202 protein-coding genes and 1 pseudogene (2 of these 203 only partly in view) are annotated in these 230686 nt (G+C 62.4%); 90 read left to right on the top strand and 113 right to left on the bottom strand.

Annotated elements, in window-relative coordinates; translation table 11 throughout:
• Positions 1 to 314: the 3' portion of a LysR family transcriptional regulator gene (locus ACZ52D_RS17135; protein ID WP_464443490.1), read on the top strand. The gene continues 589 nt to the left of window position 1, outside the view; the window shows 314 of its 903 coding nt (coding positions 590-903); its start codon lies beyond the left edge, outside the window; it ends in the stop codon at positions 312 to 314.
• A 26-nt stretch (positions 315 to 340) separates the two neighbouring features.
• On the opposite strand, the gene ACZ52D_RS17140 is transcribed toward ACZ52D_RS17135, so the two are convergent.
• Entirely contained in the window at positions 341 to 1024 is a 684-nt protein-coding gene (locus ACZ52D_RS17140; protein WP_464443584.1) for a GntR family transcriptional regulator, read from the bottom strand.
• Positions 1025 to 1112: 88 nt separating this feature from the next.
• Here ACZ52D_RS17140 and ACZ52D_RS17145 point away from each other — a divergent pair, with 88 nt between their 5' ends.
• Positions 1113 to 2168, top strand: coding sequence for an AbrB family transcriptional regulator (locus ACZ52D_RS17145; protein WP_464443491.1), 1056 nt, complete (start codon positions 1113 to 1115; stop codon positions 2166 to 2168).
• On the opposite strand, the gene ACZ52D_RS17150 is transcribed toward ACZ52D_RS17145, so the two are convergent.
• From ACZ52D_RS17150 to ACZ52D_RS17175, 6 genes are all read right to left on the bottom strand, one after another.
• Positions 2143 to 3117 carry a D-2-hydroxyacid dehydrogenase family protein gene (locus tag ACZ52D_RS17150; protein ID WP_464443492.1) on the bottom strand — a complete coding sequence of 325 codons (975 nt, stop codon included), beginning with the start codon at positions 3115 to 3117 and terminating at the stop codon, positions 2143 to 2145. The two genes, ACZ52D_RS17145 and ACZ52D_RS17150, sit on opposite strands and share 26 nt — an antisense overlap.
• A gap of 20 nt (positions 3118 to 3137) precedes the next feature.
• Positions 3138 to 3299, bottom strand: coding sequence for a hypothetical protein (locus ACZ52D_RS17155; RefSeq protein ID WP_222455636.1), 162 nt, complete (start codon positions 3297 to 3299; stop codon positions 3138 to 3140).
• Between the two features lie 10 nt (positions 3300 to 3309).
• Positions 3310 to 4125: a universal stress protein gene (locus ACZ52D_RS17160; protein WP_464443493.1), complete on the bottom strand. Its 816-nt coding sequence runs from the start codon at positions 4123 to 4125 to the stop codon at positions 3310 to 3312.
• Between the two features lies 1 nt (position 4126).
• Complete coding sequence (locus tag ACZ52D_RS17165) at positions 4127 to 5215, bottom strand: 4-oxalomesaconate tautomerase (RefSeq protein ID WP_464443494.1); 1089 nt, start codon at positions 5213 to 5215, stop codon at positions 4127 to 4129.
• Positions 5216 to 5233: 18 nt separating this feature from the next.
• The gene (locus ACZ52D_RS17170; RefSeq protein WP_464443495.1) at positions 5234 to 7264 is read right to left on the bottom strand and encodes a tripartite tricarboxylate transporter permease; all 2031 of its coding nucleotides are present in this window, start codon (positions 7262 to 7264) and stop codon (positions 5234 to 5236) included.
• Between the two features lie 75 nt (positions 7265 to 7339).
• On the bottom strand, positions 7340 to 8416 hold the full coding sequence (locus ACZ52D_RS17175) for a tricarboxylate transporter (RefSeq protein ID WP_464443496.1): 1077 nt from the start codon (positions 8414 to 8416) through the stop codon (positions 7340 to 7342).
• A gap of 150 nt (positions 8417 to 8566) precedes the next feature.
• Between ACZ52D_RS17175 and ACZ52D_RS17180 the strand changes: the two genes are divergently transcribed.
• Both ACZ52D_RS17180 and ACZ52D_RS17185 read left to right on the top strand, forming a co-directional pair.
• Positions 8567 to 9238, top strand: a complete 672-nt coding sequence (locus tag ACZ52D_RS17180) for a response regulator transcription factor (RefSeq protein ID WP_222455631.1) — start codon at positions 8567 to 8569, stop codon at positions 9236 to 9238.
• A complete protein-coding gene (locus ACZ52D_RS17185; RefSeq protein ID WP_464443497.1) occupies positions 9235 to 10584 on the top strand; it encodes a sensor histidine kinase in 1350 nt (449 codons plus the stop codon). Before ACZ52D_RS17180 ends, ACZ52D_RS17185 begins: the two co-directional genes overlap by 4 nt.
• A 72-nt stretch (positions 10585 to 10656) precedes the next feature.
• Here the strand turns inward: ACZ52D_RS17185 and ACZ52D_RS17190 are convergent, their stop codons facing one another.
• The gene (locus ACZ52D_RS17190; RefSeq protein WP_464443498.1) at positions 10657 to 11595 is read right to left on the bottom strand and encodes a LysR family transcriptional regulator; all 939 of its coding nucleotides are present in this window, start codon (positions 11593 to 11595) and stop codon (positions 10657 to 10659) included.
• A 33-nt stretch (positions 11596 to 11628) separates the two neighbouring features.
• Here ACZ52D_RS17190 and ACZ52D_RS17195 point away from each other — a divergent pair, with 33 nt between their 5' ends.
• Positions 11629 to 12816, top strand: coding sequence for an MFS transporter (locus ACZ52D_RS17195; RefSeq protein ID WP_464443499.1), 1188 nt, complete (start codon positions 11629 to 11631; stop codon positions 12814 to 12816).
• Positions 12817 to 12835: 19 nt separating this feature from the next.
• Positions 12836 to 13663, top strand: a complete 828-nt coding sequence (locus ACZ52D_RS17200; protein ID WP_464443500.1) for an aldo/keto reductase — start codon at positions 12836 to 12838, stop codon at positions 13661 to 13663.
• Positions 13664 to 13693: 30 nt separating this feature from the next.
• Here the strand turns inward: ACZ52D_RS17200 and ACZ52D_RS17205 are convergent, their stop codons facing one another.
• Complete coding sequence (locus tag ACZ52D_RS17205) at positions 13694 to 14032, bottom strand: ArsR/SmtB family transcription factor (RefSeq protein ID WP_464443501.1); 339 nt, start codon at positions 14030 to 14032, stop codon at positions 13694 to 13696.
• Positions 14033 to 14140: 108 nt separating this feature from the next.
• On the opposite strand from ACZ52D_RS17205, the gene arsB reads away from it, so the two are divergent.
• The 3 genes from arsB to arsH are packed head-to-tail and all read left to right on the top strand — an operon-like array spanning position 14141 to position 16326.
• Entirely contained in the window at positions 14141 to 15193 is a 1053-nt protein-coding gene (gene arsB / locus ACZ52D_RS17210) for an ACR3 family arsenite efflux transporter (protein ID WP_464443502.1), read from the top strand.
• Between the two features lie 3 nt (positions 15194 to 15196).
• The gene (arsC, locus tag ACZ52D_RS17215; protein ID WP_464443503.1) at positions 15197 to 15613 is read left to right on the top strand and encodes an arsenate reductase (glutaredoxin); all 417 of its coding nucleotides are present in this window, start codon (positions 15197 to 15199) and stop codon (positions 15611 to 15613) included.
• Positions 15610 to 16326: an arsenical resistance protein ArsH gene (gene arsH, locus ACZ52D_RS17220; protein ID WP_464443504.1), complete on the top strand. Its 717-nt coding sequence runs from the start codon at positions 15610 to 15612 to the stop codon at positions 16324 to 16326. The genes arsC and arsH overlap by 4 nt, the downstream gene beginning before the upstream one ends.
• Before the next feature lie 129 nt (positions 16327 to 16455).
• Here the strand turns inward: arsH and ACZ52D_RS17225 are convergent, their stop codons facing one another.
• Positions 16456 to 17340, bottom strand: a complete 885-nt coding sequence (locus tag ACZ52D_RS17225) for a LysR family transcriptional regulator (RefSeq protein ID WP_464443505.1) — start codon at positions 17338 to 17340, stop codon at positions 16456 to 16458.
• A 101-nt stretch (positions 17341 to 17441) separates the two neighbouring features.
• Here ACZ52D_RS17225 and ACZ52D_RS17230 point away from each other — a divergent pair, with 101 nt between their 5' ends.
• A complete protein-coding gene (locus ACZ52D_RS17230; protein WP_464443506.1) occupies positions 17442 to 18596 on the top strand; it encodes an NAD(P)/FAD-dependent oxidoreductase in 1155 nt (384 codons plus the stop codon).
• Between the two features lie 202 nt (positions 18597 to 18798).
• On the opposite strand, the gene ACZ52D_RS17235 is transcribed toward ACZ52D_RS17230, so the two are convergent.
• Together ACZ52D_RS17235 and ACZ52D_RS17240 are read right to left on the bottom strand one after the other, a co-directional pair.
• Positions 18799 to 19254, bottom strand: coding sequence for a protein tyrosine phosphatase family protein (locus ACZ52D_RS17235; RefSeq protein WP_464443507.1), 456 nt, complete (start codon positions 19252 to 19254; stop codon positions 18799 to 18801).
• 11 nt (positions 19255 to 19265) lie between these two features.
• On the bottom strand, positions 19266 to 20657 hold the full coding sequence (locus tag ACZ52D_RS17240; protein ID WP_464443508.1) for an MBL fold metallo-hydrolase: 1392 nt from the start codon (positions 20655 to 20657) through the stop codon (positions 19266 to 19268).
• A 260-nt stretch (positions 20658 to 20917) separates the two neighbouring features.
• Here ACZ52D_RS17240 and ACZ52D_RS17245 point away from each other — a divergent pair, with 260 nt between their 5' ends.
• Positions 20918 to 21622: an NAD(P)H-dependent oxidoreductase gene (locus tag ACZ52D_RS17245; protein ID WP_222455619.1), complete on the top strand. Its 705-nt coding sequence runs from the start codon at positions 20918 to 20920 to the stop codon at positions 21620 to 21622.
• A gap of 366 nt (positions 21623 to 21988) precedes the next feature.
• Positions 21989 to 23674 (top strand): tryptophan halogenase family protein, encoded by a 1686-nt coding sequence (locus tag ACZ52D_RS17250; RefSeq protein WP_464443509.1) that lies wholly within the window; start codon positions 21989 to 21991, stop codon positions 23672 to 23674.
• Between the two features lie 81 nt (positions 23675 to 23755).
• Here ACZ52D_RS17250 and ACZ52D_RS17255 read toward each other — a convergent pair whose 3' ends face one another.
• From ACZ52D_RS17255 to phnD, 5 genes are all read right to left on the bottom strand, one after another.
• Positions 23756 to 24658, bottom strand: a complete 903-nt coding sequence (locus ACZ52D_RS17255) for an HAD-IIA family hydrolase (RefSeq protein ID WP_464443510.1) — start codon at positions 24656 to 24658, stop codon at positions 23756 to 23758.
• A 100-nt stretch (positions 24659 to 24758) separates the two neighbouring features.
• A complete protein-coding gene (gene phnE / locus ACZ52D_RS17260; RefSeq protein ID WP_222455616.1) occupies positions 24759 to 25568 on the bottom strand; it encodes a phosphonate ABC transporter, permease protein PhnE in 810 nt (269 codons plus the stop codon).
• Positions 25568 to 26362 carry a phosphonate ABC transporter, permease protein PhnE gene (phnE, locus tag ACZ52D_RS17265; protein ID WP_464443511.1) on the bottom strand — a complete coding sequence of 265 codons (795 nt, stop codon included), beginning with the start codon at positions 26360 to 26362 and terminating at the stop codon, positions 25568 to 25570. The genes phnE (ACZ52D_RS17260) and phnE (ACZ52D_RS17265) overlap by 1 nt, the downstream gene beginning before the upstream one ends.
• Entirely contained in the window at positions 26359 to 27132 is a 774-nt protein-coding gene (gene phnC, locus ACZ52D_RS17270; RefSeq protein WP_417473904.1) for a phosphonate ABC transporter ATP-binding protein, read from the bottom strand. The genes phnE (ACZ52D_RS17265) and phnC overlap by 4 nt, the downstream gene beginning before the upstream one ends.
• A gap of 124 nt (positions 27133 to 27256) precedes the next feature.
• Complete coding sequence (gene phnD, locus ACZ52D_RS17275) at positions 27257 to 28237, bottom strand: phosphate/phosphite/phosphonate ABC transporter substrate-binding protein (RefSeq protein ID WP_222455613.1); 981 nt, start codon at positions 28235 to 28237, stop codon at positions 27257 to 27259.
• A 249-nt stretch (positions 28238 to 28486) separates the two neighbouring features.
• Here phnD and ACZ52D_RS17280 point away from each other — a divergent pair, with 249 nt between their 5' ends.
• Together ACZ52D_RS17280 and ACZ52D_RS17285 are read left to right on the top strand one after the other, a co-directional pair.
• A complete protein-coding gene (locus tag ACZ52D_RS17280; RefSeq protein ID WP_464443512.1) occupies positions 28487 to 29209 on the top strand; it encodes a response regulator transcription factor in 723 nt (240 codons plus the stop codon).
• Positions 29210 to 29216: 7 nt separating this feature from the next.
• Complete coding sequence (locus tag ACZ52D_RS17285; RefSeq protein WP_464443513.1) at positions 29217 to 31736, top strand: ATP-binding protein; 2520 nt, start codon at positions 29217 to 29219, stop codon at positions 31734 to 31736.
• Between the two features lie 120 nt (positions 31737 to 31856).
• Here the strand turns inward: ACZ52D_RS17285 and ACZ52D_RS17290 are convergent, their stop codons facing one another.
• Positions 31857 to 32804 carry a GlxA family transcriptional regulator gene (locus ACZ52D_RS17290; RefSeq protein WP_464443514.1) on the bottom strand — a complete coding sequence of 316 codons (948 nt, stop codon included), beginning with the start codon at positions 32802 to 32804 and terminating at the stop codon, positions 31857 to 31859.
• A 132-nt stretch (positions 32805 to 32936) separates the two neighbouring features.
• Here ACZ52D_RS17290 and ACZ52D_RS17295 point away from each other — a divergent pair, with 132 nt between their 5' ends.
• From ACZ52D_RS17295 to ACZ52D_RS17310, 4 genes are all read left to right on the top strand, one after another.
• On the top strand, positions 32937 to 34880 hold the full coding sequence (locus tag ACZ52D_RS17295) for an acetoacetate--CoA ligase (protein ID WP_464443515.1): 1944 nt from the start codon (positions 32937 to 32939) through the stop codon (positions 34878 to 34880).
• Positions 34881 to 34899: 19 nt separating this feature from the next.
• Entirely contained in the window at positions 34900 to 35817 is a 918-nt protein-coding gene (gene bcoG, locus ACZ52D_RS17300; RefSeq protein WP_464443516.1) for a 3-dehydrocarnitine:acetyl-CoA trimethylamine transferase BcoG, read from the top strand.
• 86 nt (positions 35818 to 35903) lie between these two features.
• The gene (locus tag ACZ52D_RS17305; protein ID WP_464443517.1) at positions 35904 to 37325 is read left to right on the top strand and encodes a carnitine 3-dehydrogenase; all 1422 of its coding nucleotides are present in this window, start codon (positions 35904 to 35906) and stop codon (positions 37323 to 37325) included.
• 178 nt (positions 37326 to 37503) lie between these two features.
• Positions 37504 to 39198 (top strand): BCCT family transporter, encoded by a 1695-nt coding sequence (locus tag ACZ52D_RS17310; protein ID WP_464443518.1) that lies wholly within the window; start codon positions 37504 to 37506, stop codon positions 39196 to 39198.
• A gap of 194 nt (positions 39199 to 39392) precedes the next feature.
• Here the strand turns inward: ACZ52D_RS17310 and ACZ52D_RS17315 are convergent, their stop codons facing one another.
• Both ACZ52D_RS17315 and ACZ52D_RS17320 read right to left on the bottom strand, forming a co-directional pair.
• A complete protein-coding gene (locus tag ACZ52D_RS17315) occupies positions 39393 to 40721 on the bottom strand; it encodes a sensor histidine kinase (RefSeq protein ID WP_464443519.1) in 1329 nt (442 codons plus the stop codon).
• Positions 40722 to 40726: 5 nt separating this feature from the next.
• On the bottom strand, positions 40727 to 41527 hold the full coding sequence (locus ACZ52D_RS17320) for an alpha/beta fold hydrolase (protein ID WP_464443520.1): 801 nt from the start codon (positions 41525 to 41527) through the stop codon (positions 40727 to 40729).
• 523 nt (positions 41528 to 42050) lie between these two features.
• Between ACZ52D_RS17320 and ACZ52D_RS17325 the strand changes: the two genes are divergently transcribed.
• On the top strand, positions 42051 to 43025 hold the full coding sequence (locus ACZ52D_RS17325; protein ID WP_464443521.1) for a calcium/sodium antiporter: 975 nt from the start codon (positions 42051 to 42053) through the stop codon (positions 43023 to 43025).
• 3 nt (positions 43026 to 43028) lie between these two features.
• On the opposite strand, the gene ACZ52D_RS17330 is transcribed toward ACZ52D_RS17325, so the two are convergent.
• Together ACZ52D_RS17330 and ACZ52D_RS17335 are read right to left on the bottom strand one after the other, a co-directional pair.
• Positions 43029 to 44807, bottom strand: coding sequence for an SLC13 family permease (locus ACZ52D_RS17330; RefSeq protein ID WP_464443522.1), 1779 nt, complete (start codon positions 44805 to 44807; stop codon positions 43029 to 43031).
• A 633-nt stretch (positions 44808 to 45440) separates the two neighbouring features.
• On the bottom strand, positions 45441 to 46361 hold the full coding sequence (locus ACZ52D_RS17335) for a LysR family transcriptional regulator (RefSeq protein ID WP_464443523.1): 921 nt from the start codon (positions 46359 to 46361) through the stop codon (positions 45441 to 45443).
• A 724-nt stretch (positions 46362 to 47085) separates the two neighbouring features.
• Between ACZ52D_RS17335 and ACZ52D_RS17340 the strand changes: the two genes are divergently transcribed.
• Positions 47086 to 49080 (top strand): TonB-dependent siderophore receptor, encoded by a 1995-nt coding sequence (locus ACZ52D_RS17340; protein ID WP_464443524.1) that lies wholly within the window; start codon positions 47086 to 47088, stop codon positions 49078 to 49080.
• 75 nt (positions 49081 to 49155) lie between these two features.
• Here the strand turns inward: ACZ52D_RS17340 and ACZ52D_RS17345 are convergent, their stop codons facing one another.
• Genes ACZ52D_RS17345 through ACZ52D_RS17355 form a run of 3 tightly spaced genes read right to left on the bottom strand, consistent with a single transcriptional unit; the run spans position 49156 to position 51904 of the window.
• Positions 49156 to 49926, bottom strand: a complete 771-nt coding sequence (locus tag ACZ52D_RS17345) for an ABC transporter ATP-binding protein (RefSeq protein WP_464443525.1) — start codon at positions 49924 to 49926, stop codon at positions 49156 to 49158.
• An 8-nt stretch (positions 49927 to 49934) separates the two neighbouring features.
• Positions 49935 to 50891, bottom strand: a complete 957-nt coding sequence (locus ACZ52D_RS17350; RefSeq protein ID WP_464443526.1) for a FecCD family ABC transporter permease — start codon at positions 50889 to 50891, stop codon at positions 49935 to 49937.
• Positions 50888 to 51904, bottom strand: coding sequence for a FecCD family ABC transporter permease (locus ACZ52D_RS17355; protein ID WP_464443527.1), 1017 nt, complete (start codon positions 51902 to 51904; stop codon positions 50888 to 50890). Before ACZ52D_RS17355 ends, ACZ52D_RS17350 begins: the two co-directional genes overlap by 4 nt.
• Before the next feature lie 187 nt (positions 51905 to 52091).
• On the opposite strand from ACZ52D_RS17355, the gene ACZ52D_RS17360 reads away from it, so the two are divergent.
• Positions 52092 to 53036, top strand: coding sequence for an ABC transporter substrate-binding protein (locus ACZ52D_RS17360; RefSeq protein WP_464443528.1), 945 nt, complete (start codon positions 52092 to 52094; stop codon positions 53034 to 53036).
• A 108-nt stretch (positions 53037 to 53144) separates the two neighbouring features.
• Here ACZ52D_RS17360 and ACZ52D_RS17365 read toward each other — a convergent pair whose 3' ends face one another.
• Both ACZ52D_RS17365 and ACZ52D_RS17370 read right to left on the bottom strand, forming a co-directional pair.
• Complete coding sequence (locus ACZ52D_RS17365) at positions 53145 to 57017, bottom strand: amino acid adenylation domain-containing protein (protein ID WP_464443529.1); 3873 nt, start codon at positions 57015 to 57017, stop codon at positions 53145 to 53147.
• Positions 57014 to 57223 carry an MbtH family protein gene (locus tag ACZ52D_RS17370; protein WP_464443530.1) on the bottom strand — a complete coding sequence of 70 codons (210 nt, stop codon included), beginning with the start codon at positions 57221 to 57223 and terminating at the stop codon, positions 57014 to 57016. Before ACZ52D_RS17370 ends, ACZ52D_RS17365 begins: the two co-directional genes overlap by 4 nt.
• 139 nt (positions 57224 to 57362) lie before the next feature.
• Here ACZ52D_RS17370 and ACZ52D_RS17375 point away from each other — a divergent pair, with 139 nt between their 5' ends.
• From ACZ52D_RS17375 to ACZ52D_RS17400, 6 genes are all read left to right on the top strand, one after another.
• Complete coding sequence (locus tag ACZ52D_RS17375; protein WP_464443531.1) at positions 57363 to 58703, top strand: MATE family efflux transporter; 1341 nt, start codon at positions 57363 to 57365, stop codon at positions 58701 to 58703.
• Positions 58700 to 59890, top strand: coding sequence for a PLP-dependent transferase (locus tag ACZ52D_RS17380; protein ID WP_464443532.1), 1191 nt, complete (start codon positions 58700 to 58702; stop codon positions 59888 to 59890). Before ACZ52D_RS17375 ends, ACZ52D_RS17380 begins: the two co-directional genes overlap by 4 nt.
• The gene (locus ACZ52D_RS17385) at positions 59887 to 60756 is read left to right on the top strand and encodes an alpha/beta hydrolase (protein ID WP_464443533.1); all 870 of its coding nucleotides are present in this window, start codon (positions 59887 to 59889) and stop codon (positions 60754 to 60756) included. Before ACZ52D_RS17380 ends, ACZ52D_RS17385 begins: the two co-directional genes overlap by 4 nt.
• Positions 60757 to 60825: 69 nt before the next feature.
• The gene (locus tag ACZ52D_RS17390; protein WP_464443534.1) at positions 60826 to 62037 is read left to right on the top strand and encodes a GNAT family N-acetyltransferase; all 1212 of its coding nucleotides are present in this window, start codon (positions 60826 to 60828) and stop codon (positions 62035 to 62037) included.
• Positions 62034 to 63347, top strand: coding sequence for a lysine N(6)-hydroxylase/L-ornithine N(5)-oxygenase family protein (locus tag ACZ52D_RS17395; RefSeq protein ID WP_464443535.1), 1314 nt, complete (start codon positions 62034 to 62036; stop codon positions 63345 to 63347). Before ACZ52D_RS17390 ends, ACZ52D_RS17395 begins: the two co-directional genes overlap by 4 nt.
• Before the next feature lie 221 nt (positions 63348 to 63568).
• A complete protein-coding gene (locus ACZ52D_RS17400) occupies positions 63569 to 64093 on the top strand; it encodes a sigma-70 family RNA polymerase sigma factor (RefSeq protein WP_464443536.1) in 525 nt (174 codons plus the stop codon).
• Positions 64094 to 64194: 101 nt separating this feature from the next.
• On the opposite strand, the gene qhpR is transcribed toward ACZ52D_RS17400, so the two are convergent.
• Positions 64195 to 65205 (bottom strand): AraC-like transcriptional regulator QhpR, encoded by a 1011-nt coding sequence (qhpR, locus tag ACZ52D_RS17405; protein WP_464443537.1) that lies wholly within the window; start codon positions 65203 to 65205, stop codon positions 64195 to 64197.
• Positions 65206 to 65365: 160 nt separating this feature from the next.
• Here qhpR and qhpG point away from each other — a divergent pair, with 160 nt between their 5' ends.
• From qhpG to ACZ52D_RS17455, 10 genes are all read left to right on the top strand, one after another.
• A complete protein-coding gene (gene qhpG / locus ACZ52D_RS17410; RefSeq protein ID WP_417473853.1) occupies positions 65366 to 66724 on the top strand; it encodes a flavin-dependent monooxygenase QhpG in 1359 nt (452 codons plus the stop codon).
• Positions 66700 to 68223, top strand: a complete 1524-nt coding sequence (peaA, locus tag ACZ52D_RS17415) for a quinohemoprotein amine dehydrogenase subunit alpha (RefSeq protein WP_464443538.1) — start codon at positions 66700 to 66702, stop codon at positions 68221 to 68223. The genes qhpG and peaA overlap by 25 nt, the downstream gene beginning before the upstream one ends.
• Before the next feature lie 17 nt (positions 68224 to 68240).
• Complete coding sequence (peaB, locus tag ACZ52D_RS17420) at positions 68241 to 69665, top strand: quinohemoprotein amine dehydrogenase maturation protein (protein WP_464443539.1); 1425 nt, start codon at positions 68241 to 68243, stop codon at positions 69663 to 69665.
• Positions 69662 to 69985, top strand: coding sequence for a quinohemoprotein amine dehydrogenase subunit gamma (gene qhpC / locus ACZ52D_RS17425; RefSeq protein WP_222455583.1), 324 nt, complete (start codon positions 69662 to 69664; stop codon positions 69983 to 69985). The genes peaB and qhpC overlap by 4 nt, the downstream gene beginning before the upstream one ends.
• 13 nt (positions 69986 to 69998) lie before the next feature.
• Positions 69999 to 71078: a quinohemoprotein amine dehydrogenase subunit beta gene (peaD, locus tag ACZ52D_RS17430; protein WP_464443540.1), complete on the top strand. Its 1080-nt coding sequence runs from the start codon at positions 69999 to 70001 to the stop codon at positions 71076 to 71078.
• Entirely contained in the window at positions 71075 to 72829 is a 1755-nt protein-coding gene (locus ACZ52D_RS17435) for an ABC transporter ATP-binding protein (protein WP_464443541.1), read from the top strand. Before peaD ends, ACZ52D_RS17435 begins: the two co-directional genes overlap by 4 nt.
• On the top strand, positions 72811 to 73467 hold the full coding sequence (locus tag ACZ52D_RS17440) for a S8/S53 family peptidase (protein WP_464443542.1): 657 nt from the start codon (positions 72811 to 72813) through the stop codon (positions 73465 to 73467). The genes ACZ52D_RS17435 and ACZ52D_RS17440 overlap by 19 nt, the downstream gene beginning before the upstream one ends.
• The gene (locus ACZ52D_RS17445) at positions 73464 to 74456 is read left to right on the top strand and encodes a helix-turn-helix domain-containing protein (protein WP_464443543.1); all 993 of its coding nucleotides are present in this window, start codon (positions 73464 to 73466) and stop codon (positions 74454 to 74456) included. Before ACZ52D_RS17440 ends, ACZ52D_RS17445 begins: the two co-directional genes overlap by 4 nt.
• Before the next feature lie 15 nt (positions 74457 to 74471).
• Positions 74472 to 75875 (top strand): aldehyde dehydrogenase family protein, encoded by a 1404-nt coding sequence (locus ACZ52D_RS17450; RefSeq protein ID WP_464443544.1) that lies wholly within the window; start codon positions 74472 to 74474, stop codon positions 75873 to 75875.
• Positions 75876 to 75945: 70 nt separating this feature from the next.
• Positions 75946 to 77658, top strand: a complete 1713-nt coding sequence (locus ACZ52D_RS17455) for an AMP-binding protein (RefSeq protein ID WP_464443545.1) — start codon at positions 75946 to 75948, stop codon at positions 77656 to 77658.
• Between the two features lie 444 nt (positions 77659 to 78102).
• On the opposite strand, the gene ACZ52D_RS17460 is transcribed toward ACZ52D_RS17455, so the two are convergent.
• From ACZ52D_RS17460 to ACZ52D_RS17500, 9 genes are all read right to left on the bottom strand, one after another.
• The gene (locus tag ACZ52D_RS17460) at positions 78103 to 78468 is read right to left on the bottom strand and encodes a cytochrome C oxidase subunit IV family protein (protein WP_464443546.1); all 366 of its coding nucleotides are present in this window, start codon (positions 78466 to 78468) and stop codon (positions 78103 to 78105) included.
• A gap of 9 nt (positions 78469 to 78477) precedes the next feature.
• Positions 78478 to 79194, bottom strand: a complete 717-nt coding sequence (locus tag ACZ52D_RS17465) for a cytochrome c oxidase subunit 3 (RefSeq protein WP_464443547.1) — start codon at positions 79192 to 79194, stop codon at positions 78478 to 78480.
• 15 nt (positions 79195 to 79209) lie between these two features.
• Complete coding sequence (locus tag ACZ52D_RS17470; RefSeq protein ID WP_464443548.1) at positions 79210 to 79908, bottom strand: cytochrome c oxidase subunit 3; 699 nt, start codon at positions 79906 to 79908, stop codon at positions 79210 to 79212.
• Positions 79905 to 81677 (bottom strand): cytochrome c oxidase subunit I, encoded by a 1773-nt coding sequence (locus ACZ52D_RS17475; RefSeq protein ID WP_464443549.1) that lies wholly within the window; start codon positions 81675 to 81677, stop codon positions 79905 to 79907. The genes ACZ52D_RS17470 and ACZ52D_RS17475 overlap by 4 nt, the downstream gene beginning before the upstream one ends.
• 111 nt (positions 81678 to 81788) lie before the next feature.
• Positions 81789 to 82619: a cytochrome c oxidase subunit II gene (locus ACZ52D_RS17480; RefSeq protein ID WP_464443550.1), complete on the bottom strand. Its 831-nt coding sequence runs from the start codon at positions 82617 to 82619 to the stop codon at positions 81789 to 81791.
• A 305-nt stretch (positions 82620 to 82924) separates the two neighbouring features.
• Positions 82925 to 83953, bottom strand: a complete 1029-nt coding sequence (locus ACZ52D_RS17485) for a YeiH family protein (RefSeq protein ID WP_464443551.1) — start codon at positions 83951 to 83953, stop codon at positions 82925 to 82927.
• A gap of 12 nt (positions 83954 to 83965) precedes the next feature.
• On the bottom strand, positions 83966 to 85426 hold the full coding sequence (gene betB, locus ACZ52D_RS17490) for a betaine-aldehyde dehydrogenase (protein ID WP_464443552.1): 1461 nt from the start codon (positions 85424 to 85426) through the stop codon (positions 83966 to 83968).
• Positions 85427 to 85443: 17 nt separating this feature from the next.
• Complete coding sequence (locus ACZ52D_RS17495; protein ID WP_369925807.1) at positions 85444 to 85797, bottom strand: Rieske (2Fe-2S) protein; 354 nt, start codon at positions 85795 to 85797, stop codon at positions 85444 to 85446.
• A gap of 12 nt (positions 85798 to 85809) precedes the next feature.
• Positions 85810 to 86892 (bottom strand): amidohydrolase family protein, encoded by a 1083-nt coding sequence (locus ACZ52D_RS17500; RefSeq protein ID WP_464443553.1) that lies wholly within the window; start codon positions 86890 to 86892, stop codon positions 85810 to 85812.
• A 126-nt stretch (positions 86893 to 87018) separates the two neighbouring features.
• On the opposite strand from ACZ52D_RS17500, the gene ACZ52D_RS17505 reads away from it, so the two are divergent.
• The 18 genes and pseudogenes from ACZ52D_RS17505 to ACZ52D_RS17590 all read left to right on the top strand — a co-directional run bounded on the left by ACZ52D_RS17505 (position 87019) and on the right by ACZ52D_RS17590 (position 106556).
• Complete coding sequence (locus ACZ52D_RS17505; RefSeq protein WP_464443554.1) at positions 87019 to 87894, top strand: LysR family transcriptional regulator; 876 nt, start codon at positions 87019 to 87021, stop codon at positions 87892 to 87894.
• 171 nt (positions 87895 to 88065) lie between these two features.
• On the top strand, positions 88066 to 89034 hold the full coding sequence (locus tag ACZ52D_RS17510) for an FAD-binding oxidoreductase (RefSeq protein ID WP_464443555.1): 969 nt from the start codon (positions 88066 to 88068) through the stop codon (positions 89032 to 89034).
• 107 nt (positions 89035 to 89141) lie between these two features.
• Positions 89142 to 90812: a BCCT family transporter gene (locus ACZ52D_RS17515; RefSeq protein WP_464443556.1), complete on the top strand. Its 1671-nt coding sequence runs from the start codon at positions 89142 to 89144 to the stop codon at positions 90810 to 90812.
• Between the two features lie 422 nt (positions 90813 to 91234).
• Positions 91235 to 92284: a C4-dicarboxylate TRAP transporter substrate-binding protein gene (locus ACZ52D_RS17520; protein WP_464443557.1), complete on the top strand. Its 1050-nt coding sequence runs from the start codon at positions 91235 to 91237 to the stop codon at positions 92282 to 92284.
• A 78-nt stretch (positions 92285 to 92362) separates the two neighbouring features.
• Positions 92363 to 92878, top strand: coding sequence for a TRAP transporter small permease (locus tag ACZ52D_RS17525; RefSeq protein ID WP_464443558.1), 516 nt, complete (start codon positions 92363 to 92365; stop codon positions 92876 to 92878).
• Complete coding sequence (locus ACZ52D_RS17530; protein ID WP_417473809.1) at positions 92878 to 94215, top strand: TRAP transporter large permease; 1338 nt, start codon at positions 92878 to 92880, stop codon at positions 94213 to 94215. Before ACZ52D_RS17525 ends, ACZ52D_RS17530 begins: the two co-directional genes overlap by 1 nt.
• A gap of 29 nt (positions 94216 to 94244) precedes the next feature.
• On the top strand, positions 94245 to 95054 hold the full coding sequence (locus ACZ52D_RS17535) for an IclR family transcriptional regulator (RefSeq protein ID WP_222455561.1): 810 nt from the start codon (positions 94245 to 94247) through the stop codon (positions 95052 to 95054).
• Between the two features lie 95 nt (positions 95055 to 95149).
• Positions 95150 to 97243, top strand: coding sequence for a 3-hydroxyacyl-CoA dehydrogenase NAD-binding domain-containing protein (locus ACZ52D_RS17540; protein ID WP_464443559.1), 2094 nt, complete (start codon positions 95150 to 95152; stop codon positions 97241 to 97243).
• Positions 97244 to 97255: 12 nt separating this feature from the next.
• The gene (locus ACZ52D_RS17545) at positions 97256 to 98431 is read left to right on the top strand and encodes an acetyl-CoA C-acyltransferase (protein ID WP_464443560.1); all 1176 of its coding nucleotides are present in this window, start codon (positions 97256 to 97258) and stop codon (positions 98429 to 98431) included.
• Positions 98432 to 98444: 13 nt separating this feature from the next.
• Positions 98445 to 99641, top strand: coding sequence for an acyl-CoA dehydrogenase family protein (locus ACZ52D_RS17550; protein WP_464443561.1), 1197 nt, complete (start codon positions 98445 to 98447; stop codon positions 99639 to 99641).
• 9 nt (positions 99642 to 99650) lie between these two features.
• The gene (locus ACZ52D_RS17555; RefSeq protein ID WP_464443562.1) at positions 99651 to 100784 is read left to right on the top strand and encodes an acyl-CoA dehydrogenase family protein; all 1134 of its coding nucleotides are present in this window, start codon (positions 99651 to 99653) and stop codon (positions 100782 to 100784) included.
• Positions 100785 to 100787: 3 nt separating this feature from the next.
• Positions 100788 to 101228, top strand: a complete 441-nt coding sequence (locus tag ACZ52D_RS17560; protein ID WP_222455556.1) for a PaaI family thioesterase — start codon at positions 100788 to 100790, stop codon at positions 101226 to 101228.
• The gene (locus tag ACZ52D_RS17565) at positions 101228 to 102025 is read left to right on the top strand and encodes an oxepin-CoA hydrolase, alternative type (RefSeq protein WP_464443563.1); all 798 of its coding nucleotides are present in this window, start codon (positions 101228 to 101230) and stop codon (positions 102023 to 102025) included. Before ACZ52D_RS17560 ends, ACZ52D_RS17565 begins: the two co-directional genes overlap by 1 nt.
• Positions 102022 to 103044, top strand: coding sequence for an NAD(P)H-dependent flavin oxidoreductase (locus ACZ52D_RS17570; protein ID WP_464443564.1), 1023 nt, complete (start codon positions 102022 to 102024; stop codon positions 103042 to 103044). Before ACZ52D_RS17565 ends, ACZ52D_RS17570 begins: the two co-directional genes overlap by 4 nt.
• The gene (locus ACZ52D_RS17575) at positions 103041 to 104576 is read left to right on the top strand and encodes a class I adenylate-forming enzyme family protein (RefSeq protein WP_464443565.1); all 1536 of its coding nucleotides are present in this window, start codon (positions 103041 to 103043) and stop codon (positions 104574 to 104576) included. Before ACZ52D_RS17570 ends, ACZ52D_RS17575 begins: the two co-directional genes overlap by 4 nt.
• A 118-nt stretch (positions 104577 to 104694) precedes the next feature.
• Positions 104695 to 104875 (top strand): annotated as a pseudogene (locus tag ACZ52D_RS17580) (hypothetical protein); the annotation flags it as partial.
• Positions 104872 to 105630 carry an electron transfer flavoprotein subunit beta/FixA family protein gene (locus ACZ52D_RS17585; protein ID WP_464443566.1) on the top strand — a complete coding sequence of 253 codons (759 nt, stop codon included), beginning with the start codon at positions 104872 to 104874 and terminating at the stop codon, positions 105628 to 105630. The pseudogene ACZ52D_RS17580 and the gene ACZ52D_RS17585, both read left to right, overlap by 4 nt.
• A complete protein-coding gene (locus ACZ52D_RS17590) occupies positions 105630 to 106556 on the top strand; it encodes an electron transfer flavoprotein subunit alpha/FixB family protein (protein ID WP_464443567.1) in 927 nt (308 codons plus the stop codon). The genes ACZ52D_RS17585 and ACZ52D_RS17590 overlap by 1 nt, the downstream gene beginning before the upstream one ends.
• A gap of 1100 nt (positions 106557 to 107656) precedes the next feature.
• On the opposite strand, the gene ACZ52D_RS17595 is transcribed toward ACZ52D_RS17590, so the two are convergent.
• The 7 genes from ACZ52D_RS17595 to ACZ52D_RS17625 form a co-directional block, all read right to left on the bottom strand.
• The gene (locus ACZ52D_RS17595; protein ID WP_464443568.1) at positions 107657 to 109261 is read right to left on the bottom strand and encodes an ABC transporter ATP-binding protein; all 1605 of its coding nucleotides are present in this window, start codon (positions 109259 to 109261) and stop codon (positions 107657 to 107659) included.
• 10 nt (positions 109262 to 109271) lie between these two features.
• On the bottom strand, positions 109272 to 110045 hold the full coding sequence (locus ACZ52D_RS17600; RefSeq protein ID WP_464443585.1) for an ABC transporter permease: 774 nt from the start codon (positions 110043 to 110045) through the stop codon (positions 109272 to 109274).
• Between the two features lie 54 nt (positions 110046 to 110099).
• The gene (locus ACZ52D_RS17605) at positions 110100 to 111044 is read right to left on the bottom strand and encodes an ABC transporter permease (protein ID WP_464443569.1); all 945 of its coding nucleotides are present in this window, start codon (positions 111042 to 111044) and stop codon (positions 110100 to 110102) included.
• A gap of 105 nt (positions 111045 to 111149) precedes the next feature.
• Entirely contained in the window at positions 111150 to 112718 is a 1569-nt protein-coding gene (locus tag ACZ52D_RS17610; RefSeq protein ID WP_464443570.1) for an ABC transporter substrate-binding protein, read from the bottom strand.
• Positions 112719 to 112757: 39 nt separating this feature from the next.
• Positions 112758 to 114242, bottom strand: a complete 1485-nt coding sequence (locus ACZ52D_RS17615; protein ID WP_464443586.1) for an aldehyde dehydrogenase family protein — start codon at positions 114240 to 114242, stop codon at positions 112758 to 112760.
• A complete protein-coding gene (locus ACZ52D_RS17620) occupies positions 114242 to 115414 on the bottom strand; it encodes a mandelate racemase/muconate lactonizing enzyme family protein (protein WP_464443571.1) in 1173 nt (390 codons plus the stop codon). Before ACZ52D_RS17620 ends, ACZ52D_RS17615 begins: the two co-directional genes overlap by 1 nt.
• On the bottom strand, positions 115411 to 117021 hold the full coding sequence (locus ACZ52D_RS17625; RefSeq protein ID WP_464443572.1) for a GMC family oxidoreductase: 1611 nt from the start codon (positions 117019 to 117021) through the stop codon (positions 115411 to 115413). The genes ACZ52D_RS17620 and ACZ52D_RS17625 overlap by 4 nt, the downstream gene beginning before the upstream one ends.
• Before the next feature lie 119 nt (positions 117022 to 117140).
• Between ACZ52D_RS17625 and ACZ52D_RS17630 the strand changes: the two genes are divergently transcribed.
• The gene (locus tag ACZ52D_RS17630) at positions 117141 to 118031 is read left to right on the top strand and encodes a LysR substrate-binding domain-containing protein (protein WP_464443573.1); all 891 of its coding nucleotides are present in this window, start codon (positions 117141 to 117143) and stop codon (positions 118029 to 118031) included.
• Positions 118032 to 118068: 37 nt separating this feature from the next.
• Here the strand turns inward: ACZ52D_RS17630 and ACZ52D_RS17635 are convergent, their stop codons facing one another.
• Entirely contained in the window at positions 118069 to 118944 is an 876-nt protein-coding gene (locus ACZ52D_RS17635; protein WP_464443155.1) for a LysR family transcriptional regulator, read from the bottom strand.
• A gap of 111 nt (positions 118945 to 119055) precedes the next feature.
• On the opposite strand from ACZ52D_RS17635, the gene ACZ52D_RS17640 reads away from it, so the two are divergent.
• The 8 genes from ACZ52D_RS17640 (at position 119056) to secD (ending at position 130151) form a co-directional block, all read left to right on the top strand.
• On the top strand, positions 119056 to 120213 hold the full coding sequence (locus ACZ52D_RS17640; protein WP_464443156.1) for an ABC transporter ATP-binding protein: 1158 nt from the start codon (positions 119056 to 119058) through the stop codon (positions 120211 to 120213).
• 127 nt (positions 120214 to 120340) lie between these two features.
• A complete protein-coding gene (locus ACZ52D_RS17645; protein WP_464443157.1) occupies positions 120341 to 121210 on the top strand; it encodes a carbohydrate ABC transporter permease in 870 nt (289 codons plus the stop codon).
• Entirely contained in the window at positions 121210 to 122172 is a 963-nt protein-coding gene (locus ACZ52D_RS17650; protein ID WP_464443158.1) for a carbohydrate ABC transporter permease, read from the top strand. Before ACZ52D_RS17645 ends, ACZ52D_RS17650 begins: the two co-directional genes overlap by 1 nt.
• A gap of 110 nt (positions 122173 to 122282) precedes the next feature.
• Complete coding sequence (locus ACZ52D_RS17655; protein ID WP_464443159.1) at positions 122283 to 123530, top strand: ABC transporter substrate-binding protein; 1248 nt, start codon at positions 122283 to 122285, stop codon at positions 123528 to 123530.
• Between the two features lie 65 nt (positions 123531 to 123595).
• The gene (locus ACZ52D_RS17660) at positions 123596 to 124426 is read left to right on the top strand and encodes a metallophosphoesterase (protein WP_464443160.1); all 831 of its coding nucleotides are present in this window, start codon (positions 123596 to 123598) and stop codon (positions 124424 to 124426) included.
• A gap of 82 nt (positions 124427 to 124508) precedes the next feature.
• Complete coding sequence (locus ACZ52D_RS17665) at positions 124509 to 127001, top strand: cation:proton antiporter (RefSeq protein ID WP_464443161.1); 2493 nt, start codon at positions 124509 to 124511, stop codon at positions 126999 to 127001.
• A 67-nt stretch (positions 127002 to 127068) separates the two neighbouring features.
• Entirely contained in the window at positions 127069 to 127443 is a 375-nt protein-coding gene (locus ACZ52D_RS17670; RefSeq protein ID WP_222455535.1) for a hypothetical protein, read from the top strand.
• Positions 127444 to 127565: 122 nt separating this feature from the next.
• Positions 127566 to 130151, top strand: a complete 2586-nt coding sequence (gene secD / locus ACZ52D_RS17675; RefSeq protein WP_464443162.1) for a protein translocase subunit SecD — start codon at positions 127566 to 127568, stop codon at positions 130149 to 130151.
• Positions 130152 to 130365: 214 nt separating this feature from the next.
• On the opposite strand, the gene ACZ52D_RS17680 is transcribed toward secD, so the two are convergent.
• From ACZ52D_RS17680 to ACZ52D_RS17725, 10 genes are all read right to left on the bottom strand, one after another.
• Complete coding sequence (locus ACZ52D_RS17680) at positions 130366 to 132273, bottom strand: beta-galactosidase (RefSeq protein ID WP_464443163.1); 1908 nt, start codon at positions 132271 to 132273, stop codon at positions 130366 to 130368.
• A gap of 7 nt (positions 132274 to 132280) precedes the next feature.
• Complete coding sequence (locus ACZ52D_RS17685; RefSeq protein WP_464443164.1) at positions 132281 to 133126, bottom strand: SMP-30/gluconolactonase/LRE family protein; 846 nt, start codon at positions 133124 to 133126, stop codon at positions 132281 to 132283.
• Positions 133123 to 133728, bottom strand: a complete 606-nt coding sequence (locus ACZ52D_RS17690; RefSeq protein WP_464443165.1) for a 2-dehydro-3-deoxy-6-phosphogalactonate aldolase — start codon at positions 133726 to 133728, stop codon at positions 133123 to 133125. Before ACZ52D_RS17690 ends, ACZ52D_RS17685 begins: the two co-directional genes overlap by 4 nt.
• Before the next feature lie 4 nt (positions 133729 to 133732).
• Positions 133733 to 134653, bottom strand: a complete 921-nt coding sequence (locus ACZ52D_RS17695) for a 2-dehydro-3-deoxygalactonokinase (RefSeq protein ID WP_464443166.1) — start codon at positions 134651 to 134653, stop codon at positions 133733 to 133735.
• Positions 134650 to 135420: an SDR family NAD(P)-dependent oxidoreductase gene (locus ACZ52D_RS17700; RefSeq protein WP_464443167.1), complete on the bottom strand. Its 771-nt coding sequence runs from the start codon at positions 135418 to 135420 to the stop codon at positions 134650 to 134652. Before ACZ52D_RS17700 ends, ACZ52D_RS17695 begins: the two co-directional genes overlap by 4 nt.
• Before the next feature lies 1 nt (position 135421).
• Positions 135422 to 137137 (bottom strand): IlvD/Edd family dehydratase, encoded by a 1716-nt coding sequence (locus ACZ52D_RS17705; protein WP_464443168.1) that lies wholly within the window; start codon positions 137135 to 137137, stop codon positions 135422 to 135424.
• Positions 137134 to 139200 (bottom strand): alpha-galactosidase, encoded by a 2067-nt coding sequence (locus ACZ52D_RS17710; protein WP_464443169.1) that lies wholly within the window; start codon positions 139198 to 139200, stop codon positions 137134 to 137136. Before ACZ52D_RS17710 ends, ACZ52D_RS17705 begins: the two co-directional genes overlap by 4 nt.
• Positions 139197 to 140045: a carbohydrate ABC transporter permease gene (locus ACZ52D_RS17715; RefSeq protein ID WP_222455526.1), complete on the bottom strand. Its 849-nt coding sequence runs from the start codon at positions 140043 to 140045 to the stop codon at positions 139197 to 139199. Before ACZ52D_RS17715 ends, ACZ52D_RS17710 begins: the two co-directional genes overlap by 4 nt.
• On the bottom strand, positions 140045 to 140968 hold the full coding sequence (locus tag ACZ52D_RS17720; RefSeq protein WP_464443170.1) for a carbohydrate ABC transporter permease: 924 nt from the start codon (positions 140966 to 140968) through the stop codon (positions 140045 to 140047). The genes ACZ52D_RS17715 and ACZ52D_RS17720 overlap by 1 nt, the downstream gene beginning before the upstream one ends.
• A gap of 139 nt (positions 140969 to 141107) precedes the next feature.
• Positions 141108 to 142361: an ABC transporter substrate-binding protein gene (locus tag ACZ52D_RS17725; RefSeq protein ID WP_464443171.1), complete on the bottom strand. Its 1254-nt coding sequence runs from the start codon at positions 142359 to 142361 to the stop codon at positions 141108 to 141110.
• Between the two features lie 140 nt (positions 142362 to 142501).
• Here ACZ52D_RS17725 and ACZ52D_RS17730 point away from each other — a divergent pair, with 140 nt between their 5' ends.
• Positions 142502 to 143293 carry an IclR family transcriptional regulator gene (locus tag ACZ52D_RS17730; protein WP_464443172.1) on the top strand — a complete coding sequence of 264 codons (792 nt, stop codon included), beginning with the start codon at positions 142502 to 142504 and terminating at the stop codon, positions 143291 to 143293.
• A gap of 56 nt (positions 143294 to 143349) precedes the next feature.
• Positions 143350 to 144408 carry an ABC transporter ATP-binding protein gene (locus ACZ52D_RS17735; RefSeq protein ID WP_464443173.1) on the top strand — a complete coding sequence of 353 codons (1059 nt, stop codon included), beginning with the start codon at positions 143350 to 143352 and terminating at the stop codon, positions 144406 to 144408.
• Between the two features lie 114 nt (positions 144409 to 144522).
• Here the strand turns inward: ACZ52D_RS17735 and ACZ52D_RS17740 are convergent, their stop codons facing one another.
• The 9 genes from ACZ52D_RS17740 to dctP all read right to left on the bottom strand — a co-directional run bounded on the left by ACZ52D_RS17740 (position 144523) and on the right by dctP (position 156019).
• On the bottom strand, positions 144523 to 147639 hold the full coding sequence (locus tag ACZ52D_RS17740; RefSeq protein WP_464443174.1) for an efflux RND transporter permease subunit: 3117 nt from the start codon (positions 147637 to 147639) through the stop codon (positions 144523 to 144525).
• A 36-nt stretch (positions 147640 to 147675) separates the two neighbouring features.
• Positions 147676 to 148815 carry an efflux RND transporter periplasmic adaptor subunit gene (locus ACZ52D_RS17745; RefSeq protein ID WP_464443587.1) on the bottom strand — a complete coding sequence of 380 codons (1140 nt, stop codon included), beginning with the start codon at positions 148813 to 148815 and terminating at the stop codon, positions 147676 to 147678.
• Positions 148816 to 149188: 373 nt separating this feature from the next.
• Positions 149189 to 149941 carry an SDR family NAD(P)-dependent oxidoreductase gene (locus tag ACZ52D_RS17750; protein ID WP_464443175.1) on the bottom strand — a complete coding sequence of 251 codons (753 nt, stop codon included), beginning with the start codon at positions 149939 to 149941 and terminating at the stop codon, positions 149189 to 149191.
• Complete coding sequence (locus tag ACZ52D_RS17755) at positions 149938 to 150165, bottom strand: hypothetical protein (RefSeq protein WP_464443176.1); 228 nt, start codon at positions 150163 to 150165, stop codon at positions 149938 to 149940. The genes ACZ52D_RS17750 and ACZ52D_RS17755 overlap by 4 nt, the downstream gene beginning before the upstream one ends.
• A gap of 155 nt (positions 150166 to 150320) precedes the next feature.
• Positions 150321 to 151835 (bottom strand): malonate--CoA ligase, encoded by a 1515-nt coding sequence (locus tag ACZ52D_RS17760; protein ID WP_464443177.1) that lies wholly within the window; start codon positions 151833 to 151835, stop codon positions 150321 to 150323.
• A complete protein-coding gene (locus tag ACZ52D_RS17765; RefSeq protein ID WP_464443178.1) occupies positions 151828 to 153093 on the bottom strand; it encodes a malonyl-CoA decarboxylase in 1266 nt (421 codons plus the stop codon). The genes ACZ52D_RS17760 and ACZ52D_RS17765 overlap by 8 nt, the downstream gene beginning before the upstream one ends.
• Entirely contained in the window at positions 153090 to 154406 is a 1317-nt protein-coding gene (locus ACZ52D_RS17770) for a TRAP transporter large permease (protein ID WP_464443179.1), read from the bottom strand. The genes ACZ52D_RS17765 and ACZ52D_RS17770 overlap by 4 nt, the downstream gene beginning before the upstream one ends.
• A 5-nt stretch (positions 154407 to 154411) precedes the next feature.
• On the bottom strand, positions 154412 to 154954 hold the full coding sequence (locus tag ACZ52D_RS17775; RefSeq protein ID WP_464443180.1) for a TRAP transporter small permease: 543 nt from the start codon (positions 154952 to 154954) through the stop codon (positions 154412 to 154414).
• A 78-nt stretch (positions 154955 to 155032) separates the two neighbouring features.
• A complete protein-coding gene (gene dctP / locus ACZ52D_RS17780) occupies positions 155033 to 156019 on the bottom strand; it encodes a TRAP transporter substrate-binding protein DctP (RefSeq protein ID WP_464443181.1) in 987 nt (328 codons plus the stop codon).
• A 134-nt stretch (positions 156020 to 156153) separates the two neighbouring features.
• Between dctP and ACZ52D_RS17785 the strand changes: the two genes are divergently transcribed.
• From ACZ52D_RS17785 to ACZ52D_RS17810, 6 genes are all read left to right on the top strand, one after another.
• Positions 156154 to 156810, top strand: a complete 657-nt coding sequence (locus ACZ52D_RS17785) for a GntR family transcriptional regulator (protein ID WP_464443182.1) — start codon at positions 156154 to 156156, stop codon at positions 156808 to 156810.
• A gap of 390 nt (positions 156811 to 157200) precedes the next feature.
• Positions 157201 to 158349 (top strand): ABC transporter substrate-binding protein, encoded by a 1149-nt coding sequence (locus tag ACZ52D_RS17790; RefSeq protein WP_222455511.1) that lies wholly within the window; start codon positions 157201 to 157203, stop codon positions 158347 to 158349.
• A gap of 69 nt (positions 158350 to 158418) precedes the next feature.
• Complete coding sequence (locus ACZ52D_RS17795) at positions 158419 to 159339, top strand: branched-chain amino acid ABC transporter permease (RefSeq protein WP_464443183.1); 921 nt, start codon at positions 158419 to 158421, stop codon at positions 159337 to 159339.
• Positions 159339 to 160322: a branched-chain amino acid ABC transporter permease gene (locus ACZ52D_RS17800; RefSeq protein WP_464443184.1), complete on the top strand. Its 984-nt coding sequence runs from the start codon at positions 159339 to 159341 to the stop codon at positions 160320 to 160322. The genes ACZ52D_RS17795 and ACZ52D_RS17800 overlap by 1 nt, the downstream gene beginning before the upstream one ends.
• A complete protein-coding gene (locus ACZ52D_RS17805) occupies positions 160315 to 161070 on the top strand; it encodes an ABC transporter ATP-binding protein (protein ID WP_222455508.1) in 756 nt (251 codons plus the stop codon). Before ACZ52D_RS17800 ends, ACZ52D_RS17805 begins: the two co-directional genes overlap by 8 nt.
• On the top strand, positions 161067 to 161756 hold the full coding sequence (locus ACZ52D_RS17810; RefSeq protein WP_417473724.1) for an ABC transporter ATP-binding protein: 690 nt from the start codon (positions 161067 to 161069) through the stop codon (positions 161754 to 161756). The genes ACZ52D_RS17805 and ACZ52D_RS17810 overlap by 4 nt, the downstream gene beginning before the upstream one ends.
• A 77-nt stretch (positions 161757 to 161833) precedes the next feature.
• Here ACZ52D_RS17810 and ACZ52D_RS17815 read toward each other — a convergent pair whose 3' ends face one another.
• From ACZ52D_RS17815 to ACZ52D_RS17825, 3 genes are read right to left on the bottom strand one after another with little or no spacing between them, the layout of a single operon-like run.
• Complete coding sequence (locus tag ACZ52D_RS17815; protein ID WP_464443185.1) at positions 161834 to 162610, bottom strand: MetQ/NlpA family ABC transporter substrate-binding protein; 777 nt, start codon at positions 162608 to 162610, stop codon at positions 161834 to 161836.
• Positions 162611 to 162655: 45 nt separating this feature from the next.
• A complete protein-coding gene (locus tag ACZ52D_RS17820; RefSeq protein ID WP_464443186.1) occupies positions 162656 to 163330 on the bottom strand; it encodes a methionine ABC transporter permease in 675 nt (224 codons plus the stop codon).
• On the bottom strand, positions 163320 to 164381 hold the full coding sequence (locus tag ACZ52D_RS17825; protein WP_464443187.1) for a methionine ABC transporter ATP-binding protein: 1062 nt from the start codon (positions 164379 to 164381) through the stop codon (positions 163320 to 163322). The genes ACZ52D_RS17820 and ACZ52D_RS17825 overlap by 11 nt, the downstream gene beginning before the upstream one ends.
• Positions 164382 to 164717: 336 nt before the next feature.
• Here ACZ52D_RS17825 and ACZ52D_RS17830 point away from each other — a divergent pair, with 336 nt between their 5' ends.
• Positions 164718 to 166235, top strand: coding sequence for an FMN-binding glutamate synthase family protein (locus ACZ52D_RS17830; RefSeq protein ID WP_464443188.1), 1518 nt, complete (start codon positions 164718 to 164720; stop codon positions 166233 to 166235).
• A 50-nt stretch (positions 166236 to 166285) separates the two neighbouring features.
• Here the strand turns inward: ACZ52D_RS17830 and ACZ52D_RS17835 are convergent, their stop codons facing one another.
• On the bottom strand, positions 166286 to 166783 hold the full coding sequence (locus ACZ52D_RS17835; RefSeq protein ID WP_222455502.1) for a lactoylglutathione lyase family protein: 498 nt from the start codon (positions 166781 to 166783) through the stop codon (positions 166286 to 166288).
• Between the two features lie 104 nt (positions 166784 to 166887).
• On the opposite strand from ACZ52D_RS17835, the gene ACZ52D_RS17840 reads away from it, so the two are divergent.
• The gene (locus ACZ52D_RS17840) at positions 166888 to 167778 is read left to right on the top strand and encodes a LysR family transcriptional regulator (RefSeq protein WP_464443189.1); all 891 of its coding nucleotides are present in this window, start codon (positions 166888 to 166890) and stop codon (positions 167776 to 167778) included.
• Positions 167779 to 167793: 15 nt separating this feature from the next.
• On the opposite strand, the gene ACZ52D_RS17845 is transcribed toward ACZ52D_RS17840, so the two are convergent.
• Entirely contained in the window at positions 167794 to 168717 is a 924-nt protein-coding gene (locus ACZ52D_RS17845; RefSeq protein ID WP_464443190.1) for a LysR substrate-binding domain-containing protein, read from the bottom strand.
• Positions 168718 to 168855: 138 nt separating this feature from the next.
• Here ACZ52D_RS17845 and ugpB point away from each other — a divergent pair, with 138 nt between their 5' ends.
• From ugpB to ACZ52D_RS17870, 5 genes are all read left to right on the top strand, one after another.
• Positions 168856 to 170157, top strand: a complete 1302-nt coding sequence (ugpB, locus tag ACZ52D_RS17850; RefSeq protein ID WP_464443191.1) for a sn-glycerol-3-phosphate ABC transporter substrate-binding protein UgpB — start codon at positions 168856 to 168858, stop codon at positions 170155 to 170157.
• 69 nt (positions 170158 to 170226) lie between these two features.
• A complete protein-coding gene (gene ugpA, locus ACZ52D_RS17855) occupies positions 170227 to 171108 on the top strand; it encodes a sn-glycerol-3-phosphate ABC transporter permease UgpA (RefSeq protein ID WP_222455498.1) in 882 nt (293 codons plus the stop codon).
• Positions 171108 to 171959 carry a sn-glycerol-3-phosphate ABC transporter permease UgpE gene (ugpE, locus tag ACZ52D_RS17860; RefSeq protein ID WP_222455497.1) on the top strand — a complete coding sequence of 284 codons (852 nt, stop codon included), beginning with the start codon at positions 171108 to 171110 and terminating at the stop codon, positions 171957 to 171959. Before ugpA ends, ugpE begins: the two co-directional genes overlap by 1 nt.
• A gap of 11 nt (positions 171960 to 171970) precedes the next feature.
• Positions 171971 to 173026, top strand: coding sequence for a sn-glycerol-3-phosphate import ATP-binding protein UgpC (locus ACZ52D_RS17865; RefSeq protein ID WP_464443192.1), 1056 nt, complete (start codon positions 171971 to 171973; stop codon positions 173024 to 173026).
• Positions 173026 to 173979, top strand: a complete 954-nt coding sequence (locus ACZ52D_RS17870; protein ID WP_464443193.1) for a glycerophosphodiester phosphodiesterase — start codon at positions 173026 to 173028, stop codon at positions 173977 to 173979. Before ACZ52D_RS17865 ends, ACZ52D_RS17870 begins: the two co-directional genes overlap by 1 nt.
• 54 nt (positions 173980 to 174033) lie before the next feature.
• On the opposite strand, the gene ACZ52D_RS17875 is transcribed toward ACZ52D_RS17870, so the two are convergent.
• The 8 genes from ACZ52D_RS17875 to ACZ52D_RS17910 all read right to left on the bottom strand — a co-directional run bounded on the left by ACZ52D_RS17875 (position 174034) and on the right by ACZ52D_RS17910 (position 183337).
• Positions 174034 to 176283, bottom strand: coding sequence for a methyl-accepting chemotaxis protein (locus ACZ52D_RS17875; protein ID WP_464443194.1), 2250 nt, complete (start codon positions 176281 to 176283; stop codon positions 174034 to 174036).
• A 330-nt stretch (positions 176284 to 176613) separates the two neighbouring features.
• Positions 176614 to 177729 carry a cystathionine gamma-lyase gene (locus ACZ52D_RS17880; protein WP_464443195.1) on the bottom strand — a complete coding sequence of 372 codons (1116 nt, stop codon included), beginning with the start codon at positions 177727 to 177729 and terminating at the stop codon, positions 176614 to 176616.
• A gap of 181 nt (positions 177730 to 177910) precedes the next feature.
• A complete protein-coding gene (locus ACZ52D_RS17885) occupies positions 177911 to 178684 on the bottom strand; it encodes a LamB/YcsF family protein (RefSeq protein ID WP_417473702.1) in 774 nt (257 codons plus the stop codon).
• A 9-nt stretch (positions 178685 to 178693) separates the two neighbouring features.
• Entirely contained in the window at positions 178694 to 179710 is a 1017-nt protein-coding gene (locus tag ACZ52D_RS17890; RefSeq protein ID WP_464443196.1) for a 5-oxoprolinase subunit C family protein, read from the bottom strand.
• Positions 179707 to 180453, bottom strand: coding sequence for a 5-oxoprolinase subunit B family protein (locus ACZ52D_RS17895; protein WP_464443197.1), 747 nt, complete (start codon positions 180451 to 180453; stop codon positions 179707 to 179709). Before ACZ52D_RS17895 ends, ACZ52D_RS17890 begins: the two co-directional genes overlap by 4 nt.
• A complete protein-coding gene (locus tag ACZ52D_RS17900) occupies positions 180453 to 181748 on the bottom strand; it encodes a TRAP transporter large permease (RefSeq protein WP_464443198.1) in 1296 nt (431 codons plus the stop codon). Before ACZ52D_RS17900 ends, ACZ52D_RS17895 begins: the two co-directional genes overlap by 1 nt.
• Positions 181749 to 181757: 9 nt before the next feature.
• A complete protein-coding gene (locus ACZ52D_RS17905; protein ID WP_464443199.1) occupies positions 181758 to 182306 on the bottom strand; it encodes a TRAP transporter small permease in 549 nt (182 codons plus the stop codon).
• 59 nt (positions 182307 to 182365) lie between these two features.
• Entirely contained in the window at positions 182366 to 183337 is a 972-nt protein-coding gene (locus tag ACZ52D_RS17910) for a TRAP transporter substrate-binding protein (protein WP_464443200.1), read from the bottom strand.
• Between the two features lie 201 nt (positions 183338 to 183538).
• Between ACZ52D_RS17910 and ACZ52D_RS17915 the strand changes: the two genes are divergently transcribed.
• On the top strand, positions 183539 to 184060 hold the full coding sequence (locus tag ACZ52D_RS17915; RefSeq protein ID WP_222455486.1) for a winged helix DNA-binding protein: 522 nt from the start codon (positions 183539 to 183541) through the stop codon (positions 184058 to 184060).
• 121 nt (positions 184061 to 184181) lie between these two features.
• Here the strand turns inward: ACZ52D_RS17915 and ACZ52D_RS17920 are convergent, their stop codons facing one another.
• The 18 genes from ACZ52D_RS17920 to ACZ52D_RS18005 form a co-directional block, all read right to left on the bottom strand.
• On the bottom strand, positions 184182 to 185348 hold the full coding sequence (locus ACZ52D_RS17920) for a dihydrodipicolinate synthase family protein (RefSeq protein WP_464443202.1): 1167 nt from the start codon (positions 185346 to 185348) through the stop codon (positions 184182 to 184184).
• A gap of 20 nt (positions 185349 to 185368) precedes the next feature.
• Positions 185369 to 185713 (bottom strand): Dabb family protein, encoded by a 345-nt coding sequence (locus tag ACZ52D_RS17925; RefSeq protein ID WP_464443204.1) that lies wholly within the window; start codon positions 185711 to 185713, stop codon positions 185369 to 185371.
• Complete coding sequence (locus ACZ52D_RS17930; RefSeq protein ID WP_464443205.1) at positions 185710 to 187302, bottom strand: GMC family oxidoreductase; 1593 nt, start codon at positions 187300 to 187302, stop codon at positions 185710 to 185712. Before ACZ52D_RS17930 ends, ACZ52D_RS17925 begins: the two co-directional genes overlap by 4 nt.
• Before the next feature lie 12 nt (positions 187303 to 187314).
• Positions 187315 to 188073 (bottom strand): 3-ketoacyl-ACP reductase, encoded by a 759-nt coding sequence (locus ACZ52D_RS17935; protein ID WP_464443206.1) that lies wholly within the window; start codon positions 188071 to 188073, stop codon positions 187315 to 187317.
• Positions 188070 to 189572, bottom strand: a complete 1503-nt coding sequence (locus ACZ52D_RS17940) for a GMC oxidoreductase (protein ID WP_464443207.1) — start codon at positions 189570 to 189572, stop codon at positions 188070 to 188072. The genes ACZ52D_RS17935 and ACZ52D_RS17940 overlap by 4 nt, the downstream gene beginning before the upstream one ends.
• Positions 189572 to 190687, bottom strand: coding sequence for an ABC transporter ATP-binding protein (locus tag ACZ52D_RS17945; RefSeq protein ID WP_464443209.1), 1116 nt, complete (start codon positions 190685 to 190687; stop codon positions 189572 to 189574). The genes ACZ52D_RS17940 and ACZ52D_RS17945 overlap by 1 nt, the downstream gene beginning before the upstream one ends.
• Before the next feature lie 69 nt (positions 190688 to 190756).
• Positions 190757 to 191638: a carbohydrate ABC transporter permease gene (locus ACZ52D_RS17950; RefSeq protein WP_464443210.1), complete on the bottom strand. Its 882-nt coding sequence runs from the start codon at positions 191636 to 191638 to the stop codon at positions 190757 to 190759.
• Complete coding sequence (locus tag ACZ52D_RS17955; protein WP_464443588.1) at positions 191638 to 192558, bottom strand: carbohydrate ABC transporter permease; 921 nt, start codon at positions 192556 to 192558, stop codon at positions 191638 to 191640. The genes ACZ52D_RS17950 and ACZ52D_RS17955 overlap by 1 nt, the downstream gene beginning before the upstream one ends.
• A gap of 76 nt (positions 192559 to 192634) precedes the next feature.
• Positions 192635 to 193852, bottom strand: coding sequence for an ABC transporter substrate-binding protein (locus tag ACZ52D_RS17960; protein ID WP_464443589.1), 1218 nt, complete (start codon positions 193850 to 193852; stop codon positions 192635 to 192637).
• A gap of 78 nt (positions 193853 to 193930) precedes the next feature.
• Positions 193931 to 195448 (bottom strand): aldehyde dehydrogenase family protein, encoded by a 1518-nt coding sequence (locus tag ACZ52D_RS17965; RefSeq protein ID WP_464443211.1) that lies wholly within the window; start codon positions 195446 to 195448, stop codon positions 193931 to 193933.
• A gap of 2 nt (positions 195449 to 195450) precedes the next feature.
• Positions 195451 to 196218, bottom strand: a complete 768-nt coding sequence (locus ACZ52D_RS17970; protein ID WP_464443212.1) for an enoyl-CoA hydratase/isomerase family protein — start codon at positions 196216 to 196218, stop codon at positions 195451 to 195453.
• Positions 196215 to 197786 carry an acyl CoA:acetate/3-ketoacid CoA transferase gene (locus ACZ52D_RS17975; RefSeq protein WP_464443214.1) on the bottom strand — a complete coding sequence of 524 codons (1572 nt, stop codon included), beginning with the start codon at positions 197784 to 197786 and terminating at the stop codon, positions 196215 to 196217. The genes ACZ52D_RS17970 and ACZ52D_RS17975 overlap by 4 nt, the downstream gene beginning before the upstream one ends.
• 4 nt (positions 197787 to 197790) lie before the next feature.
• Complete coding sequence (locus ACZ52D_RS17980; RefSeq protein WP_464443590.1) at positions 197791 to 197937, bottom strand: hypothetical protein; 147 nt, start codon at positions 197935 to 197937, stop codon at positions 197791 to 197793.
• Positions 197938 to 197944: 7 nt separating this feature from the next.
• Positions 197945 to 199549: an acyl CoA:acetate/3-ketoacid CoA transferase gene (locus tag ACZ52D_RS17985; protein ID WP_464443215.1), complete on the bottom strand. Its 1605-nt coding sequence runs from the start codon at positions 199547 to 199549 to the stop codon at positions 197945 to 197947.
• A 4-nt stretch (positions 199550 to 199553) separates the two neighbouring features.
• The gene (locus ACZ52D_RS17990; protein ID WP_464443216.1) at positions 199554 to 200555 is read right to left on the bottom strand and encodes a Gfo/Idh/MocA family protein; all 1002 of its coding nucleotides are present in this window, start codon (positions 200553 to 200555) and stop codon (positions 199554 to 199556) included.
• Positions 200556 to 200940: 385 nt separating this feature from the next.
• The gene (nqrM, locus tag ACZ52D_RS17995) at positions 200941 to 201180 is read right to left on the bottom strand and encodes a (Na+)-NQR maturation NqrM (protein ID WP_222455472.1); all 240 of its coding nucleotides are present in this window, start codon (positions 201178 to 201180) and stop codon (positions 200941 to 200943) included.
• A 21-nt stretch (positions 201181 to 201201) separates the two neighbouring features.
• Positions 201202 to 202224 carry an FAD:protein FMN transferase gene (locus ACZ52D_RS18000; protein WP_464443217.1) on the bottom strand — a complete coding sequence of 341 codons (1023 nt, stop codon included), beginning with the start codon at positions 202222 to 202224 and terminating at the stop codon, positions 201202 to 201204.
• Positions 202225 to 202304: 80 nt separating this feature from the next.
• Entirely contained in the window at positions 202305 to 202493 is a 189-nt protein-coding gene (locus tag ACZ52D_RS18005; protein WP_369925648.1) for a hypothetical protein, read from the bottom strand.
• Between the two features lie 107 nt (positions 202494 to 202600).
• Here ACZ52D_RS18005 and ACZ52D_RS18010 point away from each other — a divergent pair, with 107 nt between their 5' ends.
• From ACZ52D_RS18010 to ACZ52D_RS18020, 3 genes are all read left to right on the top strand, one after another.
• Positions 202601 to 203125: a CBS domain-containing protein gene (locus ACZ52D_RS18010; protein ID WP_464443218.1), complete on the top strand. Its 525-nt coding sequence runs from the start codon at positions 202601 to 202603 to the stop codon at positions 203123 to 203125.
• A 169-nt stretch (positions 203126 to 203294) separates the two neighbouring features.
• A complete protein-coding gene (locus ACZ52D_RS18015) occupies positions 203295 to 203564 on the top strand; it encodes a ribbon-helix-helix domain-containing protein (protein ID WP_464443219.1) in 270 nt (89 codons plus the stop codon).
• A complete protein-coding gene (locus ACZ52D_RS18020; protein WP_464443220.1) occupies positions 203554 to 203919 on the top strand; it encodes a type II toxin-antitoxin system RelE/ParE family toxin in 366 nt (121 codons plus the stop codon). The genes ACZ52D_RS18015 and ACZ52D_RS18020 overlap by 11 nt, the downstream gene beginning before the upstream one ends.
• A gap of 88 nt (positions 203920 to 204007) precedes the next feature.
• Here the strand turns inward: ACZ52D_RS18020 and nqrF are convergent, their stop codons facing one another.
• The 6 genes from nqrF to ACZ52D_RS18050 are packed head-to-tail and all read right to left on the bottom strand — an operon-like array spanning position 204008 to position 209863.
• Entirely contained in the window at positions 204008 to 205231 is a 1224-nt protein-coding gene (gene nqrF / locus ACZ52D_RS18025; protein ID WP_222455466.1) for an NADH:ubiquinone reductase (Na(+)-transporting) subunit F, read from the bottom strand.
• Positions 205232 to 205246: 15 nt separating this feature from the next.
• Positions 205247 to 205855, bottom strand: a complete 609-nt coding sequence (gene nqrE, locus ACZ52D_RS18030; RefSeq protein WP_024092714.1) for an NADH:ubiquinone reductase (Na(+)-transporting) subunit E — start codon at positions 205853 to 205855, stop codon at positions 205247 to 205249.
• On the bottom strand, positions 205855 to 206508 hold the full coding sequence (locus ACZ52D_RS18035; RefSeq protein ID WP_222455465.1) for an NADH:ubiquinone reductase (Na(+)-transporting) subunit D: 654 nt from the start codon (positions 206506 to 206508) through the stop codon (positions 205855 to 205857). The genes nqrE and ACZ52D_RS18035 overlap by 1 nt, the downstream gene beginning before the upstream one ends.
• 1 nt (position 206509) lies before the next feature.
• Positions 206510 to 207313, bottom strand: a complete 804-nt coding sequence (locus ACZ52D_RS18040) for a Na(+)-translocating NADH-quinone reductase subunit C (protein WP_464443221.1) — start codon at positions 207311 to 207313, stop codon at positions 206510 to 206512.
• Positions 207306 to 208514, bottom strand: a complete 1209-nt coding sequence (locus ACZ52D_RS18045) for an NADH:ubiquinone reductase (Na(+)-transporting) subunit B (protein ID WP_222455463.1) — start codon at positions 208512 to 208514, stop codon at positions 207306 to 207308. Before ACZ52D_RS18045 ends, ACZ52D_RS18040 begins: the two co-directional genes overlap by 8 nt.
• Before the next feature lie 5 nt (positions 208515 to 208519).
• A complete protein-coding gene (locus ACZ52D_RS18050; protein ID WP_464443223.1) occupies positions 208520 to 209863 on the bottom strand; it encodes a Na(+)-translocating NADH-quinone reductase subunit A in 1344 nt (447 codons plus the stop codon).
• Positions 209864 to 210472: 609 nt separating this feature from the next.
• On the opposite strand from ACZ52D_RS18050, the gene repA reads away from it, so the two are divergent.
• From repA to hutU, 7 genes are all read left to right on the top strand, one after another.
• Entirely contained in the window at positions 210473 to 211648 is a 1176-nt protein-coding gene (gene repA / locus ACZ52D_RS18055) for a plasmid partitioning protein RepA (protein ID WP_222455461.1), read from the top strand.
• Positions 211648 to 212625, top strand: a complete 978-nt coding sequence (gene repB / locus ACZ52D_RS18060; protein WP_464443224.1) for a plasmid partitioning protein RepB — start codon at positions 211648 to 211650, stop codon at positions 212623 to 212625. Before repA ends, repB begins: the two co-directional genes overlap by 1 nt.
• A 192-nt stretch (positions 212626 to 212817) precedes the next feature.
• Positions 212818 to 213981 (top strand): plasmid replication protein RepC, encoded by a 1164-nt coding sequence (repC, locus tag ACZ52D_RS18065; RefSeq protein WP_464443225.1) that lies wholly within the window; start codon positions 212818 to 212820, stop codon positions 213979 to 213981.
• A gap of 310 nt (positions 213982 to 214291) precedes the next feature.
• Complete coding sequence (gene hutI / locus ACZ52D_RS18070) at positions 214292 to 215512, top strand: imidazolonepropionase (protein WP_464443591.1); 1221 nt, start codon at positions 214292 to 214294, stop codon at positions 215510 to 215512.
• Positions 215509 to 217032, top strand: coding sequence for a histidine ammonia-lyase (gene hutH / locus ACZ52D_RS18075; RefSeq protein ID WP_464443226.1), 1524 nt, complete (start codon positions 215509 to 215511; stop codon positions 217030 to 217032). Before hutI ends, hutH begins: the two co-directional genes overlap by 4 nt.
• Positions 217029 to 217814, top strand: coding sequence for an N-formylglutamate deformylase (gene hutG / locus ACZ52D_RS18080; RefSeq protein WP_464443227.1), 786 nt, complete (start codon positions 217029 to 217031; stop codon positions 217812 to 217814). Before hutH ends, hutG begins: the two co-directional genes overlap by 4 nt.
• Entirely contained in the window at positions 217811 to 219493 is a 1683-nt protein-coding gene (gene hutU / locus ACZ52D_RS18085) for a urocanate hydratase (RefSeq protein WP_464443228.1), read from the top strand. The genes hutG and hutU overlap by 4 nt, the downstream gene beginning before the upstream one ends.
• 81 nt (positions 219494 to 219574) lie before the next feature.
• Here hutU and ACZ52D_RS18090 read toward each other — a convergent pair whose 3' ends face one another.
• The 12 genes from ACZ52D_RS18090 to ACZ52D_RS18145 all read right to left on the bottom strand — a co-directional run.
• Entirely contained in the window at positions 219575 to 220270 is a 696-nt protein-coding gene (locus tag ACZ52D_RS18090; RefSeq protein ID WP_464443229.1) for an RraA family protein, read from the bottom strand.
• Positions 220270 to 220962 (bottom strand): alpha/beta fold hydrolase, encoded by a 693-nt coding sequence (locus ACZ52D_RS18095; RefSeq protein WP_464443230.1) that lies wholly within the window; start codon positions 220960 to 220962, stop codon positions 220270 to 220272. The genes ACZ52D_RS18090 and ACZ52D_RS18095 overlap by 1 nt, the downstream gene beginning before the upstream one ends.
• A gap of 58 nt (positions 220963 to 221020) precedes the next feature.
• On the bottom strand, positions 221021 to 221980 hold the full coding sequence (locus ACZ52D_RS18100) for a cupin domain-containing protein (RefSeq protein WP_464443231.1): 960 nt from the start codon (positions 221978 to 221980) through the stop codon (positions 221021 to 221023).
• 157 nt (positions 221981 to 222137) lie between these two features.
• Positions 222138 to 223112 carry a nuclear transport factor 2 family protein gene (locus ACZ52D_RS18105; RefSeq protein ID WP_464443233.1) on the bottom strand — a complete coding sequence of 325 codons (975 nt, stop codon included), beginning with the start codon at positions 223110 to 223112 and terminating at the stop codon, positions 222138 to 222140.
• Entirely contained in the window at positions 223109 to 224128 is a 1020-nt protein-coding gene (locus tag ACZ52D_RS18110) for a LacI family DNA-binding transcriptional regulator (protein WP_464443234.1), read from the bottom strand. The genes ACZ52D_RS18105 and ACZ52D_RS18110 overlap by 4 nt, the downstream gene beginning before the upstream one ends.
• Positions 224128 to 224895 (bottom strand): SDR family NAD(P)-dependent oxidoreductase, encoded by a 768-nt coding sequence (locus tag ACZ52D_RS18115; protein ID WP_464443235.1) that lies wholly within the window; start codon positions 224893 to 224895, stop codon positions 224128 to 224130. Before ACZ52D_RS18115 ends, ACZ52D_RS18110 begins: the two co-directional genes overlap by 1 nt.
• A gap of 1 nt (position 224896) precedes the next feature.
• On the bottom strand, positions 224897 to 225952 hold the full coding sequence (locus ACZ52D_RS18120) for an ester cyclase (protein WP_464443236.1): 1056 nt from the start codon (positions 225950 to 225952) through the stop codon (positions 224897 to 224899).
• Positions 225949 to 227262, bottom strand: a complete 1314-nt coding sequence (hisD, locus tag ACZ52D_RS18125) for a histidinol dehydrogenase (protein ID WP_464443237.1) — start codon at positions 227260 to 227262, stop codon at positions 225949 to 225951. The genes ACZ52D_RS18120 and hisD overlap by 4 nt, the downstream gene beginning before the upstream one ends.
• Before the next feature lie 10 nt (positions 227263 to 227272).
• Positions 227273 to 227803, bottom strand: a complete 531-nt coding sequence (locus ACZ52D_RS18130; protein ID WP_464443238.1) for an ester cyclase — start codon at positions 227801 to 227803, stop codon at positions 227273 to 227275.
• A gap of 136 nt (positions 227804 to 227939) precedes the next feature.
• Positions 227940 to 228860: a carbohydrate ABC transporter permease gene (locus ACZ52D_RS18135; RefSeq protein ID WP_222455446.1), complete on the bottom strand. Its 921-nt coding sequence runs from the start codon at positions 228858 to 228860 to the stop codon at positions 227940 to 227942.
• 10 nt (positions 228861 to 228870) lie between these two features.
• Positions 228871 to 229902 carry a carbohydrate ABC transporter permease gene (locus ACZ52D_RS18140; RefSeq protein ID WP_369925613.1) on the bottom strand — a complete coding sequence of 344 codons (1032 nt, stop codon included), beginning with the start codon at positions 229900 to 229902 and terminating at the stop codon, positions 228871 to 228873.
• A 66-nt stretch (positions 229903 to 229968) separates the two neighbouring features.
• Positions 229969 to 230686: the 3' portion of an ABC transporter substrate-binding protein gene (locus tag ACZ52D_RS18145; RefSeq protein ID WP_464443239.1), read on the bottom strand. The gene runs 527 nt beyond the window's last position; only the last 718 of its 1245 coding nucleotides appear in the window; the start codon falls outside the window, past its right edge; its stop codon occupies positions 229969 to 229971.

Consider the following 230686-nt stretch of genomic DNA (forward strand, 5'->3'; position numbering starts at 1 on the left):
CTCCGTTGATCCTGCCGGCTCGTGGGACCGGCAACCGGGTGTTGATCGACGAAAGTTTGGCCCGGGCAGGCATTCCCCTCGTCTGGACCATCGAAACGAGCAGAAGCTCGACAGCCTTGGAGCTCGTCGGCCAAGGGACGGGGGCGGCGTTGCTGCCAGAGGCAATCCTGAGAGGCCCCTTGGCCAGCGGTGTTGAGATCACCAGTCTTGAGGGGCTAGATATTGCCCGACCCGTCGGCCTGCTCACACGACTGGGGCAATCGCTGTCTCCGACAGCTGAGGCGTTGAAGGACTGCATTCGCAGCGCGGTCTGATCCTCTGCGGCGCCTAAAGAATTGTGTCACAAAAGGTCGCCGTCGAAACTGTCTGTCCGGGTCGACTGGCCACGCAACGCCCGCACGCGAACACGTTGTGCGGTCTCGATATGCGTCCGCATTGCGGCCTCTGCCAGTGCACCATCGCGTGCCTTGATTGCATCGAGCACAGCAAAATGCTCCTCGACCGCCTTTTCGGCCCGATCCGGTTGCGTGAGCGTCGTCGGGCCAAGGATCATCATCGTCTTTTGTAGCGAATGGATCGATCGGGTCAGGAAGCGATTCTTGGCAGCATCCAGCAAGGCCGCATGAAATTGCCTGTTCAATGTAAAAGCTTGCGGCGTGCTTCCAAGGGCCGCCAGCGACCGGTTCATATCGTATAGCTCTTCAAGCTCGATATCCGACGCCGCCCGTGCCGCAAGCCGTGCGGCAGTCCCCTCGAGAACGGCGCGCATTTCATACAGCTCCATAACCTCCGCATAGTCTAACCCGCGAATGCTTGCGCCCTGTCTTGGGACATGGGTCACGATGCCATCCGCTTCGAGTTGGCGGATCGCTTCGCGAACCGGTGTCCGCGACACACCAAGACGTTCCGCCAACTCGGTTTCACGCAAGCGATCACCAGCTGCCAGACGCCCCTCACGCAGTTCGCCCAGCAGCCGCATGTAAGCCGTGTTGCCCTGCGGGCTGCTGCCCTCGTCGCTTGTCATGGTGATCTCGCTCACAGTTCATTCACTTATTGTATCCATCTGGATACAATAGTACACAAGAGGCGGTCAAGAGTCGGCGGAGGCAGCCATGAACAATTCACTTCTCCAGATCCCCAGCGCCCGGCGCTTCCTTACCTTGGCCATTGCGGGTTTCGGCGCTGGACTGTTTTGGATGTTGTCACTCCCTTTGCCATTCCTTTTCGGGCCGATGGCTGCCTGTTTGATCGCCGCTCTGGCGCATCTTCCGGTGAAAGGGTTCGGGCAGGTGTCGGTCGCAGCGCGCACCATCCTGGGCGTCGCCGTTGGCGCCTCGATCACGCCCGATCTCTTGCGGGAGCTGCCGCAAATCGCGCTGTCCGTGGCCTTGGTACCTGTGTTCATCACGCTGATCGGTATGGTCGGGGTTCCCTTCTTCCGTCGCGTCTGGGGGTTCGACGCGCCCACGGCATATTATGCGGCGATGCCAGGTGGATTGCAGGACATGGTCGTCTTCGGGGCCGAGGCCGGCGCCAACCCGCGCACGCTGTCGTTGATCCATGCCACGCGGGTATTGCTGATTGTAACGCTGGCGCCTGCATTCCTAACCTTTGCCTATGGTGCCGAACTGACAAATCCGATCGGTGCGCCTGCCGTCGAACTGCCACTGCAAGAGCTCGCCCTGATGGTTGCGGCGGCGCTGATCGGCTGGAAGGGGGGCGAGCGCCTCGGACTTTTCGGTGCGTCGATCCTTGGACCGATGATCGTCACTGCCTGCCTGTCGCTCGCCGGGTTCATCCACTACCGCCCGCCAGCAGAGGCAATTCTGGCCGCGCAATTCTTCATCGGATGTGGAATTGGCGTGCATTTCCTCGGCATCACCTGGGCAGAGCTGACACGAGTGGTCCTGGCTGGGGTTGCCTATGTACTGCTCCTGGCCGTGCTTGCGGCAGCGTTTACCGCGTTTGTGACCATGCTCGGGCTTGGCCACCCGGTGGAGGCGTTCTTGGCCTTTGCGCCGGGCGGACAAGCGGAGATGACCGTTCTGGCGATCGTGACAGGGGCCGATCTGGGCTTCGTGATCTCTCATCACCTGACCCGCATTGTCTTGGTGATCGTAGGTGCCCCTGTCGCTGCAGCCCTTATCGCGCGTAGACGTCTGGATTGATCATGTGGATCGGGTACCCGGCTGCATAGGCGTTGACCTGCTCGAAAATGTCCGAAAACTGCTTGTCGAACTCATCTTCTGTAACAAAGCCGATGTGCGGCGTTGCGATCACATTCGGATGGCTCAATAGCGGATCATTGGGATCGGTCAGCGGCTCGTTGTCAAATACGTCCAGTGCGGCCATTCCCGGTCGCCCCGCATTCAGCGCATGCAGCAGCGCGCCGGGCGCGATCAAACCTGCGCGGGAGGTGTTGACCAGGACCGCGCGGTCGGACATGCGGGCCAGATCCTGGTCGGTAATGATACCGCGGGTCTCGGGTGTCAGGCGCAGGTGCAGGGAAACGACATCGCTTTGCGCAAAGAACGCATCCCGGCTGGGGGCCACGATCTCGCCATCCGCTCTGGCCCGGGCGCGGCCCGCGCTGGAAGACCACCAAGTGACCTCCATGCCGAACGCACGGGCGTAGTCCGCGACCACGCGACCAATCCGGCCATAGCCATAAAGCCCCAGACGCCGACCGCGCAATGTGCGCCCGACACCCATCTGCCAGCCACCTGCCTTGGCACTTGCCATCTGCTGCGGGAGTTCGCGCATCGCCGCAAGGATCAGGGCAAACGTGAGCTCGGCCGCCGCGTAGTTCGCGCCGTCAGCCCCCTTGTTGGAACACAAGAGCACTCCGTGGTCGGTGCAGGCCTGCACATCGACATGGGGATGCGCACCGCGCTGAGAGATCATCTTCAGATTGGGAAGCTTTTCCAGAAGAGTGCGGGTGACCGGGGTGCGCTCGCGAAACAAAACGACACAGTCGGCGTCCTGCAATCGCCTCGCCAGTGCGGCCTCGTCAGGCTCGTGGTCCGTCCAGACAGTGACGTCATGGTCTTTCAGCAGCCCAAAACACGGCAGACTGCGCAACGTGTTGAACCAATCATCTAGGATATGAACCTTCATGTGTTGCCCCTGTTTCCTTATCACCCTTGGCCGGACAATGCCTTGATCGCTTTGCTCACCCGTTCGTGCAAAATCAGAAGGTCAGGATTTTTCGCACCTTCCTGCCCGATCTGCGCCGCCAGACCAGAGCGGATATTTTCCAGTTCGCGGCAGGTGTGCTTCAGTTTTTCGTAGTCGGTCATGGCTTCTTCCTCAATGCGACAACAAGACGGGGATGCGGGCTTTGGCCAGCACCTCTGCGGTCACACCCCCCAGAAAATCTTCACGAAACTTGGAATGTTCATAGGCTCCAAGCACCAGCAGCGTCGGATCCTGACGTCGGCAGTACGCCAGCAGCGTCGCAGCCACAGGGTGCCGCTCGGGAAAGTCCTCATGAAGGGCTTCGATATCGTGGCGATCTAGGTGCTTTAGCAGGTCAGCAATAGGCCAACCGCCATGTTGGCCAACTGTAATCACACTGACCCGGCTTTTACCTTCCAGCAGACGCAGGCTATCCGACAATGCCCGTGCCGCGGCGCGCCCTCCATCCCACGCCAGAGCGGCATGAGAATGACGCGCGCCCGCCGCGTAACCTGCAGGGACCACGACCACCGGGCGTCCGGACATCAGCGCGATGCGGTCCGGGTGCAGGGTAACATGTTCATCGTCCGTGTCGTCATGTGCCCCGACGATCAACATGTCATAATAGCGGGCAGCTTCTGACAGCACGGTGTCTACTCGCCCTGTCACGTCTTTCAGCTGAAGTTCTCCCGAAAGGCCGAGTGCTCGGCATTCCCGCTCGAAAAGCTCCTCGATCCCGCGTAGCACCTCTGAGTTCGCCTGCTCCAAGAGGGCACGCGCCTCCTTGGGAATCCAGCGAGAACGCCGGTCGATCACCTCATGCGACGTATGCGCAAGCATAGCTGTCACATGGGCGCCGTCGATCTGGGCCAGCGATGCCGCATAGCGCAACGCCGCCACCGAGCCTTCCGAGCCGTTGAAGGCGACCAAAAGGTTCATCACCGGCATCTCAAGCGCCCTCCCAGATCCGCGCAGGCACGTAGATCTTGCCGTCAGCCAGTTTTCGGGCGGTACGCAGAAGGCCCGCGGAATTTAGCGTGAAATGGTTGTTCATCTCAAAGTCCACCAGCACATCAATGGTGCCGGAGGCATGTTCCAGCACCACGCTGGCCGGGCTTTCGGTCGGGCGGTCAAGGAGCCCGTCCGCCACGCTGCCCGGCGTCAGCGCGCAGGACGCGAGACACTGCGCGCCGGTCACGGCCATCGACGGATGCGTGTTCCATGGCATGAAGTACCGTGTGGCGATGGTGCCGCCGTCCCGGGCGGGGGCAAGCAGGCCGAACTTGGGGGTCACGGACTTGGACACGTCTCCCATGCCCATGGCTGCCCCTGCCTCGAGCCGGATCGCCTCCATCCGGGCGAAGAAGTCGCGGTTTGCGTCCAGTTCGGCCACGGTTTCATAGCCGGTGAGCCCGAAATCGGCGGCGCGGGCGATCACCATCGGCATCGCCACGTCCATACAGGTGACCTCAATGCCATCAAATTTGTCGCGGAGATTGCCGGTAGGCAAGAAGGCCCCGGTGGCCGATCCGACCACGCCCATGAAGTTCAGCGCCACTGGCGCGGCCTTGCCCGGCACCCCGGCGATCTCGGCATCGCCCGCATAGGTGAGCCTGCCTTCCGGGGTCTGCACGCGGGCCACCACCCGGGCGCCGGTGTTGACCGCCCGGATCTTCACCTCTGTCTCCCCTGCCGTAGCCTGCACCAGCCCCATCTCGATCGCCGCCGGGCCGACGCCAGAGAGAATGTTGCCACAGGTGGGCTTGAAATCGACCAGCCGGTCTTCGACCGAGACCTGGGCAAAGAAGTAGTCCACGTCCGCCCAGTCGTCCTGAGAGGACGACAGCATGGCGACCTTGGTGGTCACCGCGGCTCCGCCGCCAATGCCGTCGATGTTCAGCGGATGGCCGGAGCCGAGCGCGGCCAGCAGCACCTCGGCCAGGGTTTCGCGGTCCGTGGGCAGGTCGGCGCGGTTGAAATAGGGCCCGCGCGAGGTGCCGCCGCGCATGAAGACGTAAGGAATGCCTGTCTGTGTCATGTCATCTCTTCCGTTGGATCACTTCAGCGGCCACGGCAGGTCCACCGCCTGCTGCAGCAGCCCCGGCGGGAAATCGCGGTTCAGAGCACCCGCCATCACGCACATCAGCGCGATGCCCGCGGCGGTCAGGATCAGGGTTTTCGGCCAGGGTGACTGCGCCCGCACCCGCAGGAAGGCGACGAGGAAGCCCAACAATGCCAGGATGAAGCCGGTGAAATACGTTGCCACGATCAATCCGGCGAACCAGGCCAGCGTGCCCCAGAGGCCATAGGGCGCATCCGCATCCTCCCCGGCGACTTCCTTGTCGGCAAAGACCGCGTCGGTCTCGGGCCGCAAGAGCATCTGCACCAGCAGGATCAGCAGCGCAGTGAGGGTGATACCGCCCACCGCCAGCGGGATGATCTTGTCCGTCATGTTGTAGTCGGGGATCATGTTCGCGTTGATCAGCGCGGCGACCACGTAGGCCATCAGCAGCATCAGAAAGACCAGCGGTGCGCGCTTGGACCCGGATTTGACATCGCCCTCGGCCATGATCGACTTGGCCTGGCGCAGGCCCAGCACCACCGAGACCACGGTGACGATCAGCAGCACGATCACGATCGGCGAGAACAGGTAGTCCAACCCCTCCTCGAAGGACTTGCGGAAGCGGAAGGACGCGATCTGGAACGCCTGATTGGAGAACTTCTCCACCGGGTTGGACAGCACGAAGCCGATCAGGAAGGCCGGACGCGACCAGTCGAAGCGGCGCAGGAAGATGCCGATCAGACCGATGGCGAACAGCGCCAGAATGTCCTCGAAGTTCTGCCCGGACTGGAACGCCGCGAAGGAGATCAGCATGAACAGGAACGGCGCGAGGTAGGTGAAGCGGATCGTGGTCAGCTTGGCGATGCCCCCCGAAGCCGCGATGCACAGGATGGTGCCCACCACATTCGCCAGCGCCAGCAGCCAGACGATGGAATAGGTGATGTCGAGATTGTCGCGCAGCATCGAGGGGCCGACCTCAATGTCGCCCGAGCCAAGGAGCGCGATGGCGCCGATGAAGATCGCCATCGAGCCCGAGCCGGGGATGCCGAACAACAGCGTCGGTACCAGCCCGCCGCCTTCCTTGGCGTTGTTCGAGCTTTCCGGGCCGACGATGCCGCGGATCTCGCCCTTACCGAAGCCGGATTTGTCCTTGGTGCTTTGCACCGCGTGGCCATAGGCGATCCAGTCCACAACCGAACCGCCGAGCCCCGGGATCACCCCGACTACCACACCGATCAGCGAGCAGCGCACCGAGAGCCACTTGTTGGCCACCCAGTCCTTCACGCCTGTGCCCCAGCCGGCGCCCAGTTTCGCGTCCTTAGCAATGGAGCGGTCCTGGCGCAGCAGCGAGACGATCTCCGGCACTGCAAAGATGCCGAGGCCCACGATCACCAGCTTCAGCCCGTCGGTGAGGTAGGGAATGTCATAGGTCGCCATCCGCAGGCTGCCGCCCGCGTCGGCCTCGCCGATGGTGCCGATCAGCATGCCCAGCCCGGCTGCGGCCAGCCCCTTCAACGCCACACGCCCGGCCAGAACCGCCACCATCGACAGGCCCAGGACCGAGATCATCAGCATCTCGGGCAGGCCAAAGGCCAGCACCAGCGGCCGCGCCACGACGATGAACATGGTGAGGAACAATGCCCCCACCAGCCCGCCGAACAGTGATGAGGTGAAGGCCGCCGACAGCGCCCGCGCCGCCTGGCCCTTCTTCGCCAGCGGGAAGCCGTCCAGCACCGTCGCCTGGCTCGCGGAGGAGCCGGGAATGCCCATCAGCACCGAGGCGAAAGTGTCCGAAGTCGGCACCACCGCCACCATCCCCACCATCAGCGCGAGGCCCAGCACCGGGTCCATGCCGAACATGAATGGCAGGAGCAGCGACAGGCCGGCAATGCCGCCAAGCCCGGGGAACACCCCCACGGCCAGCCCCATCACCACGCCCAGCACCAGGTAGCCCAGGACCACAGGTTGCAGAATTAGCGCCCATGCCTGGCCAAGCGCCGGCATGGCGGTAGCGAAAACATCCATCGCCCCAACCTCAAGTTGTTCGAAAAGTGTGGAAAAACAGGCCCCGGCCGCTGCCGGGGCCTCAGGCATCTTCGCTTATTTCAGCGAAACGCCGTAGGCTTCCTGAAGCCAGTTGGTCACGAACGCCTTGGCTTCAGGCGAAACGCTTGTGCCCGCCTTGGTGGCTTTTTCGGCGCCTTCGCCGACGAAGACGCCATATTTGCCCACCCGCTTGGAAGCGATCGTGGCGAAGTCCTCGCGGTTGCGCACGGCATCGAAGGCGGCGGCGTAAGCGTCGCGCACATCATCCGGGGTGCCTGCGGGCAGGAAGGCGATCTTTTGCACCGGGAAGCCCGCCACGAAGAAGGCTTTCCAGGCGTCCCATGCCTCGCCCTTGGTCTCACAGCCGTCGGTGGCCTCGCAAACCTCCTTGAAGGTCGGGATGTCCGGGAAGGTCGGGTCGCGCACGATGTTGCCGTCCTCGTCCAATGCGCCCCAGGTCATCATCGGCACGGCTTTGCCTTGGGCGACGAGGTCAGCCGAGGCGCCAAGGTAGCCAGAGGAGGTCTGATAGTCGATGGTCGCTTCACCGCGTTCAAACATCAGGCGGCCATCTCCCCGCCCTTTGATGCCAAAGACCGGCTCCACGTTCATGCCAAGCATCTCCCACGCGAGCAGAGGTACCAGGTCCAGCCGTGTCGCGCCCTGAGAGCCATAGATGAAGTCGATGTCTTTCAATGCGTTCGCGGAGCCATCGAACTTGGCGCCGTCCTCGGCGTTCAGATAGGCCACGCCGCCTGTACCGGAGGCCATGACAGGAACCCAATCGCTGTATTCGTAGCGCACGCGTGGATCATCCAGCAGATAGGGGAACTGGGTCGAGCCCGAGGTGCCGAACATCAGCGTGCCATCCTCGTGCTCTTGCTCCTGGAACCAGTTCGCCCCCTTGGTGGATCCGGCACCCGGCATGAACTTCACGACCACCGTCGGATTGCCGGGCAGCTCTTCAGACAGGAGCGGTGCAAAGAAGTTGGCCCACTTGGCGGAGCCACCTGTTTCCGAGAACGGGATCACCCATTCGATCATCTTGCCGGAAAAGTCGACCTCGGCAAAAGCCGGGGACGCGATAAGGGCGGCTGCCGCAACCGAAGTTGCAAGTTGCTTGATCGTCATTGGTATCCTCCCGAAGATCAGCCTAACCACCGACATGTTGCCGGTCGGTACGTTCGATTTTATGCAAGGGATACGAATCCCTCCTCCAATTGGGAAAATTTGCCGTTCCAACCTTGCGCGAAACTTGCGCAACCTGACAAAGTTTTAAGCATGCGAATTGCAGTGATCGAAGATAACGAGGCTCTCGCTCATGGAATTGCCTCACGTCTGCGCGAACGCGGGCATTCCGTCGATGTGCTGCATGACGGGGACGCCGCCGACACTTTTCTCAGGCAGGAAGGAGCGGATCTGGTCGTTCTTGACCTGAACCTGCCCGGTCGCGATGGGCTCGAAGTCCTGCGGGCGCTGCGGCGCCGGGGCGACGGCACGCCGGTTATCCTTCTCACCGCCAGGTCGGAAACCGCGGAGCGTGTGAAAGGGCTGGATGCCGGTGCCGACGACTACCTTACGAAACCGTTCGAGATCGACGAGCTCGAGGCGCGCCTGCGTGCAATGGCGCGCAGGAAGGACCTGCAGTTCACCGCGCGGGATACGCTTGGGCCTTTGGTGTTCGACCGTACCAGCCGCCAACTCTTGCAAGACGACAAGCCGCTCAAGCTTCCGCGCAAGGAAGTGGCGACGCTGGAATGTCTGCTGGAACGGCGAGGACGCATCGTGTCCAAAGCGCAGCTGATTACCCATGTCTATGGGACTGGCACTGATCAGGATGAAAGCGCGATCGAACCACATGTCTCGCGCCTGCGCAAACGGTTGGAACCATTCGGCGTCAAGATCAAGACCGCGCGTGGCCTCGGCTACATGCTGGAGGTCACCAGCAGATGACAGCCCTGTCGCTGCGGATGCGGTTGTTCCTGCTGATCCTGCCGCCACTGTTTCTGGTTTCGATCGTGCTTGGAATCTGGCGCTTCGAGGTGGCACAGCGGACCTCCGAAGATCTGTTCGACCGCAGCCTCCTTGCAGCGGCGCTTGCGATCTCGCGCGATGTTGCGATTTCTGAAGGCGACGCGCTGTCACCGCAGACCCGTCGCCTTGTGTCGAACGCAGGTGGGGGTGAGATTTTCTACCACGTCACCGGGCCGGGGGGGATCTACGTCACCGGTTACGCCTACCCGCCCCGGGCTGAAACCCCGACAAGCCCCGAAGAACCGCAGTTCTTCGTTGCGGACTACCGTGGTGAACCGGTGCGGGTGATGCGCATGTCCGAGACGACCACCATTGGCAATCTCACCGGTGAAACGGCGGTCACCGTCTGGCAACGGGTCGCTGACCGCGACGCTTTCGCCGCCGCCCTGGCCCTGCGTGCCGCCGCCCTGATGGCGGGCTTGATGCTGGCGCTGGCACTGGTCGTCTGGTTCGGTGTTCAAATTGGCCTGCGGCCGCTGAACGACCTGCAGGACGCAATCCGGCGCAGATCGCCTGACGACCTCGGCCAGATCCGCCGCCCGGTGCCAAAGGAGGTGATCGGCATCGTTGCCACTCTCAACCGGCTGTTCGCGCAAGTGCGCAGCAGTTTCGAGGCGCACCAGGCGTTTATCTCGGACGCGGCCCACCAATTGCGCAACCCGGCCTCCGCGTTACTGTCGCTGGCTGAAACCCTGCCTGAAGCGCGCGACCCTGCGCAGCGGCAAGCGCATGAACAGGCGCTGATCGCTGCTGCCCGCAAATCAGCGCGACTTGCCAACCAATTGCTGTCCTTGGAACGGTTGCGGTACGAAGGCGTGCGCAGCGTCAAACGCTTTGACCTGACCGCCCTGGCGGCGCAAATCTGTCGGGATCAGGGGCCAGCGGTGCTGTCGCGTGATATCGACTTTGAATTTTTCCCGTCCCCCAATCCCCTGATGGTCAGCGGCGATCCGGTGTTGGTCGGCGAGGCAATCACGAACCTGATCGAGAACGCCGTTACACACGGCGGGCCGGATATGACCAAGATTACGGTTCGAACGCTTCGAGAGGGGCCGGATGCGGTTCTGTTGGTCCAGGATGACGGGGTCGGCATTCCGGAAGATCAGGCAGATACGGCTTTCCGGCGATTTGGTCAGCTGCGCAGTGGCGAGGGCAGTGGCCTGGGCTTGTCAATCGTTCAGGATGTGATGCAGCGCCACAACGGATCTGTTGAGCTGCTTCCAGTCAGTCTGGGCACGACTGTCCGTTTGTCATTCCCCACCTGAAACTTGCATCGACTGGGCGGTGACTTCAGGGGGAGATCTCAAGTTGCGGCCGATTCACATTTGCCCGCTTCGCTAACTCAGTATTTCATCAAGCCAGTCAAGGAAAACGGCAAGCCTGCGCAGGCCGGACGTGCGCGTGAGATAAAGCGCAGTTATGTCCAGCGGTGCAGCGTCCAGCTGATCCGGGAAAAGCTCAACCAACCGCCCTGCGGCGAGGTCTTCGGTCACCATGAAGTCCGAGAACCGGGCAACCCCCATTCCCCCAAGTACAAGACTGCGCACCGCCTCTCCGTTGGCCGCCTGCACCGAAGCAGGCAACGCAATGGTGCCCACCTCGCGAAATCGCAGCGTATTGATATGGTCTGGCGCGGTAAAGCGGACCTGGCTCAAACCGGCGAGATCTGTCGGTGTCTGCGGCCAACCACAACGGTCCAGGTAGCCCGGCGCAGCGCAGAGCTTCCAGGGCGTCTGGCCGAGCCTGCGTTGCAACAGATCGCTGTCCGAAAGAGGCCCAAAGCGGATCACGACGTCTGCGTGGCTGTCGAGGAGATCAACAAGGCGATCCGTCATGTCCAGGGTGATTTCCACCTCGGGATAGCGCGCATTAAACTCGTGCAGGCGCGGGGCGATCACATGCAGGACAAAGGGCACTGGTGCGTTCACCCTCAATGGGCCCTTGGGTGCGCGCCCACTTTGGGCGAGTTCCGCCAAGACCTCGGTCTGCCTGACAATTTCCTGTGCGGCTTGCAACAACTGGCGGCCTTCTGGCGTCAACTCGATCGCCCGGGTTGTGCGCCGCAGCAAGGAAACCTGCAACAACGTCTCGAGCCGTGTCACGGTCCGCGAGAGCGTGGACGGCGCAACGCCAAGCCGTCGCCCCGCCTCCGCAAAGCCGCCGTCTTCGACCACCGCGACAAAGGCGGCCAGATCCCGTGTCTGAGGCAATTCGTGCATGAAACGCAAAGGCCCTTTGCAAATCTGACTATTCACGCAAAAGTCTAGCAAGTGCATTTGGGCAGGGAAAGCAATACTGGAGTTTACCCCATGCCACTTGCACTTTGGGCGCTGACGATCAGCGCTTTTGCCGTCGGCACGACCGAGTTTGTGATCGTCGGCCTGATCCCGACAATAGCCGCTGACCTTGGCGTCAGCCTTCCTTCCGCCGGCCTGTTGGTCAGCCTCTATGCGCTTGGCGTGACCATCGGCGCGCCGGTTCTGACCGCGCTGACCGGCGGGATGCCACGCAAGACACTGTTGCTGTCCTTGCTGCTCTTGTTCATTGCGGGCAATAGCTTTGCCGCCTTTGCGCCCGGATACGGCAGTCTCATATCGGCGCGCTTCATCACCGGGTTGGCGCATGGCGTGTTCTTCGCGATCGCCTCGACCATCGCCACCAATCTGGTGAGCCGCGATAAGGAGAGTTCGGCCATTGCACTGGTTTTCCTGGGCCTGACGGTGGCACTGGTGACTGGCGTGCCGCTGGGGACCTGGATCGGTCAGACCTGGGGGTGGCAGGCGACTTTCCTCGGCGTCGTAGCGCTGGGTCTGATCGGGCTTGTCGCGTCCGCCCTGCTGGTGCCGACGAACCTGCGCCAGGGCAGCGCCCCCAGGCTACGTGACCAGGCCCGCGTGCTGGTCTCTCCACGGCTGCTGTTGGTCTACCTGATCACCGCCGTCGGCTACGGCGGCAATTTCATCGCCTTCACCTATCTTGCGCCGATGCTGACCGATGTCACCGGTTTCGGAACCGGTGCCGTGAGCTTGATCATCTTGCTGTACGGAGCTTCTGTTGCGGTTGGCAATATCGTTGGCGGCAAGCTGGCTGATCGCATGGGCGCGGTTCCTGCCCTCACGGTGATCTTCGTTGGCCTCTCCGCAGTTCTGCTGGCGCTCGGTCTCGTGCTGTCCTCGCCGATCGCGACCATCGCAGTGATCGCCGTATGGGGTGGCTTTGCCTTTGCAAATGTGCCCCCACTACAGGTCTATGTGGTGCAAATCGCCCGTGAGGTGGCGCCGGATGCCGTTGACGTTGCGTCCGGCCTGAACATAGGTGCCTTCAATCTTGGTATTGCGCTGGGTGCCTGGTCCGGGGGATTGATCGTCGAGACCATGGGCCTTGCCGCCGCTCCTTATGCGGGTGCGCTTGTCGTCGCCGCTGGTATTGTCCTGACCCGCCTGTCCGGCCGACTGGACAAATCCACCGCATCCGCCCGGCCCTTCGCCGCAGAATAACAGAAAGAGGAAACAGACCATGACCATCAAGAACATTGGCCCCGCAGCCATTCCAAATCTTGGCCTTGGCACCTTCAAGATGCAGGAAGGTGAGGCGCGCGAGATCACCATGGCCGCACTCGCCGAAGGGTATCGTCACATCGACACCGCACAGGCCTATGAAAACGAAGCCGAAGTCGGCGAGGGCATCCGTGCCTCTGCAACACCGCGGGACCAGGTTTTCCTCACCACCAAGATCCTGCCACGCGACTTCGCCGCCGACAGCTTCCGCAAGGCAACGGAGGCCAGTCTCAGGGCGCTCGGGACTGACTACATCGATCTTCTGCTCCTGCATTGGCCATCCAAGGACGTGCCGCTGTCCGAGACACTCCCGGTGCTGGATCAGTTGATCAGCGAAGGTAAGGTGCGCTTTGGTGGCGTATCGAACTTCACCGTGCCGATGCTGAAGGAAGCCGCCCAGATCCTGGAGGCCCCGCTGGCGACCAACCAGGTGGAGTTGCACCCGTTCATCGATCAGAGCAAGCTGCGCGCTTACATGGATGAGGTCGGTCTGCCGCTGGAAGCCTATGCACCGCTGGCGCAGGGGCAGGTCATGCAGGACCCTACAATCCGCGAGATCGCCGAGACCCATAGCACCAGCGCGGCGGCGATCGCCGTCGCCTGGCTGCTGTCAAAACCCGGCGTGATCGCCCTGCCCAAGACCGCCAAAGCGGAGCGTCTGGCAGGCAATCTGGCCGCTGCGGAGATCAACTTGAGCGCTGATGAAATTGCGCGCATCGACGCGCTGGCAAGACCCGATGGGCGGATTGTCTCGCCTGATACACTTGCGCCCGCCTGGGACGACTGATGCCAAGCGCCTCGCCGAACACGGCGGGGCCTATTTCACCGGGATGATTACCCCGGCACAGGCTGCGGCGTCACCGCCGCAGCAATCCTGCAGCAGGAAACGCACCACGCCATTTACGGTATCGAAGTTCGGCGCGTAAAGCACCTCGCGGTGCTGCCGCTCCGCTGTGACCAGCCCGGCCCGCTTCAATGTGGCAAGGTGCCCGGATACCGTCGACGGTTTCAGATCCAGCAGACGGCCCACCGCCATCGCGGGCGTGCCCTCGGGCCCACGCTGGACCAGAAGCCGAAAAATCTCCAGCCGCGCTTCATGTGCGAGGGCACTAAATGCGTCGATAGCCGGGGCGCTATTGTCGAGAGGCTGCTTCATATTACGCAATTACGCGAAATAAGGAGTGTTGACAAGCACAGGCACCAGCCGTAATTCGGACATCAATTCGAGAATACGCGAAATGAAAGATTGATTATGGAGAACAGAATGGCCGATACCTCCGTACACCCTCCCGAGGACGCCAGGATGGGCCGCTTTGAAGGGCTGCTGACCCTGTGGGTGGCCTTGGCGATGGCTGCCGGGATTGCCGTCGGCGCGCTTGCGCCGGGCCTCGTCAATGCGGTCGCTGCGGCCGAAGTTGCATCGATCAACTTCGTGGTTGCTGTGCTGATCTGGGCGATGGTCTATCCGATGATGGTCAGTGTTGACTTCGGCGCGGTCGCCGGCGTGGCCAAGCAACCCAAGGGGCTGCTCGTCACCCTGGTGGTGAACTGGCTGGTCAAGCCCTTCACCATGGCGCTGCTCGCTGTGGTTTTCTTTGACCACGTTTTTGCACCATGGATCGCGCCGGAAGACGCCGCACAGTATATTGCAGGGCTGATCCTTCTGGGCGCTGCACCCTGTACCGCCATGGTGTTTGTCTGGTCGCAACTGACCCGTGGCGACGCCACTTACACTTTGGTGCAAGTCTCGGTGAACGACCTCATCATGGTGGTGGCCTTTGCCCCTATCGTCGCCCTGTTGCTGGGGGTGACAGACGTGGTCGTGCCTTGGGACACGCTGCTTCTGGCCACGCTGCTTTATGTCGTCCTGCCATTGGTGGCCGGGCTGATAACCCGCCGCGTGCTGGGATCGCAGGCCGCCATCGACGCCTTCACCGCGCGGATCAAACCGCTGTCCATGACCGGGCTCATCGCCACGGTTGCCATCCTGTTCGGCCTGCAGGGCGAGACCATTCTCTCTCGGCCCGGTGTGATCCTGCTGATTGCCGTACCGATCCTGATCCAGTCCTACGGCATTTTTGCCCTCGCTTACGGGGCTGCCTATGCGCTGCGCGTTCCGCACAAGATTGCCGCGCCTTGCGCGATGATTGGCACCTCGAACTTTTTTGAACTGGCCGTAGCCGTCGCCATCAGCCTCTTCGGCCTGAACTCGGGGGCGGCGCTGGCGACCGTGGTCGGTGTGCTCGTCGAAGTGCCCGTCATGCTGTCGCTTGTGGCCTTTGCCAATCGAACCCGCAGTCGTTTTCCGAGGGGTTGACCGATGATCGTCATGCATCACAATCCCGACTGCGGCACCTCGCGCAACGTGCTGGCCTTTATCCGTGCCAGCGGCGTCGAGCCGGTAGTCGTCAATTACTTGGACGAAGGTTGGACCCGCCCACAGCTGCTGGCGCTGTTCGCGGCGGCCGGGCTTACACTGCGGGAGGCACTCCGCGAAACGAAATCGCCCGCGCTGGAATTGGGCCTGTTGGAGCCCGGCGTCACGGACGACCGCATCCTTGATGCGATGTTGGCGCACCCGATCCTGGTCAATCGCCCGATTGTCTGTACTGCAAAGGGCGTCCGCCTCTGCCGCCCGTCGGAGCAGGTGTTCGACCTCCTCGACACTCTGCCCACGGGGCCGGTCTACAAGGAAGACGGCCAGATGGTAATAAATGGAAATGGAGACCGCATTTGACCGATACCCCCCAACTGCACAGCACCAGACTTGCCAGCATCGACCCCGCCGCGCTGTTTCCTGCAACACGCAGCCAGCACGCGCCCCGAATTCTGATGCTATATGGCTCGCTGCGGACGCGTAGCTTCTCCCGCTTTGCCACCGAAGAGGCGGCGCGCGTCCTGCAACACCTCGGCGCGGAGGTCCGCATTTTCGATCCACGTGGCCTGCCCTTGCCGGACAGCTGTGAAGCAGACCACCCCAAGGTCGCCGAACTGCGGGATCTTGTGAACTGGTGCGAAGGCATGGTCTGGTCCTCGCCCGAGCGCCACGGGGCCATGACCGGCATCATGAAGGCGCAGATCGACTGGATCCCTCTCAGTCTGGGAGGAGTACGGCCGACTCAGGGCAAGACGCTAGCCGTCATGCAGGTCTGCGGCGGCTCGCAAAGCTTCAACACCGTGAACCAGCTGCGCATTCTCGGGCGGTGGATGCGCCTGTTAACGATTCCGAACCAGTCTTCTGTTGCCAAAGCCTGGGACGAATTCGACGAAAACGGGCGTATGAAGCCTTCGCCCTATTACGACCGGATCGTCGATGTGATGGAAGAACTCGTCAAATTCACTCTGCTCACCCGCGACATCAAGGATCACCTCACTGACCGCTACTCGGAACGGGTTGAGAGCCACAAGGAACTGTCGAAGCGCGTCAACCAGTCCAAAGCCGTCGGGTAGCTAGTTGCGTTAATCTAGGTCTGGATACCCTTGTTTTAATTTCACTTTATACCGGCCGAAGACCCGGGCCGCAGCCGCGACAATCCCATCAAGCGCGGCGACGCAATCGCGCTTGATGGGATGCCTTCATTAGGACGCGGATGGTGTCCCTTCAAACAACGCGCGGTCCGCACGTGCGGCCTCGATGAGAGCATCAAAGACCACGCGAACCTTTGCATTCTTTCGCATGTCGTTGTGGCATACGATCCAGAGTTCGCTGAAGTCGTGGGTGATCGGATCGGAATGGCGTACGAGGCCCGGCCATTGTTCCCCCAGTATGACGGGAAGAAACGCCTCTGATTTGGTGCTCGCGGCTAGGCTCGCGCTCAATACCAAGCTGTTGGAGAAAAACTGCGCGGCCCGATCCGCCGTATGCGCATTTTGCGACCGGACGATATGTTCTACAAAGGGGTCACCCAGGAAACCGATCCTGCCAGTGGGCATGTCACTTGCGAGATCTACCGCCTTCTCAGGCGCGTAAACGGCCCAGCGTATCGTCGCCAGCTTGCGACCAAAAAGGGCGCCATCTTTCGGACGCTGCGGACGTATCGCAATATCGGCTTCAAGGTTTGCCAGGCTCAGCGTCTGATTGCCCGCGAGCAGGCTGACCTCTAGCCCCTTATGCGCCTGCCCGATCGCTGAGACATGACGTGCCAGGAAGAATGAAGCCAGCACCTCGCTCGCCGCGATCGTCACTCTCCCCCTCAACTTCTGATCCAGTCCCGTCACCTGTCGCAGTGCTTCGGCGGCGTTCTGCTCCATGTTTTCAGCGGCCGCCACGAGGCGCAGCCCATCCTCATTCGGCCTGTAGGCTCCCTGGTCTCGATGAAACAACGGGCGGCCCAACTTCGCCTCCAGGTCCGCCAGGCGCCGGAACATCGTGGACTGAGTCACGCCCAGCTCCCTGCCCGCTTCGGACATGCGACCGCACCGGGCGATACTCAGGACAAGTCGGTAGGCTTCCCAGTCAATCATGCGTTCTCATTTTCGGGAATCAAATACTCACAAACTTCGATTTATTCGCAAGTCTGCGAAGCGTAAAGCCCTTACCGAAGCAACATTCAGGAGAAAACGTCATGACAGAACTACTGATTGCAGGCGGAGGGTTTGCCGGGGTCTGGGCCGCCATGGCCGCCGCCGCAACGCGCCAACAAGACGGCGCAACGGACCTGTCAATCCGGCTCGTATCGAACACAGATCAGCTGAGCATTCGTCCACGACTATACGAGGGGGCGACACCCGAGATGCTCGTACCGATGCGGCCCTTGTTTGACGAGATCGGTGTCGAGCTGACACTTGGGGAGATCATTGGCATCAGCCCTTCGACCGTACGTCTTGGCACGTCTGAAACGCTCCATCATGACCGGTTGATCCTTGCGACAGGCAGCCAAGCCCATCTGCCCCCGATCCCCGGCGCAGAAGAGTTTGGCTTTGTCGTGGACACGCATGACAGCACGCAAAGGCTGGATCGTCATCTTGGTACCTTGGATGTAAATGATACCTGCGCTGGTACTATCCTGATTGTCGGAGCGAGCTTTACCGGCCTCGAAGTGGCTTTGGCACTTCGTTCCCGTTTGGGCCGGGCATTTCGGGTTCTGTTGATAGATCGAAACAAGCTGCCGGGTGCCGGTCTGGGCGACACATTGGAGGCGGAAGTTCACCTGGCGCTGCGGGAAAATGATATCCAGTTCAAAGGGGAAACCTCTGTTGTTTCCGCATCGGAACGGCATGTTAAGTTGTCTACGGGAGAAGAAATCGAAACCCGGACGCTGATTTTCGCGACCGGCTTTCACGCCTCTCCTTTGACCCAGTCCTTGCCGAACCACTGCCCGCAGGATGGCCGCGTGCCCGTCGATGCCGACCTGCGCGTCAGCAGCGTTCCGACGATCTTTGCCGCGGGGGATGTAGCGCTTGCCCAAGCCGATGCTGACCATCACACGCTGATGTCGTGCCAGCATGCAATACCCATGGGGCTTGCCGCTGGAAAGAACGCGGTTCTGGACATGCTGGGCAAAGCAACATCGGCCTATAGCCACCCCTTTTACGCGACCTGTCTCGCGCTCGGCCCTTATGGCGCGGTATTTACCAACGGTTGGGACCGGGAAGTCATCAAGACCCGCGCTGAGGGCGCTGCTATGAAGACCCAGATCAACACCCAGTGGATCTATCCGCCCAAACCGGAGCTCGGCCGTGACAAGATCTTCGCAACCATATTTGATGAACTCGATTGATGAGTTCCTTCTTCATGCCTCTTCCAAGCGGGAACGTGTAGAAGACTGAAGATAAGGATAGCGCGGGCCCTTTTCAGAGCACGCGCTAGCCTTTACGCCGGTTTGTTGTAGGCACCCATACGCGTGGCTGCGACCTCAGCAGGCCGTAGGGTTAGCTTCCCCTCTCCGCCACGTGCTGCTCGATCGTGTTGGCATACTGGTGCTACGCGTTACGGCGGTTGATGTAATCTTTCACGAAGTGCTCAATTTCCGAAGATCCGATCTCCGCGCCGCTGTCCTGGGCGGTGGCAATGGCTGTGTCGCCGTCCAGACCTTCCTCGCATGCGACGTGCATCATCACCATGGCAGCCGCCCGCTTGCCGGATGCACAATGCGCCAGAACAGGTGTCGGCAGGTCAGCAGCCTTGCTGCGAAAACGGTCGACCAGTTCGTCAGACAGAGAGGCGACGTCGACGGGCTGATGCAGATACTTAAGGCCAGCCTGGCCAGCCACACGCGCCTCTTCGTCGGGTGTCATGTGGTCAGCCTTCACCTCCTCGCCGGTTTGGAAGTTGATGATGGATCGAAACCCTTGACGCGCAGCGCTCTCGATCTGCTCAGAGGTCGGAGCGAACTTTGCAACGGTAAAACTGTCATTGATGTTAACTGTATTCTGCATTGTCTCTTTCCTCACTTCGTCTCTTCCACGGCATAGCCCGCGGCCTGCCAGGCCTTCCAGCTGCCGCGCAGGTTACGTACATTTTCGAAACCATGCTGTTTCAGAATACTGGCTGCGATGGAGGCGCGGAAACCGCTGGCGCAGTAGGTTGCATAGTGCGCGGTACGATCAAGATCAGCCAGCTTGTCCCGCAACTCCCCCAAAAAGGCATGTTGGGCGCCGGGAATGTGCCCAGCTCCCCACTCGTCGGGTTTGCGCACGTCAAGTGGCGTGATGTCCTCCGCCGCTTTCAGGTCATGAACAGAGATCTGTGGTATCTGCGAAAATTCCCGTCCAGCTTCACGCCAGGCGTTCATTCCGCCAGCCAGGTAGCCGCCGAATTTGGTAAAGCCCGTGCGCCACAACAATCGCAGCACATCCGGCACCTTGCTGTCATCCGGAAGGACGAGAAAGATCGGTTTCTCCGGGTCAAGCAGCCAACCCGCCCAGACAGACAGTTCGGGCTGCGCGCCGATGTTCAGGCTCCCCGGCACATGACCGGAACCGAACCCCATCATGTCGCGCACATCGAGAACCTGTGCGTCCCCTTCAATAGCGGCGGCAAAACGCTGCACCGACATCGGCTCGATCCGCGGCAAGTTGCCAAGCACTTCGGGCCCTTTGGCGTTGACCTTTTTCATGCGCGGGTAATGCGTGGGCACTGGTGGGGCGTCGCCAAGGATCACCTCCTTGAACCTGTCGAGGTTTTCGATACGGGCATAATCATTGAACTTGCGTTCATAGCCGATAGTGCTCGACATGCGATCGCCGATGTCCGGCCCGCAGGCTGACCCGGCCCCATGGCAGGGGTATATGATCACATCGTCCGGCAGCGCCATGAAAATGTTGCGCACGGTGTGGAACAGCTGCTCCGCCAGTTTCTCTGTTTGCTCCTTCCCCAGAAGGTCCGGCCGACCGACACTGTCGACGAAAAAGGCGTCCCCCGAGAGCACGCCCCAAGGCGTCTCGGTCTCGCCATCAAACAGGAAATAGGACATGTGCTCAGGCGTGTGACCCGGGGTGAAGCGGGCCTTCAGTCGCAAGCTGCCGAAGGTGAACTCGTCCCCGTCCTTCACGGTTTCATGGTCAAAACCATACTCTGCTCCGCCTTCTTCGCTGACGTAAAGCTTTGCCTGCCCGCCGAGACGTTCGACCAGTTCCCGCGCGCCACTCAGAAAGTCCGCGTGGATGTGGGTCTCGAAAACATGGGTGATCGCCAACCCGTAGCGACGCGCCGTTTCAAGATAGATGTCGACATCGGGGCGGGGGTCGACAACGGCACAGACATGCGCGGCATCATCCCCCAGCAGATAGGAACATTCAGCGACACCTTCCGCCAGGATTTGTTCAAATCGCATAGTCATGATGAGCCTCCTTGGAAACAGAACTCATGAGGGTTGGAACTCGTTCCGGCGCTGCCTTCGCTTTCCGGCAGACCGACAGGACCAGTGGTCCTCCGGATCAGGGGGGATGACGCTCCAAGCACGTTCGGTTTCGCATGGCGTAGCGAACCAGTGTGTGGCGCATTAATGCCGAATATCCGAATTCTGTTTTGGCAATGCGGCTTCTAATCCTTCGCGCAACCTCAGCCTAAATCGGCGTCATCAGAATTGGAGTGGAAGCCATGAAAGACGTCACCGACACCGCCCGCATCCAGGCCGAGATCATCCAGGCCTTCAACTTTCGTCACGCCACCAAGGTGTTTGATCCGGACCGCAAAATCAGCGAGGGAGAATTCGAGACCATTCTCGAGGCTGCTCGGCTGTCGCCGACGTCCTTCGGGCACGAGCCGTTTAAGATCCTCATGATCCAGTCCCAGGAAAAACGGGAATTGTTCCGCGAGTTTTCCTGGGGGGCGAATGGGATGATGAACGGTACCACCGGCCAGCTCGGCACCGCCAGCCATTTCGGCATCATTGTTGTGAACACCGCCGAGGCGATGACTGCGGGGTCCGCATATCTTCAGGACTTCTACCGCAATGTGAAGCAGCTGCCAGAAGACGTCATCGAGATTTTCAACGGCGCATATGGAAAGTTTCAGTCGACTGATCACAAGATCACGACGGATCGCGAGATGACCGATTGGGCCGGCAAACAGGCCTATATCGTGCTCGCCAACATGATGACATCTGCAGCGCTGATGGGCATCGACTCCTGCCCGATCGAAGGATTCGACATGGACCGGACGACCGAAACGCTGGAAAAGCACTTCGGCATCGACTCCAAACACTACAAGCCCGCGGTGATGTTCGCCTTTGGTTACCGCGCGGCAGACCCGCAGTTCCCCAAGACACGCCGCACGATGGAGGATACCGTTCGCTGGTTCTAATGCCAGCGGTCGCAGCAATGTTTTAAAAGGCCGCGCCTCGTAGGGGCGCGGCTGAGAATTGCCGAAACCGTTCCCTCAGACAGGCCGTGCGATCAGCTGTCTGGAGCACGGGTTGCCATGGATTGATGGAACAGGTGGCCAGACGGACACGCCGCCACATGGCTGCGGGTTTGGTTCGAAATTCAACTGTTTAGCCTCTCTCCGCGGCACAATTGCCAGCGGACCCGGTGGCAAACCAAGGGCGACCGTCCGCAACGTCGCCTGATACGAGGTCCAAACCATGCAATATTGGTTCTAGCCAGGCGCCGAACAGCTGCGCTACGATCCCTGTAAAAAGCCAGAAAAAGCCAACAGGGACAGAACTACATGAATAATCGTTTGCGCAAAATCACCATCGTCGGCGGCGGCACGGCCGGCTGGATGACCGCGCTTATCCTCGACACGCTGTTCGCGCGCACCTCCTCGCCCAAGGACCGGCCGCACCTCTGCCTGATCGAGAGCCCCAACATCTCGACCGTGGGGGTCGGCGAGGCCACGGTGCCGCGGATGCCGGGAACGCTGCGACAGGCGGGCATCTCAGAGCGGTCTTTTTTCCGCGAGACCAACGCGTCTTTCAAACTGGGCGTGAAGTTCTGCAACTGGAACATCGATTCCAAGGGCAACCGCATTGATTACGTGAACCCCTTTGCCCACGGTCAGATGATCGATGGACTGGACGCTGCCGAGTATTTTCTGCGGTTCGGCAACGGGGACCGGGATTTCACCCAGTCCATCTCACCTCACGACGATCTCGGCCGCCTGTGCAAAGGTGCCCGGCAGCTGGGCCAGCCCGAGTTCGAACAGCGGTTTGGTTATGCCTACCACCTGGACGCCGTGAAATTTGCGGGCATGCTCACCAAGGTCTGTACCAAGCGCGGCGTGGAGCACATCCAGGACGAGGTGAAATCGGTCGAGCTCGATGAACAGGGCAACGTAAGCCACCTGATGCTTGAGCATAAGGGGCGCCATGACATCGAGATGGTCATAGACTGCACCGGGTTCCGCGGGCTGATCATCAACAAGGCGCTCGGCGAGCCGTTCATGGACTACTCGGACTATCTGCCCAATGACCGTGCCATGGCGTTGCAGATCGAGCATCCGGATCCCGAGAAGATCGAAAGCCTCACCCGGGCGACTGCCCTTGGCGCCGGCTGGACATGGCGGGTGCCGCTCTACAACCGGGTGGGAACTGGGTACGTGTTCTCCTCGGCGCACCGGACGGATGACCAAGCAGCAGATGAATACCTCGCGTGGCTGGGTGACAGCGGCAAGGGTGCAACGCCGCGCGTGATCCCCATGCGGATCGGGCGTGTGCGCAACGCCTGGGTCAAGAACTGCGTGGCGATCGGTCTGTCCGGCGGGTTCATCGAGCCACTCGAGAGTACAGCGATCCATATGATCGATCACGCGGTGCGCTGGTTCGCGGAGCACCTGCCCACGCGGGACATCGCGCCGTCCCTGCGGACACGCTACAACCGCCAGATGAACAAGCTCTATGACGAGGTTCTGGAGTTCATCTGCCTGCATTACCGCTTAGGCAACCGCACCGACGACCAGTACTGGATCGACGCACGGACAGACATGAAGATTCCAGATCGTCTGGCCGAGAATCTCGAGGTTTGGCAGCATCGCCTGCCGATGGAGCATGACATCGAGTTCGCGACACTGTTCGACTATCGCGTCTATCAAACCGTTCTTCTGGGCAAACAGGTCTATGACACCGGATATGGCACCGGCATCAGGGAGCGTCTGCGACCACTGAAGAAGCCAATCTGGTTTCAATGGTGGAAGGCCGCGAAAATGGATCTCGCACAGACCCTGCGGACCATGCCGGATCACAAGACCCTGCTACGCGACATCCGGGGAGAGTTGGACAAACCGGCCTTCGGCATGGAGGCGGCGATGAAGCCCACTGTTGCGATGCCGGGCACTCCGCCTGCACCTCTTGTGGTTCAAAACATGCCCAGTCTGGACGAAATCCAAACCGGGCAGAAGGACCTGCAGCTGTTCTGACCAATTACCGGGGAGGCAGGCCGAAGGACGCAAGCGACGCGCCAGCCTCCCCTCCGCCTTGTGCCGATCCTCGTGGCGCGATCAAGTAGTTGTCACGATCCAATCAGGTCGGATCTCAGATTCCGCGATGTAGCCGGCAACATCATGACCCCGGAACAAGCCATGATCCGTGATGAGAATGGTCCCGATACCTGCCGCGGCGCCGCCCAGCACATCCGTGTGCAACGTGTCCCCGACCATGGCTATCCGTTGCGGCGCGATCCCCTCCAAACGCGCCAGCGCCGCCCGGAAGGCATTGCCGTGGGGCTTGCCAAAAAAGACGGTCGGGTTGCGCATGTCCTGCGTGATTTCATGCGCGATCAGTCCCGGCTCCACCGACAGGCCCTCCTCGCGCGGGGCGACAAGATCCGGGTTGGCCACAACCAAGGGCCTCGGCTTTTTCTGCAGCGCCTCTTTCAACAAAGCCGTCTTTGCCTCAGTCCAGCCGTCCGAAGACAGGAGCAGAAAGCCCCCTGCATTGTCCAACAGGTCCGTATCGTCGCCCAAGTGGGAAATCTGGACTGCGTCCGGCGCGTCACTGAAATCATCGTTCGGTGCCGCAGCCGCAGCCCAGACCTGTCCCTCGGGGAGCGGTGGCAAGGCCGAGAAGGCAACGTCGCGGCTGGAGACGACCTCAGACGCTTCAAAATCAAATCCCAGCCGGTGGTACTTTGCCAGCACTTCGGTGCGTGTGTAGCTCGCGGCGTTGGTCAGCACCACCAGGCGCTTTCCCAGTTTCCGGAGCATCTGCATGCGTTCGACGGCACCGGCAATAGCAGTTTCCCCGCGGTTCAACACGCCAAACGCATCGAGGATATAGGCGTCATAGTGGGCGGCGGTATCGCCTAGGTCGTTCCCAACGCGGGACACCTCTGGAAACGTTGCAGTCGGCAACCCCGAGCGCAGGCTTTCATACATGTCAAATGCGTCGTCAGTGCCTATCATCTTACTCAGTGCTCACAGGGGTGACAGCAGCTGGTTGCCCAAATCAGAGACCTCATTTCCCCTAGCAGGCCAAGTGATCTCCAACCAGCTGCCGCTTTTGTCACAGGATTTTCCTTCGCAGGTAGGAAGACACCACCTCACCGAAAACCACAAGCGCAAGAATGGTAAGCAGAACCATAGATACTTCAGGCCAGTTGAACGTGTCGATGGCACCCTGCAGGATCATCCCGATACCGCCCGCGCCAACCAACCCCAAAACGGTTGATTCCCTCAGGTTGATGTCCCAGCGCAGGATCGCCACCGCAAAGAACGCGGGCATCACCTGCGGCACGATGGCGTAAAGCACGATCTTGAAGCGCGACGCACCGCAGGCCTCCAGCGCTTCGACCGGCTTGCGGTCAATCTCCTCGATCGCCTCGCCGAGCAATTTGCCCAAGAAACCGATGGAGCGGAACATGATCGCCACGATGCCGGCCACGATGCCGGGTCCGAAGATGGCGACGAACAAAAGCGCCCAGATGATCGTGTTCACCGACCGCGAGGAGACCAGGATGAAGCGCCCGACCCACAGGGCGAATTTGTTCGGCGTGGTGTTCTGCGCCGCGATATAGGCCACCGGCAGCGAGACCACGACCGCAATCATCGTCGCCAGCGTGGCGATGTTCACCGTCTGCCAGATCGCCTCGAGGATCGACGGCAGGTTCGACGGGTCCGGCGGCATCATCCGGCCAAACAGATCGCCCATCTGCGACGGCGCATCCCAGACCCAGGCCCAGATCACGTCGATGCTGCTCAGCGCCCAGGCCACGATCAGCAGGGTCAGGGCAAAGCCGCCATAGCGCATCAGCCGCTGGCGCAGGGTGAAGCGGGACCAATGGTCCAGGGTTTGGTTCAAAGACTGATTGGTCATCATGCAATCCGCTTCCTGATAAATCCGCTCACCGCCTCGGAGATGAGGATCACGCCGACGATGACCATGGTGATCGCCAGGGCAAAGTCGTAGTCATAGCGCCCGAAGGCATTGGCCAGCGTCGCGCCGATCCCGCCTGCGCCGACGATGCCGACCACGGCCGAGGCGCGCAGGTTGCTGTCGAGCTGATAGATGCCAAGCCCGACAAGACGCGGCATGATCTGCGGCATCACCGCATAGGCCAGCGTCGCGATGAAGCCCGCCCCGGCCGAGCGCATTGCCTCAACCTGGCCGAAATCGATTTCTTCGATCCGTTCGGCCAGCAGTTTGGCAACAAAGCCGATGGAATAAACCACCAATGTCAGCGCGCCGGCAAAGGGGCCAAAGCCCACGGCCTTCACAAAGATGATCGCGACGATCACCGGATGGAAACTGCGCGCAACGATGATGATGCCGCGGCCCATGAGGTAGACGGGTTTCACCGCGATATTGCTGGCCGCCATGAAGGCCAGCGGCACCGACAGAAAGATGCCGCCGACCGTGGCGAGGATGGCGATTTTCAGGCTTTCCATGAAGCCGTCGAACAGCAGGCCCGCGCGTTCAAAGCTGGGCGGGAAGGCCCCGCTGAAGATGCGCTGCGCCCGCGTCATCCCATCCGCGACCCGGTCCCAGTCGATGGGCAGGGTCGCCAGCGTGACCACGAAATAGACCGCCACCGCTACCATCAGCCCGTAGCGCAGCAGCGGATTGGCGATGAATGGCGGCTTGCGCCAGGTGTCCTTGGCCGTGCTCATGCCGCTGCCCCGACCTGGGCGCGGTCCTCGGCCGGCACGCCTGCGTAGATCTCGTCCATCTGGTCCTTGCCCAGTGCCGCGGGCTTGTCGTCAAAGATGATCCGCCCGTAGCGCATGCCGACGATGCGGTCGCTGAACTCCTTGGCCTCGGTCACGTTGTGGATGTTGATGATCACCGGAAGTTTCAGCTCATTCGCAAGATCGCGCAGCAGCGTCATAATCTGCTCCGAGGTCTTGGGGTCGAGCGAGGCAGTTGGCTCATCCGCAAGCAAGATTTCCGGGCGCTGCATAAGCGCGCGCACCACACCGACGCGCTGACGCTCGCCGCCGGACAGCTCGTCGGCGCGCTTGTTGGCGTAATGGGCAATGCCCACCCGCTCCATCAGCTCATAGGCGTGGCGGATGTCCTCGCGCGGGTAACGCCGGGTCAGCGCCGCCCAGGTGGAGATATAACCCAGCCGCCCGGACTGGACATTTTCCATCACCGTCAGCCGGTCGATCAGGTTGAAGCCCTGAAACACCATGCCGATCCGGCGTCGCGCGGTGCGCAGCTCGCGGCGGCTCAGCTTGGTGAAATCGGTGCCGTTCAACTCGACGGTGCCCGACGTCGGCTCCACCAGCCGGTTGATGCAGCGCAACAGGGTACTTTTGCCCGCGCCCGAAGACCCGATAACTGAGGTCAGCTGATCGCCTTCGACGGTCAGATCCAGCTCCTTCAGCACCGGATCGCCGGATCCATAGCGTTTTGTCAGTTTGGTGATTTTCAGCATGACGGTCTCCCGGACATAGCGCGGCCCCGCCCCTGCCGCGCTCTCTGGGCAGAGACGCAAACCGGGCCGCGAAAAGCGCCCGGTCAGACCTGTGCTGACCGGGCTGTTTCAGATGTAGTTTGGGTTATTTCCCGGCCAGGCCTTGCGGCGTGTATTCGACACCGTTGGAGGCCTGGATCTGACGGATCACCGCCCATTGATCCTTGTAGGTGATCGGGATGAACTTGCTGACGCCGTCGAATTCCTCGCCCAGCTTGGTGCCGGCGAAGTCAAAGCTGAAGAAGGCGTCCTTGATCTTGGCGGTCAGCTCAGGGTCGAGGTTGTGCGCCACGGTGAACGACGTTGTCGGGAAGGGATCGCTCTCCCAGATCATGCGCACATCCTCGGGGTCATAGAGGCCGCGTTCGGCCATCCGGTCAACCACCTCAGATGCCACCGGCGCTGCGTCATAGTCGCCCGCGACCACGCCCAGCATCGACTGGTCGTGGGAGCCGGAATATATCACCTCGTAATCCTTGTCGGGTTCGACGCCCAACGCCGGGAACAGCGCGCGGGGCGCCTGGTTGCCGGAGTTCGATGTCGGCGAGGTATGCGCCACACGGCGGCCCGCCAGATCCTTCACTTCCTTGATGTCGCTGTCTGCCTGCGTGAACACCTGCAGCTTGTAGCCAAACTGGCCATCCTCGGCGCCCATGATGGCAAAAGGCACGGCACCGGCAAGATTCACGGCAAAGGGCGTCGGCCCGGTGGAGAAACCCGCCACATGCAGGCGGCCCGAACGCATCGCTTCAACCTCGGCGGAGTTCGACTGCACAGCGAAGAACTGCACGTCCTTGCCGGTTTTTTCCGACAAATGCGCGATGAAGGGTTCCCAGATGTCGGCGTAAACGGCCGGATCTTCGACCGGCGTATAGGCAAAGACCAGCGTGTCGGGGTTGCTCAGCTTAGCCGGATCGGTCGGCGTGTCCGCCACCAGATCACCGTTCGCATCGCAGTACAGCGCATCCAGCGCACCGCGTTCGGCACAATCCTCGGCAGCGGCTGCAAAGGCGCTCAGCGACAGAACGCCCAGTGCCGTTGCGGCACGGGTAATAATCTTTGTCATGGTATCCTCCCTAGATCCGCCTGCCGGATTTCTCCCCGGTCGACCAGGCGCTGACCCCGCAACGATAGGCGCGGCGCCGAGGCGGTTGCGAGCCGTGTTCTGTTAACGAAACCTCCGCAAAGCGGGTTTCATGTTAACAGTGTTACAATCCCTCCTGCATCCCCTTAAACTCGGGTTTTACTTGCGACACAGAAAGAGAGCGGCGGCCAAAGCCGCAGAACAATCCGCAGGTGACAGGAGGAGGGTTGCATGCAGGAGGGACGAACAGAGCCGCTCATCGCCATTGTGGACGATGACCCCGATATGCGCGAGACGTTGTCCGCGTTGATGCAGGAAAGCGGCTTCGGGGCGGTTTGCTGCGCCGACATCCCGGCCTTTCACGCCTTGGGCGACCCGCCACCGGTGGATCTGGCACTGATCGACTTGCGCCTGCGCGGTGAATCCGGGCTGACACTGGCGATCCACATCCGCGAGCGCTACGAGATCCCCATTGTCATGCTCACCGGCGTCGGCGATGAGATCGACAAGATCATCGGCCTTGAGACCGGCGCCGATGATTACATGATCAAGCCCTTCAACCCGCGCGAGCTGGTGGCCCGCATCCGCGCGGTGCTGCGCCGCTATGGCCACGGCACCACCCGCCCCAGCGCCAACCCCGGGCAGGAGATCATTTTTGGTTCCAAGCGGATCGACGTGCAGTCCCGGCGCCTGCTGAATGCCGAAGGCGAGGAGATCCCGCTGACCAACGCCGAATACCGCCTGCTGGAATATTTCGCCCGCAACCCCGACCGTGTCATCCCGCGCCCAGAACTGCTGGAAGAGCTGGGCTCTGACATGCAGCGCTATGTGGACCGCACCATCGACGTGCTGATCCTGCGCCTGCGCCGCAAGATCGAAAGCGTGCCGTCCAAACCTGTCCACCTGCAGACCCGCCGGGCGCAGGGCTATATCTTCCAGCTGTCCGGGAACTGAGCCGGTGGTGCCCGCGCTTCCCTCATTCAGCGTCCGCTTCCGCTTGTCGGCCGCGATCGCTGTGTTGTTCGGATTGATCCTGCTTGTCAGCATAATCGGCATGAGGGTCCTGGACCGGACCGAAACATGGATGAACGTGCTGCATCAGGAGACACTCACGGAAGTCTCCGAAGCGTTGGACCTGTCGCGCCATGCAGCGGATCTGGCGACCTCAGCCCCTTTCCTTTACGCGCTTTTTCCCCCGTTCCAGCTGGAGCGGGAAGCCGAAAAGGTCCGCGACAGCCTTGCTCGGATCGAGACGCACGCCAGCGACGATCCCACGCTCGCCCTGCCCATGGCACGGCTTGGACTTGCCATTGATGATTTGACCGCAGCGCTGGTACCGCAAGCCGCCCGCAAGGCCGCCCTGACAGCGACCGATCGTGACATGCAGCGGCTGAACGCCCGCGCCCGCAAATACGCAGCCGACACTCGCCTCGCTCTGAGAGAACGTGAAATTTGGGCCAATCTTCAACAGCTGACGGCCAGCGCCATCGCTGCGGGACGGGCCGCTGAACTGATCGAACTGGGTGAATTCACGCGGCATTTCAACAAGATCGAGAGAAGTATCGAGCCACGCTTGCTGTCGTCCCACCTAGCGACCTATCAGGAGATCCAAGCCGCCGTTTCCCGCGACAGTGGGCTTTTTGTTCTGAAACATCGTGCACTCGCCGCTCAGCTTGATGCCGAGAATGCGCTCTTTCGTATCCGCCAGGAAGTCGGTCGCATCACCACCTATGCGGAAGAAAAGGTTGCCCTTGCCGAGAGCCGCCTCAGCCGCGCGCGTGCAGAAACCTCGCACAACCTTGGCATCGCCAAGAAGTCCTTTCTCACTTTCACGCTGATGAGCCTTTTGGTCGCCGTAACCTCTGCGCTTTATGTATCTCGCTATGTCACGCGCAACCTGAAACGGGTGGCGACGGCAATGCGCGCGCTGGCGCAAGGAGATCATCGCAGTGAACTCCCGCGGGCAGGCGTTGGGACCGATGAAATCGGTCAACTATTTGCCGCTTTCCAAGTGTTTCGCGACAACGCGCGCAAACTCGATCGCCGTACTGCCCAGGTCCTGCGTCAGAATGCCTTGTTTTCGCGAGTTTTTCGAAACATCAAGGACGGCGTGGCCATCACCTCGGTCAATGGGCGGATCGACGCTGAAAATCAAAATCTGCGCGCCCTGTTGCGCCTGCCGTCGGATGACGCCACGAGAAAAACCGATATGGAAACCCTCATCGCGCGCTCGGCCTTCGTGCGACAGGCCAGCGCCGACGAACGGGGCGGGTTTGAGGAGTACGTCGACCCTTCGGGTCATGTTCTGGAGTTGCGCCACTCCCCCCTACCCGACGGTGGTGCGGTCTGGCTTTTATCAGAGACGACAGAGCGGAAACGTATCGACGAAAGGCTGGAAGAAATCCGGCGCGTGGAAACGCTGGGAAAGGTAACTGGCGAAGTCGCCCACGACTTTGGCAATATCCTATCCAGCATTTCCGGCAACTTGCACCTTCTCGAGAATGCAGACGATCAAAGTTCACAGCACTTCCGCGCCCGTATCAGATCTGCGGTGGACTTGGGCGTGTCACTGACCGAACGCCTGCTCGCCTTCGCGCGCAAACAGCATCTTGAACCGCAGGTAACCGACATCGGATTGCTGGTTGAAGGCATGGCCGACCTTCTGGAAATGGCATTGCCCGCGGGGGTTTCCCTCGAGTTTCAATGCGACGACCCTCCTGTTTTGGCGCGAGTTGATCCGGGGCAACTGGAAAGCGCGATCCTCAACCTGTGCGTCAATGCGGGGCAAGCGATCAAAGATACTGGCACGATCCGAATTTCCGTTAGCCACGGGGAGAGCGGTGGCGCACAATTGTCGATCCAGGACAGCGGGTGCGGCATGCCGCCCGACGTCCTGCGGCGGGCCACGGAACCCTTCTTCACCCACCGCAACGATGGGAACGGAACAGGCCTTGGGCTGTCCATGGTCGACGGGTTCGTTCACCAGTCAGGTGGACGGCTGACAATCCAATCACGGACGGTACCTCCGCAACCAGGCACAACGGTCACAATGGGATTCCCCCCTTTGGCGCAAGCCTCTGACGCCGCGCGAAAACCTCGGAACCAGAGAACGATCCTGGTGGTCGACGACGACCTGACCAACCTGACCGCCACATCTACCGCCTTGGAACGTCTTGGCTATGTCGTTGTGACAGCTTCAAGTTTTGGCGAGGGCAGAAATCTGATCAAGCACCAGCACAGGCTGGACATGGTGATCAGCGATCTAAACCTAGACGACGGCGCATCCGGGTGGGAACTGCTTCAACTGGCATGCGACCTGCATCCAACCTGCGATCTGGTTCTCATGTCGACGCGACAAACAGTACGTCCCCCTGACGTCCTGAACGGTCTGCCCCAACTGAAAATTCTGACGAAGCCCCTCACGGAGACCGTGATTGCGGAATTGATCGGGGCACGACGCCCGCTTTCCACGTCTACTTGAACTTGAAATCATTCCCGTAAGACGGCTCTTCCTTGCGGTGGCAACTGTTGGGCTTCGACAGAAAAGCCTCATAGGCGCTGCACCGGACCGAAACCGATTTAAAGGACAACATTGCTGTGCCTATTCGCGAATATGGGTGTCACGAATGTTTCGCCCATAAAGCCCGGTGAAGGAGCGCCCCAATGAGGAGGCACAGGAAAAGCCACACCGGTGAGCGATTTGCTCCAAGCTCAACTGGGTCTCTTCCGAAAGGTACCGGGCGTGCTGAAGCCGCAACATCTTGTAGTATTTTCCTGGCGTCATGCCCAGCTCGCGCTGAAAGGCGCGGGCCAACGTGCGCTCGGACAGGGAGACGCGTTTCGCCAGCGCCGCCGTGCTCAGCGGGGTTTCGATGTGCTCTACCATCAGGTTCGCTGCCTTCAAAATCTTCGGCGACCCCCGCTGATTCAGCCGCGCCGCGCCACGGTTCGCTTCCGATTGCCGTGAGGGATCATAGACGAACATGGTCGAAGCGCCGAAGGCCGCCGCGGAGCCATAAAGATCCTGAATGAGGCCCAACATCATATCGAGTGCGGTGCTGGCTCCGCCGCAGGTGAGGAAGGGACCGGATCGCACGAAGCGTCTGGTGGAAACTTCGGTTCTAGGAAAAGCCTCTGCGAAGGCATCCAGTTCCTGCCAGTGGATAGTCGCGGTGTGCCCGTCCAACAGGCCCGCTTCAGCCAGTAGCCAAGCCGCCGTGTCGAGCGCCAGGACTTGCTCGGCGCGGCGCGCCGCAACCCTTAGCTTGGTCAGAAGCGTCGGCGCGGTTTGGTCGCGTACGTGATAGCCAGCAACCAAGACCAGGCTTCGGTTGCGTAGTTGTTCGTCAAAGGCCCCATCCGGGGTGATCTGAAGACCGCTAGAGCTTCTCACCGGTCCGCCATCCAGCGTCGTGACGCGCCATCCGGCCACATCCTGGCCCGCGTTCATCCGCACGTCGCGCAAGGGTTCCATAGCGCTGGCCAGCACCATGTTGGAGAACCCCTCAAACAGCAGAAATTCAAAGATCGGCGGTGAGTGTGGCGGCATTTGTATTCTTTTTGACCGAAAATGTTTAAACGTGGCGTCAACTCCTGCGCTAATCGTACGGGAAGTCAAGTCACTTGACGATCCGCTGACGCCGAGCCGACACCGGCTCATTCAACATCCGAGACTTCCTTCATGACCGCCCAGCCTCTCTGGCAGCCGGATCTTTCGGCGCGCTGCAAACCCTTGCTGTCCGATTTCATGGCCGAGGCCGCGACGATTTCCGGCCTGGCTCTGAAGAGCTTTGCGGATCTGCACGCCTGGTCGGTAGCGCAGCCGCAGGTGTTCTGGCCGCTGGCCTGGGAGTTCTGCGGGCTGGTTGGCGATAAAGGGAGTGTCCCACTGCAGGCGCACCCCGATCCGACGAAGGTTCGGTTCTTCCCTGAGGCACGGCTGAACGTCGTGGACAGCTTCCTGAAAAACGCCGACAGCCGCGAGGCCATCGTTTTCACCGGAGAAACCGGCCACCGCATGGTCTGGAGCCGGGCCGAGTTGAAGCGCGAGGTTGAACGTCTTGCCGCTGCTCTGCGGGATGCCGGGATTGCGCCGGGCGATCACGTTGCAGGCTACGTGCCGAACATGCCGCAGACCGTGGCGGCGATGCTGGCCACGGCCTTGCTGGGGGCGGTCTGGTCTTCCTGCGCGCCGGAAAGCGGGCCAGACGTGGTGGTGGATCGGTTCAGCCAGATCGAGCCCAAGCTGATGTTCGCCGCTGACGGGTATTTCTATAACGGCAAGACGTTTGAGACCCGCGCCGCAATTTCCGAGGTCGCCGCTCGGGTGCCATCGATCCAAAACATCGTGGTCTGGCCTTATGCGGGCGATGCCGGGAACCTGCCGAAGGGCATGACGGCCTATGAGACCTTCAACCAAAAAGACGCCCCGGCGCTGGACTGCCGTCCGATGGGCTTTCGCGATCCGCTGTATGTGATGTTTTCCTCCGGCACCACCGGCAAGCCCAAGTGCATAGAGCATTCCGGCGGCGGCACTCTGCTCCGGATGCTGGTGGAGCAACAGCTGCATTGCGACCTGCGCCCGGGCGACCGGATGTTCTACTACACGACCTGCAACTGGATGATGTGGAACTGGCAGGTGGCGGCGCTGGCCTCCGAGGCCGTGATCGTCCTCTTCGACGGCAACCCGATGTATCCCGGCATCCACCGCCTTTTCGACCTGGCGGAAGCCGAGAAGATTACCCATTTCGGTATTTCCGCCAAATACATAGACGCGTCGCTAAAGCGGCGGAACCGGCCCGCGGACACCCACGACCTGGCCTCTCTACGGGTGGTTCTGTCCACCGGCTCGCCGCTATCGCCCGAAGGCTTTGCCCATGTCTATGCCGACTGGAAGGCGGATGTGCAGCTTTCCTCGATCTGCGGTGGCACCGATATCCTGGGCTGTTTCATCGGCGGCTGCCCACTGCTGCCGGTGCATCAGGGCGAGATCCAGGCGCCGATGCTGGGGCTGGATGTGGCGACCCTGAACGATCAGGGCGCACCGGTCGAGGGTGTTGCTGGCGAACTGGTTTGCCGCAACGCCCATCCATCGATGCCCACCCGATTCCTCAACGATCCCGGCAACGCGCGTTACCGCGCCAGCTATTTCGCGACCTATCCAAATATCTGGCGGCAGGGTGATTATATGATCCGCACGGAACATGGCGGCTATGTGGTGCTGGGCCGCTCGGACGCAACATTGAACCCCGGCGGCGTGCGGATCGGTACCGCAGAGATCTACCGCCAGCTCGACAAGATTGATGATGTCGCCGACGCGGTGGTGGTCGGCCAGAGCTTCGACAACGATGTGCGCGTGGTTCTTTTTGTGGTGCCGGCTGAGGGCGCCGTGCTGGACGATACACTAGCCGCCCGGATCAGAACGGAAATACGCAAGCAGGCCTCGCCCCGCCACGTGCCTGCCAAAATCATCGCCGTCGCCGATATCCCGCGTACCAAGTCCGGCAAGACCGCCGAGCTTGCTGTGCGCGACGTGGTGAACAATCAGCCCGTCCGCAACCTCTCCGGCCTCGCCAACCCTGAGGCGCTGGAGCTGTTTGCGGATCTCCCCGAATTGCAAATCTGACCCCAAAAGGAGCGAAACCATGCCCCTGACCATGAACCGAGACGTCTTCATCACCTGCGCCGTCACCGGCTCCGGCGGCACCCAGGACAAATCCCCCCATGTGCCCCGCTCGCCCAAGCAGATCGCGGAGTCCGCGATCGAAGCGGCCAAGGCTGGTGCAGCGGTTGTCCACTGCCACGTGCGCGACCCGGAAACCGGTGCGCCCTCCCGCGATCTGGCGCTCTACCGCGAGCTGACCGAGCGCATCCGCGATTCCGAAGTGGACGTGGTGCTGAACCTCACCGCTGGCATGGGCGGCGACATCGTCTTTGGCTCGACCGAGGCGCCGCTGCCGGTGAACGAGGCAGCGACTGACATGATCGGCGCGACCGAGCGCATGGCCCATATCGCCGACTGCCTGCCGGAAATCTGCACCCTCGACTGCGGCACGATGAACTTTGCCGAAGCAGACTACGTAATGACCAACACCCCCGGCATGCTGCGGGCGATGGGCCAGATGATGACAGATCTGGGCGTGAAGCCCGAGATCGAGGCCTTTGACACCGGCCACCTGTGGTTTGCCAAGCAGCTGGTGAAGGAGGGCATTCTGGAGCCCAATGCACTGGTGCAGCTGTGCATGGGGGTTCCGTGGGGTGCGCCGAACGACCTCAACACATTTATGGCGATGGTCAACAACGTGCCGTCTGATTGGACCTGGTCGGCGTTCTCGCTCGGCCGCGACCAGATGCCCTATGCCGCACAGTCGGTGCTGGCGGGCGGCAACGTGCGGGTCGGTCTCGAGGACAACCTGTTCCTGGAGAAAGGCGTTCTGGCCACCAACGCCCAACTGGTCGAGCGCGCGGTGGGCGTGATCGAGGGCATGGGCGCCCGGATCATCGGCCCCGAGGCGGTCCGCGAGAAGCTGGACCTGACCAAACGCGCGCCGGTAGCGAAGTAAGCCAAACAAGGGGGCGCGCCATGGGTGCCCCCTTCTACAGCCTGTGCACCGAAGGGTGAGCAGGGAAGGCGATCAGAGGATAGATCATGAAAACAGCAGCAATCATTGGCGGCGGCGTCATCGGTGGCGGATGGGCCGCGCGGTTCCTATTGAACGGCTGGAACGTGCGGGTGTTCGATCCGGACCCCGACGCGGAACGCAAGATCGGCGAAGTCCTGGCCAATGCGCGCCGCAGCCTGCCGTCGCTCTATGACAAGGCGCTGCCACCGGAAGGTACGCTGACCTTCCACGCGGATATGGCGGATGCGGTAACGGGTGTGGGCTGGGTTCAGGAAAGCGTGCCGGAGCGGCTGGATCTGAAGCACAAGATTCACGCGCAGATCCAGAGCCTTGCACCCGCCAGCGCGGTGATCGGCTCGTCCACCAGTGGCTTCAAGCCGTCGGAACTGAACGCGGAAGGTGCCCGTGCCGTGGTCGCGCATCCATTCAACCCGGTCTACCTGCTGCCGCTGGTCGAGCTGGTAGGCGATGCGGACACCTGCGCGCAGGCCTCGGAGCTGTTGCGTGAGGTGGGCATGTACCCGCTCACGGTGCGCAAAGAGATCGACGCGCATATTGCCGACCGGCTGCTGGAAGCGGTCTGGCGCGAGGGGTTGTGGCTGATCAAGGACGGCATCTGCACCACCGAAGAGCTGGACGAGGCGATCCGCATGGGCTTTGGCCTCAGGTGGGCGCAGATGGGCCTGTTCGAGACCTACCGGATTGCTGGCGGCGAGGCGGGCATGAAGCACTTCATGGCGCAATTCGGCCCGGCGCTCGAATGGCCCTGGACCAAGCTGATGGATGTGCCGGAGTTCACAGAAGAGCTGGTCGACCTGATCGCGGGTCAATCGGATGCCCAATCCGGCCACATGTCCATCCGTGAATTGGAGCGCCTGCGGGATGACAACCTGGTCGGCATGATGCGGGCGCTGAAGAAATCTGGCAGCGGAGCAGGCGGTGTCATCACCGCGCATGAGGCAACGCTGCCCGTTCCGGAAGCGGTGGACCTGCCGGTAACCGTCAACCGCACGGTTCCGCAGAGCTGGACCGATTACAATGGCCATATGAACGAGGCGCATTACACCGAGGCCTCGGCCCAGGCCACCGACCGCTTCATGGAGATGATCGGCGTCGATGCCGCGTATATCGCCGAAGGCGGAAGCTATTTCACCGTCGAGAACCACGTCCGCTTTCTGGACGAGTTGCACGAGGGCGATGCTTTGACCGTGACCACCCAGGTGCTGCAGGGGACCGGCAAGAAGATGCACCTGTTCCACAGGCTGTTCGGTCCCGAAGGAAAACTGGCGGCAACGGTGGAGACGCTGCTGCTGCATATGGACCTGAACGCACGCGGTACCTCGCTGCCGTCACCGCAGGTCGCTGACAAGCTGGCCAGCTTTGCTGGCGCGCACGCCGGGTTTCCGCTGCCCGACGGCGTCGGACGCCACGTCGGCCAGCGGGGATGAATTGGAAACCGGCAGTGTGCAGACTGCCGGTCTTCCTTTGCGGGCCGGACCCCCTCCCCAATCCGGCCCGCATTCTTGAACTGAGGCCGCAGGGGACGGCGAATTTCTGGTCCGAAAGTCGGGCAGACCCGAGGCAGAAGACCTCGGGCAGCAAAGCAAAAGGTCAAGGGAGGCCACAATGTCTGAAAGCAACCCCAACAGCCGCCTGGTGGCGAAGTCCGGCTTCTTTGCCGGGCTGCATCCGGGGATGGGGACGGCATCCAAAGCGATGATCGTCTTTTTTGTGATTTTTACGGTCTTGAATGTCGATCTGGCGGCCGACCTGTACAAAACGGTCCGCGCCTGGATCGAAGACTGGTTCAGCTGGTACTATATTTCGCTGCTGATTGGCGTCATGTTCTTCTGTTTCTGGCTGATGGCCTCAAAGTTCGGCAAGTTGCGGCTGGGCGAGGACGACTCGCGCCCAGAATTCGGTAATTTCAGCTGGTTCGCGATGCTGTTTTCGGCCGGGATCGGGGTCGGCATTCTGTTCTTCGGCGTGGCTGAGCCGATCTTCTATTTCGACAACTCCGGTGCTTTCGGCTACCCGAACAACCCGCATGCCGATATGGCGGGCCACACCGAAATGGACATACTGCGCGCCCGGGACGCGATGCGGGTGGCCTTTTTCCACTGGGGCTTCCATGGCTGGGCGCTCTACGTGCTGGTCGGGCTGTGCCTGGCCTATTTCGGGTTCCGCAAGAAGCTGCCACTGACCATGCGCTCGACCCTGTATCCGATCCTTGGCGAGCGGATCTATGGCCCCTGGGGGCACCTGGTGGATCTGCTGGCGGTGTTCGGTTCCGTCTTCGGCATTGCGACCTCGCTGGGGCTGGGGTCGACCCAGATCGCCACCGGGCTGAACGTGTTGTTCGGTCTGGAGGTGACGCTGACCCTGAAGATCGTGCTGATCGTGATCGTGTCGGTCATTGCCACCGCCTCGACCGTGTCCGGCGTGGCGCGTGGCATCCGGTTTATCTCCGAATGGAACATCTGGTTGTCGATCGCGCTGCTGCTGGCCTTTGTGGTGCTGGGACCAGCGAAATGGCTGCTGGCGTTCTTCATCACCTCGGTCGGGGACTACCTGTGGAATTTCATTCCGATGGGCTTCTGGACTGCAACCGAAGAGGCAAATGTCGCCTGGCAGGGTGGCTGGACCATCTTTTACTGGGGCTGGTGGATCGCCTGGGCACCTTTGGTCGGCATTTTCATTGCCCGTATTTCCTATGGCCGGACCATCCGTGAGTTCATGGTCGGGGTGCTGTGCGTGCCCACGGCGGCGGTATTCTTCTGGCTGTGCATCTTCGGCGGCACCGCGATCTGGCAGGAGATGCACATGGCAGGCGGCCCGACGGCGGAAGGCGGCGCAGGCATCATTGCCACCGTCCGCAACTGGGAACTGCCCGGGGCGCTGTACGGGACCATCGCCAATATCGGCCAGACCTCCTGGATGGGCGACATGAGCTGGACCGCGTGGCCCCTGTCCTTGCTGGCGACGGTGCTGCTGGTCAGCTGGTTCGTGACCTCGGCGGATTCCGGCACGCTGGTGATCACCACGATGCTGTCGATGGGCGACGAAAACCCGCCGAACAAGTTCCGCGTTATCTGGGGAGCCGGGATCGGCGCAACCGCCATCGCGTTGTTGATGTCGGGCGGGCTGAGTGCCCTGCAGACGGCGCTGATTGCGACCGCGTTTCCGATTTCCTTCCTGATCATCGCGATGGTCTGGGGGCTCTGTAAATCGCTGCGCGACGACCCGACGGCGTCACCGATGGTCGTCGAGCCGACCCCGACCCCCGATGGCACTCACATGACTCAGGACATGACCGCCTAAGTCCCGTCATCTATCTGGGACTAACTTCGCCGGGTCTGGCAGGCCCGGCGAAACGCGTCTCTTCCCGGGTCAACACACGACGACACAGCCTTTGACCGCGGTTCCAGACCCGACCGGGGTGTCGACGGCAGAGCGCGGCGATGTTCTCCTCCCGCGCAATCCACATCCCTCACTCAGGCGCACAGGTGCCAATCTCAGACGCGGAACGTAATAACGCATCGAAGCCCTTCGGATCGGTAGTCAACCTCCACCTCCCCGCCGAGATCAAACTTCAGGATCGTGTCGATCATCTTGCTTCCGAAGCCTCTGCGCGTTGGCGTGACGACGGGAGGGCCTTTGCATTCCTGCCAGACCAGCCGCAGCAAATCTCCCGTGTCTTCAATCTTTTCGCAGGTCACCTCGACATAGCCTTCAGGCTCAGACAGCGCGCCATATTTGAGAGCGTTGGTCGTCAGCTCGTGCAGGGCCATCGACAGGCTTGTCACCTGCTCGGATGGGAGCATCGCGGTGATACCCTTGATGCGAAAACGTTGTGCCCCCCCGGCCTCATCCGCGGTCAGCGTGAGCAGCTCCATGAGGTCCGCAGATTTATGATCCTCACTTGTGAGGATATCATGTGCCTTGGACATGGCCTGAAGCCGACCGATGAAGCTTGCACGGAATTCTGCCGGAAGGGTTTGCTTAGCCATACCCGCGACCACAGCAAGGGTGTTTTTGATGCGGTGCTTCATTTCGTTCATCGCGACCTTCAGACGTAGTTCGGCCTTCTTGCGGGCCGATATGTCACGCAGAACAATCGAGAAATTTCTTTTCGGTCCGACCTCGTGCTCCCGGATCGGCACCACGGTGATCTCAAAGTGCTGACCCTTGCCGTCGACGGTCTCGAACACGGCTTCCGGCGCGCTTTTGCAGGTTTCGACGGCCCTCGGAAACCAGTCCGGGTCCTCCTCGAACCGGATCTCATCCTGAACGCGGAGCCCCTGAACAGCCTCGAAGCTCCGCCCCAAAAGCCGCTCTGCGCCGGCGTTCCAGCGCAGGATAACACCATCCTCCTCGACACGAAGGATGCCATTCGGCGAGGTTCGGACGATGGCCGCAAGCTCATCTGCCTCGCGCCGCGCCGCCCGCAATTGATCCTCGTACAGGCGGCGTTCGCGGGCGTCGAAAATTGTGTAGTCAAAGCGGACAGGGTTTCCTTCGGAATCCTGTCGCGCCACCCCGCTAAGCAGCACGGGCAGGTTGGAACCGTTCCGCACCTTCATTGAACAGGAAATCTCGCGGGCGAACCCCTGCAACCTCATCATCGGCGCCAGATGTGTCTCGTAGTACAGTTTCCCGGGGCCTGTCATGAGTTCAGGCAAACGTTGCGGACGCTCTTCCCCATTGGCCGGCAGGTTCAACCACCGCGACAGTGTCTCGTTGACATATTGCAGCCGTCCATCCGGGTCAGTCACGACGATCCCGCATGGCGCATCCTCCAAAAGTTCCGCAAAAGCTGAGCGAAGCTCCTCTTTGTCGTACATGGCGCTTAAATGGCTTCGAGATAATCGCGGATTGCCGCGACCACGTCGGACGGCACGGTCATATGCGGACAGTGACCGGTGGCCTTCAGCACTTTCAGGGTCGCGCCCGGCGTTCGGTCGCGCATCCACTCCGCGACCTGCATCGGCACCAGGGCATCATCGTCACAATGCAGGATAAGGGACGGGCAGGCTGCCTTTTCAAATGCCGAACGTTCATCCGCGAAGAACGTTACACGACCGAAATGCTGCGCAATGGCGGGGTCGGTGCGGCAGAAACCCTTGGTGAGTTCGTCAGCCGCCGGAGCACCGGCCGGCTGACCAGCGATCATCGGTGCCATCTGGGCGGACCACCCCAGATGGTTCTCGTCCAGAAACGAGATGAGTTCCTCAAGATCTTCTTGTGAAAAACCGCCGTGATATCCGTGTGCGTCATCGTTCAAGAAACATGGCGTCGGAGAAACCAGAACGAGCCGGGACAGCTTTTGCGGCTCCTGGTTGGCCGCCAGCAGCGCAATGGTGGCACCAATGGAATGTCCGACCACCACCGGCTGTACCAGCCCGAGTTCATCGATGATGTCCAGCAGGTCCTGGGCATGCGCCTGAAGGTCGGCGTAGCGTTCAGGGTCGTAGGCGGAAAGATCCGACTGCCCCATGCCCGTCAGATCGTAGGTCACAATGCGGAAGTCGTCGGCGAGACTCGGCACGACCTGCCGCCACATGGACTGATCACAACCAAAGCCGTGAATGAAAACAAGGGGCCGACTATCGGCCACACCGGTCGTGACAACCTTGTTACGCGCAATCATGCCCAAAGTCCCCTGTGTGAGTTCAGAGCGCCTTTGCGACCAGCGCCGAATATTCCAAGTACTCAGCGCGATGTGCCAGAGCGAGATCCGAGGCTTTAGCCGAGTTTTCATAATCCATAGGATAAATCTAGCCTAAACTCCCGTTCTTGCGATACCTTTCGCGTAATATAAGAGCCCGAGAGACTTTGCGGTCTTTTGCCTTGGTATCCTTCGCATTGCACTCCCCGTCGAAATCACGGCCCCCCATAAGCGGCAGGAACTAGTCGCACTACAACAGTCAGCGGCGACCATTGAGATGCAATCACCGCAACCTAACAGGTCTCTGCATCTGGCCGAGCTTTGCAACGAGATGCTTACTCACCCCTTGAAACCTCGATTGACCTGGCAGACGGGACCCGCGTCCATAGAAATCTGCCAGGTGCGTTAAACTTTCACCACCCGCGCATTGCCGGCGGCTTGAAGACCATCATCCGGGTCGCCACTTGCACGGCTATACGCTGATCGAACAGCGTCGGAGTATGACATGACCGAGACTTTGGGGCTCCTGATCGGCGGTTTTTTCCTGCTGGTGGTTGGCGGCGAGCTGCTGGTGCGTGGAGCGGTGCAGGCTGCGGAGCGGCTGGGCGTGTCGCCGCTGGTCATCGGGCTGACGCTTGTCGGGTTCGGAACCTCGATGCCGGAACTGGTAACATCAGTGCAGGCCGGTCTCGCCGGATCGCCGGGCATCGCCTATGGCAATATCGTCGGCTCCAACATCGCGAACATCCTGTTGATCGGGGGCGTTTCGGCGCTGATCTGCCCGGTCATCGTTGCCGAAGCCGCGCTGCGGCGCGACGCCGCCCTGATGCTTGGCGTGGCCCTGATCTTCGCCGTGCTGTCCGCCCTGCTGCCCATGGGCCGCCTTCTCGGTGCGGTGTTCGCCATTGCCCTGGCCGCCTATATCGCCATTATCATTCGGCAGGAGCGTGCCATCGGCGTACAGGGGGCGATCCATGACAAAAGCGCCGCCTTGCTGCAGGCCGACCCCGGCCTTGGCCGCCCTTCGCCGCGCCAAACACTTTTCCTGCCGTTGCTGCTCGCCCTTGCCGGGCTCGCGCTGGTGGTGCTTGGCGGCGCGCTGCTGGTCAGCGGGGCGGTGGCGCTGGCCCGCGCCAGCGGCATCGGCGAGACGGTGATCGGGCTGACCATCGTCGCGGTCGGCACCTCCCTGCCGGAGCTGGTGACCTCGGTGATCGCGGCGGTGCGGCGTCAGGGCGATGTGGCATTCGGCAATATCGTCGGGTCCAACATCTACAACATCCTCGGCATCGGCGGCACGACAGCGCTAATCGCGCCGGGCGCGGTGCCTGACGAGATCGTTAGGCTCGATGCGCCACTGATGGTCGGGGTCAGTGCCGTTTTGGTTTTCTTTGCCGCAACCGGGCGCCGGGTCAGCCGCCGGGAGGGACTGGTGCTGCTGGCGGGTTACGGCGGTTATCTCTGGCTGCTCTGGCCATGACCTTCAGGGCTGCAACGGCCAGATCACCGGCGCAAGCAGGACCGTCACCAGCCCGGCCAGGATGTTCATCGGCAGGCCCAGCCGCAGGAAGTCGCCGAAGCGGTAGCCGCCGGCGTTGTAGACCATCGTGTTGGTCTGGTAGCCAATGGGGGTGGCAAAGCTGGCACTGGCACCGAACATCACAACCACGACAAAGGCGCGGGGGTCGAGCCCCAGCGCACCGGCGACGCCGACGGCGATCGGGGTCATGATCACCGCCACCGCATTGTTGGTAACCACCTCGGTCAGCACCGAAGTTGCCGCGTAGATCAGCGCCAGCGCGAGGACGGGGCTCAGCTGTGTCAGCGGCCCTGACAGCCCGTCGACGATCAGGGCCATGGCACCGCTGCGCTCCATCGCTGTTCCCAGCACCAGCATGCAGACGATCAGCAGAAGCAGGCGACCGTCTATGGCGCCGATACCCTCGTCCGGCTCGACGCAGCGGGTCAGCAGGACGACCGCCGCGCCGATGATCGTCAGCGGCAGGATTGGCGCAAGATTGAGCGCCGCCCCCAGCACCACCAGTGTCAGAACCGCCAGCGCGATCGGTGCCTTGCTGCGCCGAAACGCGCGCGCCTGGAGCGGCGCGAGAAGGATCAGATCCTCTTCCCGAGCGAGGCGGGCAATGTCCTCTTCCCGCCCATCAAGGAGCACCGTGTCGCCGGGCTGCAAATGCAAGCTTTCATCACGCAGGTCCAGCGCGCTGCCCCTCCGATGCAAAGCAATCGGGTAGACCCCGTGGCTACGCCGCCAACCGAGCTCTGCGAAGCTTCCCTTGCGGTCTTTCACCAGGACCTCAATGACCTGATGACGCTGGGCAGTCGCAGATTCCAACCCCGGGATGACAAGCCCCCGAGCACCTTTTTCACGAAACCCGACCACTTCGCTGTCTGACGCATGAACTATGACCCGGTCACCCGCTCGCAGAACCGCGTTCTGCAAGTCGTGTCGCAGCGAGATATCGTCCCGGATGAGATCTACCAACCGCGTGGTGCTGCGCTTGAAATCGGCAACATCGCTGGTCTTGCGGCCGATCAAGGGCGAAGCCGCAGGCACGAAAAGTTCGACGCGCCAGGACCGGCTGCTATGCGGGGCATGCATCTTGGCGGTTGCCGTCCGCTCCGGCAATAGACGCGGAGCAGCGAGCGCGAGATAGCAGCTGCCCACGAGCGCCAGCGCAAGACCGAGCGGGGCAATTTCGAACAGCGTGAATGGAGCGAGATCGAGGTCGCGGGCGACCCCGTCCACCAGGATATTGGTCGATGTGCCGATCAAGGTGCATGTGCCGCCCATGATGACGACAAAACTCAGCGGCATGAGGTAGCGTGAAGCGCTGGCCCCAAGCTGGCGAGCAATGCCAAAGACCACCGGGATCAGGATCATCAGGACTGGTGTATTGTTCATGAACGCAGAAGCGACAGCCGCAAGGGCGAAGAAAAGGACAATCGTTCGCTTCGGGCGCAGCAACATGCCTCGTCCAAGTATCTCTGCAACAGCTTCAAGCACTCCGGTCCGCACCAACGCGGCGCTCAGCACGAACATCGCGCCGATGGTTGCCGGGGCGGAGTTGCTCAGCGCCTTCAGGACGTCGTCCGTGGTTGCAAGGCCGAGCACCAACGCTACCGCTACACCGCCAAGTGCGGTGACCTCGGCTGCGAAACGCTCGGTCAAGAACAAGGCGAAAACACCCGCCACCAGAAGAAGTGCGGCCTGAGGCTGATGGGAACCGAGATCGAGAAGCATTGACTACACCTGGAAGAAACGCCCCGCGATGCGGGACGACGACGGCAAGGCCCAGATGGCGCGCAGGTTTTCGTGGCTGCTGCCCCCATCTGTGACGGCTGACTATGCCACCGAACAAAGCGTCCGAGAATAGGCTTTTTCCATTCCCAATGCGGCCAGTCTTGTCCCTGCTTTATCAACCGCATGAGTTTTGCGAATTGAATGGGTGGCACGATCACCACCCGTTTGAATTCGCAGTAAGGTCCGCGCCCCCTTCGTTAGCACGCTAAGCGGGTCTTGTTCACGATAGCCGTGTCTCGCTGCGATGCCCTGAGCTCGTAAGACCCAAGAGCGCTGCTGCAGGATAGTCACGTAATGTCGACCAGCAGTCCTGACGGTGACGCCACTGTTAATCATCGCGCCCGCAACACTTATCAACATGCGGAATATCCCGCGTGGCATGGAAGGGTAATCGCCACCATAAACATCAACCTTCGTGTACCTGTGGTCCGCGACGCCGCCTTTCCGCTCGAAGTCTACCGCTGGAAACTGATTGCAGCCGTTCAACAAGATCCGTCGCAAGATGGGCATGGCCAGAAGCTTGACCAGACGCCCGCCCGGACAAATCGCGCCTCGCGACGGCCCCTCTTCACTTCAAGCCGCGTCGGCAGGCGTCTCCCAGGCTGGCGCCTTGCCAATCCGCTCGATCAGGAAATCCATGAAGGCTCGCACCTTTGGCGACAGCACGTTGGCCTTGGGATAGACCAGCCAAAGCACGGATTTGTCAGCGACCTCATAACCCGGCAGCACCTGCACCAGCGTACCGGACTGCAGGTCCTGGTGCACGCTCCACAGCGAGTTGATCGAAATTCCCGCCCCCGCCACAGTTGCAAGTTTCTGGGTCAGCCCGTCGTCGAGGATCAGCCGACTTCGGGACCGACGCGGATCGAATTCTCCTGCGGCTCCGTCCGGCCCTGTCAGGGGGCGTGCGGATTGGTGCTTGAACGCGATCAGTTGATGCCCGGTCAGATCATCTGGATGTGCAGGCGTGCCGTTCCGGGCGAGATAGTCCGGCGAGGCGCACAGCACCCGCCGGTCATCAGCCAGTTTGCGCCCTTTGAGACTGGTGTCTGCCAACGGTGAATTGCGTATGGCCAGATCGAAACTGCCTTCGATCAGGTCAAAGATGCTGTCCGACAGGCGCAGGTCCAGCGTCATCTCCGGGAACTCCTGGAGGAAATCCGGCAGCAATGGCGCAACATAAAGCTGGGCAAAGGTGCTCGGCGCGGTGAAACGCAGGACACCGCTTGGGCGCGTTTTGCCCTGCCCCAGCGCGGCCCGTGCAGCGTCCTCCTGCGCCAAGATCTCACGCGCATAGGGCAGGAACTCGGCACCCTCCAGGGACAGCGACACCTTCCGGGTACTGCGATGCAGCAAATCCGCCCCCAACGTGTTTTCCAACTTGGCCAGCCGCGCCCCGGCCACCGCGGGAGCAAGGCCCAGCTGCCGCCCGGCGGCGCTGATGTTCAGTTTTTCCGCCGCAAGCACAAACAAGCGAAGCGCATCCGTGTCCATGTTTATACTCAAAATCCGAATTATACCTTCTTGAATCGTCTACTTATTCAGTGAAATCAATAGATAGTTCTGCGAGACGACATAATCACCCCTCGAAAATGGCAGGTGAAAAAGCCATGCACCACCATGTCTGACGGGCAGGAAGCCAACCATGTCCCACCCCGGAAAGGTCAGCTGCCCGTCCACACGGCAGCCCCTGTAGCGCGTTTCCCTCTGGCGCGATTTATTGATGCCCATGGTCGGCCGGTCGCCTGATCGCGCCGAAATTGAACAATGCACAAATCTCGCTAGCCGACTTGCGTTCAGTCGGGGCCGACCAGCCTGAGCCACGCCCCATTTTGGCACTATTTACCAGTCCCATGCAGGGCAATTGTTGACTGACGTTGACTGGTTGAAAGACCCGCGCAGAGGAGCCGCATTTTGACCAGGCTGCCGTGATTGACAGCCGTTGATCGCTGTGTATTTTGCCACAACCCAGGCGTTTCCCAGGTGAACAGCCGCACGTCCATGCGGGCTGCAGTGATCAACCGAAACCGCGCCGGAAGCGCGGTTCACAGTCTGGGATACAGTGATGACTATCAAATTTGCGCCGGCCCCACTCCGGCAGCGTTCCCGCCGTAGTTTGCTGTGCGGCACGGTTCTGGGTGCCTGCTCCCTCGCAGCCGTTTCAGCGAGCGCAGACGAGCAATCAATTGAATTGGCCCCGATTATTGTTCGCGACAAATTGCAGTATGCAGGCGCCGTCGAGGGCTACCAGGCGCCGGCAACGGAAACCGGCATCAAATCCGGCGTGCCGCTGAGCGAAGTGCCGCAATCGGTTTCCGTGGTCACGTCAACCGAGCTGGAAAGGCGCAACCCAACGCAGGTTGAGGATGCCATCAAGTTCACCCCCGGTATCAACCCGTCGACTTGGGGTTCTGACGACCGCTATGACCAATTCTCGATCCGCGGCTTCGACATGGGAACCGCAGCGCTCTACCGCGACGGCTTGCCGAACAAATCGCACGGTTTTGCGAGCTTCAAGATCGACCCGTATATGCTGGAACGGATCGACGTGCTGCGCGGCCCCGCCGGGGTGCTTTACGGCTCCAATGATGCGGGTGGGATGGTCAATATGGTGACCAAACGCCCCAGCTTTGCCAACGAAGGTTCGGCCTATGTCGGCTACGGCAGCTTTGGCACTGCCGAAGCGGGCGTGGACGTCTCCCGCGTTCTGAATGCGCAGGGCACCTTATCCGGGCGGTTGACGGCGCTGGTGCGGAACGGCGAGACCGCGCTGGACAACTCCCACAACGACCGCAACCTGCTGGCAGGCAGCCTGACCTGGGCGCCGACGGATGATACCAGCCTGACCGTCCTGATGCATCTGCAACAAGACGAGCGTACGCCACTGCAATGGGTACCGCAGGCCGGAGTGGAATATGACGCCGCGCTTGGCAGCCTGCCGGACGATTTTTACAAGCGCCAGTCCCCGTTCAACTCCTACAAAAGCGACAGTGGCTCCTTCGGTTGGGAATTCTCGCACCGCTTCGGCAATGGCCTTACCTTCAACCAGAAGGCACGCTATGCCCGCGAAAAGATCGATTACAGGCACCTGTATCTGGCTTCGACGGATTTCACGACCGGGGACATGGCCTATACTGCACAGGTGAATACCGAAGAGGCCTATAACATCGGTTTTGACAACTCCCTGGAGTGGAATACAAGCAGCAACAGCCTGATCTTAGGCGTAGATTACCAGCGCCGCTCAACAGAGTACCGGCAGTACCTGGCCTATGGCGCTTATTCCGTCGGCTTTGCCAATCCGGTGTTCGATTTCGATGTCACCTACCCGCCGCTGGCCGACCATAAAAGGGAAGAATACACCGAAAAGGGCATCTACCTGCAGGACCACTTCAAGTTCGCCAACGGTGTTTCCATCACCGCGGGCCTGCGTCGCAGCTGGTTTGAAAACCAGATCGACAACCTGCAGGCCACCACCGCGCAGTCCCAAAAAAATGCTGCCACCACTGGCATGCTTGGGATCACCTATGAGATGGCCAATGGCCTGACTCCCTATCTCAGCTATACTGAGGGCTTTATCCAGAACTTCGGCAATACTATCAGCGGATCCCCGCTGGATCCGTCGGAAAGCAAGCAATGGGAAGCGGGCCTGCGGTATGTGCCAGATCACGGCAGCTACCTGCTGAGTGCCGCCATCTTCGACCTGCGCAAAACCAACGTGAAAGACTACGATCGCAACGATCCGACTTGGAGCAGCTTTACCCAAGCCGGAGAAATCCGTTCGCGCGGGCTGGAGCTGGAGGCCCGCGGCCAACTGACAGGCAACCTGCAAGGCGTATTCGGCTATACCTATCTGGATACAGATATCACAAAATCTCTGGTTCCCGGTCTGACCGGTAACGACAATGCTATGGCACCGCCGCATCAGCTGTCGCTGTGGCTGGACTATGATGCTTCCGACGTTGTGCCAGGTCTCAGCGTCGGCGGCGGCCTCCGGTATGTTGACGAAGCCTTCGCCACACAGGCCAACAATCGGGTAACGCCGTCGTATACCCTTGCCGATCTGGCGCTGCGCTACGAATGGGAAGAGATGGAGGTGAACCTTCGTGTCTCCAACCTGTTCGACCGTGACTACTATAGCATCTGCTATGACAGCTATGGCTGCTCCAAGGGCGACGGCCGCAGCGTGTCCCTCACGGTCGGAAAAACCTTCTAAAGCACGAGGGCGGCGCAGAGCTATTCTGCGCCGCCAAAGCTTGCTGGCACTGCGGTGGTGATTGCGGTGCCAAGGTCAGTCAGGCAGGATAAAAGGCGTGTTGTGTCGTGGATCGGACAGGATCCGACAGGTCATGCCAAACATCTGCCCGATCGTTTGTTGCGTCAGCACTGTCTCCGGTGCGCCCTCAGCAACGAGCTGGCCTTCTTTCAAGGCGGCGATACGGTCGCAGAACCGGGCCGCGAAATTCAGATCGTGCAGGACCATCACGACAGTTTTTCCGTGTTCCGTGCTCAGCCTGCGCGCCAGCCGCAGAATGTCCACCTGATGCGGCAGATCAAGGAAGGTGGTTGGCTCATCCAGCAGCACCAGCGGCGTGTCCTGCGCCAGCACCATGGCAATCCACGCCCGCTGTCTCTGTCCGCCAGACAGGGCAGCAACCGGCCTATCGCCAAGGTGCTCCAACCCGACATCCGCCAATGCACGCTGCACCGCATCGCGGTCGGCCCTGGACATGGGGCGGAACGGACGCAGGTGCGGGCTGCGGCCGCGGGCAACAAGGTCCGCCACCTTCATACCCTCGGGCGCCTGGGCGGACTGGGGAAGGATGGCGATCTGCCGGGCGCGCTCTCCGGCTTTCATTTGTGCAACCTGACGGTGCCGCCAGGAGATGCTGCCGCCCTGCAGCGGCAGCAACCCGGCGATGCTGCGCAGCAGGGTGGTTTTGCCACAGCCGTTGGGACCGATCAGCCCACTGACCTCCCCGCCTGGCAAGTCGAGCGAAAGTCCTTTCAGAATTGACCTGCCGCCAAGTGACACTTTTAGATTCTCGATGGAAACGCTCATATCATCTCCTAAAGCTGTCCGTGGCTGATGCGGCGGGTCACCACCCAAATGAGCCAGGGCGCGCCTAGCACAGCGGTGTAAAGACCCGCGGGCAGAAAGGCCGAGGGTGCCAGCACCCGCGCCGCGAGGTCGGCGAGCAGAACCAGCATCGCCCCAGCAAGTGCCGCTCCGGGCAGGTTAGGCCCACCCCTGCCCAGGCCGCGGACTATTGGTCCGGCGGCGAAGGCGACAAATGCCAAAGGCCCGGCCACGGCCACCATGCCTGCCGCCAGAAATGCCGCAGCCAGGATCAGGAGCGGCCGCCAGAGCGCCAGCCGCGTGCCCAGGGCCCGGGCAAGGTCATCGCCAAGTTCGATACGGTCCAGCACCCGGCTCGCGGCTGTCAATCCCACCCCGATTGGCAGAAACAGCGCAAAAGCGATTGCAGCATCCGACCAGCCGCGCCCGTTGAGCGAGCCGGCCAGCCACGCCATCGCCTGACCGGCAGCCGCATCGCCCGCTCGGGTAATCAGAATATTCAGCCCGGCCGAAGCGGTGATCCCGGTGGCAATGCCGTACAGCACCAGACGCCGCGGCTCGATCCCTTGCTGCCGTGTGAGTGAAAGGCCGAATATTATGCACATGGCCAGCAGCCCTCCGCCCCAAGCGCCCGCCATTGCCGCCCCTCCCGCCAACAGGCTGGCCACCGCGCCGAAAGCGGCGCCCTGGGTAATGCCGATGACATCCGGGGAGGCCAATGGGTTGCGCAACAGTGACTGGAACACTGCGCCTGACAGCCCTAGCCCCGCCCCGACCGTCAGCGCGCAGATCACTCGCGGCAGACGCAGCCCCCAGATCAGGAAGTCCTCCGCGGGGCCTGCCGCCAGCCCCTGCCACAAGGCAACCGGTGTCAGCCAGTTGCGCCCCGCGGCGAGCGACAGACTGGTGAGTGCAAGGAAAGCAACGAACAGCGCAGCCGCTCTCATCGGGCAGGCCCCAGCACGCGGGACAGCAGAAACATGAAGGCGGGGCCGCCGATCAGGGCTAGCACCGCGCCCACGGCGATCTCTGATGGCCGCGCAGCAACGCGGGCGATGGTGTCGCAGATCAGCACCATCGAGGCACCCAGCGGCAAGGCAGCAAGCAGAGTAAGGCTTATCCGCGTTCCGCCGACAGCACGCGCGGCGTGCGGGATGATCAGTCCAACAAATCCCAGCGGTCCGGCAAGCGCGACCGCAGTGCCGGACAGTACGGTAACAGCGGTCAGCGCCGCGCCGGCGATAAGACCGGGCCGCGCGCCAAGCCCGGAAGCCAGATCACTGCCCAGAGCGAGCGCATCAAGGCCACGGGCGCAGGCCAGACCAAGCAGAATGCCAGCCACCGCCACCGGCAGCAAGGTGAGCAAGCTGTCGGCACTGGCCTGCCCCAAGGAGCCGACCATCCAGAAGCGGTAATGCTCACGCGCTTCGGTATTGAGCAGAACCGCCGCGGCCACCAGCGAGAGGCAGAGGCTGCTGATTGCAGTGCCAGCCAGTGGCAGACGCACAGACAGCGCACCGCTTGCCGAGATTTCCCGACCGCCCGCGAGCTTCCACACCGCCGCGGCGGCGATCCCAGCGCCTGCCATAGCAGCGACTGCCAGCGCGGCAATATCCTGTGGTCCGAACATCCAGATGGCGGCCACTACGGCCAGCGCTGCCCCCGCATTCACTCCCATCAGGCCAGGATCCGCCAGCGGGTTCCGTGTCAGTGACTGCATGATCACCCCAGCGGTGGCGAGTGCTGCACCGCAGGCAAGCCCGGTCAACGCGCGCGGCAGCCGCAGCCCGCGTATGATACCTTGGGCCGGGTCCGCCGGATCGAAGGCGATCAGCGCCTGCCAGGTCGCTTCGGGCGGAACAGCTCGTGCGCCGAACATCAGCGCCGCCGCAAAAGCTGCGGCACTGAGGCCGGACAGAGCGGTGAAAACCACAAGAGGTTGCAGTGATCGCAAGCGCATGCACATCGCCGTAAGCTGGGAATCGGAACTCTGCTGGCGATGCGCTGGCTGCTCCTGACTGTAACAACCCGTGCAAGGGGTCAAGGGCCGACGTCTTGACCCTGCGCCGGGCAGAGCTTAGGCATCTTGGAATACGCCCAGCTCGCCGCCAGGTCTTCTCTCAATTGAAAGGCAGGCCATGCGGCAAATGTTATTGTTTCTGCTGACGTTTTTGATCCCCGCCTCGACTTTGCAGGCGGATGGTTTCCCGGTCAGCGTTTCCCACCAGTTCGGTGAAACTGTCGTGCCTGCCGAACCACAGCGCATCGTCTCAGTTGGCTATCACGAGCAGGATTTTCTCTATGCGTTGGGGATTGCCCCAACCGGGGTGCATGAGTGGTTTGGCGGCTATCCCTATGCGACCTGGCCCTGGGCCGAAACGGCCCGCAGGGCGCTGGGTGCCGAACCCGATGTACAGCGAGGTTTCGAGATCGACATCGAATGGGTGCTGGCGCAGGAGCCCGACCTGATTATCGCAACCTTTGCACCTATGGATGCACGGACCTATGGCATCCTGTCACAGATCGCGCCGGTGGTGGGGCCGCCCAAGGGCTTTCCCGCATGGGGCGCACCTTGGGAAGAGGAGCTGCGGCTGATTGGCAAGGCCACGGGGCGCGGTGCGGCGGCGGAAACGGTTATTGCAGAGCTCGACGCGAAAATCAGAGCAACTGCCGAGGCCTATCCCGAACTCGACGGCCTGCACGGCACAGCGGCGCATTTCGCGGGCGGCCAGATCATCGGCTACCGACCTGCGGACGGGGCGAACCGGCTGCTTGCCCGGCTGGGCATCAAGACGCCCCCTGAGTTTGAAAAGCTGGCAGGACCAGGCGGCAACTTCAGTGTCAGCCTCGAGCGGGCAGACCTGTTTGATCTGGATGCGGTCCTTTGGCTGGTGGACGCCCCCGCCCGGAAACAGATCGAAGCGCTGCCCTCCTATCGGGCGCTGCGGCTCGCGCGCGAAGGCCGGTCGGTCTGGGCGGACCGCCTTATGACGGGAGCGATGAGCTTCCAGTCGCCGCTGTCGATCCCTTGGGCGCTGGACCGCCTTGGCCCGGCGCTGAGTGCGGCAGCGGAAGGGAACCCGGCATCTTAAACCGCACCCGGCGTGGAAGCTTCCGGTCTTTAGTGCGGTATTCTGACTTTGCGGAGGCGCGCCACGGGCCGGAAATTTCCGGCCTGTGGCAATTTCAGACGAAGGCTGTCAGCCGCCGAACGCTTTGTCCAATTCTTCCTTGAACCGGCGATGGAACAGCTGGTCGCCGATGATATGCAGGTGGTTGGTGCCGGGAACGACCGTTGCCGGATTGGCCTGCGGCGAGTACCGCCGCCAGTCCACCAGGTTAAGGCCGCGGCTGAGGCTGTCTCCCGCGCTAAAGGACGCCACCCGCAGATCCAGCCGTTCCAAATGGTACTGACGGAACACGAGCGCGTTGTCGATCAGAACCCAGAACGTATGCTCGCGGCTGGAAACCTCTGGCCCGTCAAATGGCAATGGCTCAGATTCGTTGCCGATGAAGCGGAGGAATTGATCATAGCAAAGCGGGTCCATTGCCCCGATCAATGCATCCCATTGCGCACGCATTTTCGTCTTTCCGAGCCATGCGAGCAGGTCTGCTTCCAGCTGCTCTCGCTCACCCGGCGCGAATTCCGGGACAGCTCCAGGCGCGAAATCGCTGCCGAGATCACAGACGTCGACCATCCCGACCATGCGGATGTCTACCTCCCCTTGCAGCTGTCTTGCCGCCTCCCACGCCAGAAGCCCCCCCCAGCTCCAACCAAGGAAGGCGCAGGGGCGCCCCGCGCTTTCCTTACGGATGTGATCCACATAGCCCGCAACAACCTCGGGCACCGAAACATTCATTCGTTTGTCTTCGTTCAACGAATGGCAGAGGAAGCCGGTTACCGGCTGGTCATCGCCAAGATAGGCCGTCAGCCGCATGTATTCGCGGGTGGATACCAGCAAACCGGGGAAGCAATAGAGCATCGGCTTGCTACCGGTGCCGCGCAGGGCAATTGCCTGCCGCCCTGTGGCATTCCCTGCGGCTATTCGCTTCACCAGAGCCCGCACCGTTGGTGCGTCGAACAGGTCGGCGATGGTCAGGGCGGTTCCCGGCCACAGCTTGCGCAACCGCACCAGCACTTTCAGCGCAGTGAGCGATCTGCCTCCCATGTCGAAGAAATCATCGGTCACGCCCATATGCGGATTGCCGATTTCCTGTTGCCAGATGTCCAGAACACGGGCTTCGTCGGCGCTTTCCGGCGCCACGCCTTCAGACGTTCGTCGCCGCGCGCCCGGCATAGGCAATGCCGCCCGGTCCAGCTTGGCATTCGGGTTGGTCGGCATCCGGTCCAGCACCACAATTGCCGAGGGCAGCATGTGCTTGGGCAGCCGCGCCTCAAGCGCGCGCATGAGATCGTCCTCCCCGATATCCTTTGCCGCAACAGCATATCCAACCAATTGCTTCTTGCCCCCGTCCTCGCGCAGGAGCACCAGCGCCTCGGACACCCCCGGCTTTTCCAGCAGGGCCGCCTCGATCTCCCCCGGTTCGATCCGGTATCCATTGAGCTTTACCTGGTGGTCCACCCGGCCAAGGAATTCGATGGTACCATCCTCGCGCCAGCGGCCCAGGTCTCCGGACCGGTACAGGCGTGCCCCCTCGCGACCATCAAGTTCTGGCGCAAAGGGATCAGGGATGAAGCGGTCCGCGGTGGTGCCGGGGCGGTTCACATAGCCGCGTGCAACGCCTTCGCCGCCAAGGTGGATTTCGCCGGTCACGCCAATCGGGCAGGGCATCATGCGTTCGTCAAGCACATAGGCCCGACGGTTGCCGACGGCGCGCCCCAAAGGCGCATAGGCGCCTTCGAATTTAGTACCGGCACGCACCTTCCAAACCATCGGTGTCATGATCGTTTCCGTCGGCCCGTACCCGTTTATCAAGAGCGGTGCGCGCAATTCCCGCGACAACAAGTCGAACGTCGCCTGCGCCAGCCCTTCGCCGCCAAAGGAATACAGCCGCATCGGCGGTGCCTCGCCGGTTTGTTCGGCCCATTCCGCCAGTTGCTGCAGATAGGTGGTCGGGATCGAGGCGTTGTTGCAGCCGTATTTGCGCATCGCGGCATAGGTTTGCTCCGGCGTCCACAGCGGCCCGTCCGGTATCACCGCCGAGCCACCCATCATCAGCGGATTCATCCAGCGCTCATGGCCGCCGTCCGATGAAAAGGGCAGGAACGGCAGTTCGCGGCTTTTGCCGCTCATTTCATAAACCCGCGCGGTGTCCTGCAGATGGTCGCTGAGCGGCCCGTGTTCGACCGCCACCCCCTTGGGTTTGCCGGTCGAGCCGGAGGTGTACATGATGTATGCGATCTGGTCACGGTGGATGCATACGTCCGGATCGTTTTCCGGCTGGCCTGCACCGGGGTCGTCATCGAGACAGAGGATATGCGCGCCGGTGCCGCCGGGCAGCCGGTCCAGATATCGCTGGCGGGTGATCACCACCTGCACGCCCGCATCAGTCAGAATGTGGTGATTGCGGCTTTCCGGATGGTCCGGCTCCACCGGGATATAGGCGCCACCCGCCTTCAGCGTGGCAAGAATCGCCATCACCGCCTCATTGCCGCGCTCGACCATCACTGCAACAGGCACTTCCGCGCCCACCCCCAACTCCAGCAGCCGGTGCGCCAGCCGGTTTGCGTGGCGGTTCAATTGGCCATGGCTCCACTCCACGCCTGCGCAGATCAGCGCCGTTTTATCCGGGGTCAGCCTAGCGTGATCCGCGATCAGCTCATGCACCGGGCGCGGGTCGTTCTGCGCATCGTCCTCATAGGGGGCTGAAAGCAGATCCAGTTCATTTCGCGCCAAAAGCGGGATCCGCCCAGCGGGCAGTTCCGGCTTGCGAAGCCCGGTTTCGAGTATTCGGGCGACATGGACCAGGAAACGTTCTACCAGCGCAGGCTCAAACAAGCCGCGGGCGTAACTGGCCCGCAGCTCCAGCGTTCCATCGGCGCGCAGATAGGCCAGCAACAAGCACTCACCCCGGGCGGCCGGCTGGGGCAGGAACAGGCGTCGCAGGCCGTCAGCCAGATCGATTTCCTTTTGCACATGCAGGGTGACGGCGCCCATGACATGGCGATCCGCCCCGTCGCGGCGAAGCATATCCTGTACGATCACCCCCGACGGCAGCGCATTGGAGCGCGCCTGCACCAGCGCCTGTGCCGCTTCAGCCACCGCAGCACTGAATGGCCTTTCCGGCTGCATGTTCAGGCAAAGCAGCAGAAGGTCTTCACTCCGCCGCGTGTTTTGGCAGTCAGTCTGACCGAAGGCAAAGCGCAAGTGGCGATGACCGGTATAACGCTGCAACGCAGCACCAACTGCAGCCGCCAGCAGGACGTCCAGCGGCGTGCCATCTTGCTGCAGCACTGCTGTGGTTTCGGCATCCAGAACGTGGCAAGCCTCGCCGCGCTCCATCTGTTCCGTCCCATTGTAGCGGTGCGGAAGACGCGCGTTCACGCAGCTTTCGCCATCCAGCAAAGGCCTCCAGTACTCCAGCCGCGCGCGCTGCTCGTCCTCCGGGAGCGGCGGAACTGCTGCGAGGCCTTGGGGGTCTAGCGTCTTTCCGTGAAGCGCCTCGGCAAATCCTGCCGCGATATTTTCGAGCACTCCAAAATCCCCAAAGGCGGGATGCAGAGCCACGGCGAACAGGTGGCCGCCTGCCCTCGGTGCCATGAGCGCCAGTGCCCCATGACCACCATCCAGATCGAAACGCGCGAATGCGAGGGCGGTTTCAGCCCTTTCTGCAGTCGTTTCGGTCAGCGAAATCCGATTTTCGTCCTTTTGAATGCGTGCCAGATCGCCACCTGCACCGCGGTGAATACGGGCCGAGAAAACGGGCTGTGAGGCGATCACCGCCTCTGCCGCCTGGCGCACCTGCGCAGCACTCCATCGCTGATCGGCTTCGATCAACAGCTTCTGAACGCCATAAGGTGCAAGCTGGCCAACTTGGTCGTGGGCGCAGATCTGCTTTTCTTCAGGTGTCAGGGTGATCAGACCGGGCGCCAGGCTGTGTCCAGTGTTCATGCCATCACCTCTTTCAACGCATTCGGGCGCGGATCGCTCCAGCGGGCCTCAATCTCCGCGAGGCAAGTCTCTCGGGTGGCAGGCGCGCCCTCCGCATGCCACCCCGCAGGTACAGGAAGGTCCGCGGGCCAAACGGACCAGCGCCCCTCATTGTTCTGCACACATATCCACTGGCCGGAATCGGATTGGGTCATCGGGGTCTCCATCAGGGTCTTGTCCCCTCCCTGACGCGCGCCAGCGCACGGAATTCACCCGCAGACCAAAAAAGTTTTCCGTTGGGGTGAATTTCCAGTGCCCCCGCCCGTCATTCCACAGACAGCTTGTACCAGCCGGAGCAGCGACCCCATGCAACCGATCGATTTGGGCAGTCCAGCCCTGTTTCAAACCTTGCTGCGCACAGCGCTGCCGGCAGTGGGCGGGCTGTCCATAAACGCAACGCATCAGGGCGTGGACGCCTATTTCGTGGGGCAACTGGGCCCCAAAGCGCTTGCCGCCGTAAGCCTTGCGCTGCCGTTGACCGGGCTGACCGCAGCTGTGGGCGTCGGTTTAGGCGTCGGAACCGCTGCCTTCGTGGGGCGTGCCCTGGGAGCGGGACGTCAGGAAGAGGCCGGGCGGATGGCCTCTGCCGCGATGGCGCTTTGCCTGCTGCTGGCGGTCGGGTTGTCGGCAGGGCTGTGGGCCGCTCGCCTACCGGTGCTGGACCTTCTGGGCGCGGCCCCATCGGTGCAGGCGCCGGCGCTGGATTACCTTTCCATCATGGCGTTCTCGGCTGGCCTGGGGATGGTGCAGATCCTCTGCGACTTCACCGCTATCGGGGAAGGCAATGCCCGCTTCAGCCTGCTGAGCCTGGTGATGTGCTTCACCCTGAACATGGCGCTTGATCCGGTTCTGATCTTCTGGGCTGACCTCGGCGTCAAAGGCGCGGCGCTGGCGACCTTGGCGGCGCAACTGGCTACGCTTGGGCTATACACCGCCTATTTCGCGCGGGAGCGCGGTGCGATCCGGCTCCGCCCCGCGTTGTCCTTGAACACGCTCGCAAGGCTCTGGCCGGTGCTGCGGGTCGGCCTGCCGGAGGCAGGTTCCGTGCTGCTGGCAAGCCTTGCCTTTCTGCTGCTGTACCGACTGGCAGGAGATCTAGCGGGTACCAACGGTCAGGCAGCGATGGGGATTGCGCTGCGGCTTTGGGTGCTGGCATCGCTGCCCATCGAAGGGTTCTGTCTGGGCGCGCAGCCGGTGCTGGCCCATGCCGTGGGCGCGGGGAGCACCAGCCGACTGAACCGCGCGGCCTTCACCATAGCAGCCATAGCGTGCGGGTCTGCCGCTGTTTTCATGGCAGCGGGACTGCTGGCGGCACCGCAGTTGAGCAGCCTTTTCACAGACGATCCCGCCGTGCTCGCGCTCGCCCCTGCTACGGTTTTTGCCCTGTCGTTATCGCTGCCCGCCACGGCATTGCGCCATTCCGCCCAAGTCACGCTGCAAGCCATGGCCCGCGCCCCGCTTGCCGCGGTGCTGGGGCTTGCGCCACTGGGGTGGCTGTTCCTGCCACTACTGTTCAGCTTCACCCGCCTGTGGGGATTTGAAGGACTGGCCGCCAGCCTGCCCGCCGCGGCGCTGCTGACCGGTATCGGTGCGGCGCTGATCCTTTGGCACCTGCCGCGTTTCATCTTGAAAGGACATCCTGCATGAAAGACCATCCCCCTGCCCCCGGCATCCCGATTTCGGACCGGATGACCGCCGAGCTGATCGCCCCGCTCGAAGCCATGCCGCATGGTGCAAGTTCGGTGCCGATCTTTCAGAGTTCATCGTTCCTGTTCGACCGCTACGAGGACATGGCAGCGGTGTTTGCTGGTGAAAGCGAGCGCTACATCTACACGCGCGGCAATAATCCGACGGTAGCAGAACTCGAAAACCTGATTGCCCGGGTGGAGGGTGTGGAAGCCGCGCGTGGCTTTGCCTCCGGCATGGCGGCGATCGCGGCGGCAGTGATACCCTTTGTACAGGCAGGCGATCGGGTGGTTGCGGTCGAGAACCTTTACTCCGACGCCTTTCGACTGTTCGAATGCGTGCTGAAGAAATTCGGTGTCACCACAGAATATGTTGACGGCACTGACACTGAGGCAGTGGTCGCGGCGCTGCCCGGGGCCAAGCTGGTCTATCTCGAAAGCCCCACGTCATGGAGCTTCACCACGCAGGATTTGCGCGCCATCGGCGCAGCTGCACGGGCACAGGGCGTCATATCGGTGATCGACAACAGCTGGGCCACGCCACTGTTCCAGCGCCCGGCGGAGTTCGGCATCGACCTGATCGTTCACGCCGCCTCGAAATACCTGGCAGGCCATTCCGATACGATTGCAGGGCTTGTTGCCGGGCCAAAACACCTGATCGACCGGATCAATCACGACTCCTACCACTATCTTGGTGGCAAGATGTCCCCGTTTGACGCCTGGCTGGTGTTGCGGGGCATGCGCACCCTGCACCTGCGCATGGCGCGCCATATGCAAAACGGTCTGACCTTGGGGCGGGCGCTGTCCGCGAACGCATCGGTGACACGGGTGCGTCACCCGGCATTTGAAGCCAATCCGGGCAACGCTTGCCTGTCGGGCTATGGCGGGCTGTTTGCCTTTGACCTTGATGAAAGCGTTGACATCCCCCGCTTCACCAATGCGCTGAAGGTTGTGAAGATCGGCGTCAGCTGGGGGGGACCTGAAAGTCTGGTGATCCCGGCCCAGGCCGCGCTGGGGCTGTCGGGCGCGGCCAATGTCTTCCAGCGCTTTGGCACGCCTGCCGGATCGGTACGCCTAGCAGCCGGGCTTGAATGCGGCGAGACACTGGTGGACGACGTGCTGAACGCGATCGAGGAGGCCCGCAAGTGACGGACATCAAACCCGTGGCCGAAGGCAACACCTGGACAGGTGCCCGCTGGTATGACCTGGTAGACAGCGCGACCGGTTCCATCCGGCGGGTGTTCCTGTGGCAACCACCCGGCGAGCCGCCTAAAGAGGGCTGGCCGGTGCTTTACATGACCGACGGCAATGCAGTGATCGGCACCGCGATTGACGCGATGCGGGCGCAAGCCTGCTATCCGTCCGGAACCAATGTGGGCTGGGGTGTGCTTGTGGCGGTCGGCTATCCCACCGATGACGCTTATGATCCGTTCCGGCGCAGCTGGGACCTCGGCCCGCCGCCCGGGCAAAGCTACCCCCCGTTCTGGGAAGGCGGCAAAGAGGTACGCACCGGCGGCGGCGCGGAAATGGCGCGGTTCCTGCTCGAGCAGGTCCGTCCGTTCGTGGCAGCACAGACGCAGGTAAACCCGGCGCACCAGGGATTGTTCGGTCATTCGTTCGGCGGGCTGTTTGCACTGTGGTTGATGTTTACCCAACCCGCGGCGTTCAGCCACTGGATCGCCGCAAGCCCGGCGATCACCTGGGAGGACAGCTTCCTGCTTGAGCATCAGGCGCGGTTCGACCCAGGCGCCCATCGCCTCTATGTGCATTTGTCCGCCGGCGAATGGGAAGGCGACCGCCTTGCGCCGTTCCAAGAAGGCAAGGAGGACGCCGCCGCCCGACTGGCGGAAAAAACGAAAACCCGCACCATCGCGGCGGCGCAGCAAATGGCCGCAGAACTGGCAGATCTTCCGGGGGTAACAGTGGAATATGAGACCTACACAGGCGAAAACCACATGTCCGTACTGCCAGTGGCCGTAAACCGCGCCATCCAGAAGGTTTTCGCCCTGATCTGAGGCCCTTCTGCCATGCGCAGCCAGACCTGCTCCGGACCCTGCCCGTCTTGCGGAGCAGGGTCTTTCGGCATGCCTTCCGCACAGGGTTTCAGCGCAGCAAAAATTCCCCGAATTCAGGCCTTTCTTATAAATTTCCCCGCTGCCGCTTCGTTCCTCTTAGCAGACCAGGCGCGAAATTCCGCGCGCCGCACTAGATGGAGGGACCGCGTGTCACTGGATACCACCGCAACCAAAGACCTGCCCTGCTGGGCGCGCAGAACAGGAGACGGTGTAACCGTCTTCTCCAATGGGACCTGCCAGGAAATGGCTGTGACCGACCAAGGCGGCGGCCGACTGGTGCTGGAGCCGCCAGAGACGCCACCGGACTTTCTAGGGACGCTGGCTGCCTGTGAGGCGCTCAGCAACTGGAACGACGAAGAAATGTTGATCACGTTGCGTCGACAGCATTGGCAGTCCGTGGAACCAAAACTGCTGTCGCGTGGTGCCGCGCAAGTGCTGGACGACGACTGGCTGGCGGTATTCCCTGAGCTTCTGTGGCAGCTCCCGGATCTTTGGCTACCACGAGGCTGTCACAGCTTTCCGCAAATCATGGTCCCCGGCCCGCACGGGCAGCACCCGCTGCGTCCCACGAAACCTTCAGGGACCCTGTACCACCGCAATATTCCCTGGTTAGACCAGGTTTTTTCCATTCGGAATCTGGATGCAGGCACGGATCTGGGCTTGTTCAACCGGTGGATGAACGATGAGCGGGTGGCGGCATTCTTTGAAGAATCCGGAACGCTTGACTACCACCGCGATTACCTGACCCGCATGGCAGCGGATCCGCATATGATGCCGGTGCTGGGCTGCCTCGATGGGCGGCCTTTCTGCTACTTCGAGCTCTATTGGGCACGTGAAAACCGCATAGGCGCCCATTATGAGGCCGGAGCCTGGGACCGCGGCTGGCATGTTTTGGTCGGCGATGAGCACACGCGCGGTGCCGATTACATCACCGCCTGGCTGCCTTCGCTGATGCACTTCATGTTCCTAGCCGAGCCGCGCACCCAAGCGCTGGTCGGCGAGCCCGCCGCCAGCCACACGCAGCAGCTGCGCAACCTCACCCGCTCAGGCTTTGCCAAGGTCAAGGAGTTCGACTTTGCCCATAAGCGCGCGGTGCTGGTGCGGCTGGAACGCGACTATTTCTTCAAATCGCGCCTCTGGGCCCGGCCAAACCCGGCCGATCCGGGCCGCCCGCTAAGCCTATCCGTCTCCGCCCAACTGACTACTGGAGTTGCCCAATGACCGACCCGCAACAGGTTCATGATGTAACCGGGATAGGCTTCGGCCCATCCAACTTGGCTCTTGCGATTGCGCTTCGGGAAAAGGCGCAGCAGGGGGCATCGGTTCTGGACGCCGTTTTCCTGGAATCGAAACCCGCTTTTGCCTGGCATCCGGATATGTTGCTCGACAACTCGGATATGCAAGTCTCCTTCATCAAGGACCTCGTGACACTGCGCAATCCAGCCAGCCCCTTTTCATTCCTCAGCTACCTGCATGCCAAGGGGCGGCTGGAGCGGTTCGTCAATCGAAAGAGCTTTTTTCCCAGCCGACATGAGTTCAACGACTATTTTGCCTGGGCCGCGGAACAGATGGGCGGCATTTGCGCCTATGACCAGCACGTCATCGGTGTGGAGCCGGTTCAAGCGCGCGGCGGCAGCGTCGATCTGCTGGCCGTGATTGCACAGGACAGCAAGGGCGAGCAAACCCGCCGCCTGACCCGAAACCTGGTTCTGGCGGTTGGCGGCAAGCCCTCCGTTCCCGAAGTTTTTGCCGAGGTGCAGGATACGGCGGGGGTCGTCCATAGTTCTGCCTATCTCAGCACGGTCAAGCCACGACTGGCCGCGGCGGATAAGCCGATGAAGATCGCAGTCATCGGCTCGGGCCAGAGCAGTGCGGAAATCTTCAACGATCTGGCCAATGACCCGGCCCGGCCCGAGGTGGATTTCATCTTCCGGAGCCACGCGCTGAAACCTTCGGATGACAGCCCCTTCGTGAACGAAATTTTCAACGCCGATTTCACATCATACGTCTACCAACAGCCGCCCGCGCGTCGCCGCGCATTGATGGAAGAATATTCCAACACAAACTATTCGGTGGTGGATGGCGACCTGATCGCCCAGATTTACGGACTGTTCTATGAACAGGACGTGACAGGCGGCTCGGCCTACGGCTTGCTGCGCAGTACGCAGGTTACGGCAGCAAAGGCTCAAGGCGAGAAGATAGCGCTGACGCTTTGCCCGACCCATGGCGGCAATGCCGAAACGCGCAGCTATGATCTGGTGGTGCTTGCAACCGGCTATCAACGACGGATCGGGGAGACGCTTCTGTCTGGGCTCAACGATTATGTCAGCGGCCGCGAAACAGGGCGCACCTATCAGATCGCCACGGCTGAAAGCTTCCACCCCCGGATTTTCCTGCAGGGCTACTGCGAGGAAACACATGGGCTCAGCGATACGCTGCTGTCGGTGCTGGCCGTACGCGTGGATGAGATTGCCAATGAGCTTCTTGCGCCGAGGCAGGATACTGAGGCCCGGCTGACCGCTGCGGAATGACCTACTTGGGGCGCGGCTCGGTCCTGTTCGGGCCGCGCCCAGGGCGATCGGCAAAAAATGGACTACTAGGGCGGATCTTAACGATCTTGCGTTTGACCGGACTGGAGTTCTGCAGGATAAGAGCACACGCAACCCAGGGCCGATCGTGCCTCAGGTAGTTTCTCCAAAAAAATCTTAACCTGACCGGAGCTTTGTTCCGGCTGCCTGCCGTTGGGAAACTCATGGCCGATCACACGCCCCGTCCGGTGCGCGAAGCACTTATTCATGAGCTTATCAGCCGCCGAAAACTTCATCTCTGTACCGCACTTAAATTTGTTCACTCGATGGATGCAGCCGAGGATGTGCTGCAAAACACCGCTCTGAAGTGCCTATCCGGACCGCCGCAGACCTTGCCTGAACAGCCCGGCCGCTATGTGACGCGTATGGTCCGCAACGCGGCAGTCGACTACCTGCGCAAAAACCGCAAGGAAATTGCAACACCGTTTGAGGATGAAAGTCAGTTGGCGACAGCTGGCACGACACCTCTGTGCGGCCAGACATGTCTGGAGCGAAGACAGGAGCTTCTGAGCGTTGCCAACGCGCTTTCTGCCCTGCCGCCGCGAAAACGGGATGCGTTTCTGCGGCACCGCTTGTCCGAAGTCCCACAAAAGCAGATCGCGGAAGAGCTCAACGTCTCGAGGACGCTGGTGAACTTCATGATCAAGGAAGTACAGAACAGTTGTGCCGAAGCTTTGGCGGTAAACTAGGTTGCCGAACCTTCCTGCAAGGAAGGCCGTTTTTACACACTCTACCAAGGTCGCTGTAAGTCGAGCGCCATTCTCATAACTATCAAATTGGCCCACAAATCTCAGGCAGAGTTTTGCTTTCTGAACTGGCTGGGGGTGGTCCCCAGCTGCTGCCGAAAGGCGCGCTCGAAGGCAGATACCTCGGAATAGCCCAACCTTTCAGAAACGTCATGAATCTGCATACCCGGAACAAGCAGCAATCGCTTGGCGATCTCCATCCGGCAGCCCGCCAACAGACGGGAGAACTTCTGCCCCTCATCCTCCAATCTGCGCCGCAGGGTGCGGCGCGACATCCCCAGGGCGGCAGCGATCGCGGTCTGCTCAATGCTCTCGCGGCCGATCCGCATCATCAGCTCGCGGCGCACCCGCACGGCAACCGGCGCTTCGCGCTCGCCCTGGCGCGCAATTCGCACGATCGATTGCGAGGCAACCTTGAAGGCGGGATGTTCACTCGCCGCCAGCGGCAGATTGAGCAGACCTGATGAAAACACCAGCGTGTTCGAAGGCGCCCCGTACTGGACCGGGCACCGTGGCCCGACGGCACTGTGGCTGTGCAGCGCGCTTGATTCGTGCTCCAGCGACAGCAGATCGGGCCGCCAGTCCGGACCGGTGGCGGAACGGATCAGGCTGTGGAAAACCGATAGCGTCAGTTCCGCGTCCTGCTGCCGCGGCCAAATGCTGGTGTCAAGAATCCGGTAGGTCAGCCGCGCCTTGTCGCCTTCGACGGTCAGCCGCAGTTCCGAGTCGCTTTGCACCATTGAAAAGGCGTTTCGGAACAGCGCCAAGGCGGCCCCCAGCGTTGGCGCCTGCATGATGCATTCCCCAAGCGTACCAAGGTTTTGCAGGTTGAAGACCGACCCGACGCGCCAGCCGAAATCCGGAAGGTTCAGCTGGTCAGACGCATGTTCACAGAAGTCCACGAATTTCTTCAGGCCTATATTGCCCTCTAGGTCCGGCGGGCTGATCCCGGCGTTGCGGGAAATCGAGGCGGCATCGCCGTTCATGAACTCGACGGCCCGCAGTGGGTCGTTCAAAGTGGAGGCGGAAATCCGGGGCTGATAAGAGTGTGGCATCGCGCAGTTCCTCAGGATTGCGCCAGAATACCGCAAAAATCCGCTATTCCAGAAAAATTGCCGTAACCGGCGCCGGGGCGGCCGATTCTGTCCGGAAATGTCGGGTTGTTGTCCGGATGTGTCCGCCACAAGGGGTGGCTTGCCGGGGCACCTTGGCGAAATGGCACCTCGAATTGGCACCTTTGATATCGCGATTGCAGGCGGCGGCCCGGCCGGGTCGGTGGCCGCGGTTCTGCTGGCGCGGGCCGGGTTCCGCGTGGCGCTGGCCACCTTGCCGCCGCGCGCGTCCCGCTTCGAGGGCATGTCCGCCCGCGTCGCGGCGATCCTCGCGCGGCACCGCCTGCCGCTGGCCGGAATCGGCCCGGCGGCGCAGCGCCATGTCAGCTGGGGCGCGTTCCAAGGCGGGCAGAACAGCGAGCATCCGGCCGACCGATGCACCTTTGACAGCGCGCTACTGGATGCCGCACGGGCCGAGGGCGTCAGCGTTGTCTTGGCAGCTGTTGCGAGCCTGCGACCAGAGGCCGGGGAAATCCGGCTGGCCGATGGCCAATGCCTGTCTGCCAAGTTGCTGTTTGAAGCCCGCGGCCGCCGGGCGCCGCGCCAAAGTTCGAATTCGGTCCGAGCTGAACAGATGGGACCGGACACTATTTCCGTTGCCGGGCTCGTGCCACCACAGACCAGATATATGGAAACGCCGCGTCTTGAGGCGCGGCCCGAGGGCTGGATCTGGTCGGTTCCAGTGAGCCGGGAGCGGCTTTGGCTGCAGGTGGTGGGGCCCGCGGCCTCGCTGGGCCGGAATGGCGGCAAAAACGCTGTGGCGGCTTTGTGGACGGCTGTAGCGGAAGCTTTTCCCCTCCCCCCGCGTCCTGTCGTGCATGCAATTTCGCCGCGGCTGACGGCACCGGATCTGGATCCGCGCTGCCCGCGGCTGGGCGATGCGGCGGTGGCGCTGGATCCCCTGTCGGGGCATGGCATGTTCTGGGCGGTGTCCTCGGCGCTGATGGCAGTGCCCATCGCGCGGGCACTGCTGGCGGGACAGGCTGATCTGGCCCGCGAATTCTACCGCAACCGGGTGGCAGAGACCTTCTGGCGGCAGGCAAGGGTCGGGCGAGACTTCTACCGCGAGACGGGATCTCGGAGCGCATTCTGGCAAGAGCGCGCGGCCTGGCCGGACGATACCCCGGCTCATGACACGGGCCTCCGTCCGCATATCGGCACGCGGGTTGTTGTGCAGGACGGGCATCTGGCCCGGCGCGAGGTGCTGATCACCCGCGATGCCCCGGGCGGCGCCGGTTTTATTGCCGGGCATGAAATCGTGCCCTTGTTGCGGCGTCTCAACGGACAACCGATGCCGGACGCGGCTCGTTTTCACAGCTTGGTTCTGCCACACGCCCCGCCGCCAGCGGCCGAGGCGATCCACCAATGGCTTCTATCGCAAGGCTTCACCGAGGGGGCGCAGATCCCCTGGGACACCAGCAACAGGGAGATACTTCCATGGCATCACGATCAGGCGGTCTGACCGCCGCAGTACTTTTGACATTTGCCGGGGCTACACCGGCCTTCCCCTCGGAGGAGCTGCTGCAGGACACCTGCGGCGGCTGCCACACCGCCGAGGACGGCGGGCTGACCCGGATCACCGGCCAGCGCAAGACACCCGAGGGCTGGATGATGACCATCGTCCGGATGCAGCAGGCGCATGGTCTGGACATCAGCGCCGAAGACCGCCGCGCCATCGTGCAGCACCTGGCGGACACGCAAGGCCTGGCGCCGTCGGAGGCCGCGCCCTTCCGCTATGCGCTGGAGAAGGACCCGCATGCGCAGGAGAGCTTCGACGAGCCCTTCGCCTCGATGTGCGCGCGCTGCCATACCGGCGCGCGGGGGCTCTTGCAGAACCGCACCGCCGAGGAATGGGAGCTGCACATGGATTTCCATGTCGGCCATTTCCCGACCATCGAATACCAGGCGCTTGGCCGTGACCGCGAGTGGTACAAGATCGCCCGGACCGAGATCGCCAGCTACCTCGCGGAGCAGAACCCGCTGGAGACCGCCGCCTGGACCGGCTGGCAGGCTGCGGAGAAGCAGCCGGTGGCGGGCGCCTGGGTGGTGATGACCGATCTGCCCGGCATCGGGGAGGCCTATGGCAAGCTGACGGTCACCGGCGATGCCTCGCCCTACCGGGTCAGCGGCGAGTTCGTGACGGCGGACGGCACCGCGCATCCAGCGTCCGGGCAGATGAACCTCTATACGGGGTATGAATGGCGCGCCAACCTGGACATCGGCGGCACCGTCTACCGTCAGGTGCTGGCGCTGTCGGAGGATGGCAACAGCCTGCAGGGCCGCCAGTTCGACCGCGGCAACGACGCCCTGGGCGCGCCGCTGCGCGGGGTGCGGGAGGGCGCGGGCAGCGTCATCCTCGGCACCGTCCCCTCTGCCGTTCCGGCGGGCGAGGCGCAGGTGCAGGTGGTCGGCACCGGTCTGGACGGACTGGAAAGCTCCACCGGCGCAGCATCGGCAAACGGCTTTGGCGCGGCGCTGACGCTGGCGGCCGAGGGCAACGGCGTCGTCACCTTCAGCGCGGGCGGGGCCGAGGGGCAGATCGCGCATTACACTTCCGTCGACAGCCTGCGGGTGGAGCCCGCGTTCACCATCGCCCGCGTGGGCGGCGGCAGCGAGGAAGGCCCGGATGCGGCGCCTGCCTATTTCAACGCGGTCGGCATGTGGAACGGGCCCGACGGCGAGGCCGGGACCGAAGACGACATACGCATCGGCCGGGTTGAGGCGCAGTGGTCGGTCGCCAACGCGCATGAGCACGCAGCCCACATGAAGGACACCGAATATGCCGGTGAGATGCAGGCCAACGGCATTTTCCAGCCCGCCATCGCCGGCCCCAACCCGGAGCGTCCCTTCAGCGCCAACAACGCGGGCGAACTGAAAGTGCAGGCCGAGGCGATGGGCCAGCAGGCGGAGGCGATGCTGATCGTCACCGTGCAGCGCTTCATCGACCCGCCGATCCGCTGAGACAGGGGAGAGAGACCATGAAAGACTTCCACTACCAGCCCGCCAACGCGCACAGGGTTGCGCTCCAAGGGCGCGAGGTGCTGTTCCACGTCCCCACCACCTCGATCTTCGAGATGGACCGGGTGGACCGGGATATCCTCGACTACGCGGCGCAGGCGCAGGCGTTCTCGATGGACGAGTTCGCGGCACGGTTCGCGGCATCGGATGCGGCGGCCCGGCTGGACGGGCTGGTGCGGCTCGACATCATCAACGACGGCCGCCCGCTGCAGCCGGAACGCCCGCCGATCGAGATCGAGACCTTCCCGCTGACGACGATTGTTCTCAACGTCAACACCGGCTGCAACCTGGCCTGCTCCTATTGCTACAAGGAGGACCTGGCGATCCCGTCCAAGGGCCAGAAGATGGCTTTCGAGACGGCGCGGAAATCGGCGGAGTTGCTGCTCGCCGAGAACCCGGACCGGGACAGCTACAACATCGTGTTCTTCGGCGGCGAGCCGCTGTCGAACCTGCCCCTGATCCGGCAGGTGGTGGACTGGGCCGAGCCGCATTTCGCCGCCCTTGGCAAGGCGGTGAACTTCAGCCTCACCACCAACGCGACGCTGCTGACCGAGCCGCTGATCGACTGGCTGGACCAGCACCGTTTCGGCCTCACTGTCTCCATCGACGGGCCCAAGGCGCAGCATGACCTGAACCGAAAGACGGTGGGCGGCAAGGGCACCTACGACACCGTGGCCGCCAAGGCGCGGCTCTTGCTGGCGCGGTACAAATCCAAGCCGGTGGGCGCCCGCGTCACCCTGACGGCGGGGATCACCAATATCGTCGAGATCTGGGATCATCTGAAGAACGATATCGGTTTTGCCGAGGTCGGCTTCTCGCCGGTCACCTCGGGGGAGATGGATGCCTTCAACCTCAACGGCGCCGAGCTGCTGGAGGTGTTCGAGGGGATGAAATCCTTGGGCAGGCTCTATGTCGAGGAGGCGCTCGAAGGCCGCAACATCGGCTTTTCCAACATGCACCAGATGATGAACGACCTCTACGAAGGACGCTCCAAGGCGCTGCCCTGCGGCGCCGGGGTGGGGATGCTGGCGGTCAACCACGACGGCGCGGTGAACCTCTGCCACCGGTTCACCGGATCGGAAATGGACCAGTTCGGCACCGTCGATGAGGGCATCAAGCGCAAGGAGCTGTCGGGCTTCATCAAGGCACGCTCCGACCGCACCGAAAAGGGCTGCGCCACCTGCCGGATCCGCAACCTGTGCGCGGGCGGCTGCTACCACGAAAGCTACGCCCATTTCAGCGACCCGATGATGCCGACCTATCACTACTGCGACCTGATGCGCGACTGGATCGACTTTGGCGTGGCCACCTATGCCGAGCTGATCGCCAAGGCGCCGCAGTACTTCCACCACCACGTTGCGCCGAGGAGGGCGTTTGGAAAATGAAACCGCTCAATCAGAAAGCCGAACGTGTCCAGCAGGCCGCGGCCGAAGGCCAGATGGAAGAGGTCCGCGCGATGCAGACCGTCACCGCCGGCTGCGCCACCACATTCGACCCGGGCTGGGAGGTCGACCCCTTCGGCGGCCTCGCGGCGCTGTGCCAGCCGATGGAGGCGGATCTTTACGGCTGCTCCGACCCCTGCTGGTGGCCCGCGCAGGTGCCCGACATCATGGTCAACCACCAGAACTGGGACGAGGGCGCGCCCAATGCCGCCACCGACTGGCGCGCGCTTGGCACCACCTACCCCACCGACGCCGAAACCTGAGGAGACCCGCATCATGAAATCCGCGCTTCTTGCTGCCGCGGCGCTCTGCGCCTCTGCCCTGCCGCTGGCCGCGGGCGACCTGCTGGTGACGGTGGCCCGCCCCTCCAACCTCTACGTGTTCGATGCCGGAACCCGCGCGCTGCGGCAGGACTGCGACCTCGGCGCCAATGTGACGCCCGGGGTGATCACCATGTCGCCCGACAACAGCATCGCCTATGTGCTGCTGAACCACTGGCAGGACGTGGTCGGCGTCAATATCGAAACCTGCGAAACCGTGTTCCGCGCCGCCCAGTCGGAGGGCGATGTGACCCGCCGCTCGCTGGCCTCGCTGGCGGTCTCCAAAGACGGCAGCGAGATCTACACGGTGCGCAACCCAGTGCGCAAGAAGATCGACCGCTACGAGGTGATGCAGCCCGAGTTCGCGGTCTATAAGGCCGATGCCGGGCTGGAGGCCGAACCCGCAGCGCTGTTCGAGGCGCCGCGGCGGGCGACGCTGATGGCCACCGACCGCAAGGGCAGCGTCTACCTGGCCGGCCACGAGGTCTACCGGATCGATCCGGCAACCGGCGAAACCGAGGTGGCGATTGCCAACGCCAGCTGGGACCGCCCGGCATACAGCCCGCCCGACGTGCTGGCCTTCTGGCCGACCGGCAGCCAGAACGACGAGTTCATGCTGATGTACACCGCGGCGGTCTTCACCGACGAGAGCCAGCAGGAAATGGCGGATTTTGTCTGGGGCTACCAATCCGTCGACCTCACCACCGGGGAGACCGAAATCGCCGATTTCGCCTCCTTCGAGGTGCTGATGTTCTCCGGCGTGCGCAGCGGCGTGGAACCCAAGTATCTCTACGGCGTCTACACCCAGCTCTCCAAGCACAACCTGGAAACCCGCGAGCTGGTGAAACGGGTCGACCTGCCGCACACCTACTACGTCATCAACGTGTCGAGCGACGGCAAGGAAATCTACGTCGGCGGCACCAATGACGACATCGGCATCTACGACAGCGAGACATTGGAGCGCATCGGCGAGATCCGAATGCCCTCCGGCGGCGACATGTCTGTCTCCACCCTGCAAGTCGTGCCGCAGGAATGACCGACAGCGTCGGCAAGCTTCCTCCCCAGCCGGGCCGCCCCGCGGCGGCCCGCGCCTGGCCGCGCCTGCCCTCACGCGCAGGCGCGGCGCTTTTTTCCGCCTCCTCCGCGGAGTGGCTGCTGCCCCTGCTGCGTCCGCACCGGCACCGGCTGGCGCTGCTGCTGCTGATCAGTTTTCTCGCCGCCGCGATCAGCCTGCTGCCGCCCTACATCAGCAAGCTGGTGATCGACCGCGGGCTGATGGCGGGGGATGCCGGGCAGCTCCTGCTCTGGTCCGCCGCGCTGTTTGCCGTGGGCCTGCTTGCCACCGGCACCGGCGCGCTCAGCAACATCCTGCACATGCGCGCCTCGGTCCGGATGCTGGCGCAGCTGCGGCGGCGGCTGCTGTCCCGGCTGGCCGCCAAACCGGCCGGCTGGTTTGCCGCGCAGCGCGCAGGCGAACTGCTGTCCCGCGTCGACGGAGACGCCGCCGAAGTGCAGAAATTCGCTTTCAACGCCGTGCTGGGCGGCTCCTCGGCGCTGATCCGGCTGACCGGCGGCTCGGTGATGCTGATGGTGCTGGACTGGCGGCTGGGACTGCTGACCGCATTGCTGGCCCCGGCCGAACTCGCCTTTCTGGCCTGGGCCCGCCCCCGCACCGAACGCCACGCCGCCGCGGTGCGCGAGATGCAGGGACGCTACGCCGCGGGGCTGTCGGAGACCCTGTTCGGGCTGCCCGCGCTGCAGGCCGCCCGCGGCACGCTCTGGGCCGAACGGCGCAGCCTGCGCGACCACGCCGGGCTGAGCCGGCGGCTGATTGCCCAGAACCTCTGGGGCGAATTCACCCGCGCGGTGCCGGTGCTCCTGTCGGCGCTGACCCGCTCGGCGGTGTTCCTGGCGGGCGGGCTGATGGTGATCCGCGGCGAGTGGCCGCTGGGCTCGCTGATCGCCTTCGTGGCCTACATGGGGTTCATGACCGGGCCGATGCAGTCGCTGCTGGGCCTGTGGCACGCGCAGGCGCGGGTCAAGGCGGCGGCGGCCCGGCTGGATGCGGTGATGCAGGCCCCCCGTGCCCGCCCGGCCCTGTTTTCTCCGGCAGGCTATGCCCTGAAGCTGGACGGCGTCACCGTCTCCCGGGGAGACGCCGCCCCGCTCGGCCCGCTCACCCTGACCATTCCCGAAGGCGCCAGGGTTGCGCTCAAGGGCCCCAGCGGCGCGGGCAAGACCTCGCTGCTGGCGGTGCTCTGCGGGCGGGCGCGGCCGCTGGCCGGGCGTGTCACCCTGGGCGGCGCCGATCTCGGCCTGCTGGACGGTGCCGCCCTGCCCGGCCGCGTGGCCTATGCCGGGCAGCGCCCCTTCACCCTGCGCGCCAGCCTGCGCGGCAACCTGTTCCGGAGCCGCGGCTTCTGGGCCGATCCCGAAAACGAAGCGCATGTCTGGGCGGCTCTGGAGCTGTTCGGCCTGGCAGAGAGGTTCCGCAGCGCCCAGGGCCTGGACACGATGCTGGGCGAGAGCGGCCTCACCCTGTCCGGCGGCGAGCGCCAGCGGCTCTGCCTGCTGCGCGTGCTCCTGAGCCCCTTCGATATCCTGATCCTCGACGAGGCGCTGTCGGAGGTGGATCCCGCCGCCGCGGCCCGCATCCTGGCCCACATCGACGCAGCCTTCCCCCATGCCACCCGCATCCTCACCGCCCACGGCGGCGCGGCGGCGGAGGGGGATTTCGACATGGAAATCACCCTGACGGAGGCCCGCTCATGCGTCCCCCCGCGCTGATTGCGCTGATCGACGGCCCGCTGGCCGCGGACACCCCGGGCCTCGCCGCCCGCAGGGACATGTGCGCTCTGCATCCGCGCGCCGCCGGAAGCCCGGCGGCCCTGCACGCCAGCCGCATGGCCGCGGCGATCCGCGTCAACGCCCACGAAGCAGAGCTCCTCGGGTTCAGCATCTTTCCCGGCCGCCTGTCCACCGCCCTCGCCACCGTGGCGGAGGCCCTGCGCCATGCCGCGGCAAGCGAGGCGGCCATCGTCCATTGCTCCTTTGGCCATGCCGCGGCCAGCCCGGTGCTGGCAGAGGCCGTGGCGGCGGTGCTGGCGGCGGGCAAGCTGCTGGTGGCCTCCGCCCCTGCCCGCGGCGCGCCGGTCTATCCGGCGGGCTGCGCGGGCGTTCTCTCCGTACAGGGCGACGCCCGCTGCGCCCCCGGCCAGTGGTCGCGGCTGGACCTGCCCGGCGCGCGATACGGCGCCTGCCCGGGCAGCCCCGGCGCGCCGGTGCGAGGCGCCAGCCTGGCGGCGGCGCATTTCACCGGGCTGCTGGCCCGGGCCTGCACGGGCGGCGGGGTTGAAGCAATGCTGCAGAGCCCGACCTTCACCGGCCGCGAACGCATCGGGGCGGGAGGCCCGCAGCCCGCATGATGGGCTTTGACACCTGGAACGGCACCCTGCGCGAAAGCTGCGGCCACTACTATGCCGCTCCCGACCGGGCCGTGCGGGATTGGGCGGGGGCTTTCACCCTGCGCCGGCGCTGCGGCGTCGACGTGGCCGAGGTCCGCTGCCCGCCCGCCCGCATCGAGCGCACCCGCAAGGGCATCCTGCGCGACGATCAGGAGCATTTCTTCCTGCTGCGCCAGCTGGAGGGCGAGACCGGCATCCTCCACGCGGGACGCGAGACGCTGCTGCGGCCGGGGGAGTTCCTGCTGCTCGACTCCACCCGTGCGGCGGAGCTGAGCATCACCGGCGGGCCGGCCGCCTTCCTGTCGGCGCATCTGCCGCGGGCGCTGGTGCTGGAGCGGCGCCGGGAGATGCCCGCGGCGGGCTGCAAGATCACCCCGGCCCATCCACTGCACGCCAGCCTCTGCGGGCTGCTGGATGCGGGGGGCGCGGAGGACACCGCGGGCTATATCTTCGACCTGGTGCCGCTGGCCTTTGCCGCCGTAGCGCAGCCAAGCGCCGGCAGCCTCGGCAGCCGCTGGCACCGCTTCCGGCTTGTGCGCGAGACGCTGGAGCTGCTCAGCGCCGACCCGGGTCTGACGGTGGATACGCTGGCCGCCCGCACCGGCCTGTCGCGGCGGCAGTTGCAGCGCGAGTTTCAGGAGAACGGCACCACCTTTACCGATTGCCTGACCCGTACAAGGCTGGCCGCGGTGGCGGGCAAGCTGCGCCACGCGGCGCGGCAGGGCGCCCGCGTGCCAATCGCCCAAATCGCCTATGGCGCCGGCTTCGGCGACATCTCCCACTTCAACCGCAGCTTCCGCCAGCAGTTCGGCTGTTCGCCGCGCGGCTTCCTCTCCTCCTGCAATCACGGCGGATCTTTGGCGCAGGACGCAAACTCTTTGGCACCGCTGCCCAAGACCGTTCGGACGGGCCGTGCTTGTCTTTCCCGGTCACACCCGGCTGAGGGATAAACAGGGAGAACGGCAATGGACTACCGCATGCTGATCAATGGCGAACAGGTTTCGTCGGAGCGCATGATCGAGGTGATCAACCCGGCAACGGAGGCGGTGTTTGCCCGCGTGCCGCATGCCTCCGAGGCGCAGATGAACGCGGCGGTGGCTGCCGCCAAATCCGCTCAGAAGGCCTGGGCCGAAACGCCGATGGCCGAGCGCCGCGCCAGGGTCGAGGCGCTGGCCGCCGCCATCGGCGAAGAAGCCGATGAGCTGGCCCGGCTGATCACCATGGAGCAGGGCAAGCCGCTGCCCGAGGCGCAGGGCGAGGTTGCATGGTCGCAGGGCTATCTCGCCCATACCGCCACGCTGGAGCTGCCGGACCGGGTGATCCAGGACGACGCCGAGTTCCGCATCGAGACCCGGCACAGGCCGCTGGGCGTGGTGGCGGGCATCATCGCCTGGAACTTCCCGCTGCTGCTCTGCTGCTGGAAGATCGGCCCCGCGCTGATGGCGGGCAATGCCATCGTGCTGAAGCCCGCGCCGACCACCCCGGTCACGGCGCTGAAGCTGGGCGAAATCTGCGCCCGGATCTTCCCGCCGGGCCTGGTGAACATCATCACCGATGCCAACGACCTCGGCCCCAGGCTGACGGCGCATCCGGATGTGGCCAAGATCGGCTTCACCGGCTCGTCCGAGACCGGCAAGCGGATCATGGCCAGCGCGGCCGACACCATGAAGCGGGTGACGCTGGAGATGGGCGGCAACGATCCGGCCATCGTGCTGCCGGATGTGGACGTGAAGGCGGCCGCGGAAAAGGTCTATGGCGGGGCGTTCCTCAATGCCGGGCAGGTCTGCCTGGCGGTGAAGCGCGCCTATGTCCACAGCGACATCTACGAGGACTTCTGCGCCGAGCTGGCCGCGCTGGCGGAGCAGGCCGTGGTCGACGACGGCATGAAGCAGGGGACGACGATTGGCCCGATCCAGAACAAGGCGCAGTTCGGCAAGATCAAGGGTTTCCTGGAGGACGCCCGCGCCTGCGGCCGGATCATCGCAGGCGGCAGCGCCAAGGACGGACCCGGCTATTTCGTGCCGCCGACCATCGTGCGCGATGTGGCCGACGGCCAGAAGATCGTCGACGAGGAGCAGTTCGGCCCGATCCTCCCGGTGATCCGCTTCGACGACATCGACGACGTGATTTCCCGCGCCAATGCCTCGGACTACGGGCTGGGCGGCTCGGTGCACGGGCGCGACACCGCCAGGGCGACCGAGATCGCCGGGCGCATCGAATCCGGCACCATCTGGGTGAACCAGCAGCTGAACATCGGCCCGCATATCCCGATGGCCGGCTTCAAGGGCTCCGGTCTGGGGGTGGAACAGTCGGTCGAGGGGCTGGCGGAATACACCCAGATGCAGGTGATCAACGTCGCCCGCGGCTGATCGCCCTTTGTGAAACCCGGCCGGGCTGCCGCCGCGGCGGCCCGGTCCGCTCAATTAGCTGAGAACACCTATGACTGACCCGCAAACTGACCTCACCGCCCCGATTGACGGCCTGTCGCATGTGCAGGGGCCAGATGAGCCGCCTCTGCAGCATATCACTATCCCGGCACTGCTGCGGCAGGCGGTGGCGCAGCATGGCAGCCGCGAGGCGCTGGTGTTCACGGATGCGGGCATCCGGATGACCTATGCGGAACTGGCCCGGAAGGCGGATGAACTGGCCGCGGGCCTGCTGGAGCTCGGGGTTGCGAAGGGCGACCGGGTCGGCATCTGGTCCCCCAACCGCTACGAATGGGTGCTGACCCAGTTTGCAACCGCCCGCATCGGCGCCATCCTGGTGACAATCAACCCGGCCTACCGACTGGCGGAGCTGGAATATGCGCTCAACAAGACCGGCTGCAAGGTGCTGATCGCGGCGGAAAGCTTCAAGAGTTCCAACTACCTGGGCATGATCCGCGAACTGGCGCCCGAGCTGGCCGCCGCCGCCCCCGGCGCTGTCGCCGCTGCGCGGCTGCCGTCCTTGCGCCACGCGGTGGTGATGGCGGCAGACCCCGGCCCCGGCATTCTGCCCTTTGAGACCCTGCAGGCAATGGGAGCGGGTGCGGACACTGCGGCGCTGGATGCGCTCAGCGCCGGGCTTTCGCCGGAAGAGGCGATCAACATCCAGTTCACCTCCGGCACCACCGGCCTGCCCAAGGGCGCGACGCTGACGCATTTCAACATCGTCAACAACGCCCGGTTCGTCACCAGCCGCATCAAGCTGACCGGGGCCGGCCGGCTGCTGATCCCGGTGCCGCTCTACCATTGCTTCGGCATGGTGATGGGTGTGCTGGGGGCGGTCTCCAAAGGCGCCGCGATGATCTTCCCCGGCGAGGCGTTCGAGGCGGCCGCGGTGCTGGATGCCGCAGCCGCCGAACGCGCCACCGCGCTCTATGGCGTGCCGACGATGTTTGTCGCCATGCTACAGGAGCTGGACAAAACCCCGCGCGACATCTCCAGTCTTCGCACCGGGATCATGGCGGGGGCGCCCTGCCCGATCGAGATCATGCGGCGGGTCAGCCGCGACATGCACATGCAGGAGGTGACGATCTGCTACGGCATGACCGAAACCGCGCCGGTGTCCTTTCAGAGCTTCACCACCGATCCGGCGGAGAAACGCTGCACCACCGTGGGCCGGGTGCATCCGCATCTGGAAGTGAAGGTGGTGGACACCGAGGGCCGCACCGTGCCCGCGGGCGCGCGCGGCGAGCTCTTGGTGCGCGGTTATTCGGTGATGCAGGGCTATTGGGACGACGCAAAGGCAACCGCGGAGGCCATCCAAGACGGCTGGATGCGCACCGGCGACCTTGGCACCTTCGACGCGGAGGGGTTCTGCAGCATCACCGGCCGGGTGAAGGACATGATCATCCGCGGCGGCGAGAACATCTACCCGCGCGAGATCGAGGAGTTCCTGATCCGCCACCCGCAGATCGCGGATGCCCAGGTGTTCGGGGTGCCGGACGGCAAATTCGGAGAGCAGGTCTGCGCCTGGATCGTGCCCGCGCCGGGCGCCGTCCTGGACGAAGAGGCGGTGCGCAGCCACTGCCGCGGCCAGATCGCGCATTTCAAGATCCCGCATTTCGTGCGGATCGTAGACGCGCTGCCGATGACCGTCACCGGCAAGCCGCAGAAGTTCAAGATGCGCGAAGCAATGGTGCAGCAGTTACAAGCGGGTGTGAAATGTTAATTTGCAGCGATTTCAATTTGCGCGCAGTGCCCTCACGCGAAATCAGCGTAACTGCTTGAGGCCACCGGGGGATGTTAGGAACACGTCGGCGGATCATCACCCGCAGATACCTGTTCATTGTTCGATCGTCCTCCGGATCCCGGAGGAGTAACGTTTCCTCGTCCGCGCACAGCTTATCCGGTAGCAACAATTTCTCACTCGACATGCGACGGTCAGCGACACGCGCCTTGCCAGGGGACTTCGGAAAACTGGGCTCCAAGCACGACGTCTGCGCTCCTGTCAGCCAAGGGAGAACAGGCATGCTCACCGCGCTTGCCGAACCGTGATGTACGCTGCCTGAGGGAAATCAATGGATTCAGCGGCTGAGTATCCCAAAGCGCTTGATTTGGTCGGTATATGGCCCTTGCCAACCGATCCGTTCCGCCAAAAAATCTGGGGCTGTTCCTAGCGGGACCCGAATTCGATCAGCCGTGTCGCCACAGTATAGTCGGCTTCCAGATACAGTATGACCAGCAAGCCGATCAGGGCCAGCAACGGCAGCAGGATCGCATAGCTCAGGGCGAGGCGTTCCCACGCAAAATGCATGAATACGGCTACGATCAATCCTGCTTTCAACATCATGAAGATCAGGATCAGCGTCCAGCGTAACAGGCCCTGCAGCCCAGCATAATCGACAAGATACGACGCCGCGCTGAGGACGAACAAAAGCCCCCAGACCAACAAGTAAAGCCTGATCGGATGCTGCTGGCCGCCATGCTCATCAACAACAGCCTTGGCGCGGGTCTGTGCGGTTCGTGCAGTTTGTGTCATTCCGTCCCCCTACCACAAATAGAAGAATGCAAAGATGAAGACCCAGACCAGGTCGACGAAGTGCCAGTAGAGCCCCATGATCTCGACACCTTCGTAGTCGCCGTTGCCGCGCGACAGCCAGCTGCGCTCGTCACCGTCGAAATCCCCGCGCCAGACCTTCCTAGCCATGATCGCGAGAAAAATGACCCCGATGGAGACATGGGTTCCGTGGAAACCGGTGATCATTAAGAAGCTCGCCCCGAATTGCTCGGCCCCCCAGGGGTTTCCCCAAGGCCGGACACCTTCGGAAATCAGCTTGGTCCACTCGAAAGCCTGCATGCCGACAAAGGCAGCCCCAAGTCCGGCAGTGGCCAGCAAGAGCAGCGCAGTGGGCACGCGGGCCTTGCGGTAGGCACTGCTGACCGCCATGGCCATGGTCCCGGAGGAGGAGATCAGCACGAATGTCATGATCGCAATCAGGAGCAGCGGGAAGTTGTGGCCGCCGATATGCAGGGCAAACACCTCGCTTGCGTTGGGCCAATCCACCGTGGTCGAGCTGCGCGCGGTCATATAGGCGGCCAGGAAACAGGCAAAGACAAAGGTATCGCTCAGAAGCAGGATCCACATCATCGCCTTGCCCCAGGAGACCCCTTTGAACACGCGCTGGTCCGAACTCCAATCGGCGGCAAAGCCTCTGTGGCCTTGCTGCAGCAGGGTCTGGTCCTGGCCTTGGAATTTGCTATCCATATTTCCTCCCCCCCCTTAATCCACGACGGCGCGACACAGCGCCAGAAGCGCGTTGCCCCAGCCCTGCAGCAGCGCAAACAGCATCAGCCAGAAGGCCAACAACGCGTGCCAGTACAGTGCGCAGGCCCGAATGCCCGGCAGCAGCGCACTGACGTCCCCCGCGCCGGCGTGGCGCAGGCAAACCGCCGCCAGCGCAATAATGCCGCCCAGCACATGCAGTCCGTGCAGGCCGGTGATCAGATAGAAAAAGCTCGCCGCCGGGGTGCCCTCCAGCCGGTAGCCGCTTGCGGTCAGCGCGATCCACACCTGCACCTGCCCGGCAAGAAAAGCGAGCGTGGCGACGCTGGCGGCGATCAGGCTGGCGCGCAGCCAGCGCGTGGTGCCGACCCGTGCCGAGATCACCACGAACTGCAGAAACAGGCTGGCCAGCAGCAGAAGCGCTGTGTTGAGCCAGACCCGTCCGGGCAGCGGGACCAGCTCCCAGGGGGTCTCCTCGATCTGCATGACAAAGGCACTGCCCAGCATCGCAAACAGACCGCCGACCACCGCCATAAACACCGCGATGAAGATGAACCCCGGCGCCCGGCCCGGCCCGTGCCCCGCCAGGGGCGCGATCCCGGTCTCCAGCCAGGGCTTGGAGGCCAGGCGCTGCTGGGACAGCCACAGGCCCGCAACCAGGGCAACCAGCGCCAGAAAGGCAAGAATGACCGTCACAGCCGCCGTTCCTCCCCGTCCGGGACCCAGGGATCGTTCTGGGCCAGGTAATCTTTAGGCGCTCCGGGCACGCTGTAGTCATAGGCCCAGCGGTAGACATTGGGCAGCTCGTCCCAGTTGCCGTGTTTGGGCGGGGTGTCGGGGGTATGCCATTCCAATGAGGCCGCGCGCCACGGGTTGCCCCCCGCTTTTCGGCCATGGCGCAGGCTCCAGAAGATGTTGAACAGGAACAGCACCTGCACCGCTCCCACGATCAGCGCCGCGGAGGAGATGAAGGCATTGAGTCCGTCCACCGGCGCGGTCAGGAATTCAGGCTCGCCGATCTCGAAATAGCGCCGCGGCACGCCGACCAGGCCGACGTAGTGCATCGGGAAGAACACTGCATAAGCGCCGATGAAGGTGACCCAGAAGTGGATCTGGCCCATCGCCTCGTTCAGCATCCTGCCGGTCATCTTGGGGTACCAGTGGTAGATCGCGCCGAAGATCACCATGATCGGCGCCACCCCCATCACCATGTGGAAATGGGCGACCACGAACATCGTGTCGGAGAGCGGCACATCGACCACCACATTGCCGAGGAACAGCCCGGTCAGCCCGCCATTGACGAAGGTCACGATGAACCCCAGTGCAAACAGCATCGGGATGGTCATGTGGATGTCGCCTTTCCAGAGCGTGAGCACCCAGTTGTAGACCTTGATCGCGGTCGGGATGGCGATGATCAGCGTGGTGGTAGCAAAGAAAAAGCCGAACCATGGGTGCATGCCGCTGACATACATGTGGTGCGCCCAGACGATGAAGCTGAGCGCGCCGATGATCACGATGGCCCAGACCATCATCCGGTACCCGAAGACGTTCTTTCGCGCATGCACCGCGATCAGGTCGGAAACGATGCCGAAGGCGGGCAGCGCCACGATGTAGACCTCCGGGTGGCCGAAGAACCAGAACAGGTGCTGGAAGGTGATCGGGCTGCCGCCGCCGTAGCTGAGCTTTTCGCCCAGTTCCACCAGCGTCGGCATGAAGAACGACGTACCCAGCAGCCGGTCAAACAGCATCATTACGCAGGCGACGAACAAGGCCGGGAAGGCCAGCAGCGCCATCACCGTCGCAGTGAAGATGCCCCAGATCGTGAGCGGCAGCCGCATCATCGTCATGCCGCGGGTCCGGGCCTGCAGCACGGTCACAGCATAGTTCAGTCCGCCCATGGTGAAGCCGATGATGAACAGGATCAGCGAGACCAGCATCAGGATGATGCCGCTTTGCGCCCCGCCCGGCGTGCCCGAAAGCACCGCTTGCGGCGGGTAGAGCGTCCAGCCCGCGCCGGTGGGCCCGCCGGGGACGAAGAAGCTGGCGACCAGCACAAGAACTGCGAGCAGATAGACCCAGTAGCTGAGCATGTTGACGAAGGGAAACACCATGTCCCGCGCGCCGACCATCAGCGGGATCAGGTAATTGCCGAACCCGCCCAGAAAGATCGCGGTCAGCAGGTAGATCACCATGATCATCCCGTGCATGGTAACAAACTGGTAGTAAGCCTCGGCGGTGATGAAATCGAAGGTGCCGGGAAAACCCAGCTGAAGCCGCATCAGCCAGGAGAGCACCAGCGCCACCAGGCCGATCGCCACCGCGGTACCGGAATACTGGATGGCGATATATTTGGCATCCTGCGAGAAAACGTACTTGCCGATCCAGCTGTGCGCATGCGGCGGCATCACATCCTCGACTTCGCGCGGCGGCAGCTGCATCCGGTCGTCGGAACCTCGGTCTACCATGCTTTCCTCCCTACGTGTGTCTTCTGTCCCCGGCGGCTTTCAGCGCGCCGGGCCATCAGGGCCGCAGAAGGGGGGCGGCCCGATCAGGCCTTGCTTCCGGCAGTGCGCCGGTCAGTTCCCTGCCAGTTGCACCGACTGCCCGGCCCGAGCGTTGCTGGCATATTCTTCGAAGGTCAGCTGCTCCTGCAGCCACTCCTGATAGTCCTCTGCCTCCACCACGGTCACAAAACCGCGCATATAGGGGTGCGCCGTGCCGCAATACTCCGCACAGAGCGCCTCGAAGGTGCCGGTGCGGGTTGGAGTGAACCAGATGTAGGTGACCATGCCCGGCACCATGTCCATCTTGGCGCGGAATTCGGGCACGTAGAAGTTATGCAAGACGTCGATTGAGCGCAGAAGCAACTTCACCGGCTGGTCCACCGGCAAATACACCTCGCCCCCCTCGACAATCAGGTCATCCTTGCCGAACCTGTCGTGCGGATTGACCCCCAGAGGATTTGCAGCGCTTACCCATTCGGCATCCGCGGTGCCCAGTACGCCGTCGGCACCGGGCAAGCGGTAGGCCCAGCTCCATTGATGCCCGAAGACTTCAAGCTCAGTTGCCTCGTCCGGCACGGTGACGAACTGCTTCCACACGAACAGCCCGGGCACCAGCATCGCCGCCACCCCGATGGTGGTCACGCCGGTCAGCCACAGTTCCAGACGCTTGTTCTCCGGGTCGAACTCTGCCTTGTGCCCCGGCCGGTGCCGGAATTTCAGCACACAATAGGCCATGAACAAAACAACAGCAGCAAAGACCGCGCCGGTGATCCAGAAGGTTATGACCAGCGTGTTATCGATATAGTCCCAGTTCGACGCGATCGGCGTCCACCACCATGGGCTTGATAGATGGAAGGCGATGGACCCCAGTACGATCAGGACGAGTGCGGCAACAATCAGCATCTCGCCACCTTTCCCTAAGGTGCGGAGTATCTCCGGAAAACCCGGCAAGCCATCTATTGGCAAACTACGATACGATAATGCATTTTAACGAAAAAATCCAGTGAATCGCGCCAGAGGCGAGCCTCGATGTTTTCAGGAGTGCTGCGTGGTTTGATCAGCCCCATCTTAGTGGTCCGGTTTTATTGGTGGTGCATGACCCGCCTTTGATCGATCAGCACGATGGTTTCCGGCGCGGGTGGGGCTGATCACCGCCTTTGGCGCACTGCGCATGTTCTGAAAAGATAAAACGACAGGCCGCAGACCTCTCAGGAAAGGCCAGGCAACAGCTGCGCAATGAGAGCCGAGGCACCGAACAGAACCAATGTCAGGCCGCCTATCCGCATCAGCTTTGACCCTCCGACGGTGGTCAAGCTCCGCAACGATGTCTTGGCTCCGAGAGCCGATATCGCGATGATGAGCAGCCATTTCGACACTGCTGCGGCAAAATCTGCCATGGCTTCAGTCAACACTCCGATGTTCGCCAATAGCGCTAGGACAAAAAAGATTATCAGGAACCCCTGCACCGGGATCCTGTGCGTCCTCTCCTTCCCGCCTGTGGCCGAGACGGTCAGAACCAGGATGCACAGCACCAGCGGCAGAAGGCTCACCCTCACCATTTTGACCAGGGTGGCCAGCTCCGCAGTTTCTTCTGAAACAGTCAGCCCGGCACCCACGACCTGCGCCACGTCGTGTATTGAGGCCCCCAGGACAAAGGCCGTTTGAGCCTCAGTGAATCCAAGCTGCGCCAGCGCAACTGGATAGAAAATCATCGCCAGTGTCGACAGAGCCGTGACCGCAACCACCGTGAACAGTGTCTCTTGCTCCAATGCCTTTCCCTTGGGAAGGCAGGCCGAAATCGCCAGCGCCGCCGAGGCACCGCAGATTGCCACCGCGCCGCCGGTCAGTACGCCAGATTGCCAGTCGCGGCGCGACAGCAGCAGGCCCAGCAGGATCGTGCTGCCCAGAAGCCCGGCAATGGCACTGAAACCCGCCACGCCGAGCGAGGCGATGTCGCTAAAACTGACCCGCACCCCTAGCAGAGCCACCCCGGCGCGAAGCAAGGCTTTGGAGCTGAAGCCGATGCCCGGGGCCACGGCAGCCTCTTCCACCAGCGGATTGAACACCATGCCGATCAGCAGTGCCAGCAGCATGACCGGCGCACCGTAATGTTCCGACAGGAACAACGCGGCCAACCCGACAACCGCCGCCAGCGCGATGCCGGGGTAAACGGCGCAAGCAGTCGACAATATGGATGACGGCCGCCCAAAGGCGGTGCGGTTCAGTTGTGCCAGCATTGCAGCCTCTGTTCAGTAGTCGTTTTCCAAGGGAGACATGCCAACGTAGACGGACTTCAGCTGGCTAAAATGTTCGATCGCAGCACGGGCGTTTTCCCGCCCGATACCGGATTGCCCAACACCCCCAAAGGGCATTTCAACCGGGGTCAGGTTATACGCGTTGATCCAGCATGTGCCCGCCCTAAGGCGCGACACGACACGGTGTCCGCGGGACAGATCGCGAGTGAAGACACCGGCAGCGAGACCGAACTCCGTGCTGTTGGCGCGGGCGACAGCCTCGTCTTCGCTGTCGAAATCCAGCACCGACATAACGGGTCCGAAGATTTCCTCGCGGGCGATGGCCATGTTATCAGTCACACCGGCAAAGACAACCGGGCTGACCCAGGCGCGGCCGTCGGGCAAAGGCAGCGGCGGTGTCACGCGGATCGCCCCTTCCTGTTCCGCGGCAACGATATACCCCTCCACCCTTTCGGCTTGCCCGGCGCTTACCAGAGGGCCGATCTGGGTTTCAGGGTCCATCGGGTCGCCGATCCGGATCTTTGCGGTGCGCTCTACCAAACGCGCGAGGAAAGCCTCCTTGATCCCCTTCTGTACGAACACGCGGGTTGCGTTGGAGCAGATCTGACCGGTGGAGTAGAAATTGCCGAGAATGGCGGCGGAAACTGCGCTGTCGATGTCTGCGTCATCAAAGACCAGCAATGGGGACTTGCCACCAAGCTCCATTGTAAGGTGTTTCATCTGCCCGGCGGCAGCGGCGGCCACCGCGCGGCCGGTGGGCACCGAACCGGTCAGCGACACTTTGGCAATGGCGGGATGGGTGGTCAGCGCGGCACCGGTCTCCCGCAGTCCCTGCACCACGTTGAAAAGGCCCGGCGGCGCCCCCGCCTCGGACAGGATTTCCGCCAGTTTCAGCGCTGTCAGCGGCGTGAGCTCGGACGGTTTGAAAATCATCGCGTTGCCGCAGGCCAGTGCCGGAGCGGCCTTCCAGCAGGCGATCTGGATCGGATAGTTCCAGGCGCCAATGCCGAGGCAGACGCCCAACGGCTCGCGGATGGTATAGGCCCAATCGCCGCCCAGCGGAATGTGGTCGGCGGTCAATGTAGCAGCCTGACACCCAAAGTATTCGAGACAATCCGCACCACTGGCGGCATCGGCCACGCGGGTCTCGGCAATCGGCTTGCCGGTGTTCAGGGTTTCCAGAACCGACAGCTCCTCATTGCGGTCCCGGATGATATCTGCAGCCCGGCGCAGCACGCGACCGCGTTCGGCAGGCGGTGTCATGGCCCAAACGGCCTGCGCATCGCGTCCGCAGGCCACGGCCCGTTCGATCATGGACGGGGAGGCACCATTCAAACGGGCTATCACCTCACCCGTTGCCGGGTTGATGCAGTCGAACGGAGCGCCAGCGGCGTCTTCCAGGTAGGCCCCGCCAATATAGTGGGAGGCTTCGGGCTGGCACGGGAATTGCGTCATGCTGGCGCTCCTGACGGTCAGATGTGAACGTAAAGATCGCTGCCTTCGACCGAGACGTCGAAGCGGCGGGTCTTTACCGTAGGATCCACCAGGAATTCGCCCGAGCGGATGTCGAACTCCCAGCCGTGCCAGGCGCAGCGGACAATCTCGCCCGCCCGGTCATAAACGAATTCGGTTGAATCAGTTTGCCTGGTGGTGCCGCAGACTGGCCCCTCGCACAGTGCCGCACCCTTGTGCGGGCAGATATTGAGCAGCGCATGGAAACCGTCCTCCAGCCGGAACACGCCGATCGGCATGTTGGAGACTGTGACGATCTTGGCCGCGTCCTGAGGAACCTCATCGGCCTTGCAGGCAAAATGCTTGGTTGTCATCTCCGGGTCTCCTTATTCAGCGGCCTGCGCCGCCGGGCGCGGCAGGCGGGTGTAGACGTCGAGTGCATTGAGGCCAAAGATCTTCTCGCGCCAAGCCGGCGGCACGTGCAGCTTGTTGACGTCGTCGTAGTCCCAATGCGGATAGTCCGAGGCGAACATCAGAGTGTTCTCGCCGTCCATTGCTTCCAGCGCTGCCCAGAGGTGCTGGATGTTTTCCGGCTGTTCGAGTGGCTGGGTCGAAAAACGGAAGTGGTCCTTGAAATATTCCGACGGCAAGCGCTTCAGCCACGGCGTTTCCTTGCGCAGCGCCTTGTAATTGGCGTCCAGGCGCCACAGCACCGACGGCACCCAAGCCACGCCGCATTCGATCACGACCACTTTCAACGAGGGCCACTTTTCGAACACGCCGTTGGCAATCAGGCTCGCCATATGGGTCATCGCGGTCTGCGGAAGGATTGCGTGGGTTTCCCAGAAAAAGGTTGAAGGGCCGGCACCAATCGGGGTGGAGTTGACGCCCCCCTGCCCGCCCAAGTGCATGGCGAAGGGCAGGCCCATTTCGGCGCAGGCCTCGTAGATCGGGTGATAGAATGGATCACCGTAGGGACGTGCCGCGCCGTGGCTGACCAGAACCTGCACAATGCGTGGGTGGCCGCCCAGGCGACGGATTTCAGCGGCGGCCAAATGCGGGTCCTGCGGCGCCACCACGATCGAGCCCCAGAACCGGTCGTCCTTTGGCAGCCAATAGTCGATCAGGTAATCATTGTAGGCCTTGCACAGCGCGTTGGCGTAATAAGGATTGGCCAGCGTGGAGGCTTCGATCGGTTCGTCACCAGTCAGGATCGCCACGTCGATATTGTACTTATCGAGGTGCTTTGCCTTCATGATCAGGTAGTTGTCATCTTCTTCCACCGGGTTGACGTCATGACGGGCGAAGCCTTCAGGATGGAACCAGGGGCGGTGGCCATGCGGGAATGCACCGCGCGGACCAGTCCGTTCTCCGCGAACGAACATGTCCTTGAACAGGCCTTCCATGTAGGGTTCCAGAACCGTGGCGCTGCACCAGTAATTGTGGCAGTCGCAATCGACGATAAACATGTGCTTCTCCTCTCGCTTGTCCAAGCCGGACGGGCTGTGGGCAGTCTCTGAGGCGCAGTGATAGAAACTGATCGAAGGCGAATAAATGCAATTGATACACATCTTTTAATCGGAAATAGTGATTGAATGAATCGTCAGCTGCTCCTCACCTACATGGATGTTCTGGAAACCCGGAACTTCAACCGCACCGCCGAAAGGCTGAACGTCACCCAATCGACCGTCAGCGCACGGATCCGGCAGCTGGAGGACGAACTGGCCACGCGGCTGTTCGAGCGCGGCCGTGGCGGGGCTGATCCGACAGCAGCCGGGCGGCGGTTTGAGACACATTGCCGATCCCTTCTGGCGGCATGGAGCCTGGCCAAGCGGGACGTCTCCGCCGGTAGCGGTTTGGCGCGGCCGCGTCTTCGGGTTTCAGTCCAGTTCACGCTGGCCCAGCCAGTCCTGGTCGATTGGGCAAAGCAGATACGTGGGCAAGTGCCCAAGCTAGACCTTTATCTGGAGGCAAATTTTTCGCAGCAGATCCAACGTGATGTCCTGACCGGTGAAACCGACGTGGGAATCGTTTTTGCACCGCAGCAGTTTCCCGACGTGCACGTGGCGGAATTTGGCGCCGAAAACTACGTGATGATGTCGACCGACTGCTGCAGGTTGATTGAAGTCGACTGGACCCGATACATCAAGGTGGCCTACACCTCCTACTTCGACCGTCAGCACGACGAGTTGTTTCCAAATCTGCTGCATGTTCCGACAGTGGTTGGCAGTGACGATCTGGCGTCCGGTTTTCTAAAGGCAGACGGCGGCACAGCCTATTTTCCCAGCCTGTCCGCCCCCAGCCTGATGGAGACCATTCCCGGTCTGCACCTGGTGGAAGGAGCGCCCGTCATACCGCAGCCTTTGTATTCCATTGTTCACAGCCGCAAACGCCACGATCCGCTTGTCGCGCAGGCCGTTCTGCTCTTCCAGAAGCTGATCCAGGCCCGAATAATCGAAAGTTTCGATTAAAGAGGCATTTCTGGTGCATTTTACCGGGCGGGGTGCCGGGTATCTTCCCACGAATTCAATCGTGGAGGTTCCCGCACCATGCTCGTCGCTACCGATAGCCCGTTTTCGCTGAGCTCAGCAAACTCTCAACCCTGTTATTCAGGCGGGCCTGCAACCCTGATCTGCAAGGCCGTGATCGATGAGACGCACGACAGCAAGACCTTTGTCTTTGAAGACAGTCAGAGCCGCAGCTTTGACTTCAAACCCGGACAGTATGTCACCTTCAGCTTCCAAATCGCAGGTAAAGCCCATGTTCGGGCCTATTCGATTTCCTCCACTCCGACCCGGCCGCACAATATCCAGGTAACCGTCAAGCGGGTACCGGGCGGGCTGGTGTCGAACTACCTGAACGATGAAATTCGGCCTGGCGCCGAAGTGGAAATTGCCGATATCTCCGGCAGCTTCAATTGGATAGACATTTCCTGCGAAAAACCGCTTCTGCTGTCGGGCGGCTCCGGCGTCACCCCGGTGATGTCGATGCTGCAGTACATCACCGATGTGACCCTTCCCAAGGATGTGGTCTTTGTACATTTCGCCCGTTCCCCGAAAGACATCATCTTCCGTGACCAGTTGGAGTTCCTAGGGAAGCGGTTCCGGAACGTGACCGTGCATCTGGTAGTGGACTCGGCGGATGACCCTTCCTTTACGGGTGAGACAGGGCAGATATCGGCGGAGCTGATGCAGAGGCTGGTGCCGGACCACGCTGAGCGCAGCATCTTCATGTGCGGCCCGGAGGGGTTCATGAAAGCGGCCCGTGCGGTTGCCGACAAGATTCCCTTTGCGGCGGTCCACGAAGAGAGCTTCGGCGAGAAGGTCACTATCGAAGAAGCCTCCGGCACCGGCGGCGAGGTGTTCTTTTCTCTCAGCGGCAAGAACGGCCACTGCGCCCAGGGCGAAACGCTGCTGGAAGCGGCGCTGAATGCCGGTGTCTGGATCGATTCCGCCTGCCAGCAAGGGGTCTGCGGCAACTGCAAGGTGGTGCTGACCCAAGGGCAGGTCGAAATGCAGGACATGGGCGGGCTGCAGCCGGGCGAGGCCGAGGCTGGCTATGTACTGGCCTGCTGCAGCTGGCCCAAAGGCGCAGTCGCACTCGACGCGTGAGAAGTCACAGCGCTTACCCGCTCAGAGCGGAGGCGACGCGGCACAGCCCCTTGAACGGCACGAAGATGGTCAAACCACGCATCTAGAACCATAAGGGAGGAACAAGTATGTCCAATATAAAAAGGAGGATAAGGGAACCCTTAAGAGTCCTCCCGATCAAGACGGCTGAGAAAGGATTTTACTCCGGCTTCAATGTCGACGTCACGGTGACCGGCAAACTGGCGGTCGGCGGGTTGGTGCTCTGGGCCGTGGCCTTTCCGGAAAACGCGGGCTCGGTCCTGGCCGGGGTCAACAGCTTCATCCTGACTCACTTCGCCTCTTGGTACATTCTGGTAATGGCAGCTTTCGTGCTTGTCTGCATCGGTTTGGCGCTCTGGCCTGCTGCAGGGCGATTGAAAATCGGCCGCTACGACGACAAACCGGAATTCTCGAGGTTTTCCTGGTTCTCCATGATGTTCGGTGCCGGGATCGGGGTCGGCATGCTTACATGGGCCGTGGCCGAGCCTGTCTACCACTTCCAGAACAACCCGGATGTCATTCAGGGCTTTGCCACCGCGGCAGGCCCGGACAATATTCTCAACGCCTACAAATGGTCCTACCTGCACTGGGGCTTCTCGGCATGGGCTTCTTATGCAATTGCCGGGCTGGCATTGGGCTTTTTCGCCTACCGTCGCGGGCTGCCGCTGACCATCCGTTCGGCGTTGGCCCCCTTGTTCGGAAGTCGCCTGTCCGGCTGGACCGGACATCTGGTCGACATCGTTGCGGTGATCGCCACGATCTTGGGAGTGGCTCAAACGCTGGGCTTCGGGGTCGAGCAATTCGTGGCTGGCATGGCACGCATCGGCGTCGGCGGCTGGTTGCTAAACGGCGAAGGCACCGCCTCGGCCACCGGTATCATCGTGGCGTTGGTGATCATCATGGGTGCGTCCACGTTGTCGGCGCTTTCCGGAGTGGGCAAAGGCATAAAATGGCTGTCAAATCTCAACATGGGACTGTCGATTTTCCTTCTGGTTTTCTTTCTCGTCTTTGGTGCTACCGGTTTTGGTATCTACGCGCTTTTCGTTGGCCTGTGGCACTATGTTCTGGCGCTACCTGACCTGCTCTTCACCATCTACAAGGGCGACGGCAGCGGCGGTGTGACCGACAAACTGGAAGCCTGGCAGGGCGGCTGGTCGGTGTTCTACTGGGCTTGGTGGGTGGCCTTCGCGCCCTTTGTGGGCCTGTTCCTGGCGCGGATCTCGCGCGGGCGCACGATCCGCGAGTTTGTCCTTGGCGCGGTCATCGTTCCGGCACTCATGTGCTTTGTCTGGTTTGCCTTTGCTGGCGGAACGGCGATTGAATTGGAGATATCCGGTGGCGCCAACGGCACGATCTTTGGTGCCTCCGATGGGGACAAGATCTTTGCCATGACCAATTACATGCTCGGCGACATGCTCGGGTGGATCATGGCCGTGGCGATCGTGGTTCTCCTGATGACCTACCTAGTCACCACTGCCGATTCCGCGGTGCTGATCGTGAATACGATCAACGCCGCAGGCGACGAAGGCCCCAAAGCCCGTCCGCATATCCTCTTTTGGGGTGTAGCGCTGAGCCTCGTGGTGGCAGCACTGCTGCTGGTCGGCGGCCTGGATGCGATCCGAACCGCGATGGTGATCGGCGCGCTGCCGTTCTCGCTGGTGATGGTGCTGATGTGCGTTGCCCTGATCAAGGCGATTTTGAATGACAGTATCCGCGCGTCACACGGTGAGCCAACGGCCTTCCCGGAGCGCGGTTCTTAAGCATGTACCGCTGGGCTGCCTGCCATCAGCTCAGCGGGTTTCATGCCGACCTTACACTAGGTCCCAAAGTACGTTGATGGGTCAGCGACATTTGCGCACTCGGCCTGTCGACTAACTGAAAAGGCAACATGACCTCGAACATGGCGACGGGCTGCGTTGCAGCGGGTCTTTATAGCCAAACATGCGACTGCAGAGCGCTACGGGGATTTCCGCGAACCCATATCAGAGTGCGGCAACTTAGCGGTCGCAGTATTTCGGACGATGTGGAAAATCCAGCCACCCTTCACGGGCGCTTTGAAGACGGGTGCCCTGCTCGCGGTGCCCTGAAAGAAACACTCAGCTTGACTCCTCGCAACTATTCCCCTTACCGTTCGTATAAATGGAATTCAAAACCGCATAGTAGAATTTAGGGAGGAGACCTAATGAAAGCCCTGCTAGCATCCACCGCGGCGGCACTCTGCTTGGCAGCCGCGACAATCGCGAGCGCCGACACAACGCTGATTCTGGGAGAAGCCGGCCCGAATCGGGGCGCCCGGGCCGCAGCATTGCAGTCCTTTGCCGACGACGTAACGGCGCGCACCAACGGCGAAGTAAATATCGACATTCAATGGGGGGGAGCGCTGTTCAAAGCCAATGCCGCCGCACAATCCATTGCCGATGGGGTGGCGGACCTCGGCACGGTCATCGCAGTGTATTTCCCGCAGGAAATGCTGAGCTACAGCTTCGCCGACCTGCCGATGCGCAATGAGGATGCCTGGGTCGGAATGCGCGCGACGGACGAGTTGATGCGGACCTCCGACGCGATCACGAAAAGCCTGGCGGACCAGAACCTCGTATACATCGGCACTTTCACAACCTCGGCAGTGAACATTGCGTGCAAGGACGTGGCAATTCGCACGGTCGAGGATATTTCCGGTCTGAAAGTCCGTGGCGTCGGCGCATATGGCGACACCTTCCGCGATTTTGGTGCAAACATGGTCGCGATGCCGATCTACGATGCCTATCAGGGTCTCGACACCGGGTTGCTGGATTGTTCGCAAGGCTACTCCTACGCCGTTGCCGCGCTGAAGCAACAGGAAGTCATGACCAGCTACACCCTGCTCAATTGGGGTCAGGTCGGTGCCTTGGGAATTTTCATGAACAAGGATGTGTACGACTCCCTCGACGCCGAGACCCAGTCCGCGATGGCTGATGCCGGTATCGCGATGGCCGACAAACTGGGTGAACTGATTACCGCGGCCAATGACGCGGCCTTGGAGACAATGAAGGACGCCGGTGTCGAGGTCGTCGACTTGCCAGCGGCAGAGCGCGACAAGCTGGTTCAGCAAGGCAAGCAATACGTTGATGAATGGGTCGAGCGTGCGAATGCGGCGGGGCTCGACGGCACGTCGCTGTTGGAACAATACCGCACGCTTCTGGAAAAATATGCCGAAGAGCGTGACAGCCAAGGCTATCCCTGGGCGCGCGGCTAAGACCAGCTGCACATATCTCCGCGGCGCAAGACCGGCGCCGCGGCACTTCCCTTCATACTATTTCGACGGAGTTGACCGATGTTGCGTCGCGTTGAAAAGCTATTGCTCGACTTGGCGGTTGTCGCCGTTGTCGGCCTTGGCGCGTTGATCACAGGCAGCGTATTCCTGCGGGCCGCATTCAATTCCGGCATCCCGGACACCATTGTGATCGTGCGCGAACTGATGGTCGCCGCGATCGTTTTGCCCCTGGCAGTGGCAACACTGGACCGGGCGCATATCGTGGTGGAGTTTCTCAGCAAAATGATGCCCCTCCGCGTGCAGGACTGGCTGCTCGTCGGTGGAAGCGCCTTTGGTCTCTTTGCCCTCTCCCCCCTGATCTACTCGGGTTGGCGCGAGGTTGCCCATACCGTCGAAAGCGGCGCCTTCTTCTTTGGTCAACTCAACCTGCCAAAATGGCCGGGTCGGGTGGTTTTCCTTGTCGGAATTTCCTTCTGCTGGCTTCGGCTGCTGCTAATGGTGATCGGCGACCTTCGCACGATCCGCGCCGGTGGCAGCGTGGTTTCCCCGGCTCAAGAACATGAGGAGAGCGTCTGATGGACGGCACCGTCATCGGCATCGTCGCCTTCGCCTGTGTCATCGGCTTGCTTGCGGTCAGGGTACCCATCGCCTTTGCACTTGCCGGAGTCGCCACAGTTGGCACCTTTGTCATCTTTGCGTTTCGCACCGGTGCCTTCGCACCTGAACGGGCGCTGAAACCCACGACGTCATTGGTTTTTTCCAATTCCTTCGACCTGATCCATTCTTACGATCTGTCCATGATCCCGCTGTTCATCGCGCTTGGCCACATTGCCTATCGCGCCGAGATCACGACGAAGATCTATCAAGCTGCCCGCGTGTGGCTGGCGAGTGTGCCCGGTGGTGTCGCGATGGCCTCGGTTGTCGGCTGCGGCGGGTTCTCTGCGATCACCGGATCGTCCATCGCCTGTGCCTCCACTATGGGGCGGATCTGTTCGCCAGAGATGCTGCGCATGGGCTATGACAAGCGGCTTGCCACTGCCAGCGTCGCCGCGGGCGGGACGCTCGGATCGCTCATCCCGCCTTCTGTCCTGTTCATCATCTACGGGATTTTCACCGAAACCTCGATCAGCGCCCTGTTCCTCGCAGGCATACTGCCCGGCCTCATTTCATTGCTGGGTTTCGTTCTCGTCATCTTCCTCTGGGTGCACCGGACACCAGAAGCGGCGCCGAGGTTCGAAGGGCAGATCACGATGCGGGACCGGGGCCGGGCCGCGTTGGATTCCTGGCCGGCGATTGGCCTCTTCGTTATCATTGTTGGCGGTATCTATGGCGGCATCTTCACGGCGACCGAGGCGGCTGCGGTCTGCGTATCCGCAGCAGTCGCCATCGGTTTCGCGCAAGGCAAGCTGGATCTCCGCGGAGTGATCGAGTCCTTGCGCGAAACCTGCATTCAGACCGCCAGCATTTTCCTGATTGCCGCTGCGGCCAAAATCTTTGTCGCCTTCATCGCCTTGACCGGGGTCGCCCCGAGCATCGTCAGCGCCGTGACAGACGCGCAGCTTTCGCCAGTCATGCTGCTGGCGGCCATCGCGGTGATCTACCTGGTGCTTGGCATGTTCCTGGATCCCATCGGCATCATGGTGCTGACCTTGCCGCTGATGATCCCGCTGGTGGAAAATTACGGCTTCGACCTGATCTGGTTCGGCGTCGTTGTCATCAAGCTGCTGGAGATCGGTCTGATCACGCCGCCGGTTGGGTTGAATGTGTTCGTCATCGCAAACGTTGTGGGCAAGGACGTGTCGATCGACAGAATATTCTCCGGAATCCTGCGATTTTTGACAGTTGACGTGATCGTTCTGATCCTGATCATTGCCTTCCCGGTCATTTCGCTGCTGATCCCGAACTCGATGTAGACCGGGATAACAAGGTGATGAGGAACACTATGCCCGACGAGATTGAAACCGATAGAAGGTTCGCGACCACACTGGCGCGCGGCTTGAGCGTCTTGCGGGCATTCCGGCCATCCGACGATGGCCTGGGCAATGCCGATATCTCGGAGCGTACCGGTATTCCCAAATCCACGGTGTCGCGGCTGACCTTCACCTTGCAAAAGCTCGGCTATCTCACCCATGCGCGGCGCCATGACCGCTATCGCCCCGGCCCCGCGTTGCTGGCGCTCGGCAACATGGCAAGCGCATCGATCTCCTTTGTGGATCTGTCATCGCCGCTGATGCAACGGCTGGCGGATGAGACAGGCACCCTTGCCCTGTTGCTGGTGCGAGACGACGGCAAGCTGCTGATCGTCAAGACATGGCGGCCACGGGGGGTTGCCTCGCTCTGGCTTGAAGTCGGGCATCGGCTGCCATTCAACGGAACATCCTCCGGCCATGCACTGCTGGCCTCGACCTCCGAAGAAGGGTTCGATCAGATCGTGACCGCGGCAGATGGCGACCGCGGCCTGACCCGCGAGCGCGCAACGGAAATTCGCCGCACGGCGCATAATCAGCTTGTGACCACAGGTTTCGTCGTCACCGATCCCGATGAATATTTTGCCTCCAACATCCACGCGGTGGCCTCCCCGTTCTATTCCCGCGACCTGAGCGAACCGGTGATATTCACCTGCGGCGCCCTGCCCGAAATGCTGTCCGTGCCCCGGATGCGTACCGAGGTCGGCCCAAAACTGCGTGAAACCGTGCAAGAGCTCGAACGGATGATGGGCCAGGGGTTTTCAAAGACGAATCGAGATCTGTGATGGTTTAAAATACCGCATAGTGGAATTCAGTATCGCATATTGAAATTAATAGATGAATCGGTTATCAAGTGAATGAACCAAGGAAAGGCAAATTGATGGGATCGGTATCCTACGAAAATGTTGGCCGGGTGGCGGTGGTCACTGTCGACAATGCTCCGGTCAACGCGCTGTCACAGGCCATCCGACACGGCCTTTCTGAAGCTTTCGCGCGCTTTCAGTCTGACGACACGGCCGCTATTGCGGTGATTGTCGGGGCTGGGCGGATGTTCATCGGGGGGGCCGATATTTCCGAATTCGGCAAGCCGCCGCAAAGCCCCAGCTTGCCGGACGTGATCAGCCAGATCGAAGCCTGCGACAAACCCGTTGTCGCCGCCATTCACGGCATGGCACTGGGCGGCGGGCTTGAAGTGGCCCTTGGCGCCCATTACCGCATCGCATTGCCCGGCACGCGGTTGGGCTTGCCTGAAGTTAAGATTGGCCTCATTCCGGGCGCAGGCGGCACGCAGCGTCTGCCGCGTATCGTCGGGATCGACGCTGCCCTCAGAATGATCACCAGCGGGACGCCGGTAACCGTAGGCGATGCGCTTGAGACCGGGTTGATCGACCAGATCGGCGATGGCTGCGACATTCGCGAGGCGGCCCTTGCCTACGCGCACTCACTGCTGGAGCACAGAGCCCCGCCCCGCCCGATCAGCGGCATGCCCCGTGCCACGGATGAGGAAGGAGCCCTTCAAAACTGGCGCACGAAGCTTGAACACTCCCTCCGCGGCGAGGTGGCTCCGCTGGCCGCGGTTGAAGCGGTCGAAGCCGCGCTCGGGAAATCCTTTGCCGAAGGGCTGAAGGAAGAGCGCCGCCTGTTCCAGAACTTGATGGACACGCCCCAACGCAGTGGGCTGATCCATGCGTTCTTCGCCGAACGCGCCGTATCGAAATTACCGGAGATCGCTGACGTTGCGCCTCGTGACATTGCAGGTGTCGGCATTATCGGCGGCGGCACCATGGGAGCGGGCATCACCACCTCGGCGGTTCTGAACGGCCTCGCAGTGACACTGGTCGAACGCGACACCGAGGCCGCGGAAAAGGCCCGCGCGACCATCGCCAGAAACCTCGACGCCGCCGTGAAGCGCGGCAAGATTGGCAGCGACCGACGTGACGAGATTCTTGCGAGCTCCCTCAAGACCGTTGCCGATTATGGTGCCCTGTCCGACGTCGGCCTGGTTATCGAGGCCGTCTTTGAAAGCATGGATGTGAAGAAAAGCGTGTTCGCCGCGCTGGACGAAATTCTGCCGCGCGGCGCGATCCTTGCGACGAATACCTCCTACCTCGATGTCAACGAAATCGCCGCCTCGACCTCGCGGCCCGAAGACGTCATCGGCCTGCATTTTTTCTCGCCCGCACATGTCATGAAGCTGCTTGAGGTCGTTGTTGCCGACAGGACCGCGCCGGACGTGGTGGCGACCGCATTTGCGCTTGCGAAAAGGCTCGGCAAAACCGCCGTGCGCGCAGGTGTCTGCGAGGGTTTCATCGGCAACCGCATTCTATCGCATTACCGCACGGCGGCCGATCACATGGTGCTGGACGGGGCGAGCCCCTATCAGATTGACAAGTTGCTGACCGATTTCGGCTTCGCCATGGGCCCTTATCAGGTCTCCGACCTCGCAGGCCTCGACATCGGCTATGCCACCCGGCAACGCAAGGCGGCGGACGCCCATCCGCGCGACCGCTACCCGGTCTTCGCCGATGCGCTCTATCATAAAGGCTGGCTGGGGCAGAAAACCGGCCACGGCTACTACATCTACGAAGAGGGCAATCGCGCAGGGCGACCCGACCCACAGGTCGAGCAAATCATCGCGCAGGCCCGCAAAGAGACTGGCACCAGCCCCCGCACCTTCACCGATGATGAGATTGTCCGTCGTTATATGGCCGCGATGGTCAACGAAGGTGCGCGCGTGGTGGAAGAGGGCATCGCGCAGCGCCCGCTCGATGTGGATGTCGTGTTTCTGTATGGCTACGGCTTCCCACGCTGGCGCGGCGGACCGATGAAATACGCCGACATGCGTGGCCTCGACAGCATTCTCTCCGACATCCGCACATTCGCCGAAACCGACGATCACTTCTGGTCACCCGCGCTGCTGCTGGAACAGCTCGTGGCCGAGGGCCGCAATTTCGACAGCCTGAACCAGCGCTGAAAGGAACCCAACATGTCCAACGCCGTTATCGTTTCCATCGCCCGCACGCCCATCGGCAAAGCCGGGCGCGGCACCTTCAACATTACGCATGGCGCAACCCTGGGCGGGCACGTCGCGGCGGAGGCCGTGAAACGCGCAGGGATAGACCCGGCGCTGATTGAGGACAGCGTCTGGGGATGTGGCTATCCGGAATATGTCACCGGCGGCAACATCGCACGCCAGATCGTGATCCGCGCAGGCCTGCCCGTCAGCATCGCGGGGACCACCGTAAACCGCTTCTGCGCCAGCGGTCTGCAAGCCGTGGCAATGGGCGCCCATTTGATCAACAACGAGGGGGCCAAGGCCGTGCTGGTGGGCGGTGTTGAAAGCATTTCGATGGTGCAACCACCGGTCCGACATTCACGCGAGTCCTGGATCGAAGCGAACAAGCCAGATCTTTACATGACGATGATCGAGACCGCCGACATCGTTGCCAAACGATACGGGATCAGCCGCGATGCGCAGGATGAGCTTGGCCTGCAGAGCCAGCAACGCACCGCGGCAGCGCAAGAGGCGGGCCGCTTCGATCAGGAGATCGCCCCGATCACCGTCACCATGGCGCGGAAGGACAAGGAAACCGGCGAAGTTTCAGAGGTTGAGACAACCATCTCGCACGATGAATGCAACCGCCCCACGACAACGCTGGAAGCCCTGCAGAAACTGGAGCCCGTGCGCGGACCCGATGAGTTCATCACCGCCGGCAATGCTTCGCAGCTCAGCGACGGTGCCGCCGCGCTGGTGATGATGGACGCCAAAGAGGCCGAACGTCTTGGGCTGACCCCTCTGGGTGCGTTCCGCGGCTTTGCAGTTGCGGGCTGCGAGCCTGACGAAATGGGCATCGGCCCGGTCTTCGCGGTGCCCCGTCTGCTGGAACGTCAGGGCGTCAAGGTCGACGACATCGACCTTTGGGAACTGAACGAAGCCTTTGCCAGCCAGGCGCTCTATTGCCGCGATACGCTCGGCATCGACAATGACATCTGCAACGTCAACGGCGGCTCGATCGCTGTGGGTCACCCGTTCGGCATGACCGGTGCGCGGATGACCGGACATCTGATGGTCGAAGGGCATCGTCGCGGGGCGAAACTTGGCGTCGTGACGATGTGCATCGGCGGTGGCCAGGGTGCCGCCGGCTTGTTTGAAATCTACTGAGAAGGATCGCCCGATGGACCTGAATTATACCGACGAACAAAAGGCGTTCCGGGATGAAGTGCGCAGCTACCTGGCCGAAGAGCTCCCTGCCCGGCTCGTGAACAAGGTCAGGCTCGGAAAAACTCTGACCAAGCAGGATCACGAGGAATGGCACGCGATCCTCAACAAACGGGGCTGGCTTGCCGGAAACTGGCCCAAGGCGTTTGGCGGGGCCGGTTGGGATGCGGTCCAACGCCATATTTTCGAGGATGAAATGACCCGGGCCTCTGCGCCCCGTATCGTACCCTTCGGCCTTGGGATGCTTGGCCCGGTGTTGCAGAAATTCGGCTCCAAGGCACAGCAGGACTACTATCTGCCACGGATCCTGAGTGGGGAAGACTGGTGGTGCCAAGGGTATTCAGAACCCGGCGCAGGGTCCGACCTCGCCTCGGTCCGCACGACTGCTGAACGCGATGGCGATCACTACGTGGTCAATGGGCAAAAGACCTGGACGACCCTTGGCCAGCACGCCAACAAGATCTTCTGCCTCGTGCGCACCTCGAAAGAGGGCAAGCCGCAAGAGGGAATCTCCTTCCTGCTGATCGACATGAACAGCCCCGGCGTCAAAGTGCGCCCGATCGTGCTGATCGACGGTGAGCCCGAGGTGAACGAGGTGTTCTTCGATGACGTCCGGGTTCCGGTCGAGAACCGTGTAGGCGAGGAAAACAAGGGCTGGACCTATGCAAAATACCTGCTGACCCATGAACGCACCAATATTGCAGGCGTGGGTTTTGCAAATGCCGGTCTGGAAAACCTGAAGCGCATCGCACGGCTCGAACAGGCAAACGGGCGCCCACTGATTGAGAACCCGCATTTTGCGGCGCGGATCGCTCGGATCGAAATCGACCTCATGGCGATGGCAACGACCAACCTGCGTGTCGTGTCCAAAGCTGCGGCGGGTCAGGCCCCCGGTGCCGAAAGCTCGATACTGAAGATCAAGGGCACCGTCATCCGTCAGGAAATCAACGCGCTCACCCGGTCGGCCGTTGGGCCCTACGCAATGCCCTTCGCCTCGGAGGCGTTGGAAGACGGCAGCAATCTTGGCCCCGTGGGCCCCGACTATGCCGAAGGCGCCACTGCGCAGTACCTCAATAACCGAAAACTGTCGATCTTTGGCGGATCGAATGAGATCCAGCGCACGATCCTCAGCAAAGCCATTCTGGAACTGTAAGGACAGACCATGAATTTTGAACTGACAGAAGAACGCCAGATGCTTCAGGACGGTCTGCGCCGGTATCTGCGGGACAGCTACACGCCATCCATCCGGGCTGAACTCAAAGAGTGTGACCGCGGATATTCCCGCGATATCTGGTCCGGTCTTGCAGAGATGGGCGTCATCGGTGCGTTGTTTGCCGAAGATGACGGCGGTTTTGCCGGGTCCGGGTTCGACATTGCCGTTGTGTTTGAAGAGCTTGGCCGGATTGGCGCGGTTGACCCTCTGATTGACACGGCCATTCTTGGTGGCGGCCTGGTGGCAGCCCTGGGCAACGACGCACAGAAGCCGGTCATCGACGCGGTGATTGACGGTTCAGTCCAGCTTGCCTTTGCCCATGGCGAACCGGCGAGCCGCTATGACCTGTCGCGCGTCGAAACCTCGGCGATCCGCGATGGCGACGGGTATGTCCTGAACGGGCGCAAGGCCGTGGTGGTCAATGCCCCCGCTGCCGATCAACTCCTTGTCAGCGCCCGCACCTCCGGTGACGCGGCGGATCGGGACGGGATCAGCCTGTTCCTAGTATCTGCGTCCACCCCGGGCTTGACGCTGCGCAGCTACCCGCTTGTCTCCGGTGGGCAGGCCGCGGAAGTCCTGTTGGAAGATGTCCGACTGGGCAGTGACGCCCTGCTGGGCGACGAAGGTGGTGCATTCGAGGCTATCACCCACGCTCAGGCGCGCGCCACGCTGGCGATCTCCGCCGAGGCGCTTGGCCTGATGGAAAGCATCCGGGAGTTGACCACCGACTACCTCAAGACCCGCAAGCAATTCGGAAAACCGATTGGCAAGTTCCAGGCGCTGCAACACCGGATGGCCGATGTTCTGATCGAGATCGAACAGGCGCGCTCGGCCGTTATCAACCTCGCCGGGCACATCGATCACCCTGAGGAGATCCGCGAAAAGCATGTGAGCGCAACCAAGAACCTGATCGGCTATGTCGCCAAACTTGTTACCGAAGAAAGCATTCAGATGCACGGCGGCATCGGCATGACCGACGAGTACGAGTTGGGGCATCTCGCCAAGCGGCTGATCATGGTCGATCACCGGTTTGGCGATGCAATCTATCACCTCGACCGTTTTATCTCGCTGGCCGTGGCTTGATCCATGACGGCGGGCGATCTGATAAAAGACGAAACCGGCACGCAGCGGCTGATCGGCTATGTCATTGACGTCGGACAACCCGACAAGCGTGCTCGTTGCACGCTGTCGGTGACAGATCATCACCTCAATCGCCACAATGTCCTGCACGGTGGCATCGCCACGACGATGCTGGACAGCGCCATGGGCGCAACCGCCAGCCTGTCGGTTGACCCAAGCGGCCGCGCACCGTTCCTGACCGTCTCGCTCACCACGCAGTTCGTCGCTGCTGCGACCGAGAAATCAAAACTGATCGCAACCGGTGAAATCGTGGGTGGTGGCCGTTCATTATTGTTCGTGGATGGCGAATTGCGGGACGGGTCGGGTCGGCTGATCGCCACGGCAACGGGTGTATTCAAGCGCGTTCCAGCGGACAAATTGGACGCACCGAAAGGGAGTGACGGCTGATGCATGAGCTTGCCCGTTGCGAAGACCATGGTGATCACCTGATTGTTGTCAATTCGAACACCTCGAAGCGTAACGCGCTGTCGCCGGACCTCTATCGCGTTTTGGTCGATGGACTAGACCTTGCGGCGAGAGAGCCCCGCATCGCCTCGGTCGTCCTGCGAGGAGAAGGCGGATATTTCTGCGCTGGTGGCGACCTGAGCCTGCTTGTAACCCGCCGGGAGATGTCCCGAGATCAGCGTCTCGCGCGAATTGAAGAACTGCACGACGTGATCCGCGCGGTCCTGAATTGCCCGAAACCGGTGATCGCCGCCGTCGAGGGCGGCGCGGCTGGCGCCGGTGTATCGCTTGCCTTCGCCTGCGACATGATCGTGGCTGACCGGGATGCGACATTCACCGCCGCCTATGTCAAGGCCGGACTGGTCCCCGATGGTGGCCTGACCAGCACATTGGCCGCGCACCTGCCACGCGAGTTGGTGATGCGCATGACCTTGCTGGGGGAGCCGGTGACGGCAGAACGCCTGTTCAGCCTTGGGGCCATCTCGCAGATTGAACCCGCGGGCAACGTTGTCCCGGCCGCGCTTGCGCTGGCCGAGAGGCTGGCCGCCGGGCCATCCGGTGCCCAGGGCCGCATCAAAGCGCTGGTCAACAGCGCACATACGTCATCCCGCGTGGAGCAGATGAACGCTGAACGCGATGCAATGGCGGATGCCATTGCTGCCGCGGAAGCCGCCGAAGGCATCACCGCATTCCTCGAAAAACGCCGTCCTGACTTTACCAAAGCGCGAGGCACCACATGACAGATCCGACCTTCGACACCGCCGTTACTCGGACCTATGGGTGCCGTCTGCCCATTGTCGCCGGTGGCCTGATGTGGCTCTCGGATGCGTCCTATGTGGCTGCCGGTGCCAATGCCGGCATCATGTCCTTCCTCACGGCGGCCAGTTTTCCCGAGCCCGCCGACCTGCGCGCCGAGATCGCGACGTGCCGAAAGCTCTGCGGTGATCGCCCGTTTGGTGTGAATGTCTCAATGCTGCCCAAACTGGTCGAAGGCGAAAGGATTGCGGACACTTTCCGCCTGATCGCGGATGAGGGCGTGCGCTTTGTCGAAACCTCGGGGCGCAATCCCGAAGCCTTCTTACCGTTCCTCAAGGACGCTGGCATCCAAGTTCTGCATAAGGTGCCAAGCGTGCGCTACGCGGTGAAGGCACAGCAAGTTGGGGTCGACATGGTCTCCATCGTCGGCGCGGAATGCGGCGGCCACCCCGGGCTCGATCTGATCGGAAGCATGGTCAACCAGGCGCTGGCCGAACGTCAGCTCGACATCCCCTTTCTGATCGGCGGTGGCATCGGTGCCGGTAGCCAGATCGTCTCGGCCCTGGCCTCCGGCGCTGCGGGCGTCGTGATCGGCACGCGCTTTTTGGTGTCCGAGGAAATCTCGGCGCACCCGCAATACAAGCGGGCCTTGGTGGCAGCCAACGAACGAGACACGGCATTGACGATGAGCAGCGTGCGCAACACGGTCCGCACGCTCAGCAACGAAACGACCGAGATCGTGCGGCAGCTTGAGGCAGATAACCCCGATATCAGCATTGCCGAACTGATGCCTTATGTGTCCGGCGCGATTGGCCGCAAGGCATATGAAACCGGCGACGTGTCGCGCGGGATGTTGTCCGCAGGACAGGCCCTGGGCCTGACCGACGCCATCGCCCCGCTGGCAGACATTGTCGCCCAACTGGAACAAGAGGCAGGTGTCGCGCTGGCGCGCCTGCGCCCCCAATCCCTTGCAACGCAACGCGCAGAGGTGCTGGCATCATGACCGAAAACAGCTTCCGGATTCATCATCTTGTCGAGGAGAGCGCGCGTGCCTATCCCGATGCGATTGCCCTCATAGATGGCAGCGGCCACCAGGTCACATACACTGAATACCAGGCGGCGATCGCCGAAGCCGCCACCTTGTTGCAAAACCGGGGCGTGCAGCCTGGCGACCGCGTCGCGATCGTGGCTGAAAACTGCATCACGACGGCGGTCTTCATTTTTGCGGCCAGCATCGTCGGGGCCTACGCGCTGCCAATCAATGCGCGGATGACCGCAACCGAAATCGCCCGCGTGATGGCGCATGCAACGCCGCGCGTGACTGTCTTCACAACCGAAGCCTCCAAAGAAGCCGCAGCACATGCGGAAACCGCGCGCGCTGAACCGCAGGAAGCTTCTTTTGGGAGTTTCGCCATCGCCGTCACCGGTGCCAGCGCCCCGGAAGTGGTCGAGGGCGGCCCGAACGAAACCGCCGTTCTGCTCTACACGACCGGCACCACTGGCGACCCCAAAGGGGTGATGCTGACACACGCCAACCTGCGCTTTGCCGGCAGGGCCTCGGCCGAACTGCGCGGCATGAGACAGGACGACAGGATCTATGGCGTGCTGCCGTTGACCCATGTTTTCGGGCTTGCTTCTATGCTGATGGCCGCCTGCGGTATCGGGGCGACGATCCAGCTTGAACCCCGCTTTCGTCCGGACGCCCTGTATGCGGCGCTGATGGACAAAGCCACCGTTCTGCCCGCGGTGCCGCAGATGCACGCCCTGCTGATGCAATATGCCAAGGATCGGGGGCTTACACGGCTCGAAAACAGTAAATTGCGCTATGTTTCCTCCGGCGCAGCCCCCCTTGATCCGGCATGGAAACGCAAGGCCGAGGCTTTCTACGGGCTGCCCTTGCAGAACGGGTACGGGCTGACGGAAAGCACCGCAGGCGTCTGCAGCACCCGCAATCCTATCGGATCTCCGGATATCAGTGCGGGCTTTGCGTTGCCGGAGACAGAAATCCGGCTCGACACCTCGGTCGGCGCGGAGGGCGATCCGGATGCCGGTGAAATTCTGGTCCGCGGCCCGCAGGTCATGAAGGGATATTTCAGGAACCCGGCAGAAACCGCACGCGCCATTGACGCAGACGGATGGCTGCGCACCGGTGATCTTGGAAAGATGGACGAGGCGGGCAATCTGCACGTTGTGGGACGCTGCAAGGAACTCATCATTCGCGGCGGATTTAACGTCTACCCGCCCGAGGTCGAAGCCGCGTTGAACGACCACCCAGACGTGATCCAGTCAGCCGTGATCGGCAATTCCGTCAACGGCGACGAGGAAATCCTCGCCTTTGTTCAGTGCGCTGATCCGGCGGCGCTGGACCAGGAGGCACTCGCCGCCTTTGCTGCCAATCGTTTGACTGGGTACAAGCGGCCATCCCGCATCATCCTGACAACCCAGCTCCCGGCTGCGCCGACAGGCAAGATTCTGAAACACAAACTGCTGTCCGTTTTCGCGGACCAGCTGGCCCGACCCACGGCAGAGGGATAGCGCAGGTGGTGAATGACATGAATGGTTCCAACCCCGGCCGGGATGAAAGCCGCCGCCAGAAAACGACCGAAGGTCGTCCTGCTTCACGGACCCTTTCGTTGCCTGCACCGAACCCGAGGCGCATGGCGGCAACGCGATGTCCGCAGAATTTCATGTCATTCGGCATTTGCTGATGCCTTGAAACCGTGACCCCCGATGAAGGCACCCACGATGTCCACGCGCTGTTCCTCAGGCGCGCAACCACCGGCCTTCAGTCGTTTCATCAATTCCAAACAACAACTTGGAGACCATGCCCATGAAGGTGCTCGTGCCTGTCAAACGCGTGATCGACTATAACGTGAAGGTTCGCGTCAAAGCGGATGGAAGCGGTGTCGATCTTGCCAATGTAAAAATGTCGATGAACCCCTTTGACGAAATTGGCGTCGAAGAGGCGATCCGTCTCAAGGAAGCCGGCAAGGCAGACGAAGTCGTCGCGGTGTCGATCGGGGTCAAGCAAGCCCAGGAAACGCTGCGCACCGCACTTGCAATGGGTGCCGACCGCGCCATCCTGGTTGTCGCCGCCGATGATATCCATACCGACATCGAACCGCTGGCGGTGGCCAAGATCCTCAAGGCGATCGTCGAAGAAGAGCAGCCGGGTATCGTTCTGGCGGGCAAGCAGGCGATCGACAACGACATGAACGCGACCGGCCAGATGCTGTCGGCGCTGCTGGGTTGGTCGCAGGGCACATTTGCCTCGAAGCTCGACATAGAAGGCGATCACGCGCTGGTCTCCCGCGAGGTCGACGGCGGGTTGCAGACGATCAAAGTCAAGATGCCGTCGATCATCACCGTGGATCTACGCCTGAACGAGCCGCGCTATGCGTCGCTGCCTAACATCATGAAAGCCAAGAAGAAGCCGCTGGATGAGAAAACCGCGGCCGATTACGGCGTCGATGTCACCCCGCGCCTTGAGATCGTCAAGACCGACGAACCCGAGGCCCGCCAAGCTGGTGAAATCGTAGGCTCGGTCGACGAGCTTGTTGCAAAACTCAAAGACGCGGGGGCTGTGTAATGGCTGTTCTTCTTCTCGCCGAAGTCACAGATGGCGAACTCGTTGTCGACGCGACCGCAAAGGCCGTCACCGCCGCTACCAAACTGGGCGAAGTGACCGCGCTTTGCTGCGGTGGGTCTGCCGCTGCCGCCGGAGAGGCCGCCGCCAAGATCGACGGCATTTCCAAGGTGCTGGTCGCCGAGGACGCCTCGCTGGGTCATCGTCTTGCGGAATCCACCGCTGCGCTGATCGTGTCGCTGGCTGATGCGTATGAGCACATAGTCGCCCCTGCCACCACCGACGCCAAGAACATCATGCCACGTGTCGCAGCCTTGCTTGATGCGATGGTGATCTCGGATGTCTCGGGCGTTGTCGATGGTAACACATTCGAGCGCCCGATCTACGCTGGCAATGCCATCCAGACCGTCAGGTCCTCGGATGCAAAGAAGGTGCTCACCATCCGGACCTCGACCTTTGACGCGGCTGGTGAAGGTGGTTCGGCCCCGATCGAGAGCATTTCGGTGGCGGACAACCCGGGCCTCTCCGAATGGGTCGAAGACAAGGTCGCGGCAAGTGACCGACCCGAGTTGACCTCGGCCGGTATCGTCGTCTCGGGTGGGCGTGGCGTGGGCAGTCAGGAAGATTTCGCCCTGATCGAGAAACTGGCTGACAAGCTCGGTGCCGCCGTTGGTGCCTCGCGGGCCGCCGTGGACTCGGGCTTCGCCCCGAACGACTTGCAGGTCGGTCAGACCGGCAAGGTGGTTGCCCCAGATCTTTACATCGCCGCAGGTATCTCGGGCGCGATCCAGCACCTTGCCGGTATGAAAGACTCCAAGATCATCGTTGCGATCAACAAGGACGAAGAGGCGCCGATCTTCCAGGTGGCTGACTACGGGCTTGTCGCCGATCTGTTTCAGGCCGTGCCGGAACTGACCGAGAAACTGTGACATTCGCGTGACGGCGACGGAAAACCTCTTTCTTTCCGGTCCGTTTCCCGGACAATTTTACATCCGCCTCGCGCGGTTGAACGCTGCCAATATAAAAACAGAGCCAGGCGGGCCGAGAGGCCCGCTTGTCTGATTCAATACACGTCGCTATCGGCCTAGGCGGCATTAACGCAACACACAATGCCGTCTGGAACGGCAAGTGTCGGCCAGTCAGCCTGTTAAAGGCCGCAGGGAAGAACACCGATTACATCGGCTCGCGGGCGCCGCTACGGATCTTACCATTACTCAGTTGGCTGCTTGCAGATCGTGGTTATGGCGCGGACAGGTACAGAGGAGCGCCAAGCGACAAAGGGTTTCGCGTCTGTATCCCGGATCGAAAGCAGCGCAACACTCCGCGTAGGTGTACAAAGGAATTCCTGTCAGCCAGCACGCCCGCAGCGTTGGTCAACTATCTCTTCGGTATGCGACCTGCCCCTTGTGGCATGTCCACGTTTCCCGCCTGTCGGCATCGCCTCTCTTCACCGTCTCGAACAGTTGCTTGCGGCCTTGCAGGACCGCGTACCAGAAGGAAGAGAGCATGGCCGCCACGTCCGGAAAAACGTCAGCCGCGATTGGCTGGACCTTTATCGCCACCATAATGGGCATCGTTGCAGAGTGCCCAATGCTCCGACAGGTCATGCTGCGGTCGCGGATCTTGCGCGTAACAGAGTTGCCCTTGCCCGCTTACGTCGACTGGCGGTCCTGAATGGCAGATCTGGGAATTTTGGGGAGGAGGCGTTGCAGCCGGCAAGTGAAGGCCTTTGCGCAGAGCCGAGGCGCGCGCGCTGGAATAGACCTTATCGATGCGGAGGTGATCGCCCGCTTCTTCGCATTCCGGCCCGAAGCAGGCCGCAGCGCTCACCGCCGTTGCCGGAAAACCGGCCACCATCGCGAAAGCGTTGTGTAAGATCAGTAAGAAGCGGGTGGCTCCAACGACCTGACAGTTAAAGTTACCAACAAGATCTGACGCCGCTGACACAACAGTAGCGACTTGAACCAACTATCCCGGCCCCAAGTATCTCAATTGGGCCCGGAAATTTGTGCCAAGTGCGCGTGGATGATCAACTGGCCAGTCTCTGCCTGACGCCGTCAAGCCAGCCCGCGTCCATTTGCGGAACCGAGGCCAGCAGCCGTTTCGTGTAATCCGACTTCGGCGCGGCGAAAATTTGCTGCTGCGCACCGGTCTCCACGATCTTTCCCCGCTGCATGATGACGACCTGATCGGCAATTGCCTCAACCGTGGCCAGATCGTGGGTGATGAACAAATAAGTCAGCCCCAACTCATCCTGCAGCCGCAACAACAGCCGCAAGATCCCTTCCGCCACGAGCTGATCAAGCGCGCTGGTGACCTCGTCGCAGATAATGAACTCCGGCTCCGCCGCCAGGGCCCGCGCGATGCCGATGCGTTGCTTCTGTCCACCTGACAGCTCGGGAATGCGGCGATCAAGGAAGGTGGCCGGATCCAACTCGATCAGTTCCATCAATTGGTTCACCCGCGCCCGCAGCGCAGATCCGCGCAGACCCAGGAAGTGCCGCACAGGTCGCTCCAGTGTCTCGCGCACGGTATGACGCGGGTTCAGGGCAGTGTCCGCCATCTGGTACACCATCTGGATATGGCGAAGCGTGGCGCGGTCGCGCTTCTGGTAGGGGCCGGGAAGGGGTCTATCCTGCCACAGAACCTCCCCTTCTCCGGGCGGCAAGACGCCGGCAATCACCTTGGCCAAGGTCGACTTTCCCGATCCGCTTTCGCCAACAACCGCGGTGGTCCGGCCTTTGGGGAGGTCGAGGCTGACACCATCCAGTACCTTGGTGGTTCCATAGCCTGCACTAACCCCGCTCAGTGACAGGACCGTCTCCGTGGCGTTCGTATCGCGTCGGGGTCGATCCAGCGCCCGCACGGCCCACAACGACTTGGTGTAGTCCGCTTCGGGCGCCTCCAACATCTTTCGCGTCTGCGCCGTTTCCACCTCCCGGCCATGTTGCATCACCGTTATGCGATCGGCCATCTGGCTGACAACGGCCAGGTCGTGCGTGATGTAGATCGCCGCCGTGTCATAACGTTCGACAATATCGCGGATCGCGCCCAGAACTTCGATTTGGGTTGTTACATCCAGCGCCGTCGTCGGCTCGTCGAAAATGATCAGGTCAGGTCGGCACGCCATCGCCATGGCCGTCATCGCCCGCTGCAACTGGCCGCCTGACACCTGATGCGGATAGCGAAAACCGATCTGTTCAGGGTTCGGCAGCTGCATCTGGCGGTAGAGTGCGATGGCGTCGGCCTCGGCCGCGGCCCGCGCGGCGGTGCCATGCAGCAATGGTGCCTCGCAGAACTGGTCGATCAGCCGGTGCGCCGGGTTGAAGCTGGCTGCCGCGGACTGCGCCACATAGGCAATGCGGCGGCCGTGCAAATCTTGCAGCGTCGCCGCGCTGGCCTGCGCAAGGTCGATCCCGTCATACAGGATCTCGCCCGCGGTGATCGCTACCCCGTCGCGGGTGTAGCCCATCGCCGCCAGCCCGGCTGAACTCTTGCCCGCGCCGCTTTCGCCCACCAGCCCCAACACCTCGCCCCTGTTCAGGCTCAGGTCCAGACCGTGCAAAATGGTGGTGCGCTTCCCCTTCGGCCCCGCCTCGAGCCGCAGGCCGCGGATGTCCAGTAGCTTGCTCATGGGCGTGTCCTCAGCTCTTCAGGCCGCTGGCGCGGTGCAGCATCCAGTCGACAATGAAATTGATGGCAATGGTCAGCAGCGCGATGGCTGCTGCCGGGATCAGCGGGGTAATGTCGCCAAAGGTGATCAGCGTCGCGTTTTCCTTCACCATCGAGCCCCAGTCAGCGGTGGGCGGCTGAATGCCGATACCAAGGAAGCTGAGCGCGGCAATGAAGAGAAACACGAAGCAGAAGCGCAAGCCAAACTCTGCAATCAGGGTCGAGGAAATGTTCGGCAACACCTCGCGGCGCAACAACCACAACGTCCCCTCCCCGCGCAGCTGGGCGGCCTGGATGAAATCCTGGCTGACCACATTCATTGCCGCGGCGCGCGACAGGCGAAACACCGGCGCGATGTAGATCACCGCGATAACGCCCACCATGTTGGGGATAGAAGGACCGACAATGGCCAACAGCATCAGCGCAAGGATCAGCGGCGGAACGGCCATCAGCACATCGATCACCCGCGACAGGATCTGGTCTATCCAACCGCCCTTCAGCGCGGCCACCATGCCCAGAGCCGCGCCTGCGGTGAAAGCGATGCCGGTAGTCAGCAGCGCCAAACCGACGGTATTGCGGGCGCCGTAGATTATCCGCGACAGCATGTCCCGGCCCAGGTTGTCGGTGCCGAGCGGGAAGGCGGCGCTCCAGGGTTCGTATTCGACCCCGACGATTTCGGTTTCCCCGTAGGGCGCCAATAGCGGGGCAAACACCCCAGTGACCAATACGGCAGCCAGGATCAGCATTCCCAGCAACGCGGTAGGCGGGGCGGATTTGAAGGTTTTCACGTCTGCGCTCCTTTATCGTGCGTGCCGCAGGCGCGGGTTGGACAGGATCGACAGGATGTCGGCCAGCACATTCAGGGTGATGTAAGTGCCGGCAAAAAACAGGCCGACAGCCTGCACGACCGGGAAATCGCGGCTGGCAACGGCATCGACCAAGAGCTGCCCCAAACCCGGGTAGGAGAACACGACCTCCACCACGACAACACCGACGATCAGGTAGGCGAGATTCAGCGCCACCACGTTGATGATCGGTGCCAGCGCATTGGGCAGCGCATGCAGTACGATGACCCGCCAGCGCGGCACGCCCTTCAGCCGGGCCATCTCGATGTAAGGGGCCGCCAGCACATTGATGATGGCCGCGCGCGTCATTCGCATCATGTGGGCGATGACCACCAGGATCAGGGTCAGCGCAGGCAGAAAGCTGCGGTAGAGCGCATCGCCAAAGGAGGAAGCCTCATCGATGCGGGCGAGCGTCGGAAACCAGCCCATGCGGATCGACAGGAACAGAACCAGCAGGTAGGCCACAAAGAACTCCGGCATCGAGATCGCACCGAGCGCGCCGACATTGACGCTGCGGTCGAACAGCGAATTTCGCCACAGCGCGCTGAGCAATCCCAGCAGGATCGCGACAGGAACCGCGAATACGGCGGCATAACAGGCAAGGAACATGGTATTTGTCAGGCGCGTGGACAGCAAATCCGCAACTGTCCGCTGCGACGCCATCGAGGTGCCAAAGTCCCCCTGCGCGGCGGCCGCCAGCCAGTCGAGGTAGCGCAGATGCGCAGGCTGGTCCAAGCCGAGTTCGGCGCGGAAGGCGGCCAGCGTTTCCGGTGTGGCGGACTGGCCGAGGATCTGTTGGGCGAGATCACCCGGCAGCAGTTCGATGCCGACAAACATCAGCGCAGAGACTGCCAGCAGCGTCACGGCGCCAAGGGCCAGTCGGCTGAAGATCAGCTTCATCAATGGGGGCAATTCAAAGCCTCCTGTTAAGTCGCGACAGAAAACACGCCTGCATGAGGCCGCCCGGCCAGGCCGCCTCATGCATTTGCAGCTCTGGAGGACAGATCAGGCCATCCACCAGCGCTCGATGAACCGGATGCTGTCCAGATCCCACATTTCCGAGACCCGCTCGGGGGTCTGCACCTTGGTGCTCATCGCCGAGACATACTGGCCAAAAGCCGGGATCAGCGCCCCACCGTCGGTCTGGCACAGCTGCTGCATTGCGCCATAGATCTCGGCGCGCAAGCCCTGGTCCAGCTGCGACCGGCCTTCGGCCAAGAGCTGGTTGAAGCGCTCGTTTTTCCAGCTGGTGTCATTCCAGTCGGCGGTGGCGGCATAACCGGCAGAGAACATCAGATCCGGTGTCGGACGCCCCCCCCAGTAGCTGCAGCAGAAGGGCTTTTGCAGCCAGACGTTGGACCAGTAGCCGTCATCGGGCTCGCGCGCGACCTTCAGATTGATGCCCGCGCCCTTGGCCGCCTCGGAGAACAGCACAGACGCATCCACCGCGCCGTTGAACGCCGCATCCGCGGTGTGCAGCGTCACATCCAGGCTGCTGAGACCGGACTTGGTCAGGTAGTGCTTCGCCTTGTCGGGATCATAGGCGTGCTGTTCCAGCTCGGCATTGTAGTAGGGCATGGACGAGGCAATAGGGTGGTCATTGCCTACCGTGCCAAAGCCCTTCAGAACCTTCTGCACGATCGCCTCGCGGTCGATTGCGTGCTTCAACGCCAGGCGCACGTTCACGTCGTCAAACGGCGCTGCGGTCACCTGCATCGGCATGGTGTAATGCAGGGTGCCGTTCTGGGTGTGGATCTTGATGTTGCGGTTGCGTTTCAGCAAGTGGATGGTCTTGAGGTCCGGGCGGTCGATCAGATCGACCTCGCCGGTCATCAGCGCGTTCATCCGTGCCGCCGGATCGCCAACCTTCAGCAGCACCACCTTGTCAAAATGGGCGCGGCCCGCCTTCCAGTAATCGTCGCGACGCTTCAGTTCGATACGCACGCCCGGCTCAAAAGCCTCAATCACATAGCCGCCGGTACCGATCCGGCTTTCAGGGTCGATTGAGCCATCTTTGTCCTGCCGGATGGTCAGGTGGTAGTCATTGAAGATGAAAGGAAAATCAGCATTGCCGTCTTCCAGCTCAAAGATCACCACCTTGTCGCCGTCGGCGCGGATGTCCTTGATCTGCGCCAGCAGCGGCTTCACGCCTGACTTGGAGTCCGGCCCCATATGATGACGGATCGAAGAGATCACATCGACAGCCGTGACTGTCTTGCCGTCCGAGAATGTGGCGTCATCGCGCAACCGGAACGTCCAGACACGCGCGTCCGGGGTCGCCTCGTAGCTTTCGGCGAGGTCCGGCTGAGCGGAGCCATCCGGGGCGATCTCCACCAGGGTCGAGAACACCGCATAGCTGGTGGCGAACATGAAGTCGTTTGCGTAGGTCGCCGGGTCCAGAGAATCCGAAGTGCTGCCTTGGGTATAGCCCACCCGCAGGGTTCCGCCCTTCTTTGGCTCTGCGGCGTGGGCGCGGGTGTTCAGACCCAGCCCCAGGGCCATCCCGCCCGCCGCGGCGCCCGCGAGAAAACCGCGACGGGTCGGTGCCGCCAGGGCGGTGGTGGTCTTCAGCATCATGTTCCTCCTCCTTGGGAAATGCCTCTTTGCAGCGCCTTACACTGCAAGTGTGATAGATTTTGAACGGGTGTAGGCATCGAGCCCCTCCAGCCCTTTTTCGCGGCCGAACCCGGATTTCCGGTTGCCGCCAAAGGGCAGCTCGATCCCTCCCGCCCAATAATCGTTGACGGTGACCTGCCCCGCATCGACACGCTGTGCCATACGCAGCGCGGTGGACATGTCTTTGGTATAGATACCGGCCGCCAAGGCAAAATCGGTGCCATTGGCAAGGCTCAAAGCTTCTTCTTCACTTTCAAAGATTTGCACGGCGAGAACGGGGCCAAATATCTCTTGCAGCACCGCATCATCGCTCGCGCTGAGGTTATCCAGAATGGTTGGCTCGTAGAACCAGCCCTTACCGGTTTCCGGGTCCGTGGCCGTGTTGCCACCGGTGACGATCTCGACACCTCGGGCGCGAGCGCGGTCGACGTGCCCCGCGATCTGCTCCAGATGGCGTTCGGAGTTGACGGCCCCCATGTCCGGGTTGCGCAGCCCATGGCCAAAGCGCAAGCCTTGCGCCTTTTTGACCAACCGTTCCAGAACCTCGGCGTGCAGGTCTCGGTGGATCACCAGCCGCGAGCCGGCGGAGCAAATCTGCCCAGAGTTCGAAAAAATGGCCCAGAGTGCGCCCTCGGCCACATCTTCCGGATCGGCATCGGCGAAGGCGATGAGCGGCGACTTGCCCCCCAGCTCCAGCGTGAGCCCAGTCACATTCGGGGCCACGTTCTGCATCACACCCACGCCGGTCGCAACCGAACCAGTGAAGGTCACGTGCCGCACCCGAGGGTCGGTGACCAGCGGCGCACCGGCCTCGATGCCGGTGCCGGTGACCACGTTGACCACCCCGGCAGGCACGCCCGCACGCAGCAGCAGTTCGGCAATCATCAGCGCGGTAAAGGGCGTGGTTTCCGCCGGCTTCACAACCGCCGAACAGCCCGCCGCCAGCGCCGGGGCAATGCCGCGTACCAGTGTCGAGGTGGGATAGTTCCACGGCACGATATGCGCGGTCACACCCACAGGCTCTCGCAGGGTGAAGGCGGCGTTTCCGTTGCCAAGGTTGACGCTGCGCCCGTCCAGCTTGTCCGCGGCACCTGCGTAGTATTCGAACAGACGTGCCGAACCCGCAACGTCCCCCTGCGCCTCAGCGAGCGTCTTGCCGCTGTCGAGGTTTTCGACCACCGCCAACCTGTCCGCCTCGGCGCGCATCAGGCGCGCCGCCTCGTTCAGGATGGCGCAGCGACGAGCGGGCGGCGTGTTGCGCCAGACCTCGAAGCCTTCAGCGGCGCTGGTCACGGCGCGGTCCACATCGGCCGCGGTGCCGGCGGCAAAATCGGCAAAGGCTTCGCCTGTGCCGGGATCGAAGCTTTCCATGCGGTTGCCGCTGTCGGGCGCTACGAATGCGCCATCGATGAAATGGTCGCGCGGCAGATCCGGCAGGGTGCCGGTTTCGAAATAGGTGGAAATCATCCGGTCGGAGGTCATCATGCGTCCTCGCTGCATTTGTAGGTGGATTTGGCCAGCCACTCGGGGCAGATCTCGACGCCCCAACCGGGGGCATCACTCACAACCGCCTGACCGTCCGTGATGGTGAAGGGATCGTTGCGGAACAACTCGCGCTGCCAGGGATAGTAGTCGTCGCCCTCGATCGAGAATTCCAGATAGCGGCCGGGATTGGGCACCGCGCGCAACAGATGCATGGTGAACAGCGTCACCAGCGACAGGTTGGCCGCATGCGGGGTGCAGGGCAGCCCGGCGGCATGGCCCATGCGGGCGACCTCCATGCAGCGCACCATGCCGCCCAGGTACAGAATATCGGGCTGAATGATGTCGACCGCGCGCATCGCAACGATCCGCTTCCACTGCTGCAGGTCCCAGTCCTGCTCGCCACCCGCCACGTCGATGGACAATTCGCGGGTGACTTCGGCGGTCTGCTCCAGCTCCCAATATGGGCAAGGCTCCTCAAAATGTTCGTAACCGTTGGCCTCCAGCATCCGCCCGACCTCGATCGCGCGGGCGGGGCCAAACCCCGAGTTGCCGTCGACCAGCAACGCCGCATCCGGTCCCATGGCCTTGCGGATGGCCGGGATGATCGCCTCGGTCCGTCCCTCCCATTCGTCCCGATCCTGGCCGCATTCGGCGCCGACCCGCACCTTGAAGGCATCAAAACCATAGTCATCGCGCAGGCGTTGCAGGCGCGTGGCCTCATCCTCGGGCGTGATGTCGCGCCGCATCGAGGAGGCATAGGCCCGCAGCGGCCCTGCCGAGCCGCCCAGCAGTTCGGCCACGGGCTTTCCCGCCGCCTTGCCGCGCCAGTCCCATACCGCGGTGTCCAGTCCCGCCATGGCCCGGCGCAGATAGGTTCCAGGGAACTTGTGCTCGCGCAGCGGAATCTCGGCGATCACGTCCTCCAGCGCATCCATACCGCGCCCCAGCGCCCAGGGCGCCACCTGCCGGTGCAGGATCTCGCAGGTCAGATCGCTGCTGTAGGTGGACACCTGCCCCCAGCCGGTGCTGCCGTCCTCTGCGGTGACCCGCACAAAGCCGACCAAAGGCGTGCAGAAGGTTTCAATCCGGCGGATCCGCGGACCGGTGTCGTCTTTGCCGCGAATGTTGGCGACCGGCACTGCGCCGGACATGGAATAAGGCGTGCTCATGCGTCCTCCAGAATGAGATCAGCGGCGCGGTACGCCAGCATCATGGTCGGGGCATTGGTATTGCCCGAAGTCAGATTGGGAAAAACCGAGGCATCGACGACGCGCAGCCCCTGCACCCCATGCACCTTCAGCCGCGGGCTGACCACCGCGTCCTGCGCATCCCGCCCCATGCGGCAGGTGCCGACAGGGTGAAAGACGGTGCCGCAACGCTCGCGGAAATCGTCCAGGATCTGCGCATCGTCCATACGCCGCAGATCCGGCTCCATCGCCGAGTCCACCAACCTGTCCAGTGCGGCAGTCGTAATCAGTCGCTGGCACAGGCGCCCGCCGGCCACGACCTGCGCACGATCCTCCGCGGTCGCAAGCGAATTGGGGCGGATGCGGGGCGGGGCCGCCGGGTCGGCAGCACTGATGTCGATACGACCACGGCTGGTGGGGCGAGCCGGCTGGAATCCGATAATGAAGCCCGGAAACGGGTCCGGCTGCACCACCGTACGCCTGCCGTTCGGCGTCGTGGTATAGGTGACCGGGTTGAAATACAGCTGCTGGTCAGGGTGGCGCTGATCCGGGCCGGAGCGGAAATAGCCGCCGCACTGATTGACCGACAGGGCCAGCGGTCCACGCCGGGTCAACGCATATTGCAGCGCAGCGCGAACCTTGCCTGTGAAGGGGCGCAGCATGTTGTTCAATGTGGGTTCAGTTGCTCGGAAATAGTAGTTGATGCCCAAGTGGTCCTGCAGGTTTCCACCCACATGCGGCGTTGCAAGTCGCGGCGTGATCCCATGAGATTTGAGAACCTCCGCGGGGCCAATCCCCGACAGTTGCAAAAGCTGCGGCGAGCCCACGGCCCCGGCCGAAAGAATGATTTCACGACCAGCTTTCAGGGTACGTCGCTTGCCCTTGTGCAGCACCTGAACCGCAGCCGCGCGTTGACCTTCGAAAACGATCCGCTCTGCCAGTACCCCGGTCATCAGCGCGACATTGGAGCGCCTCAACGCCGGTTTCAGGAACGCCCGCGCCGAATGCATCCGACGGCCGCCCCGCGTGTTGATCCGATAGATCGCCGCGCCCTCGTTTTCAGAACCATTGATATCGTCCGTGGACGGCAGACCAAGTTCCTGAGCAGCCGCAAAGAAATGCCGGTTTGCAGGATGGATCTGATCCGAGACATCCTGAACATGCAGCGGCCCTTCGCCCTGCAACGTCCCGTCCGCATCGCTGCGGCTTTCCATCGCTTCGTAGGTCTGGCGAACAGTCTCCCAATCCCAGCCCTCTGCCCCGGCGTCGGCCCAGTCGTCGAAATCCCGGGGCAGCCCGCGGGCATAGACCAGCGCGTTTATCGCGCCGGAGCCGCCGACCACCTTGCCCCGTGGCCAATACCCGCTTCGCCCTGCGAGGGCTTCTTCCGGTTCGGTCTGGAATTTCCAGTTGACCTTGGGGTCAAAGAAAGTCTTGCCGTAGCCCAGTGGTAGCGCAATCCACGGCGACCAGCCTCGACCACCGGCCTCAAGCACCAAAACCTTGTGACGTCCCGAAGCGCTCAGCCGGTCCGCCAGCACGCAGCCGGCGGATCCTGCTCCGATGATGATGTAGTCGTACTCCGCCACTGCGCCCTGCCTGATACTGCTGTTGTCGCACGACCGTTACAAACCTCTCGGTCAAATCCAAAACGAAAAAAAATTCGTGATAGCCTTAAAAAAATTCGCAGAACCGATAATGTAGGGAAATGTACAAAGAGCTTCCCCCCTTGCCTTGGCTTCGTGCCTTCGACGCCAGCGCCCGCCTCGGAAATTTCACCCTCGCCGCCGAGGAGTTGGGCCTGACGCCCTCTGCAGTCAGTTATCAGGTACGGGGCCTTGAAGCGCAGCTCGGTCACAAGCTTTTTCGACGAGAGCGCAAGGCACTTGTGCTGACGCGGCTGGGTCAGGCCTACAGGCCAGTGGTGGCCAAGGCATTTGCCGATCTCGATGCCACTACCTCAAACCTGTTTGGCAAGGGCGCCGAGGAAGAAATAACCCTGCGCTGTGTCAGCTCACTAAACTTGCTGTGGCTGGTCCCCCGACTGGAGCATTTCAGAGCCGCGCATCCGGACAGTCGCCTGCGGGTTCTGTCGGCATCCTGGGCCGAGCTCGCGGATGGCGAGGAGATCGACGTCGATATCCGTTACGGCGATGGCAACTGGACTGACGGGGAAGTGTTGCCGCTTATGACCAACGAAGTCATCGCTGTCTGTGCCCCTGCCCTGCGCACCCAAGGTGGCCCAAGCGCACTGGCACAGGGGCCGTTGATAGAACTGGCGGGCGTCGTCGACACATGGCGGCATTTCTTCGCCCTGCATGCTCCTGATTGCCAGATGGACGAGCCTGCCTACAAGGTTGACCAGTCCCTGATCGCGTTGGAACTGGCAAGCCGTGGTCAAGGGACCGCCTTGGTGGCCGAGGTCTTTGCCAGACCCTACCTGGAGCGTGGCACACTTGTGCAGGCCAGCGAACTTACGCTGCCACCGCGACAGGGGCACTATCTGGTGCTCCCCAAGGAACGCAATCGGTTCCGGCCGGAAGTTTCCGCGTTGGTCGCGTGGCTACAGGATCAGGCCAGCTGTTCCGCAATTGCCTGAACTTGAACGACCCGGAATCATCTTGCCCCGACGCCCGTCAGCGAAAGTCTGACGAGGATGCCAACTCGACAAAGGCTTTGACCAACCGAAGCCGCGCCCTGTCTTTCGGTGCAACAACCGCAGTCTCATGCGTATGCGACAATTCGGCGACGGGCAATTCCACCAACCCACGCGCGATCAATCCGCTGTTGCCAAGGAAGATGGCGACGCCAGCGCCCTGCAGCACCGCCTCGCACATGAGCGGAAAGGTGGTGATCTTTATGGTGCGATGAAACTCGCACCCGTGTTTTGCCAGTGCTTCGCGGACCACGCGTTCCGTCAGTGAGCCGCTTTCCGGCAGGATGACCGTTTCCTTGGCCAGATCCTCGAACCGCAGCACTTCGCGGTTTGCCAGCGGCGAGGACGGGTGCAGATAGGCGGCATAGCGAACAGTCTGGACCGGAACCCGCTCCCAATCGTCGGTTTTTGGGGGATCGGTGATCAACCCGACATCCGCTTTCCTTTCCCGCAGCAATCGCACTGCCGTCGTCCATGCGTAAACACCAAAGTCTATCTCGACATCAGGGTAGCTTTGCCGGAACAGGCTGATCGCCCTGAGAGCGGGCAGAGGGGCATTCGCAATGACCTTGATGTGTCCGCGCGCCATGGCTTCAAAGCCCTCAAGACGCTCGCTGATTTCGGAATCCAGCGCGACCAGACGGTCGGCGAGATCATAGAACTCCTGCCCTGTTCGCGTCAGCGAAATGCCATCCCGGCTGCGCAACAACAGCTGCGATCCGACCTGTTTTTCCAGTTTAGCCACATGTTGCGTAACCGCGGATTGCGACACCCCGAGCCGCGTCGCCGCGGCCGAGAAACTGCCCGCGCGCACGACGTAGGCAAAGGCAACGAACTGGTGATGGTTGGCGCGCATGGCATCGGTCCCTTTTGGCCGCACTCCTAGCTGCCATTAGTCTCACTTATATGACGTCACAAAAGTGAAGGCTCAGCTTCTTACACCGCCTCCATCAGACGGAGGAATCAGATGACCGAGCTGAGCATCGTGAACGTGACGAAGCGCTTTGATGAGACGGACGTGCTCAAAGGTGTTTCACTGGATATTGCAGACGGAGAGTTCGTCTCTCTGGTCGGCCCGTCCGGCTGCGGCAAATCCACCTTGCTGCGTATCATCGCCGGGCTGGAGGCACAGACCAGCGGCGATATCCGAATTGCGGGCCAGTCGGTTGTCGACCGACGGGCCGCCGATCGCAACCTTTCAATGGTCTTTCAATCATACGCGCTCTACCCACATCTTAGCGTTGCGGACAACATTGCCGTGCCGCTGAAGATGCGCCGGTTGAGCAGGCTCCAGCGCCTGCCCCTGGCGGCTCGACTGCTGCCGTCGGGTCGCGCCGCTAGCCGCAAAATCGAACACGACGTCCATCAAGCGGCGAAGATGCTGGAGATCGAGCATCTCCTGAACCGCAAACCTGGGCAGCTCTCGGGCGGGCAACGCCAACGGGTTGCCTTGGGGCGGGCGCTGGTCCGAGAGCCCGCGGCCTTCCTGCTGGACGAGCCGCTCTCCAACCTCGACGCCAAGCTGCGGGTGCAGACCCGGGCTGAAATCGCGCAGCTGCATCGACGACTGCGGGCCACCTTTGTCTATGTGACCCACGATCAGGTGGAAGCGATGACGATGTCGGACCGGATCGCGGTGATGATGGGGGGGCGCATCCTGCAATGCGCGACACCTGAAACCATTTACGAAGATCCTGACCACATCGACGTGGCGGAGTTCATCGGCTCTCACAAGATCAATATCCTCCCCGTGGAGATCTCTGATGACGGCCAACTGCACCTGTTGGACCGCCGCTTGGATCTCTCGGTCGTCGGCGCCGGCCGCGGCGTGGGCTCACTGGGCCTACGTCCCGAAGCGCTGCGGCTTGCGGGTGAGAACGCCCCGATCCGTGGCCATGTCGTACACCGCGAAAACCTTGGCGCGGAACTCTTTGTACAAATCGAAGTCGCAGCTTTGAAAGAGCGTGTCACACTGCGGGCCGACCCCGAGCAACGCCGTGCGCTTCAACTTGGCTCACCGGTGGGGCTGGAATTCGATCCTGCAAAAGCTCTGCTGTTCGATCCCCATGGCAAGCGCCTGCGGCAGCTGCGCCCGACATTCGCCGCAAAAACCGAGGTCGCGTAACATGCCTGCACCTGACGTCCCATCCGCCGGGAAGCCGAGCACGCCCCTGCAGCCCCGCGCCCATTCCGCCCCGGAGGTCAGAGATTATCGAGCGGCTTGGATCCTGACGGGTCCCGCGCTGATCCTGATGGTCCTGATCCTGCTGGTACCGGTCGCTATCGCGGGGTTGCTCTCCTTCACCGACTACTCGCTGGGCAACGACAGCTTCAACTGGATCGGCAGCGCGAACTACGAAAAGCTGTTCACGCGCGCCTCCTACGAAAAGATGTTCGTCGCAACGCTGACGTATGTTGTCACCGTCGTACCCCTATCCGTCGCCTTGGGACTGGGGGCGGCCATTCTAATCCACTCTCTGGGGCGGTTCGGCGCCCTCTACAAGACGATCTATTTTCTGCCCGTGATGGCCACGCTGCTGGCGATGTCAATCGCCTGGGAGTTCATGCTGCACCCAACTATCGGGATGCTCAACCGGACGCTGGAACTGGGCTGCGGGACGTTTCTGGAACGGGTCTGGCCCTTCCTCGCCAACGGCTGCGCGGATCGCTTTCCGGTCTGGCTCGGAGATAAGCGTTACGCCATCTGGGTGATCTGCTTCATCGGGGTCTGGCAGGGGTTCGGCTTTAACATGGTGCTCTATCTGGCCGGGCTGACCTCCGCGCATCGTGAGCTGTACCACGCTGCGGAAATGGATGGCGCCCGATCCGCATGGGACCGGTTCCGTCTTGTAACCTGGCCAGCGCTCGGCCCCACCACCGTTTTCGTTGTCACCATCACCTGCATCCGCGCCTTCCAGGTTTTTGACACGGTCGAAGCCTTCTGGCCCCAGGGCGGCGGGCCCAACAAGTCAACCTACGTGATGATGTTCGCCATCTTCGAGAAAGGCGTGCAACAGAACCTGATCGGGATCGGCTCCGCCATCACCATGCTGTTTCTGACGTTCGTCATGTTCCTGACCCTCATCCAACGCTGGCTGGTCGAAAGAAAGGTCCATTACTGATGACACGCGACTGGTGGAAACATCTGATCCTGACCCTTGGCATGATCGTCGTCATCGCGCCCTTCTACCTGATGGTCAGCTATTCTTTCAAATCCCCCGGCGAAATCGAGAGGGGGGAAGGCGGCTTCTTTGGTCGGCAGGAGCTGATGGTCGATGAACGCTGTGTCAGCCTGCGCGCACCTGACCGCAAGGATATCGCAGCAGCCAGCCAGCGCTTTCCCGGCCAGACCGAAAATACGATCCGAACCGCTCTGATCGCCGAGGCGAAGAGCGCCTGCTCCATGCGGCCGGTTGTGTTCAATTACACCAAGGCGTTCTCGGAAGCGCCATTGCTGCGCTACCTGCTGAACGGGATCGCGGTGACGGTGTCGATCTTCCTGATCCAGGCAGTTGTGGCGCTCCCTGCGGCCTATGCATTAGCCAAGCTGAAATTCTGGGGTCGGGAGGCGGTGTTCGGCCTGGTGCTGTTCTGTTTGCTGATCCCGGTCCATGCCATCGCGCTGCCGCTCTACATAATCCTGGCGAAACTCGGTCTGACCAACACCTATGCGGCGCTGGTGGTGCCGTGGACCATCAGCGTTTTCGGGATCTTCCTGATGCGGCAGTTCTTCATGACGGTCCCCGATGACCTGATCGATGCCGCGCGCATGGACGGGATGGGCGAGTTCGCAATTGTGTGGCGCGTGATGTTGCCCACGGCAATCCCCGCACTGCTGGCCTTCGCCATCTTCTCGATCGTTGCACATTGGAACGACTACTTCTGGCCGCGCATCGTGGTGACAGGCAACCGGGATCTGTTCACCCCGCCGCTGGGGCTCCGCGAATTCAAGGGAGACGGTGACGGATCCTACTTTGGCCCGATGATGGCCACCGCCACCGTCATCGTCACGCCGCTGATCGTTGCCTTCCTGCTGGCACAGAAGCGGTTCATCGAAGGCATCACCCTGAGCGGAATGAAATGATTTGCGGGTGCGGCACGCGCCGCGCCCTCCCGAAATCCCGACCGGGATCATAGCAGAGCGCGCTTTGCCAAACTCCTGCGCTCCAATCCAGGAATGAGAGGAAGAGTTCCATGAAACCCACCCTGCCCGCAATCGCCCTTGCGGTATCCGCCTCCGTCGCGATGGCCCAGGACACCGTGACCATCGAGTTCGCCTACCCCTACAGCCACCTGTTCGACGTCACCTACGAGGCGATGATGCCCGAGTTCAAGGCAGCACATCCCAACATCGAGGTGAAGTTTCGCGCCACTTATGACTCCTATGAGGACGGCACCAACACGATCCTGCGCGAAGCCGTTTCGGGAAACCTGCCCGACGTGACAATGCAGGGTCTGAACCGGCAGCAGATCCTGGTCGAAAAAGGCATCGCCAAACCGCTGGACCTGTTCATTGCCGACGAAGCGGATTTCGCCAAAGACGGCTATCACGATGCCATGCTCTCCCTCTCGACCTTTGACGGAGCGGTCTATGGCCTGCCATTTTCGGTCTCGCTGCCGGTCGGTTACTACAACATGGATATCCTGCGCAAAGCAGGGGTCGACGCGTTGCCCGAGACCTGGGACGAGGTCATCGCAGCCTGCGAAACCATGAAAGCCGAAGGGGTAGACAACCCGATCTTCTGGGGCTGGAACGTTACCGGAAACTGGTTTCTGCAAGCGCTGATGTGGTCGCAGGACAAGGCGATCGTCGAAAACGGGGCCGTGACCATGGACAGCCCCGAGGCCCTGGCAGCCCTCCAGCAGATGCAGGAGATCTTCACCCGTTGCGACATGCAGAACCTGGATTGGAAAGCCGCTCTGGCCTCCTTTTCCGCCGGGGAAATCGGCATGATGTTCTGGTCGACGTCGGCTTTGGGCGCTGTCGAACGGTCGCAAGGCGACTTTGAGCTGGTCACCGGCCCCTTCCCGGGCATGGGGACACCCCCTAAGGGACTGCCTGCTGGCGGCAACGCAGCGATGATGACCTCGACTTCCGACGATCCCGAGGTGCAAAAGGCAGCCTGGGCCTGGCTGAAATTCATCACCTCGGGCAGCGGCGCAGCCGAAGTTGCCAAGACCACCGGCTACATGCCGCCGAACAAAGCCGCAAACGAGGTGATCCTCGCCGACTTCTACGAACGCAACCCCAACAAGCAGACCGCAGTGGACCAACTGCCGCTTCTGCGCGATTGGCAGGCCTATCCCGGCACCAACGGGCTGGCCATCACCCAGGTGATCTATGACGGGATCGAACGGATCGTCACCGGCGACGCCACCAACATGGAAGCGCTGCAAGAAGAGCTGGTCGACGAAATCTCTGACCTGCTGCCGAACAGCTAATGATACAGCCCGGCCGCGCCAAGGCCACTTGCGCGGTCGGGCCCTCGAGTGACCAGAGCAAACACATGAAAATCATTCACATTTCCGATATCCACCTGACCGTCCCGGGCGAAGAGATGGGCGGCCTCGACCCGCATGCGCGCTTTGAGCAGGCGCTGAGCCATGTGGCCGAACACCACCCCGACGCTGCCCGGATCGTCATCACTGGTGATCTGGCCCATTGGGGAGAGCGTGCGGCCTACCAAGCTCTGAAAACGGCCATATCAGGTCTGAGCATCCCCGTCCGCCTGATGATTGGCAACCACGATGACCGCGCCCAATTCCGTGCCGTCTTTGACGATCACCCCATCGATCCGCACGGATTCGTCAATCATGCCGAAACGGTCGGCGAAACCCGTTTCATCTACCTCGACAGCGTGGGCGAGCGAACGCATGCAGGTCATTTCTGCGCTGACCGTCGCGCTTGGTTGGCGGCCGAACTGGAAAGCTGCACGCGTGCCAGGATCTTCCTGCATCACAACCCGATGCCGCTGGGGCTGCCTGCCGAGGACAAAATCGCACTTATCGAAGAGCACCGTACGCCACTTCATGCGCTGATCCGCCAGCATGCTGCGAAGATTGACTACATCCATTTTGGCCATGTTCACGCGCCTGTTCACGGCGTCTTTGCAGGTGTGCCGTTTGCCAGCGTGCCATCGACCGGCAACCAGTCGTTGCCCGACATGAACGAGAGCGAATTTCTGCAAGGCGCGCCGATGGCACCCGCCTATTACGTGATTTGCACTGAAGGAAAAGACACCACGATACTCCAAATTCCCTTTGCCTGGGATGGACCGATCACCCGAACAGGCACCGGATGGGAGGATTGGGCCAAACCCACCGTGGCTGCTGAATAAAAATTCGGCACGCACGGCTGATATCCGCAGGAACCCGTAAATTGCGATACACGTCCGGGAGTTGTTGGGGTAACGGAACTTCATGGATATCGTTGTCGTCACCACAATTATCGCTTCGTTGTTTCTTGTAATTGGCGTGGCCGAACCGCTGGCCGCACGACTGCGATTGCCTTACAGCGTGATCCTCGCTGTTTTTGGCAGCCTGATCGCAATCGCTGCGGCCTTTTTCCTGCATACCGAGCTGACCGACGCCCTGAATCCGGTGGCAGAAGCAATTCTCGGCCTGCCGATCCGCTCAAATGTGTTCCTTTACGTGTTTCTGCCAACCTTGTTGTTCCAGGCCACACTCGGCATGGAACTGCGGCGGATGCTGGATGACTGGGTGCCGATCCTCATGCTGGCCGTGGTGGCGGTGGTCGTCGCCACCCTCAGCGTGGGGTATGCGCTGGCTTGGGTGAGCGCCCTGCCGCTCGCCGCGTGCCTGTTGATCGGCTCCATCGTTTCAACCACGGACCCTTCTGCAGTTGTCTCGATCTTTCGGTCGATCTCTGCCCCACGCCGACTGGCGCGCATCATCGAGGGCGAAAGCCTTTTGAACGATGCCGCGGCAATTGCGCTGTTCGGGTTGTTCATGGGGTTCGTCATGCTGGGGCTGCCTGATCCCGATCTGGAAGAGGCCCTGGCCCGGTTCCCGCTTCTGATCCTGGGCGGCGCGGGAACCGGTTGGGTATTGGCGCGCGCCGCGGTCTGGATCATGGGACTGTTCCGGCGTCACGAGCTGGCGCAGGTCTCCATCTCCGCCGCCCTGCCCTACCTCGCCTATATCATCGCGGAGCAAAGCGTCGGCGCCTCCGGCGTCATCGCGGTTGTTGCCAGTGGTCTCACACTCAATCTCACCGCGCCCGGGCGGTTGCCGCCGCAGGCCTGGGCAAACCTGCGCGAGCTTTGGGATGTGCTGGCCCATTGGGCCGGGGCGTTGATCTTCATCCTCGCCGCGTTGTTGATCCCGCGCCTGCTGGAGAAGGTTTCGCTACAAGAGGTCTTGCTGGTCGGCGTGGTGGTCATTGCAGCAATCGCTGCACGGGCTGTCATCCTGTTTGCGCTGCTGCCGCTTTTGACCAAGGTCAAGCTGTCCCCGAAAGTGGAACGTCCCTACCGGGTCGCGATCCTCTGGGGCGGGCTTCGCGGGGCGGTCACGCTGGCGCTGGCCCTGGCCGTGACCGAGAGCTTTCGCGTCCCCGCGGAGATCCAACGCGTGGTCGGCATCCTCGCCACCGGGTTCACCCTGTTTACACTGTTGGTACAGGGCACCACCTTGCGTTGGGTGATCGGGCGCCTCGGCCTCGACCAGCTGTCCTCGATTGACCAGGCGCTGTCCCGCCAAGTGGTCGCCGTGGCGCTGCAGACAGTGCGCGAAGATATCGCGCAGACCAACGAGAACTACGAACTCAACCGCGAAACCGTACGCGCCGAGGCCATCCAGTTTGGCGAGCGTCTTGAAGCCGCCGTGAAACGGGCCGAGGACAGCGCCGATATCCTTGATCGCGACCGGATCACCCTTGGGCTGATTGCGCTGGCGGGCCACGAGCGCGACAGCATTCTGGCGCGTCTGCGCGAACAGACGATTTCGGCACGCATGGCTGAAATGGCGCTGGCGAATGCAGACCGCCTGATCGAAGGTGCCCGCTCGCAAGGGCGCAGCGGATACCAACGCGTCGCAAGGCGCAATCTTGCTTATGGCCCGACGTTCCGGATCGCGGGCTGGCTGAATTCCCGGCTTGGCATCTCCGCACCCTTGGCGCGGATCACGGCCGACCGGTTTGAACTCCTGCTGTCTCAACGGCTTATCCTACGTGACTTGGGAAGCTTTATAGACAACCGCATCCGCCGCATTCACGGCCGCCGGGTCGCGGAACTGCTGCACGAGTTGTTGACGCGCCGGGTGGACGCAGTGGAGACCGCTCTCGACGGCTTACGCCTGCAATACCCCGGCTATGCCGAGCAGCTGGAACGCCGCTTCATCCGCCGCACAGCACTGCGGCTTGAGGAGCGCGAGTACCTGTCGATGCGCGAGGACGGGTTGGTCGGAGCCGAGGTCTACATGTCGGTTATGCAGGATCTGGAGGCGCGGCGGGCCAAGGCCGAAACACGCCCCCGGCTTGACATCGCGGTGCAGAAGACCGCGCTGGTCCGTCAATTTCCCCTCTTCGCCGATCTAGACGAGACCGCAACCCGGCGCCTGGCACGGGTTCTGAAAACGCATTACGTCAACGCAGGGAAAGTCATCCTGCGCAAGGACACGCCGGTGCGCAGCGTCTATTTCATCGCCTCCGGTGCCGTGGAGGCGGAAACGGCCGGCCAGGTCGTGCGATTGGGCCGGGGAGACATGTTCGGCCAGATGGCAATTCTAGCGAGGAAAACTCTCCCCACCGAGATCCGGGTCATTGCACCGACAACCCTGCTGGAGCTGGACGAGAACCGCTTCCGCCGCCTGCTGAGCCGCAGCAAGACACTCCGTTCCGCCGTTCAGGAAAGCGCCAGGAAGCGCGGTGTCAGCCTGCCGGACCTTGGTTGATATACCCCACGCTGGCCGCCTTGCGGGGGCAATTGACAAACCAGCCGCCAACAGCCAAATGCCGGGGATGAAATACTCCGCCCAACTTCCGCTTGCCTGCATCAGGACCGTTCTTGTCCTGCTGTTTCTGGTTGCGGGTGGGCTGGGTGAGGCCATTCGACAACCGTATACGCCGGTTGTTCCCAAGGTCGAACAATTGCATTCGGCGACGCTGCAACTGGCAAGCGTCACCGCCAAGGAACGATCGCAAATCCAGCGACCGGACCAGGCAGCGTCAGCCAACGGCAACGCGGCTGATGACGCCCACCTGACCCAGACGGCTGCGCAATTCCCGCCCGTCGAGCGGCTGCTGCTACTGGCCGAAGCCCGGGCACCGCCGCTCTTCGCGCGGACACTTCGCCGGGCAAATCGCGCCCGAGCGCCCCCGGTCGACATGATCTGACCGCGCACCGATCCGCTCCTGTCTGTGACAAGGGGCGCATCGGTGTTTGCCTTCCTCAAAACTCATACGGAAACCGGCAGGGGGACGCGGGGCTATCCGCCCAACTCTGCCGTGGAGAGATCATGCAAAGACCAACCTTTTTGAGACGCCTCGGCGTATGGGGCATCTGCCTGCTCTGCCTGTGGCTCGCCCTCCCCAACGCCTTTTACGCGCAAATGGACGCGCAGGATACCGACACCAGACCCACCGCGGAAACCGCCTGGCAACGCCTATTACCGTCCGGACTGATCAACCTCGGCCTTGACCTGCGCGGCGGCGCACATCTGCTCGCCGAGGTGGACGTTACCGGCGCAATCGACCAGCGCCTCGCCGCCTTGTGGCCAAGCTTGCGCGACGCGCTGCGGGATGAGGGCGGCCGCACGGTTCAGGTTCGCAAACTCACCGCGCCATCCGGCGTTATGCGCGTCGCTGTCACACCTGCCAGCTTCGCCCCGCGGGCACGGGACGTCGCAACGCGCTTTGCAACCCGCGTCGCGGGGACCTCTGGACCGAGCACCCCGGATCTGGAGATAACGGCCGAAAACGGAATTCTGGAACTGCGCTACAGCGCCGTCGGCAGAGACGCCCTCGCCAACCAGCTGGTAACGCAGAGCCTCGAAACCGTGCGACGCCGGATCGACGAGGTCGGCACCCGAGAGCCTACAATCGTTCGACAGGGTAGCGATCGCATCCTGATCGAGGTTCCGGGCTTTTCTGATGCGGACGCGCTGAAGGCACTGATTGGGACCACTGCGCAACTCTCGTTCCACGCCGTCTTGCCAGCGAGCGAAACCGCAACGGGCGACGCCTTGATGCTGCCGGATACAACGAACCCCGCCATCACCTATCGCGTTGACCCAAGGCCGGTGGTGTCGGGCGAACAACTGACTGATGCGCAGGCAAGCTTTGATCCGAACGGGCGCCCGGCGGTCTCCTTCCGGTTTGATACAGCTGGGGCCCTTGCGTTTGGAGACTTCACCGCCGGTCACGTCGGCAGCCCATTTGCCATCGTGTTGGACAACACCGTTCTGTCAGCGCCAGTCATCCAGTCGCATATTGCCGGTGGCAGCGGCATCATCACCGGCCAGTTCACGGTCGAGGAAACATCGCAGCTCGCAACCTTGCTTCGAGCCGGTTCCCTGCCGGCGGAGCTGACATTCCTGGAAGAAAAGACCGTTGGCCCGGAGCTGGGCAGCGACAGTATCGCAGCCGGTGTGCGCGCAGCCTTGATCGGGCTGGCCGCCGTCTGTGCCCTGATGGTAGCCTGCTACGGTGGCTTGGGTCTGGTTGCCGTGGCCGCGCTGGCCATCAACATGGTGATCCTCATCGCCGTGCTGACCCTTGTGGGGGCAACCCTGACCCTGCCGGGCATTGCCGGCATCGTCCTGACACTGGGAATGGCGGTCGATGCCAATGTCCTTATCTTCGAGCGGATACGCGAGGAACTGCGCCGCGAACGCAACCTGTGGCGGGCCGTCGGCAACGGCTTTGACAATGCATTTTCGTCAATCCTGGACGCCAACCTGACCGGACTGCTGACTGCCGGGTTGATGTTCTGGCTCGGCGCAGGCCCGGTGCGTGGCTTTGCGATAACCTTGGGGCTGGGCATTCTGGCTTCCATGTTTACGGCTCTGGTCGTCACGAAACTCACCCTGCAAAGCTGGCTGGAGTGGCGTCGCCCAAAGGTATTGCCCATGCGGGGAATCTTCGGCTTTCTTGAGCGGCGCCATGTGATCGACTTCTTCCGGCTGCAAAAGGTCACTTTCGGTGCCTCGCTCACAGCCGTGCTGGCCTCGCTCCTGATTATCGGAATGCTCGGGTTGAACCTTGGCATCGATTTCACCGGCGGCACCAGTTTGCGCATCGAAACACCGCATGCATTACACCTTGATGCCTATCGTGACGTGCTGAACAACATGGGCTTGGCCGATGTCTCTGTCACTGAGGTGTTTTCAGCGGGCAATGTCGACAACGCGAACGTCGCCAACCTCCGCCTCGCCGCAGCAGGCGAGGAAGGGGCGGTGCTATCCTCTGATCAATTGCAGGAGGTCCGCGCTGCGTTGCTGACCGTCGATCCGGACATTCGCTTCACCGCAAGCGAAAGCATCGGGGGCAAGGTGTCACCAGAACTGGTGCGCGCGGCCGTGCTGGCAATATCGGGCGGTGTTCTGTCGATACTCGGCTACGTCTGGATGCGCTTTGAATGGCAGTTTGCCGTGGGGGCCGTCATCGCGCTTGGGCATGATGTGTTGCTGACGCTGGGCCTGTTTGCCTTGCTCGGTCTGAAGGTTGATCTGGCATTCGTGGCCGCGCTCCTCACCATCCTTGGATATTCGATCAATGACACGGTGGTCGTCTTCGATCGGGTGCGTGAAAACCTGCGGCGCCACGGTGCATTGCCCTTGCGCGACGTCCTGAACCTGTCCGCCTGCGAAACGCTGAGCCGCACGATCCTCACCTCGGCAACCACATTGGCAGCCTTGTTGGCCCTGCTGGTGTTCGGCGGTGACGTCATCCGCAGCTTTGCGCTGGCCATTGCTTTTGGTGTTGTGGTGGGGACCTATTCGTCGATCTATGTCGCCAAGAACATTGTTCTGATCCTTGGGGTTGACCGGAGACACCCGGAAGCCCGCAGACCGAAAGGCAAATTCGACCACATCGAAGCCTAGCCTTCCTCTTGTCCGCAACATCAAGTGGGCAGGCTGCCGAAGCAAAGGTCAATTGTCATCTGACAAGCCCGACCTGGCCCTTCCGGGCGCGCTGACCAAACACGCGAACGGCAATTCATGTTGCTGTTCGCTTTCGCCTCCCCTTGCCGACGGCTCGGCCAACCTTGTCGACCCAGCCCTTCCGCTTCCAATGCTGCGGAAGGGCAGTGTTTCGTCAAAGAGGGCGCCGCAGCACGCCTGCCGCTGGCAGCAGGCCAACCTCCGTCTGTACCGGCTCAGCGCGATGGTTGAACCAGAACTCCTCCGTTGCAGTGCGGCGGGTTCGCACCCCTTCCGGCATTGAGCGCAAGGCCAGACCCGCCGCCTCCGCCAGAACCGCGATCAGACGGTCAAGCCCGGCTGCGTCGAGCCAGCCTCCACAATAGGTCTGTCGACCCTCCCGAAGCGCAACCGGAGCACCGGCCTCCGTTTCCAACACCACCTTGGCACGGCCCTCCAACTCCTCCAGATAGAGGTGCGCAGCGCCGCCATCCTTCAGCGCAACCGGCATGTCGGGCCGCAAGCTCTCGACCCGGGACACCGTCACATCCAGCCCCGGCAGCGCGGGGGGCAGCGGGTCGGTGGGAATGCTGAAATGCCCGTCCCGCGCGCCGCTGCGGGGACCGTACAGGATCTCAGCTCCGCTTTCTGCAAGCGCGATCTTCAAATCCTGCGGCATATACATCAGCCCCGGCGCGAGGATCAGCTTATATCCAGTGAAATCCCGAGTGTCGGGCGGCAGGATGTCGATCGTCTGCCCTGCCCGGCGCAGCGCCTTGTAGTGATCAAGGATCAGCTGGAAATAGCTCAACCCAGCCCCGTGCGGCTGCGTCGACCAGGCCCAGTCCGCGTCATAGTCGAACAGGATCGCCACCGGCGCCGGAGCAGGCTGAACCACGGGTGCCTCACGCAATTCCTGCGCCACCTGTCGGGCTTCGGCGATGGCAGGGGCATCCTTGCTGTCCGGGCGCAGGAGACCCGCATGCATCTGTTCCTGCGCGAAGGGCGCCTGCCGCCAGCGAAAATAGCAGACCGCCTCCGCCCCGTGGGCAAAGGCTTCCCAGGTCCACAGCCGCACCATCCCCGGCAAGGGCGAAGGATTGTAGGGGGCCCAATTGACTGGGCCCGGTTGCTGCTCCATCACCCACCAGCGGCCGCGGCCAACCGCGCGGTAAAGATCGTGATGCAGCGCCTGAAAGTCGGGATCGCCTTGCCGCGCATACCGACGCTGCTCTTCCGCAGTCGCGCCCACGCGGTCCTCGAGGAAGCCAAGAGGATAGCTGTCCCAAGTCGCGATCTCCAGATCCTTGCCAACCTTGAAGTGGTCGAATTCCGTCACCCGCCCCATGTAATTGTGCGAAACAGGTGCGTTGGAGAATTCCCTGATGATCTCAGCCTGCGCGCGGTTGAAGGCTACCACCTGGTCCGAGCTGAACCGTTTGAAGGCAAGGACATGCGCCGGGTTCGGCTCGGTCACGGTCAGGTTCGGCAGGCCGATCTCGTCAAAGCTGCGGTACTCCATCGACCAGAAGACATTGCCCCAGGCTGTGTTCAGCGCACCGATGTCGCCGTCAAAGGCTTCCCGCAGCCAGTCTCGGAAAGCGGCCTTTGCGGCATCGGAATAGCTGATGACCGTGTCATGGCAGCCGTATTCATTGTCGGTCTGCCAGGCCGCCACATGCGGATTGGCCCCGTAGCGTTCTGCCATCAGGCGGGTGATCCGTCGGCTTTCGCCAAGATACCCCTTGTGGCTGAAGCAATAGTGCCGCCGCGAGCCGAATCCGCGCGCCCGGCCCTGTTCATCCACGGCGAACATGTCCGGGTGCCGCTCTGCCATCCAGCGCGGGGGGGTCGCGGTTGGCGTGCCCAGCACAACCTTGAGACCCTGCGCCCCAAGCGTTTCAATCGCGCGGTCGAGCCAGTCCCAGTGCAACTCGCCCGGGGTCGGTTCAAGCTTCGACCAGGAGAATTCGCCGATGCGGATCCACGTGAGGCCCGCCGCCGCCATGCGGGCTGCGTCTTCGGCCCAGATCTCCTCGGGCCAATGCTCAGGATAATAACAGGCGCCTAGGGTTCGTTTCATGGCCGTCTCACAGGATAACTTGGTGTTCACGCTGCCCCACCGCAGAAGTCGAGGCGGTGAAGGTCTGGCCAGCGGGTGCTGCATTCACCCCCTCAGCCGCAGTGGTAATGTAGAGTGTGGACAGATCGGTCCCGCCAAAGGCCGGGCAGGAGGCCTGCGGCGTGGGCACCGCGACAGTCTCGAGCAGGGTGCCCTCGGGGCTGTAGCACGCCACGCGGCCGATGCCCCACTGCGCATTCCACAGGTTGCCGCCTGCGTCCACCACCGCACCGTCCACGCCAAAATCTTCGCCGCTGAGGTCGATATGCACCTGCGCTTCCCCCTCGGGCCAACCATCTTCTGCGGCCAGCGGCTGGCGCATGATCTTGCCGACAGCGGTATCCGCGTAATAGGCGCAAGAACGGTCCGGCACAAAGCAGATGGCGTTGGAAATCGTCACATTCGGGACCAGCTTGCGCAGCTCGCCGCGATAGTAGCGGTAGATGGCCCCTGCCCCCGGCTCTGCATGGAAGCCCATGGTCCCGATCCAGAACCCGCCCCAGGGATCTGCGCGCCCGTCGTTGGAGCGGGTCACCGGGTTGTCAGCCTCAAGCGGGCAAATCAGGCTGCGCTCTCCGGTGACGAGGTCAAACCGCCAGAGGCCGGTCTGGCTGGCCATCAGCAGGGTCTCATGATCGACCCAACCCGCGGCAGAAACGCATTCGTCGAACTGCCAGACCTGCTCTTCCCCATCCTCGACCGTCAGCAGCCGCTTGCCCAAAATGTCAAACCAGAACAGCTGCTGACGCTCCGGGTGCCACAACGGCCCTTCGCCCAGCGTGCAGGCAGTGGTGTTGTAAACCACAGCGGTCATGCGAAAACCTCGTCATAGGCGCGGACCATGTCTTTTGCATTCGCAACAACGTCTGCGACGGACATGCCGGGCTTGAACAGGTTGGACCCGATGCCGAAGCCGCTGATGCCCGCGGCCTTCCACTCGGCGAAATTCGCCGGTCCGACACCGCCCACGGCATAGGTCGCCGCGTCCGGCGGCAGCACCGCTTTCAGCGCCTTGAAGCCGTCGAGCCCCAGTTTGAACGCCGGGAAGAACTTCAGCCCATCGGCGCCCGCGCGCAAGGCCGTGAAGGCCTCGGTCGGGGTGAAGACGCCGGGGAAAGAGAGCATGCCGGAGGCTTTGGCCGCCTCAATGACCTCCGGATTGCAATCGGGCGAGACAACCATCCCGGCACCGATTTCCCTGAGGCGCGCGACCGATTGCCGATCCAGCACGGTCCCCGCCCCGATCAAGGCCCGGTCCGACGCATGGCTGACCATCTCCGCGATGCTGTCAAAGGGCTGGGGAGAGTTCAGCGGGACTTCGATCCGGGTGATCCCGGCGGCGATCAGCGCGTCAGTGACGGGCAGCGCCTCCTGCGGTGTCAGCCCCCGCAGGATGGCGATCAGGTTGCGGCTCATCAATCTATCCTCGCATCATTTCCGCCCGGGCCGCGCAAAGCCCTGCCAGCGTTACAGTTTCTGCGTCTATCACCGCTGCCTCAGCGTCCTGTAACCTCAGCGCCGCAGCGTAGGCCTGCGCGATTTCATTTTCGCCAACGATGACCACTGGCCTGCCCTGCCATTCATCGCGCACCGCGGCGACTTCCATGCCAAGGATGTAACCGGAGGCGCGTGATCGCGCTGCTACCGGATCAAGGTCGCTCAGGAGAGCGCCGGCGCGCAGGCCAAACAGCGCATTGGCAAGACGGCCCGGACTGGCCGCACCATCCCTGCAACCCGCTTCGAAAGCCGGAGCATCCCAGCCTTCACGCGCCAGCGTATGCCCCAGGACGGAGTGGTTGCACACCAGCTGAAACAGCTCCCCCGACAGGAACGTGGCAAAGCCGGTGATTTCGCGGTTCCGAACCGACACCCATTTCGTATGGGTGCCAGGCAGGCAGATGACCCCGTCAAAATCCGGTTGCTGCGACAGCACTCCGGCAATCTGGGTCTCCTCTCCACGCATCACATCTGCAGGGTCGGCCTGTTTTACCCCGGAAAGGATATACACTCTGAGCCGGGCATCCTGCGTCTTGATCTGCGTCGCCGTGCCAAATGATGGTGGCGGACAAGGCACGCGGACGTAGGGGGCTTCCATCCAGCCCTGCCGGGAACCCGCCATGCCGCAACAAATCACATCTAGGCGTCTGTCAGGATCCAGATAAGGCTTCAGCAGCGCCAGAAGTGTCGGTTCGTATTCCCTCGGCTTCAGGTTCGACATTCCCATGTTCGAGTCGATCCGGCCCAGCGGCGCGCCATCTGCACCAATCGGCCAGAGCCGCAGGTGCGACGTGCCCCAGTCGGCCGAGACCCATGAAACCGCCTTGCGATCCGCGCCAATCATCCCGACACCACGACGCCACCGTCAACCACCAACGCCTGACCCGAAATCATGCGGCTGGCCTTGGAGGCCAGGAACAGCGTCGACTCGACAATGTCCTGGGGTGCGAGGTGATCCTTCAGACACTGGCGCTCCAGGTGCGCAGCCAGCGCCTCGGGGGTGGCCCATTTGTCGAGCTGCTTTTCGGTCAGCACCCAGCCCGGTGCCAGCGCGTTCACCCGGATGCGATTAGCGCCGAATTCCCGCGCGAGGCTTCGGGTCATGCCGTTGATGCCGGCATTGGCCGTGGTATAGGCTGGGTAGCCCGCGTTGCCCATCATGTAGCTGATCGAGGTGAAGTTCACGATCGAGCCACCGCCCAGTTTCTGCATGCCCGGCAGCACGGCTTGGCAGGCAAAGAAATACGCCTTGAGGTTGATCGCCTGTGACCAGTCCCAGAATGCCTCGTCCACCTCCAGCGTCGCGTGGCGCTGGTCGTTCGCGGCGTTGTTGACCAACACGCCGACCGGGCCATGCGCCTTGGCCGCCTGATCAATTGCCGCCTTCAGGGCCGAAATGTCGGTGATGTCGCATTGGATGAACAACGGCCTGTTGCCGGTCTCCTCTGCCATTCGATCAGCGAATTCAGTGGCATCCGAGCGCCCGACAAAAGCCACCTTGGCGCCCTGGCGCAGGAAGCCCTCGGTCAGGGCCGCACCGATGCCCGAGCCTCCGCCAGTGATGAAGACAGAGGCGCCCTGGAGGTCGCGGAAAGTTGCGTTCAGGTCCATGTCAGTGGCTCTCCCTCGTCACTGGGCGGGTATCCTTGCCCACCAGGAAATCCAGATCCGCGCCTTTGTCGGCCTGCAGCACGTGATCGATGTAAAGCTTGGCATAACCGCGGGTGTAATGCGGCGGGTCGGGCTGCCAAGCGGCGCGGCGGGCGTCCATTTCCTCGGCCGAGATCAGCAACTCCAGCTCGCCCTTGGACGCCGACACCCGGATACGGTCGCCGGTCCGGACCAGCGCAAGGGGCCCGCCCGCCTGCGCCTCGGGCGAAACATGCAGGATCACGGTGCCGAATGCGGTGCCGGACATGCGCGCGTCCGAGATGCGGATCATGTCCTTCACCCCTTGGGTCACCAGCCGACGCGGAATCGGCATGTTGCCGACCTCCGGCATACCCGGATAACCCTTCGGCCCGCAGCCCTTCAGGACAAGGATCGTGTCCGGTGTCACCGGCAGGTCCTCGCGGTCGATATTGGCTTTCATGTCCTCGATGCTCTCGAAGACATAGGCCTCCCCCTCGTGCTCCAGCAGATGATCCGAGGCTGCCGAGGGTTTCACGATGGCGCCGTTGGGGGCCAGGTTGCCGCGCAACACCCGCAAGCCCGCCGCGGGTTTCACCGGGGCATCAAATGTACGGATAACATCCTCGTTGAAACACTCCGCACCATCGGCATAGGCAGTGATGTCGCCGCCCAGAACCGTTTTGGCGCTGCGCAGATGACCTTGGTCCTGCAACTGCTTCAGCACAACGGGCATGCCGCCAGCGTAACAGAAATCCTCCATCAGGTATTTGCCCGAGGGCATGCAGTTGACCAGCAGTGGGATCTCGGACCCGATCTCGAAATCCTTCAGATCAAGTTCCACCCCCACACGGCCGGCAAGTGCCAACAGATGCACCACGGCATTTGTCGATCCGCCCACGGCGGCATTGGCAAGGATCGCGTTTTCGAACGCGGCCTTGGTCAATACGTCCGACGGTTTCAGGTCTTCCTCGACCATCTCGACAATCCGCTTGCCGGTCAGATGCGCCAGCGCCATCCGCCGCGCGTCCACCGCCGGCAGCGCGGCGTTCGTAGGCAGCGACATGCCCATCGCCTCGACCAGTGAGGCCATGGTGGAAGCCGTGCCCATGGTCATGCAGACACCCTTGGACCGGCTCATGCCGGATTCAGCGTTCATGAAGTCCTTCAGCGTCATCTCACCTGCACGCACCGCTTCGGAGAATTTCCACACATCCGTGCCGGAGCCGATGTCCTGCCCGCGGTATTTACCGTTGAGCATCGGCCCGGAGGAGACGACGATGGACGGCAGATCAACCGAGGCGGCGCCCATCAACTGGCCAGGCGTGGTCTTGTCGCAACCGCCGAGCAGCACCACGCCGTCGATGCCATAGGCGCGGATCGACTCCTCGACGTCCATCGCCAGGAGATTGCGAAACAGCATCGCGGTCGGCTTCATCTGGGTCTCGCCGAGGCTCATGACCGGGAATTCCACCGGAAAGCCCCCGGCCTCCCAGACGCCGCGCTTCACGCCTTCGGCCAGATCCCGCAGGCCGGAGTTGCAGGGTGTCAGCTCGGACCAAGTGTTGCAGATACCGATGATCGGCCGCCCGTCAAAGGCGTGATCGGGAAACCCCTGGTTCTTCATCCAGGAACGATGGATGAAGCCGTCCTTGTCCAGCTTGCCGTACCAGCCTTGGCTGCGGCGGTCCTTGGTCATTGTCTTTCTCCTTCGATCACCCAGATCGTTTCGGGGAATTGCCACGGCAGGGTCAGCCCCTGCTGCATCAGAATCTGGCCGCTGAGCACCAGCGGGCCATCCTTGAATGCGGTGTTCCCGCGTGAGAGGTGGTGCAATTCGTCGCGATTAACGAGATCAATTCGATAGAGCGCCTCCGGATCCAGCCCGGTCAACCGCAAGGGACGAGGCATGATCTGATGCGCAGAACGCGCCTTGCCCGCAAAGACCACGAACCGGTTGCCATCCATCGCCAGTTGCTGTTCCGCAATCACGCTGGCGTCGGCACTGTCGAGGCGCAGGATATCCGCCTGCATCCGCCAGTGCCGGTTGTCCTTCCACCAGCTGGTGACACGTTTCAGAACCTCTGCTTCCTCATCCGTCAGTTCGCGCGGGTCCATCTCGAACCCCATGTGCCGCTGGGCGGCGATCCACGCCCGCATGCGGATGTCAATTGTCCGACCCGACGTGTGGCAGACCCGCGGCCCGACATGCGAGCCGGCGACGGAAATCGGCAGCAGCAGCGCTGCGTCGTGCTGAATGCGCAGCCGCTCCAGCGCGTCGTTGCTATCCGACAGCCAGACCCGCTGCGTGAGGCTCAGAATGCCCGCATCGATCCGCCCGCCGCCCGAAGCGCAGCTTTCGATTTCGACGTTCGGAAAAGCGCGGCGCAGGTCGCCGAGCAGCGCGTAGATGCCCTCGGTCTGGGCCGCATCTGCGATCGGCAGCAACCGGTTGTGGTCCCATTTCAAATAGTCGATGCGGTTGTCCTGCAGCAGCGCCGAGAGCTTCCGGAACAGGTGGTCCCGCACCTCGGGCCTCGACAGGTCCAGAACGCGCTGCTGGCGCCCTTCGATCTGGTCCCGCGGCCCAAGGATCCAGTCAGGGTGCGCCCGCGCCAGATCACTGTCCAGGTTCACCATTTCCGGCTCGACCCAAAGGCCGAATGTCATCCCAAGGCGTTCAACGTGATTGATCAGCGGCGTCAGGCCATCGGGCCATTTGCGCCGGTCAATTTCCCAATCGCCCAGGCTGGAGGTGTCGTCATCGCGCCTTCCGAACCAGCCATCATCCAGCACGAACCGTTCCGCGCCCAAGGCTGCGGCTTGCTCGGCGATCTCGCCCAGGACGGCCATGCCATGGTCGAAATAGACCGCTTCCCAGCAGTTGTAATGCACCGGGGGCGGGGTCTCCGGCTTGGGCCAAGTCACCACATGGTCGCGCAGCAGGCGTTGAAACGCGGTGGCGCAGCCATTGAAGCCGGATTGCGACACCGCGAGATACAGCGGAGCCGTATCGAAACGGGTGCCAGCCGCCCGTGTGCCGCATGCGTGGCCCCATTGGATCTGCCGCCGCCCCGACGGCAATTCCTCTGCCAGCATGACGTGGCCGCCGGACCAGCCATAATGCATGGCAAAAACCGTGCCTTGGGTATTGCTTGCCCCGGCTTCGGGGAAATACGCCAGTGGTGGATGTTCGTGCCCGGAACGCCCCGTGCGCGCTTCCCGCTTGTGGATGCCCGCCCGCCAGGGCGCGCGTTCCACCTGGAATTCACCGATCCAACGGCCGGAGAAATCGACGATCTCCTGCCCCATCTGCGGCCCCGGCAGCACCGGTGCGGCGAGGTGATGAAGGGTGATTTCCGCGTCGCTTTCCAGCGTTGCCTTCGCAGATATCGTCTGGCCGACAACCTCGAACAGGAAGGTCAGCGTCAGACCCAGATCGTTGTCCCGGCAGGTGAACTCCGCTCCATCGGTGACTTCCAGCCGGAAGCGCGGATACAGCGGTTTGTCATCCCGGTAGGCCACCAGACCCGGTTGGCCTTTGAACGACCGCGACGCCTCGGGGCACAGCGACAGGGGCGGCAGCCGGTCGATCATCCCGCCCGTCACCTCCTGTTCGCAAGCGTGGGACAGCGCGGCCAGATCCGTCTTCGGGTGCAGCGCAGGCCCCCAGTACAACGCGCCGGGAATACCGCCGTCCGATGACAGCACCAGCGTCTGACCCGGCGCATCAATACGCCAGAACTGCAACGCCTCGCTCATTTCACAGCCCCCAGGGTCAGCCCGGCAATGAAGTGCCGCTGCATCAGGAAGAACATCGCCACCGGCGGCAGCGCCGCCACGATCGAGCCCGCGCTCATCAGGTGATAGGCAGCGCGGTACTGCGCGTTGAACGAGGTGATCCCCGCCGTCACCGGCTGGCTTTCCGCGCCTTGGGTCAGCACCACCGCCCAGAAATAGTCGTTCCAGATGAAGGTGAAGATCAGCACCGACAACGCCGCAATCGCGGGCTTCATCAAGGGCAGCACGACGAACCAGAAGATCCGCCATTCTGCCACGCCCTCGACCCGCGCCGCTTCGATCAGTTCAAACGGCAGCGCCCGGATGAAGTTGCGCATGAACAGGGTGCAGAAACCGGTTTGGAAGGCGACATGGAACAACACCAGCCCCAGCTTGGTATTGTAGAGCCCCATGTCCAGCGTCAGGTCGCGCACCGGCACCATCAGGATCTGGAAGGGCACGAAGTTGCCCGCCACGAACATGAAGAACAGCAAGAGGTTGCCGCGGAACTTGTACACGCCCAGAGCGAAGCCGGTCATGCAGGACAGCGCAACCGCGCCGATGACGGTCGGCACCGTGATCAGCACCGAATTCAGCAGATAGCGCGGCATGTCGGAGGCAAAAAACACCTTGCCGTAGTTCTCGAACCCTTTGAAGGCCGAGGGCCAGCCCCAGTAGTTGCCGGTGGTGAAATCCACATCCGGCTTGATGGAGAAGACAGCGACTGCAATCAGGGGCAACAGCCAGAGGATCAGCGCCATCGGCACCAGCGCCTGATAGGTGGCCGCCCAGGCGGGAGAGGATTTCTCGATCGGACGCGGGAACATCAGCGGCCCCCCTTCTCTTCTTGGTACATCGACCACAGGAAATAGGCGATGAACAGCAACATGATCAGGAACAGCACCACCGCGATGGCCGCGCCATAGCCCATGCGAAAGCCATATTCCGACAGCGCCTTTTCAAACATGTAGAATGACAGCACCCGCGACGAGCCGAACGGGCCGCCGTTGGTCATGATGGAGATCAGGTCAAACGAGCGCAGCGCGCCGATGATGGTCACCACGAAGGCAATGAAGGTCGCAGGCCGCAGCTGCGGGATGATGACGTACCACAGCATCTTGAACCCTTTGGCCCCATCCAGCCGCGCGGCCTCGACCTGTTCGGGGTCCACCGCGTTCAACCCGGTCAGATAGAGGATCATGCAATAGGCAGTCTGCGGCCAGAGCCCGGCCACGATGATGCCGTAGGTCACCAGGGTCGGATCCCCCAGCACGTTGAGCGTGCCAAAGCCGAAGAAACCAAGGATCTGGTTCAACAGGCCGAAAGTCGGATCGTAGAACCAGCTGAACACCAGCCCCACGACCACCTGGCTGATCACAAACGGAAAGAAAAACAATGACTTGTACAGGCGGATGCCAACCACGTTCTGGTTCAGGAACAGCGCAATCCCCAACCCCGCCGGAATTGCCAGCAGGTACAGCAGCAGCCATTTCGCGTTGTTCCACATCGAGACTTCAAAGGCCCGGTCATCCAACAACTCGGCGTAGTTTTCCATGCCGACGTAAACCGGCTCTCCCAGCCCGTCCCAGCGATAGAACGACAGATTGAAGCTCTGGAGGATCGGAAAGATCACGTAGAACAGAAAGAACAGCACGCCCGGCAGCAGGAACAGAACCGGGGCAAGCGTCTGGCGATTGCGCCGGATCCAGCCCGGCGCCGCCTCGTTGAGGGAAGTCGTGATGTCAGCCAAGGGCGTATCTCCCGGATACACGCATCTCGCTCAGGATCATCTCAGAGCGGGCGGGCGGAAAGTTAGTACAGGTCGGCCGCGCGGCCCGATGGCCATGCGGACGGTCCGGGCGGGAAAATCCCCGCCCGGGATTTCAGGTTCAGTAGATCCGCTGGCGGGCCTTTTCGAGCCGGTTCAGGATGTCGTCCAGGTTGTCGGGGAACACCATGAACTCCTGGAAACCCTCCATCGCCACCGAGGCCATCTCGGCCGGGGCGTCGCGGTCAAAGAACTGCGCGATGCCACCGGGGCTGTTCGACGACAGCATCTCGAACCCCTGGTTCAGCATCTCGTCATCATCCACAGAGGAGGACGCATTGACCGGGAGCTGCCCGAGCGCATCACCCGCGTTGATCTCGGTCTGCACGTCGGCAGAAACCACGTAGCGCAGGAATTCGCGTGCAGCTTCCTTGTTCTCGGCGGCAGCCGGAATGTGGAAGGTATCCGTCGGCGCATCCTCCGCCAGTTCCACATCCGGGTTGATAACCGGGAACTGGTAGAAATCAAGCTGCTCGTCGCTCAGTCCGGCCTCACGCAGGGGGGCCACCGCGAAGTTGCCCATCAGATAGGCCGCGGCCTCACCATTGACCATGAAGGGCAGCGCTTCCTGCCAGCTATAGGACTGATGGTTGTCGATAAACGCGCCCATGTCGATCAGCTCGCGCCAGTTGGCAAAGGTCTGGCGGACGCGCTCGTCGGTCCATTCCACCTCGCCGTTGGTCAGCGCCATGTGGAAATCATAGCCGTTGGTGCGCATGTTGAGGTAGTCAAACCAGCCACCCGCGGTCCACAAGAACTTTGTGCCGATGGTGAAGCACTTCTTGCCGCTGTCCAGGATCTTCTGGCAGTTTGCCTTGAAAGTTTCCCAATCCTTGGGCTCTTCCAATCCAAGCTCGTTGTAGATGTCCTCGCGGTAGTAAACGCCCCACTGGTAATAGGTATAGGGCACGCCCCACTGCTTACCGTCCAGCGTCATCGCCCCTTTGGTCGAGGCGAGGTTATCGGCGATCTCGGGTTCGGCCCAGAGATCCGACACATCCTCGAACAGACCGGCAGAGACATAGGGGCGCATGCGGTTGGCAGCATACCAGTTGGCAACATCCGGCGCGTTGGCGGTCAGGAAGTTGCGGATCTGGGTCTTGTAGGCTTCGCGGTCGATCACGGTCAGCTCGACCTTCAGATCGGGATGCAGCGCGTCGAAATCCGACGCCAGCTTCTCCATCACTGCCCGCGGCGCCGGGTTCGACATATCCGAGAAAATCTTGAGCGTCCCGCTCAGCTCTGCAGCCTGCGCCGATGCGGCCAAACCGGCGGCCATCGCAAGACCTGCAACCGTTCCCTTCAGCAAGTTCATTGTATCCTCCCATGTTGACTGCCGGTCATTGGTTTCAAATAATGGAACCAGTTTCCAACTATTGAAACCATGGAAGAGTCTGGCTATGAATGTCAACAGTCTCTTCACCTTCGGGGACAGGGACGTTAGGGAGGACAGCAATGGCAACGCCGGACACGCCGCAGCGCGGCACTGACGGAACCGTCGGAAAAGCCTTGGAAGTTTTGGATAAGGTTGCCGAATACGGGCGACCTGTGCGGTTCGGCGAGTTGCTCTCGGCCTCACCGCACCCCAAGGCCACGCTCTACCGATTGGTCCAGACGCTGACGAATCAGGGGATGCTTTGTTTCGACGAGGAGCAGCAGGCTTATTCCCCCGGTTTACGGCTGGTGCGCCTCGCGCATGCGGCCTGGCGGCAAAGCTCGCTCGCGCCGATCGCCCGTGCGCATCTGGATGCCCTGTCGGCAGAGGTGGGGGAGACCATCCACCTGGCACAGCTGGACCGGGGCCAGGTGCTCTATGTCGACAAGCGCAACGCCCGCACCCCGATAGAAATGTTCAGCCAGGCCGGCAAGATCGGCCCCGGTTATTGCACCGGTGTCGGCAAAGCGATGATCGCGCATCTTGATGGAGACGCCCGCGAGGATGCCATTCGCCGCCAGGCATTCTTCCGGCATACGCCGCACACCTTGGGCGACGAAGCCGCCTTCCGCGCCGAGCTCGACGCCATCCGCACGCAGGGCATTGCCTTTGACCGCGAAGAACATGAACCCGGCATCATCTGCATCGCCGCACCGATCCTTTCATCCAAGGGACGGGTAATGGGGGGGCTGTCGATCACATCATCGACCGAACGACAGTCGCTGGAAGGGCTCACGGCGCTGCAGCCACTGCTTTTGAAGACAGCACAAGAGATCGCGGAAGCTGCCGAAAACTGGCAGTTCCCCACCTGAAGGAGGAGCGGCGCCGGGCCTGAATTTGCCCGCGTCGGCAGAAAGGATAAACACGCATGACCGGCGTCACATTGACCAATGCTGTAAAGAGATACGGCGAAGTCCAGACCATCTTCGATGTCAACCTCGAGATCGAGGATGGCGAATTCTGCGTCTTCGTGGGACCCTCGGGTTGTGGCAAGTCCACCCTGTTGCGGATGGTCGCAGGGCTGGAGGAAACAACTGCAGGCAAGATCCACATCGGCAACCGCGATGTCACCCATCTGGATGCCGCTGAACGTGGTGTGGCCATGGTGTTCCAGTCCTATGCGCTTTACCCCCATATGACCGTCGAGGAAAACATGGGGTTCGGCCTCAAGATGACGGGTCATCCGAAGGAGGAGATAAAGGCCAAAGTCGCCGAAGCCTCCCGCATCCTGAAGCTCGACCAGTATCTGAAGCGCAAACCCAAGGCACTGTCCGGCGGCCAGCGCCAGCGTGTCGCCATCGGACGGGCGATCGTGCGCGGCCCGGAAGTCTTTCTGTTTGATGAACCGTTGTCCAACCTGGATGCCGAACTGCGGGTTGATATGCGGGTCGAAATCGCCCGGCTGCACAAGGAAATCGGCGCGACCATGATCTATGTGACCCACGACCAGGTCGAGGCGATGACACTCGCTGACAAGATCGTGGTGCTGCGGGCCGGTCGGGTCGAGCAGGTCGGCAAGCCGATGGATCTCTACAACGATCCTGACAATCGGTTCGTCGCGGGTTTCATTGGCTCCCCCAGCATGAACTTCGTCGAAGGCGAAGTGCGCGGTGGCAAGGTCACCGTCGCGGCCTTTGGCGGACGGGAGATCATCACCTCTGTCGCGCTGCCAGCCGATGGCGCCAAGGTCATCGTCGGTCTGCGACCACAGCACATAACGGTCAGCCCGCAGGGGCCCGCGACACTGGAGCTGCGCGAACGCCTGGGCGCGGTTGCATACGATCACCTGATCTGCGCTGACGGTTCCAAGATCATTGTCGAGACCCGCGGCGAAGACAGCTTGGAAGAGGGTGCGTCCGTCAGCCTGGGCTTTTCCGACGACGATGTCTTCCTTTTTGATGCAACGACAGAAAATCGGCTGCGATAACTACAACCTGCCGCGGGGTTTGCCGCGTTGGCACCACGGCATATTCAGGATGAGCCAGACCGGCGCGAGGCAGGTCTGGCTCTTTTTGTACAGCCAATCCAGGCCGCGTAGACATCAGGCGACCGCCGGACGCTTCTGCCTCAGACGGGTCAAGCGATGGATCACGACAAAAAACAGCGGTACGAACAGCACACCCAGAACAGTGGCTGAAATGACGCCGCCCATGACACCGGAGCCCATTGCCGTGCGACCACCTGCCCCGGCCCCGGACGACAGGACCAGCGGCAGAACACCAAGCGAAAACGCCATGGACGTCATCAGGATCGGACGGAAACGCTGTTGCGAGGCATCCGCCACCGCCGCCAGCAAGGCCTCGCCGGCCTCGACCTTGTCGCGGGCAAATTCGACGATCAGAATGGCGTTCTTGCCGGTCAGGCCAATCACAGTCAGCAGCGCCACTTGGAAATAGACGCCGTTTTCGAAACCCCCGATCCACGCGCCCACCAGGGCACCAACGACACCGATTGGCATCGCCAGCATTACGGCAAAAGGAATTGACCAGCTTTCATACAAGGCCGCCAAACAAAGGAAGACCGCGGCGAGCGACAGCGCATAGAGAAGTGCAGCCTGATCCCCGGCCTCGCGCTCCTCCAGCGACAACCCGGTCCAGGCGACCTGGAAGCCCGGTGGCAACTGTTCCACCAGCGCTTCGATTTCGGCCATCGCCTCCCCGGTGGTCACACCGGCAGCCGGGCTACCCTGCAACTGAATGGCGGCCACGCCGTTGTACCGGTAAAGCCCCTGCGGTCCGAACTGCCAGCTGGCCTTGGCGAAGTTGGAGAAGGGCACCATACCGCCGGACGCATTGCGAACACGCCATTGTTCGATGTCCTCGGGCACCATGCGGTAGGGCGCATCGCCCTGTACATAGACACGCTTGATACGCCCCCGGTCGAGAAAGTCGTTCACGTAGCGGCCCGCCCAGGCAACCGAAAGCAGGTCACCCACATCGGTGGCGGACAGGCCCATGGCCCCCGCAGCCCGCCAGTCCACATCCAGATTGAACTGCGCCGCATCTTCCAACCCGTTCGGACGGATCGAGGCGATCTTGCTGCTTTGCGCCGCCAGTCCCATAAGCTGATTACGCGCCGCGACAAGCTCCTCGTGCGTCTGGCCGTTACGAGCCTGAAGGTAGAAATCAAAACCGCTGACGTTGCCCAGCTCGATCACCGAGGGTGGCACGATCGGAAAGACAAATGCTTCACGGATCTGGGAAAAGACCCCAAAGGCCCGTCCCGCAATTGCCTGGGCGCTGCGGTCCGGCGTGCTGCGCTCGTCCCAGTCCTTGAGGCTCACAAAGGCGAGACCCATGTTCTGGCCCTGCCCGGCGAAACTGAAACCACGCACGGTGAACAATGAGCTCACGTTATCGGCCTCGGTTTCAAGGTAATGGGTTTCCAAACGCTTGAGCACGTCTTCGGTAGCCTCGGCCGTGCTGCCGGTCGGCCCCTGGACCAGAGTGAACAGGATGCCCTGATCTTCTTCCGGCAAGAACCCGGTCGGGGTGCGCAGGAACAGGCTCACCATCAGCGCGCCGATCATCAGGTACAGCACGCCAATGCGCAGCGGGCGGCGGATGACATAGCCAACGGTCGCCCCATAGCCGCGGGTCAGTCGATCGAACGCCCGGTTGAACAGGCCAAAGACGCCGCGGGCCCTGGCCGCATGGTCCGGCTTTCGCAACATCGTGGCACAGAGGGCCGGAGTCAGCGTCAACGCCACCACAACGGACAGCATCATCGCCGAGACGATGGTGATCGCGAACTGTTGATAGATTACCCCGGTTGACCCGCCAAAGAACGCCATCGGCACGAAAACGGCCGAGAGCACCAGCGCGATACCGATCAACGCGCCGGTAATCTGCCCCATCGATTTGCGGGTGGCTGCTACCGGATCAAGGCCTTCTTCCTCCATGATCCGTTCAACGTTTTCGACCACGACAATGGCATCATCCACCAACAGGCCGATCGCCAGCACCATGGCCAGCATCGTCAAGGTGTTGATGGAAAATCCGAAGACCGCCATCACCCCGAATGTTCCCAACAGCACCACCGGCACCGCCAGAGTCGGGATCAGCGTGGCCCGCAGGTTCTGCAGGAACAGGAACATCACAAGGAACACCAGCACAATTGCCTCGAACAGGGTTTTCACCACCTCTTCGATCGAGATCTTCACAAAAGGCGTAGTGTCATAAGGCACCACATATTCCACGCCTTCCGGGAAGAATTGTGAGACTTCCTCCAGCCGCGCCTTCACCCGCTCCGCGGTCTCCAGAGCATTGGCACCGGACGCGAGCTGGATCGCCATGCCAGCCGTTGGCGAGCCGTTGAAACGGGCCGATGTTGTGTAGTTCTCGGCACCGATCTCCACACGCGCGACGTCACGCAGCAGGACAAGTCCGCCGTCTGTCTCGGCGCGCACCACGATCTGCTCGAAGTCTTCCGGGGTCGACAGCAAAGACTGGGCCGTGATGGTCGCGTTCAGCGCCTGGCCCTCGACCGCCGGCAAGGAGCCGAAGGCCCCCGCCGAGACCTGGGCGTTCTCACGCGAAACAGCCTGGACGATATCCCCAGGGCTAAGTTCGAATGCCGCCAATTGCTCGGGGTTGAGCCAGATCCGCATGGCATATTGCGCCCCGAAAACCTGTACATCCCCAACACCTTCAAGGCGGCTGAACTCGTCGACCATGCTCGACACCATGTAGTCCGACAGATCAACGGCATCCAGCCGCCCATCGGTCGAGACCAGTGCCGCAACCAGGAGGAAACCGCCGGAAGATTTGCGCACCGTCACCCCCTGCCGCTGCACGGCTTCGGGCAGTAGCGGCGTGGCTTGGCTGAGCTTGTTCTGAACCTGGACCTGCGCGATGTCCGGATCGGTCCCGGTCTCGAAGGTCAGTGTCACCGACGCGGAGCCGGTAGAGGTCGATGAGGAATTGATGTAGCGCAGACCGTCGAGCCCGGTCATCTGCTCTTCGATTACTTGGGTGACGGTATTGTTCACCGTCTGGGCCGAAGCGCCGGGATAGCTGGCGCTCACCTCCACCGTCGGCGGCGCGATCTGCGGATATTGCGCCACCGGCAACACCATGACGGCCAGAACCCCGACCCCCATCAGGAGGATCGAAATCACCCAGGCAAAAACCGGGCGGTCAATGAAATAACGTGCCATTTCTTATCCTTGCCAAATGCTCTGGCGATCCGCGGCCTAATGTTGCGATGCCAGGGCAGCGGTGTGGAATTCTTCCGGAGCGACTATCGCGCCGGGGGCAATCTTTTGCAGACCCGCAACGATCAGTCGATCACCTGCCGCTAGCCCCTCTGAGACGATCCAGTCACTTCCCCGAGACCCCAGCACCGTCAGCACGCGTGCCTCCACCACGTTGTCATCGTTCACGACCATAGCCGTCGGCTGGCCCCGTCGATCCCGCCCGACGCCACGTTGCGGTGCCAGAACAACATTGTGGGCCAGACCCACCGGCACATGTGCCTTTACGTACATGCCCGGCAGCAACAATTCGTCCGGGTTGGGAAATTTCAGCCGCAGAACTGCCACACCGGTCTGCGGGTCAACCTGCGGCTCAGCGGCCAGAAGCGTTCCGCGATGTTCGAAACTCATCCCGTCTGCAAGGGTCAGCGTTACAGTCGGGTCCAGAGCAGGTTCGTTGGCACCCTTTTCCCTCTCGTCTCTGGCGCGGGAATAGCGCAGCACATCGGCGGTCGAGGCCGTGACATCCACGTAGACACTGTCGATCTGCCGGATAACCGCCAGCGCGTCGGCCTGTTGCGCGGTCACCAGCGCGCCTTGAGTGGTAAGGGCTCGCCCCACTCGCCCGGACAGGGGGGCCTTGATGACCGTGTGTTCAAGATCGATCTCAGCCGCCTGCAGTTGCGCTTCAGCCACCAAGAGACCGGCGCGCGCAGCATCACGCGCAGCCACGGAATCGTCGATCGCCTGCTGGCTGGCAACGCCGCGCTGGAACAATTCCGCAAGGCGGTTTTCCTCTTTTTCCGCAGCTGTCAGATTTGCCTTAGCCTGGGCTACGCTGGCCCGGGCCTGGGCAACGCGCGCCTTGTAGATCGCATCATCGATGCGATACAGCGGATCGCCCGCGGCAACCAGGCCACCTTCCTGGAACAGCCGTTCAACGATGATGCCAGACACTTGCGGGCGAACTTCCGCGACCCCGAGCGCCACAACCCGACCCGGCAGCTCCGAAGTCAGCGTCACGTCCTCGGATTGCAGAGTTACCACGGTCACGGGCTGGGGCGGGCGTCCTTCCTGCGCCGTGGCCGGAGCCGCGGCAAGAGCCAACAGGACCGCAGCTGTCCCTTTTGACAGTCGCATTATGTTGCAAAGCAAATTCATGGTTTTCTCCCGGCAACCGCCGCGCGGTGCTTGAAATCGACCCATATGGTCTGGATGTGCGGGGCCAGGCAGCGCCTCGGCCGGAACGCAGGTTCCAACCAACTGGTACAGCCCGACGGGGCGGTCTTCTGCGGCAGGCTCACGGCTGCTGTCCCATTTCAGTTGATGCAATCCGGCGCGCAGACCGGACAACGAAGCGTCGACGCGGGCGACACAATCTCAGGATCGCCCGTTTGCCGTGGGATTAGCATGTCACGCCCGGTAACCGACTATGAAACAGATCACAGAAGCGCGTGAATATCGTGCGGTGCGGCACGGCTGGCGTGCGAAGATACACAGTGTGCGGTTTGGCTCAGCGCCGCAACGCAGGCAGCCCGACGCCGGTAGCCTGAAACCCACCGTCCGACGCAATGGTCTGCCCCGTCACATAGCTGGCCTTTTCCGAACACAGGAACACGATCACCGAAGCGATTTCGTCCTCGGTGCCGTATCGGTTCAAGGGGATGGCGTCGTGATAAGCGTCAATGATCTCTTGGCTGTGAACCGCCATCGCCAGCTTGGTGCGCACGGGCCCCGGCGCAACGCAGTTTGCGCGGATTCCATATTCTCCCAGTTCCACCGCCTGTTGTTGTGTCAATTGGATCACAGCGGCCTTGGAAGTCCCGTAGGCCACCCGCAGCGTCGAGGCACGCAGCCCCGATATCGAGGCAATGTTGACAATGGCCCCGCGGGTTTCCCTGAGGTGCGGAATTGCGGCCTGCGAGCACAAGAAGACACCGTCGAGATTGGTTGCCATCACGCGGCGCCAGCGATCAAAGCCGGTTTCCTCGATCGGGCCGAAATCCGCGACGCCGGCATTGTTCACCAGGGCATCGATACGGCCGAGTTGCGCAGCGCAGGTATCGATCATGATCGCCACCTCGTCCGGCTTTGACACGTCACAGACGATCGGTAACACACCCTCCATCTGCGAGGCTTCGGCCATCAGGGCCTTGGCGTCGCGGTCGATCATGGCGACGCGCCGCCCCTCTGCCAGAAATTGCCTGGTGCTGGCGAGGCCGATGCCGCGCGCGGCACCGGTGACAATGGCAGTTCTCTGGGTCATGAAAGGTCTCCTCGATCTCGGTAGCTTTCTGTCTGCAGCAGCGGGGTTGCCAGTTGCGGCACAAGCCCGATCACCGCCAAGCCGAGAAGGCAAGCGACCAGAAATGTCAGCCCGCCCCGCGCAACGGGTTCTATGGGCAGCGGGGTCACATTGGCTGCGACACAGAGGTTGATCCCAACCAGCGATTTTATCAAGCCGGTGGCCTGGTTGACCATCACCAGCACACCCTTCTTGAATTGTCATGGCCTGCGGGTACCGACGCAAGGAGCGGAACACATGGCCCACCTGTTGGCACCCGACACCGCCCTCGTCAAACCAGTCTCAGCTTCGGGTTGGGGGGGGCTGGGCGGAGCCCTGCCCGACCGCCTCCCGACGGAAATCAACCGACGAACATGTCCTTGTACCGCTCTCGCAGGATGTTCTTCTGCACCTTGCCCATGGTGTTGCGCGGCAACTCATCAAGCAGGATCAACTTGCGTGGATGTTTGAACCGCGCCAGCGACTGCTGCACCGCCACCATCATGGCCTCCAGATCCGGGGACTGACCGGAGACCGGTACGACGATTCCCAGCACCGTCTCGCCAAAATCAGGGTGTGGGACGCCGATCACCGCACTTTCCAGTACGCCAGGCTGCTCGTCCAATACCAGCTCAATCTCCTTGGGGTAGATGTTGTAGCCACCCGAAATGATCAGATCCTTGTTGCGGCCAACGATATGCACATAACCGTCTTCGTCGATACGCCCCAGATCGCCGGTGATGAAGAACCCGTCTTCGCGCAATTCTGCCGCCGTTTTTTCCGGCATCTGCCAGTAGCCCTTGAACACATTCGGACCGCGCACCTCGATCTGGCCGATTTCCCCCTGCGGCAAGACCTCGCCACTTTCGGCATCCGTGATCTTTAGCTCGACACCCGGCAGGGGAAACCCAACCGTGCCTGCGCGGCGCTCCCCGTCATAGGGGTTGGAAGTGTTCATATTGGTCTCTGTCATCCCATAGCGTTCCAGAATGCGATGACCTGTCCGCTGTTCGAACTGGACATGGGTTTCCGCCAGCAGCGGTGCCGAGCCAGAGATGAACAGCCGCATCGGTTCTGCGAGCTCTCGGGTGAACCTGTCGTCGCCCAAAAGGCGCGTGTAGAACGTCGGCACCCCCATCATGGTGGTGGCTTGCGGCAACTTCTCCAGCACGACGTCGACTTCGAACTTCGGCAGAAAGATCATGCTGCCCCCCGCCGCCAAGGTGACGTTGCTCGCGACGAACAAACCGTGGGTGTGAAAGATCGGCAGCGCATGAAGCAGGACGTCACTGGCGGTGAAACGCCATTCCTGCACCAGGGTTTCTGCATTGGACAGCAGGTTATCCTGCGTCAGCATCGCCCCTTTGGAGCGCCCTGTCGTCCCCGAGGTATAAAGAAACGCGGCGAGATCATCGCCCTCCCGATCCACCGTGGCAAAGGCCAGCGGCATGGCGGCGGCCTGGTCCATCAATGTGCCAGAGCCGTCGCCATTGAGCGTTTCCACCGCCGCGCCGAGCCGTTTGGCAATCGGGGCCAACGTCGCTTCGCGGCGACCATCGCAGATCACCACGGAGGCACCGCTGTTTTCTATGAAATAAGTCAGCTCGTCGGCGGTATAGGCCGTGTTCAGCGGCAGGAAAATCAACCCGGCCTGCACACAAGCGGCATATAGTGCCAGCGCTTCCGGCGATTTTTCGACCTGCGCCCCGACACGGTCCCCCGGTTCCAGGCCCGTTTGGGCGAACACATTGGCGATTTGCGCCGCGCGGCCCAGAAAATCTTGGTGTGTCACGATCTCACCGTCCGGCAAATGCAGGAATGGTGTCGCCTTGCCAGCATGGATGCCGAACAGACGGTCGAACAATGGGTTAGCCATTTGAATGCCTTTCTTGTGCCTGTGCGCTTGCGGCGGCCGCCAGGGTCTGCACCCCGGCCGCGGCAATCACCTCTTGGGTCTCCGCGAAACGTTCGTGGTTCTGCGCGGTTTTCCCGAGATCGTAAAGATAATTGACCATGGCTCCGCCGGACTGCGCACGCCCTTTCGGCGATGTATCGGCGTCAGCATGAACAGCGTGGACGATCGCCCCATTTCCAAGATGGAACCGCGCCACGGGATCATAGGGCTGGCCTCGCTTGTTTTTCGCGGTCAGCAGGTATCGCGCCGAGATTGCACGCATGCCTTCCGCGTCCTGCAGAGGCATATCAATCCCCTCTTCTCGTATCCATTTGCTCAGCCCGGGGATCGGCGACAGGGTAACAAAAGTGTCCAGCCCCGACAGCTCCGCCGCCAGGTCGCTGGCCACCTGCTTGATCAGCGAGTTGCCAAAGGAGATGCTGGCGAGACCGGCCTGGCAGTTAGAAATCGAGTAGAAGACGGCGGTGGTGGCATCCTCGGCCGGCATCGCCTCACGGTCCTCGGCAAGCAGTGCCTGAATCGACCTGGGGACGTCCCGCGTCAGCGCCACCTCCACAAAGATCAAAGGCTCATCCGGCATGGAGGGATGAAAGAAGGCAAAGCAGCGCCGGTCAGACGGCTGGAGACGGCGACGCAAGTCATCCCAACTGCCGATTGCGTGCACCGCTTCATAGGCGATGATCTTTTCCAATATATGTGCCGGGCTTTCCCAACTGATCGGTCGCAACACCAGAAAACCGCGATTGAACCAGCTGGCGAACAGGTGGCGAAAGTCCAGATCCAACGCCTCCAGTTCCGGCTCGCCACGGCCCAGCCGCAAAAGATCCGCGCGCATCCGAACCAAGGCACCCGTGGCGTCCGGCACTTTGTTCAGCCTGCGGATCAATTCCTGCCGCCGCGGCTCGGAAGCCGCCATGAAGGCGCGGTAGCTCGCCTTCGAAGGGTTCTTCTCATAGGCATCCAGCGTCGCCCGGACGGTCTCCGGCGCGATGTTCATTTCCATTGCCAGATGGCGGAAAAAGGCGCGTTTACCCTCATCGTCCAATGCCTTGAACCGCGCCAGTATCTCCTCCGCCAGCGCCAGGCCCGAAGTCTCCCCGGTGGAGCCGACCAGCGCGCTGGCCAGCTCCTCCAGCGGGCGGCCGTCGGGCGCCGCGGCCGCCTCGCGGCGCTGGCGCCGCTCGAAGACGGTGGACAGAAGCTCTGCAAGCAGGCTCATACTGGGGCCCCCATCACCAGATTGGGCAGCCAGGTGGCCAGTCCCGGAAACAGGCACAGCAGCACGATCGCCAGCACCATGCAGGCCACGAAAGGCAAGGAACCGGTCAGGATCGTCTTCAGCGAGATGTCGGGCGCAATGCCATTGATGACGTACAGATTCAGCCCTACCGGCGGCGAGATCAGCCCGATTTCCATGTTGATGGTCAGTACGACCGCAAACCAGATCGGATCGAAGCCCGCGGTCGTGATGATCGGCAAGAGGATCGGCGCTGCCATCAGGATCACCGCAACCGGTGGCAGGAAAAAGCCCGCAATCAGCAGAAAGACATTCACCGCCCCCATCAGCACCCAGCGGTTCACCTCCAGCGTGCCAATCCACTCGGCGATTGCCTGAGTAATGAACAACGATGACAGCATGTAGGAAAACACGCCCGCGGCCGCGACGATGAACAGGATCATCACGCTTTCCTTGGTGCTGTCGCGCAGCACCACCCAGAGATCGCGCGGGTTCCACAGCTTGTAAATGATGACCGCGATCAGCAGGCACAAAAGCGCCCCCACCGCGGCGGTTTCCGATGGTGTCGCAATGCCACCGTACATCGCGTACAGCACGCCGAGGATGATGGCCAGAAACGGCAGCACCCGCGGCAGGATCTCGAACCGCTGACGCCAACTGTAGCTGCCCGATGCCAGCAGCGTCGCGTCACCCGACCGCCAGGTGGAATACAGAGACCACGCCATGAACAACCCCACCAGCAGCAGCCCCGGGATGACCCCCGCCAGAAACAGGCGCCCGATCGAGGTTTCGGTGGCGATTCCGTAGACGATCATGGTGACCGATGGCGGGATCAGGATGCCCAGCGTACCACCCGCCGCGATCGAGCCAGCGGCAACGCCGTCCGGGTAACCGCGCTTGCGCATCTCGGGGATGCCCATCTTGCCGATGGCCGCACAGGTCGCGGGTGACGAGCCCGACATCGCCGCGAACAGGGCGCAGGCGCCAAGGTTGGACACCACCAGCCCACCGGGAATACGTGTCAGCCAGCGTTCCAACGCCTCGTACAGGTCGGCTCCCGCACGGGTCGAAGCAATCGAGGCGCCCATGATGATGAACATCGGGATGGACAGCAGCGCGAAGTTGTCCAGCTTGCCGAACAGGATTTCCGGCATCAGCTCCAGCGAACGCGGGCCGTCGAAGACGATCAGGAAACCGGCGGAAACGATCAGCAGGCCAATGGCTACCGAAACGCCGGAAAACAATACGACAATGGTGGCCAGTGCCACGATGCCGCCGAGCAGAAGCGGGTCCATCAGCCTTACTCCAGTCCAAATGGTTTATCGATGCCGGTCAGCACGGCCACCAGATCTGCAACCAGTTGCAGCAGCAAGAGACCGAAGCCGACGGGGATCGAGAGATAGGGAATCCAAAGGCGCACACCCCAGACGGTGTCCGACCGCCAGCCGCGCTCCCAGGCGAAATGCCAGTATTCAAAGCCGTACCACAGCATGACTGCGGTGATTGCGATCGACAGCATCGCCGTCAGAACCGCCAGTACAAACCGGGCGCGTGGTGCCAACGACAGCGGGATCAGATCGACGTTCACATGGCCGCGCAGCCGCTGCACGTAGGGCAGACCGACCAGGGTTGCGGCAATGACCAGATAGATCACGGCTTCGGTCTGCCAGATGGTGGACCCGTTCAGGACGAATCGCACCACGATCATCTGGCAGGTGATGGCAACCGCTGCAACGATCATCGCAGCGGCACACCAGCCCGCAAGGGTCGACAGCGCCGCAGCGAGACGCAGAAAGGAGTTGTTGCCGGATCGGGCAATGGCGGCATTGCTATGGCTGGCCATCAGCATCTCCCGTAGTTGAAAGGTAACAAAGGGCGGAGCGGCTCGAGGGCCACTCCGCAGGCAGTCGATCGAGGGGGATCACTCGACCGCCAATGCAAGGTCCAGCAGCTTTTGCCCGTCTGCCACCTCTTCGACAAACTTCTTGTAGGAGGTTTCCATTGCCAGCTGACGCCAGGCCTCGAAATCCTCGGCAGACATCTCGGCAATCTCGACACCAGCCTCGGCGAACACCTCGGCCGAAGCGGCGTCCTGTTTCTTGGCTTCTTCCAGGTAATAGGCCTGCGCCTTTTCAGCGGCGGCGCGCAGCGCATTCTGCTGATCCTCGGTCAGACCGTCGAAGGTGCTCTTGTTCATCAGCAACGGCTGGTACATGAACCAAAGGGCGACGTCGCCTGCGGGGGTGTAGCAGCTGACCTGCTCGTAGATCCGGTAGGATACGAAAGACGAGGACGATGTGTTGGCCGCCTGTAAAACGCCGGTCTGCATCGCGTTGTAGATTTCCGACGACGCCATCGAGGCAATCGACGCCCCGGCCCCGGCCAGCATCTGCTCAAACGACTTGCCGGCGGCGCGGGTTTGCAGCCCTTCCACATCCTCTGGCTTGGTGATGCACTTATCCTTGCCGGCGAAACCGCCGGCGAGGTAGCCATGGACCAGAACCATGACGTCATCTTCGGCCATCTTCTCTTCCAGCGCATCCATGAAAGGCGAGTCGCTGAGGCGCGCCGCATGGTCGTGATTCTTCACCAGCCCCGGCATCAGCGTCAGGTTATAGGCGGGCTGCTGGCCGCCGGCGTAGGAGAGCGGCAGCACCGTCATGTCCAGCTGGCCGCGGCTCAGCGGCTTGTACTGCTCGCGCGGCTTGAACAGAGATTTCGAGCCGAAAATCTTTATGCTTAGATCCACATTGGCAGCTTCGACTTCATCCGCGACGATCTGGGCGACCTTGTGGCGCACGTCATTGTTCGACCATTGATGCGACAGGCGCAGCTCGGTTGCATTTGCCAGGCTGCCTGCCGCAGCCAGCGCCATCCCGGCCACCGCGGCCTTGAGAACAGATTTCATGTTTTCCTCCCTGAATGCCTCCTGGCGAACCAGAAGATGCAAGACGGTAGGCGCGTGGTGTTTATCATGTCAACATTTTTGTATACAAGAATAGTGTTCTTGAATTTAATATCGGCGCCGGATAGATCTTGTTCATGGAACAACGCCGCGCCGACAACATCGCCGAACAGCTGGAAGAGCTGATTTTCAACGGAACTTTCTCCAACGGTGACCGGTTGGATGAGGTGCGCTTAGCCGAGCAATTCGGCGTGTCCCGCACGCCGCTGCGGGAAGCCTTCCAACGGCTTGCCCTCTCTGGCCTGGTTGAATTGATTCCCCGCCGCGGCGCTTTTGTCCGCCAGCCCGGCCCGGTTGAGCTGATGGAAATGTTCGAAGTGATGGCAGAACTGGAAGCAGTCTGCGGTCGCCTCGCCGCCCTTCGAATTTCCGACGACGCGCTGGAGGAATTGCGCGACGCCAACGCCAAGTGTCAGGCCGCTGTAGATAATCGGGATGCGGATAACTACTACATTGAAAACGAACGCTTTCACATGATCATCTACCAGCAGTCAGGCAACAGCTTCCTTGCCCAGGAGGCCGCCAAACTGCATAAACGCCTGAAGCCGTTTCGCCGTCAGCAACTTCGCTTCCGAGGCCGAATGGCGCAGTCCATGGCTGAGCATGAGCTGGTCGTCCAGGCCCTGGAACGGGGAACGGCTGACCAGGCCGCCGATACGTTGCGAGGCCATGTGGCGGTACAGGGGGAGAAGTTTCATCAGCTGATGGCAACGCTGAAAACGGAAGCCGAATAGACGGCTTCCCAAGACGCACACCCACGCGCCTTCTTGGCTGATCGGAGCGCGTTCAGGTTTCGACCGACGCCCGAAAACCCTGCTTGCAGGGCGGGCAACATTGCCGCTTTCGTCGACCATCCTCAAACGTGATTTTCAGGCCATCGCAATGGCAGGATTGCCGATGCCAGTTTCGCAGGCGCAGAAACGACAAGATTGTTGCCGGATATATTTTAATCTTGAAATATCTATGCGAGCCTGCGTAGGCTCTTCCTCAGGGCTGGCACAAGATCAGCCGCAGGGATGCGGGTTACCGCTTGGCTTGGCTTATGTCACCGCCGCGGTATTGTCGCAATCATTGCACAACTGTTCCGGCCACCCGCCGGTCATATCGTGGGAGGACAAGACGTTATGAAATCAATTCGCAAACTGGCGATGGCCGCGGCAATTCCGGCGCTGGCAGCGGCGGGCGCCACCGGCGCGCTGGCGGACACAAAGATCGGAATGATCACAACCCTGTCCGGCGGCGGCGCGGGCCTTGGCGTGGATGTGCGCGACGGCTTCATGCTGGCGATCGAACAAGACGGTCGCGAGGGTGTCGAAGTGGTGATCGAAGACGATCAGCGCAAACCAGATATCGCGGTACAGATCGCCGACCGCATGATCCAGTCCGAGAAGGTCGACATCATGACCGGCATCATCTGGTCAAACCTGGCGATGGCGGTGATCCCGGCGGCGACCGCGCAGGGCGTGTTCTACCTGTCGCCCAATGCCGGCCCCTCCGCCTTGGCGGGCAAGCGCTGTCATGAAAATTATTTCAACGTGGCCTGGCAGAACGACAACCTGCACGAGGCTGCGGGCGCCTATGCCAATGACGCGGGCCTGAAGAACAGCTTTATCCTGGCGCCGAACTACCCTGCGGGCCAGGACGCGCTGACCGGCTACAAGCGCATGTACAAGGGCGAGCTGGCAGGCGAGATCTACACCAAGCTGGGCCAGACCGACTATGCGGCGGAAATTGCGCAGATCCGGGCTTCGGGCGCGGATTCCGTCTATTTCTTCCTGCCCGGCGGCATGGGGATTTCTTTCCTGAAGCAATACGCGGGCAGCGGTGTGGACCTGCCGGTGGTGGGGCCTGCGTTCTCGTTCGATCAGGGCATCCTGCAGGCGGTGGGCGACGCAGCACTGGGGGTCAAGAACACCTCGCAGTGGAGCAAGGATCTGGACAATGAGGCCAATGTCGAGTTCGTGGCGGCCTTCCAGGAGAAATACGGCCGTCTGCCGTCGCTTTATGCCAGCCAGGGGTTTGACACCGCCAACCTGATCCTCAGCGCGCTGGACAAGGCCGAAGTGTCCGATCAGGACGCCTTTCGTGCGGCGCTGAAGGAAGCGGATTTCGCCTCTGTGCGCGGTGACTTCAAATTCGGCGACAACCACCACCCGGTGCAGAACATCTATGTGCGCGAGGTGATCAAGGAGGGCGACGTCTACACCAACAAAATCGTCGCCACCGGCCTTGAAAACCACGCCGACGCCTACGCGGCTGAGTGCAAGATGTAAGACAGACCAACGGGCGCAGGCTCCATGCGGGTCTGCGCCGCTGGCCTCACTTCCCCTCGGACAATCAAGATGACGTATATTCTAGTTCTGGAGCAGATCCTGAACGGGCTTCAGTTTGGCGTGATGCTGTTCCTGATGGCAGCCGGGCTGACGCTGGTGTTCGGGGTGATGGGGCTCATCAACCTCGCCCATGGATCGCTGTATATGGTCGGCGCCTTTGCCGCCGCGGCGGTGGCGGGCTGGACGGGATCGTTCCTGCTGGCACTGATTGCCAGCCTTGCCGCGGCCGCGGCGGCCGGCGCGCTGATGGAACTGGTGGTGATCCGGCGGCTGTACCGGCGCGACCATCTGGACCAGGTGCTGGCGACATTCGCGCTGATCCTGATCTTCTCCGAAGGCACGCGCTGGCTGTTCGGCTCTTTCCCGCTGTTTCTGGACGTACCCGCCTATCTGTCGGGGCCGGTCAGTCTGCCGGGCGGGATTGAATACCCGCTGTACCGGCTGACCATCATCCTGATCGGGCTGGCGATTGCGGCGGGGCTGTTTCTGCTGATTGCCAAGACCCGCATCGGCATCCAGATCCGCGCTGGCGAGGCCGACCGCGAGATGATTGCCGCGCTTGGCGTTGATATCTCGAAACTTTACACGCTGGTCTTTGCCCTGGGCGCAGCGCTGGCCGGGCTGGCAGGCGCGCTGGTGGGCGCGATCCAGTCGGTACAGGTGGGCATGGGCGAGCCGGTGCTGATCCTCGCCTTCGTGGTGATCGTCATCGGCGGCATCGGCTCGATCAAGGGGGCGCTGGCAGGCGCACTTCTGGTGGGGCTGACGGATACGCTGGGCGGCGTATTCCTGCCGCAGCTGTTTGCCCTGTTCATGGAGCCCGCCAGCGCGGCCTCTGCCGGGGCGTCACTGGCGTCGATGCTGATTTACATTCTGATGGCGGCGATCCTGTTGGTGCGCCCCTCGGGCCTGTACGGAGGGAGCGCATGATGACGCGCGAAAGTCTTCTCAACTGGGCGATGATCGCGGCTCTGCTGATCGTGCCGCTGGCGGCGTGGAGCCTGGACGAGCCGTTCATCATCACGCTGGCCACCAAGGCGGCGATCCTGGCGCTGGCCGGGGTTGGGCTGAACATCGCGCTGGGGCTGGGCGGGCTGATCAGCCTCGGCCATGCGGCGTTTTTCGGGATCGGCGGTTATGCCATGGGCATTCTGGCGGCCCATGCGCAGAATTATGAGCCGCTGTTCGAATGGCCATTCCCGTTCGAGGGCAGCAACCAGATGCCGCTGATCTGGCTGGTGGCGGTTGTGCTCAGCGCACTTGCGGCGCTGGTGATTGGCGCGCTGTCCTTGCGCACCTCGGGTGTCTATTTCATCATGATCACCCTCGCCTTCGGGCAGATGCTGTACTACTTCGCGATCAGCTGGAGCGCCTATGGCGGCGAAGACGGCCTGTCCATCTGGGTGCGCAATGAATTCCCCGGGCTGAATACGCTGGACCCGATCCAGTTCTTCGCCATTGCCTATGTGATCCTGTGCCTGGCGCTGTTCTTTGCCGCGCGGCTGGCGGCCTCGCCCTTTGGGCTGGCGCTGGCGGCGGCGCGCCAGAACGCGGACCGGGTCGAGGCCGTCGGGCTGACACCGTTCAAGCTGCGGCTGGTGGCCTTTGTGATCTCGGGGGCGATTACCGGGCTGGCGGGGGCGCTGTTTGCGGATCTGAACCGCTTTGTCAGCCCCACCATGCTGAGCTGGCACACCAGCGGCGAGATCATGATCTTTGTGATCCTTGGCGGCGTGGGTCGCTTGTACGGCCCGGTCGCGGGTGCCGCGCTGTATATCCTGCTGGAGCATCTTCTGGGCGGGATCAGCGATTACTGGCAGATCTTCCTGGGCGTTCTTCTGCTGCTGATCGTGCTGTTTGCCCGCGGCGGACTGATCGGGGCCATTGCCGGACGGGAGAAAGCGCATGGCTGAGGTGGTGCTGAGAACCGAGAACCTGTGCAAGAGCTTTGGCGCGCTGAAGGCCAGCAGCGATGTCTCGCTGGATTTGCGGGCGGGCGAAATCCACGCGCTGATCGGTCCGAACGGGGCCGGAAAGTCGACTCTGATCAAGCAGATCGCCGGTAACTTCCGACCCGACAGTGGCCGGGTGGAACTGCTGGGGCGTGATGTGACGGCCCTGGACACGGTGGCGCGGGCGCGGATGGGGCTGGGGCGGACATTCCAGATCTCAGCGCTGGCGATGGAATACACGGTGCTACAGAACGCAGTCTTGGGCGCGCTCGGCGGGCAGGGGCGGGTGTTCCGCTTTTTCCGCAACGTGATGAAGGACCCGGCGCTGCTGGCGGTTGCCCGCGACGCGCTGGAGCGAGTCGGGCTGGCGGATGCCGCCGACCGCCGGACCGCAGATCTGTCACACGGCCAGCGCCGCCAGCTGGAGGTTGCGGTGGCACTGACGCTGAAGCCGAAGCTGTTCTTGATGGATGAGCCGATGGCGGGGCTTGGCGCCGACGGGTCCCACCGGCTGACGGGGTTCCTCGACGGGCTGCGGCAGGAGGCGCCGATCCTGCTGGTCGAGCATGACATGGACGCAGTCTTTGCGCTGGCGGACCGGATCAGCGTGCTGGTCTACGGCCAGATCATCGCCACCGGCACCGCGGCGGAAATCCGCGCCAACGCCGAAGTGCGCCGCGCCTATCTGGGAGAGGAGGACGCCGCATGAGCCTGCTGCAATTACAAGGGGTTGAAGCCTCCTACGGTCCAGCACAGGCGCTGTTCGGCGTCGATCTGGAGATTGGCGAGGGCGAGGTTGTGGCGCTGATGGGCCGCAACGGCATGGGTAAATCCACCACCATCAAGACGATCTGCGGCATGCTGGCGGCAAGCGCAGGCAGCTTGCAATTCGACGGGCATGATCTGCGCGCGCTGCCCTCACATAAAATTGCCCGGCTGGGCATCGGGTTGGTGCCGGAGGGGCGGCGCTGCTTCGCACCGCTGACAGTGGAGGAAAACCTGACCGCCGCCGCCCGCCCCGGCCCCTGGGACATGCAGCGGGTGGCAGAACTGTTTCCCCGGCTGGAGGAGCGACGCCACCAGACAGCAGGGTCGCTGTCGGGCGGCGAGCAGCAAATGCTGACCATCGGCCGCGCGCTGATGACCAACCCGCGCCTGCTGATCCTTGATGAGGCAACGGAGGGTCTGGCACCCGTGGTGCGACAGGAGATCTGGGCCGCCATCGCACGGCTGAAGGCGGACACCGGCCTTGCCATTCTTGTGGTCGACAAATCCCTGCGCGAACTGTCGGCTGTTGCCGATCACGCGGTGATCCTCAACCGCGGCTGCAACGTTTGGACCGGCAAGATCAGCGCATTGGAGGCAGAACAGGCGGATCGCTACCTCGGTGTCTGACCCCACGCGAACATAAGAAAAAACAGGCAACTTTCCTGCGGGAAAGTTGCCTGTTTGGTTGCTTCAGACGACTATGCTTACCAGGAGGTCAGCACGGTGCCCTGATATTTCTCTTCGATGAATGCCTTGATCTCAGGGCTGTGATAGGCGTCGATCAGCGGCTGGACCCAAGGCGCTTCTTGATCGCCGTCGCGCACCACGATGATGTTGACATAGGGGTTGTCCGCGCTTTCCACGGCAATCGCATCCTCTTTCGGGTTCAGGCCCGAAGCGATCGCGTAGTTCGTGTTGATCAGCGCAGCGTCCAGGTCTGCCAGCGAGCGCGGCAGCTGTGCCGCGTCCAGTTCACGGAAGCGGATGTCCCTGGGGTTGTCGGTCACATCAAGCACGGTCGGAACCAGGCCAGTGCCTTCGGCCAGTTTGATCAGACCCAGCTGTTGCAGCACCAGCAGCGCGCGCCCGCCATTGGTCGGATCGTTCGGGATCCCCATGGAGCCGCCTTCGGGGAAATTGTCCAGCGACGTGATCTTGTCAGAATAGACACCCATCGGCGTGGTGATGGTGGTCGCCACCGGCACCAGCGCAAAACCGCGGTCCTTAACCTGGTTGTCCAGATAGGGCTTGTGCTGGAACGAGTTGGCCTGAATGTCGCCATCGGCGAGCGCCTGGTTCGGCACCACGTAGTCAGAAAATTCGACCACGTCGATATTCAGGCCCATGGGCTCAGCGATCTTTGCCACCTCTTCCATGATCTCGGCGTGTTCACCCGGCGAAACGCCAACCTTGATGTCCGCGGCTGTCGCCATGCCAGCGATCATTGCGAGGGCGGAAACGAGCGGAAACAAACGTTTCATGAAGACTTTCCTTCCGTTTGGCAGCCTGTGCTGCATGTTGTCAGATCAGCGGCCGCGATTGCGCGGCGCGCGCTTGTCGACCAGCCTGGCCAGCCCCTCACCCAGGGACTGCACAAGCTGGACCAGAACGATGAGAATGACGACCACCGCCAGCATGACCTCGGGCATGAAGCGCTGGTATCCGTACCGAATGCCCAGATCCCCGAGCCCTTCACCACCGACGGCGCCGACCATGGCCGAATAGCCGATCAGGCTGACCACGGCGAGCGTCAGGCCCAGCGTGATACCGGGAAGAGCCTCGGGGATCAGGACCTTTCGGATGATCTGGAACGGCGTGGCCCCCATGGCGCGCGCCGCTTCGATCAACCCGCTGTCCACCTCGCGGATCGCATTTTCCACCAGTCGCGCGATAAAGGGCGCGGCGGCGATGGTCAGCGGCACGATGGCAGCCGTGGTCCCGATCGAGGTCCCCGCGATCATTCGGGTGAAGGGAATGATCGCCACCACCAGAATGATGAACGGAACCGAACGCGCGGCGTTGACCACCAGTCCCAACACCTTGTTCACCAGCGGCGAGGACAGCAGCTCTCCGCGCTGCGAGACCGCGAGATAGACGCCGATGGGCAGGCCCACCAGCGTGCCCAGCAGACCGGAGATCGCGACCATGTACAACGTCTGCAAGGTCGCTTCGATCAGCATATTGATCAGATTAGCCGACATAGCCCAAAACCTCCGTAAGCAGGTTATGACGTTCCAGATAGGCGCGGGCCTCGGGGCCACGGTCTGCCTCGACCGAAACCAAGAGATTGCCAAATGGGTGCGGGCCGATCTCTTCGACCGCTCCGGCGAGGATGTTAACGGGGATGCCCAGCTCGGACGTCAGCTTGGCCAGCATCGGATCGGTGGCATGACGCCCGGCAAAAGTGATGCGGATCACCTCTTCGCTGTGCCCATGCGGCCGTTCCGCCTTGAGACGGTGCGAAACAAAACTGGGCAGGGTGATGCCGGTTATGCCAGAGAGGAAAGATCGTGTCGTCGGATGTTTCGGGTCCGCAAATACATCGTAGGTCGTGCCTGCCTCGACAATCCGCCCCCCATCGATCACCGCCACATGGCTGGCAATGTCGCGCACAACCGCCATCTCGTGCGTGATGAGCAGGATCGTCAAGCCGAGGTCTCGGTTGATATCGGCCAGCAGCTTCAGAACCGTTTGGGTGGTTTCAGGGTCCAACGCCGAGGTGGCTTCGTCCGACAGCAGAACCTTGGGTTTCGTAGCCAGCGCTCGCGCGATCCCAACGCGCTGTTTTTGACCGCCCGACAGCTCCGCCGGGTAGCGTCCACTCAGCTGTTCCAGACCAACTCGGGCGATGAGGTCATCAACACGCGGCTTGATTTCTGCACTCGGCAGGCCAGCGATTTCGAGTGGCAGGGCAACGTTGCCATAGACCGTACGCGAACTCAGCAGATTGAAATGCTGAAAGATCATGCCGACATCACGCCGAATACGTCGCAGCTCTGCGGCCCCCGCCCGACCTACGTCGTTCCCGGCAACGGTGACGGTGCCGGAGGTCGGCTGTTCCAGGCCGTTGACCATACGCAGCAGCGTAGATTTGCCAGCGCCGGAGCGTCCGATAATCCCGGTGATCGTGCCCGCAGGCACGTCAAGGTTCACGCCCTCAAGCGCTTTGACCTGGCCTGTGCCCTTCTTGTAAAAGGACTTCTCCAGGTTCTCGAAGGTGATTGCGGCACCCGATGTCTGTCTGTCGGCCATCCGAGTCTCTCGTATTCGTGCGGCCTCCTCCCAACGGCGCGGTAAACCGGATATACCGGCCAGACGCAAGCCCCACCGTCGACAGAAGCGTCATTCAAGATTGCCGACACGATACTACCGTTCACGCCGCAACTGCGTGAACTCCGGCGCATTCACCTGACGGTGGTGGCAGCATCGCAAACAGTCGGCGTTGCAACCGACAGCCCAACATGAAACATTCATCACGCCACCCCGTTTCCTACTGGCATGCCCCCGGCATCGCCTGCGGCCAATACGCTTCGAGGCGGCACTTTCGGGCATCGTCGCCGCCAGCAGCCTCAAAGGAGCAACAGCCCCATGCCCCAGCCTTCCGGCACCGCGTTGACCCTGCTCGAGATCCTCGCCTTCACCTTCATCTTTGTGATTGGCCTGGGTTTGCTGACCCTGGTGGTGCTTTACATCCGCGACAAGACCCAGACGGACAGCACCCTGCGCCGGAACTACCCCGTGCTTGCGCGTTTCCGCTATCTGTTTGAACATCTGGGGGAATTTTTTCGCCAATACTTCTTCGCCCTTGACCGGGAGGAGATGCCTTTCAACCGGGCCGAGCGGTCTTGGGTCTACCGTGCCGCCAAGAATGTAGACTCCACGGTGGCCTTTGGCTCCACCCGCGACCTGCGCCCGGCCGGTACCGTCTATTTCGTCAACAGTGCCTTCCCTGACCTCGCCCAAAACAGCGCTGCATCGCCTTTGACGTTCGGCCCTTACAGCCGTCACCCCTACAGCACCGATGCGGTCTTTTGCATCTCGGGTATGAGTTTCGGTGCCATTTCCGTTCCCGCCGTGCGCGCCCTGTCACGCGGCGCGAAACAGGCCGGTATCTGGCTCAATACCGGTGAAGGCGGTCTGTCCCCGTACCATCTGGAGGGCGGCTGTGACCTCGTTTTCCAGATCGGCACCGGTAAATTTGGCGTGCGGGATCTTGCTGGCGGCTTTGATGACGACAAGCTGCGGGCGGTGGCGTCTCACGAAACTGTGCGCATGTTCGAGTTGAAACTCTCCCAAGGCGCCAAGCCCGGCAAGGGCGGCATCCTGCCCGGCGCCAAGGTCACCCCCGAAATCGCTGCGATCCGTGGTATTCCCGAAGGGCTTGACGCGATCAGCCCCAACCGACACCCGGAGGCCGCCGATGTGGCCGGACTGTTGGACATGATCGCCCATATTCGCGAAACAACGGGAAAGCCTACCGGCCTTAAGACAGTGATCGGCAGTCCAGAGTTCCTACGCACGCTGTGCCAGGAAATTCAGACACGCGGTGTCGAAAGTGCCCCTGATTTCATCACCATAGACAGCGCTGACGGCGGCACTGGCGCCGCGCCGATGAGCCTTATCGACAACATGGGCATGCCCCTGCGTGAAAGCCTGCCGCTGGCGGTCGACGTGCTGGTCACATACGGGTTGCGCGACCGCATCAAGATTTGCGCCAGCGGCAAGCTGATCAACCCGTCGGAAGTGGCCTGGGCCTATTGCGCAGGTGCCGACATGGTGGTTTCGGCGCGGGGGTTCATGTTTGCGCTTGGCTGCATCCAGGCCCTGCAGTGCAACAAGAACACCTGCCCCACCGGTATCACCACCCATGATCCGCGGCTGCAATACGGGCTGGAACCCGCCAGCAAATCGGTCCGCGTGGCACAATATGCGCAAAACATGTCCAAGGAGCTGGACATCATCGCCCACAGTTGCGGCGTCGAAGGCCCTCGGCAGCTGTGTCGTGAACACGCACGGATCGTGCTGGACACGGGCCGATCAATTTCGATGGCCGAGCTGTTTCCGGCACCAAAGCCGCTAGCCGCCCCGGCCACCGGAAATCACTGAACCCGCCCAAGGGCAGGCAGGCGACCCTGGCCGCCTCCTGCCCCGCAACGTCACTCGTAGGCACCTGCGGAATAGGTGAGTTCGTAGCTGTGACTGTACAGCTCGAAAACAATGCCGAAGGGGTCTTCGACATAGACCATACGGTAGGGTTTCTTGCCCGGAAAATATTCCCGCACCGGCATGCGTTGACGCCCACCCGCCGCGACGATGCGCTCGACGAGCCCCTCAACATCCGGGTCCTGGATGGCAAAGTGAAACGTGCCGTGACGACGGTGGTCCAGATTGTTCTCCGGCGCGTAGTTCTCAGGAAATTCAAAGAGTTCTATGCCGATGCCGTCCGCGGTCGCGAGATGCGCGATCCTGAGGGACCCCCAACCCGGGCCAAAAACATCGGTGCACATCATGCCGATTGCACTGTCGTCCTCAACTGCCTCAGACGGCTGCATCACGACGTAAAAGCCAAGGACCTCGGAGTAGAATTTGACCGCCGCCTCCAGATCCGGGACGGACAGGCCGATATGAGAAAACGTTCGGGGTGTCGGGGTCATTCGATGATCTCCATTTGCGTTTCGTAACGCTGAGGTAGACACCGCGCTGCCATATGTGAAATTATCATTCAGAATAGAAATAATAACGGTTCGCTTTCATCCTGATGCTGAATGCCACCTGGCTCAACACGTTCACCACCCTCTGTGAAACCGGGCATTTCACCCGCACCGCAGCCCGGCTGAACATGACCCAGCCGGGCGTTTCACAACACCTGCGAAAGCTGGAGCTTCAGCTCGGCCAGGCTTTGATCACTCAGCAGGGCAAGAGTTTCACCCTCACCCCGGCGGGCGAGGCCGTGTTTGCCCTCGGCCTGTCACGGCGGGAAGAGGAAAAGGCGCTGCGCGAAGCAATCGAAACCGACAACAAGGACGCAGGCGACGTGCGCATCGCCTGCTCCGGTAGCTTCGCCATGCTGCTGTACCCAAAGCTATTGCCCTGGATGCAGCAGGCCCCCGAGTTGTCCATTCACCTTCAGGCCGCGCCGCAATCGGACATTCTGAATGGATTGCTGGACGCACGTTTTGATCTCGGCATACTCGGGGCGGACCCGGGGCACGCGCGGCTGGACGCAGTGCAGCTGGGGCGCGAGGAGCTTTGCCTGCTTTTGCCCGCCGACGCCGCAGACACACCGCCAAGCTTTGCCGATCTCGACGCGCGTGGCTTCATCGCGCACCCCGATGGATTTGCCTACGCCGACGACCTTTTGCATCGCAACTTTCCCGACGCCTATCCCGGCTCGGACAGGATCAAGGTGCGCGGCTACGTAAACCAGATCGGACAAATTCCGTCACCAGTCGCCCAAGGGATTGGATACACCTTGTTGCCCCGAAGCGGTGTAGAAGCGTTTGGGCAGAAGGACCGCCTCAAAGTGGTCCAGTTGCCGGAGCGGCGCTGGCACGAGCTCTGGCTGGCGACCCGACGCGGCCGCACCCTGTCGGCCCGCGTGTCACACGCCGCCGATCTGATCCTCGCCGCGGCCGCTGCCGTGCGATAACGTCGCCGAATGATCTCAGATCGACTGCGTTTCGGCCTCGGCCGGTTCTGCCCGAAAGGGTTGCAGACTTTCAGCAAACGCCTCGAGGAAGTCCAGCGCCAACAGCGACCGACTGCCTGACACCGGCCGCAAGATCGACAGCCGATGATTGATCTCCGGCTCGAAGGGCACGATGGCAATGCCCTGGCCGCGGTACTGCTCCGCATCCAGCGCGCTGACCACCGTCGCCCCCTGCCCCTGGCTGACGATGATGCAAGCGGTCGAGAACTGCCGCACCTCGATCCAGCTGTTCATCTCTACCCCGGTTTCGGAAAACGCCCGCAGGAGCTTGCGGAAAAACGGGCTGTCCCGGCGGGTGTGGATCAGCTTGCGATCGGCCAGATCCAGCGGGGTCACCGCGTCCCGGTTGGCAAGCGGATCGCCCTCGGGCACCACACAAACCGTACGAATCGGCACGTCCATGCTTTCCACCGCCGGGTGGGTGGCAAACTCATCTGTTATGCCACAGTCGTATTGTTCGCCGATGATCCACTCGAGAATCCGCTCTGGCCGGTCCGGCTCCAGCGTCAGCCGCACGCCAGGGCGATGCTCCAGAAACCCCGCGAGCAACTTCGGCAGCAAGGCCGTGGCGAACCCCGGCAAGCAGGCAATACGCAGATGGCCCGCCGTGCGCTCGGTCAAGTCGCGGTTGAGTTCCTCGAGATGGTGCAGACTATCGAACACCCGCCCCACTTCCGATAGCAGATAGCGGGCCTCGGAGGTGGGAATCAGGATTCCGTCCTTTCGAGTGAACAGATCCACCGCCACTGATTTTGAAAAATCGGAAAGAAGCCGACTGGCCGCCGGCTGCGAAATACCAAGGGATTCCGCAGCTCGGGTGACCGATCCGGTGCGGGCGACGGCCTGAAAGGCCTCTAGCTGGCGGAGACTGAATTTCAAAGGCTTAGCCACGCTTAACAGGGATTTTCACGCCCATACATAACATCATGTTATGAAATTTGTCAAAAAACTTTTGCTTGAATTATTTGCTGACTCGCTCAAAACCTAGGCGCAGAGCCAACCTTGGGAGTACAGCTCATGTCCATCAAATCTATTCTCAGCGCCTCGGCGGTCGTGGCCGTTGCTGGTAGCACCGCATTTGCAGAAACCGAAATTCAGTGGTGGCACGCCATGGGCGGCACCAACGGCGAACGGGTCAACAAGATCGCCGAAGATTTCAACGCCAGCCAGGATGAGTACAAGGTCGTACCCGTCTACAAAGGCAACTATACCGAGACCATGACCGCGGCAATCGCGGCCTTCCGTGCCAAGGAACACCCCGAGATCGTACAGGTCTTCGAGGTTGGCACTGCCACCATGATGGCTGCCAAGGGCGCCGTCTACCCGGTCGAACAGCTGATGAAGGACGCAGGCGAGCCGTTCGACGGTGACGCCTTCCTGCCCGCCGTGGTCTCTTACTACGAGACCCCCGAAGGCGAGCTGCTGTCGATGCCCTTCAACAGCTCCACTCCGGTCCTGTGGTACAACAAGGACGCGCTGGATGCCGCTGGCGCCGACGTGCCCACCACTTGGGAAGAGGTCCGCACCGCTTCGCAGAAGCTGGTCGACAACGGCATGAAATGCGGCGTCTCCTTTGGCTACCAATCCTGGGTGATGATCGAGAACTTCTCCGCTTGGCACAACCTGCCGTCCGGCACCAAGGAAAACGGCTTTGGCGGTTTTGACACCGAGCTGACCTTCAACAACGACAAGGTCGCTGCGCGTCTGGACGACATTGCCGACATGGGCAAGGAAGGTCTGTTCGTTTACGGTGGCCGTCGCGGCGACAGCCTGCCGATGTTCACCAATGGCGACTGCGGCATGTGGATGAACTCCTCCGCCTACTACGGCTCGATTTCGGAGCAGGCGGATTTCGAGTTCGGCCAGACCATGCTGCCGCTGGACACCAAGATCGCGGACGCCCCGCAGAACTCCATCATCGGTGGTGCAACCCTGTGGGTGCTGGCCGGTCACGACGAGGAAGAATACAAGGGCACGGCCAAGTTCCTGAGCTACCTGTCGTCGCCCGAAGTACAGGCCTGGTGGCATCAGGAGACCGGCTATGTGCCGATCACAACCGCCGCTTACGAGCTGTCCAAGGAGCAGGGCTTCTATGAAAAGAACCCCGGCACCGATACTGCCATCAAGCAGCTGAGCCTGAACACCCCCACCGCCAACAGCCGCGGCATCCGCTACGGTAACTTCGTGCAGATCCGCGACGTGATCAACGAAGAGCTGGAAGCACTGTGGGGCGGCGAGAAGACGGCAAAGGAAGCACTGGATGCAGCCGTGGAACGCGGCAACGACCTGCTGCGTCGCTTTGAACGTTCGGCCAAGTAATCCATCCTGACGACCCGGCCCTGCCGCTCCCAATCACGGGCGGCAGGGCTTTTTATGATTGGGGGCTTCATGCTCAAACGGGTGCATTTCCCTTCTTCGCTGCTGCCATACCTCTTGGTGGCACCGCAGATCATCATCACGCTGGTGTTCTTTCTCTGGCCCGCCAGCCAGGCCATGTACCAGTCGTTCCTGATCGAGGACGCCTTTGGCCTCGGCACGGAATTTGTCTGGTTCGAGAATTTCGAGCAACTGCTGACCGACAGCCATTATCTCGCCAGTTTCCAACGCACGGCGGTGTTTTCACTGCTGGTGGCGGCCCTGTCGATGGGCACTGCCCTGATCCTGGCGGGCTTTGCCCAACGGGTTGTGCGCGGCGCGATGTTCTATCGCACACTCCTGATCTGGCCCTATGCTGTGGCGCCGGTTCTGGCGGGTGCGCTCTGGGTGTTCATGTTCAACCCCACTCTCGGGATATTTCCCTATTTCCTGGAAATGGTGGGCATAACCTGGAACCACTATCTGAGCGGAAATCAGGCCATGGCGCTGGTCATCATGGCCGCGGCCTGGAAACAGGTCGCCTACAATTTTCTGTTCTACCTTGCCGCGATGCAGTCGATCCCGAATTCCGTGATCGAGGCAGCAGCCATTGACGGCGCAGGCCCGGCGCGGCGGTTCTGGACGATCATCTTCCCGCTGATCTCCCCCACCACGTTTTTCCTGCTGGTCATCAACATGGTCTACGCCTTCTTCGAAACCTTCGGCATCATCCACGCGGTGACCCAGGGTGGCCCCGGCACCTCGACCACCATCCTGGTCTACAAGGTGTTCAACGACGGCTTTGTCGGGCTCGACCTCGGCGGCTCCGCCGCACAATCGGTGGTTCTGATGGTTCTGGTCATCGCCATGACCGTGGTCCAGTTCCGCTTTGTTGAAAGAAAGGTGGAATACTGATGGTCGAAAACCGCCCCTTCGCAACTTTCCTGACCCATTTGGTGCTGGTGCTCGGCGTCATCGCCATTGCGCTGCCGGTCTGGATCACCTTTGTTGCCGCCACCCATGACCCGCTGCGCATGGGCCAGGCCCCATTGCCTATGTGGCCCGGCGATCATTTCCTTACCAACATGAAGCAGACCCTGTTCGGCTCCGGACTCAGCGGCACGGAGGGTGCGCCGGTCTGGCTGATGCTGCTGAACTCTCTGGCAATGGCGCTGATGATCTCAACCGGAAAGATCATCATCTCGCTGCTGTCGGCATTTGCGATCGTCTATTTCAAGTTCCCCTTCCGGATGACCTTCTTCTGGATGATCTTCATCACCCTGATGCTGCCGGTCGAGGTCCGCATCCTGCCCACCTTTGAGGTAGTAGCAGATCTGGGCATGCTCAACAGCTACTGGGGCCTGTCGGTGCCGCTGATTGCCTCGGCAACGGCAACCTTCATGTTCCGCCAGGTCTTCCTGACGGTCCCGGATGAGATGCTGGAAAGTGCGCGGATCGATGGCGCCGGGCCGCTGAGGTTTTTCTTCGACATCCTGCTGCCGCTGTCGCGTACCAATATCGCGGCGCTCTTCGTGATCCTCTTCATCTACGGCTGGAACCAGTACCTCTGGCCGCTCCTGATCACCACGGACACCTCGATGACCACCATCGTGATGTCGATCAAGCAGATGCTGGAGGCTGCAGAGCAAAGCCCGCAGTGGAACATCATCATGGCCACGGCCCTTCTGGCGATGATCCCGCCAGTCTTCGTGGTCATCGCAATGCAAAAGCTCTTTGTGCAGGGCTTGACGGAAACCGATAAGTAAGGCGCCGAGACATGGCAGATATTCAACTCAAAGATCTGGTGAAATCCTACGGGCCGACCGAGGTGCTGCACCACATCGAAGGCGACATCAAGGATGGCGAGTTCATCGTCATTGTCGGCCCCTCGGGCTGCGGCAAATCCACCCTTCTGCGTATGATCGCAGGCTTGGAAACCGTGACCTCGGGCGAGATCGCCATTGGCGGCAAACGGGTGAACGAACTGGAGCCCGCCTCCCGTGACATCGCCATGGTGTTCCAGAACTACGCGCTCTACCCGCATATGTCGGTGCGCGAGAACATGGCTTACGGGCTCAAGATCCGCAAACTCTCGAAGGAAGAAATCAACCGCCGCGTAGAAGAGGCGGCGGAAATCCTTGAGATCAAACAGTATCTTGACCGCAAGCCGCGGCAGCTGTCCGGCGGCCAGCGCCAGCGGGTTGCCATGGGCCGCGCCATCGTGCGCGACCCGCAGGTGTTCCTGTTCGACGAGCCGCTGTCGAACCTGGATGCCAAACTGCGGGTGCAGATGCGGCTGGAAATCCGCAAGCTGCAACAGCGCCTCGGCGTGACCTCGATCTACGTGACCCACGATCAGGTTGAGGCGATGACGCTGGGCGACCGGCTGATGGTGCTGAATGGCGGCTATGTCGAACAGTTCGGCACACCGATCGAACTCTATGATCGGCCTGCTTCGGTCTTCGTTGCGGGGTTCATCGGCAGCCCGGCGATGAATTTCCTGCCTGCGGAGGTCCAGAACGGCCAAGCCGTCCTGCCCGGCGGTGCCCAAGTGCCCGTAATGGGACAGCATTCCGGCCAGGCCACCTTTGGCATTCGCCCCGAGCATCTGCAAGCGGATGAAGCCGGCCCAATCGCAATCCAGATCGACATGCTGGAACAACTGGGCGCCAACACCCTGTTGCACGGGCGTCTGCAGGGCACTGACCACACTCTGGTCGCCAGCGTGCCGGGACATGCCACCGATGCACCCGGCACGCTGCGCCGCTTTGCGGTGCCCGCCGAGCGCAGCCACCTGTTCGACGCCGCCAGCGGCAAGCGGTTGGCAGACTGATGGTCTTTCCCCAACTTGCCGCCTTCACTGCCGCGCCGGGCGTGATCCGTCTGGTCGGTCACCGCGGCGCACGCGGGGTGCTGCCGGAGAACACCATCGCGGGCTTCGAATTCGCGATGCAGTCCGGTGTCTCGCTCCTGGAATTGGACGTCACCGCCACCCGCGACGGGGTGGTGGTGATCACCCACAATCACCATCTGACCCCCTCTATGGTGCGCGATGGCGACGGCAACTGGCTGCAAGGCTCACCGCCCAAGGTGTCAGCGCTGACCTACGACGAACTGCGCCCCTATGACGTGGGCGGGCTGGACAGCCGCAGCGCCTATGGCATGCGCTTCCCCGATCAGGGGTTCCTGGAACAGACCCGCATCCCGCGCCTGTCGGAGTTGCTGACATTGCTTCAGCAAGAACAGCACCAAGGCGTCCACCTGCTGTTGGAAATCAAGTCCGATCCTGACCTGATGGCCGACAGCGCTGCGCGCAACACGCTGGTGCAGGCCGTGGTGGCCGAGGTGCGGGCGGCAGAGGTTCAAAATCGCACGGTTCTGCACAGTTTCGACTGGGATCTTCTGGCGGATTGTCAGCGGCTGGCACCAGAGATGCCCGCCTCCTTCCTCACTCAGATGCCCGAGAATGAGGACGACGTCGGCGAGGATTCCTCCAAGGCAGTCAACCCGGTCGAGGGTTTTACCGCGCTGGAGCTACCGGACAAGGTGGCCGCGGCTGGTGGTCAGTTCTGGTGTCCCTACTTTCTCGACATTACCGCCGAGTCCCTGGCCCGAGCCCGTGAACTGGGCCTGATCACCGTGGTCTGGACCGCAAACGAGCCTGCGGACATATCTCGCATGATCGAATTGGGCGTGGACGCGATCTGCACGGACTATCCCGGACGGGTGCAGCACCTGCTGCGACGCAACGGCCTGCATTGGCAAGTCGCCCCGACGGTGGCTTGAACTGAAAACCGGAGGGCGCGCAATGCGCCGCCTTCCGGTTTCCGGCCTGATCGATCAGGCGATACGACGAAGTGGTGTCGGCTGCGCGGCCTCGCTTGGATGGCCAAGCTCGAATTGGCCAACCACCGCAGACAGGCTATGCGCCTCGTTCTGCAACAGCTGGCTCGACGCTGCGCCTTCCTCGGCCATCGCAGCATTCTGCTGGGTCATATTGTCCAGCTGATGCATCGCGCCATCGATCTTTTCCAGCCCCAGGGACTGACTGCGCACACCTTCGGCAATCTCACTGACCAGGCCGGATACATCGGCAACCTGCGAGATGATGCTGTTCAGCGCATCGCCCGCGCGTCCAACCATGGAAACACCGTTGGCCACATGTTCCTCGCTGGCGTTGGTCAGCGCCTTGATCTTCCCCGCCGCATTGGACGCCCGCTGGGCCAGTGCCCGCACCTCCGACGCAACAACCGCAAAGCCCGCCCCTGCCGGTCCCGCACGCGCCGCCTCGACACCGGCATTGAGCGCCAGCAAGTTGGTCTGAAAGGCCACGTCGTCAATCAGGTTGATAATCTTGGAGATCTCTGCCGACGCGGCCTGGATCTGGTCCATTGCCTCGACGGCGGAGGTCACCACTTCGGTGCTCTGCTCCGCCTCGGTGCGCGCGCCGCGCATGGTCTCGTCCATCCGGCCGGCCCGATCCGCGGTGGCGCGAATGCTGCCGGTCAGGTCCCGGATTGCCGTCGCCGTTTCCTCCAGCGTTGCGGCCTGACTTTCGGTTCGATGCGCCATCTCAGTGGCCGCACCGCGCTGCTCCTCGGAGAACCGTCCGACATTCTGCGCCGCTCCGACAACCTCTGCCAGCGAACTGCGCAACCGGCAAAGACTGCGATTGAAGTTCTCTCTCAGGGTTTCGTACTGACCATCGAACGGGACTTCGATATCGCAGGCCAGATTGCCGCGCTGCAATTCGGCCAGGGCCGCGCTCATGCTATCGACCACCGCCGCCGTGTGGCGCGCAGCTTCGACCTCGCGGGCAGCTGCAGCATCCGCCTCTTTCAGTTTGCCGCGGAAGCTGTCGAGACTACGGGCCAGATCGCCCAGCTCATCGCCGCGATCCCGCCCCGGAATCAGAGTGTCGTACTGACTGTCAGCCAGAGCATTTGTTGCCTCGCGCAGGCCATGCACCGGCCGCGTCACACTACGCGCTGCCAGCCAGGAAACTGCGACAGCCGCAAGCAGCGCCACACCGATCAGCACCGCCGCGGTCAACCGGATCCGTTCGACAGCCGCAAAAGCCGTCAGCGTATCGGTTTCCAGCACCAGCGACCAGTCGAGACCTGGCAGTTCCAGCGGCAACACCATGGCGATCGCCGGTTTGCCGAGGCTGGAAGTGTCGGCCAGAAACTGTCCGCGCTCACGCGCCATGGCAGCCTGGATCTGCGGCGTCTGCCCCAGCGGTTCAAGGATCGGGAACAGACCCGACACCGAGGAAGGGCTGCGCGCCTTGCCATCGGCGCTGACCACGAAGATGTTCTGGTGGCTGTCCCCCGACAGATTGCTGGTCAGGGCATTAACAACGCCCGCGCTTCCGAACTGCACTGCAATGACACCTGCAATCTTCTTGCTCTTGGTAAATACCGGAGCGGCCATGAAGGCAGCCACACCATCGGCACTATGGGCATAGCTGGCAAAATCCGCGGTCACCACGGTTCCGGGCTCAGCCTCCAGCGCGGCGTTGAAAACCTGCGCCAGTCCACTCTTCGGCGCATCCTGAACCGCTGTCATGAAATCGCCCTGCTTGCGTACCGAATAGACGACCTGCCCCGCGGCACTGATCAGGTACAGATCCTGGTAGCCGTTCAGCCGCAGGCTTTGCAGGAATGTAGGATGGTAGGTCACATGCGACTGGTTGTAGTAGCTGCCGTCACCGGCATCCAGAAGCTCCTCCCGCTGATGGGCGGGATGAGGGTTCTCCGCTGCATAGGTCTGTTTCAGATACGCGACCGGATCGGCCTCTTCGACCATGCCGATCACACGCTCGAAATTGCTGATGGCGCGGAACACCGCCGGCTGCCCTGCAAGGCTGGACACGTCCGAGCGTGCAGCCTTGATCAGGAAAGACAGCGCCTGGGCGCCGGATTTCGCCTCAATCTCCTGCGCCGAGAAGGCGTTTTCACGGATACTGCGCTCGGCGACCGAATAGACCAGCAAGGACACGGTCACCAGAAAGGCGCCGGTCAACGCTACCATGATCAACGGCAGTTTCAGCTTCAGCGGCAATTTGGTCAGACGCGGCAAACGGGACATACGAGGCAAACTCCTGCAAGGCGGATTCCGGCATGGATCCGGGATTTGAGCAGCCTAGACAGGAATTCCCTGACAAAACGTATATCGTAAATCAGGCGAAAAATCTCGCCAGCTTGCGCCTTCCGACAGGGCTGACACGCCAACAAATCCCCCAGAAGGTCGGGCAAGCGCGGTAGACCTCTGTTATCCTTGGGATATTTTATAGACTTTCAATGTTTCCCGACCGGCAACGCGAAATCACCCGCCCCGACAACCCGCCGGGCGTGACCTCGGCGGTTCGGGTCCCTTCAATTCTAATCACTCTGCAGCGGAGGGTTGCGCCCGCCAGAGTCAGCTGTCCAGCGCGTCAAGCGATGCCGCGATGGCGCTCCACAGTTCCTCGGCCGGTTCGGTACCGACCGACAGCCGCACGAAACCCGGAGCGACATCATCCCCCCAGCGCGCGCGCCGTTCGGCAGAACTGTGCACACCCCCAAATGACGTCGCCGCGCGCAGCAGCGGGCAGCCGTTGATGAAGGCATCGGCCTGCTCGGCACTGTCAAGCGTCAGCGAGATCAGGAACCCGAAACGCGCCATCTGCCGTTTGGCCAGCGCATGCGCAGGATCTTGCGGCAACCCTGGATAGCGGACACTGCCCACTTTGGGATGGGCCGCCAGCCGCTCCGCAAGAAGTTCTGCGGTATTGCACATTCGGTCAAACCGCAGTTCCAGCGTCTCAAGCCCGCGATGCGCAAGCCAGGCCTCCTGCGGACCGGGAATGCCACCGCCAAACTGACGCCACTCGCGCGCGGCCTGAAGGATGTCGGGGTTCCGGGTCGCCAGGTGGCCCATCAGAACATCGGAATGACCACCCGGTGCCTTGGTGTCGGAGGCAACAACCACATCCGCTCCCAGCTCCAGAGGACGCTGGCCCAACGGGGTCATCGTGGTGTTGTCGACGATCAGAATGCCGCCCGCGGCATGCACTTCCTGCGAAACGGCGCGCAAGTCGCAGAGTTCCAGACCGGGGTTCGAAGGCGTCTCGGCAAAGACCACATCGTAGCCCGCGAAACCACCCTCGGCGAAGCTGGCACTGGGGCGCTGGTCAACCTCGACGCCCAGCTGCGCAAGGAAGCGTTCGCTCAGCCGACGGGTGACATAGTAGCCATCCGAGGGGATCAGGATCCGGGATCCAGCCTTGACGCAGGCAAAGAGAGACGCGGAAATTGCCGCCATGCCGGAAGGATAGGCCAGCACCGGCGCGTCCTCCAGGTAGGCCAGAACATGTTCAAGATGCTCCCAGGTCGCATTGTCGGCCCTGCCGTAGCTGGGTCCCCCCGACCAATCGCCCGGCAGATGATACATCGAGCTTTGCGTGAGCGGCAGAGCCACCGGATCCCCCTCGGACAGGGTATTGCCACGCAAATGCAGCATGGCTCCGGCTTTTGGGGCGGTGGGGGTATCCATGGTCTGTCCCTCGTGCTGACGCTTATTCCACGGGATTGTTAACCCGCGGGGATGCAAAAGGAAATCAAAGGATATCGTCACGCCCGATATTTGGGGCTGCAGGCCGCCCGTTGCGGCGACCGCGAGGGAAATGTGTTCAAAACCCGCGCAGACCGACCTTGGCGGTCGGTCTGCCGGTGCTTTAGACCTTTGCGCCCTCGAATTGAGCAAGGCTGACGCCGCTTTCCAGCAGCGCACCGCGAACAGCCTGCGCAATCGCCAGGGCCGTCGGCGTGTCGCCATGCAGGCAGATGGTATCGATCCGCGTTGGAATACGCGTACCGTCAGCCGTGATGATGGCGCCTTCGCGCACCATGTCCACCATGCGCCGCCCCGCCTCAGCCGGGTCATGGATCACCGCACCCGGCAGGCTGCGGTCGACCAATGTGGCATCATTGTTGTAGGCTCGGTCGGCGAAGATCTCACATGCAGTTTTGCAGCCCAGTTCCTGCGCCGCCTGCTGCTGCGCAGTGCCGGCCAAGACCATCACGATGATCTCCGGATCAACCGACAAAGCCGCCTCGTAACAGGCGCGGGCCATCTCCACGTTCTCGGAAGCCATGTTCGCCAGGGCTCCGTGCAGTTTTAGGTGCCGCACCTCGCCGCCTGCCGCGCGCGCCATCGCCTGAGCCGCGCCGAGCTGGTAGCGAACCATGTTCCCAAGGGTCTCATTCGGCACCGACATGCGACGACGTCCAAAGCCCTGAAGGTCGGGAAACCCTGGGTGCGCGCCGATGCCGGTGCCGTTGGCAACCGCAATCTTCATCGTCGCGGCCATGACGTCAGGATCACCCGCGTGATAGCCGCAGGCGATGTTCGCCGAGGTCACAATATCCAGCAACCCGGCGTCATCGCCCAGCGACCAGGCACCAAAGCTTTCCCCCATATCGGCATTCAGATCGACAGTTCGGGTCATGTCATTTCCTCACAGAACATCTTCTTCGCGGGCAATTGCCCCGCTGATCAGCTGATAGGACAGCAGGTTGGTCATGGTGCGCGGATCGCGGATCAGCGGAACACACTGGCTGCGCAGACCCTTGCGACGCTCGGCCTCCGCGCGTTCCAGCTCGACCGCTTCGTCCAGGGGAATGAAGCGGAACTGCACAGCCACGCCTGCTGCCGCCTGTGCCAGCCGCGGCAGATCGCAGGGCACCACCGTCCCGATCCGCGGATAGCCGCCAGTGGTCTGACTTTCGGCCAGAAGCACATAGGGCGTGCCGTCACCGGTCACCTGAATGTCGCCGGGCACGATCACCTCGGACACGACAGAGCGCGCGCCTTCTGTCCGGAACCCCTCGCCGTCACTTTCCATCGGCACACCCATGCGATTGCCGCGCGCGCCGCGGCGAAAGGTGGTCTGCTCAAAGCGCTTCAATTCGGCGTCTGGAAACAGCGCGGTCTGCAGACTGGCGACGACCCGCACGAGGCCGCCCTCAAACCGGTCTTCCGGCACAAGGCCCAAGCCAGTGGTACGCCCAGTGTCTGGGCCGACCTCCAGCTCATCACCTTCAGCCAGCGGCGCACCGATACCCGCGGCCAGATGCGCCGAGCGAGCGCCCAGATGCTCCGGCGCCTGAAAGCCGCCGCCAACATGCAGATAGCCGTAGCTACCGCTGCGCGCCGCACCAATTGTCAGCCGCGCCCCTGCGGGCAGCAGGTGGCTGGCGTTCCAAGCCACGGCGGCGCCGTCGATGCTGGCCCGCATCGGCGCGCCGGTCAGCGCAATCCGCAGATCCGTGTTCGCCTGAAACTCGCCGCCCATCCCGGCCATCTCGATTGCCGCCAGATCCGCGCCCTGCCCCAGCAAAGCCGCGCCCTCGGCCAGCGCCAGCCGGTCGGCGGCGCCGCCACGGGAGACACCGTATTCCAGCCAGCCGGTCCGGCCGCCGTCCTGAACCGTCAACCCCGGTCCGGCGCGCAGAATTGTCAGAGTTCCGGTCATGCCAGATCCTCCGCCTTGGCGCCGCCCAGCGGATCGCGCCTCAAACCCTGCAACTCCTCCGGTGTGATGGAGGTAAACTGCACCTCATCGCCAGGGCGTAGCAGGAACGGCTCCTCCGCTTCGGGGCGGAACAGCCGCACCGCGGTCTGGCCTGCGTGCATCCAACCGGTTGGCGTTGCGACCGAGAACAGGACCAGCTGGCGGATCGCCACCGCCAATGCACCCTCAGGGATGCGGGAGGTCAGCTGGCTCTGGCGCGGGATGTCCCAGGCCTCGGGCAACTCACCCAGATAGGGTTGACCCGGGGCAAATCCGATGGTCTGCACCCGCACCCGCGCTGACGACAGCGAGGCCACCGCTTCTGCTTCGGTCATGCCAGCTGCCTCTGCGGCCTGCGGCAGCTGAGGTGCCAGATCCGTGCCGAAGACAGCCGGGATCCGCCACAGGCGGCGCTTGTCGGGCAGCCCGGCCGCGTACCAGTCGCGCTGTGCCAGAAGATTCTCCAACCGCGTCCGCAAATCAGCATGATTCAAATGCCGCAGGTCAAACCGCACATAGGCAGAAACCAGCGAGCTCGACACTTCCTCGACCCCGTCCCAGCTTTCCTTTGCCAAGGCCGCACGGAAGGCCAGCGCGGCGCGGTTGGCCGGCTCACTCAGGCGGCTGCCAAAGCTTACCAGCATCCCGTCCACACCCACCGTGCGGATCTCGGGAACAGATGTTTCCACACGCGCCTGAGCCATCACATCTGCTCCGGCAGGTAGGTTACGATTGAGGGGAACAACACGATCAGCACCAGCGCCACGATCATCAGGAAGAAGAACGGCAACGCCGCTTTGGCGACGGTCAGAATGTCCCGCCCGGTCAGCGATTGCAGCACGAACAGGTTGAAACCGACCGGGGGGGTGATCTGCGACATCTCCACCACGATCACCAGGAAGATGCCGAACCACAAGGGATCGATGCCCGCTTCCAGCACCATTGGCATGATCACCGAGGCAGTGAGCACCACCACCGAAATACCGTCAAGGAAGCAGCCCATGATCACGAAAAAGATGGTCAGCGCTGCCAGCAGGGTGAAGGTCGAGAGGTTCAGGGAGCCGATCCACTCTGCCAGAATGCGCGGAATGCCGGTAAAGCCCATCGCCACGGTGAGGAAGGACGCCCCCGCAAGGATGAACGCGATCATGCAGGAGGTGACTGTCGCCCCCATCAGCCCCGCGGTGAAGCTTTCGCGGGTAAGTGAGCCGGACTGCCACGACAGCAGCAGTGCGAGCACCACGCCAACGGCGGCGGCATCGGTGGGCGAGGCAATGCCCGCATAGATCGAGCCAATCACGCCGCCGATCAGCAGCACCACCGGCAAAAGTCTGCGAGCGCGCATCAGCTTCTCGCGGAAGGTGGCGGCGATGTCCTCGGTCGGCAGCTTGCTGCGGTTCAGCAACGCCCAGACCACCACGTAGCCGACGAACAGGCCAACCAGCAGCACGCCCGGCAGCACGCCCGCGACGAACAGACGGGCGATGGATTGCTCGGTCGCCACGCCATAGACGATCAGGATGATCGAGGGCGGGATCAGCAAGCCCAGCGTGGCGGAGCCCGCCAGGGTGCCGATCACCAGCTTTTCAGGGTAGCCGCGGCGCGCCAGCTCCGGGATCGACAGCTTGCCGATGGTGGCGGCGGTGGCGGCCGACGACCCCGACACGGCAGCAAAGATGCCGCAGGCAAATACATTTACGTGCAGCAGCTGCCCGGGCAGCCGGTTCATCCAGGGCGACAGGCCGGTGAACATGTCCTCCGACAGGCGCGAGCGGAACAGAATTTCGCCCATCCAGATGAACAACGGCAGCGCCGCCAAAGCCCAGGAGTTGCTGTGGCCCCACATGGTGGTGGCCATCACCAGCCCCAGCGGCGCCTCGGTGAACAGCGCCATGGCAGCGATGCCCACGCCCAAGAGGGCAAAGGCCACCCACAGACCGGCGCCCAGGAACAGGAACAGTAGGAACAGGAGAATGATGGAAAGCGCGGCAACCGACATGATGATCCCCTATTCGCTCAGAAGATTTTCGCCCTTGCCCTCCCAGGAGGGCAGCGCGCCGCGCAGCATGCAGATCAGCTCGTCCGCAAGCGCGATGGTGAGGATGGCAAGGCCCAGCACAACCGGCGTCTGCGGCAGCCACAGCGACACCGACACCATGCCCGAGCTGCGGTCGCCAAATTCCAGAGACTCCAGCCAGAGCAGTCCCATGTACCAGGTGGCGTAACCGCTCATCACCAGCGCCAGCAGGGCCACCGCGATTTCAACCCCGCGACGGATGCGGGCCGACAGCCGGTTTGTCACCAGCGTCACCCGGATATGGCCCCCGGCGCGCAGCGCATAGGCCAGGGCCAGAAAGGTGGAGGCCGCCAGGAAAAAGCCGGTAAAATCTGCGTAAGACGGGATTGTCAGCCCGACGCCGCTGCCGGTCACGGCAACCGCAATCTTGTCGGCAAGGTTCAGGCACACCTGCGCGAAAACCAGCGCCACGATGGCCACGATGAACAGTGCTGCCAGCCCGCCGGCCGCACGGTATATGAAATCGAGCGGAAGCCGCATGGCTGCTCCTCCTCCCCAAGGAGGCCGAACGCCGCACTGGGCGCCCGGCCGTGTTAAGGTTACTGCTGATAAGCGTTCAGCAGGGTGGCACCGGCCTCGCCAGCCTCGCCTTTCCAGCTGTCCAGCATCTGGGCGCCGATTGCGCGCAGACCTTCGATCAGCTCCGCCGAGGGTTCGGACACGGTGATGCCGTTTTCCTTCAGCACTTCGATCTGGCTCGCGGTTTCGGCCCGGCTCATCTCCCAGCCGCGCGCTTCAGCTGCGGCCGCGGCTTCCAGAACCGCAGTCTGGGTGGCCTCGTCCAGGCGACGGAAGGCGCGCTTGTTCACCACCACGATGTTCTTGGGGATCCAGGCCTGAATGTCGGTATAATGAGTCAGGAAGTCCCACGCCTTGGAGTTCACCCCGGTGGAGGGCGAGGTGATCATCGCCTCGACCCGGCCGGTGCTGAACGCCTGCGGGATGTCCGGAACCTCAACCTGGGTGGGCGCGGCGCCCGCGAGGTTCGCAAACTGCTCCAGCGTGGCGTTGTAAGTGCGGAACTTCAGACCTGCCAGATCCTCGACGCTGTTGATTTCCTTGGTGGTATACAGCCCCTGCGGCGGCCACGGCACGGCATAGAGCGCCATCAGCCCCTGTTCGTCCAGCAGACCGTCGATCACGTCCTTCTGGGCCGTCCACAGACGCTCAGCCTCTTCATAGCTGGTTGCCAGGAACGGCAAGGAGTCGGCGCCGAAGGCCGGGTTGTCATTGGCCAGGAGCGACAGGAAGAACTCGCCGATCGGAACCTGGCCGCTGCGCACGGCCTTGCTGATTTCGGGGTGCTTGAACAGCGAACCCGCGGAATGGACCTTGATCTCCAGTCCGCCATCGGTGGCCTCGGCAACGTCGCTTGCAAACTCAGCGATATTCTTGGTGTGGAATGTCGCGTCCGGATAGGGCGTCGGCATGTCCCAGGTTGCGGCTTGCGCCGACATGGCCAGCCCGGTGAATGCGGCGAGGGCGCCGCCCAGCATACGTGTAATCTGCATTTTTACCTCCCAATACGGTTATTGCCATATCGTACCCATAACGCTGACATTTTGTCAACGTTATGGCCCGATGCCGTTTTACCGCCTCCCTCAAGCCAGCTCAGCCCGGCTCTACGCCTGCTTGATCTCCTTGATTATTTGTCGTTTTATAAATGACGCCAGCAAAACGCCGGGGTTTTGCCGACAAAAAAGGGGCAATCAATGGCTGAAAACAAACCGGAGTCTCGCCGAATCGTCTCTTCCCGCCATCTCGCCGACGGCGAGGGCTGGGAGCTGTCGGAACTGGAGTACGGCCTGATTGTCGCCTTCAACGCATTCTCGCGCTGGACCACCCGCTGCATGGCGGCGGCCGGGCAGCCGGACCTGAGTCCGCTGGAAATTCTGATCCTGCACAACGTCAATCACCGCAGCAAGGACAAGCGTCTGTCCGACATTTGCTTCCTTCTGAACATCGAAGACAGCCATACGGTGAACTACGGCCTGCGCAAGCTTCTGAAAGCCGAACTCCTGACCTCCGAGAAACGCGGCAAGGAAGTGTTCTACCGCACCTCCCCCGAAGGCGCTGCCCTCTGTGCCGCCTACCGTGACGTGCGGCGGCAATGCCTGCTCGACGGGCTCGTCGGCACCGAACTGCAGGGCAAAGACCTGCGGGAACTGGCGCGCAGTTTGCGGGCGCTGTCGGGTCACTACGACCAGGCAAGCCGCGCCGCGGCTTCCCTCTAGACAGCCCCAATCTCGACCTGCGGGCAGGTGTGCCGGGAAAGAAGCGGCGCAGTCTGCTGCGCCTCTAGGTATCATCAAAACCCCGCAGGCGAAAGTCGCGGCCGGGCTTCACGCCGGTGTCCTATTCGATACCGTGAAGCTGAAGCAACTGCCGCATTCTGGCGGTGGCCAGCTCCGGGTCGCGCAGCTGCCCGGCGCGGTCGGCGAGGCGGAAGACCTCGGCGTAGTGGGTAATCTCGCGCGCGGACTGGAAGCCAGCGGGCATGATGAAGTGGCTCTGCCAGCCGTTGAGCCAGGCGAGGAAAGCGATGCCCGCCTTGTAGAACTGCGTCGGCGCCTTGAAGATCTCGCGCGAGAGCGGCACCGTCGGCTCCAAGAGCGCATGGAAGGTGGCGGTATCGCCCTCGGCCAGCGCGTCCAGCGCCTGCGCCGCGGCGGGGGCGATGGCGGCGAAGATGCCCAGAAGCGCGTGGGAATAATGGCAACCGTCGCCCTCGATCAGCGCGGCGTAGTTGAAATCGTCCCCGGTATAAAGCCGCACGCCGTCGGGCAGACGCGCGCGGAAGGCCTCCTCGCGGCTTTGCTCCAGAAGAGAGATCTTGATGCCGTCGATCTTGGCCGCATGGGTTTCGATGATCGACAGCACGCTGTCCGCCGCCGCGTCGAGACCCGCAGCACCCCAGTAACCGGTGAGCGCCGGGTCGAACATGTCGCCCAGCCAATGCAGGATCACTGGGCCGGAGGCCTGCGAGATCAGCCGGTCATAGACCCGCGCGTAGACCTCCGGATCGCCTTTCAGCGCGGCCATGGCGCGGCTTGCCATCAGGATCACCTGCCCGCCCGCGGCCTCGATCGCTTCCATCTGCTCGGCATAGGCGGCGACGATGGCGTCTTCGGAATTCAGATCTTCCGCCGCCATCTGGTCGGTTCCGGCCCCGCAAGCGACACGCGGTTTCAGCGGGTGCGCCTTGGCCTCGGCCATCGTGCGCTCGATCAGTTCCTTCGCGGTGAGCCAGTCCACCCCCATGCCGCGCTGCGCGGTGTCCATCGCCTCTGCCAGCCCCAGCCCCTGGTCCCAGAGCCCGTGCCGGAAGCGCAGCGTGTTTTCCCAGTCGACGGCGGGGCGGCCCTGCCAGGGGTCGCGCTCGGCCAAGGGGTCCGAGACCACATGCGCGGCGGCAAAGGCGGTGCGGGTCCAAGCGGTTTCCGGCGCGCGGGGCTGCAAGGGCGTGCCGGTGAGCTGATAAGGCGCAAGGCCGTTGTCGTAGGTGGGCAGTGTGAGTGTCATGGTAAGTCCTTTCGCAGGCGTCACGCCGGGGCGCCAGAAGGCAGGTCGGCCGGAAGATCGGCGGGCAGATCGAAAACGAGGATGCCGTCCAGCCCGCCCACTGCGTTTTCCACCAGGCGCGCGCCCAGCTTCTTGTGGGCGGGGTGGATCTGATAGGCCTCTAGCGCGGCCCAATCGGTGAAATCGGCGGTGAAGCCGTGCAAGTAGCCGCGCTCGATCTTCTCAGGGCTTTCGCTGCGGCCCGAGGTGATTGACAGGAGGCCCGGGATCTTGCCTTCAATGCCGTGCAGCTCCGCAAAGATGTCCGCGACTTCGGCTTCGGTGATGTCCGCGCGGAAGCGGATGAGAACGATGTGCCGGATCATGAGGCCATCCCGTATTGCTGTGAGATCATGTCCGCGGCCTTCTCGCCGATCATGATGGCGGCGGCGTTGGTGTTGGAGGAGATCACCGTGGGCATGATCGAATTGTCCACGACCCGGAGACCGGCGATCCCGTTGAAGCGCAGCTGGGTGTCCACCACCGCACCGTTGTCCGATCCCATCCGGCAGGTACCCGCGCAGTGGTGCGAGGTCTTGGAGTGCTGGCAGATGTGGTCGAAATACTCGTCGTCCGTCTTCACCTCCGGCCCCGGCAGATGCTCGCGGCGCACGAAGGGTTTCAGCGGCTCCTGCGCGAGGATTTCCTGCGTCAGCTTCAGTCCCCGGATCGACATTTCCCGGTCCTGCGGGTCCTGCAGGTAGTTGGGGTCGATCAGCGGCGCGGCCGCGGGGTCGGCGCTTTGCAGGCGCACGGTCCCGCGGGAGCGCGGGCGCAGGTAGCAGGAGTTGAGCGTGACGCCGCCGTTCGGCATCTCCTCCACCCCGGCTTCGATCCCGGTGCCAAGCCCGAGGTGGAACTGGATATCGGGCGAGCGCGCGTCCGGATTAGCGTACCAGAAGCCGCCGGTCTCGAACAGGCTGGAGGCGACCGGCCCTTTGCGGGTCAGCAGGTATTGCAGACCGGCCAGCGCGGTGTTGTGCAGCTTTGCATAGCGGTCATAGGTGTGCGGACCGGTGACCTCGCAGATCGCGTAGAGGTCCAGGTGATCCTGCAGGTTCTCCCCCACGTTGGGCTGGTCGAGCTTCACATCGATGCCGAGGCTGCGCAGATGGTCCGCAGGCCCGATGCCCGAAAGCTGCAGCAGCCGCGGCGAGCCGATGGCGCCGGCCGAGAGGATCACCTCGTTTGCAGCATGCAGGCGGGTGCCGTCGGTGAGCGTGACGCCGCGCGCCTGGCCCGCCTCCACGTTGATCCGCGCGACCTGGGCGCCGGTGCGGCGGGTGAGGTTGCGGCGGCTGCGGATCGGCGCCAGATAGGCCATCGCGGCGGAGGAGCGGCGCGCGTTCCGCTGGGTGAGCTGGTAATAGGCGACCCCGTCCTGGCGCTCGCCGTTCACGTCCTTGTTCAGCGGAATGCCCAGCTCGGCCGCGGCGGCGAAATAGGCTTCGCAGATCGGCAGCGGCGCCACCGGCTGCGACACGCCGAGCGGGCCGCCCTGGCCGTGGTAGCGGTCGTTATAGGTGTCGTTGTCTTCGGCCTTGCGGAAATAGGGCAGCACGTCCTCGTAGGACCAGCCGTCGCAGCCCATCTGCCGCCACTCGTCATAGTCCTGCGCGTTGCCGCGGGTGTAGACCTGCGCGTTGACCGCCGAGCCGCCGCCGATCACCTTGGCTTGGGTGTAGTTGAACACCCGGTTCTTCATGTGGCGCTGCGGCACCGTCGACCAGCCCCAGGAGCCGATGCCCTTGGTCATCTTGGCAAAACCGGCCGGAAAGTGGAACAGCGGGTTCCAGTCGCGGCTGCCCGCTTCGAGCAGGAGCACCCGCGCATTCGGGTCCTCGCTCAGCCGCGCCGCCACCACGCATCCGGCAGAGCCGCCGCCGACCACGATGAAATCAAACTCTTCAGCCATATCCGGACGTCCTCACAGCCGGTGGATGGACAGGCCGCCGTCGACCGGCACCACCGCACCATTGGCAAATTGCATCTTCCCCTCGACCATCGGCAGCACCGCCTCGGCGATGTCCGACGGCAGCCCCCAGCGCCGCGCGGGCACCAGCCCGTCCTCGATCCGGGCGGTATACTTGTCCTTCACGCCCTCGGTCATGCCCGTCTGGATGATGCCCGGGCGGATCTCGAAGACGCCGATCCCCTCCCCCGCCAGCCGCGCGGCAAACAGCTGCGCCATCATGCCGGCACCTGCCTTGGAGATACAGTATTCCGCGCGCTCGACCGAGGCCATCTGCGCGCTCACCGAGGTCACGAAGACGATCGAGCGGTAGGCGTCCCGTCCCTGCTGCAGCATGTGCCGGGCGGCGTATTGCGCAAGGAAGAAGGCGCCGCGCAGGTTGATGTCCATGGTGAAGTCGAAGTTTTCCGGCTCGACTTCCAGCATGTCGCCCCGCACCCGGGCGGGCACGCCCGCGTTGTTGACCAGCGCCTGCACCGCGCCTTGCTCCGCTGTGACGCGCGCGAACAGGTCCGGGACGGCCGCGGTGTCGCGCAGGTCGTGCTGGTAGTAGCGCGCGGCCGGTCCCAGTTCCTCCAGCGCGGCATGCACGGCGTCCGTGTCCGCCGCGGAGGAGGAAGCCAGCGCCACTCGCCAGCCCTCGGCAACCAGAGTGCGCGCGATGCCGAGGCCAATGCCTTTCTGGCCTCCGGTGATCAAAGCCAAACTGCTCATGCGGCTTGCATCCTTTCCTTGATATGCGCCCCGGCGCGCAGGGCCTGCGCGGCGATGGTCAGGGCGGGGTTCACGGCGGCGGACAACGGCAGGAAGCTCGCGTCCGTCACGTAGAGGTTTGAGTGGTCGTGCGACCGGCAATAGAGGTCGAGCACATTTTGGCGCGGGTCTGCGCCAAAGCGGGCGGTGCCGCATTGATGCGAGGGCGTGCGCCGGTCGAAGGCGCGCGACAGGACAAGCGGGTAGCCCGCCTTGCGGAACACCGCCTTGGCGCGCTTGACCAGCGCTTCGTGGGTGCGCCAGTTGGAGCGTTTCCAGTCGAGCCGGATCTGTCCGCCCTCGACCGTGACGCGGCTTTCGGGGTCGGGCAGATCCTCGCTCATCACGTACCAGTCGACCGAGCGCCGCGCGATCATGCCCGCCATCCAGCGCGGCAGGCCGGATTGGCTTGCGAGGATGTTGGCGGAGATCTTGCCCAAGAGCTGCACATTGCCCAAGGGCGCGTTCTTCGGCCCGCCAGAGAGGTAGAAGTCATTGAATTGCAGCGTCTTCTGGTAGACTGCGGTGTTTACGCGGAACGGGTGCAGCGCCAGCACGGCGGTGCAGTTGTGATTCATGAAGTTGCGCCCGACCTGCCCCGAGCTGTTGGCCAGCCCGTCAGGCCGCGCGTCATTACGCGAGCGCAGCAAGAGTGCTGCCGAGTTCACCGCGCCCGCCGCCAGCACCACAAGCTGCGGTTCCAGCGTCCGGGCAGTCCCGCCCTGCGTATAGAGAACCCTGCTGATCCGCCCGCCCGCATCCGCCTCCAACCGCTCCACCAGACAGCCGGTCTCAAGCGAGACATTTGGGTGGAAGAGGGCCTTTTGCAGCGGAACGGTCTGGGCATCTTTTTTCGCACCGGTGGTGTCGGGGAAGGCATCCCACGGGGTTTTCGCGCGTTCCAGCCAGGCGTCAATGTCGACGCCAAGTGGCAGCGAGGACGGGGTGACGCCTGCCTTCTGAAGGTATCCGCGCAGCTTCGCGATTGACGGCTCATCGGCGATGGGCGGGCGCGGGTAGGCGCCGGAGTGGCGCGGCTCGGTCGGGTCCTCGCCCGCGTCGCCTGCCACCTGAAACATTTCCTCCGCCGCCTGATACCAGGGCTCGAACTCGGCATATGTCACTGGCCAGGCCGGGGAGATGCCGCCGAGGTGGCGCATCTCGGCGAAATCCTCGGCCCGGTAGCGTAGCAGCACCGCGCCGTAGAACTTGCTGTTGCCCCCGACGCAGTAGTAATTGCCGGGGTTGAAGGGGTGCCCCTTCCCGTCGAGCCACTGCTCCTCCGGCCGGAACACCCCGTCGCGGAATATCGCCACGTCATCGCGCGCCGCGGGGGTGTCGGCCAGGGCCTCCCCGCGTTCGAGGATGACGATCCGCCGCCCCGAGGGGGCCAGCGCCGCCGCCATGGTGGCGCCGCCCATCCCCGAGCCGATGATCACGATATCCGCAGGCTGGCTCATCAGGGAATGCGCTTCTCGGTTTTCGGATCGAAGACGACAGCCTTGTCCATGTTGAGCGCAAACCGGGTGATGTCGCCCGGCCGCACCTGCACGTCCGCCCGCATCCGCGCGTTGCACTCGGTGCCGCCCAGAACGGTCATCACGAAGGTATCCGAGCCCGCCGGTTCGGTCACCACCACCTCGCTGTCGAGCTCGACGATATTGCCCGCATCGCGGTCGGCGCCGCCCGGGTCGGTGAAGGCTTCGGGGCGGAAGCCGAGGGTGATGGTCTGGCCCGCGTAGGACCTGAGCTCGGCCGACGGCGCGGAGAACGGCAGATACACGGTGTCACCGGCCGCATTGAAGGTCTCTGCCGCGAGCCCGCCGCCCTGCTCCACGATCCTGACGGGCACCAGGTTCATCGAGGGCGAACCCATGAAGGTCGCCACGAACAGGTTCGCGGGGGTGTCGTAGATCTCCTTGGGCGTGCCGAGCTGCTGCACGTAGCCGCCGTTCATCACCGCGATCCGGGTCGAGAGCGTCAGCGCCTCGATCTGGTCGTGGGTGACATAGACGATGGTGGTGCCCAGCTCCTGGTGCAGTTTCTTGATCTCGGTGCGCATGTCGACGCGCAGCTTGGCATCGAGGTTCGACAGCGGCTCGTCGAACAGGAACACGTCCGGATCACGTACCAGCGCCCGGCCCATGGCGACTCGCTGGCGCTGGCCGCCGGAGAGCTGGCCGGGCTTGCGGTCCAGAAGCTGCTCGATCTGCAGCAGCTTTGCCACCTGCGCCTTGGCCTTTTCGCGCTCGGGCTTGGGCACGCCGTGCATTTCGAGGCCGAAGGTGATGTTCTCCCCCACGGTCATGTTGGGGTAGAGCGCATAGGACTGGAACACCATCGCGATGTTGCGCTTGGAGGGGTGCACGCCGTTCATTGCCGTGCCCTTGATCGCGATCTCGCCGGTGGTGATCTCCTCCAGCCCCGCGATCATGTTCAGAAGGGTGGATTTGCCGCAGCCCGACGGCCCGACGAGGACCAGGAATTCGCCCTCCTCGACCTGGATGTCGACCTTGTGCAGAACTTCGAGCGAGCCGTAGGATTTGGTCGCGTTGCTGATGTCAAGAAAGCCCATGGGGTTTCTCCCGATTGGTTGCCGAAGCCGCCGGGCGGGCAGGTGCCCGGCCGCAGGTAAGTGTTGCCGTCAGCCCTTGACCGAGCCCGCCATCAGCCCGCGCACGAAGTAGCGGCCGGCCACGATGTAGACGATCAGGGTGGGAAGGGCGGCGAGGATGGCGCCGGCGAAATGCACGTTGTACTGCTTCACCCCGGTCGAGGACTGCACCAGGTTGTTCAGCGCCACGGTCATCGGCTGGCTGTCCAGGTCGGCAAAGGAGGCGCCGAACAGGAAGTCGTTCCAGATGTTGGTGAACTGCCAAATGACGCTGACCACGATGATCGGCCCCGAGCTTGGCAGCAGGATGCGCTGGAAGATCCGGAAGAAGCCGGCCCCGTCGATCTGTGCCGCGCGGATCAGCTCGGTCGGGAACACCTGGTAGTAGTTCTTGAAATAGAGCGTGGTGAAGCCGAGCCCGAAGATCACATGCACGAACACCAGCCCCGCGGTCGATCCGGCCAGGCCGCTGAGGCCAAGCATCCGGGCCATCGGGATCAGCACGATCTGGAACGGGATGAAGCAGGCAAACAGCATGAAGCCGAAGATCAGCGTGTCATACTTGAAGCGCCATTTGGTCAGCACGTAGCCGTTGAGCGCGCCCAGGATGGTCGAGGTCGCAACCGCGGGCACCACCATCTTGATCGAGTTCCAGAAGTAGGGGCGCAGGCCGGTCGGCTCCACCCCTATCTGGGCGGTGGCCCAAGCCTCGAACCAGGGCTGAAGGGTCAGCGTCTGCGGCAGCGCCAGCATGTTGCCGCCGGTGATCTCCTCGAGCGGTTTCACCGAGTTCACCAGCATCACCCCGAAGGGCAGCAGGTAGAACAGCGCAAACAACAGCAGCACGAGGTAGAGGAAGGTGCGGGTGATGCGCCCGGTGCGCACGGCGGTGTCAGAGCTTGCAACGGACATCACTTTTTCTCCCGCAGCTCGGAGTAGAGGTAGGGAACCATGATCGCGACAATGGTCAGCAGCATGATCACCGCCGAGCTTGCGCCGATGCCCATCTGGTTCCGGGTGAAGGTGTAGGAGTACATGAAGGTCGCGGGCACTTCGGTGGCCCGGCCCGGCCCGCCGCCAGTCAGCGCGACCACGAGGTCATAGGACTTGATCGCCAGGTGACTGAGGATCACGAAGGCGGACAGGAAGGCAGGCCGCAGCTGCGGGATGATGATGCGGCGGTAAAGCTGCCAGTTGCTGGCCCCGTCCATCTGCGCGGCCTTCAGCATCTCGTTGTCGATGCCGCGCAAACCGGCCAGGAACATCGCCATCACGAAGCCCGAGGACTGCCAGACCGCCGCAAGAACCACCGTGTAGATCGCGAAATCGCGGTTCTTGATCCAGTCGAAGCTGAAGCTCTCCCAGCCCCAGAGATGCATGGTGTGCTCCAGCCCGATGCCGGGATCGAGGAACCATTTCCAGGCGGTGCCGGTGACGATGAAGCTCAGCGCCATCGGGTAGAGGAAGATCGGCCGCAGCACGCTTTCGCCGCGGATCTTCTGGTCGAGGAAGATCGCCAGCATCAAGCCGATGGCGGTGCAGAGCGCGATATACAGCCCCGAGAAGATCACCAGGTTGGTGACGGCAATGTCCCAATGCCGCAGGCGGAACAGTTTTTCGTAGTTCTCGAAGCCCACCCAGCCGAAGGTCGGCAGCAGGCGGCTGTCGGTGAAGCTGAGGTAGACGGTGAAGAAGATGAACCCGTAGACAAAGACCAGGATCAGCGCGAGCGAGGGCGAGAGCACCAGCTTCGGTATCCAGTTCTGCAGTCGGGTGCGGTAGTCGGGCCTGGCTCGCGCCGTGTGCCTGACCGCAGGATCAGTGATCTGCATGGTCATGGCATCCCCCCTTTTCTTGCGTTGTTCGGAAGGCCGGAGCCGAATTTGGCCCCGGCCCGGGTGCAGCGCGCTATTTGGCGATCGACACGGCGTCGACGAGCTCGGCCGCGGCGGTTTCGGCGTCGAACTCGCCGTTGAAATGCGCGGTGATGACGTCATACATCGCGTTCTTCACGCTGGCGGGCGCCGCGTGGCCATGCGCCATCGAGCCGTAGAGGTTGCCGGTGGACGCCGCATTGGCGAGATCCGCGATGGCCTGCTTGCCGCAGACGTCGAAGGCCTCGTCACTCACGTCGGTGCGGGCAGGCGCCGAACCCTTGACCACGTTGAAGGCAGACTGGAAGGAGGGCGACAGGATCGCGCTGGCCAGCGCCGCCTGCTCGGCCGACACGTCGCCGCCCTGATCGAACAGCGCGAACTGGTCGGCGTTGAAGGTGACCTGATCCTGGGTGCCCGGGAAGCGGAAGCACAGGAAGTCGGAGCCCGGCACCAGGCCTGCGTTCAGGAACTCGCCCTTGGCCCAGTCGCCCATCAGCTGGAAGGCAGCCTCGCCATTCGCGACCATCGCGGTTGCGAGGTTCCAGTCCCGGCCGGAGAAGTTGTCATCCACATTGGCGCGGATCACCTCCATGCGGCGGAAGGCTTCGACCATCGTGTCGGAACCCAGCGCTTCCTCGTGGAGGTCGACGAAGGCCGCCTTGTAGAACTCCGGGCCGCCGGTGGACATGGCGATGGCGTCAAACACGGTGGCGTCCTGCCAGGGCTGGCCGCCGTGGGCAATCGGGGTCACGCCTGCCTCGGACAGCTTGGCAAGCGCTGCCTCGAATTCCTCCCAGGTGGCCGGAACATCGATGCCGTTGGCATCGAGCACGCTCTTGTTGGCCCAGACCCAGTTGGTCGAATGCACGTTCACGGGGGCCGAGACCCATTTGCCGTCGTGCTTGGCAAAGGCCTGCAGTGCCTGCGGCACCACTTCGTCCCAGCCTTCCTTGGCAGCGACCGCGTTGAGATCGGCCAAAGCCCCCTGCCCGGCCCAGTCGAGGATGTCGAAGCCCAGCATCTGCACCGCCGTCGGCGCGTTGCCGGAGGTGACGCGGGCGCGCAGAACCGTCATCGCGCTTTCGCCGCCGCCGCCGGCCACCGGCATGTCATTCCAGTTGATGCCCTGGCCCTGCAGGTCCTCCTTCAGCACGTTGAGCGCCGCCGCTTCACCGCCTGCGGTCCACCAGTGCAGCACCTCCACATCGCTCGCGGATGCGGCACTCACGCTGGCCAGGCCAACCAGCATCGCTGCCGTGGTCCTCAAGATCGATTTGGTCATCAGTTCCTCCCTTGGTTGCAACTCGGATGATCCGTCTGTCGCGGATCAGACCCACTTGGCGCGGGTGCGGCCGATCCGCATCTGCACCGTTTTCACTTCCAGAAACTCCTCCAGCCCGTAGCGGCCCAGCTCGCGGCCCTGGCCGCTTTCCTTGACCCCGCCAAAGGGCAGCTCGGCAAAGCCGTCCATCCAGGTGTTGGTCCAGACCGTGCCAGCCTGCACCCGGCGGCTGAATTCGAGGCAGGTGTGAATGTTCTCGCTCCACACGCCTGCCGACAGGCCGTAGCTCGCGCCATTGGCCAGCGCGATGGCTTCATCCATGGTCTTGAAGGTCAGAACCGCCAGCACCGGGCCGAAGACTTCCTCGCGGGCAATCGGCATGTCCGGCGTAAGGCCGGAGACCACGGTGGGCGCGAAAAAGGCCCCCTCCAGCCCCGGCACTTCGAGCGGTGCGCCGCCAAGCTCCACTTTCGCGCCAGCCGCTTCGGCGTCGCGCACGTAGCTCTGGATCTTGTCCTGGTGCCCTTGGTGGATAATCGCGCCGACCTTGGTGTCCGGGTGCAGCGGATCGCCGAAGGGCACCTTGCGGCTCAGCTCGGCAACGCGGCGGGTGACCTCTTCGGCGATGTCCTCATGCACGATGATGCGGGAGCCGGAGTTGCAGCATTCGCCCGCGTTGAAATAGATGCCGAAGACGATGGCATCGATTGCACTGTCGAGGTCTGCGTCGGGAAACAGCACCTGCGGGTTCTTGCCGCCGAGTTCGGAGGAGACCTTCTTCAGCGTGTCCGCCGCCGCCTTCTCAATCGCCTTGCCGACCTGGGTGGAGCCGGTGAAGCTCACCATGTCGACCGCTTCATGGGTGGTCATCACGGTGCCGACCGGGTCACCGAAGCCCTGCACGATGTTGACGACACCGGCGGGCAGCCCGGCCTCCATCAATAGTTCGCCCAAGATGGCGGTAGTGGAAGGTGTCAGCTCGGAAGGTTTCACCACGCAGGTGCAGCCGGCCGCGAGGGCAAAGGGGATCTTCTGGCTGGCAATCAGGAAAGGGAAGTTCCACGGCGTGATGATTGAAACCACGCCAATCGGCTCTTTCAGTACCACCGCCAGCATGTCCTTGCCAAGGCTGTTGTGGCTGTCGCCATGCAGCGTGCGCGCGAGGGCCGCGGCATAGCGCCAGATGTCCGCGGCGCCTTCGATCTCGGCTTCCGCCTGGCTGATCGGCTTGCCGCTTTCCAGCACCTCCAGCCGGGCGATGCGGCCTCGGTTCTCGATGATGAGGTCGGCCACGTTGAGCAGGAACGCCGCGCGCTCCTTGCCCGAAAGACCCGCCCATTCGCCCGCGTCGAAGGCTTCGCGGGCGGCGCGGATGGCGGCCTCGGCCTCGGCGGCGCTGCCGCGGGCAATGCGGGAGACCAGCGTTCCATGCGCGGGCGAGTGCCGCTCGAAGGTTGCGCCGCCTTCGCTGCCGCACCATTCGCCGTTGATCAGGTGCTGCACGGTGTTCACGGCGTCCGACGGCAGGGCTTCTGCCGGGATCAGAGTGTAGGGGGTGTCCATGGTCATTTTCCTGAGAAGTCCGGTGTCCGCTTGGCCGCAAAGGCAGCGACGCCTTCGGCCTTGTCGTCCGATCCCGCGATCAGCCCGCCGCCGAGGGCCTCGATCAGGGCGGCGCTGTCCTCGCCTGCCCCTGCGTGGATCATGTTCTTGCTGATCTCGGTGGCGCGCGGGGAGAGCTGCGCGGCGGCCCCTGCGATCACCATCGCCAGCGCCATCGGGTCCTCGGCCACTTCTGCGACGAAGCCCAAGGCGGCGCAGCGCTCGGCATTCAGCTGGCGGCCGAACAGGGCCATTTCCTTCACCGCGCCCTCGGGCAGGAGCCGCAGCAGGCGCTGGGTGCCGGACCAGCCGGGCACCACGCCGACGCCGGCTTCCGGCAGGGCAATGCGGGCCTTCGGAGCCATCACCCGGATGTCACAGGCCGCCGCCAGCTCCAGCCCGCCGCCGAAAGCATGGCCGTTCAGCACCGCGATGGTGGGTTTGGAGAGGCGTGCGAGACGGTCAAAAATACGATGACCGCCCCGCACCCAGGTGCGGGCAAAGCCCGCGGGAGGAAGCCCGGCCCAGGCGGAGATATCCGCCCCGACACAAAACGCCTTGGGGTGGTTCCCGGTCAGCAGCACCACGCGCACCTCGGCGTTTTGCTCCAGCGAGTCGCAGTGACCGGCGAGGGCCGACAGCATCTCCGGCGTCAGCGCGTTCAGCTTGGCCGGATTGTCGAGCCTGAGCACCGCCACGGCGCCCTCGATATTGAGATGCACCGCACTCACAGCTTCAGCCCCATCGGCGCGTCCCGCAGCAAGGCCATGGGCATCAGCGTTGCGTTCTCCCCGATCCGCACCCGGCCGCCGGAGGCCGCCACGATGTCGCGCGAGGGATCAACTCCCGGCATGATCTCGAAGGCTTCGAGCCCCGCTTCGGTCAGCCGCATCACGCAGCGCTCAGTGATGATGACGATGTCCTGCCCGGTCTCCAGCGCCCGCTTGCCGGAGAAGGTGACCTGCTCGACCTGCTCGACGATCTTGGTGAACTTGCCGGGCTCGGCGATACGCAGCCCCTCGGCGGTGATTTCCAGCTTCGCGCCGGCCTCGAAATAGCCAGAGAAGACGATCTTGCGGGCATGCGACACGATATCGACAAAGCCGCCGCAGCCCGCGGTCAGATAGGGTTTCTTGGCGAGCTTCGAGACATTCACGTTGCCCGCCGCGTCGACCTCCAGGAAGGACAGGAAGGAGACGTCAAAACCGCCGCCCTGGAAATAGGTGAACTGCTGCGGCGATGGCACATATCCGTCGGCGTTGGAGGCGCAGCCAAAAGCAAAGCCAGTCAGCGGCACGCCGCCCACGGCGCCCTGCTCGATGGCCCAGGTGACGGCCTGCGCCTGCCCCTCCTCGATCAGGATGCGCGGCACCTGCGCCGAAATGCCAAAGCCGAGGTTCGCGGTCTGCCCGGCCTTCAGTTCCATCGCGGCGCGGCGCGCCAGCACCTTCTCAACCGACAGTTCCGGGATGGCAAAGCCATCAAGCGGCCGCATGATCTCGCCCGAGATTGCCGGGTCGTGCTGCGTTTCCGTGGTCTGCTTCTGGTCCGGGTCGACGACGATCAGGTCCACAAGGTGGCCCGGCACCCGCACGTCATGCGGGTTGAGGCTGCCGCGCGCGGTCACGCGCTTCACCTGCGCAATCACCAGCCCGCCATGGTTGCGCACCGCAATCGCCTGCTCCAACCCGCCTAGGTAGGCGCCTTCGTGTTCGTACGTCAGGTTGCCGTGCTCATCGGCGGTGGTCGCCCGCAGGATCGCCACATCCGGCACGACATTGGGGAAATGCAGCCAGGTCTCGCCCGCCATCTCGTGGCGGAAAACAATCGGCGCTTCGGCGGCGCGCGCATTCATCGCGCAGCCTTCGCGGGTGGGGTCCACGAAGGTATCCAGCCCGACCTTGGTCAGCACGCCCGGCCGACGCGCGGCGACGTCGCGGTGCATGTCGAAGAGTATGCCGGAGGGCACGTTATAGGCCGCGGCGCGGTTTTCGGTGACCATCTTCCAGATCTCCGGCATCTCCAAGGAGGACGGCCCGGAGGGGTAGCTGCCTGCGAGGATGCGGCTCAGCAGCCCGTCCTTGGCGATGTGGTCGATGCCCTTGATGCCGTACATGTCGCCCGCCGCAATCGGGTGCAGCGTGGTGAGCCCCTGCGGATGGCCGGTGGTGTCAAACCGCTCTCCCAGCGCCTTCAGCACCAGGTCCGGGCAGCCCAGACCCGAGGAGGAGGAGACGGTCACAACCTGCCCGTCTTCGATGCGGGCCACCGCCTCGGCGGCCGGGACAACCTTGCTCATCACCTTAAACTCCGTGGTAATCGATTGTGACCGCGCGGCCAGTGACCGCTGCCTGTTTCACCGCCTCGGCCACGGCGAGAGACTTCACCCCGTCCACCCCGGTAGCGGAGGGCTGACCGTTGCCATTCAGTGCATCCGCGAACAGGGCCAGCGACCGATCATAAAGCCCGTGGGTCGCAAAGCTGACCTCGCGACTGCTTCAGCCCCATCGGCGCGTCCCGCAGCAAGGCCATGGGCATCAGCGTTGCGTTCTCCCCGATCCGCACCCGGCCGCCGGAGGCCGCCACGATGTCGCGCGAGGGATCAACTCCCGGCATGATCTCGAAGGCTTCGAGCCCCGCTTCGGTCAGCCGCATCACGCAGCGCTCAGTGATGATGACGATGTCCTGCCCGGTCTCCAGCGCCCGCTTGCCGGAGAAGGTGACCTGCTCGACCTGCTCGACGATCTTGGTGAACTTGCCGGGCTCGGCGATACGCAGCCCCTCGGCGGTGATTTCCAGCTTCGCGCCGGCCTCGAAATAGCCAGAGAAGACGATCTTGCGGGCATGCGACACGATATCGACAAAGCCGCCGCAGCCCGCGGTCAGATAGGGTTTCTTGGCGAGCTTCGAGACATTCACGTTGCCCGCCGCGTCGACCTCCAGGAAGGACAGGAAGGAGACGTCAAAACCGCCGCCCTGGAAATAGGTGAACTGCTGCGGCGATGGCACATATCCGTCGGCGTTGGAGGCGCAGCCAAAAGCAAAGCCAGTCAGCGGCACGCCGCCCACGGCGCCCTGCTCGATGGCCCAGGTGACGGCCTGCGCCTGCCCCTCCTCGATCAGGATGCGCGGCACCTGCGCCGAAATGCCAAAGCCGAGGTTCGCGGTCTGCCCGGCCTTCAGTTCCATCGCGGCGCGGCGCGCCAGCACCTTCTCAACCGACAGTTCCGGGATGGCAAAGCCATCAAGCGGCCGCATGATCTCGCCCGAGATTGCCGGGTCGTGCTGCGTTTCCGTGGTCTGCTTCTGGTCCGGGTCGACGACGATCAGGTCCACAAGGTGGCCCGGCACCCGCACGTCATGCGGGTTGAGGCTGCCGCGCGCGGTCACGCGCTTCACCTGCGCAATCACCAGCCCGCCATGGTTGCGCACCGCAATCGCCTGCTCCAACCCGCCTAGGTAGGCGCCTTCGTGTTCGTACGTCAGGTTGCCGTGCTCATCGGCGGTGGTCGCCCGCAGGATCGCCACATCCGGCACGACATTGGGGAAATGCAGCCAGGTCTCGCCCGCCATCTCGTGGCGGAAAACAATCGGCGCTTCGGCGGCGCGCGCATTCATCGCGCAGCCTTCGCGGGTGGGGTCCACGAAGGTATCCAGCCCGACCTTGGTCAGCACGCCCGGCCGACGCGCGGCGACGTCGCGGTGCATGTCGAAGAGTATGCCGGAGGGCACGTTATAGGCCGCGGCGCGGTTTTCGGTGACCATCTTCCAGATCTCCGGCATCTCCAAGGAGGACGGCCCGGAGGGGTAGCTGCCTGCGAGGATGCGGCTCAGCAGCCCGTCCTTGGCGATGTGGTCGATGCCCTTGATGCCGTACATGTCGCCCGCCGCAATCGGGTGCAGCGTGGTGAGCCCCTGCGGATGGCCGGTGGTGTCAAACCGCTCTCCCAGCGCCTTCAGCACCAGGTCCGGGCAGCCCAGACCCGAGGAGGAGGAGACGGTCACAACCTGCCCGTCTTCGATGCGGGCCACCGCCTCGGCGGCCGGGACAACCTTGCTCATCACCTTAAACTCCGTGGTAATCGATTGTGACCGCGCGGCCAGTGACCGCTGCCTGTTTCACCGCCTCGGCCACGGCGAGAGACTTCACCCCGTCCACCCCGGTAGCGGAGGGCTGACCGTTGCCATTCAGTGCATCCGCGAACAGGGCCAGCGACCGATCATAAAGCCCGTGGGTCGCAAAGCTGACCTCGCGACTGCCTGCGGCCGTGATCAGGGCGATCTCGCCAACCGGGCGCTGCGTCATCACGTTGCGCGCGATTACACTCCCCTTGGTGCCATGCACTTCGAAACCAGATGGCGCGAAGGGATGGGTGAAGCTTTCATGGGTCATCACCTGCACGCCCGATGGCATCCGCCAGACCGACATAGCCCCGTCTTCCGCGCCCCGTGACAGGCTGCCGTGAGATTCCATCGCAACCACCTCCTGCGGATCTTCCTCCAGATGAAAGCGCACCGTGTCGGCGTCATGAACCACGATGTCGGGAATTACGCCGCCACCCGCGGCAGAGTCGCTCAGCCGCCAGCCGCGCAGATGTTCGGGCAGCAGCACCGCGTGGAAAATGCGGACGCTCAGCACCTCTCCCAGCTTGCCGTCCTGGATCAACGCCTTGATGGCCAGATGCGAGCCAGCGTTTCGCAGGTGGTGGTTGGTGGCAAGCAGCACACCCGCCTCCTCGGCCGCGGACACCATCTTGGCCGCATCGGCCGCGCTCATCGCGAGCGGCTTTTCGCACATCACGTGCTTTCCCGCCGCGATCGCCGCCATGGCCTGCGGCAGGTGCTTTTCGTTGGTCGTAGAGATATACACCGCGCCGATGTCATCGTCCGCCAGCATCTCGTCCAGAGAGGTGGTGGAGGACGGAATTCCATGTGCGCTTGCAAAACCCGCTCCCCGCTCCGCGTTGGCGCTGAGGACAGCTTTAACAGAATGCCCATTCTGGGCACGTATCGCGCCGATCATATGCTCTGCCGCGATTGTGCTGGCGCCGATGAGTCCCCATTGCATCTTATTCCTCCCGCCTTATGGAACGTTCCATACTGGTATATTGGAACGTTCCATGAGTCAAGCGACCAAAATCGCTTCCCCTGTAGCATCGCTGGAAATTCAGACTGTCGATCAGCCGTTGCGCCGATTAATCACGCCGCGCAGTTTGAGACCGAAACACGAGCCACGCGACGTGGACGCCGAAACACACGCGTCCTGATTTGGTCAGCGATCAGATTTCAATTGGGGGTGCGCCCGGACAGGGCCAATACCTGGCCCAAGGGACAATTGGGCAAGCGTCAGCGGCGCATCTTGCTGCGCCGCTGGATCATCATCGCAATCATGCTTTCAACAAAGGAAAAGCAATCGTCGCGCGAGCGCCTTTGAAGCGGCTCGGCGGAACCGATCAGCCTTGCGCCTGCTCCATCCGCTCAACCATTTGCCGCGCGCGCTTGCACTGAAGCTTGTCGCGCAGCGGGCTGTTGGGATCAATATCCTTGGCGCAGACCACGCATTTGTCGGCACCCGAAATCGCGTTCAACCCGCCACAGCTGCCCTTGATCTTCTTGCCCATCAGAATCACACCGAGCGACATGCCAAGCGTAATGATCAGCAGCAGGATGAAGGCTAGAAGAAAGGTGCTCATGTCGGTCTCCCGCGCGTTGGATCAGTTGGCTTTCAGCGCGTCAAAGGCGCTGCTGGTGGCGGTGATATAGGCATCTTCGCCCGCGGTCACATCTCTATCGATGAAATACACGGCAAGTTTATGCTGCTCGGCCACCTTCAGCCCCTCTTCGCGCCCAAGGACCAGCATTGCGGTGGCCCAGGCATCGGCGAGCATGGCGTTCTGCGCAATCACGGTGACCGAGGTGGTGGCATGCGTGACCGGTTGCCCCGAAACCGGGTCAAGGATGTGCGAATACCGCCGACCGTCGTGTTCAAAGTAGTTGCGGTAATCGCCGGAGGTTGCCAACCCAAGGTCGCTGACCGGCACCACCAGCTGCACGGTCTGGGCCGAGGCATCCGGTTTTTCGATACCGATGCGCCACGGCTCTCCCTTGATGTTCTCGCCCTTCGTGACCAGATCACCGCCGATCTCGACCATGTAGTTCTCGATCTCGAACTCTTGCAGGGTCTCGGCCACGGCATCAACTCCATAGCCCTTGGCAATGGCAGAGAGGTTGATGCCGACCTCGGGAGCGGATTTCGCCAAAGTGCCCTGCTCGGTATCCAAAGCCAGCAGTCGGCTCTGCCCGACCCCCTCCAACGCGGTCTTGATCGCGTCCTCCGCAGGCAGTGGATCTTCCGGCTTACGGGGACCAAAGCCCCACAATTCGATCAGCGGACCCAACGTCACGTCAAACTTGCCGCCGCTCTTGGCGTGCACGTCATTGGCCGCGGCCATTACGGTGACGAACTCAGGCGATACCGCGACCGGATTGGTGCTCTCCATCGCCGAGAACGTGGAAACTTCCGAATTGGGGTCCCAGTTCGACATCTTGGCGTTGACGTCAGCCAAGGTGTCTTCGATCGCCTCCAACAGCGCCTCGGCATCCAGGTCAACGCCGATCGCGGTGACATTGTAGGTCGTGCCCATGGTCTTGCCTGACAGGCGCAATTCCTCGGGATCGCTGTCGAACCAGCACCCCGGGACGAGCAGAATCAGGGAAAACAGGAACCATCTGGGCATGTGACGAGCCTCCGCAACAAAAAGCTGGCGCACGTATGCCCGCGACCCGTGGCAGAGTCAAACCGGCGACACGTCGCGCTTCAGAACTTCAACGGTACAAAAGCCAACACCAACAACCCCAAGGCCGCAGGTACGCCAAACAGCCAGGCCTTCAGACGCGCATCCGGCGGCTGATCCTTCCAGGTCTTGCGATACATATGGCCGCAAACCACCACAACGAAGACCAACAGCGCACCCGTTGCCGGCGTCAGATAAAGCGTATCGAACATGTTGTTTTCCTGCCGTTGTTAGCGCTCGCGAAATTTCAACCCTTTCAGGAATCCAATCCCGCGTTAAGATGATCTCGAGACCTGACACAGACCAGGAGGAAACCGTTATGGCACCGTTCTCTTACCAGCCGCCCACCCGCGGCGACAAGACAGACAAACACACCTATAGCCAGACCGCCGACTCGGCGCTGTCCCATGACCAGTCGACGGTGGCCAAGCTGCTGGAGAAGAAAGGCGATGCCGTCTTTTCCATCCGTCCTGGCGACACCATTGCCCACGCGGTCCAGGCCTTGCGCGACAAGCGCATTGGGGCGCTGCTGGTCACCGACCAGAACGGCACCATGCAGGGGATCCTGTCCGAACGCGATATCGTGCGCCGCATGGCTGAAACCCCGGGCCAGACCCTGCCGCAACTGGTGAGCGACCTGATGACCCGCGAAGTCAAGACCTGCGCGCCGTCAGACTACCTGATCGACGTGGCCAAGGTCATGAACGAGGGGCGCTTCCGGCACATGCCGGTGATGGAGGATGGCCATCTCTGCGGCATGATCACCATCGGCGATGTCGTGAACTTCAGGCTGCAAGAGCTGGAATACGAAGCATTGCGCATGAAACAGATGATCGTCGGCTGACCCCCGAAGTTCACATGCAATCTCTTCAGGCGCCCGCTGAAGGCGCCTGAACCACCGCAAATAAAAGGACGTATTGGCGCCAACGCTAAAAGCGGGGCCTTCATGCGGGGCTTGAAAATACTACTCAGTAGCATACATTCAATCTGTCCATCTGGTCGGAGAATGCCCCATGAGCGTCAAAGCTTCCATTTCCCTCAGTGAATCTCAGGATGCCTTTGCCCGCGACCTGGTGGCCCAAGGCCGGTTCGCCAGTGTAAGCGCGGTGATGCAACAGGGATTGGAGCTTCTGCGCGCCGAAACCGAGGCGCGCGCCGCAGAGACCGAAGCGCTGCGCGCCCTCCTTGACGACCGTCGGACCGGACCCTTCTTTGGCATGGATGAGATGCGCCAAGGCACGCGCGCCATGCTTGCCCGCAAGAAAGCGCAGTATGGCCTATAAGGTCGTTGCGGCGGCAGATGTCGCCCGGGATCTCGATGCAATCTTCGATTTTCTGTTCGATGCCGCGCTCAGCTTCGGCGAAGACCCGCAAACCGCACTCGATCGTGCGTCGGCACGGGTTCAGGCGATCGAGAGCACGATGGAAGATCTGGCCAAGGCACCGTTCCAGGGCACACTGCGCCCGGAACTCGGAGCGGGGCTGCGCTCCGTCACCAAAGGGCGCGCCATCTTCTATTTCGACCTTGTTGAAGAAAAAGAGCTGCTGCGCGTGCTAGCGGTCTTTTTTGGCGGGCAGGACCATCAGCGAAAGATGTTGCTGCGGCTGCTGTCGGCCCAATCCGCGCGCGAGCGCTGATCCCCTCCCCTACTGGCCTCAAGCCTCCAATGCCAAAAACCCCGGACGCAAGCATCCGGGGTTTTCGCAGTCTTGATGGCTCGGAGGCTTAACCGCCGAAATCGTCCAGCATGATGTCTTCGCGGTCGACACCAAGATCCAGCAGCATGTTGATCACCGACTGGTTCATGATCGGCGGACCACACATGTAGAACTCGCAGTCTTCCGGCGCCGGGTGGTTCTTGAGGTACTCCTCGTACAGAACATTGTGGATGAAGCCAGTATAGCCTTTCCAGTTGTCCTCCGGCTGAGCATCCGACAGGGCGACATGCCATTCGAAGTTGTCGAACTCCTCGGCCAACTTGTCGAAGTCCTCGACGAAGAACATCTCCTTCTTCGAGCGCGCACCGTACCAGAAGGTGATCTTGCGGTCGCGGTTCTCCAGCCGTTTCAGCTGGTCGAAGATGTGCGAGCGCATCGGTGCCATACCGGCGCCGCCGCCGATGAACACCATTTCCTTCTGCGTATCGCGGGCAAAGAACTCGCCAAACGGGCCGGAAATGGTGACTTCGTCACCCGGTTTCAGGTTGAAGATGTAGGACGACATCTTGCCCGGAGGAATATCCGTCGAACCCGGCGGGGGCGACGCCACACGGACGTTCAGCATGATAATGCCCTTTTCGTCCGGGTAGTTCGCCATCGAATAGGCGCGCTCGATCGGCTCATCCACGACAGATTCATACTGCCACAGGTTAAAGCGGTCCCAGTCCTCGCGGTATTCTTCCTGCACATCGAAATCGGTGTACTTCAGACGATGCGCGGGCGCTTCGATTTGGATGTAGCCACCGGCGCGGAAATTGACGTCCTCACCCTCGGGCAGTTCCAGCACCAGCGCCTTGATGAAGGTCGCCACGTTGTCGTTGGAGCGCACCTTGCAGCGCCATTTCTTGACGCCGAAGACCTCTTCGGGAACTTCGACTTCCATGTCCTGCTTGACCGCAACCTGACAGGACAGGCGGTCGCCGCAGGCGGCTTCGCGCTTGGTGATGTGGCTTTCCTCGGTCGGCAGGATCGAGCCGCCCCCGGAATGCACCCGCACCCGGCACTGCGCGCAGGTGCCGCCGCCGCCACAGGCGGACGGGACGAACAGCTTTTCGGCTGCCAGCGTTTGCAGCAGCTTGCCGCCCGCGGGGACCGAGATGGTTTTCTCACCGTTGATGGTGATATTGACGTTGCCGGACGAGACCAGGCGGGAGCGGGCGACCAGAATGATGGTCACCAGCGCCAGCACGATCACCGTGAACAGCGCAACGCCGAGCGTGAAAGTTTCCATGTTTTCCGCGCTCCCTTACAGTTTGACGCCGCTGAAGGACATGAAGGCCAGCGCCATCAGACCTGCGGTGATGAAGGTGATGCCCAGGCCCTGCAGACCATCCGGCACGTCGGAGTATTTCAGCTTCTCGCGCACACCGGCCATTGCGGTGATCGCCAAAGCCCAACCAAAGCCGGAGGACAGACCATAGGTCGCCGCCTCGGCAAAGTTGTAGTCGCGTTCCACCATGAACAGCGAACCGCCAAGGATCGCGCAGTTCACCGTGATCAGCGGCAGGAAGATCCCCAACGCGTTGTAGAGCGGCGGGAAGTACTTATCGAGAATCATCTCCAGGATCTGAACCATCGCCGCGATCACGCCGATATAGGAAATCAGGCCAAGGAAGGTCAGATCCACATCGGGAAAGCCTGCCCAGGCCAGCGCACCGGGTTTCAGCAGGTAGGTCAGCAGCAGGTTGTTGGCCGGAACCGTGATGGCCTGCACCAGCATGACGGAGATACCCAGACCCAGCGCGGTCGAGATCTTCTTCGACACCGCGATGAAGGTACACATGCCCAGAAAGAAGGACAGCGCCAGGTTTTCAACAAAGATGGCCTTGACGGCCAGGGAAATAAGCCCCTCCATCAGTGCGCCTCCACGGTTTGGATTTTGAATTCACGCTCTTCCACCTGCGCCGGCTTCCAGGTGCGGAACGCCCAGATGATCAGGCCGATGATGAAGAACGCCGAGGGCGGCAGCAGCAGCATGCCGTTCGGAACATACCAGCCGCCGTTGTTCACGGTCTCCAGGATGGTTACGCCGAACAGCGAACCAGCGCCGAACAGCTCGCGGATGAAGCCGACCAGCATCAGGATCAGCCCGTAGCCCAGACCGTTGCCGACGCCATCGATGAAGGACGCCACAGGCGGGTTCTTCATGGCAAAGGCTTCGGCGCGGCCCATCACGATACAGTTGGTGATGATCAGGCCGACGAAGACCGACAGGGTCTTCGAGATCTCAAACGCGTAGGCCTTCAGCACCTGGTCCACCAGGATCACCAAAGAAGCGATGATCACCATCTGCACGATGATCCGGATCGAACCCGGGATCTGGTTGCGCAGGATGGAGATGAACATCGAGGAGAACGCGGTCACGAAAGTCACCGCCAACGTCATCACGAAGGCCACCTGCAACGAGGAGGTCACCGCCAACGCCGAACAAATGCCCAGCACCTGCAGGGTGATCGGGTTGTTGTCGACCAGCGGGTCGACCAGCATGTCTTTCTTGGTCTGCGCCATATCAGAACTCTCCCGCTTGCAGGGCTTTCAGGAACGGACCGTAGCCCTCCTCGCCCATCCAGAATTTCACCAGGTTGTCCACGCCGACGGAGGTCAGCGTTGCACCGGCCAAGGCATCGATGTGGTGCTCCGGTCCGGCCGGTCCCTGCGTTTTGGCAACCGAAATCTGCAACGCCCCGGTTTCATCCCGCAGCTTCTTGCCCGGCCACAGGGCCTTCCAACGCGGGTTGTCAACCTCGGCACCAAGGCCCGGCGTTTCGCCATGTTGGTAGAACTGCAGACCAAAGATGTCGTTGCCGTTCTCTTCCAGAGCGATGAAGCCATAGAGGGTCGACCACAGGCCATAGCCGTGGATCGGCAGGATCACCTTGTCCAGATCGCCGTTTTCCTCGCGCAGCAGGTAGACGGTCTTGTAGCGCGACTGACGGCCGATGCCGGCCGGGTCGTTCTCCAGAGCGCGGCTCAGTTCGGGATCCTGTGCGGCAGCCAGATCGTCGAAGCTGGACGCATCAAAGCGGTCCGTAAATTCACCGGTCTCCAGATCCAGAACACGCGGTTCGAAGGCCTTGAAGGCTTCGGCCACATTTTCCTCGGGCCGATACAGCCCCGCCACCTGCAACACGTTCAGCTGCTTGTCGCGTTTCTTGTTGCTTTCCTGGACCGGGCGCAGGCTCACAGCGGCGGCGGAGACGATCATCGAGGCCAGCAGGCAGATTGCCACCGCCACGGTCACGGTCTTGCCCACCGAATCCGGCGATGCGGCAAGGAAGCGGCCAATCAGGCCCTTGCTTTCGGAATCAGCCATGGCGGCGTGCCCTCCGTTTGATGTTTGCCTGCACGACGAAATAGTCGATCAGCGGTGCAAAGACGTTGCCGAAAAGGATTGCCAGCATCATGCCTTCGGGGAAGGCCGGGTTCAGCACCCGGATCAGCACGACCATGACGCCGATGAGGGCACCGTAGATGTAGCGGCCGACGTTGGTGTGGCTGGCCGAAACCGGCTCGGTCACCATGAACACCAGGCCAAAGGCATAGCCACCGAGCACCAGGTGCCAGTACCAGGGCATTGCGAACATCGGGTTGGTGTCGGAACCGATCAGGTTCAGCAGCATCGAGAAGGCGATCATGCCCCCCAGGCAGCCCACGATCAGACGCCAGTTGGCGATCTTGGTGGCCAGCAGGAACACGAGGCCAATGGCGCAAGCGAGGGTCGAGGTTTCGCCAAAGCTGCCCTGGATCGTGCCATAGAAGGCATCGGACCATTCAATGCCCTTCGCGGCCAGCGCCTGCACGCCCTCGGCGGCGGACACACCCAGCGCGGTCGCGCCGGAGAACCCGTCAACCGGGGTCCAGACAGAGTCACCGGACATGTTGGCCGGGTAGGCAAAATACAGGAACGCGCGGCCGGTCAGTGCCGGGTTCAGGAAGTTTTTGCCAGTACCGCCAAAGACTTCCTTGCCGATGACCACACCAAAGATGATCCCCAGCGCCACCTGCCACAACGGGGCCGACGCCGGCATGATCAGCGTGTACAGCATCGAAGTCACAAGGAAGCCCTCGTTCACCTCATGGCCGCGCACGGTGGCAAAGATCACCTCAAAGATACCACCCGCAACCAGCGTCACGATGTAGATCGGCAGGAAATACAGGAAACCATGGGCGATGTTCGCCATCGGGTTCGCGGCATCCAGCGAAATGCCCAGCATGTTCAGGACGGCAATGCGCCAGCCGGTTGCCGCATCGGCCCCCAGCGCGGCAATCGCCGAGTTTGCCTGATAACCGGTATTCCACATGCCCCACAGAATGCAGGGAATGGTTGCGATCACCACGTAGGTCATGATCCGCTTCATATCGACGTAAGAACGCGCATGCGGGGCCACGGTGGTGACGGTTTTTGGCGTGTACAGGAAGGATTCCACCATCTCGTAGACGGGGAAGTACTTCTCGTATTTGCCGCCCTTTTCAAAGTGCGGCTCGATTCTGTCAAAGAAGCTGCGCAATCCCATCCGGCTCAGCCCTCCTTTTCAATCTTGGTCAGGCAGTCGCGCAGCGCGAGCCCGTATTCGTACTTGGCCGGGCAGGCAAAGCCGACGAGGCCCATGTCTTCCTCGTCCAGCTCCAGCGCACCCAGCGCCTGTGCGGTATCGGTGTCCATGACCAGCAGCGCGCGCAGCAGCTGCGTCGGCAGGTAGTCCTGCGGCATCAGCTGTTCGAAAGTGCCGGTGGGCACCATCGCACGGCGACCGCCGTTGAGGTTGCTGGTCAAGTTGAACAATTTGCGCGACAACGCCGAGCCAAGCACCGGTTGCACGGCAAATTTGCTGGCCATCGGACGGATCCAGCCCAGCGGAATCTGCTTGCGGTCTTCCTCGATCAGGGCAACCTGGCGGGCGAAGCGACCCAGATAGGCCAGCGGCCCGGCGGCCTCACGACCCGACAGGATCGAACCGGAGATGACCCGAACGGGACCGTCCACCGAGATCTCGCCGCGAGTCAGCTCATCGATCGCGGCCCCCATTACGGTGCGGACCAGCCGCGGATTGCGGGCGGCCGGACCGGCCAGCGCTACCACTCGCGACGGGTCGAGATGACCGGTCTGCAGCAGGCGGCCGATCGCGATCACGTCCTGGTAGGAAATCGTCCAGACTTCATCCTCCGCCTGCAGCGGGTGCAGGAAGTGGATGTGCGTGCCCGCCAGACCCGAGGGATGCGGACCGGAGAAGGCCGCAGCTTCGACGCCTGCGATGTCGCCGCCGGGAATGCTGTCGCCTGCCTTCTGGCACAGGAAGGTTGTGCCCTCGGTCAGCAGCGTGATCGCTTTCAAGCCGGTTTCGAACGCATCGGCCGCGTCATTGATAATCACCGCGGCATCGGCAGCCAGCGGTTCGGAATCCATTGCGGTCACGAAGATCGCGTTGGGTTTGCTGCCCGGCTGCGGCATCTTCGAATAGGGGCGCGTGCGGAAGGAGGTCCACAGACCCGCGGCGCAAAGCTTCTCCGTCAGGCCTTCGGCACTGTCGGCAGTGCCGGTGGCGGAGAAATCGACGCCCGCATCCTCGGCGTCGGTGGCCGCGATCACCACGCTCTGCAACACTCGGCGCGCGCCGCGATTGATCGCCACGACCTTGCCGGTCAGCGGCGCCACCATCATCGCGGCTTCTGCGTCCTTGTGGCAGAACAACGGCGTGCCGCGGCGCACTTCGTCGCCTTCCTGTACCAGCATGCGCGGCTTCAGCCCTAGGTAATCCGGTCCCAGCACCGCCACCGACGTGATGGCCGGGCCCGGTTGGATGGTCTGTTCCGGTGCGCCTGTCACCGGCAGATCCAGCCCCTTCCTCAAGTTAAATGTTTTCATATCTGGCTTACGTCCTTCCGAGGCCGATTCCCGTGGCGGTTCTTATCTGTTTCCGGCGGTCGAGACAAAGAAAACGCCGGCATTGGTCATGGTCGACGCAACGCAGCGGTGCCGGGCCTTTTTTCCCGCGCGCACTCGAATCAAATTTGCCGCCGAATGGCAAGGGTTCGCGCCCTGATAGGACGTGTTTTCCACAGACTTCGCCGCAAACGGGCCAGTTTGCCGCGCCTCGAAGGCGTCGGTAGCGCGCCGCACATCCTTGGCCTCTGTCGAGGCCACTCCTGTTAATGGCCCCGTTTTGCGCCCACCCCTGCCCCACACTCGCGGCCGCCGCTTGATTCGCCTGCACGGGACAAATTCGCACGCGCGCTCGTCGGCACCCGATGCTCATAGGCGCCGCCTGTGGGTCGCACTCGGACTGCTTGTCTTAGTGTTTTCAGACAATTAACGCAGGTTGTTCGTGCACCTGTGACAGCCCCGACGAGACTGCTCTCGCGGCTTGGCAATTGAAAAATCAAGGAATCTGTTGCATCGACCCGCCGGCATTGCGTATAGAAACGATAAATAAGGCGCTGACGCAAAACAGCGTTACTATCGAGAGGGCAGCAGGTGGCAGAGGCACTCCATATAAATCAACGTATCCGCGAGAACGCGGAAAACCTCAGCGCGGCCCTCGAAAGCCACATGCTGCAGAGTTTCGCGCCGGACGCAAGGAAGGAACTGCGCCTGTTCAGCGCGGGCGAAGCGGCTGAGATGCTTGGCATCTCTCCCAGCTTCCTGCGCAAGCTGCATTTCGATGGCAAACTGCCCGAAGTTCACACCACGCCCGGGGGGCGGCGTCACTACTCCGCTGCGGACCTCATGGAGATGCGCAAGATCCTGGATGCCGCGGCCAAGACCCCTGGTACTTACCTGCGCGGTCGCCGCGAGGGCGACAAGGTGCAGGTTTTGTCGTTTCTGAATTTTAAGGGGGGCTCGGGCAAAACCACCTCGTCGATTCACACCGCCCAACGTCTCGCCCTCAAGGGCTATCGGGTTCTGGCGGTCGACATTGACCCACAGGCGTCTCTAACAACGCTGTTTGGCTACCGCCCCGAGGTCGATTTCCTGGAAACAGGGACCATCTATGATGCGATCCGCTATGACGATCCGGTGCCGATGCGCCAGATCATCCAGAAGACCTATTTCTGCGGTCTAGACCTGGCCCCTGGCGGGCTGATTCTGCAGGAGTTCGAGCACGAAACACCACAGGCGCTGCTGAACAATGTGCAGCCCGCCTTCTTTGCCCGCATGGCGGCTGCGCTGCAGGAAGTGGAGCAGGACTACGACGTCATCATCTTCGACTGCCCGCCACAGCTCGGCTATCTGACGATGTCGGCGCTCTGCGCGTCGACCGGCGTGTTGATTACCGTCGTGCCGAACATGCTGGACATCGCCTCGATGTCGCAGTTCCTGCAAATGGCCGCCGAACTTCTGGACGTGGTCTCTGATGCCGGCGCGGCGCTGGAGTTCGACTTCCTCCGGTTTCTCATCAACCGCTATGAGCCCAACGACGGGCCGCAGCAGCAGGTGGTCGCCTTCATGCGCCAGCTGTTCGGCGAAGAGGTCATGGTCGCGCCGATGCTGAAATCAACCGCGATCTCCGACGCCGGCCTGACCCAGCAAACCGTCTATGAGGTCGAAAGATCCCAGTTTCACAGGTCAACCTATGACCGTGCGGTCGATTCACTCAATCAAGTCAACGACGAGATAGAATCGCTCCTTCAACAGGCATGGAGGCGTTGATGGCACGCAAAGGAATTCTGAACTCCGCCCTGAAACCCAGCACCCCGGCATCATCTGCGGCAAAGCCCAAGATGATGCCGCGTGGTGCAGTTGGCGCTCTGCAATCCTCACTGAGCAAGTTGCAGGAAAGCGCGGTGCAGGAGATCGACACCAGTCTGATCGACGATGCTGGCTACGAGGACCGCCTGTCCACTGGTGGCGAAGCGCATGAACAACTGGTCGAGAGTCTCAAGACCTATGGCCAGCAGGTTCCGGTTCTGCTGCGCCCCCACCCCAAGTCACCAGGGCGCTACGAAATCGTCTATGGCCGCCGCCGCCTGATGGCGCTGCGCCAGCTCGGCCTGCCGGTCAAGGCAATGGTGCGGCAGCTGGACGACCACGCTCTGGTAATGGCGCAGGGACAGGAAAACACCGCGCGCCTCGACCTCAGCTTCATCGAAAAGGCCTCTTTTGCAGCGCAGCTGCAGGCCGATGGGTATGACCGGCAGACAATCGCAGCGGCCCTGTCGATTGACCTGCCAATGGTATCACGGATGCTGAAGGTGGGCACGGCATTCGACCTGCCCTTTCTGCGCGAAATCGGCGCAGCACCCAGCATCGGACGCGAACGCTGGATGACTCTGGTCAAGCTGTTTCAGGAAGAAGGCCCCCGTATCCGCGCAACCGTTTACACCAAATCCGAAGAATTTCAGGCTCTGGACTCTGACGGCCGCTTTGAAGCCGTTCTGGCGCGCGCGCAAGAGGCCTATGACGCGCTCAACCAACCCGACAAGCCAACCCCTGCCCCGGCCACCAACCGTACGCTGCACTCGCATGACGGAGCCGCGCTGGCCGGGCTGAAAACCACAGGCAAGAGCATCACCCTGACCATTTCGAAGAAAGACACGCCAGGATTCGGGAACTGGTTCGACGAGAACGCAGAAACCATCCTGCAAGAACTTCACCATCGCTGGCAGCAAGACCAGGCCGACGGCTGAAGACCAAAGACGAGCAGAGCAAACCAAAACAGGAGGCACGAACAGACGGCAAAAGAAAAGCCCCCCAGGACATGACATCCCAGAAGGCCGTTCTCAGATTTAGCACCCTTGGAATAGCCCTTCACCGTTGAGACTGTCAACTCCATGCGTTGCATGGGGGTGGGTATTTTTTGGCCTTTCGTGAAAAATGACATGAAAACGGCGTCCCAAACCTCGTTTGGGCGGCTGGATCAGTGTGCCCTGACAGTGGAATCTCATGACAAGTGGGAACTGCTGGCAGCCTTGACCGTTGCCGCCCCGGAATTTGACCTTGGCCATCGCACCCTCGGTGTGCTCAAGGCCTTGCTGACATTTCTGCCGAATCGCGAAATCACCCCGGAGCGTCACAGCGCGATCGTGTTCCCCTCGAACCGCAAGCTGTCAGAGCGGCTGAACGGCATGCCTGAAAGCACACTGCGGCGTCACCTGGCGCGCCTTGTGGAGATGGGCATCATCAGCCGTCACAGCAGCCCGAACCGCAAGCGTTACGCCCGCCACAGCAGCGGCAACTGCCAGCTGGCCTTCGGATTTGACCTGTCCCCCCTCGCCGTACACGCCACGCAGATCCATGACACCGCCCAGGCCATGCAATACCGCGCGGAACAGCTTGCGATCCTTCGTGACCGAGTGGCGGTTCTGCGCCAAAAGCTTCTGGATGTCGCGTCGGACGACGCTGCCGAGTTGCTGGAGGCCGTGCGCAAACTGCTGCGTCGCAAACCTTGTGAAAGCGCCCTAGCCCAAGCTGTGTCCGATCTCTCACAGGCCCTCGCGCACTACCAATCGGCAAACGAAGCGACCGCGAATGAATTTACTACAGGTCAGATGGGCGGCACAGACAGCCAAAATGAGCGGCACATACAAAAATCAATTAAATATGATTTTGACTCTGAAGACGCCTCCGAAAGCTGCAAAGCCACAACAAAGGCAATGCACCCATCCCCTCAGGCCTCAGAAGAATGGGACATTGAAACCAACTCCCCTGCCCTTGACCTTACAGCGCTGGTTCAAGCCTGTCCTGGCGTTCAGGATTTCTACCCTAATGAGCTTAGAAATTGGCAAGATGCCGACAGGATTGCTGAGAAGCTGACACCCATGATGGGAATTGATGGCCCAGTGCTACATGATGCGCGGGTTGCTATGGGGCGCAAACATGCCGCCACTGTCGTTCTTTGCATGTTGGAGAAGTTGGGGACCATTCGGAGCCCCGGTGCCTATTTGCGGCGCTTGGCCCAAAAGGCGCGTGAAGGTCAATTTTCCTCAGTGCCGATGCTGAAGTCTCTTCTCCATAACCAGAGACCGGCCGCAAATGTCAGCTGACAACTGAGTTGGTTGCCTGCCCCGGGAAGCGTTTACCTGATGGTTAGCTCATGCGCCGCTTTGCAAATTGTCAGCTGACAACTTCTGGGGGTCTGTCGTCGGCGCTTCTTGATCACACAGAAAAGAGAGACACGAAATAGCTCGTCGTAGTCATCTTCAGGCGGTTTAGGACGTCCTCTGAGAGCCAAAACTTGATGTCAGCGTGTCAAACTTCGACCACGACTTTTATGACTAGACATAACATCTTTTTTTCGTAGTTTAATGGGGAGCGTGTCAACAGGGGAGTCGCAGTGTCGTGACCAGCGAAAAAATGACGGATAGCTACGTTCTGACAGGGGCAAGGTTGGCAACGATGGTGGAACCGGCGCAAGGTGACGTCGCTCCTTATGGCCTCATCGAGGATGGTGCAGTTGCTGTTTCCCAAGGTCAGATTGCCTGGGTTGGACCTCGTTCGGAATTGTCAGCTGACAATTTTGACTGGCCGCAACGGGATCTCGGCGGACGGCTGGTAACGCCGGGTTTGATCGACTGCCACACGCATATCGTCTTTGGCGGCAACCGCGCGATGGAATTCGAAATGCGCCTGAACGGCGCGTCCTATGAAGAAGTCGCGAGGGCAGGGGGCGGCATCGTCTCGACCGTGACGGCAACCCGTACCGCATCACTGGAAGAGCTTATTTCCGATGCGCTGCCGCGGTTGGATGCGCTGATTGCTGAGGGTGCCACTGTCGTGGAAGTGAAATCCGGCTACGGGCTGGATCTTGAGACCGAGTTGAACATGCTGCGCGCCGCCCGCCGTTTGGGCCAATTGCGTCCGGTGACCATCAAGACAACCTTTCTTGGCGCCCATGCCACCCCGACGGAATTCAAGGGGCGGAACGACGAATACGTCGGCGAGGTCTGTATCCCTGCCCTCCGCGCAGCCCATGCCGAGGGTCTCATCGATGCGGTCGACGGTTTCTGCGAAAACATCGCCTTCGCCCCAGCGCAGATCGAACGGGTGTTCAAGGTGGCGCAGGAACTGGGGCTGCCGGTGAAACTGCATGCCGAACAGCTGAGTCATCAGGGTGGCACTGCGCTAGCGGCTCAGTATGGCGCATTGTCAGTCGATCACGTGGAATACGCCAACGAGGATGACGCCCGCGCGATGGCGGACAGCGGCTCGGTCGCGGTGATCCTTCCAGGGGCATTCTACACCATCCGCGAAACCCAGATGCCGCCGATCGAGCACTTCCGCAAGCACGGCGTGCCGATGGCGCTGGCTACCGATTGCAACCCTGGCTCTTCTCCGCTCACGTCCTTGCTGCTGACAATGAACATGGGCTGTACCCTGTTCCGCATGACACCGGAAGAAGCCCTGGCAGGTGTTACCCGCAACGCCGCCCGTGCGCTGGGACTGACGGACCGAGGCCAAATCAAGGCAGGTATGCGCGCGGATCTGGCGATCTGGGATGTCGCGACCCCGCCAGAGCTGGCTTACCGCATCGGCTTCAATCCGCTTCACACCCGTATTTATGAGGGCGTACAATGATCAACATGATCCCCGGAACGGTAACGCTTGCCACACTGCAAGACGTTTATCGCAACCTGACCCCGGCGCGGCTGGACGACAGCGCCCGTGCGCCGGTTGAGGCCGCGGCCAGAATGGTGGCCGAGGCTGCAGCGGGCGAGACCGCCGTCTACGGCATCAACACGGGCTTCGGCAAGCTGGCCTCGACCAAGATTGCGCCCGAAGACACGGCGACGCTGCAGCGCAATTTGATCCTGTCGCATTGCTGTGGGGTCGGGGAGCCGTTGTCAGAAGACAAGACGCGGCTGATGATGACCCTGAAACTCTTGTCCATGGGGCGCGGCGCATCCGGCGTACGCTGGCTGGTGATCGAGCAGATCGAGCAGATGCTGGAACGCGGCGTGGTGCCGGTGGTGCCGTCGCAGGGTTCGGTCGGGGCGTCGGGCGACCTGGCACCGTTGGCCCATATGGCGGCCGCGATGATCGGGGCAGGGGAGGCGACCTATGAGGGCGTCCGCATGCCCAGTGCGGAGGCGCTGAAGAAGGCCGGAATGCAACCAATCGAGCTGGGTCCGAAAGAGGGGCTGGGTCTTATCAACGGCACGCAGTTTTCCACGGCCTGTGCGTTGGCTGGGCTGTTTGATGCCTGGCGCATGGCTGAGGCCTCGATCGTGATTTCGGCGCTTAGCACGGATGCGATCATGGGCTCCACTGCGCCGTTGGTCGCTGATATTCACACGTTGCGCGGTCACGCCGGGCAGATCGATGTGGCGCGCGAGATGCGTGCCATCATGGCTGGATCGGAAATCCGGGAAAGCCATCGCGAAGGCGACAGCCGCGTGCAGGATCCCTATTGCATCCGTTGTCAACCGCAGGTTGTGGGTGCGGCGTTGGACGTGCTGCGGATGGCTGCCAAGACACTGGAGATCGAGGCAAATGCCGTCACCGACAATCCGCTGGTTCTGGTGGACGAGGGGCGCATCGTGTCGGGCGGCAACTTCCATGCGGAATACGTGGGCTTTGCGGCCGATCAGATCGCGTTGGCATTGGCCGAGATCGGCGCGATTGCGCAGCGCCGGGTGGCGCTGATGGTGGACCCGACGTTGAGCCATGACCTGCCGCCGTTCCTGACACCCAACCCGGGGCTGAACTCGGGCTTCATGATTGCCGAGGTGACCACCGCCGCGCTGATGAGCGAGAACAAGCATCTGGCCAATCCTTGCGTGACGGATTCCACTCCGACATCCGCCAACCAGGAGGACCACGTCTCGATGGCTGCTCATGGTGCGCTGCGGCTGGCCAAGATGACTGCCAACCTGTCGGTCATCCTCGGCGTTGAAATGCTGTGCGCCGCACAAGGTGTTGAGGCCCGCGCGCCGTTGCAGACCTCCGAGCGGTTGCAGGATGTCTTGGGGCTGCTGCGCGCCGACATTCCGCCGCTGGGGGATGACCGCTATCTGGCGCCGGATATCGAGGCCGCCAGCGCCATGGTCCGCGAGGGACGTGTTGCGGCAGCGGCTGGCGTGGAGGTTGCGGCATGATCGAAATTCGCAAAGGTAACTCGCCGCTGGTTTTGGGACTGCCCCACACCGGCACCGATGTGCCGCCAGAGGTTTGGGAGCGCCTGAATGAGACCGGCCGCGCTCTGGCGGACACTGACTGGCATATCCATGATCTTTACGATGGTTTGACGGACGACGTGACCACGGTGCGCACGCCCATCCATCGCTATGTGATCGACGTCAATCGAGACCCGGCCGGTGCCAGCCTGTATCCGGGACAGAACACCACGACGCTTGTGCCGCTCACCGATTTCGACGGGCTGCCGATCTGGCTTGATGGGCAGGAACCGGACGAGGCGGAGATCACCCGTCGCCGCGAGACCTATCACGCGCTTTATCACGCCGCGCTGGCGGCTGAGCTGGAGCGGGTAAAGGCAATCCACGGCTTTGCCATCCTGTACGATTGCCATTCGATCCGGGGTGACATTCCGTTCCTGTTCGAGGGGCGGCTGCCGGATTTCAGCATCGGCACCAACATGGGCGCGACCTGCGATCCCGCGATTGAGGCGATGACCGTGGCCCGCTGCGAAGCGGCAGAGGGCTATACCTCGGTGCTGAACGGCCGTTTCAAGGGCGGCTGGACCACGCGCCACTATGGCCGCCCGGCGGAGGGCCTGCACGCGATCCAGATGGAGCTGGCGCAGGCGACCTACTGCCAGGAAAGCCCGCCCTGGTCCTATCTTCCCGAGCGCGCAGACAAACTGCGCGCCCATCTCAACCAAATTCTGACTGATCTCAAAAACTGGAGGCCCGCAGCATGAGCGATCCCCGCAAAAACACCCGCGACATTTTCCCGCCTACCGGCCCTGAGCTGAACGCCAAGTCCTGGATGACCGAAGCGCCACTGCGGATGATGATGAACAACCTGCACCCGGATGTGGCGGAAAACCCGCATGAACTGGTGGTATACGGCGGCATCGGCCGCGCCGCGCGCACCTGGAAGGATTTCGACATGATCGTCGAAAGCCTGAAGAACCTGGAGGAAGACCAGACCCTGATGGTGCAGTCCGGCAAGCCCGTCGGCGTCTTCCAGACCCACAAGGACGCGCCCCGCGTGCTGATCGCCAACTCCAACCTTGTTCCGCATTGGGCCAACTGGGATCACTTCAACGAGCTCGATAAGAAGGGTCTGATGATGTACGGCCAGATGACCGCTGGCTCCTGGATCTACATCGGCACCCAAGGCATCGTGCAGGGCACCTATGAGACCTTTGCAGAGGCCGGCCGTCAGCATTACGGCGGCGATCTCAAAGGCAAATGGATCCTGACCGGTGGTCTGGGCGGCATGGGTGGGGCGCAGCCGCTGGCGGCTGTCTTTGCCGGTGCCTGCTGTCTGGCAGTCGAGTGCAACCCGGATTCCATCGATTTCCGCCTGCGCACCAAGTACCTCGATGAGAAGGCCGAAACCCTGGACGAAGCGCTGGAGATGATCGAGCGCTGGACCAAGGCGGGCGAGGCGAAATCCGTCGGTCTTCTGGGCAACGCGGCAGATGTCTTTGCCGAGCTGGTGGAGCGCGCCAAGGCGGGCGGCATCCGGCCTGATATCGTGACGGACCAGACCTCGGCCCATGACCCGGTGAACGGATATCTGCCGCAGGGCTGGACCATGGCCGAGTGGAAGGAAAAGCGCGAGACCGACAAGAAAGCGGTCGAGAAGGCCGCGCGTGCCTCGATGAAGGTGCAGGTCAAGGCGATGTGCGACTTCCACGCGATGGGAATTCCCACCGTCGATTACGGCAACAACATCCGCCAGATGGCGCTGGAGGAGGGGCTGGAAAACGCCTTCGACTTCCCCGGCTTTGTGCCCGCCTACATCCGCCCGCTGTTCTGCCGCGGCATCGGCCCGTTCCGCTGGGCGGCTCTGTCGGGTGATCCGGAGGACATCAAGAAGACCGACGCCAAGATGAAGGAGCTGTTCCCCGAAAACGAGGGGCTGCACCGCTGGCTGGACATGGCGCAGGAGCGGATTGCCTTCCAGGGCCTGCCGGCGCGGATCTGCTGGATCGGTCTGGGCGACCGCCACAAGGCTGGTCTGGCCTTCAACGAGATGGTCAAGAATGGCGAGCTGAAGGCGCCGGTTGTGATCGGCCGCGACCATCTGGACTCGGGTTCGGTGGCGTCGCCGAACCGCGAGACCGAAGCAATGATGGACGGCTCGGATGCCGTGTCCGACTGGCCGCTGCTGAACGCGCTCTTGAACACCGCGTCCGGCGCCACCTGGGTGTCGTTGCATCATGGCGGCGGTGTTGGCATGGGCTTCTCGCAGCACTCCGGTGTGGTGATCTGCTGTGACGGTTCTGATGATGCCGCACGCCGTATCGAGCGTGTGCTGTGGAATGACCCGGCAACGGGGGTGATGCGGCACGCCGATGCGGGCTATGACATCGCCAAGGATTGCGCGCGCGAGCATGGGCTGAACCTGCCTGCCATCCTCGACTGACGCTAAAAAAGAAAAGGCTGAAGCCCGAACCGGGCTTCAGCCTCGCTGGTCGTGATTGGCCAGCGCGTGTTCCGTTGAGGTTCAGGTGCGCGCAGCCTCAAAGGCCTGCCAGGCACGCTCAAAGGCATCAAAATCGAAACCGGGTTGGCGGGCTGGCTCCAACACCAGTTTTTCGGTCTCCAGAAGTTTCTGAATCGCCTGTTCGAGGTCTGGCACCACCTCGGGCGGGATCACCAATGCGCCATGGCGGTCGGCATGCACCAGATCGCCGTCATGGATGGTCAGTCCAAAAATGGAAACAGAGGTTGCGACCTCGCGCACGTGCACGAAACCGTGGCTGGGGCCGATGGACCCGGCCACGACCGGGAAGTCCTCGGGCAGGTCGCCAAGATCGCGCATCACGCCGTTGGTCAGGGCGCCGCTGATGCCAAAGCCCTTGTGGACGGTGGTGTTGATCTCCCCCCAGTACGCGCCGATGCACTCGGGGTAATCCAGATCCTCGACCACGGTGACGGCAGGGCCGGAGGCCGTGGCCATGTGCCGGTAGTATTCCATCCGGCGCTTGCGGATCACCTCCGGCGGTTCCTCCGGAGGGTTCACGGCGGCAATCTTGGCGGTGCGCGCGTAGCCGACCATCGCCCCGGCATCCGGGTCGGAACACAGCATGGTGCCGCGGGTGAAGGCATCGAAGCCGCGCTTGCCCTGCGCCACCTCGATGGCGTTGCAGACGGTCGGTGTGTCGACGGATTTCAGCAGTTTCAGAAGCGAAGCGTCCATCAGGCCTCCAGCCAGCGCGCCAGCGCTGCATTGGTGTGTTCGGGCTGTTCGAGCGTGGTCAGATGACCCGCGCCCTCGATGATTTCCAGTGTCGCGCCGGGGATCAGCCCGGCCATCAGCTCATGCCGTTCCAAGGGGCACAGCTGGTCGTCACGGCCGCACAGCACCAGGGCAGGCAGATCGGCCGAGGCGAGCGTTTCGGTCTGGTCGGGCCGGGCCATAAGCGCTTCGGACTGGTCCAGAAACACATCCGGCCCAAGCGCCAGCGCCATGTCCAGGCAGAGGTCCAGAACCTCCGGCAGCTCATGTGACGGCGACAGGTAGTTGGGCATGACCTGCTGCTGCATCACCGAAGCCAGCCCGCCCGCGCGCACCTCTGCCATCTGCGGCTGGCGGCGTTCCTTGACCTCATCCTTCTCGGCCAGCGGGTTGGTGTCCAGAAGCGCAAGATGGCTGACCCGGTCAGGTGCCTGGCGCAGAATTTCCATTGCGACGATGCCGCCCATCGACAGGCCGCACAGGGCAAAACGCGGCGGCGCAGTGTCGAGAATGGCGCGCGCCTTGTCGCTGATGCTGCCGGGCTGCGTCAAAGTCGCGAGATGCAGCTCGTGATGAGCGGAAAACGCTGCGATCTGCGGGGTGAAAAGCCGGGCGTCACACATCATGCCCGGAACCAGAACAAGCGAGGTCATCCGGTCTCCTCCGAAGGGGCGGTGGTGCGGGGCAGCCCGAAGGCCACCCCGCGCGAGGTCAGCCTTGCCAGGTGGCGCCGGCCGGATCGTCGGTTGCGACCACGCGGTAGAGGCTGGCTTCGCCGGTCATCGACGGTTCGAGCTGATAGCTCTCGCCGGGCAGCAGCAGCGCGGTGTCGCCGGGGTTGAGGATGGTGTCGAGCCCCTCGGTGCGCAGCTGCCAGTGGCCGCGCACCGGCATCAGCACATTGGGCTTTTCGCAGGCCACCGGGGTGCCATCCAGCGACCCGCGGGTCAGGAATTCGACCTCGAAGCCCGGACGGTCCTTCAGCAGCCCGTCCGCGCCGATCACCTTGGCGGGCTTTTTGGCTGCCAGCGCCATCAGGTCCCAGTAGCGCGCCACGTAGTCGCGCACCACGTTCTCCACCGGCACCTCCGGGTAGGCCTTCAGCTGTTCCTCGGTCAGCAGCGGCATCGGCTTGATGCCATCAGGCAGGTTCTGCCCCTTCTTGCTGTCGTAGAGCACGCCGTTTTCGCCCAGCACCAGCCCATGAGCGCTGGCTTCCTCGATCACCTGGGGAGCCCAGGTCACACCGCCGCCGGCATCGTCGCCGCCGAGGATTGCCATGATCATCCCGTAATCGGTGCCAACGTTTTCAAAGCCGCGGAAGATGCCGGTGGGGATGTTGAAGATGTCGCCTTCCTCGGCGATGAATTCGCCTGCGTCACCATGGCGGCCCCAGAAGAAGCGCCAGCGCCCCTTCAGCACGAAGAAGACCTCGGCCGTGGTGTGGCTGTGCAGCGAGTTGCGGCATTTCGGCGGCTGGCCGGCCGCGCCAATGTTGAATCCGATCTGGTCGGTGATGTGGACGTGCTGATCGGGGCTTTCGCTGACGCCGCCGCCGATGATGGTGAAGTTTTCCTTCTGATCGGAGCCCGGCGTGTGGGCGTCGATGAAGGCGGTTTTGCAGGGCTTCAGCTCGCCGTAGCGGACGATGCGGTCCTGAAGTGTGGTCATGTCTGGTATCCTCTTGAAATCCGGGTTGAGTGCAGCGGGTTCAGACCGCACGCCCGGGCGGGCGGTTGTTCAGCCGCCGGGCGCGCAGGCTGGCGCGGTGGGTGTGAAACCGCCGCGCCGCCTCGCTGGCGTCCAGAGGAGAGGCACCGGGCCTCATTCAGAGATCGCCCGTCTGCAGCAGGATCTGTTTCCAGACCGAGGTTTCGTCGAACAGCGTGTACTCGCGGCGCAGGCCCCAGGGGCCGAACTCGGCATGGCTGGCGCCCAGCACAAACACCTCGGCGCCGGTCGGCTTGCCAAAGGCGCCCCAGCCGTCGTGCTTGCCATGCAATGTCCAGCGCAGCGCGGCGCGCGGCGGCATCATCGGGTCGTCGCGGCCGATCTGGTGGTGGATCTTGAACTCGGCGTTCGGGAAAGCGGCGCGCAGCCCCATCCAGAAGCGGTCCACCGGGCCAAAGCTGTGGCCGGTGCTGCCGCCGGGATATTCCGACTGTACCGCGCGGTCGTATTCGCTTTCGATTACGCGCATGTCGGCATTCATGATCCGGGTCAGGATATCGGCGTATTTCTGACCCCATTCGTTGTCATTGCCATGGCCCTTGTAGGGGCCGGGCTGATCATTGGCCGGGGTGTAGGGCTGCACGCAGTTGTCCGGCCCGCCCTCGCGCGCGATCAGGTCGCGGGCGTAGTCCTTGGGGTCCCAGCCCATCTGCCGCACGATGGCGCCCTGGTCGCGGATCAGCCATTCATCGTTGATCTGATTGTTGATCGCATGGCAGTCGGCAATGATCCTGTAGGTGAGCTTTTTGCCGGTGGCCTTGCCATAGACACCATCACCCAGGTGGGTCGCGGTGGAGAGCAGGCGGTGCGAGGACAGCATGCCCTCTTCGGGTGTGCCGGACCAGATCACGTCCTCGCCCAGAAGGGTACGGTCGGGGAACTCGGCCAGCGTCGCCATGGTGGCGGCGATCACGCCCTGGTTGCCGACCACCACCGAGGCAGGCGAGCGTACAACGATGTCCGGCGCGTAGTAGTCGTGCAGCGTGGCGATGCCGCGGTCTTCCCAGATCTCTTTGGTAATGCCAATGATGTAATCGGGGAAATCCTTGAACTTGGGGTCAAATCCCTTCATGTCTTCCATCCTTCAGGTATGCGGGCGGAGCCGCGAACAATAAGTGGGCCGTCGATCTCGACCCGGCGCGGGCGCACTTCGGCGTCCTCGATCTTGGCCAGGATGATGTCGACGGTTTCGGCCACCATGCGGTTGGCGGGCTGCCGCACGGTGGTGAGGTTGTAGGTGGGCCAGGCGGCGACGGTCACATCGTCGTAGCCGATGACCGAGACGTCCTCGGGCACTCGCAGGCCCAGTTCAAAACGCAGCGTGTCCATCACCGTGATCGCCATGTGGTCGTTGGCGACGAACACCGCATCGGGCGGATCCTGCGCGAACATGCGGCGGGTGGCTTTCTGTGTCTCTTCGGTGACGAAGTTGCCGACCTCGCGGGCGTGCAGCGGCATGCCCGCGGCTTGCAGGGCGGCAAGAAACCCCGCCTCGCGGTCACGCTGGGTCGACGCGCCTTCCCAACCGGCGATATAACCGATTTTCTTGTGGCCGCCTGCCAGAAGGAATTCCGCCGCCTTGCGGCCGCCCGCGATATTGTCGGAGGTCACCGCCGACATCGAGGGATCGTCCTGAGCCCGGTTGAACAGCACCATCGGCACGCCCGCCGCCTGGCAGCGGGCGGAGAGATCCGAGGACAGCGCAACCGAGGCGGCGATGATACCGTCGACCTGGAAATCCAGGATTTCGTCAACCACCGTGTCGATGTTGCCCGCAGAGTGGGAGGCGAGGAAGACGAGCACGTGATAGCCGCGCTCCTGCAAGGCATTGGTCAGTTTTTCCAGCGCTTCGGGGTAGTACTGGTTGTTGAGATAGGCCACCACCAGCCCGATGATGCCACTTTTGCCGGAGACCATGGCGCGGGCCAGAACATTGGGCCGGTAGCCCAGTTGCTCGGCTGCCTTGCGGACCTTTTCGATGGTCTTCTTGGAAGCCGAGGCACCGGGGGTGAACACCCGGCTGACCGCGGATTGGCTGACACCCGCAAGGCGGGCAACGTCCAGTGAGGTGACCTTGCTCGTTGCCATCAGTCTGCCGTCCAACCTCCGTCGACCATCAGCGCCGTGCCAGTGACGAGGCTGGCGGCATCCGACGCGAGGTAGACCACCGCGCCCATGATGTCCTCGACCTCGCCCGGGCGGCCCAGCTTGATCTTGTCCAGCACCCAGGCGCGTTTTTCCGGATCGTCAAACGTCGGCCGGGTGAGATCGGTGAGGATGAAGGTCGGGCAGACCGTGTTGACGCGGATCTTCGCGGGTCCGAATTCCAGCGCCATTGCCTTGGTGAAGCCTTCGACCGCGAATTTCGATGCGCAATAGACGGCGCGCTCGCGCCCGCCGACGTGGCCCATCTGGCTGGAGATGTTGATGAGCGAACCGGGACGGCCCGCTGCGATCAGCCCCTTGGCCACGGCCTGTGTCAGGAAGTAGGCGCCGCGGACGTTGACGCCCATCACCGCGTCGAAATCCTCCGGCGCGGTCTCCACGGCCTTGCCGTGGCGGGCAAGGCCGGCGGAGTTCACTAGGATGTCAAAGGGGTCATTTTCGGCGACAGCTTCTGCCGTTGCCTCGACATCCGCGACATCCAGCTGCAGTACGCGTGCTTTCCAGCCGCGTGCGGTCATTTCTGCCGCGATGTCTTGCAGCGCCTCCGTTCGACGCGCTGCAAGGGTGACCTCAGCACCGTGTTCAGCCAATGCAACGGCGCAGGCCATTCCGATCCCCGACGAGGCGCCGGCGATCAGGGCATTCTTGCCTTCAAGGCTGAAACTGGGAGTGCTGGGGAAGGTGGACATGTCAAACCTCGCTGACAGGGAAGGGGATCTCGCCAGCCACGCGGGCCTTGTTGAACTCGCGCAGGCGGGCGAAGACATCTACGCCCAACTGGCGGTAGGCGTCCAGAATGTCCACCGTGACCCAGTTTTCGCGGATCTTGCCATTCTCCAGTCGCCAGAAGTCCAGCGAGCGCATGGTGATGCGTTTGCCCGACGGTGCAATACCCATCCAGCCGTCATGGGTGACGGTCTGGATCATGTTGGGCCAGCCGGTCACGGCCGCATATTCGCCATCGCCAAAGAAGTGGTAGGTGATTTCGTCCAGATATTGGCCGCGGTCGGGCATGCCGTTCAGGAACGGGATCTGGTGCCAGTTGCGGAAGCCCGCGATGCCACGGCCGGTGCCGATGCCTGCAGGACCGTACCAGTTCATCCGTTCGTGCCAGAACTTCGGCATCTCCATCACCTCCGGGCCACCCTGGCTCGGGTGTTTCTTCAGGTGATTGAGCATCTCGACGATATGCGCGCAGGAGGCCTGGGATTTCTTCTCGTCCCAGGGGCCCGGCACGATGCCGTCATGCGTGGCCGGGCCGGGGATGCAGAACTCGAGGCCGAGTGAGGGCGCCATCGGCCAGGCATTCGCCTGCATCATCACCTCGGGGATGTCCCAGATGGTCTGGATCTCCACCACGCGGCCTTCCTCGAACCGGTAGAACTCGTGGAACCGCATGTGGGTCAGGTGCCCGGTCGGCGGGATGTCCAGCCACGGCCGCACGAAGGTGCCGTAGTAGTGGCCGCCGCAGCCGATCCAGTCGCCGCCATGCTCGGTGCGCCCGCCCATGACGATCCAGTCGCGGCGCTCGAGGTCCGGCATGGACTGCAGGAGCGGCGCATAGCAGGTGTCATACAGTTCTGCCGGGCCGGTCAGGTCGCCGAAGGGGTGGCACATATGCACCACTGCGTCGGGCGCGATCAGCTCTTCCAGCGCGGCGCGCACGCCTTTCTCGCTGAAGTCGCGCATCGCCTCGCGCATCGGCGCGATCAGGGCCTTGTTCCGGGTGTGGACGTCGGTCGTCATTCTGCTGCCTCTCCGTAAGCCACGTTCTTGCCGCCATAACGGCGGACACGGATATTGCATTGTTCGGCATGGCCAACGAAGCCTTCCAGAATGCACAGCCGCGAGCCGTATTCGCCGATCATGGTCGCGGCCTCGTCCGTGGTGACTTTTTGATAGCTGTGGGTTTTCAGGAACTTGCCCACCCAGAGACCGCCGGTGTAGCGACCTGCCTTCTTGGTCGGCAGGGTGTGGTTGGTGCCGATCACCTTGTCCCCATTGGCGACGTTGGTGCGGGGGCCGAGGAACAGCGCGCCGTAGCAGGTCATGTGTTCAAGGAACCAGTCGTCGCGGTCGGTCATCACCTGCACGTGCTCGGAGGCGATGTCATCGGCGACCTTCAGCATCTCGTCGTAGGTGTCGCAGACGATCACCTCGCCGTATTCCTCCCAGGACACCTTGGCGGTGCCGGCGGTCGGCAGGATACCCAACAGGCGGTCGATCTCGCTCAGCGTTTCCTTGGCCAGTTTGCGGGAGTTCGTGAGCAGCACGCAGGGGGAGTTGTAGCCGTGCTCGGCCTGGCCCAGGAGGTCGGTGGCGCAGAGTTCCGCATCCGCGGCGGTCTCGTCCGCGATCACCATGGTCTCGGTCGGGCCTGCAAAAAGGTCGATACCGACGCGGCCGAAGAGTTGGCGCTTGGCCTCCGCCACGAAGGCGTTACCGGGGCCGACCAGCATGTGGACGGGGTCGATGGTCTCGGTGCCGATGGCCATGGCGCCGATCGCCTGGATGCCGCCCATCACGTAGATCTCATGCGCGCCACCGAGGTGCATCGCGGCAATCACCGCGGCATTGGGCTTGCCGTTGAAAGGCGGGGTGCAGGCGATGATGCGCGGCACGCCCGCGACCGATGCCGTGGCCACCGACATATGCGCCGAAGCCACCATCGGGAACTTGCCGCCGGGCACGTAGCAGCCGACCGACTGCACGGGGATGTTCTTGTGGCCGAGGATCACGCCGGGCAGGGTCTCCACCTCGATGTCCAGCATCGAGTCGCGCTGCGCCTGGGCGAAGTTCATCACCTGCTCTTGCGCAAACTTGATGTCGGCCAGCTCGCGGTCGCTGAGCGAGGCGATCAGCTCGTCGATCTCCTGCTGGCTGAGGCGGAAGCTTTCCGGGCTGTAGTTGTCGAACTTCTCGCTCAGCTCGCGCACGGCGGCGTCGCCGCGGGTTTCGATGTCCTTCAGCGTGGCTTCCACCACAGCACGGGTCTTGGCGTCGTCTTCGGCACGGTCCGCGTCAGACTTGCCGCGTTTCAGGTATTCGATGGTCATCCTGTCGTCCTTAGTTTGCGGGGCGCGGAGGCGTTTTTTCCCCGCGGTCAAATGCTTCCCAGCCTTCGCCGTTGAACAGGTCAACGCCGAGCTGTGCGGCGACATGGGCGAAATCGACGTTCACCCAGTTGTCCACGATCTTGCCGTCGACGACTTTCCAGAAGTCCATGTAGCGGATCTCGACCCGCTTGCCGGTGGGTTCGATGCCGAGGAAAGTGCCGGAATGGGTGGCTTCCTGGCGGCCGAAGGCGGCAGCCCATTCGCCCATGTAGAGGCGGGCCTCGTCGATGCAGACCTTGTCGGAGAAGGCGGCCTGGAAGGGGCGCTGCCAGTTGTCCTGGAATTCCTTCAGCCCGTTCTTGGTGCCGCAGCCCTGGTTGCCCATCCAGCGGAAGCCTTCGGCAAAGAACTCGCCGATGTCGCTGATCCGGTGGTCGTTCAGCCCGTCCACCATGTTCTCGATCACGCGGCGGGTTTCTTCGGTCTTGCTCAGGTCCGTGTCTTTGGTCAGCACGGCTTGTTCGGGGCGGGAGCCTTTCATGCTCTATTCCTTCAATTTGTTGCCAAGGGATGATGTGGTCAGACGGGGAGGAGACGACCGTCCGTCAAAAAATCCCTTGGCATCCGGTTGAGCGCCGGGTGGCGCCCAACGGCGTTATGTCTTGCGGCGCTGCTCATCAGCCCTTCACCGCGCCGGCGGTGAGGCCGCTGACGATCTGGCGCTGGAAGAACAGGATCAGCACGAACAGCGGGGCAGTGGCGGAGACCACGGCGGCGACGGCGTACATCACCTTGCCTTCGACCTGGGTGGTGCCGAGGAAGCTGTTGATCGCGGGAATGATGGTCTCATTCTCGGAGCTCAGGAGCATCGCGGTCACCGCAAAGTCGTTGTAGGCCAGAAGGAAGCTGAACAGGCCGGTGGTGATGACGCCGGGCCACATCACCGGGATGATCACGTGGCGAAAGGCCTGGAAGCGGGTGCAGCCGTCGACCATGGCGCTTTCGTCCATGTCCTTGGGGATGTTGAGGAAGAAGGAGTGCAGCATCCACAGGGTGAAGGGCTGGTTGATCGCCACAAGCACGATGATGGTGGTCGGCAGGATGCCCCAGATGTTCCATTCAAAGAACGGCAGCAGGTAGCCCGAGACCAGGGTGATATGCGGCATGGCGCGGAACACCAGCGCGGCCATCAGGAGCCAGAAGGCATAGCGGCGTCCCGAACGAGCGAGCGCGTAGCCGCCAAGCGTGCCGAAGGTGAGCGAGATCACCACGGTGAAGAACACCACGATGCCGGAGTTGATGACATTGCGCCAGAATTCCTCTTCCACCCAGGCGCCGCGGTAGCCATCGAGCGTGAAGGCGCTGCCGGTCTGCTGGATCGTGTTGACCCCGTAGATGGCGTTCTGCCAGTCGGTCTTGGAGAAGAAGTCCGACTGCACCTTGAAGCTTCCCCAGAAGGTCCAGAAGAAAGGGAAGGCGGCGATGATCAGCCACAGCGCCACCAGCGCCAGGGAAACCACCGTGAGCAGCGAGACGCGGGAGCGGGACTTGGGGTTCACTGCCGGGACTGCGATGGAGGATTGTGCCTTGGTTGCCATGTTCGTGCCCTCAGTGTGCTTTGCGGGAGAAGTCGCGCCAGGTGCGGATCAGCACCGGGGTCAGCAGGATCACCACGCCGATGATGGTCATCATCGAGGTTGCCCCGGCCGAGCCGTAGAGCGGATTGCCGCTTTCGCGCAGGTCGTTGTAGATGATCCAGCTGAGCGAGGTTGCGTGCGCCTCGGCCTTGAAGCTGACGATCGGCTCAAAAACGCGGAAGTTGTCCATCAGCAGCATCAGCGTCACGAAGGCCATCAGCGGCGACAGGTGCGGTACGATCACGTGGATCATGCGCTGCCATTTGGAGGCGCCGTCGATCATCGCCGCTTCCATGGTGTCCTCGGGCACGGTCTGCAGCCCGGCGTAGAAGGTGATGAAGCTGAACGGCAGGGTGTGCCAGATGCCGTAGACGATCAGCATGGTCCAGGTCAGCGTGGTGGAGGCCTTGAGGCTGAGCGACGGGTCGTTGAACACCCGTTGGATGGTGGCACCGATCACGCCGTCGCTGTCGACCATCCAGAACAGGATCAGCGAGCCGACCAGCGGGGTCACCAGGAACGGCAGCAGCGAGATGAAGATCGACGGCCCTTTGAGCATGCGGGGCAGGTTGTTCACCCCCACTGCAATCGCGAGGCCAAGGGCGATCACCACCGGCGTGACGACGGCCGTATAGGTCAGCGTAAAGATCAGCGCGCGGTAGAAGGGCAGGTTGGAAACCTGTTTCCAGAAGGCGCCGAAGGTTTCGGTTGTCCGCCAGGCTTCGCCAACCTCGGCAAAGGCCAGATGCGAGCGGTTGATGTAGGTGCCGAGCCCGTTGAACTGGCCCAGCGGCTGTTCCTGCCGCAGTTTCTCGGTGGCTGCGACGTCCACTGTGGTGGTGGGAGAGCAGCCGAACGGGCCGCAGCTCTCGGAGACCACCAGGACCTGTTCGTGCTCGACGAACAAGGACTGGATGAAAACCGAGACGATGGGCAGTGCGATGAAGAGGATCATCGCGGATAGCGTCGGCAGGATGAACCAGAAAAAGGTGCGGTGCTTCATGGCGTGCGTCTCAGTCTTCTGTCCGGAAAAGGTGAGGGGGCCGGAGCCCCCTCCAGTCGGGGAGGTTTACTTGAGGAAACCGGCTTCCTTGGCCGAGGTCCGATAGGCGGTCTCGACATCTGCCAGCGCCTGTTCGGCGCTTTCGCCGCCTTTCAGGAAGTCGGTCAGTTCCGAACCGAGCGCTGCGTGCAGCAGGCCCATCTGCGGGATCATCGGGTAGGGGCGCGCACCGCCCTGCGCGGTCGCCGCGACACCTGCGGCGGCAGGGCCGGGCTCAAAGCCGGGCAGCAGCCAGACCGCATCGTCGTTGTTGGCCGCCACCATTTCCGGGTTGAGACCGCTGATGAGGGCCGCGAAGGTGGCCTCGGCGTCTGCATCCGGGATATTGGCTGCGATCGAGATGCCGTCCCACCACAGGGTGGCCGCGGGCGTCGAGCCACCGCCGACGGTGGGAGCTGCCGACAGAACCGTATTCGAGGTCACTTCTTCGGTGGAGCCTTCGTCATCCAGGATCGGCGCGCCGCGCGAGCCCCACATGATCGCCAGTGCCGCCTGGCCGGATTCCCACAGGCCCTGGGTCTCGTTGGAGGCATGGGTCAGGTGGTCCGGGTGGGCGTATTCCACCAGCGCCTTCATGGTGTTGAGCGTGGCGATGCCTTTTTCGTTGTTGATCGAAGGCTCGGCAGAGCCGGGCGCGAAGAACTCACCGCCGTGGCCCAGATAGATCATGTTGAAGACTTCGCCGACATTCCAGCCGGTTTGCAGGTTCATCACCAGGGGGTGT

Source organism: Leisingera sp. S2M4, assembly GCF_055398055.1.

Bases quoted from the DNA above. Each gene is read 5' to 3' on its own strand.
- phnE (WP_464443511.1), bottom strand. From the start codon at position 26,362: ATGAGCACGGCCAAGGACACCTGGCGCAAGCCGCCATTCATCGCCAAT.
- ACZ52D_RS17840 (WP_464443189.1), top strand. From the start codon at position 166,888: ATGCTGAATGCCACCTGGCTCAACACGTTCACCACCCTCTGTGAAACC.
- ACZ52D_RS18015 (WP_464443219.1), top strand. From the start codon at position 203,295: ATGAGCGTCAAAGCTTCCATTTCCCTCAGTGAATCTCAGGATGCCTTT.
- ACZ52D_RS17875 (WP_464443194.1), bottom strand. From the start codon at position 176,283: ATGTCCCGTTTGCCGCGTCTGACCAAATTGCCGCTGAAGCTGAAACTG.
- ACZ52D_RS18105 (WP_464443233.1), bottom strand. From the start codon at position 223,112: ATGAAGGGATTTGACCCCAAGTTCAAGGATTTCCCCGATTACATCATT.
- ACZ52D_RS17235 (WP_464443507.1), bottom strand. From the start codon at position 19,254: ATGCAGAATACAGTTAACATCAATGACAGTTTTACCGTTGCAAAGTTC.
- phnE (WP_222455616.1), bottom strand. From the start codon at position 25,568: ATGACCAATCAGTCTTTGAACCAAACCCTGGACCATTGGTCCCGCTTC.
- ACZ52D_RS17800 (WP_464443184.1), top strand. From the start codon at position 159,339: ATGACGCGCGAAAGTCTTCTCAACTGGGCGATGATCGCGGCTCTGCTG.
- ACZ52D_RS17680 (WP_464443163.1), bottom strand. From the start codon at position 132,273: ATGAAACGAACCCTAGGCGCCTGTTATTATCCTGAGCATTGGCCCGAG.
- ugpB (WP_464443191.1), top strand. From the start codon at position 168,856: ATGTCCATCAAATCTATTCTCAGCGCCTCGGCGGTCGTGGCCGTTGCT.
- ACZ52D_RS17745 (WP_464443587.1), bottom strand. From the start codon at position 148,815: ATGCGACTGTCAAAAGGGACAGCTGCGGTCCTGTTGGCTCTTGCCGCG.
- ACZ52D_RS17885 (WP_417473702.1), bottom strand. From the start codon at position 178,684: ATGACCCGAACTGTCGATCTGAATGCCGATATGGGGGAAAGCTTTGGT.
- ACZ52D_RS18120 (WP_464443236.1), bottom strand. From the start codon at position 225,952: ATGACGACCGACGTCCACACCCGGAACAAGGCCCTGATCGCGCCGATG.
- ACZ52D_RS17865 (WP_464443192.1), top strand. From the start codon at position 171,971: ATGGCAGATATTCAACTCAAAGATCTGGTGAAATCCTACGGGCCGACC.
- ACZ52D_RS17295 (WP_464443515.1), top strand. From the start codon at position 32,937: ATGACCGCCCAGCCTCTCTGGCAGCCGGATCTTTCGGCGCGCTGCAAA.
- nqrF (WP_222455466.1), bottom strand. From the start codon at position 205,231: ATGGAAACTTTCACGCTCGGCGTTGCGCTGTTCACGGTGATCGTGCTG.
- hutU (WP_464443228.1), top strand. From the start codon at position 217,811: ATGAGCGATCCCCGCAAAAACACCCGCGACATTTTCCCGCCTACCGGC.
- ACZ52D_RS17770 (WP_464443179.1), bottom strand. From the start codon at position 154,406: ATGGACCCGCTTCTGCTCGGCGGCATCGTGGCACTGGCCACCATTGTC.
- qhpC (WP_222455583.1), top strand. From the start codon at position 69,662: ATGAAACCGCTCAATCAGAAAGCCGAACGTGTCCAGCAGGCCGCGGCC.
- ACZ52D_RS17955 (WP_464443588.1), bottom strand. From the start codon at position 192,558: ATGCAGATCACTGATCCTGCGGTCAGGCACACGGCGCGAGCCAGGCCC.
- ACZ52D_RS18020 (WP_464443220.1), top strand. From the start codon at position 203,554: ATGGCCTATAAGGTCGTTGCGGCGGCAGATGTCGCCCGGGATCTCGAT.
- ACZ52D_RS18135 (WP_222455446.1), bottom strand. From the start codon at position 228,860: ATGGCAACCAAGGCACAATCCTCCATCGCAGTCCCGGCAGTGAACCCC.
- ACZ52D_RS17690 (WP_464443165.1), bottom strand. From the start codon at position 133,728: ATGAGCCGCAACCTGATCGCCATCCTGCGGGGGCTGACACCGCAGGAG.
- ACZ52D_RS17515 (WP_464443556.1), top strand. From the start codon at position 89,142: ATGTCCAATATAAAAAGGAGGATAAGGGAACCCTTAAGAGTCCTCCCG.
- ACZ52D_RS17465 (WP_464443547.1), bottom strand. From the start codon at position 79,194: ATGGATAGCAAATTCCAAGGCCAGGACCAGACCCTGCTGCAGCAAGGC.
- qhpG (WP_417473853.1), top strand. From the start codon at position 65,366: ATGGCACCTCGAATTGGCACCTTTGATATCGCGATTGCAGGCGGCGGC.
- ACZ52D_RS18100 (WP_464443231.1), bottom strand. From the start codon at position 221,980: ATGACCACACTTCAGGACCGCATCGTCCGCTACGGCGAGCTGAAGCCC.
- peaD (WP_464443540.1), top strand. From the start codon at position 69,999: ATGAAATCCGCGCTTCTTGCTGCCGCGGCGCTCTGCGCCTCTGCCCTG.
- ACZ52D_RS17910 (WP_464443200.1), bottom strand. From the start codon at position 183,337: ATGCAGATTACACGTATGCTGGGCGGCGCCCTCGCCGCATTCACCGGG.
- hutG (WP_464443227.1), top strand. From the start codon at position 217,029: ATGATCGAAATTCGCAAAGGTAACTCGCCGCTGGTTTTGGGACTGCCC.
- ACZ52D_RS18010 (WP_464443218.1), top strand. From the start codon at position 202,601: ATGGCACCGTTCTCTTACCAGCCGCCCACCCGCGGCGACAAGACAGAC.
- ACZ52D_RS17310 (WP_464443518.1), top strand. From the start codon at position 37,504: ATGTCTGAAAGCAACCCCAACAGCCGCCTGGTGGCGAAGTCCGGCTTC.
- ACZ52D_RS18035 (WP_222455465.1), bottom strand. From the start codon at position 206,508: ATGGCGCAGACCAAGAAAGACATGCTGGTCGACCCGCTGGTCGACAAC.
- ACZ52D_RS17990 (WP_464443216.1), bottom strand. From the start codon at position 200,555: ATGCAATGGGGACTCATCGGCGCCAGCACAATCGCGGCAGAGCATATG.
- ACZ52D_RS17700 (WP_464443167.1), bottom strand. From the start codon at position 135,420: ATGGACCTGAACGCAACTTTCCGCGACCTCCAGGGCGCCTCTGTCTTC.
- ACZ52D_RS18090 (WP_464443229.1), bottom strand. From the start codon at position 220,270: ATGGACGCTTCGCTTCTGAAACTGCTGAAATCCGTCGACACACCGACC.
- ACZ52D_RS17665 (WP_464443161.1), top strand. From the start codon at position 124,509: ATGGATATCGTTGTCGTCACCACAATTATCGCTTCGTTGTTTCTTGTA.
- ACZ52D_RS17360 (WP_464443528.1), top strand. From the start codon at position 52,092: ATGTTATTGTTTCTGCTGACGTTTTTGATCCCCGCCTCGACTTTGCAG.
- ACZ52D_RS17585 (WP_464443566.1), top strand. From the start codon at position 104,872: ATGAAGGTGCTCGTGCCTGTCAAACGCGTGATCGACTATAACGTGAAG.
- ACZ52D_RS17590 (WP_464443567.1), top strand. From the start codon at position 105,630: ATGGCTGTTCTTCTTCTCGCCGAAGTCACAGATGGCGAACTCGTTGTC.
- ACZ52D_RS17660 (WP_464443160.1), top strand. From the start codon at position 123,596: ATGAAAATCATTCACATTTCCGATATCCACCTGACCGTCCCGGGCGAA.
- ACZ52D_RS17145 (WP_464443491.1), top strand. From the start codon at position 1,113: ATGAACAATTCACTTCTCCAGATCCCCAGCGCCCGGCGCTTCCTTACC.
- ACZ52D_RS17400 (WP_464443536.1), top strand. From the start codon at position 63,569: ATGGCCGATCACACGCCCCGTCCGGTGCGCGAAGCACTTATTCATGAG.
- ACZ52D_RS17370 (WP_464443530.1), bottom strand. From the start codon at position 57,223: ATGGAGACCCCGATGACCCAATCCGATTCCGGCCAGTGGATATGTGTG.
- ACZ52D_RS17565 (WP_464443563.1), top strand. From the start codon at position 101,228: ATGCATGAGCTTGCCCGTTGCGAAGACCATGGTGATCACCTGATTGTT.
- ACZ52D_RS17975 (WP_464443214.1), bottom strand. From the start codon at position 197,786: ATGAGCAAGGTTGTCCCGGCCGCCGAGGCGGTGGCCCGCATCGAAGAC.
- ACZ52D_RS17150 (WP_464443492.1), bottom strand. From the start codon at position 3,117: ATGAAGGTTCATATCCTAGATGATTGGTTCAACACGTTGCGCAGTCTG.
- ACZ52D_RS17685 (WP_464443164.1), bottom strand. From the start codon at position 133,126: ATGACCGCTGTGGTTTACAACACCACTGCCTGCACGCTGGGCGAAGGG.
- ACZ52D_RS17825 (WP_464443187.1), bottom strand. From the start codon at position 164,381: ATGGCCGACAGACAGACATCGGGTGCCGCAATCACCTTCGAGAACCTG.
- ACZ52D_RS17570 (WP_464443564.1), top strand. From the start codon at position 102,022: ATGACAGATCCGACCTTCGACACCGCCGTTACTCGGACCTATGGGTGC.
- phnD (WP_222455613.1), bottom strand. From the start codon at position 28,237: ATGACAAAGATTATTACCCGTGCCGCAACGGCACTGGGCGTTCTGTCG.
- ACZ52D_RS17540 (WP_464443559.1), top strand. From the start codon at position 95,150: ATGGGATCGGTATCCTACGAAAATGTTGGCCGGGTGGCGGTGGTCACT.
- ACZ52D_RS17815 (WP_464443185.1), bottom strand. From the start codon at position 162,610: ATGAAACGTTTGTTTCCGCTCGTTTCCGCCCTCGCAATGATCGCTGGC.
- secD (WP_464443162.1), top strand. From the start codon at position 127,566: ATGCAAAGACCAACCTTTTTGAGACGCCTCGGCGTATGGGGCATCTGC.
- ACZ52D_RS17250 (WP_464443509.1), top strand. From the start codon at position 21,989: ATGAATAATCGTTTGCGCAAAATCACCATCGTCGGCGGCGGCACGGCC.
- repB (WP_464443224.1), top strand. From the start codon at position 211,648: ATGGCACGCAAAGGAATTCTGAACTCCGCCCTGAAACCCAGCACCCCG.
- phnC (WP_417473904.1), bottom strand. From the start codon at position 27,132: ATGCTGAAAATCACCAAACTGACAAAACGCTATGGATCCGGCGATCCG.
- ACZ52D_RS17225 (WP_464443505.1), bottom strand. From the start codon at position 17,340: ATGATTGACTGGGAAGCCTACCGACTTGTCCTGAGTATCGCCCGGTGC.
- ACZ52D_RS17740 (WP_464443174.1), bottom strand. From the start codon at position 147,639: ATGGCACGTTATTTCATTGACCGCCCGGTTTTTGCCTGGGTGATTTCG.
- ACZ52D_RS17505 (WP_464443554.1), top strand. From the start codon at position 87,019: ATGAATCGTCAGCTGCTCCTCACCTACATGGATGTTCTGGAAACCCGG.
- ACZ52D_RS17190 (WP_464443498.1), bottom strand. From the start codon at position 11,595: ATGCACTTGCTAGACTTTTGCGTGAATAGTCAGATTTGCAAAGGGCCT.
- ACZ52D_RS17240 (WP_464443508.1), bottom strand. From the start codon at position 20,657: ATGACTATGCGATTTGAACAAATCCTGGCGGAAGGTGTCGCTGAATGT.
- ACZ52D_RS17205 (WP_464443501.1), bottom strand. From the start codon at position 14,032: ATGAAGCAGCCTCTCGACAATAGCGCCCCGGCTATCGACGCATTTAGT.
- ACZ52D_RS17905 (WP_464443199.1), bottom strand. From the start codon at position 182,306: ATGCGGCTTCCGCTCGATTTCATATACCGTGCGGCCGGCGGGCTGGCA.
- arsC (WP_464443503.1), top strand. From the start codon at position 15,197: ATGATCGTCATGCATCACAATCCCGACTGCGGCACCTCGCGCAACGTG.
- ACZ52D_RS17785 (WP_464443182.1), top strand. From the start codon at position 156,154: ATGGAACAACGCCGCGCCGACAACATCGCCGAACAGCTGGAAGAGCTG.
- ACZ52D_RS17640 (WP_464443156.1), top strand. From the start codon at position 119,056: ATGACCGAGCTGAGCATCGTGAACGTGACGAAGCGCTTTGATGAGACG.
- ACZ52D_RS17185 (WP_464443497.1), top strand. From the start codon at position 9,235: ATGACAGCCCTGTCGCTGCGGATGCGGTTGTTCCTGCTGATCCTGCCG.
- ACZ52D_RS18005 (WP_369925648.1), bottom strand. From the start codon at position 202,493: ATGTTCGATACGCTTTATCTGACGCCGGCAACGGGTGCGCTGTTGGTC.
- ACZ52D_RS17475 (WP_464443549.1), bottom strand. From the start codon at position 81,677: ATGGTAGACCGAGGTTCCGACGACCGGATGCAGCTGCCGCCGCGCGAA.
- ACZ52D_RS17460 (WP_464443546.1), bottom strand. From the start codon at position 78,468: ATGACACAAACTGCACGAACCGCACAGACCCGCGCCAAGGCTGTTGTT.
- ACZ52D_RS17935 (WP_464443206.1), bottom strand. From the start codon at position 188,073: ATGAGCAGTTTGGCTTTGATCACCGGAGGCCAGAAAGGCATTGGCCTC.
- hutI (WP_464443591.1), top strand. From the start codon at position 214,292: ATGACGGATAGCTACGTTCTGACAGGGGCAAGGTTGGCAACGATGGTG.
- ACZ52D_RS17735 (WP_464443173.1), top strand. From the start codon at position 143,350: ATGACCGGCGTCACATTGACCAATGCTGTAAAGAGATACGGCGAAGTC.
- ACZ52D_RS17655 (WP_464443159.1), top strand. From the start codon at position 122,283: ATGAAACCCACCCTGCCCGCAATCGCCCTTGCGGTATCCGCCTCCGTC.
- ACZ52D_RS17715 (WP_222455526.1), bottom strand. From the start codon at position 140,045: ATGTTCCCGCGTCCGATCGAGAAATCCTCTCCCGCCTGGGCGGCCACC.
- ACZ52D_RS17480 (WP_464443550.1), bottom strand. From the start codon at position 82,619: ATGCTGATTGTTGCCGCACTCGTCCTGATCGTACTGGGGTCCATCGCC.
- ACZ52D_RS17805 (WP_222455508.1), top strand. From the start codon at position 160,315: ATGGCTGAGGTGGTGCTGAGAACCGAGAACCTGTGCAAGAGCTTTGGC.
- ACZ52D_RS17775 (WP_464443180.1), bottom strand. From the start codon at position 154,954: ATGGCCAGCCATAGCAATGCCGCCATTGCCCGATCCGGCAACAACTCC.
- ACZ52D_RS17375 (WP_464443531.1), top strand. From the start codon at position 57,363: ATGCAACCGATCGATTTGGGCAGTCCAGCCCTGTTTCAAACCTTGCTG.
- ACZ52D_RS17620 (WP_464443571.1), bottom strand. From the start codon at position 115,414: ATGAGCACGCCTTATTCCATGTCCGGCGCAGTGCCGGTCGCCAACATT.
- ACZ52D_RS18110 (WP_464443234.1), bottom strand. From the start codon at position 224,128: ATGGCAACGAGCAAGGTCACCTCACTGGACGTTGCCCGCCTTGCGGGT.
- ACZ52D_RS18045 (WP_222455463.1), bottom strand. From the start codon at position 208,514: ATGGGATTGCGCAGCTTCTTTGACAGAATCGAGCCGCACTTTGAAAAG.
- ACZ52D_RS17615 (WP_464443586.1), bottom strand. From the start codon at position 114,242: ATGACCTCCGACCGGATGATTTCCACCTATTTCGAAACCGGCACCCTG.
- ACZ52D_RS17320 (WP_464443520.1), bottom strand. From the start codon at position 41,527: ATGATTGCGCGTAACAAGGTTGTCACGACCGGTGTGGCCGATAGTCGG.
- ACZ52D_RS17195 (WP_464443499.1), top strand. From the start codon at position 11,629: ATGCCACTTGCACTTTGGGCGCTGACGATCAGCGCTTTTGCCGTCGGC.
- ACZ52D_RS17610 (WP_464443570.1), bottom strand. From the start codon at position 112,718: ATGCTGAAGACCACCACCGCCCTGGCGGCACCGACCCGTCGCGGTTTT.
- ACZ52D_RS17790 (WP_222455511.1), top strand. From the start codon at position 157,201: ATGAAATCAATTCGCAAACTGGCGATGGCCGCGGCAATTCCGGCGCTG.
- ugpA (WP_222455498.1), top strand. From the start codon at position 170,227: ATGCTCAAACGGGTGCATTTCCCTTCTTCGCTGCTGCCATACCTCTTG.
- ACZ52D_RS17650 (WP_464443158.1), top strand. From the start codon at position 121,210: ATGACACGCGACTGGTGGAAACATCTGATCCTGACCCTTGGCATGATC.
- ACZ52D_RS17245 (WP_222455619.1), top strand. From the start codon at position 20,918: ATGAAAGACGTCACCGACACCGCCCGCATCCAGGCCGAGATCATCCAG.
- ACZ52D_RS17670 (WP_222455535.1), top strand. From the start codon at position 127,069: ATGAAATACTCCGCCCAACTTCCGCTTGCCTGCATCAGGACCGTTCTT.
- nqrM (WP_222455472.1), bottom strand. From the start codon at position 201,180: ATGAGCACCTTTCTTCTAGCCTTCATCCTGCTGCTGATCATTACGCTT.
- ACZ52D_RS17605 (WP_464443569.1), bottom strand. From the start codon at position 111,044: ATGAAGCTGATCTTCAGCCGACTGGCCCTTGGCGCCGTGACGCTGCTG.
- ACZ52D_RS17920 (WP_464443202.1), bottom strand. From the start codon at position 185,348: ATGACACTCACACTGCCCACCTACGACAACGGCCTTGCGCCTTATCAG.
- ACZ52D_RS17140 (WP_464443584.1), bottom strand. From the start codon at position 1,024: ATGACAAGCGACGAGGGCAGCAGCCCGCAGGGCAACACGGCTTACATG.
- ACZ52D_RS17870 (WP_464443193.1), top strand. From the start codon at position 173,026: ATGGTCTTTCCCCAACTTGCCGCCTTCACTGCCGCGCCGGGCGTGATC.
- ACZ52D_RS17495 (WP_369925807.1), bottom strand. From the start codon at position 85,797: ATGACAACCAAGCATTTTGCCTGCAAGGCCGATGAGGTTCCTCAGGAC.
- ACZ52D_RS17820 (WP_464443186.1), bottom strand. From the start codon at position 163,330: ATGTCGGCTAATCTGATCAATATGCTGATCGAAGCGACCTTGCAGACG.
- ACZ52D_RS17305 (WP_464443517.1), top strand. From the start codon at position 35,904: ATGAAAACAGCAGCAATCATTGGCGGCGGCGTCATCGGTGGCGGATGG.
- ACZ52D_RS17455 (WP_464443545.1), top strand. From the start codon at position 75,946: ATGACTGACCCGCAAACTGACCTCACCGCCCCGATTGACGGCCTGTCG.
- ACZ52D_RS17450 (WP_464443544.1), top strand. From the start codon at position 74,472: ATGGACTACCGCATGCTGATCAATGGCGAACAGGTTTCGTCGGAGCGC.
- ACZ52D_RS17895 (WP_464443197.1), bottom strand. From the start codon at position 180,453: ATGGCTCAGGCGCGTGTGGAAACATCTGTTCCCGAGATCCGCACGGTG.
- ACZ52D_RS17795 (WP_464443183.1), top strand. From the start codon at position 158,419: ATGACGTATATTCTAGTTCTGGAGCAGATCCTGAACGGGCTTCAGTTT.
- ACZ52D_RS17550 (WP_464443561.1), top strand. From the start codon at position 98,445: ATGGACCTGAATTATACCGACGAACAAAAGGCGTTCCGGGATGAAGTG.
- ACZ52D_RS17165 (WP_464443494.1), bottom strand. From the start codon at position 5,215: ATGACACAGACAGGCATTCCTTACGTCTTCATGCGCGGCGGCACCTCG.
- ACZ52D_RS17965 (WP_464443211.1), bottom strand. From the start codon at position 195,448: ATGGACACCCCCTACACTCTGATCCCGGCAGAAGCCCTGCCGTCGGAC.
- ACZ52D_RS17830 (WP_464443188.1), top strand. From the start codon at position 164,718: ATGCCCCAGCCTTCCGGCACCGCGTTGACCCTGCTCGAGATCCTCGCC.
- ACZ52D_RS17330 (WP_464443522.1), bottom strand. From the start codon at position 44,807: ATGCTTCTCGATCTCGGTTCCCATCAGCCTCAGGCCGCACTTCTTCTG.
- ACZ52D_RS17890 (WP_464443196.1), bottom strand. From the start codon at position 179,710: ATGACCGGAACTCTGACAATTCTGCGCGCCGGACCGGGGTTGACGGTT.
- ACZ52D_RS17335 (WP_464443523.1), bottom strand. From the start codon at position 46,361: ATGGACACGGATGCGCTTCGCTTGTTTGTGCTTGCGGCGGAAAAACTG.
- ACZ52D_RS17930 (WP_464443205.1), bottom strand. From the start codon at position 187,302: ATGGCTGAAGAGTTTGATTTCATCGTGGTCGGCGGCGGCTCTGCCGGA.
- ACZ52D_RS17950 (WP_464443210.1), bottom strand. From the start codon at position 191,638: ATGTCCGTTGCAAGCTCTGACACCGCCGTGCGCACCGGGCGCATCACC.
- ACZ52D_RS17155 (WP_222455636.1), bottom strand. From the start codon at position 3,299: ATGACCGACTACGAAAAACTGAAGCACACCTGCCGCGAACTGGAAAAT.
- ACZ52D_RS17485 (WP_464443551.1), bottom strand. From the start codon at position 83,953: ATGCTGGCACAACTGAACCGCACCGCCTTTGGGCGGCCGTCATCCATA.
- ACZ52D_RS17230 (WP_464443506.1), top strand. From the start codon at position 17,442: ATGACAGAACTACTGATTGCAGGCGGAGGGTTTGCCGGGGTCTGGGCC.
- ACZ52D_RS17530 (WP_417473809.1), top strand. From the start codon at position 92,878: ATGGACGGCACCGTCATCGGCATCGTCGCCTTCGCCTGTGTCATCGGC.
- ACZ52D_RS17555 (WP_464443562.1), top strand. From the start codon at position 99,651: ATGAATTTTGAACTGACAGAAGAACGCCAGATGCTTCAGGACGGTCTG.
- ACZ52D_RS17180 (WP_222455631.1), top strand. From the start codon at position 8,567: ATGCGAATTGCAGTGATCGAAGATAACGAGGCTCTCGCTCATGGAATT.
- betB (WP_464443552.1), bottom strand. From the start codon at position 85,426: ATGACGCAATTCCCGTGCCAGCCCGAAGCCTCCCACTATATTGGCGGG.
- ACZ52D_RS17395 (WP_464443535.1), top strand. From the start codon at position 62,034: ATGACCGACCCGCAACAGGTTCATGATGTAACCGGGATAGGCTTCGGC.
- arsB (WP_464443502.1), top strand. From the start codon at position 14,141: ATGGCCGATACCTCCGTACACCCTCCCGAGGACGCCAGGATGGGCCGC.
- ACZ52D_RS18115 (WP_464443235.1), bottom strand. From the start codon at position 224,895: ATGTCCACCTTCCCCAGCACTCCCAGTTTCAGCCTTGAAGGCAAGAAT.
- ACZ52D_RS17160 (WP_464443493.1), bottom strand. From the start codon at position 4,125: ATGCCGGTGATGAACCTTTTGGTCGCCTTCAACGGCTCGGAAGGCTCG.
- qhpR (WP_464443537.1), bottom strand. From the start codon at position 65,205: ATGCCACACTCTTATCAGCCCCGGATTTCCGCCTCCACTTTGAACGAC.
- ACZ52D_RS17525 (WP_464443558.1), top strand. From the start codon at position 92,363: ATGTTGCGTCGCGTTGAAAAGCTATTGCTCGACTTGGCGGTTGTCGCC.
- ACZ52D_RS17705 (WP_464443168.1), bottom strand. From the start codon at position 137,137: ATGACCAAGGACCGCCGCAGCCAAGGCTGGTACGGCAAGCTGGACAAG.
- hutH (WP_464443226.1), top strand. From the start codon at position 215,509: ATGATCAACATGATCCCCGGAACGGTAACGCTTGCCACACTGCAAGAC.
- ACZ52D_RS17355 (WP_464443527.1), bottom strand. From the start codon at position 51,904: ATGCGCTTGCGATCACTGCAACCTCTTGTGGTTTTCACCGCTCTGTCC.
- ACZ52D_RS17960 (WP_464443589.1), bottom strand. From the start codon at position 193,852: ATGCTGGTTGGCCTGGCCAGCGTGAGTGCCGCATCCGCGAGCGATGTG.
- ACZ52D_RS18000 (WP_464443217.1), bottom strand. From the start codon at position 202,224: ATGCCCAGATGGTTCCTGTTTTCCCTGATTCTGCTCGTCCCGGGGTGC.
- nqrE (WP_024092714.1), bottom strand. From the start codon at position 205,855: ATGGAGGGGCTTATTTCCCTGGCCGTCAAGGCCATCTTTGTTGAAAAC.
- ACZ52D_RS17835 (WP_222455502.1), bottom strand. From the start codon at position 166,783: ATGACCCCGACACCCCGAACGTTTTCTCATATCGGCCTGTCCGTCCCG.
- ACZ52D_RS17535 (WP_222455561.1), top strand. From the start codon at position 94,245: ATGCCCGACGAGATTGAAACCGATAGAAGGTTCGCGACCACACTGGCG.
- ACZ52D_RS17290 (WP_464443514.1), bottom strand. From the start codon at position 32,804: ATGCCGCCACACTCACCGCCGATCTTTGAATTTCTGCTGTTTGAGGGG.
- ACZ52D_RS17560 (WP_222455556.1), top strand. From the start codon at position 100,788: ATGACGGCGGGCGATCTGATAAAAGACGAAACCGGCACGCAGCGGCTG.
- ugpE (WP_222455497.1), top strand. From the start codon at position 171,108: ATGGTCGAAAACCGCCCCTTCGCAACTTTCCTGACCCATTTGGTGCTG.
- ACZ52D_RS17440 (WP_464443542.1), top strand. From the start codon at position 72,811: ATGCGTCCCCCCGCGCTGATTGCGCTGATCGACGGCCCGCTGGCCGCG.
- ACZ52D_RS17985 (WP_464443215.1), bottom strand. From the start codon at position 199,549: ATGAGCAAGGTTGTCCCGGCCGCCGAGGCGGTGGCCCGCATCGAAGAC.
- ACZ52D_RS17170 (WP_464443495.1), bottom strand. From the start codon at position 7,264: ATGGATGTTTTCGCTACCGCCATGCCGGCGCTTGGCCAGGCATGGGCG.
- peaA (WP_464443538.1), top strand. From the start codon at position 66,700: ATGGCATCACGATCAGGCGGTCTGACCGCCGCAGTACTTTTGACATTT.
- repC (WP_464443225.1), top strand. From the start codon at position 212,818: ATGAAAACGGCGTCCCAAACCTCGTTTGGGCGGCTGGATCAGTGTGCC.
- dctP (WP_464443181.1), bottom strand. From the start codon at position 156,019: ATGAAATCTGTTCTCAAGGCCGCGGTGGCCGGGATGGCGCTGGCTGCG.
- ACZ52D_RS17380 (WP_464443532.1), top strand. From the start codon at position 58,700: ATGAAAGACCATCCCCCTGCCCCCGGCATCCCGATTTCGGACCGGATG.
- ACZ52D_RS17280 (WP_464443512.1), top strand. From the start codon at position 28,487: ATGCAGGAGGGACGAACAGAGCCGCTCATCGCCATTGTGGACGATGAC.
- ACZ52D_RS17765 (WP_464443178.1), bottom strand. From the start codon at position 153,093: ATGAGCCTGCTTGCAGAGCTTCTGTCCACCGTCTTCGAGCGGCGCCAG.
- ACZ52D_RS17200 (WP_464443500.1), top strand. From the start codon at position 12,836: ATGACCATCAAGAACATTGGCCCCGCAGCCATTCCAAATCTTGGCCTT.
- ACZ52D_RS17645 (WP_464443157.1), top strand. From the start codon at position 120,341: ATGGTCCTGATCCTGCTGGTACCGGTCGCTATCGCGGGGTTGCTCTCC.
- ACZ52D_RS17900 (WP_464443198.1), bottom strand. From the start codon at position 181,748: ATGTCGGTTGCCGCGCTTTCCATCATTCTCCTGTTCCTACTGTTCCTG.
- ACZ52D_RS17175 (WP_464443496.1), bottom strand. From the start codon at position 8,416: ATGACGATCAAGCAACTTGCAACTTCGGTTGCGGCAGCCGCCCTTATC.
- ACZ52D_RS17315 (WP_464443519.1), bottom strand. From the start codon at position 40,721: ATGTACGACAAAGAGGAGCTTCGCTCAGCTTTTGCGGAACTTTTGGAG.
- bcoG (WP_464443516.1), top strand. From the start codon at position 34,900: ATGCCCCTGACCATGAACCGAGACGTCTTCATCACCTGCGCCGTCACC.
- ACZ52D_RS17710 (WP_464443169.1), bottom strand. From the start codon at position 139,200: ATGAGCGAGGCGTTGCAGTTCTGGCGTATTGATGCGCCGGGTCAGACG.
- peaB (WP_464443539.1), top strand. From the start codon at position 68,241: ATGAAAGACTTCCACTACCAGCCCGCCAACGCGCACAGGGTTGCGCTC.
- ACZ52D_RS18095 (WP_464443230.1), bottom strand. From the start codon at position 220,962: ATGACCTCGCTTGTTCTGGTTCCGGGCATGATGTGTGACGCCCGGCTT.
- ACZ52D_RS17325 (WP_464443521.1), top strand. From the start codon at position 42,051: ATGACCGAGACTTTGGGGCTCCTGATCGGCGGTTTTTTCCTGCTGGTG.
- ACZ52D_RS17810 (WP_417473724.1), top strand. From the start codon at position 161,067: ATGAGCCTGCTGCAATTACAAGGGGTTGAAGCCTCCTACGGTCCAGCA.
- ACZ52D_RS17500 (WP_464443553.1), bottom strand. From the start codon at position 86,892: ATGTTTATCGTCGATTGCGACTGCCACAATTACTGGTGCAGCGCCACG.
- ACZ52D_RS17390 (WP_464443534.1), top strand. From the start codon at position 60,826: ATGCCTTCCGCACAGGGTTTCAGCGCAGCAAAAATTCCCCGAATTCAG.
- ACZ52D_RS17940 (WP_464443207.1), bottom strand. From the start codon at position 189,572: ATGAGCCAGCCTGCGGATATCGTGATCATCGGCTCGGGGATGGGCGGC.
- ACZ52D_RS17255 (WP_464443510.1), bottom strand. From the start codon at position 24,658: ATGATAGGCACTGACGACGCATTTGACATGTATGAAAGCCTGCGCTCG.
- ACZ52D_RS17750 (WP_464443175.1), bottom strand. From the start codon at position 149,941: ATGACCCAGAGAACTGCCATTGTCACCGGTGCCGCGCGCGGCATCGGC.
- ACZ52D_RS17695 (WP_464443166.1), bottom strand. From the start codon at position 134,653: ATGATTGGCGCGGATCGCAAGGCGGTTTCATGGGTCTCGGCCGACTGG.
- ACZ52D_RS18050 (WP_464443223.1), bottom strand. From the start codon at position 209,863: ATGAAAACATTTAACTTGAGGAAGGGGCTGGATCTGCCGGTGACAGGC.
- ACZ52D_RS17630 (WP_464443573.1), top strand. From the start codon at position 117,141: ATGTACAAAGAGCTTCCCCCCTTGCCTTGGCTTCGTGCCTTCGACGCC.
- ACZ52D_RS17545 (WP_464443560.1), top strand. From the start codon at position 97,256: ATGTCCAACGCCGTTATCGTTTCCATCGCCCGCACGCCCATCGGCAAA.
- ACZ52D_RS17925 (WP_464443204.1), bottom strand. From the start codon at position 185,713: ATGATCCGGCACATCGTTCTCATCCGCTTCCGCGCGGACATCACCGAA.
- ACZ52D_RS17600 (WP_464443585.1), bottom strand. From the start codon at position 110,045: ATGCTGATCCTGGCTGCCGTATTGGTCACTGGGGTGTTTGCCCCGCTA.
- hisD (WP_464443237.1), bottom strand. From the start codon at position 227,262: ATGACCATCGAATACCTGAAACGCGGCAAGTCTGACGCGGACCGTGCC.
- ACZ52D_RS17880 (WP_464443195.1), bottom strand. From the start codon at position 177,729: ATGGATACCCCCACCGCCCCAAAAGCCGGAGCCATGCTGCATTTGCGT.
- ACZ52D_RS17435 (WP_464443541.1), top strand. From the start codon at position 71,075: ATGACCGACAGCGTCGGCAAGCTTCCTCCCCAGCCGGGCCGCCCCGCG.
- ACZ52D_RS17725 (WP_464443171.1), bottom strand. From the start codon at position 142,361: ATGAACTTGCTGAAGGGAACGGTTGCAGGTCTTGCGATGGCCGCCGGT.
- ACZ52D_RS17760 (WP_464443177.1), bottom strand. From the start codon at position 151,835: ATGGCTAACCCATTGTTCGACCGTCTGTTCGGCATCCATGCTGGCAAG.
- ACZ52D_RS17575 (WP_464443565.1), top strand. From the start codon at position 103,041: ATGACCGAAAACAGCTTCCGGATTCATCATCTTGTCGAGGAGAGCGCG.
- ACZ52D_RS18040 (WP_464443221.1), bottom strand. From the start codon at position 207,313: ATGGCTGATTCCGAAAGCAAGGGCCTGATTGGCCGCTTCCTTGCCGCA.
- ACZ52D_RS17635 (WP_464443155.1), bottom strand. From the start codon at position 118,944: ATGCGCGCCAACCATCACCAGTTCGTTGCCTTTGCCTACGTCGTGCGC.
- ACZ52D_RS17595 (WP_464443568.1), bottom strand. From the start codon at position 109,261: ATGAGCAAGCTACTGGACATCCGCGGCCTGCGGCTCGAGGCGGGGCCG.
- ACZ52D_RS17350 (WP_464443526.1), bottom strand. From the start codon at position 50,891: ATGAGAGCGGCTGCGCTGTTCGTTGCTTTCCTTGCACTCACCAGTCTG.
- ACZ52D_RS18130 (WP_464443238.1), bottom strand. From the start codon at position 227,803: ATGAAAGGCTCCCGCCCCGAACAAGCCGTGCTGACCAAAGACACGGAC.
- ACZ52D_RS17365 (WP_464443529.1), bottom strand. From the start codon at position 57,017: ATGAACACTGGACACAGCCTGGCGCCCGGTCTGATCACCCTGACACCT.
- ACZ52D_RS17945 (WP_464443209.1), bottom strand. From the start codon at position 190,687: ATGGGCTTTCTTGACATCAGCAACGCGACCAAATCCTACGGCTCGCTC.
- ACZ52D_RS17915 (WP_222455486.1), top strand. From the start codon at position 183,539: ATGGCTGAAAACAAACCGGAGTCTCGCCGAATCGTCTCTTCCCGCCAT.
- ACZ52D_RS17520 (WP_464443557.1), top strand. From the start codon at position 91,235: ATGAAAGCCCTGCTAGCATCCACCGCGGCGGCACTCTGCTTGGCAGCC.
- ACZ52D_RS17345 (WP_464443525.1), bottom strand. From the start codon at position 49,926: ATGAGCGTTTCCATCGAGAATCTAAAAGTGTCACTTGGCGGCAGGTCA.
- ACZ52D_RS17445 (WP_464443543.1), top strand. From the start codon at position 73,464: ATGATGGGCTTTGACACCTGGAACGGCACCCTGCGCGAAAGCTGCGGC.
- ACZ52D_RS18140 (WP_369925613.1), bottom strand. From the start codon at position 229,902: ATGAAGCACCGCACCTTTTTCTGGTTCATCCTGCCGACGCTATCCGCG.
- ACZ52D_RS17730 (WP_464443172.1), top strand. From the start codon at position 142,502: ATGGCAACGCCGGACACGCCGCAGCGCGGCACTGACGGAACCGTCGGA.